This window comes from bacterium (genome assembly GCA_041649255.1).
Classification (GTDB): Bacteria; Hydrothermota; UBA3073; order JACQXS01; family JAQTXJ01; genus JAQTXJ01.
Window position 1 is genome coordinate 115,344 of record JBAZNK010000001.1, and the last position, 230,686, is coordinate 346,029.

General features: G+C 36.9%; 187 protein-coding genes, 1 tRNA gene and 1 pseudogene (2 of these 189 only partly in view). 91 read left to right on the forward strand and 98 right to left on the reverse strand.

Translation table 11 applies throughout. The features are described from left to right. The 32 genes from WC614_00510 to mraZ all read right to left on the reverse strand — a co-directional run. Positions 1-716: the 5' portion of an MATE family efflux transporter gene (locus WC614_00510; protein ID MFA5031475.1), read on the reverse strand. It extends 676 nt beyond the left edge of the window; 716 of the gene's 1,392 nt are visible here — the first part of the coding sequence; it begins with the start codon at positions 714-716; its stop codon lies off the left edge, out of view. Positions 717-748: 32 nt separating this feature from the next. Beyond that, the gene (locus tag WC614_00515) at positions 749-1,444 is read right to left on the reverse strand and encodes a type III pantothenate kinase (GenBank protein ID MFA5031476.1); all 696 of its coding nucleotides are present in this window, start codon (positions 1,442-1,444) and stop codon (positions 749-751) included. Positions 1,445-1,446: 2 nt separating this feature from the next. Continuing rightward, entirely contained in the window at positions 1,447-2,235 is a 789-nt protein-coding gene (locus tag WC614_00520; protein ID MFA5031477.1) for a permease-like cell division protein FtsX, read from the reverse strand. Next, on the reverse strand, positions 2,232-3,269 hold the full coding sequence (locus WC614_00525) for a DUF1464 family protein (GenBank protein ID MFA5031478.1): 1,038 nt from the start codon (positions 3,267-3,269) through the stop codon (positions 2,232-2,234). The genes WC614_00520 and WC614_00525 overlap by 4 nt, the downstream gene beginning before the upstream one ends. Positions 3,270-3,278: 9 nt before the next feature. Further along, on the reverse strand, positions 3,279-3,818 hold the full coding sequence (locus WC614_00530; GenBank protein ID MFA5031479.1) for a nucleotidyltransferase: 540 nt from the start codon (positions 3,816-3,818) through the stop codon (positions 3,279-3,281). Beyond that, positions 3,815-4,015: a hypothetical protein gene (locus tag WC614_00535; GenBank protein MFA5031480.1), complete on the reverse strand. Its 201-nt coding sequence runs from the start codon at positions 4,013-4,015 to the stop codon at positions 3,815-3,817. The genes WC614_00530 and WC614_00535 overlap by 4 nt, the downstream gene beginning before the upstream one ends. 17 nt (positions 4,016-4,032) lie before the next feature. Then, positions 4,033-5,040, reverse strand: coding sequence for a radical SAM protein (locus WC614_00540; GenBank protein MFA5031481.1), 1,008 nt, complete (start codon positions 5,038-5,040; stop codon positions 4,033-4,035). Continuing rightward, complete coding sequence (locus WC614_00545; GenBank protein ID MFA5031482.1) at positions 5,040-5,696, reverse strand: ATP-binding cassette domain-containing protein; 657 nt, start codon at positions 5,694-5,696, stop codon at positions 5,040-5,042. Before WC614_00545 ends, WC614_00540 begins: the two co-directional genes overlap by 1 nt. A 2-nt stretch (positions 5,697-5,698) precedes the next feature. Continuing rightward, the gene (locus tag WC614_00550) at positions 5,699-6,634 is read right to left on the reverse strand and encodes a transketolase family protein (protein ID MFA5031483.1); all 936 of its coding nucleotides are present in this window, start codon (positions 6,632-6,634) and stop codon (positions 5,699-5,701) included. Positions 6,635-6,644: 10 nt separating this feature from the next. Further along, complete coding sequence (locus WC614_00555; protein ID MFA5031484.1) at positions 6,645-7,388, reverse strand: ZIP family metal transporter; 744 nt, start codon at positions 7,386-7,388, stop codon at positions 6,645-6,647. A gap of 30 nt (positions 7,389-7,418) precedes the next feature. Then, the gene (locus WC614_00560) at positions 7,419-8,801 is read right to left on the reverse strand and encodes a phosphomannomutase/phosphoglucomutase (GenBank protein MFA5031485.1); all 1,383 of its coding nucleotides are present in this window, start codon (positions 8,799-8,801) and stop codon (positions 7,419-7,421) included. Between the two features lie 14 nt (positions 8,802-8,815). Continuing rightward, positions 8,816-9,895, reverse strand: a complete 1,080-nt coding sequence (gene ruvB / locus WC614_00565; GenBank protein MFA5031486.1) for a Holliday junction branch migration DNA helicase RuvB — start codon at positions 9,893-9,895, stop codon at positions 8,816-8,818. Beyond that, positions 9,896-11,533 (reverse strand): T9SS type A sorting domain-containing protein, encoded by a 1,638-nt coding sequence (locus WC614_00570; protein ID MFA5031487.1) that lies wholly within the window; start codon positions 11,531-11,533, stop codon positions 9,896-9,898. A 35-nt stretch (positions 11,534-11,568) separates the two neighbouring features. After that, entirely contained in the window at positions 11,569-12,126 is a 558-nt protein-coding gene (locus tag WC614_00575) for an Omp28-related outer membrane protein (GenBank protein MFA5031488.1), read from the reverse strand. A gap of 36 nt (positions 12,127-12,162) precedes the next feature. Beyond that, the gene (locus WC614_00580; GenBank protein ID MFA5031489.1) at positions 12,163-12,357 is read right to left on the reverse strand and encodes a hypothetical protein; all 195 of its coding nucleotides are present in this window, start codon (positions 12,355-12,357) and stop codon (positions 12,163-12,165) included. Further along, positions 12,350-12,859: a hypothetical protein gene (locus tag WC614_00585; GenBank protein MFA5031490.1), complete on the reverse strand. Its 510-nt coding sequence runs from the start codon at positions 12,857-12,859 to the stop codon at positions 12,350-12,352. Before WC614_00585 ends, WC614_00580 begins: the two co-directional genes overlap by 8 nt. A 145-nt stretch (positions 12,860-13,004) precedes the next feature. Continuing rightward, a complete protein-coding gene (locus tag WC614_00590; GenBank protein ID MFA5031491.1) occupies positions 13,005-14,246 on the reverse strand; it encodes a cell division protein FtsZ in 1,242 nt (413 codons plus the stop codon). Positions 14,247-14,267: 21 nt separating this feature from the next. Beyond that, entirely contained in the window at positions 14,268-15,611 is a 1,344-nt protein-coding gene (gene ftsA, locus WC614_00595) for a cell division protein FtsA (GenBank protein ID MFA5031492.1), read from the reverse strand. Between the two features lie 76 nt (positions 15,612-15,687). After that, positions 15,688-17,103, reverse strand: a complete 1,416-nt coding sequence (gene murC, locus WC614_00600; GenBank protein ID MFA5031493.1) for a UDP-N-acetylmuramate--L-alanine ligase — start codon at positions 17,101-17,103, stop codon at positions 15,688-15,690. Between the two features lie 35 nt (positions 17,104-17,138). Then, positions 17,139-18,269, reverse strand: coding sequence for an undecaprenyldiphospho-muramoylpentapeptide beta-N-acetylglucosaminyltransferase (gene murG, locus WC614_00605; protein MFA5031494.1), 1,131 nt, complete (start codon positions 18,267-18,269; stop codon positions 17,139-17,141). Positions 18,270-18,323: 54 nt separating this feature from the next. Then, on the reverse strand, positions 18,324-19,538 hold the full coding sequence (locus WC614_00610; protein ID MFA5031495.1) for a putative peptidoglycan glycosyltransferase FtsW: 1,215 nt from the start codon (positions 19,536-19,538) through the stop codon (positions 18,324-18,326). A 1-nt stretch (position 19,539) separates the two neighbouring features. Continuing rightward, positions 19,540-20,961 (reverse strand): UDP-N-acetylmuramoyl-L-alanine--D-glutamate ligase, encoded by a 1,422-nt coding sequence (gene murD / locus WC614_00615; GenBank protein MFA5031496.1) that lies wholly within the window; start codon positions 20,959-20,961, stop codon positions 19,540-19,542. A gap of 133 nt (positions 20,962-21,094) precedes the next feature. After that, the gene (mraY, locus tag WC614_00620; protein MFA5031497.1) at positions 21,095-22,177 is read right to left on the reverse strand and encodes a phospho-N-acetylmuramoyl-pentapeptide-transferase; all 1,083 of its coding nucleotides are present in this window, start codon (positions 22,175-22,177) and stop codon (positions 21,095-21,097) included. A 28-nt stretch (positions 22,178-22,205) separates the two neighbouring features. Further along, the gene (murF, locus tag WC614_00625) at positions 22,206-23,657 is read right to left on the reverse strand and encodes a UDP-N-acetylmuramoyl-tripeptide--D-alanyl-D-alanine ligase (GenBank protein MFA5031498.1); all 1,452 of its coding nucleotides are present in this window, start codon (positions 23,655-23,657) and stop codon (positions 22,206-22,208) included. A 104-nt stretch (positions 23,658-23,761) separates the two neighbouring features. Continuing rightward, entirely contained in the window at positions 23,762-25,270 is a 1,509-nt protein-coding gene (locus tag WC614_00630) for a UDP-N-acetylmuramoyl-L-alanyl-D-glutamate--2,6-diaminopimelate ligase (protein MFA5031499.1), read from the reverse strand. Positions 25,271-25,327: 57 nt separating this feature from the next. Continuing rightward, on the reverse strand, positions 25,328-25,546 hold the full coding sequence (locus tag WC614_00635) for a hypothetical protein (GenBank protein ID MFA5031500.1): 219 nt from the start codon (positions 25,544-25,546) through the stop codon (positions 25,328-25,330). A 35-nt stretch (positions 25,547-25,581) separates the two neighbouring features. Continuing rightward, on the reverse strand, positions 25,582-27,177 hold the full coding sequence (locus tag WC614_00640) for a penicillin-binding protein 2 (GenBank protein ID MFA5031501.1): 1,596 nt from the start codon (positions 27,175-27,177) through the stop codon (positions 25,582-25,584). A gap of 174 nt (positions 27,178-27,351) precedes the next feature. Then, positions 27,352-27,543, reverse strand: a complete 192-nt coding sequence (locus WC614_00645) for a hypothetical protein (GenBank protein ID MFA5031502.1) — start codon at positions 27,541-27,543, stop codon at positions 27,352-27,354. 18 nt (positions 27,544-27,561) lie between these two features. Continuing rightward, positions 27,562-27,792, reverse strand: coding sequence for a hypothetical protein (locus tag WC614_00650; GenBank protein ID MFA5031503.1), 231 nt, complete (start codon positions 27,790-27,792; stop codon positions 27,562-27,564). Positions 27,793-27,884: 92 nt separating this feature from the next. Further along, complete coding sequence (locus tag WC614_00655) at positions 27,885-28,301, reverse strand: hypothetical protein (protein MFA5031504.1); 417 nt, start codon at positions 28,299-28,301, stop codon at positions 27,885-27,887. 274 nt (positions 28,302-28,575) lie between these two features. Continuing rightward, the gene (gene rsmH, locus WC614_00660; GenBank protein ID MFA5031505.1) at positions 28,576-29,598 is read right to left on the reverse strand and encodes a 16S rRNA (cytosine(1402)-N(4))-methyltransferase RsmH; all 1,023 of its coding nucleotides are present in this window, start codon (positions 29,596-29,598) and stop codon (positions 28,576-28,578) included. Between the two features lie 255 nt (positions 29,599-29,853). Then, a complete protein-coding gene (gene mraZ, locus WC614_00665) occupies positions 29,854-30,285 on the reverse strand; it encodes a division/cell wall cluster transcriptional repressor MraZ (GenBank protein ID MFA5031506.1) in 432 nt (143 codons plus the stop codon). A gap of 940 nt (positions 30,286-31,225) precedes the next feature. Between mraZ and WC614_00670 the strand changes: the two genes are divergently transcribed. The 4 genes from WC614_00670 (at position 31,226) to WC614_00685 (ending at position 34,222) form a co-directional block, all read left to right on the forward strand. After that, positions 31,226-32,464 carry a CAP domain-containing protein gene (locus WC614_00670; GenBank protein ID MFA5031507.1) on the forward strand — a complete coding sequence of 413 codons (1,239 nt, stop codon included), beginning with the start codon at positions 31,226-31,228 and terminating at the stop codon, positions 32,462-32,464. Between the two features lie 167 nt (positions 32,465-32,631). Continuing rightward, positions 32,632-33,243 (forward strand): serine protease, encoded by a 612-nt coding sequence (locus tag WC614_00675; protein MFA5031508.1) that lies wholly within the window; start codon positions 32,632-32,634, stop codon positions 33,241-33,243. Positions 33,244-33,545: 302 nt separating this feature from the next. Beyond that, complete coding sequence (locus tag WC614_00680; protein ID MFA5031509.1) at positions 33,546-33,938, forward strand: HEPN domain-containing protein; 393 nt, start codon at positions 33,546-33,548, stop codon at positions 33,936-33,938. Then, entirely contained in the window at positions 33,911-34,222 is a 312-nt protein-coding gene (locus WC614_00685) for a nucleotidyltransferase domain-containing protein (protein MFA5031510.1), read from the forward strand. Before WC614_00680 ends, WC614_00685 begins: the two co-directional genes overlap by 28 nt. 263 nt (positions 34,223-34,485) lie before the next feature. On the opposite strand, the gene WC614_00690 is transcribed toward WC614_00685, so the two are convergent. The 3 genes from WC614_00690 to WC614_00700 all read right to left on the reverse strand — a co-directional run bounded on the left by WC614_00690 (position 34,486) and on the right by WC614_00700 (position 41,855). After that, positions 34,486-36,453, reverse strand: a complete 1,968-nt coding sequence (locus WC614_00690) for a helicase C-terminal domain-containing protein (protein ID MFA5031511.1) — start codon at positions 36,451-36,453, stop codon at positions 34,486-34,488. 371 nt (positions 36,454-36,824) lie between these two features. Continuing rightward, positions 36,825-38,819, reverse strand: a complete 1,995-nt coding sequence (gene ligA / locus WC614_00695) for an NAD-dependent DNA ligase LigA (GenBank protein MFA5031512.1) — start codon at positions 38,817-38,819, stop codon at positions 36,825-36,827. A 102-nt stretch (positions 38,820-38,921) separates the two neighbouring features. After that, positions 38,922-41,855, reverse strand: a complete 2,934-nt coding sequence (locus tag WC614_00700) for a C25 family cysteine peptidase (protein MFA5031513.1) — start codon at positions 41,853-41,855, stop codon at positions 38,922-38,924. Between the two features lie 177 nt (positions 41,856-42,032). Between WC614_00700 and WC614_00705 the strand changes: the two genes are divergently transcribed. Together WC614_00705 and WC614_00710 are read left to right on the forward strand one after the other, a co-directional pair. After that, positions 42,033-43,742 carry a CTP synthase gene (locus WC614_00705; GenBank protein ID MFA5031514.1) on the forward strand — a complete coding sequence of 570 codons (1,710 nt, stop codon included), beginning with the start codon at positions 42,033-42,035 and terminating at the stop codon, positions 43,740-43,742. A 205-nt stretch (positions 43,743-43,947) separates the two neighbouring features. Beyond that, entirely contained in the window at positions 43,948-45,009 is a 1,062-nt protein-coding gene (locus tag WC614_00710; GenBank protein ID MFA5031515.1) for a PorV/PorQ family protein, read from the forward strand. Positions 45,010-45,629: 620 nt separating this feature from the next. Here WC614_00710 and rplO read toward each other — a convergent pair. Further along, positions 45,630-46,061 (reverse strand): annotated as a pseudogene (gene rplO / locus WC614_00715) (50S ribosomal protein L15). A gap of 216 nt (positions 46,062-46,277) precedes the next feature. Between rplO and WC614_00720 the strand changes: the two are divergent. The 8 genes from WC614_00720 to WC614_00755 all read left to right on the forward strand — a co-directional run bounded on the left by WC614_00720 (position 46,278) and on the right by WC614_00755 (position 52,902). Beyond that, on the forward strand, positions 46,278-47,264 hold the full coding sequence (locus WC614_00720) for a GIDE domain-containing protein (protein ID MFA5031516.1): 987 nt from the start codon (positions 46,278-46,280) through the stop codon (positions 47,262-47,264). A gap of 168 nt (positions 47,265-47,432) precedes the next feature. Continuing rightward, the gene (locus tag WC614_00725; GenBank protein MFA5031517.1) at positions 47,433-48,008 is read left to right on the forward strand and encodes a LemA family protein; all 576 of its coding nucleotides are present in this window, start codon (positions 47,433-47,435) and stop codon (positions 48,006-48,008) included. Positions 48,009-48,083: 75 nt separating this feature from the next. Then, positions 48,084-48,839 (forward strand): nickel pincer cofactor biosynthesis protein LarB, encoded by a 756-nt coding sequence (gene larB / locus WC614_00730; protein ID MFA5031518.1) that lies wholly within the window; start codon positions 48,084-48,086, stop codon positions 48,837-48,839. Then, on the forward strand, positions 48,836-50,005 hold the full coding sequence (larC, locus tag WC614_00735; protein ID MFA5031519.1) for a nickel pincer cofactor biosynthesis protein LarC: 1,170 nt from the start codon (positions 48,836-48,838) through the stop codon (positions 50,003-50,005). Before larB ends, larC begins: the two co-directional genes overlap by 4 nt. 226 nt (positions 50,006-50,231) lie before the next feature. Then, positions 50,232-50,657 carry an NADH-quinone oxidoreductase subunit C gene (locus WC614_00740; GenBank protein MFA5031520.1) on the forward strand — a complete coding sequence of 142 codons (426 nt, stop codon included), beginning with the start codon at positions 50,232-50,234 and terminating at the stop codon, positions 50,655-50,657. Beyond that, the gene (locus WC614_00745) at positions 50,654-51,829 is read left to right on the forward strand and encodes a nickel-dependent hydrogenase large subunit (protein MFA5031521.1); all 1,176 of its coding nucleotides are present in this window, start codon (positions 50,654-50,656) and stop codon (positions 51,827-51,829) included. Before WC614_00740 ends, WC614_00745 begins: the two co-directional genes overlap by 4 nt. A 2-nt stretch (positions 51,830-51,831) precedes the next feature. Next, on the forward strand, positions 51,832-52,431 hold the full coding sequence (locus tag WC614_00750; GenBank protein MFA5031522.1) for a 4Fe-4S dicluster domain-containing protein: 600 nt from the start codon (positions 51,832-51,834) through the stop codon (positions 52,429-52,431). 141 nt (positions 52,432-52,572) lie between these two features. Next, positions 52,573-52,902, forward strand: coding sequence for an Asp-tRNA(Asn)/Glu-tRNA(Gln) amidotransferase subunit GatC (locus WC614_00755; GenBank protein ID MFA5031523.1), 330 nt, complete (start codon positions 52,573-52,575; stop codon positions 52,900-52,902). 86 nt (positions 52,903-52,988) lie between these two features. On the opposite strand, the gene WC614_00760 is transcribed toward WC614_00755, so the two are convergent. Then, complete coding sequence (locus tag WC614_00760) at positions 52,989-53,477, reverse strand: LEA type 2 family protein (protein MFA5031524.1); 489 nt, start codon at positions 53,475-53,477, stop codon at positions 52,989-52,991. 241 nt (positions 53,478-53,718) lie between these two features. Then, on the reverse strand, positions 53,719-55,146 hold the full coding sequence (gene purF / locus WC614_00765; protein ID MFA5031525.1) for an amidophosphoribosyltransferase: 1,428 nt from the start codon (positions 55,144-55,146) through the stop codon (positions 53,719-53,721). 142 nt (positions 55,147-55,288) lie between these two features. On the opposite strand from purF, the gene WC614_00770 reads away from it, so the two are divergent. Further along, positions 55,289-56,737, forward strand: coding sequence for an FtsQ-type POTRA domain-containing protein (locus tag WC614_00770; GenBank protein MFA5031526.1), 1,449 nt, complete (start codon positions 55,289-55,291; stop codon positions 56,735-56,737). 265 nt (positions 56,738-57,002) lie between these two features. On the opposite strand, the gene WC614_00775 is transcribed toward WC614_00770, so the two are convergent. After that, positions 57,003-57,809 (reverse strand): class I SAM-dependent methyltransferase, encoded by an 807-nt coding sequence (locus tag WC614_00775; protein MFA5031527.1) that lies wholly within the window; start codon positions 57,807-57,809, stop codon positions 57,003-57,005. Positions 57,810-58,304: 495 nt separating this feature from the next. Here WC614_00775 and pruA point away from each other — a divergent pair, with 495 nt between their 5' ends. Both pruA and WC614_00785 read left to right on the forward strand, forming a co-directional pair. Further along, the gene (gene pruA, locus WC614_00780) at positions 58,305-59,852 is read left to right on the forward strand and encodes an L-glutamate gamma-semialdehyde dehydrogenase (protein MFA5031528.1); all 1,548 of its coding nucleotides are present in this window, start codon (positions 58,305-58,307) and stop codon (positions 59,850-59,852) included. 232 nt (positions 59,853-60,084) lie between these two features. Further along, positions 60,085-61,698 (forward strand): FAD-dependent thymidylate synthase, encoded by a 1,614-nt coding sequence (locus WC614_00785; GenBank protein MFA5031529.1) that lies wholly within the window; start codon positions 60,085-60,087, stop codon positions 61,696-61,698. 310 nt (positions 61,699-62,008) lie between these two features. Here WC614_00785 and rsmD read toward each other — a convergent pair whose 3' ends face one another. The 3 genes from rsmD to WC614_00800 all read right to left on the reverse strand — a co-directional run bounded on the left by rsmD (position 62,009) and on the right by WC614_00800 (position 65,054). Beyond that, positions 62,009-62,533 (reverse strand): 16S rRNA (guanine(966)-N(2))-methyltransferase RsmD, encoded by a 525-nt coding sequence (gene rsmD, locus WC614_00790; GenBank protein ID MFA5031530.1) that lies wholly within the window; start codon positions 62,531-62,533, stop codon positions 62,009-62,011. Between the two features lie 44 nt (positions 62,534-62,577). Further along, the gene (locus WC614_00795; GenBank protein ID MFA5031531.1) at positions 62,578-63,546 is read right to left on the reverse strand and encodes a cysteine synthase family protein; all 969 of its coding nucleotides are present in this window, start codon (positions 63,544-63,546) and stop codon (positions 62,578-62,580) included. Between the two features lie 320 nt (positions 63,547-63,866). Next, positions 63,867-65,054 carry a cystathionine gamma-synthase gene (locus tag WC614_00800; protein ID MFA5031532.1) on the reverse strand — a complete coding sequence of 396 codons (1,188 nt, stop codon included), beginning with the start codon at positions 65,052-65,054 and terminating at the stop codon, positions 63,867-63,869. Between the two features lie 423 nt (positions 65,055-65,477). On the opposite strand from WC614_00800, the gene WC614_00805 reads away from it, so the two are divergent. The 6 genes from WC614_00805 (at position 65,478) to WC614_00830 (ending at position 78,553) form a co-directional block, all read left to right on the forward strand. Then, positions 65,478-69,425 carry a C25 family cysteine peptidase gene (locus tag WC614_00805; protein MFA5031533.1) on the forward strand — a complete coding sequence of 1,316 codons (3,948 nt, stop codon included), beginning with the start codon at positions 65,478-65,480 and terminating at the stop codon, positions 69,423-69,425. A 158-nt stretch (positions 69,426-69,583) separates the two neighbouring features. Continuing rightward, on the forward strand, positions 69,584-73,306 hold the full coding sequence (locus WC614_00810) for a T9SS type A sorting domain-containing protein (GenBank protein ID MFA5031534.1): 3,723 nt from the start codon (positions 69,584-69,586) through the stop codon (positions 73,304-73,306). A gap of 443 nt (positions 73,307-73,749) precedes the next feature. Beyond that, positions 73,750-74,022, forward strand: a complete 273-nt coding sequence (locus WC614_00815) for an HU family DNA-binding protein (GenBank protein MFA5031535.1) — start codon at positions 73,750-73,752, stop codon at positions 74,020-74,022. Positions 74,023-74,264: 242 nt separating this feature from the next. Then, complete coding sequence (locus WC614_00820) at positions 74,265-75,506, forward strand: TolC family protein (GenBank protein MFA5031536.1); 1,242 nt, start codon at positions 74,265-74,267, stop codon at positions 75,504-75,506. Beyond that, positions 75,503-76,588, forward strand: coding sequence for an efflux RND transporter periplasmic adaptor subunit (locus tag WC614_00825; protein MFA5031537.1), 1,086 nt, complete (start codon positions 75,503-75,505; stop codon positions 76,586-76,588). The genes WC614_00820 and WC614_00825 overlap by 4 nt, the downstream gene beginning before the upstream one ends. A gap of 6 nt (positions 76,589-76,594) precedes the next feature. Continuing rightward, complete coding sequence (locus tag WC614_00830) at positions 76,595-78,553, forward strand: ABC transporter permease (GenBank protein ID MFA5031538.1); 1,959 nt, start codon at positions 76,595-76,597, stop codon at positions 78,551-78,553. Between the two features lie 51 nt (positions 78,554-78,604). On the opposite strand, the gene WC614_00835 is transcribed toward WC614_00830, so the two are convergent. The 3 genes from WC614_00835 to WC614_00845 all read right to left on the reverse strand — a co-directional run bounded on the left by WC614_00835 (position 78,605) and on the right by WC614_00845 (position 83,845). After that, positions 78,605-80,173: an FG-GAP-like repeat-containing protein gene (locus tag WC614_00835; GenBank protein ID MFA5031539.1), complete on the reverse strand. Its 1,569-nt coding sequence runs from the start codon at positions 80,171-80,173 to the stop codon at positions 78,605-78,607. 452 nt (positions 80,174-80,625) lie between these two features. Continuing rightward, positions 80,626-83,382 carry a cation-translocating P-type ATPase gene (locus tag WC614_00840; GenBank protein ID MFA5031540.1) on the reverse strand — a complete coding sequence of 919 codons (2,757 nt, stop codon included), beginning with the start codon at positions 83,380-83,382 and terminating at the stop codon, positions 80,626-80,628. A gap of 88 nt (positions 83,383-83,470) precedes the next feature. After that, positions 83,471-83,845 carry an NINE protein gene (locus WC614_00845; GenBank protein ID MFA5031541.1) on the reverse strand — a complete coding sequence of 125 codons (375 nt, stop codon included), beginning with the start codon at positions 83,843-83,845 and terminating at the stop codon, positions 83,471-83,473. Between the two features lie 269 nt (positions 83,846-84,114). Between WC614_00845 and WC614_00850 the strand changes: the two genes are divergently transcribed. Both WC614_00850 and WC614_00855 read left to right on the forward strand, forming a co-directional pair. Then, on the forward strand, positions 84,115-85,032 hold the full coding sequence (locus tag WC614_00850; GenBank protein MFA5031542.1) for a magnesium transporter CorA family protein: 918 nt from the start codon (positions 84,115-84,117) through the stop codon (positions 85,030-85,032). Between the two features lie 59 nt (positions 85,033-85,091). Further along, positions 85,092-88,010 carry a hypothetical protein gene (locus WC614_00855; protein MFA5031543.1) on the forward strand — a complete coding sequence of 973 codons (2,919 nt, stop codon included), beginning with the start codon at positions 85,092-85,094 and terminating at the stop codon, positions 88,008-88,010. Between the two features lie 2 nt (positions 88,011-88,012). On the opposite strand, the gene WC614_00860 is transcribed toward WC614_00855, so the two are convergent. From WC614_00860 to WC614_00925, 14 genes are all read right to left on the reverse strand, one after another. Then, positions 88,013-89,869 (reverse strand): hypothetical protein, encoded by a 1,857-nt coding sequence (locus WC614_00860; protein ID MFA5031544.1) that lies wholly within the window; start codon positions 89,867-89,869, stop codon positions 88,013-88,015. 31 nt (positions 89,870-89,900) lie between these two features. Further along, entirely contained in the window at positions 89,901-93,191 is a 3,291-nt protein-coding gene (locus WC614_00865) for a translocation/assembly module TamB domain-containing protein (protein MFA5031545.1), read from the reverse strand. A 106-nt stretch (positions 93,192-93,297) separates the two neighbouring features. Beyond that, a complete protein-coding gene (locus WC614_00870) occupies positions 93,298-93,915 on the reverse strand; it encodes a lysophospholipid acyltransferase family protein (protein ID MFA5031546.1) in 618 nt (205 codons plus the stop codon). Positions 93,916-93,957: 42 nt separating this feature from the next. Next, positions 93,958-95,142 carry a bifunctional phosphopantothenoylcysteine decarboxylase/phosphopantothenate--cysteine ligase CoaBC gene (gene coaBC / locus WC614_00875; protein ID MFA5031547.1) on the reverse strand — a complete coding sequence of 395 codons (1,185 nt, stop codon included), beginning with the start codon at positions 95,140-95,142 and terminating at the stop codon, positions 93,958-93,960. Positions 95,143-95,172: 30 nt separating this feature from the next. Next, entirely contained in the window at positions 95,173-95,388 is a 216-nt protein-coding gene (locus tag WC614_00880; protein ID MFA5031548.1) for a hypothetical protein, read from the reverse strand. A 25-nt stretch (positions 95,389-95,413) separates the two neighbouring features. Next, positions 95,414-96,001, reverse strand: coding sequence for a guanylate kinase (gene gmk / locus WC614_00885; protein ID MFA5031549.1), 588 nt, complete (start codon positions 95,999-96,001; stop codon positions 95,414-95,416). After that, on the reverse strand, positions 95,991-96,755 hold the full coding sequence (locus WC614_00890; protein MFA5031550.1) for a DUF1732 domain-containing protein: 765 nt from the start codon (positions 96,753-96,755) through the stop codon (positions 95,991-95,993). Before WC614_00890 ends, gmk begins: the two co-directional genes overlap by 11 nt. Before the next feature lie 7 nt (positions 96,756-96,762). Continuing rightward, positions 96,763-97,200 carry a D-aminoacyl-tRNA deacylase gene (dtd, locus tag WC614_00895; protein MFA5031551.1) on the reverse strand — a complete coding sequence of 146 codons (438 nt, stop codon included), beginning with the start codon at positions 97,198-97,200 and terminating at the stop codon, positions 96,763-96,765. Then, entirely contained in the window at positions 97,160-97,825 is a 666-nt protein-coding gene (locus WC614_00900; protein MFA5031552.1) for a DJ-1/PfpI family protein, read from the reverse strand. Before WC614_00900 ends, dtd begins: the two co-directional genes overlap by 41 nt. A 202-nt stretch (positions 97,826-98,027) precedes the next feature. Beyond that, entirely contained in the window at positions 98,028-98,309 is a 282-nt protein-coding gene (locus WC614_00905; GenBank protein MFA5031553.1) for an HU family DNA-binding protein, read from the reverse strand. A gap of 87 nt (positions 98,310-98,396) precedes the next feature. Next, the gene (locus WC614_00910) at positions 98,397-99,353 is read right to left on the reverse strand and encodes an acetyl-CoA carboxylase carboxyltransferase subunit alpha (GenBank protein ID MFA5031554.1); all 957 of its coding nucleotides are present in this window, start codon (positions 99,351-99,353) and stop codon (positions 98,397-98,399) included. Continuing rightward, a complete protein-coding gene (locus WC614_00915) occupies positions 99,350-100,237 on the reverse strand; it encodes a PorV/PorQ family protein (GenBank protein ID MFA5031555.1) in 888 nt (295 codons plus the stop codon). Before WC614_00915 ends, WC614_00910 begins: the two co-directional genes overlap by 4 nt. A gap of 199 nt (positions 100,238-100,436) precedes the next feature. After that, positions 100,437-101,504, reverse strand: coding sequence for an ABC transporter substrate-binding protein (locus WC614_00920; GenBank protein ID MFA5031556.1), 1,068 nt, complete (start codon positions 101,502-101,504; stop codon positions 100,437-100,439). A gap of 4 nt (positions 101,505-101,508) precedes the next feature. Continuing rightward, positions 101,509-103,986, reverse strand: a complete 2,478-nt coding sequence (locus WC614_00925; protein MFA5031557.1) for a TonB-dependent receptor — start codon at positions 103,984-103,986, stop codon at positions 101,509-101,511. Between the two features lie 145 nt (positions 103,987-104,131). Here WC614_00925 and WC614_00930 point away from each other — a divergent pair, with 145 nt between their 5' ends. Then, positions 104,132-104,935, forward strand: coding sequence for a DNA/RNA non-specific endonuclease (locus tag WC614_00930; protein ID MFA5031558.1), 804 nt, complete (start codon positions 104,132-104,134; stop codon positions 104,933-104,935). A 76-nt stretch (positions 104,936-105,011) separates the two neighbouring features. Further along, positions 105,012-105,728, forward strand: coding sequence for a hypothetical protein (locus WC614_00935; protein MFA5031559.1), 717 nt, complete (start codon positions 105,012-105,014; stop codon positions 105,726-105,728). A gap of 67 nt (positions 105,729-105,795) precedes the next feature. Here WC614_00935 and tgt read toward each other — a convergent pair whose 3' ends face one another. From tgt to WC614_00980, 9 genes are all read right to left on the reverse strand, one after another. Further along, entirely contained in the window at positions 105,796-106,866 is a 1,071-nt protein-coding gene (tgt, locus tag WC614_00940; GenBank protein MFA5031560.1) for a tRNA guanosine(34) transglycosylase Tgt, read from the reverse strand. A gap of 14 nt (positions 106,867-106,880) precedes the next feature. Beyond that, complete coding sequence (locus tag WC614_00945) at positions 106,881-107,756, reverse strand: cation diffusion facilitator family transporter (protein ID MFA5031561.1); 876 nt, start codon at positions 107,754-107,756, stop codon at positions 106,881-106,883. Between the two features lie 10 nt (positions 107,757-107,766). After that, the gene (gene tolB, locus WC614_00950) at positions 107,767-109,065 is read right to left on the reverse strand and encodes a Tol-Pal system beta propeller repeat protein TolB (GenBank protein MFA5031562.1); all 1,299 of its coding nucleotides are present in this window, start codon (positions 109,063-109,065) and stop codon (positions 107,767-107,769) included. A 3-nt stretch (positions 109,066-109,068) separates the two neighbouring features. Further along, the gene (locus WC614_00955) at positions 109,069-109,650 is read right to left on the reverse strand and encodes an energy transducer TonB (GenBank protein ID MFA5031563.1); all 582 of its coding nucleotides are present in this window, start codon (positions 109,648-109,650) and stop codon (positions 109,069-109,071) included. After that, positions 109,647-110,054, reverse strand: a complete 408-nt coding sequence (locus WC614_00960) for a biopolymer transporter ExbD (protein MFA5031564.1) — start codon at positions 110,052-110,054, stop codon at positions 109,647-109,649. Before WC614_00960 ends, WC614_00955 begins: the two co-directional genes overlap by 4 nt. Then, complete coding sequence (locus WC614_00965) at positions 110,051-110,713, reverse strand: MotA/TolQ/ExbB proton channel family protein (protein ID MFA5031565.1); 663 nt, start codon at positions 110,711-110,713, stop codon at positions 110,051-110,053. Before WC614_00965 ends, WC614_00960 begins: the two co-directional genes overlap by 4 nt. A gap of 7 nt (positions 110,714-110,720) precedes the next feature. Beyond that, complete coding sequence (locus WC614_00970; GenBank protein ID MFA5031566.1) at positions 110,721-111,401, reverse strand: tetratricopeptide repeat protein; 681 nt, start codon at positions 111,399-111,401, stop codon at positions 110,721-110,723. Between the two features lie 142 nt (positions 111,402-111,543). After that, positions 111,544-112,023, reverse strand: a complete 480-nt coding sequence (locus tag WC614_00975) for an OmpA family protein (protein ID MFA5031567.1) — start codon at positions 112,021-112,023, stop codon at positions 111,544-111,546. Between the two features lie 129 nt (positions 112,024-112,152). Beyond that, positions 112,153-113,205, reverse strand: coding sequence for an MFS transporter (locus WC614_00980; protein MFA5031568.1), 1,053 nt, complete (start codon positions 113,203-113,205; stop codon positions 112,153-112,155). A gap of 242 nt (positions 113,206-113,447) precedes the next feature. On the opposite strand from WC614_00980, the gene motA reads away from it, so the two are divergent. Then, positions 113,448-114,341: a flagellar motor stator protein MotA gene (gene motA / locus WC614_00985; GenBank protein MFA5031569.1), complete on the forward strand. Its 894-nt coding sequence runs from the start codon at positions 113,448-113,450 to the stop codon at positions 114,339-114,341. Continuing rightward, a complete protein-coding gene (locus WC614_00990) occupies positions 114,338-115,213 on the forward strand; it encodes a flagellar motor protein MotB (protein ID MFA5031570.1) in 876 nt (291 codons plus the stop codon). Before motA ends, WC614_00990 begins: the two co-directional genes overlap by 4 nt. An 89-nt stretch (positions 115,214-115,302) precedes the next feature. Here the strand turns inward: WC614_00990 and sppA are convergent, their stop codons facing one another. The 7 genes from sppA to WC614_01025 all read right to left on the reverse strand — a co-directional run bounded on the left by sppA (position 115,303) and on the right by WC614_01025 (position 124,948). Then, a complete protein-coding gene (gene sppA / locus WC614_00995; protein MFA5031571.1) occupies positions 115,303-117,465 on the reverse strand; it encodes a signal peptide peptidase SppA in 2,163 nt (720 codons plus the stop codon). A 36-nt stretch (positions 117,466-117,501) separates the two neighbouring features. Continuing rightward, positions 117,502-121,320 (reverse strand): C25 family cysteine peptidase, encoded by a 3,819-nt coding sequence (locus tag WC614_01000; GenBank protein MFA5031572.1) that lies wholly within the window; start codon positions 121,318-121,320, stop codon positions 117,502-117,504. 72 nt (positions 121,321-121,392) lie between these two features. Then, positions 121,393-121,665 (reverse strand): 50S ribosomal protein L31, encoded by a 273-nt coding sequence (rpmE, locus tag WC614_01005; GenBank protein ID MFA5031573.1) that lies wholly within the window; start codon positions 121,663-121,665, stop codon positions 121,393-121,395. Beyond that, complete coding sequence (gene def / locus WC614_01010) at positions 121,634-122,143, reverse strand: peptide deformylase (GenBank protein MFA5031574.1); 510 nt, start codon at positions 122,141-122,143, stop codon at positions 121,634-121,636. The genes rpmE and def overlap by 32 nt, the downstream gene beginning before the upstream one ends. After that, the gene (gene aspS, locus WC614_01015) at positions 122,118-123,863 is read right to left on the reverse strand and encodes an aspartate--tRNA ligase (GenBank protein ID MFA5031575.1); all 1,746 of its coding nucleotides are present in this window, start codon (positions 123,861-123,863) and stop codon (positions 122,118-122,120) included. Before aspS ends, def begins: the two co-directional genes overlap by 26 nt. Then, positions 123,863-124,492 (reverse strand): NYN domain-containing protein, encoded by a 630-nt coding sequence (locus tag WC614_01020; GenBank protein ID MFA5031576.1) that lies wholly within the window; start codon positions 124,490-124,492, stop codon positions 123,863-123,865. The genes aspS and WC614_01020 overlap by 1 nt, the downstream gene beginning before the upstream one ends. A 69-nt stretch (positions 124,493-124,561) precedes the next feature. Continuing rightward, positions 124,562-124,948: a VanZ family protein gene (locus tag WC614_01025; GenBank protein ID MFA5031577.1), complete on the reverse strand. Its 387-nt coding sequence runs from the start codon at positions 124,946-124,948 to the stop codon at positions 124,562-124,564. A gap of 553 nt (positions 124,949-125,501) precedes the next feature. Here WC614_01025 and WC614_01030 point away from each other — a divergent pair. The 7 genes from WC614_01030 to WC614_01060 all read left to right on the forward strand — a co-directional run bounded on the left by WC614_01030 (position 125,502) and on the right by WC614_01060 (position 136,212). Next, on the forward strand, positions 125,502-126,248 hold the full coding sequence (locus WC614_01030) for a hypothetical protein (GenBank protein ID MFA5031578.1): 747 nt from the start codon (positions 125,502-125,504) through the stop codon (positions 126,246-126,248). A gap of 3 nt (positions 126,249-126,251) precedes the next feature. Further along, positions 126,252-127,103, forward strand: coding sequence for a site-specific tyrosine recombinase/integron integrase (gene xerA / locus WC614_01035; GenBank protein MFA5031579.1), 852 nt, complete (start codon positions 126,252-126,254; stop codon positions 127,101-127,103). Beyond that, the gene (locus WC614_01040; GenBank protein ID MFA5031580.1) at positions 127,096-128,352 is read left to right on the forward strand and encodes a dihydroorotase; all 1,257 of its coding nucleotides are present in this window, start codon (positions 127,096-127,098) and stop codon (positions 128,350-128,352) included. The genes xerA and WC614_01040 overlap by 8 nt, the downstream gene beginning before the upstream one ends. 195 nt (positions 128,353-128,547) lie before the next feature. Beyond that, positions 128,548-130,071 (forward strand): DUF2779 domain-containing protein, encoded by a 1,524-nt coding sequence (locus tag WC614_01045; GenBank protein MFA5031581.1) that lies wholly within the window; start codon positions 128,548-128,550, stop codon positions 130,069-130,071. 235 nt (positions 130,072-130,306) lie between these two features. Further along, the gene (locus WC614_01050; protein MFA5031582.1) at positions 130,307-131,794 is read left to right on the forward strand and encodes an FG-GAP-like repeat-containing protein; all 1,488 of its coding nucleotides are present in this window, start codon (positions 130,307-130,309) and stop codon (positions 131,792-131,794) included. Positions 131,795-131,867: 73 nt separating this feature from the next. Continuing rightward, the gene (locus tag WC614_01055) at positions 131,868-133,355 is read left to right on the forward strand and encodes an FG-GAP-like repeat-containing protein (protein MFA5031583.1); all 1,488 of its coding nucleotides are present in this window, start codon (positions 131,868-131,870) and stop codon (positions 133,353-133,355) included. Positions 133,356-133,485: 130 nt separating this feature from the next. Then, positions 133,486-136,212: a kelch repeat-containing protein gene (locus WC614_01060; protein ID MFA5031584.1), complete on the forward strand. Its 2,727-nt coding sequence runs from the start codon at positions 133,486-133,488 to the stop codon at positions 136,210-136,212. A gap of 90 nt (positions 136,213-136,302) precedes the next feature. On the opposite strand, the gene WC614_01065 is transcribed toward WC614_01060, so the two are convergent. The 4 genes from WC614_01065 to WC614_01080 form a co-directional block, all read right to left on the reverse strand. Beyond that, a complete protein-coding gene (locus WC614_01065) occupies positions 136,303-137,436 on the reverse strand; it encodes a M23 family metallopeptidase (GenBank protein ID MFA5031585.1) in 1,134 nt (377 codons plus the stop codon). 54 nt (positions 137,437-137,490) lie between these two features. Then, complete coding sequence (locus WC614_01070; protein MFA5031586.1) at positions 137,491-139,554, reverse strand: ribonucleoside triphosphate reductase; 2,064 nt, start codon at positions 139,552-139,554, stop codon at positions 137,491-137,493. A gap of 192 nt (positions 139,555-139,746) precedes the next feature. Then, positions 139,747-141,513, reverse strand: a complete 1,767-nt coding sequence (locus tag WC614_01075; GenBank protein MFA5031587.1) for an SBBP repeat-containing protein — start codon at positions 141,511-141,513, stop codon at positions 139,747-139,749. A gap of 487 nt (positions 141,514-142,000) precedes the next feature. Further along, on the reverse strand, positions 142,001-143,653 hold the full coding sequence (locus WC614_01080) for an SBBP repeat-containing protein (protein ID MFA5031588.1): 1,653 nt from the start codon (positions 143,651-143,653) through the stop codon (positions 142,001-142,003). A gap of 621 nt (positions 143,654-144,274) precedes the next feature. On the opposite strand from WC614_01080, the gene WC614_01085 reads away from it, so the two are divergent. The 3 genes from WC614_01085 to WC614_01095 all read left to right on the forward strand — a co-directional run bounded on the left by WC614_01085 (position 144,275) and on the right by WC614_01095 (position 148,749). After that, positions 144,275-145,645, forward strand: a complete 1,371-nt coding sequence (locus WC614_01085; protein ID MFA5031589.1) for a sigma-54 dependent transcriptional regulator — start codon at positions 144,275-144,277, stop codon at positions 145,643-145,645. Positions 145,646-145,654: 9 nt separating this feature from the next. After that, the gene (locus WC614_01090; protein ID MFA5031590.1) at positions 145,655-146,719 is read left to right on the forward strand and encodes an ATP-binding protein; all 1,065 of its coding nucleotides are present in this window, start codon (positions 145,655-145,657) and stop codon (positions 146,717-146,719) included. 218 nt (positions 146,720-146,937) lie between these two features. After that, on the forward strand, positions 146,938-148,749 hold the full coding sequence (locus tag WC614_01095) for a T9SS type A sorting domain-containing protein (GenBank protein MFA5031591.1): 1,812 nt from the start codon (positions 146,938-146,940) through the stop codon (positions 148,747-148,749). Positions 148,750-148,823: 74 nt separating this feature from the next. On the opposite strand, the gene WC614_01100 is transcribed toward WC614_01095, so the two are convergent. The 3 genes from WC614_01100 to WC614_01110 all read right to left on the reverse strand — a co-directional run bounded on the left by WC614_01100 (position 148,824) and on the right by WC614_01110 (position 152,986). Beyond that, positions 148,824-150,569: a metallopeptidase TldD-related protein gene (locus tag WC614_01100; GenBank protein MFA5031592.1), complete on the reverse strand. Its 1,746-nt coding sequence runs from the start codon at positions 150,567-150,569 to the stop codon at positions 148,824-148,826. A gap of 65 nt (positions 150,570-150,634) precedes the next feature. Beyond that, positions 150,635-152,356, reverse strand: coding sequence for a metallopeptidase TldD-related protein (locus WC614_01105; protein MFA5031593.1), 1,722 nt, complete (start codon positions 152,354-152,356; stop codon positions 150,635-150,637). A 207-nt stretch (positions 152,357-152,563) separates the two neighbouring features. Then, entirely contained in the window at positions 152,564-152,986 is a 423-nt protein-coding gene (locus WC614_01110; GenBank protein MFA5031594.1) for a hypothetical protein, read from the reverse strand. Positions 152,987-153,522: 536 nt separating this feature from the next. On the opposite strand from WC614_01110, the gene WC614_01115 reads away from it, so the two are divergent. The 5 genes from WC614_01115 (at position 153,523) to WC614_01135 (ending at position 159,385) form a co-directional block, all read left to right on the forward strand. Further along, the gene (locus WC614_01115; GenBank protein MFA5031595.1) at positions 153,523-156,261 is read left to right on the forward strand and encodes a kelch repeat-containing protein; all 2,739 of its coding nucleotides are present in this window, start codon (positions 153,523-153,525) and stop codon (positions 156,259-156,261) included. Between the two features lie 124 nt (positions 156,262-156,385). Next, the gene (locus WC614_01120) at positions 156,386-157,207 is read left to right on the forward strand and encodes an energy transducer TonB (GenBank protein ID MFA5031596.1); all 822 of its coding nucleotides are present in this window, start codon (positions 156,386-156,388) and stop codon (positions 157,205-157,207) included. Positions 157,208-157,348: 141 nt separating this feature from the next. Beyond that, positions 157,349-157,990 (forward strand): biotin transporter BioY, encoded by a 642-nt coding sequence (locus WC614_01125; GenBank protein MFA5031597.1) that lies wholly within the window; start codon positions 157,349-157,351, stop codon positions 157,988-157,990. Positions 157,991-158,003: 13 nt separating this feature from the next. Beyond that, a complete protein-coding gene (locus tag WC614_01130) occupies positions 158,004-158,390 on the forward strand; it encodes a DUF1284 domain-containing protein (protein ID MFA5031598.1) in 387 nt (128 codons plus the stop codon). Further along, positions 158,387-159,385, forward strand: coding sequence for a tetratricopeptide repeat protein (locus WC614_01135; GenBank protein MFA5031599.1), 999 nt, complete (start codon positions 158,387-158,389; stop codon positions 159,383-159,385). Before WC614_01130 ends, WC614_01135 begins: the two co-directional genes overlap by 4 nt. Positions 159,386-159,445: 60 nt before the next feature. On the opposite strand, the gene pheT is transcribed toward WC614_01135, so the two are convergent. From pheT to WC614_01150, 3 genes are all read right to left on the reverse strand, one after another. Then, positions 159,446-161,155: a phenylalanine--tRNA ligase subunit beta gene (pheT, locus tag WC614_01140; protein MFA5031600.1), complete on the reverse strand. Its 1,710-nt coding sequence runs from the start codon at positions 161,153-161,155 to the stop codon at positions 159,446-159,448. Further along, positions 161,156-162,661 (reverse strand): phenylalanine--tRNA ligase subunit alpha, encoded by a 1,506-nt coding sequence (locus WC614_01145; protein MFA5031601.1) that lies wholly within the window; start codon positions 162,659-162,661, stop codon positions 161,156-161,158. 63 nt (positions 162,662-162,724) lie between these two features. Continuing rightward, a complete protein-coding gene (locus tag WC614_01150) occupies positions 162,725-163,204 on the reverse strand; it encodes a hypothetical protein (GenBank protein MFA5031602.1) in 480 nt (159 codons plus the stop codon). A 193-nt stretch (positions 163,205-163,397) separates the two neighbouring features. On the opposite strand from WC614_01150, the gene metK reads away from it, so the two are divergent. The 3 genes from metK to WC614_01165 all read left to right on the forward strand — a co-directional run bounded on the left by metK (position 163,398) and on the right by WC614_01165 (position 166,048). Further along, complete coding sequence (gene metK / locus WC614_01155; GenBank protein MFA5031603.1) at positions 163,398-164,552, forward strand: methionine adenosyltransferase; 1,155 nt, start codon at positions 163,398-163,400, stop codon at positions 164,550-164,552. A 145-nt stretch (positions 164,553-164,697) separates the two neighbouring features. Then, positions 164,698-165,144: an NfeD family protein gene (locus WC614_01160; protein MFA5031604.1), complete on the forward strand. Its 447-nt coding sequence runs from the start codon at positions 164,698-164,700 to the stop codon at positions 165,142-165,144. A gap of 1 nt (position 165,145) precedes the next feature. Then, the gene (locus WC614_01165; GenBank protein MFA5031605.1) at positions 165,146-166,048 is read left to right on the forward strand and encodes an SPFH domain-containing protein; all 903 of its coding nucleotides are present in this window, start codon (positions 165,146-165,148) and stop codon (positions 166,046-166,048) included. Between the two features lie 636 nt (positions 166,049-166,684). On the opposite strand, the gene pyrH is transcribed toward WC614_01165, so the two are convergent. Continuing rightward, complete coding sequence (gene pyrH, locus WC614_01170; protein ID MFA5031606.1) at positions 166,685-167,389, reverse strand: UMP kinase; 705 nt, start codon at positions 167,387-167,389, stop codon at positions 166,685-166,687. 185 nt (positions 167,390-167,574) lie between these two features. Between pyrH and WC614_01175 the strand changes: the two genes are divergently transcribed. The 6 genes from WC614_01175 (at position 167,575) to WC614_01200 (ending at position 173,884) form a co-directional block, all read left to right on the forward strand. Further along, a complete protein-coding gene (locus WC614_01175) occupies positions 167,575-169,437 on the forward strand; it encodes a carbamoyltransferase (GenBank protein MFA5031607.1) in 1,863 nt (620 codons plus the stop codon). A 2-nt stretch (positions 169,438-169,439) separates the two neighbouring features. Beyond that, complete coding sequence (locus tag WC614_01180) at positions 169,440-170,732, forward strand: hypothetical protein (protein ID MFA5031608.1); 1,293 nt, start codon at positions 169,440-169,442, stop codon at positions 170,730-170,732. Positions 170,733-171,033: 301 nt separating this feature from the next. Next, the gene (locus tag WC614_01185; GenBank protein MFA5031609.1) at positions 171,034-172,068 is read left to right on the forward strand and encodes a hypothetical protein; all 1,035 of its coding nucleotides are present in this window, start codon (positions 171,034-171,036) and stop codon (positions 172,066-172,068) included. Positions 172,069-172,070: 2 nt separating this feature from the next. After that, positions 172,071-172,220: a DUF5989 family protein gene (locus tag WC614_01190; GenBank protein MFA5031610.1), complete on the forward strand. Its 150-nt coding sequence runs from the start codon at positions 172,071-172,073 to the stop codon at positions 172,218-172,220. Between the two features lie 26 nt (positions 172,221-172,246). Continuing rightward, on the forward strand, positions 172,247-172,609 hold the full coding sequence (locus WC614_01195; protein ID MFA5031611.1) for a hypothetical protein: 363 nt from the start codon (positions 172,247-172,249) through the stop codon (positions 172,607-172,609). Between the two features lie 39 nt (positions 172,610-172,648). Continuing rightward, positions 172,649-173,884: an anion transporter gene (locus WC614_01200; protein ID MFA5031612.1), complete on the forward strand. Its 1,236-nt coding sequence runs from the start codon at positions 172,649-172,651 to the stop codon at positions 173,882-173,884. A 153-nt stretch (positions 173,885-174,037) separates the two neighbouring features. Here the strand turns inward: WC614_01200 and WC614_01205 are convergent, their stop codons facing one another. Next, positions 174,038-174,727: a SprT family zinc-dependent metalloprotease gene (locus tag WC614_01205; GenBank protein ID MFA5031613.1), complete on the reverse strand. Its 690-nt coding sequence runs from the start codon at positions 174,725-174,727 to the stop codon at positions 174,038-174,040. 42 nt (positions 174,728-174,769) lie between these two features. Then, on the reverse strand, positions 174,770-175,687 hold the full coding sequence (locus WC614_01210) for a patatin-like phospholipase family protein (GenBank protein ID MFA5031614.1): 918 nt from the start codon (positions 175,685-175,687) through the stop codon (positions 174,770-174,772). A 634-nt stretch (positions 175,688-176,321) separates the two neighbouring features. Here WC614_01210 and WC614_01215 point away from each other — a divergent pair. Both WC614_01215 and WC614_01220 read left to right on the forward strand, forming a co-directional pair. Further along, on the forward strand, positions 176,322-178,232 hold the full coding sequence (locus WC614_01215) for a phosphoenolpyruvate carboxykinase (GTP) (protein MFA5031615.1): 1,911 nt from the start codon (positions 176,322-176,324) through the stop codon (positions 178,230-178,232). A 305-nt stretch (positions 178,233-178,537) separates the two neighbouring features. Next, a complete protein-coding gene (locus WC614_01220) occupies positions 178,538-179,434 on the forward strand; it encodes a tyrosine recombinase (protein MFA5031616.1) in 897 nt (298 codons plus the stop codon). Between the two features lie 166 nt (positions 179,435-179,600). On the opposite strand, the gene WC614_01225 is transcribed toward WC614_01220, so the two are convergent. From WC614_01225 to WC614_01245, 5 genes are all read right to left on the reverse strand, one after another. After that, positions 179,601-180,710 carry an SIS domain-containing protein gene (locus WC614_01225; GenBank protein ID MFA5031617.1) on the reverse strand — a complete coding sequence of 370 codons (1,110 nt, stop codon included), beginning with the start codon at positions 180,708-180,710 and terminating at the stop codon, positions 179,601-179,603. 193 nt (positions 180,711-180,903) lie between these two features. Further along, the gene (gene rpsJ / locus WC614_01230; GenBank protein ID MFA5031618.1) at positions 180,904-181,206 is read right to left on the reverse strand and encodes a 30S ribosomal protein S10; all 303 of its coding nucleotides are present in this window, start codon (positions 181,204-181,206) and stop codon (positions 180,904-180,906) included. Positions 181,207-181,308: 102 nt separating this feature from the next. After that, entirely contained in the window at positions 181,309-182,148 is an 840-nt protein-coding gene (locus tag WC614_01235) for an NAD(+)/NADH kinase (protein MFA5031619.1), read from the reverse strand. A gap of 30 nt (positions 182,149-182,178) precedes the next feature. Beyond that, the gene (locus WC614_01240) at positions 182,179-182,583 is read right to left on the reverse strand and encodes a tetratricopeptide repeat protein (protein ID MFA5031620.1); all 405 of its coding nucleotides are present in this window, start codon (positions 182,581-182,583) and stop codon (positions 182,179-182,181) included. A gap of 107 nt (positions 182,584-182,690) precedes the next feature. Further along, positions 182,691-183,767 (reverse strand): NAD(P)/FAD-dependent oxidoreductase, encoded by a 1,077-nt coding sequence (locus WC614_01245; GenBank protein MFA5031621.1) that lies wholly within the window; start codon positions 183,765-183,767, stop codon positions 182,691-182,693. Between the two features lie 612 nt (positions 183,768-184,379). On the opposite strand from WC614_01245, the gene WC614_01250 reads away from it, so the two are divergent. The 16 genes from WC614_01250 to WC614_01325 all read left to right on the forward strand — a co-directional run bounded on the left by WC614_01250 (position 184,380) and on the right by WC614_01325 (position 203,113). Further along, positions 184,380-185,714, forward strand: coding sequence for a right-handed parallel beta-helix repeat-containing protein (locus WC614_01250; GenBank protein MFA5031622.1), 1,335 nt, complete (start codon positions 184,380-184,382; stop codon positions 185,712-185,714). 113 nt (positions 185,715-185,827) lie between these two features. Continuing rightward, positions 185,828-187,162, forward strand: coding sequence for a T9SS type A sorting domain-containing protein (locus WC614_01255; GenBank protein MFA5031623.1), 1,335 nt, complete (start codon positions 185,828-185,830; stop codon positions 187,160-187,162). Between the two features lie 56 nt (positions 187,163-187,218). Continuing rightward, positions 187,219-188,577 (forward strand): T9SS type A sorting domain-containing protein, encoded by a 1,359-nt coding sequence (locus WC614_01260; GenBank protein ID MFA5031624.1) that lies wholly within the window; start codon positions 187,219-187,221, stop codon positions 188,575-188,577. Between the two features lie 233 nt (positions 188,578-188,810). After that, the gene (locus WC614_01265) at positions 188,811-188,942 is read left to right on the forward strand and encodes a hypothetical protein (GenBank protein ID MFA5031625.1); all 132 of its coding nucleotides are present in this window, start codon (positions 188,811-188,813) and stop codon (positions 188,940-188,942) included. 270 nt (positions 188,943-189,212) lie between these two features. Then, positions 189,213-189,653, forward strand: a complete 441-nt coding sequence (locus WC614_01270) for a T9SS type A sorting domain-containing protein (protein MFA5031626.1) — start codon at positions 189,213-189,215, stop codon at positions 189,651-189,653. A 79-nt stretch (positions 189,654-189,732) separates the two neighbouring features. Continuing rightward, positions 189,733-189,864 carry a hypothetical protein gene (locus WC614_01275; protein ID MFA5031627.1) on the forward strand — a complete coding sequence of 44 codons (132 nt, stop codon included), beginning with the start codon at positions 189,733-189,735 and terminating at the stop codon, positions 189,862-189,864. 75 nt (positions 189,865-189,939) lie between these two features. Then, positions 189,940-190,593 carry a T9SS type A sorting domain-containing protein gene (locus tag WC614_01280; protein ID MFA5031628.1) on the forward strand — a complete coding sequence of 218 codons (654 nt, stop codon included), beginning with the start codon at positions 189,940-189,942 and terminating at the stop codon, positions 190,591-190,593. A gap of 104 nt (positions 190,594-190,697) precedes the next feature. Continuing rightward, a complete protein-coding gene (locus WC614_01285) occupies positions 190,698-192,749 on the forward strand; it encodes a C25 family cysteine peptidase (GenBank protein MFA5031629.1) in 2,052 nt (683 codons plus the stop codon). Between the two features lie 49 nt (positions 192,750-192,798). Continuing rightward, on the forward strand, positions 192,799-193,239 hold the full coding sequence (locus WC614_01290; GenBank protein ID MFA5031630.1) for a hypothetical protein: 441 nt from the start codon (positions 192,799-192,801) through the stop codon (positions 193,237-193,239). Between the two features lie 27 nt (positions 193,240-193,266). Beyond that, complete coding sequence (locus WC614_01295; GenBank protein ID MFA5031631.1) at positions 193,267-195,402, forward strand: M14 family zinc carboxypeptidase; 2,136 nt, start codon at positions 193,267-193,269, stop codon at positions 195,400-195,402. A gap of 152 nt (positions 195,403-195,554) precedes the next feature. Continuing rightward, the gene (locus tag WC614_01300) at positions 195,555-196,739 is read left to right on the forward strand and encodes a hypothetical protein (protein MFA5031632.1); all 1,185 of its coding nucleotides are present in this window, start codon (positions 195,555-195,557) and stop codon (positions 196,737-196,739) included. Between the two features lie 89 nt (positions 196,740-196,828). After that, positions 196,829-198,574, forward strand: a complete 1,746-nt coding sequence (locus WC614_01305; GenBank protein MFA5031633.1) for a proline--tRNA ligase — start codon at positions 196,829-196,831, stop codon at positions 198,572-198,574. A 13-nt stretch (positions 198,575-198,587) separates the two neighbouring features. After that, positions 198,588-199,823 carry a transcription termination factor NusA gene (gene nusA / locus WC614_01310; GenBank protein MFA5031634.1) on the forward strand — a complete coding sequence of 412 codons (1,236 nt, stop codon included), beginning with the start codon at positions 198,588-198,590 and terminating at the stop codon, positions 199,821-199,823. Between the two features lie 3 nt (positions 199,824-199,826). After that, a complete protein-coding gene (gene infB / locus WC614_01315; protein ID MFA5031635.1) occupies positions 199,827-201,908 on the forward strand; it encodes a translation initiation factor IF-2 in 2,082 nt (693 codons plus the stop codon). A 43-nt stretch (positions 201,909-201,951) separates the two neighbouring features. Beyond that, positions 201,952-202,383, forward strand: a complete 432-nt coding sequence (locus tag WC614_01320; protein MFA5031636.1) for a hypothetical protein — start codon at positions 201,952-201,954, stop codon at positions 202,381-202,383. Between the two features lie 70 nt (positions 202,384-202,453). Then, positions 202,454-203,113 carry a hypothetical protein gene (locus WC614_01325; protein ID MFA5031637.1) on the forward strand — a complete coding sequence of 220 codons (660 nt, stop codon included), beginning with the start codon at positions 202,454-202,456 and terminating at the stop codon, positions 203,111-203,113. A gap of 89 nt (positions 203,114-203,202) precedes the next feature. Here WC614_01325 and WC614_01330 read toward each other — a convergent pair whose 3' ends face one another. The 4 genes from WC614_01330 to WC614_01345 all read right to left on the reverse strand — a co-directional run bounded on the left by WC614_01330 (position 203,203) and on the right by WC614_01345 (position 208,138). Then, complete coding sequence (locus WC614_01330) at positions 203,203-203,730, reverse strand: FlgD immunoglobulin-like domain containing protein (GenBank protein ID MFA5031638.1); 528 nt, start codon at positions 203,728-203,730, stop codon at positions 203,203-203,205. A gap of 21 nt (positions 203,731-203,751) precedes the next feature. Next, positions 203,752-204,648 (reverse strand): FlgD immunoglobulin-like domain containing protein, encoded by an 897-nt coding sequence (locus WC614_01335; protein ID MFA5031639.1) that lies wholly within the window; start codon positions 204,646-204,648, stop codon positions 203,752-203,754. A 57-nt stretch (positions 204,649-204,705) separates the two neighbouring features. Next, entirely contained in the window at positions 204,706-205,593 is an 888-nt protein-coding gene (locus WC614_01340) for a FlgD immunoglobulin-like domain containing protein (GenBank protein ID MFA5031640.1), read from the reverse strand. 259 nt (positions 205,594-205,852) lie between these two features. Then, positions 205,853-208,138, reverse strand: a complete 2,286-nt coding sequence (locus tag WC614_01345) for a C1 family peptidase (GenBank protein ID MFA5031641.1) — start codon at positions 208,136-208,138, stop codon at positions 205,853-205,855. A 300-nt stretch (positions 208,139-208,438) separates the two neighbouring features. Here WC614_01345 and WC614_01350 point away from each other — a divergent pair, with 300 nt between their 5' ends. From WC614_01350 to WC614_01395, 10 genes are all read left to right on the forward strand, one after another. Continuing rightward, positions 208,439-209,317 (forward strand): T9SS type A sorting domain-containing protein, encoded by an 879-nt coding sequence (locus WC614_01350; protein ID MFA5031642.1) that lies wholly within the window; start codon positions 208,439-208,441, stop codon positions 209,315-209,317. Positions 209,318-209,522: 205 nt separating this feature from the next. After that, positions 209,523-211,775 (forward strand): glycine--tRNA ligase subunit beta, encoded by a 2,253-nt coding sequence (gene glyS / locus WC614_01355; protein MFA5031643.1) that lies wholly within the window; start codon positions 209,523-209,525, stop codon positions 211,773-211,775. Continuing rightward, complete coding sequence (locus WC614_01360) at positions 211,772-212,869, forward strand: glycosyltransferase family 9 protein (GenBank protein ID MFA5031644.1); 1,098 nt, start codon at positions 211,772-211,774, stop codon at positions 212,867-212,869. The genes glyS and WC614_01360 overlap by 4 nt, the downstream gene beginning before the upstream one ends. Before the next feature lie 188 nt (positions 212,870-213,057). After that, a complete protein-coding gene (locus WC614_01365; GenBank protein MFA5031645.1) occupies positions 213,058-213,882 on the forward strand; it encodes a uracil-DNA glycosylase in 825 nt (274 codons plus the stop codon). After that, positions 213,869-215,230 carry a replicative DNA helicase gene (dnaB, locus tag WC614_01370; GenBank protein MFA5031646.1) on the forward strand — a complete coding sequence of 454 codons (1,362 nt, stop codon included), beginning with the start codon at positions 213,869-213,871 and terminating at the stop codon, positions 215,228-215,230. The genes WC614_01365 and dnaB overlap by 14 nt, the downstream gene beginning before the upstream one ends. A 66-nt stretch (positions 215,231-215,296) precedes the next feature. Beyond that, a complete protein-coding gene (locus WC614_01375; protein MFA5031647.1) occupies positions 215,297-216,034 on the forward strand; it encodes an ABC transporter permease in 738 nt (245 codons plus the stop codon). Next, positions 216,034-216,765 (forward strand): ATP-binding cassette domain-containing protein, encoded by a 732-nt coding sequence (locus WC614_01380; protein MFA5031648.1) that lies wholly within the window; start codon positions 216,034-216,036, stop codon positions 216,763-216,765. The genes WC614_01375 and WC614_01380 overlap by 1 nt, the downstream gene beginning before the upstream one ends. After that, the gene (locus tag WC614_01385) at positions 216,758-217,549 is read left to right on the forward strand and encodes an MlaD family protein (GenBank protein ID MFA5031649.1); all 792 of its coding nucleotides are present in this window, start codon (positions 216,758-216,760) and stop codon (positions 217,547-217,549) included. Before WC614_01380 ends, WC614_01385 begins: the two co-directional genes overlap by 8 nt. A gap of 17 nt (positions 217,550-217,566) precedes the next feature. Next, positions 217,567-218,925 (forward strand): DNA repair protein RadA, encoded by a 1,359-nt coding sequence (gene radA, locus WC614_01390; GenBank protein ID MFA5031650.1) that lies wholly within the window; start codon positions 217,567-217,569, stop codon positions 218,923-218,925. Continuing rightward, on the forward strand, positions 218,894-219,811 hold the full coding sequence (locus tag WC614_01395; GenBank protein ID MFA5031651.1) for a glycosyltransferase family 2 protein: 918 nt from the start codon (positions 218,894-218,896) through the stop codon (positions 219,809-219,811). The genes radA and WC614_01395 overlap by 32 nt, the downstream gene beginning before the upstream one ends. Here WC614_01395 and WC614_01400 read toward each other — a convergent pair. After that, positions 219,774-219,857, reverse strand: a tRNA-Leu gene (locus WC614_01400). The genes WC614_01395 and WC614_01400 overlap by 38 nt on opposite strands. Before the next feature lie 123 nt (positions 219,858-219,980). On the opposite strand from WC614_01400, the gene WC614_01405 reads away from it, so the two are divergent. The 10 genes from WC614_01405 to WC614_01450 form a co-directional block, all read left to right on the forward strand. Beyond that, positions 219,981-220,760, forward strand: a complete 780-nt coding sequence (locus WC614_01405; GenBank protein ID MFA5031652.1) for an enoyl-CoA hydratase-related protein — start codon at positions 219,981-219,983, stop codon at positions 220,758-220,760. A 93-nt stretch (positions 220,761-220,853) separates the two neighbouring features. After that, positions 220,854-222,185: a 3-hydroxyacyl-CoA dehydrogenase family protein gene (locus tag WC614_01410; GenBank protein MFA5031653.1), complete on the forward strand. Its 1,332-nt coding sequence runs from the start codon at positions 220,854-220,856 to the stop codon at positions 222,183-222,185. A gap of 85 nt (positions 222,186-222,270) precedes the next feature. Next, positions 222,271-224,643, forward strand: coding sequence for an SLBB domain-containing protein (locus tag WC614_01415; protein ID MFA5031654.1), 2,373 nt, complete (start codon positions 222,271-222,273; stop codon positions 224,641-224,643). Between the two features lie 4 nt (positions 224,644-224,647). Beyond that, positions 224,648-225,319, forward strand: a complete 672-nt coding sequence (locus tag WC614_01420; protein MFA5031655.1) for a Wzz/FepE/Etk N-terminal domain-containing protein — start codon at positions 224,648-224,650, stop codon at positions 225,317-225,319. A gap of 59 nt (positions 225,320-225,378) precedes the next feature. Beyond that, positions 225,379-226,269 (forward strand): UDP-N-acetylmuramate dehydrogenase, encoded by an 891-nt coding sequence (gene murB, locus WC614_01425; GenBank protein MFA5031656.1) that lies wholly within the window; start codon positions 225,379-225,381, stop codon positions 226,267-226,269. Between the two features lie 46 nt (positions 226,270-226,315). Next, entirely contained in the window at positions 226,316-227,077 is a 762-nt protein-coding gene (gene tpiA / locus WC614_01430) for a triose-phosphate isomerase (protein MFA5031657.1), read from the forward strand. Between the two features lie 243 nt (positions 227,078-227,320). Beyond that, positions 227,321-229,159, forward strand: coding sequence for an asparagine synthase (glutamine-hydrolyzing) (asnB, locus tag WC614_01435; GenBank protein MFA5031658.1), 1,839 nt, complete (start codon positions 227,321-227,323; stop codon positions 229,157-229,159). Positions 229,160-229,496: 337 nt separating this feature from the next. Continuing rightward, complete coding sequence (locus WC614_01440; protein MFA5031659.1) at positions 229,497-230,348, forward strand: MraY family glycosyltransferase; 852 nt, start codon at positions 229,497-229,499, stop codon at positions 230,346-230,348. After that, positions 230,342-230,551, forward strand: a complete 210-nt coding sequence (locus WC614_01445; protein ID MFA5031660.1) for a hypothetical protein — start codon at positions 230,342-230,344, stop codon at positions 230,549-230,551. The genes WC614_01440 and WC614_01445 overlap by 7 nt, the downstream gene beginning before the upstream one ends. A 10-nt stretch (positions 230,552-230,561) precedes the next feature. After that, positions 230,562-230,686, forward strand: partial view of an SLBB domain-containing protein gene (locus tag WC614_01450; GenBank protein MFA5031661.1) — the 5' portion only. 286 nt of this gene lie beyond the right edge of the window; 125 of the gene's 411 nt are visible here — the first part of the coding sequence; its start codon is at positions 230,562-230,564; the stop codon falls past the right edge of the window.

Here is a 230,686-nt window from a genome sequence, read left to right on the forward strand (position 1 = left end):
ATTTTACGCCATATTTCTTTATCCAGAGCGAAATCCCATTTTCTTATATTCAATAAAGGATGTTTTCTCAGGACAAAAAAGTATGCCACAAAAAGCATTATTATACTGGAAATTATAGTACCTAACGCCGCACCTGTTATACCTAAAGCAGGAAAAGGACCAACACCTTTTATTAAAACAGGAACAAGAGTTATGTTTATCACGCTTGAAACTATCAAAAGATACAACGGAGTTTTTGCATCGCCAAGCCCGCGTAAAACTCCGGAAAACCAATTATACCCAAACATAGGAACAATCCCTGCAACCATTATAACAAAAAACGTATGCGCATCTTTTCTTATTTCCGGAGGAGTATTAACAAGTGTTAGTAAGTTTTCACTAAAAATGATTCCAATTGCCGATATAACAACACAAATCAATCCGGTCCCAAGAAAAGAATTCGTCAATACTTTAGAAAGCAGTTTCATATTTTTTGAACCGAAAGCCTGTCCTGCAAGTATAGTTGTGGCTATAGTAAGTCCTATCATAGCCGATAATAGCAAAAAAAATATCGGCATAGTTACCGATACTGCAGCAAAGGCTTTGTGTCCTATTAATTTTCCAACCCACATAGCATCAACTATCTCATACATTGCCTGTAGTAAATTCGTAAGCAGCATAGGAACAGAGAAATGAACAAGTTGTTTTATAACGCTTCCCTCTGTAAAGTCTCTCATTTTAATTAAAATATTAGGGATTAACTTCTTGTTTATATGGAGCAATTAAGCCCATACAGTGTAAGATATGGATTATACTGAAAATTCAATAATTTCGCGAGCTTCTCCCCCATACCACCTGTAACCACAAAATGCGGATTAAACTGCTTCTTTATGTCATTTGTTAAGCCTTTTATTCTGTTATATTCTCCCCAATAGACTCCCGATTCTATGCATTCTTTTGTAGTCCGCTGAAGTATTGTTTTTAAATTGGTTTTATTTATATCCTCTATTAACGGGAGAAGTGATGTGGAGTTGTGTAATGCCCTAATTCCTGTTTGTATTCCCGGCAGGATAATTCCTCCAACATATTTATTATTTTTATCTAAAACATCTATCGTAGTTGCCGTTCCAAAATCAATAACGCATACAGGCGTTCCAAGTAATTTTTTACCTCCGAGCAAATTTGCTATCCTATCCGCTCCCATGGAAGGATAACTTCCATTTAATAATTTTGGAGTTATAAATTTGGGTATTATCCCGTAAACAGCTTCTAGTATACCTATAAACAATTCGTTTTTATCCGGTACAACGGAAGAAATAATTATATTTTCAGGTTTTTTTACAGGAAATATAGCTTTAAAGTCTACAAGTGTTTTATGGGATATTCTTAACGGATTTGATAGTTTTTCTTTAACAAACGTTCCGAGCAATATATTGTTGTTGCCAATATTTATGCATAAATTCATTCTTATATTTTATTTATTAAAAGCACAATTAAAGTCAATACTCCAATTGCTCCGACAAAGCTAATCATAAAAAATAATGGCAAAAATACGGTTATGAATTCATTACCTACAAAATATTGCATTACTATAAATTTATACCCGCAATAAAGAAGTCCGATAGAAATCACAGCGAATATAACATTCCACAACAAAGTTTTCCAGCCGAACCTAAATTTTAATTTCCAGTTTGAAATCCCGAAATCTTTCAACACTTTTATTTCTTCCCTATAAAATATTATATTATTATTTATTCCTATTATCACTATAAACAATAAAAAGCAAAACAACAGCAAACCAAATCCCAGAGAAAGCCAGTCGAAATAAACATTTATTGTATTTAAAGTACTTAGCCATTTTTTTGAATAAGTTACATTAGTAACTCCAGAATAATTCAACATTGCAGAAGATAAATTGGCGATAAAGTTGCTATTTTTATAGTGACTTGGAAGAAACACAATTTTGAACGATGCAGGGAACGGATTTCCCATAATATCATTAAGCAGGGACTTTGCGTTATTAAAGCTCTTATTAAATTCAATCATTGCCTCATCTTTGGAAATATACACAATTTCATCAATCCCTGGATAACTCTCTATTATGCTTCTTAATGAGTCAACATTTGCTTCTTCCGATAAGAACACGCGGAATTCCGCACCTTTATACAAGTTATTTATTTTGTTGAAAATATTAACTCCAAGCATAATAAAGACTGCGCTTACAAATATTATCAAGAAACTCAAAAACCTGTTCATCTTTTTACCTCAACTTTCATAGTAACATAATCATACATAGTTCCTTTTGCTTTTTTTAGTTCAAGGCTTTTTATCAAATCCGCATATTTATCACCAATCAAACCTCTTCCTAATAGTACTGCTCCTTCTGCACCTTCCGAAGCATTTTTTGCTTTTCTCGTCAATATAAATACTTTTCCATATTCAGATAATCTCTTTTTTAATTCTTTCTGGATTACCTGGATTCGCGCAAGCCTTCCGGAAATAATTATCTCTTCGGGGTTGGTGGTAACGGTAAGAGCAGCAACATCTTTAACCGCGGATTCAATTACGGTTTCCCAAACTCCTTTACTTTCAACAATTTTCTCAAGTTCAATTTGTTTCCCTGTTAGTTGACTTATTGCTCCTCCCGTAAAAACGACTTCCTGGTGTTGTTCTTTTATGCGTATTGCAAGTTCGGCATCTACTGCGCCAGGAGATAAAAATCCAGAAAACCCTGAAGTTCCGCCAAGCCCGTCCACAACTTTACCGTTATTTATTCCTATAGCCGCAGTAAACCCGTATCCTACTTCCAAAAATATAAAAGAGCATTTAGAGTAGGGCTTTTTATTTCTCAAAGCACACTGTTCCAAAGCTAATGCAGTGCAGCAAAGTTTATCCGCAGTTCCCATATCAAGTTTATTTGCTTTTCTGTAAGCGGGGACTGTCTGCAGATGAATAACACCGGGAGTAAAATAAAGAGGTAATTTATTTTTCTTTGCAGAATAAAAAAAGCTTTTAATGGCGTCATTTACAGGCACTTTCCCACTTTTTCTTGGTAGCATAACGTCGAAATCTTCTTCGGAAGCATTACTAATAGAAGTAACGGGCAATCCATAGCCCGACGGGCCAACTAAAGCGTCAAAAGGCATATAGTCGGTTACTATTTTGACTAATTTATTCATATCTGAAACTATTTCCTGTGTAGGGAACATTTCATCCAAAAATATTTTATCCCCGTCCATTCCCAATACGCTGAACCCTTTTGTTCCGGGGTCTATACCAACTACTTTCATTGTTCCCTCCTATTTAATAATAACCAGTTTATCAAAAGAAGCTGGGAAATTTTTTCCAAATTTTTTCAACCAATATTTTATATATTTTTTATCAATTTTTGGATTTTTTAAGATTATTGTTTTTACATCTTCTATATCTCTTTTCCTACCGGCAAAAATTTTATGTATTATTAAATCCTCTATTGAAGCAAAATTTACAAAACCTGTATTAATTTTTATCTTATTTACTCTCTTTATAGCTTGTCTTTCATACACAGTATATGAAAAAATAAAATCAACTCTTATACTATTTTTTACATTTTGAGTTGGTAAAACATAAGTTTCTTTAACAAAAGATTTAACATTTTCACACAGAGCTTTAAGCCCTATTTTCTTCATTATATCTATAATTTTATCTAATTCATCTATCCCTATTCCAAGTGTTATATCAATATCTTTGGTCAATCGTGGTTCTCCGTATAAAAGAACTGCTTGTCCACCAATTATCATATACGGGATACGTGTTTTTTTTAATATATCAGCAATTTTTACTATAAATTTGTCCATCATTTACGAGAATTAAGGATTTTGGCAATTTTTATGTCTACTTCAATGCCATCCAATGGATTCTTTAATGGTAATATCCCCAATGCTATTGCCTCTTTTAACAACGAATCAAAAATTTTCAAATTTTCAACATAAGAAAGCTTTTCTTTTTTCAGTAGCTCGCGTTCAAATTTTTCCAACAATTTTGGATTTTTAACCATATTATTTTATGATAATTTTACAAATCTTTAATCGGGCAGACGATATCCGATTCCAACCAATCATTCGTCAATGCGTATGCGCGGGACCTGCATCCACCGCATATATCCAAATGTTTACATTCAACGCAAATGCCTTTTCTGTTAGTTTTTTTATTTATGTTTAATATAAATTCCGAGTTTAACAATTTTTCCCATACGTTAATAATACCTTCTTTTGCATTTCCGACGACATAATTTGCAAAAGTGCAGGGTTTTAAATCACCGTTTGGTTCCATAAACAAATATTCCCCGAATACACAACCATTTTTTTCCGAAACTACGATTCTGCTTTTTTTACCCGTATCTTTTTGCCCTACTCCCCACTCTTTGCAAGCCGCCTTAAAAAAGGGTTCATCAAAAAAGAAATCCACTCCATATTTACCGGAGGATTCTGTTGTCATTAAAATAGCTTCTTTATATTCCTCAGAGGAAAGCAACTTAGTTTTATAGCTTTTTGTCGGTTTTAATCCGATTATGTTTATAAGACCGGCATTTATGTCTTTTGCCAACTTAAACATATCCGGGATACTTTTATAATTATCTTTTGATAGAACAAAATTTATCGCGTGCAATTTTCCGGTTTTAGCAAGTTGTTTTGCAGTTTCGGTTACCTGTTGGAATTTAGCACCCCTTCGTAATTTTTCATAAATTTCGGGATAAGGCGAATCAATGGAAATCTGGATTCCAACACCTAATTTCAGAAGTTTAACCATATTTTCTTCCGTTAATAATGTCCCGTTCGTAATCATACTCACATCAAGTCCGCCCGTTGTCAGTATGCTAAAAACTTCCCATATTCCTTTTCTTGTAAGAGGTTCTCCGCCTTCAATAATAACCCATTCGGGTTTAAGTTCTACCAATTCGTGTGCTACTTTGAGGATAAGAGATTTCGGCAACTCTGCTCTTGTCATACCCCTGCAATGCAGACAATTGAGGTTACATTCTTTTGTTATAGCCCAATCAAAAAGCAAAGGTCGTTTTTTCATCAGTCTTCCACCTTCCAGTCTTCTATTTCGGAAACTTCTTTTTTATTTATTAATTCTTCTATAATTTCGCCGTTTTTCAAACTTATTCCTTTTGTAAAATACTCCGGCACGGATTTGGAAGTAGTAAAAACAATAGTCGTCCCAATCAAATGCAACTCATTAAATAAAGAGAGAACGAGCTCGGATTTTTCATTATCCAGATGTTCCATAGGTTCATCCGCTAATAATACCAACGGCTCTTTAGAAACAGCAATCCCGATTTTAAGCAACTGGCGTCTCGAAGCAGGCAGTTCACAAGCTTTTAATTTGGAAAACTCGCCGAGTCCTAATTTATCAATAAGTGTAGAGACTTTATTTTTACTGTATTTACGGTTTAATTTCAGTGGTATGGATAAATTAGAAATAACGTCTTTATTGTCAAACACCCCGCCATCCTGCGCAATAAAACCTATTTTTTTCTTTATTGAAGCTTGTTTTATTTTGTTCTCGAATAAACTTATATTTCCTTTATCAGGCTTTACAACACCATAAATCAATTTCAAAATAGTAGTTTTCCCTGCACCATTGTGTCCCAGAATAGCAAACCAGTCATTCTTTTCTATTTTGAAATTTATGTTTTTAAGATTAAATTTACAAACGTCTTTAAGTTCTATCATTTTTATTTTTCTAAAAAGTCTTTTATCTTTTGTGTAATGTGTTTCGCAGTCAACCCGTACTTTTCGTACAAATCCGATGCTGAGCCTGATTCGCTAAATCTATCCTGCATACCGATTCTTAAATGTGGTATAGGTTTATACGATAAAATTATTTCTGCGACCGCATCACCAAGTCCGCCTATTACTGTATGGTCTTCACATGTAACGAAAGCACCGGTTTCGTCACAGGCTTTCATAATGGCAGATTTATCTACAGGTTTAATGGATGCAAAATCAATCACTCTTGCAGATATATTCATAGCTTCCAATGATTTCTGTACTTGGAGAGCTTCAGCGACCATCATTCCATAAGTACCGATAGTAACATCTTTACCGTCCGTCAATAAATTTGAGGAACCCAATTTAAATTCATAACCTTCTTTATAAATTGGCGGCAACAGTTGTTTCAAAACTCTTACATAAAAAGGTCCTGGTTCCTTAGCAACAGCGTGAATAACTGCTTTTGTCTGTACAGCATCGCAAGGGGCAACTACTTTCATCCCGGGTAGAAGTCTCATTAATCCGATATCTTCAATTGCCTGATGAGAGTACCCGTCAGGACCTACACCAAGACCTCCGTGTGTTGCAACTATTTTAACCGGTAATTTTTGATATGATATAGATAATCTTATCTGGTCCCATGCTCTTCCCGTAGCAAAAACTGCAAACGTTGAAGCAAAGACCGTTTTCCCGCAGCTCGCCAATCCTGCCGCAGTGCAAATCATATCTGCTTCTGCTATTCCCATATTGAAAAACCTTTCCGGGAATTTCTCCCGAAACATATACGTATGGGTAGAAGCAGACAAATCCGCATCAAGAACTACGATATTCGGGTCTTTTTCTCCAAGTTCAACTAAAGCTTGACCATAAGCCAATCTTAACGAACCAAGTTCACTCATTTTTCTCCTTTTAATGATGATGAGGAAACAATAAAATAGTCATAATTCCTGCTATTATAAGTAAAACCTGTATAACGGTATCCCCCATGCCAACTCTATCTTGCAATCCCGGTATCAGATCTCCTATTGCTATATATAGAAAACTTGCCGCACCTATTGCCATAATGTAAGGGATAAGAGTTTTCATAGTCCCGAGCATAAAATATCCTCCGATAGCCGCAGGAATACTTACAAGAGAAGAAATTAAGTTATACAATACAGCTTTTTTTCGTGAATAACCGCTATGAAGAAGAATAGCAAAATCGCCAACTTCCTGGGGGATTTCATGCCCGATTATAGCTATACCCGTTGTTATTCCAAGCGGGACAGAAACTAAAAACGCGGAAGCCAATACAACACCGTCAACAAAATTATGAAAACTATCTCCTATCAAAATAAGCGGCCCGGTTTGAGAATGGATATGGCATTCTTTGTTATGGCAATGACGCCAAATTACAAGTTTTTCAAGAATAAAGAACAAAATAATCCCGACAAGTATTGTCATAAAAAAAGAAATACTATCAATACTTTCCAGAGCTTCCGGTATTAAATTTAAAAACGCTGCTCCTAATAAAGCGCCTATGGCATAGCTTACCAAACTCGGCACTATTGATTCCCTTATAGTTTTCGGGAAAAGCAAGAACAAACTTGCGGCAAGAACCGAACCGACGCTTCCAATAATAACAAATAAAACAAGAAAAAACAATTTTTCCATTATTTTTAAGAAATCTTTTGCATAAACATACTATGTTTTTTTCAGTAGTTCGTTCAGTTTTCCCATTATCTCGGTTTGCATTTCATTCAATCTTTTTTCTGTCTGGGCTTCAAACCTCAGCACTAACACGGGTTGAGTATTTGAAGCACGTACAAGTCCAAACCCGTCATCAAACTGTATTCTCACGCCATCTATATCTATTATGGGATATCGCCCTTTGAAATAATTTTTCAGTTTTTCTACTATTTCAAATTTTGTTTTATCATCCGAATCTACTCTTATTTCAGGAGTTGAGAAGTAGGATGGGATTTCATTAACTATTTCCGATATAGGTCTTTTGTCTTTGGACAATATTTCCAGCACTTTAATGCTTGCAAATATGGCATCATCATAACCATAGTAGTTATGCGCAAAAAACATATGTCCCGACATTTCACCTGCAAGCGGGGCATTTAACTCTTTCATTTTTGCTTTTATCAAAGAATGCCCTGCTTTCCACATAACGGGATTTCCGCCCAATGATTTTATATATTCCACTAATCCCTGCGAACATTTAACTTCAAATATTATGGATGAACCGGGTTTATCTTTGAGGACATATTTTGCAAAAACACCCAGCAATTTATCTCCCCATATTACGTTTCCCAATTCATCAACTACACCGATTCTATCGCCGTCTCCATCATATCCAATTCCAAGGTCTGCTTTTGTTTCACGCACACGATTTACTAACTGGGTCATATATTTTGGAACTGTCGGATCGGGCAAATGCGCAGGAAAATTCCCATCCGGGACACAATTTATGCATTCCACATCGCATTTCAATTCTTTGAAAATCTGCATAGTAATTGGGCCACAAGTACCATTTCCAGGGTCTATAATAAATTTACTTTTTGGGTTAATGTCTATTTTTGTTTTAATTAAATCTATATAATCTTTTACCGGACTGAAATTAGTTAACGTTCCTTTCAATGTTGTTTCCTGTTTTTCGTGTTCCAGCTTTTCCATACATTTCCTGAGATTTTGTATTTCGTCTCCATAAATAGTTTCTTTCCCGATTAAAACTTTAAAACCATTATATTCTTTTGGATTATGACTGCCCGTAATCATAATTCCGCCATCGTAATTATACTTAAAGACAGAAAAATACAGCACAGGTGTCGGCACAACTCCTACGTCGGTAACATCCAGATTTGAATCAATAAGACCTTTAATAAGAGATTTTGATATTCTATCCGAAGATAAACGAACATCACGCCCCACACCAATTTTTAATTTTGATTTTTGATTTTTGATTTTTGATTTTACATACACTCCATAAGCTAATCCAAGTTCATATACAATGTCATCCATGAGTTCCGTATCCGCAAGTCCTCTTATATCATACGTTCTAAATATATCCGGGTTAAACATTTTACTCCTTTCTTTTATTTTTCAAATAATCCACCTGATGCGGGTTTCATTTTTTTACCAAGATGTTCGTAAGCAATCGGGGTAGCTACTCTTCCTTTGGGCGTTCTTTTTATGAACCCCTGTTGTAAAAGATACGGTTCAAACATTTCTTCTATAGTTTGGGGATCTTCGCCTATTGAGGCACCGATTGTTCCCAATCCTACAGGTCCACCCTGGTATTTATCTATTATTGTGTTAAGTATTTTTTCGTCCATTTCATCAAGTCCTCTTTCATCAACGTTAAGTTGTGTAAGAGCATATCTTGTAAGTTCAAGATTTATTGTGCCGTCGCCTTTTACCTGAGCATAATCTCTTATTCTTTTTAACAATCTGTTTGCGATTCTTGGTGTTCCTCTTGCCCTGCGCGCAATTTCATAAGCGCTTGCCTTATCTATTGACGTTTCCAAAAGTTTTGCGGTTCTCGTTACGATAAGTTCCAAATCTTCCGGCGAATAGAAATCCAACCTGAATGTAAGTTCAAACCTTGACCTCATTGGCGCGGATAGAAGTCCTGAGCGGGTTGTTGCACCGATTAAAGTAAACGGTGAAAGATTTAGTGTTACAGAACGTGCGTTTGCGCCCTGGTCAATCATAATTTCTATTCTATAATCTTCCATTGCGGGATAAAGGTATTCTTCCGCCTGTTTATCGAGTCTATGTATCTCATCAATAAAAAAAGTATCCTTAGATTTCAGACGTGTTAATATACCGGCAAGGTCTCCGATTCGTTCAATCACAGGTCCCGAAGTAGGTATAATATCGACGCCCAATTCATTTGCTATTATATAGGCAAGAGTAGTTTTTCCGAGTCCCGGCGGGCCAAAAAATAAAACATGGGTAAGGGGTTCGTCGCGGGATTTGGCGGCCTGGATAAATATTGATAAGTTTTCTTTTAATCTTTCCTGCCCGACAAAATCTTCAAGTTTTTTAGGTCTTAAGGAGAATTCGACTTCCTCTTCACCTGCTATTCTTACGGGAGTCGTCAATCTTGCATCAAGTGTTTCTCCACCCAAGTCAGCCGGGATTGAATTAGTATTTTCTATTTTTTCGTCCATTTATTTAATTTTCACCAATTTTTTTATTAGTTTATAATCCGCCGATTTGACTTCTACAAAATAAATACCTGCAGGACAGGTTTTAGGCGACCATACTAAACTTTTAGACGATTTATTTAATTTGTCAACTTTATATACAGTTCTTCCACTTATATCATAAATCCGTATTTCCGTTTCTCTATCTTTTAGTGCTACATGGTAACTGACCACTGTTGAGTGTATAAAAGGATTTGGATACACTTCTAATTTTGGATTTTGAAGTAAGGATTTAGGATTTTCTTGCGTTCCTATTTTAGGAGTAAATTCTATTCCGATTGAGTTTAGTATTGGCGTTAAATCAGAGGTTGGGGTAGCGAATTTAATCTGATACTGGATATATCCTTTATTGTTAAAACTATCAGGTATTGTATCTCCGGAATTCGTTATGCGACAAGAATCTACACCATACATATCTTCCGTAGAATTTGTTCTTATCCAGACTTGCATAGTTCCGGTATTGAAAGATGCATCCCATGTAACGTGTCCGTAATCAACGTTATTTGAGGAGTCTGCTCTAAGCACCGATGATTTAAACGAGCCTGAAGTAAAATAACCTGCATTTGAAACCCTGCCGCTACCAACTATTCCCGAATTAGAGCCAAGATACAAAAAACCATTCGAAGTTTGCATTATGGAATATATGGCGCTTATCTGGACATCTATTTGTTCTGAAGTCCAACTTGTGCCATTAGCGGATTTATATAAATAACCGCTTAATGTGCCGGTTCCCGCATATATTATATTATTATCTCCCTTGAATAAAGAATAAATGGAATTTGCATAAGTCAATTTTTGTGTTGTATCCCAGCTAACACCTTTGTTACTGCTTTTGAAAACTTTCCCCGAATCAGGGCCTGTCCCTGCATAAACAACGGAATCGCTTATAGCAAGAGAATAAACCACTCTATCTATATGTGGAAACATTGTCGTATCAAAAACAAGGCCGTCCGTGGATTTAAATACTCCTGAAATCGTATCTTTTGTAACGACTCTACTGCCGCCAGCATATAGATTATTCTCGGAATCTTCTACAATTTCCCATATTCGTATTCCATTGTTAACGGTTACGGCTGCCCACACGTCACCATCCGATGATTTATAAATTTCCCCGTCTCCCGTTCCCGCATAGAACGTACCGTTTTTTGCAATAAGCAAAGTATTCACGGGTTTAGTTAAATTCGTAGAATTCCAACTTGTAGTATATTTGAAAACACCGGCATCAGTTCCTGCGTACAAAATAGTATCCTGAATTATCAGGCTATGAACCCAATTACAGGAAGGCATGTCCATACTCGTCCAGTTGTTTCCGTAATCCGTAGTTTTAAAAACAAATCCTTTAAGCGCAGCGCTATCGCCACCGGCATAAAGCACGCTATCGCAAGCATTAGTAAGAGCCCATATATTTGTGACGCCTTGAAGTTGTCCCGTATTTTGCCATCCAGCGGGAGCGTCAAGTAAAATACTTCCCGAGAGTCTTGAACAATTTACATTTTTTTTGTTAAAGAATTTTGTAGTATCCGACCATAAAAGCTGTCCACTTCCGCCGTACCAATTAGTTTGAGACCACAAATTCAACGCAAGAAAATAAAAAACAATCATAATAAGGATCCCTCTATAAATTTAACTAAACAGCTTTACCACTTATATCTTGCTACCTGGTATACTTCTTTAGAGCTTCCCTGGATAAATACGACAATACTGCAGTTACTAGTATTGCAACTTGGGCCAATAAAAAAAGCTTCCATTTCGTCAAGCGAACCATTAGCCGGTATGGATACCGATTTTCCGCTTGTATAGGGAAACATATCTCGCACAACATTATAGAAAGTACTTCCCGAATAAGCAATATTAGTTTCAACAAGCACAATATACATAGTTCCGGTTATCGCATTACCTGTCGTATTCGTAATATGAACTTTAACTGTCCCACTTTTAGAAGAAGCAGCGTAAGAAGACCCTCCGAGTCCAATTTTAAGCGGGATTGCAACAACTTTCCGAGTATTAAAATCCGCTCTGTATGTAGCGTATGGATAAGCGCCCGCTCTTGGCAAAATTCCATCACACTCAGTAGTAGGCATTCCCATCGATCCTGAATAAAATCCACTTCTTATATAAACCGAGCCACAAAAAGGATCTCCCTGTCCAATATGAAAGGCAAGAACAATCAATGAATCTTTTGCTTCATTTTCCAAGGTTTGCAGCGCACTCGCTGTAGGAGGACATGATGGTCAGCCTGTTCCGGTAAATTCTTCTATTAATACGGTTCTATAAGAAGCGCCTGTGGTCGTCCCGTTTCCGTTACCGTCTCCACCATTATTAGTGCTATTCAACGGGTCATACGGATTATTTCTCGTTCTTTTACAACCAACAACACCAAAAAGAATAAATGGGACAAGAATCAAACAAAAGACTTTATTATTCATAAGTCCTCCTCGCGCATAAAACTATACCATTCCCCTGAGGTTCCAAATATAATCCATATTTTTTTACTTTTTTATAATGTTTTTTTATAGCTTTGGACGATGGTTTGGACAGAAACATTGCATCCGCAACCGAGTATGCATATATACCTGCCATAAGCACAAAACTTGCTATACTCATTGTTCCGTAAGAATTTGATTTATTGTAATGACTGTCAAATTCCGCGGGTGTAGCGGTAGAATCCAGCCCCTTATACTTGCTGTACTCACTATTACTGCTTACCATAAATATTAATCCCGAAAGTAAAGTAACGGCTTCCCCACCCATTATTCCATAAGCCTTCATTGTTTCGCCTTTTTCCAATTGAGGTAATCCCGGGATAAACATTTTACTATCCATTGCCGGTACGGTAGAATTACTTTTCGCGAAACAGGAATTTGTAAAAACTCCTGATTGTGCGATAAGAATAGATAGACAAAAAACATAAAATATTTTTTTGTTCATATTTTCCGTTCTAACACTTTCATAATATAGTATTTTTCTTTTAACGGTCTGTCAATATTTTTTGCATAAAAGAATTTCGCACTTCTATATTCAAAATTTTCTGATATATTCAGAGAAGCGAAGCAAAAGCGGGTGTTTTTTAACGTTATCCGTTTATCGATATGTTTCTTCTTTTAAACGCCGGTATTTTCAAGTTTTCTTTTTCGTTCAATCTCTTTTCTTCCTTTATTCCGCCTGCAATCAAAGTCACTTTTATTTCATCTGATAATTTATCATCTACTCTTATTCCAAAAATTATGTTAGTATCTACTTTTGTAGAATCTTTTATTAACGACAATATTTGTTGAAATTCCTGAGGTGTTATGTTGTTCCCGCTTGTTATATTGAAAAGCACTCCCGTTGCTTTTTTTATTTGTTTTTCACTCAGACTGGAAAAACTCAAGGCTTGTTTTACCGCTTTAAATGCCCTATCTTCGCCTTTTGCTTTGCCTATACCTATATTTGTTTCTCCACGTTCGCCTATTATAGAACATACATCTGCAAAATCTATATTTACCTGTCCCGGGTATAAAATAATTTCGACAAGTTCCTGGATTAGTTGAGCTAAAACTTTATTAGCTTTTGTAAACAAGTTTTCCTTATATGAGTCTGCAAAAGGGAGTTTTATATCAGGCACATTTTCTTTTTTAATCGGTTTTTCCATAGAAAAATCAGAAGTATTCATTGAAGAAAAAAGTTTATCATTTGGTATGGTAATTAGAGCATCTGTATATCTTTTTAATTTACAAATACCTTCGTTTGCCTGTTGTTGTCTTACGTCACCTTCAAGATAAAAGGGTGTCGTTACTATACCCACGACAAAAGCCCCTTCTTCTTTAGCTATCTGGGCAATTAAAGGGGATGCTCCCGTTCCGGTTCCTCCACCCATACCACATATTATGAAGACTACATTTCTTTCATTATAAGGGCTATTCTGTATAACTTGTTTGGCAGCGGACACATTTATTCCTGGGTATCCACTCACAAGGGAAGGGAACTTTATAATTTCCTTTACGTCTTCATAATTTTCTTCCATAGCTTTTTTCCCGACATCGGGTTTACCGCCTGAGCCCAATCCGCTTGTAAGTTTTATTCCTATTTGAACTTTATACATCGTCTTTGCGGTATTAAGGTCTTGTTTATCAGTATTTATAGTAACAAAATTGACTTCGGGCATACTATGAAAAGCATTTCCTTTCATCATAAAGTTAACAGTTTTACAGCCTGTACCGCCGATCCCAACAATCTTAATTCTACAATTATTATTAATTTCCGGGCGCACGGAAGGTTTTTCTATAAACAATTCTTCCTGATTTTTAGGCGGCAAATCCGCTAATTTAAATCTCATTTTATTAGTCTACGTCTTTTATTATTCTACGAGCCATTTCCTCATTTTTGAGCCTGTTTTTTGGAACCAATTGGCTCCTTCAATTTTTCCCATTTTCTTTTCTTTAGACCTGCTCGTTTTATCCCGGAAATCTTCTCCGTTTTGCAATCCATAAAGTATGAGTCCAACTGCCGACGTATAAGCAGGATCTTTCAAGGCATCGCTTAACCCTTTTATATTACAGGGGAATCCAACTCTTGCCGACATTTCAAAAATTCGTTGTGCTAAACCGTCTATTCCCGACATTTTTGCGGTACCACCCGTAATTATGACCCCGGCAGGCGTAAAATCCGCATAATCATTATAATTGTTTTCCGTTATTTCTTTTATTTTTCTGTTAATTGAACCAAATATTTCTTCTACTCTCGGAGCTATAACTCTTACAAGTTCTTTTCTCTCTATATTTTTAACCTGCCCATTTGCTAAGTTCCGTCCACCCGGTACGCCTACAACGACTGTTTTTAAAAGGTTTGCCAGGTTTATGGTTTCATCCGGTGTCATTTCCGAACGAGCCATTCCGTATTTTATTTTTAATTCTTCTGCTTCTCTTTTGGATATTCCAAAAGCAATTGCTATATCATTAGTTATATAATTTCCTCCAACATCAATACTAAAGACTTCTTTTATTTTACCATTCGAAAATATTCCTACTTCGGTTGTTTCCTCTCCAATGTCTACCAATATATAACCGAGCCCCCGGTCTTCTGCTTCCAGTACTCCATAAAAATTAGCGATTGTCTGCAAAACCAAACCTCTAATACCAATTTTTGCCCGTTCTGCGGATTTATAAATATTTTGCACACCCATACTTGACCCGCTTACTATATATATTTCCGCTTCCAATCTATTCCCGGTCATTCCTATCGGATTTTTTATACCACTTTGTTCGTCTATAATAAATTTCTGAGGGATTGTATATACTATTTCTCTCCCGGGTGAGCTTTTTATTGCTTTTGCCTGTTCTTTCACTTCAATTACGGCTTTTCCGGTTATTTCTTTCCCCGGGGTTGAAATCGGTATTACACCTCTTACGGTTTCTCCTTTTATATGAGATCCTCCAATACCAATAAACAATTCATTTAATTTAACTCCTGCTTTTTTTTCTGCTTCCGCGACTACCGTTCTCATTCCCAACGCCATGCCTTCAAGGTCAATTATCAACCCGTTATTTAGGGAGGAAGTTTCTATGCTTGCATCTCCTATAATTTCCAATGCTTCTATCCCGGTCAATGCATTTTCTTTATCCGTATTAATCGGTATCTTCGCAACTAAACAGGTAATTTTAGAATTCCCAAAATCAATTCCTGCAATTAATTCTTCCTTCATTTTACCTCTCTACCATTATTTTAGTTCTCATATATCAGAGGTAGGAGTCCGCCTGAGGCGGATTTCTACCTGCCACTTATTTAATTAACTCAGGATTCTTAATAATCTCTTCCCCGAATTTGTAAATATCGCCTGCACCAACGGTAAACAGCGTATCTCCTTTTTTCAGATTTTTCTTGCACCATTTTAACAAATCGTCTTTGCTTCTCATATAATACATATTTGAAAATCCGTATTGTTTTCCTGCATTTATAATGAGTTCGCTTGTTATACCTTCAACGGGTTTTTCTCTTGCGGGATATATGGGCATTATTGCGACCAAATCCGCATCTTTAAAACTCTGCCCGAATCTATCCGCCAACTTTTGTGTTCTGGAAAACAGGTGTGGTTGGAATATCACAATAACGCGTGAATCGAAAGTTTTTCGTGCGGCCTCTAACGTTGTTTGTATTTCCGCAGGATGATGGGCATAATCATCCATTATGGTAATTCCGTTTGCATTCCCCTTGAATTCAAATCTTCTCATAGGACATGAGAATTCCGCCACAGCCTCTTTAATTTTTGCCATTGGAATTTCCAATTCCATTCCGACCGCGATTGCTCCGCAAGCATTGAGTATATTGTGAATTCCCGGCATAAAAAGAGTAAACTCTTCAGGAGCGTTACCATTATACTGAATCGCAAATTTTGAAGGAAACATCTTAAATTCTTTTACCATATCGGGGCCAACTGCATTTCCAAGTTGATACTGTTTTATTTTTATATTCGCTTCCTGGTTAAACCCATAACTTACATATCTTTTCTTTATTTTTGAAAGTATCAGATTCACGTTTATATCGTCTTTACATATAATATTGCACCCATAAAAAGGCACTAAATTGGCAAATTTTATAAATATTTTCCTTATTTCGTCCATATCTTTATAATTATCAAGGTGATCTGCATCAATGTTTGTTATAACGTTAATAACGGGCGTAAGTTTAAGAAACAGTTTATCGCTTTCGTCTGCTTCGCACACAAGGAATTTGCTATGTTTACTGAGTCTGACATTTGCGCCTATAGCTTTCAGTTTTCCGCCGACAACTATAGTCGGGTCAAATCCTGCGACTTCAAGTATTTTTCCCACCATTGAAGTCGTGGTTGTTTTTCCGTGTGTTCCGGCGATGGCAATACCCTCCTTCATTCTCATAAGTTCCGCAAGAATTTCTATTCTCGGTATACATGGGATTCTTTTTCTTCGAGCTGCACGGACTTCCGGGTTATTATATTTTATTGCCGAGGAATAAACTACTACGTCTGCCCCTTTTACATTTTCTTTATTATGACCTTCAAAAATTTTAATTCCTATGCTTGATAAACGCTCAGTTACGGCTGAACTTGCATTATCGGAGCCGGTTATTTCATAACCTTCATAATTTAATAATTCAGAAATGCCGCTCATTCCAGCTCCGCCGATCCCTACAAAATGTATACGTTTTATGTGTCTAAACATAGGGTACCTCCTTTCTTTGTGCAATTTCAATTATTCTATTTGCTATTAATGTTGTTAGAAGTTCTTATTTGTTCTTTAGAACTTCTTATAAAATTATTTTTTCTACTTCTCTGTGCAATCTCAATTATTCTATCCGCTATTAATTTTGCCGCATTACTTATTTTTTCTATTTTTTGTTCACAATTTATTTTATTATGTTTTTCGGCAATATATTTTTTTATTTCCTGCGCAAGTTTTTCGGGTGTAAGTTTTGGCTCCGGGATTATTCGCGCCAGACCGCGTTTTTCAAGTAGTTTTGCATTTTTCATCTGGTGTTGTTGAGTTGCATACGGGTAGGGGATAAGTATTGCCGGGATATTAGTTGCCATTATTTCACCAATAGTTAATGCGCCCGACCGTGAAACTAGAATGTCCGAATTGCCATAAACACTTCCCATATCATTAATAAAGTTTGATATATAAACATTATCCGATTTCCCCTCATTGTTAGTGTTTCCCGTTTGCCATATAAATTGGAAGTCTTTTCCTAAGAGTTCGATAGTTTTGGGCATAACTTTATTTATAGCCTGAGCTCCTCTCGAACCTCCGAAAACAAAAACCGTAAATTTATTTTCTTTCAGACCGAAATCTTTTATATTTTTCGTACACATAGTAATTTCTTTCCTGACCGGGAATCCACCGATATGGACTTTTTTTGAAGGCAGGTTTTCTTTTGCGCAAGGGAAAGCCGCCCATATTTCGTATACAAAAATTGATAATATTTTTGTCGTAAGTCCCGGGATGGAGTCTATTTCACTAATTATAGTTGGAATCCCCAATAAGGAAGCGATAAAAACGCAATTAAACGAGCCAAAACCTCCCGTTCCTATTACCCCGTCGGGTTTTTCTTTAAGCAATATTTTTACTGCCTGAACCAAGGCTATTATCAAGAAAATCGGAAACATTAATTTAGCTTTCATTTTTTTTCCAAGCAGTGGTCTTTGTGATGTACTTTTAAAACGGTATTTGCCCGATATTATTTTCTTTTCCAATCCGATTTGCGAACCAACCAATAAAACGTCTACATTTTTTTCTATTAATTCATCCGCTATTGCAAGTGCCGTGCATATATGCCCACCGGTTCCACCCGTTGCGACTATTATTTTTATTTTATTCTTTTCTTTCATTTTTTTTATTAGTTAGACTTTGCCACGCAGGGGCATTAGTCTAACTTATCCCGCTCAGCTGGACTTTTCGCTCTCTGTTTCCGTGATTTCATGACTATCTTCTCTATGAAGGCTTACATTTAAAAGTATTCCGACGCTTATCAAGCTAGCCAATAAGTTTGAACCTCCGAACGATATAAACGGGAGCGGAACTCCGGTTGTCGGCAAAATTCCGCAAGCCACGCATATATGAACCATTGCCGATATGAACAACAAAAAACTTATTCCTATCGCCAGGAGGTGTCCCATTCCATCCGGTGCGCCCCATGCAATTCTTATCCCTTTCAGGAATAACAATAAAAACATTAAGCATACAAAAGAGCCTCCTATAAGGCCAGCTTCTTCAGATATTATCGAAAATATGAAATCAGTATGCGGATAAGGCAGGAACAAAAGCTTTGCTTTTCCTTCTCCAAGACCTTTTCCAAGAAATCCTCCCGCACCTATCCCGTATAATGACTGCTGCAGCTGGTAATTAATAGGTTGTTTTATTTCTCCTGGTGCTTTGGGGCCGTCTTTCGTTTTGTTGGACCCATTTCTATTTTCATCTTGTATCGCCACATATTTCGTTACTCTTGCCCTTGCGTATGCAAACTTCGGGGAATTCATAAACCCTATAACTCCAATGCTTCCGAGTAAAACCACCGGAGCCATTAAATAAATAAGTTTCACGCCACCCATAAACAGCATAACAAAACACGTCATACATATTACGGACAATATTCCAAAAGATGGTTCCAATGCTATCAAAACACCTACAACCGCAATCACACCGAGCAAAGGCAGAAGCGTTTTTTTTACATCATTTTTATCTCTTTTTGACAAAAAATCTGCAATAAATATTATAAGGGCTATCTTGACAAATTCCGATGGCTGGATTGATATACCCGCTATCTTTATCCATCTGTGCACACCGTTTATTTTTGGTCCAAATATAAGAACCGCAACAAGGAAACACACCGTTAGCCCAAGGAACCCCCAGGATATTTTTCCCAATAAATGATAATCCGTTTTTAACAAAATAATACACAATATAATTCCAACCAGTAAAGGTATAAGCTGTTTTCTCAAAAACACCAGGCTGGTTATCTGATTATTTTTCCCTCCGTTTTTAACCTGTTCGCTTATAAAAACAAATACCGAACTCGAATATACCATTACTATCCCGACAGCGAGAAGTATTCCCACCATAATGATTATATCGCTATTTGCTCTTTTTATATGTAGCATTTTAATTCTTTATATATGCCCTTACTTTTTGCCTAAAATCTTCTCCTCTTGCGCTGTAATCTCTATACCAGTCAAACGAAGCAAACCCGGGCGACAATATTATTACATCTTCTTTTTGTGCTTTGGAAAAAGCGATTTCTACTGCAGATTCCATACTTTTCGCTTCTTTATGTTTTACGGTTAACCCTTTTGACAGTCTCTTTGCTGCCTCTCCAATCAAGACACAAAATTTTGCATTTTTGTTCATCGCTTCTACCATTTTTACCGTAGAAAAATTTTTCTCTTTCCCGCCGGCTATCAGAATTGTCCCTGTTTTCCCTAAACTATTTAACACCTCTATAAACGCCGCAGGATTGGTACACATCGAATTATTTATTATTTTTATTCCTTTATAAGTATCTACTTCTTCCATCCTGTTTGAAACTCCCTTAAATGCTTTCAGTCCCTTTATGATATGTTCTCTGCTTATTCCAAGCACTTTTGCCGCAAGAATAGCAGCAAGGTAATCTTCCATCAAACAACCCCATCTTATATTTAAGGCTTTTGTATTAAATTTTTCCACCGTCCTACTGCTCTTGCCCGTGTTGCATATTATGTCGTTTCCTTCCACCCATATATCGGGTGACAAAATTGATGAAGAGGTTCTTTTATACATGGTAGAAAAATATAATTTCCGTGATTTCAAGTTTAATTCCCGCATATTCTTAGCATCAAAATTCAATATCGCAAAATCATCTTTTGTTTGGTTCATAAACAATCTTAGTTTCGCTTTTCTGTATTCGCCAATATTCTTATACCGGTTCAGATGGTCAGCAGTAACATTAAGCAGCACGCCTACTTTGGGGCGAAACGTTTTTATGCTTTCAAGTTGAAAACTACTTATCTCTATCACCGGGATAAAATTTTGAATCCCATATAAATTGACGACCTCAGTAAAAGCCGTTCCCGTATTTCCGCAAACAACGCTATTTTTCTTTGCCTCTTTTAAAATATTATTTACCAGGTGCACTGTTGTTGTTTTCCCGTTCGTCCCCGTTACGCCTATTATTTCCTTTTCTTTACCGTCCCGGCAAAAAGACTCATACGCGAATTCCAGTTCTCCTATTACGGGAATTCTTTTCTTTTGCGCTTTCCGGAAAATAGCAAGATTTAAAGGAACTCCGGGCGAAACAATAATCATATCCTGCTTTAATAATTTCTCGCTATTAACGCCAAACTTTCCGTCAATATTTATTGTTTTTCCTCTAAATTCCGGTATCATCGACAATTCGGATAAAAATGTTTCGAACTTCCCCCTTACTTCGGCAGAAGAATCATTAACAAAAACTTTTACATTTTCTTTTAACAAAGCTTTTGCACAAGCCATACCGCTTCTTTGAAAACCTACAATCCCGACCTTTTTTACTTGTTTTTCTTTTTTCATTTTCCTTCCTTTCATATTCTTCTTCGCTGCTTACCAAGTAGAAACAGAGTCTCCCGCCTACCCGCGTCTTTTAATCTTTTCATTCCAAAATCCGCTCCGCCTGAGGCGGACTAAAATCCAAAATCTTCCTTCCTCATCTTATTTTCAGTGTAGACAAACAAACGACAAGAAACAAAATTCCGATAATCCAGAACCTGACTACTATTTTATTTTCGGGCAAACCTTTTTTCTCGTAATGATGGTGAATTGGTGCCATACGGAACAATCGTTTCCCGTGTGTTCGTTTGAAATAAGCAACCTGTAAAATAACGGACATTGTCTCGATGGCATATGGTCCGCAAGCCAATAAAAGCAAAACTTCCTGTTTTATAAGCACTGCCGCCACCCCGATAATTCCGCCCAACATAAGCGCTCCGGTATCTCCCATAATAATTTGCGCCGGCGACGTATTATACCACAAAAATCCGAGCGCTGCACCGGCAGCCCCGGCAAGGAAAACGGTTATTTCACCCGCACCCGGTATATGGATGATTCCAAGGTATTGAGAAAAATTTAAATTTCCTACTGCATATGCAAGAACAAGAAACGCAAATATGGCTTCCGCGCCTAAACCGATTGCAAGCCCGTCAAGACCGTCCGTGAGATTCGTTGCGTTTGTGACGGCAATTAATACAATCACTACAAAAGGAATATAAAACCAATCAAGATATACAAACCAATTCTTCAAAAACAGTACCGTCGTATACGATCTAAAACTAAGATCCTTGGGGAAAAAGTAAACATATGCTCCCACCAGTAACCCGATAATTATTTGAGGTAAAAACTTTTGTAACTTAGAAATACCTTTATGTAACTTTATTTTTCTCATATCATCAACTACGCCTATAGCGCCAAAGGCAAGAGAAGAAAGCAAAATGACCCAAACAAAAGGTTCTTTCAAATCGCACCACAACAAGGCAGATACGGAAACCGCAAACATCAGAAGCAATCCACCCATAGTAGGAATATGCGTTTTTGTTTCCTGGCTTTTTATTCCTTTTTCTCTCACCTGGGCAAGGATTTTCCGTTTGGTAAGCCACCTGATTATGTATTTCCCGCAAATCAAAGATAGCAACAACCCGGTTGCACCTGCATAAGCAGCACGGAAAGTTATGTACTTAAACAAATGAAAGAAAAAATATTTTGTATGTAACGGATACAACAAATCGTATAACATTTTTACTCCTTATTTTAATTCATTACATTTATAAACTCGACACAATTTTAGACATTCTCATCGCGTTGGAGCCTTTAATAAGAACTATATCACCTTTTTCCAGGAACTTTTTTATGAACGGAATTACTTCTTCCGAAGACCTGAAAGAAAACTTTTTTCTCGCATAAATATCTTCAATATAGTGTTTCGCCAGTTTTCCCACGCTAATGATTATATCTATATGTTTCTCTTTAAGAAAAGCCCCCACATCCATATGAAACTGCTCGCTCTTTTTGCCGAGTTCCAGCATATCTCCAAGAATAGCTATGGTTCTATTTTTTCCTGCTTTCTTTGTTTTCAGATCGGCTTGTGCTTTCAAAACACACAACTCTTCTATCGCAGCACGCATTGAAAACGGGTTTGCATTGTAAGTGCTGTCTATAATACGAATTCCTTTTATATCAATTAATTCGTCCCTGTGTTCCATTGCCTCGACATTTTTTAGGGCTTCCGACATATCCTTAAGGGGAACGTCAAAATAAATTCCTGCGCTGATTGCCGCAAGCGCGTTATAAACGTTATGAATGCCTATAAGAGGCATTTTAAATTTAATTCCGTCTACCTTAAAACTTATCCCGTCTTTAAGGTCAACTTCTTGCGCCGTCAAATCCAAACCCACACCTGTTATTCCAAACTTAAATTTTTTCTGTATAAGAGGATACGGAAGTTTTATCGTCCTGAGTAACACATCATCTCCGTTTATTATGGCTACACGTGTTCCGCGCAGAAGCTCGGATTTTTCTTTTAATACGCCTTCAAGGGTTTTAAAAGCTTCAAGGTGACAGGCACCGATATTCGTAATTATCCCCGCAGCCGGGTTTGCAATTTCCGATAATCTTTTTATTTCACCTTTACGATTTGCTCCAATTTCAAGCACGCACATATTATTCTCTTCTGCAAGGTTAAACAAAGTTAACGGCACCCCGGTAAGACTATTGTAACTACTTTTATTTTTTAATACGTTATATTTCGCCGAGAGACAGCTCGCGGTCAACTCTTTTGTAGTTGTTTTCCCGGTTGAACCTGTTATGCCGATTACGGGTATCTTAAATTTTTTTCTGTAATATGCGCCAAGATCTCCCAAAGCTTTTAAGGTGTCTTGCACAACTATTATTTTGAGATTTATTTGTTGAAACTCACTTTTTATTTCCCTGATATCGGATAAAGTTTTTTTTACTTTTCCTCTTTCTATAAACAACGCGGATACTTTTTTCCTGACCACATCTTTCACGAAACAATTCCCGTCAACTTTTTTCCCTTTTATCGCTACAAACAACTCTCCTTCTTTCACCGTTCTTGAATCTATCGAAACTCCCTCGATAAATTTATTTTCTTCTAATATCAACAATCTCTTGTTTTTGGAGTGACAAATATATTCGGATATATTCAACAAATTTCCTTTAACGCCTGCTTCAATTTCTTTAACGTTTAGTTTTTCCATCTCTTTTTTATTTTCCCCCTTACAAGTCCCTTAGGCTTTAGCCTTTAGAGCTTGTTATCCAGCTCAGCTGGATATCCCGTCTTTAATTATCAAACTGTTCACTTTCATTTTTTTCTTCCCAGTGCTTCCTTAATTACGGCTTTTTCATCCCACGGCATTTTGAGTTCTCCCAGAAGCTGGTAATTTTCGTGGCCTTTCCCGACTACCATTATTACATCTTCCGGGGATGAGCGTTCTACTGCATGTTTTATTGCAGTTTCTCTATCAAGTATGACTTCGTAATTACATTTATTTATTCCCGAAATTATATCCTCAATTATTTTTTTAGGGTCTTCGCTTCTCGGGTTATCTGTGGTCAATATTACGTAATCGGCATTTTCCGACGCTACGTTTCCCATCAACGGTCTTTTCCCGTGGTCCCTGTCGCCTCCACATCCGAAAATGCATATAAGACGCCCCACCGTTATCGCTCTTGCCGAGCGTAAAGCCGCTTCCAGAGCCCCGGGAGTATGTGCGTAATCCACTATCACACGGTTGATTATGTCAAACCTTCCCGGCACTACTTTTAAGTTTTTTATTCCTTCGCTTATTACGTCAAACTCTATTCCGTCGGCAAATGCGCATCCCGTCACAAGTAATATGTTCATAAGGTTGTGCGGTCCCACGAGCGGAGAATATATCGTTCCTTCGCCTTTTCCACTCAAAGGAAACCCCTTCGGAATATCCCACACGACTTTTATTTCAAGTCCGTTCAAATCGGCTTTTAGTATTTCCCCGCGCACATTGTAATCTTTGGTTTCGCTACCATAACTCAGCACTTTTGCTTCCGTTTGCGAACTATACTGTTTAAAAACAGAACTATCTTTATTCAATACTGCTATTTTATCCTTTTTTAATCCCTTGAATAATTTTAACTTCGCTTCGGCGTATTTCTCCACCGTTTCATGAAAATCCAGGTGATCTCTTTCAAGAGTCGTAAACCCGGCAACGTCAAAATCCATCCCGTATACCCTGTTCAATTCGAGCGAATGCGAAGAAACTTCCATCACGCAAACTTTTGTTTCTTCTTCCACAAAATCAGCCAGTACGCTTTGCAATTCCGGAGCTTCAGGTGTAGTGTTGTACGCTTCCATTTCTTCTTTCCCGCCGGTATACTTTATCGTTCCTATTAATCCCGTTTTCAAACCCGCCGCTTCATATATGGATTTCAGAAGAAACGTAGACGTAGTTTTTCCGTAAGTTCCGGTTATTCCCACCATTTTTAATTTTTTTGCAGGATTGTCATAAAAATCTCTCGACAATATCGCCATCGCCTTACGGCCGTCTTTCACGAGTATCGTTTCCACGCCTTCAGCCAGGTTAAAGGTTTTCGGAAGAGGTTCTTCCACGACCAAAACTTTGGCGCCTTTTTCCATCGCAGGTTCAATATACTTCAATGCGCTGTTACTTATGGAGTCTCCTAATTTAAATCCTTTGTATGCCACAAAAATATAATCTTTCTTTACCTTGCGGGAATCATAAGCTATTCCTTTTATATCAAGTTTTAACAATCTTTCCATAAGTTCAAGAGGTATGAGTTCTGCAAGTCCTTCGGAAATTAAACTTTTTATCAATATATCTCCTCTCATCTTCTTTTCTCTTTTTGTTTATATCCTAAATCATATACCTCTTCATTTCTCTGTGCTCTCAATTTTCTTATCTGTTTTTGTTCCTGATTTTCTGATATTCTGATTTCCTACCCTCTGATATTCGGATACTCTGATATGCTCTTTATTTTTCCATCCTCTTGACTCCGTGTTCTCTGTGGTTAGACTTATCTGTTCTATGTTCATCTTTTTATAGTTCATTTTCAACTCCACTTCATTCTGTTTTTCTTTTAATCTCTTCATTCCAAAATCCCCAATTCAAAATCTGATATTTCTTCTCATTTTACCGCTTCCGTCAATTTCAACGTATTTTTCTTTTTAGAAAACATCGTGTTCTGGTTATTCACCGGCATTTCTTTTTTCATTACCATGTTTTGATTTCCAGAAACCAGGCTTGAATCGCAGAAACACTGGTATTGTTTTAGTTTTACGATATTGCTTACTATTTCTTTAATAACCGGTCCACACACCTGGCTGCTCAAGCACATTCCTTTGGGTTCATTAATTACACACGCCACAACAATTTCCGGATTATCCGCAGGAAAAAAAGTTATAAAACTTGCGATATATGCATCTTTATATCTTCCGTTAACGGCTTTTTGGGCTGTTCCTGTTTTACCTGCCATTTTCAAGCCCGGAACTCTTGCGCTCATCCCGGAACCATATTCAATTACACCGCACAAAAGAGAATTTACTATTTGCGCATCCGCGACGCTTAAAACTCTTCTCACCACTATAGGACTGGATTCGTATATTGTTTCCCCTTCGGAAGAAATTATTTTTTTCACTATAATCGGCCTTAAAAGTTCTCCTTTATTTGCAACTGCCTGGTAAGCAAGCGCAAGCTGGAGCAAATTGCAACTCATCCCCTGCCCGAACGATATATTCGCAAAACTAAGCGTTGACCATCTGTCCGGTGTAGTTAACCTTCCGGGAGCTTCACCGGGCAATGGAATACCCGTCGGCGTTCCAAATCCGAAAAGTCGTGAGCCAACATAAAAGTTCCCTTTTCCTATACGGGGTGTAAGTCTTACAAATGCTACGTTACTTGACTGCCATACGGCTTGCGAGAACGTAAACTCGTCGTGTTTATGAACATCGTTAATAGTATGATTTCCTATGGTTATTTGGGCGCTTCCGTCTTCCACGATATCCTGCAATCCCACAAGTTTGTCTTTCATTAGTAACGCAATCGGGACAACTTTAAAACTGCTTCCCGGTTCAAACTGGTCTTGTATGACCGAATTATTCCATTCTTTAAACCTACGCCATTCCGTGGGATTACAAGACGGGACAGTTGCCATAGCGAGGATTTCTCCTGTTTTACATTCAATTACCACACCGCTTCCTTCTTTTGCGTTTAACTCTCTCAGCCTTTTCATTAAAGCAGTTTCCACTATGGATTCTATGTCCGTATCTATGGTCAGGACTATATCGTTTGCGAATTTCATAGGTTTCATAGGGAGCCCGGGATAAGGATAAAGTTTCCCGTAGGGAGTTTTAGCCAATGTCAACCACCCAGGAGTTCCGCTCAGTACGTGTTCAAATTCGTATTCCACGCCTTCAAGTCCCATACCGTCTTTTCCTATGAAGCCGATTGTATTCCCGCAAAGTTCATGCAGCGGGTATATGCGTTTTTTACCTATGGTAAGAGCAAACACTTTGTATTCGCGGTCATATATTTTCCCCCTCGTGGGAATTGTTTTTATTCTTTTTTCGGATTGCTCTTTCACGCGGGTTTCGATACCCGTATACCGGACAATTTGCAAGTCTATAAGTTTGGCAATAATAAATATCTGCAGAGCCACACATAACACTATCAACGTAGCAATTCTGCCGATAGGGAAATCTTTATCCGAAAATTTTTTACCCATTATTTATATTTTTTTCTCTGCGTCAATCTATATAAAAATCCTTTTTTATTTGTACTGTTTTAATCTGTTTTTCTTTTATCCTGCCGTTATCTGCGTTCATCTGCGTCCCTACTTAGACTTTGTTCCGTATGGACATTATAGTCAAGCTCTTTCCAGCTCAGCTGGATTAAATCCCTAACATCCCCAATGTCTAAAATAGTCCAGCTCATTTATAAACTCTTGTGTATAATGTTCACTTTTCAGCCGGGCCGGATTAATCTCTATGTTTTTTTCTCTATTATAATCTATAGAAAAATCTTTTTTTATATGTAATGTTTTAATTTGTTTTTCCGATGTTTTTTTATTTTCTACGTTTTCTTTTTTCATATATTTTCCTCCAACGGTTTAAACCATATTATCAAGGTTTGCCGATTTTTTTTCTTCACTATGTGCTATGTAGGAACGTTCTGCCTCAGGTGAATTACCCACCCACTGCAATATTTTCATCTGTTTTTCCGATGCTTTTTTGTTGCCTGAGTTTACGCGGGGTTTATCCTGCGCAGGGATATCACGCCAGCTTACCCAGCTCAATTGGGTCGCCTGCACCCAAAAATTTTCTTCTGTTTGTTTTTTCATTTTTCGCCCCCTATTCTCTCTCTTACTCTCTCTATCAATAATGTAGAGTTAGGAGCAGAGGCTCCTACCTACCCACGTTTATTCTGTTCATTTTACTTTTTCTGTGTTTTCTTTGGTAAGACTTTTTCTGTTTTCTTTTTTTCCGTTTTTTGTAGTTTATTTTTCGTTTCTTTTACTGCGGACGAATCCGGTTTTGAAGTCACGGAGGAATCCGGTTCGGCAAGGTTTGTTCCGACTATCCTGTCATATCTTGCAAGGTTAACTTCTTTTGCGCGAAGGTTATCCAATTCTTCTCCTATATTTTTAAGCGCTTTGTTGTCCCTATCCAGTTGAAAAGTCAATCCCACCGTAGAAAAGTATTCTATCAGATAAAGTATTCCCACGACAAAAATGCCTATTGCAATCAAACTTATATTTTTTACGCCGATTCTTTTTACGCTTAGTATGTTCCCTATATCTTCAACTTTGACGTTTCTCGCATCAAACTTTAATCTCTTTTTCCTTCCCATTTTTATTAGTTAGACTTTGCCACGCAGGGGCATTAGTCTAATTTATCCAGCTCAGCTGGATAAATGCCTAAAATCCTAAATAACATTCAAACCTATTTCGTATGCGTCCAAAAACTATCTTTTCTATGTTTTCTCCGTGTTCTGCGAAAATCATATTCTGTTTATCTTATTTATATCTTTTTCTATTTTTAACTCTTTCATTTATGTTTTTTTTCAAATCTGCAAATCCTTTTTTATTTGTACCATTTTTATCTGTTTTTCTGTTATCCTGACGTTATCTGCGTTTATCTGCATCCAAAATTTCTCTGTTTTCTGTATTTCCTCTTCCTCTTTCTGGACCCCAGTCTCCACGTCTTTCTCTTCCCCAGCCTCCGTCTCTATCCTTTCTTCGTTCTCGCATTCCTTTTTCTCTGAGTCTTTCTTTTTCGCCTTCTTCGATTCGTTCCGCGCATCTCATTTTTGCGCTTCTTGCGCGGTGATTATTTTCGATTTCAAAATCCGTAGGCACGACGGCCCTATGCGTAACTTCTCTCAGTTCCTGTGAAGTCCTGAAGTATCTTTTTATGATGCGGTCTTCGAGTGAATGATACGCAATGGTACAGATTCTGCCTCTTGGTTTCAGCAATTTTGTTGCATCTTCAATCCCCTTGGAAAGGGAATTAAGTTCGTCATTCATAAATATTCTCAAAGCCTGGAAAACTCTTCCGAGTGTTTTACTTCTGCCTTTCCACGGGGTAATGTTTGCAATAATATCCCTGAGTTCCATCGTAGTTTTGGGTTTACTTTCTATGACAAGTCTTGCGATACGGCGCGCGAGGTATTCTTCGCCGTATTCTTTGAGAATAAATTCGAGGTCATCGACTTTGAGTTTTTCCAGCATTTTATAGCAGGGGAGTCCGCTTTCACGGTTAAAACGCATATCTATGGGAGAGTCGAACCTGTGGCTGAAACCGCGGTCCGGAGTATCTATATGAAAACTGGAAAGTCCAAGGTCAAAAAGGATACCGTCTACTTTTTCAGGAATAATACTGCCTATTTCCTTGAAGTTCGACCATAAGAAATTTATATTGGAGTTAAATGATGTTAGATTTTTTTTTGCCAGTTCCATTGACTCGCAATCGGCGTCAATGGCATATATTTTTATATCCTTGCAAGCATTAAACAATGCAAGAGTATGTCCGCCCAACCCGAGAGTGCAATCAACATAAACTCCCCCGGTTTTGGGTCTTAAAAACGCAACTACTTCCTTTTCAAGAACAGGTATATGCGTTCCTGGTTTTAATGTTTTTTCATCCATATTTATCAAACTAAAAACTTTTTGCCTTATCTTTCCCTCTGTGTCCTCTATCTGTTAGTTTTCAACTCTAAATCCTTTTCTGTTCTCAGTATCCGTGTAAATCCAGGTCTGTTATCCGTGGCTATAAACCTTCCCGTTTCTTTTTCTCAGTGTCCTCTGTGGTTAGACTTATCCGTTTCCAGTTTCATGCTTTTTCGTGTTTTTATGGCAGATTTCTCTGCTTTTTTTGTTCCTTATTCGGATAAAAAGAGCAAACTACAAATTCAAATCCGGCAGTCCCTTTATGTATGTTGGTTCCGCCTCACCTTCCGATTCATAAACTTTAGTGTCCCAAATTTCTATCCTGTTAATTACTCCGATAATAGTCACTTCTTTATTGATTCCGGCGAATTCCAACAGATATTTCGGAACCATAATTCTGCCCTGGGAATCGAGTTTTACCTCGCGGGCATTTGCGGTAAACCATCTCACGCCACGTCGGGTCATTGCATCACTCGTAGGATACTGACGAAGTTTTGACTCGACTTTAAGCCATTCATCAAGGGGATAGAGGACAAGACACTTATCAAACCACTTGGTCACCACAAAGCTCCCTTTGGCTTTTGATGATAAACCTCTCCTAAAGTCAGCAGGGATAAACAATCTCCCCTTATCGCCCAGGTTATATTCGTACTTGCCTCTATACACTCTTCCTCCACTTTAAACCACTTTTCACCACTTATACACTATAAGTGCTATAATAAATACTGTTTGTCAAGTGGAAAAATGATGTTTATGAAAAAAATATTTTGAGGATAAAAAAACAGGCAACAGAATAGAAAAAAATTAGCCACGGATTTTCACGGATGAACACGGATAACAGAAAGTCTTTGAGTTGAAAACGAACTACAAAAAAGAACAGAATTTTATCCACGAATGGACGCGAATGAACAAAAACAGAAAGATCAACCACAGAGATCACAGAGAACAAAAAACTAAAAATAAACAATAGAGTTGAAAAATAATAGATAATAGACATAGAGGACACAGAGTGAAAAGAGCAGAGTACACAGAGAACAGAACAAAAGCCGGGTTGAGCCCATAGAACTGAATATCCAAGGGGGGAATAAGACTCTCTAATGGCTATAGCAAAGAGCTTCTACTAATCCCCTAAAAACTAAAATTTCACTGGATAAGTTTAGAGCTAAAAACATCGAATACTTAGACATTTCTAGGTTTATTTGGTTTTTAATCTGTTCCCTCTTTTTTTTCCTCTGTGCTCTCGCTTCTGTCGTCTGTTTGTCTTTATTCTTTAATTTTAATAGTTGACTGTGGTTTGATTTTCTTTTCTTTTTCTTATTTTCTCTGCGTGCTCTGCGATTACTTAGAGTTTTCGCCTTAGTTGCATTATAGCAGACTCTTGTCCCGATTTATCGGGACTTAGAGGTCGCTATCCCTCTAGCGGGGCTCTAAATTATCCTGCTCCGCTGGACTTTTTGTTTTGTAAAAATTATCCGCCAACTTTTCTTTAATTTCCCGCCATTTTTAAGTATCTTCCGCCCGGACCGAAGATTTTCTTAAAAGCACTTGACAATTAATCCAAAAAGACTCACATAATATTATTATTAAATTTGAAAAAGGAGACAAAATGAAAAAATATTTTTTGAGTGTATGTTTGGTTTTGGGCGCATCTCTTTTATTCGCTACGGGTTCCAACATCGGAAAAGCATTTTCCACTGGACCTATGGCAACGAATAACTCTTCTACTTGCGCATTAGACGACAAAGCATCTGTCATTCCGACTGCTGACGAGATAAAGTTGGACAGTCTTGTAAACGCCGCAAGGCAAAACCCATCAAGTGTCGGATGGGGGTCTTACCCGGTGGTCGCGCCGTTAAAGGCAAATATAAAATTATGGGAAGCGAGTATTTTTCATTCCCAGGAAATGATAGACAGCGGATACTTCAAACATGATTCTTATCGCGCAGGCGGGACGGTTATGTATGAATCCTGTCGCGTTCGTATTATGAATAGATTTGCATACACTCCGGACGCCGGCGGCGGAATCGGAGAAAACATTGCCGGAAATTCGACGGTTGAAGGAGCGTTCCAGGCGTGGTTAACTTCCACCGGTCACAGAAACAACATTTTCAGCGCAAACTACACTGAACACGGAATCGGGATTGTTGACGGGGGACCTTACGGAAAGATGTTCACGCACGATTTCGGAAAAAGAAGCATCGTTTATGACCTTACTGCGGCGGTTTCGGATATTTCTTTTACTCCCGGAAACCCCGACGTTGGCAACATAGTACAGATTACTGCAGTAATTCACGAACTGCAAAAGACTCATGCGTTCCCGGTAATCGTTGAGTTCTGGGACGGGAATCCTTCTTCGGGAGGGACTTTAATCGGCACGGATAAGGTTGACGCAATAATCAACTACAACGGCACCGAGAACGCCGTATTTTCGTGGAACACGACGGGAAAAGAACCTGGCAGTCATGATATATGGGTAAAAATTGACCCGGGAAGCAAGTTTACGGAAACCAATGAAGGTAACAACAGCGCATATAAAAGTATATCACTCGGGCAGGGAGCGGAAGAATCAAAATCAAATTCCGGGTTTAGTCTTTCGGTAGTTTCGGATAACGATATAAACATTTCTTATTCGTTGGACTGTACGGGCAGGTGTTTATTGAAGATTTATGACTGTTGCGGGAATTTGGTGACAACGTTAGTAAACGGAAAACAGGAAGCAGGTATTTATAAGGTAGCCTGGAACAAGAAAGATTTACGGGGAAAGAAAGTTCCCGCGGGGATATATTTCTGTAATCTTGTGGCCGGGACACGTGAGTTGACAAAGAAAGTAATAGTGGTGAAGTAGACAAGTAATTAGTTAAGTAAGGGAAGTAAGTAGAGTGAGGTAAGTGGGTAAAATATTTTTTCCCTAACTTAACTAACTCACCTCACTCAACTAACTCAACTCTTATTTCTTCTGTTTGATTTTTTAATTGACTATCCGTTTACGCCCTATACACTCCATTACAACAAATGAAGAAACTTTTCCCCTTTCTATTAGCGTTCGTATGTATGATAAGTTTTTCGTGTGCGTGGTATGGGAGCAAGGTACTCGTGCATCAAACAAAATCATGCGTAGTAACGGTAGTTATATGTGATTCCGAAGGGAAGAAAATCAAACAGGGGAGCGGTTTTTTCATAGACGATATTGGAGGGCTTGCGACTTCTGCCTACCTTATACGTGGCGCTTCAAAGATTAGGGTTTACGAGGGTGATACAAAAGGAAAGTTTTTAACTGCGCGGGTAATTAATCCCTATTTACGCAACGGCATATCGGTTTTGCAGTTACCCGGGAAATGGGGCACTTCTGTGAGGTTTGATTTTACTTATATTCCGACTATCGGGGACAAAGTCGTGGCGATTGGGATGCGTGGGAATGGGCAAACCGCATCTGAAGGGGTGATAGTAGGTTTCAAGGATTTTCAAGGAAAGAAATACATTGAGTTCAGCGGGGTAGTTTCCGAAGAAAGCACCGGCGCTCCGTTATTAAATATGGAAGGAAAAGTAATCGGGGTAGTGGATTGTGAAATGAATTCTATTTCAAAATCAGAAAAATCCTCCTTCGCGCTGAAGTTCCATAAGTAAGTACGGAACAGAAAAAGAACAGAATTAAACCCATCTATACTGGATAACTTGGAGTAATCCTACTAACGTAGAAAACTCCAAGTAACCAAGAGATTTCACACGATTTACACACGATTAAAAAATAACAACCAACAAGATAACAGAATAAAAACAGTAACCACGCGATTTTGACATGATTAACACAAGATTGAAACAGAGGGCAGAAATTCTATTTTCTTTTTGCTTAACAAAATATTTGACAAATAAGCTTTTAAAAGCATTATTACAGAATAAGTTTTTAATTGGATTGGAAAAGGTTATCTATGACACGGAAAGGATTGATAGAATATTGGATTAAAACTTCGGACAAAGATTTTTCAACAATGGAAAACCTTTTTAAGACTAAGGATTATCACTGGGCATTGTTTGTAGGACATTTAGTTGTTGAAAAATTATTGAAAGCTTATTATGTAAAAATGATATCAGCAGAGTCTCCGTTCACTCACGATTTATTACAAATTGCGGATAAAGCTCATTTAACTTTGTCAGAAAAACAAAAGGATTTATTAGACTTAGTAACCACATTTAATATCCGGACAAGGTATACGGATTATAAATTGGAGTTCTATAAAAAATGCACTAAAGAATATACAGAAACTAATATTAAAAAAATAAGGGAGTTTAGAGTATGGGTAAAAAAGAAATTAGCAGAATAATTCAGAGCTACTTAAAAGTGTTGGAAGAGAATAAAATAAAAGTTATAGCGGCGTATTTGTTTGGTTCTTATATTAAGGGAAATTTTAATAAAAACAGTGATATAGATTTGGCAATAGTTTCGGATGATTTCAAAAAAGATTCTATGGAAGCACAGTTATTATTAATGAAATTAAGAAGAAAAATTAATATTTCTATTGAGCCACATCCTTTTCTTAGCAAAGATTTCGTGATTGGGAATCCTTTCGCTTCAAGAATTATAAAAACAGGCAAAAGAGTTAAGTAATACGGAACTCTTTCGCGCTGAAGTTCCATAAGTAAGCGCGGAAAGATAGTGGACAGTGGTCAGTGGTCGGTAGACAGTCTAGAGAAAGGAAAAATTTCACAGAACAAAAACCTGCCACAAAAACACGAAAGCACAAAATCACACTAAAAAGAGAACTGAAAAATTAGCCCAGCTGAGCTGGATAAGTTAGACTAATGCCCCTGCGTGGCAAAGTCTAACTTAACAAACAATTACCCAATTACTATCTATTACAGTTTTTACAGTTATTGCTGCTTAATTACCTGAATTAACGCTTTTTTATCTTTGAAGAATTTCTCTACGGGTTTGATGTCGCGGACCCTTTTGTGCATCGGGAGCGAGGCGATAAACGTCCTGCCGTATTCCTTGTTCACTATCCTCATATCAAGTATGGCGACGATTCCAAAATCCTCTTTTCTCCTGATGAGCCTTCCAAACCCTTGCTTCAACTGCATCACGGCTTGAGGTAGCTGGTACTCGATAAACGGGATACCGCCGTCCTCGGTTATCTTCTCTGCCCTTGATTCGGTTATCGGAGAATCCGGAACTTCAAACGGCAACTTCGTGATAATCACCGTGCTTAAAGCTTTTCCCGGGATGTCTATTCCCTGCCAGAAACTCGAAACTCCAAACAAAACCGAAGGTTTTTCCTTGAACCTCCGCAACAACTCGTTCTTTCCGAACTCGTCCTGCTTGAAACAGGGAACACTTAGTTTGCCGTTTAACATACTATACACACCGTTCATCAGTTTGAAACTCGTAAATAAAACAAGCGTTCCGCCGGTCTGCGAAGTCGTTTTTACCAGCGCCTCCACCTGTTTGGCAATAAACTCCGTGTATTTAAGGTCTTTCGGCAAGACTCCTTTCGCAGGGATATACAGGATTACATTGTCCTTATAGTCAAACGACGACGCCAATAACAACTCTTTCCGGGGTGTCATCCCGATTCTGTCTGCGACGAAGTCGAATTTTTTGTCCACGGTTAAAGTCGCCGAAGTGAGCACTATCGGAATATCGTGACTAAAAACGTTTTTCTGCATCCACAAAGCAACGCTTATCGGGGCGCTTCTGATAGCAATGCGGGGTTTTCGCGCGTCACGGTATTGCGAAGATTCTATCCAGTGAACGGTATCGGGTTCTTTTTGCTCGAGAAAAGAATTGAGCGTCGCCCTGATGTTGCTGCATTTGGTGATATATTTTTCAAGTTGGACCATTCTTTCGGGGTCATCGGTTCTTTTTCTTATTTCTTTTAAGGCTTTTCTGATGGTATCGAACTCGGTCGGGAACTCGCTCCCGATTTTGTCAATCACGCGGAAGGTTTTGTTTTTGCCTGCGACGTTCTTTATCATATTAAAGAAATCCGTTGACGCTCCCGAAACGCTTCTCACGATTTCTGTAAACTCGGGGACTTTTCCGATTTCCCTTTTTATGACTCTTAAAAAATAATCTATGCTGTAGTTTGATATGTCAATCCCCGCAAAGGAAGTCGCCACGTCTTCAAGTTCGTGAGCTTCATCGAAAACGAGAACGTCATACTCGGGAAGGATTTTTCGTCCGCTTGCGACGTCCGCAAAAAACAACCAATGATTGACAAGGATGACGTCCGCTTTTTTAAGGTTTTCGCGGGCTTTCTTGTAGAAACAGCGATTGAAGTAACTGCATTTCTGTCCGATACATAAATCCGGGTCTCTTGAGAATTCATTAAATATATCGCTGACGCCTTCTTTTTCGAATTCGCTTCTCAGACCGGTTTCGGTTTTGGCAGACCATTGGATAAGACGGTCGGTTTCGTTTTTCTCGCGGGGAAACAAGAGCTGCATTTTTTCGATTACAAGTTTATCTTTTCTGCGAAGGCAGAGATAATTTGCCGAGCCCAGTGCTAAAGTCGCGTTGAACTCGAGTCCTGCAGAGCGGAGAAGAGGAATGTCTTTTTCCATTAACTGCTGCTGTAAAGTTTTTGTGTAAGTGGAAACGACGAGTCTGCTGTGTTGTTCGCCGGTTTTGTTTTGGGAGGGATTTGAGTTTTTGATGAAGTTAATAATGGGTAGAAGGTAGGCGAAGGACTTTCCGATACCCGTTCCGGCTTCGCAGATGAGGTGTTCTTTCGTGAGTAAAATCTCGCCGATAGCGTTGGACATAGTCATCTGGTCTGAGCGCTGCTCGAAGTCAGGAAGAGACTTCGCAAGATTCGACCAAATATTAAGAATATCCATAACACCTACTAACTTGCCACAAAAGCACTAAAACACAAAAATTCAACCACAGAGAACACAGAGAGAAAAAAGACAACAAGAGACAAAGATAGATTCTTCGTCTTCGACTCAGAATGACAACATGGGATAGCACAGAAAAAGAACAGAGGACACAGAGAACAGAAAACGGAGAAAGTTTTATCCACGAATGGACGCGAATTAACACGAAAAAAGAAAATAGAAAAATAGTAACTAATTTCCATTTTTCTTAACATATCCTATCCTTTTTTTAATCCGTGAAAATCCGTGTCTGTTATCCGTGGCTAAATTCTCTTTATTCTGTTATTTGTTGTTCTTTTTACGTTCAACCCTCAAACACTCAAACATTCAAACTATCTGTTTAATATTTCCCTGAATTGATCTTCTGTTATGATTTTTACGCCTAATTTTTTTGCTTTGTCGTACTTGCTTCCCGTTGCTTCTCCCGCCAGCACAAAATCCGTTTTTGCCGACACGGATGAACTTACCCTGCCGCCTTCCTTTTCTATGATTTCCGTGACTTCATCCCTCGTAAACCCCGCCAGCGTCCCCGTTAAAACAAAAGTTTTTCCTGTAAACTTCTCTCCGATGGAAATTTTTCCTTCGCGGGAAAGCTTTACGCCTGCTTTACGAAGAGCTTCTATCATTGTACAATGCTCTTCGGACTTAAAAAAATCAATTATTGCTTTCGCGACTATCTCCCCTATTTCCCTGATTGCGGTCAATTCTTCCGACGTGGCAGACTTTAATTCGTCTATACCTGTGAAACTTTTTGCCAGAAGTTTTGCCGTATGCACGCCGATATGTCTTATACCGAGAGCAAAAATCAGGTGCTCGAGTTCTATGTTTTTGGATTTTTCTATTTCAGCGAGCATGTTATCCACGGACTTTTCGCCCATACGGTCAAGTTCTATGAGTTCTGCGCGCCTGTCTTTTAGTTTGTAAATATCAACTGCAGTTTTAATAAAGCCTGCATCCATAAGTCTGGAAACGACTTTCTCGCCGAGGTCTTCAATGTTCATTGCATTTTTGGAAACGAAATATTCTATTCTTCGCTGGGTCTGCGCGGGACACTGGAGGTTTTCGCATCTCCACGCGACTTCGTTTTCGTATTTTACGAGTTTTTCTTTGCAAACGGGACAATTATCCGGCATTTTGAATATCTTTTCTTTGCCCGTTCTGGTTTCGGTTACGGGTTTTACGACTTCGGGAATTACTTCACCGCCTTTTTTTATGAAAACGGTATCTCCTATTCTTATGTCTTTTCTGGAAATCTCATCCGCATTATGAAGGGTAGCTCTTGCAATCGTTGAGCCTGCAAGGAGAATCGGCTTTAACTTCGCGACGGGAGTAATGATGCCCGTCCTGCCGACCTGCAAAAGTATATCTTCGAGAATTGTCGTGATTTCGGTTGCAGGAAACTTGTAGGCGATTGCCCATTTCGGGTTTTTGCCGGTTGCGCCGAGTTTCTGTTGCATATCAAAACTATTTACTTTTATGACCATACCGTCTACTTCGTAAGGCAAATCTTTGCGGCGGTCTTCCCAGGAGTTACAGAAATCTATTACTTCTTCGATGTTTTTGCATACTTTAGTTTCGGGATTAATTTTGAAACCGAGTTTTTCGAGTGTTTTTAGGGCTTCGTAGTGGGTTTCTTTTATGGGATATGGGGACGTATGGATAAAAATATCCAGTCCTCTTTTTGAAGTTATTTCGGGATTAAGGTTTTTTAGACTACCCGCGGCGGCGTTGCGCGGGTTCGCGAAAAGCGGTTCGCCGGCTTTTTCCCGCTCGACGTTGCATTGGGCAAAACTTTTTTTCGGAAGGAAGACTTCTCCCCTTGCTTCAATGTTTAGAAGGGATTCATCATTTGTTTTTTGTAAAGCGAGGGGAACGGATTTTATCGTGCGCACGTTATGGGTTATGTCGTCGCCCGTTGTTCCGTTGCCTCTTGTCGAGCCCCGGAAAAGCTTGCCGTTACGGTAAATTAAAGCAACTGCCGTGCCGTCGATTTTTAATTCCACGACGTATTCGGGGGAGTCTTCCACTTCTTTTTTTACGCGTTTATCAAATTCGTAAATTTCTTCGTTTGAGTAAGTATTTTCGAGACTGAGCATAGGAAAGGAATGCGCGACTTCGCGAAATCCGCCCGTGAGTTCGTTGCCGACTCTTTGAGTGGGAGAATCGGGAGTTATCAATTCGGGGTATTGCGTTTCGAGAGATTTTAATTCATCGAATAGCCGGTCATATTCGTAATCGGAAATGATGGGGGCGTTCAGGACGTAGTATCTGTAGCTGTGAGAATTTATTTTTTCTCTTAGTTGTTCCGCCTTATTTTTGATGTCCATATTATCGGCACTTTACCGTTTAAATATTTCCCGTATCCGCTTGGGGCTTCCCAAAGGAGATTTGGTTTCTATATTTATATATTCTACTTTTATTTAATATCCTTATTTTATAATAATTAATTTGGCGGTCTTGTCGTATTTTCCTGTAGACAGTTTTACGAAATAGACGCCTGTTTTCAAACCTGTAATTTCTTTTTTATATTGTCCCGGGGCTTGAGTTTCGTTTATGAGTGTTTTTATCTCGCGTCCGGATACATCAAAGAGTTTCAACGAGACTTTGCTCTTTGCGAACAATTGGTAAGATACGAGTGTTGACTTGATAAACGGGTTCGGGTAAGCGTTTAAGTTGAGGGACACGTTAGACACGGGAGAATTTATTTCTGCGACACCTTCGGTAGAAACGGTCAGTATCACGGGTTCTTTGTATATACTTTCGTCGGGGTCATTGGAGGATATACGCAAAGTATCTTTATATACGCCCACTGGGAGTCCTGCAGGCTGAACGGTTATTGAAATGGATGCGGATTCACCCGGCGCAAGTGACATAGTTTTTGTGGAAAGGCCGGCAATCCAGGATGCGGTATAAGTAATGTCGCTTACCTCAAGGTCATCGGGTTTTCCGCCTTTATTGCATATCCATATAGTTCCGTCTTTGCAGGGAGTAGTTTTGTATCCAAAATGGTACAAGGAAGGGTCGCCGTATAGGTTAATAGTCAGCAAATTAATCCATGGATATCTTGACAATCCCAATGCCGCATAACTTACTTTTGCAATGGCAAAAGCAGCGCCTACTTTACATTTGGAAACGCTTGTATCGGAAAGCAATTTCTTAAAAAAGTAATACATCATATTCTCGCTTCCGGTCCATGCAGAGCGACTTGCCACGCAAACACTAACACATCCTTTATTTAACAATCCTGCGCCCAGATTCCATTCTATTTCCGGGAATCCGCATAAACAGGAATTAATGAAAGCCACAGACGGTCTATTATCATCAAGTTCTTCGACATCGGAAACTTCTAACAATGATGGCCATGTCATTTCGGCATCTTCGGGAACACCATCGCCGTCGTCGGTAGCCCAGACTTTACGCGCAAATCCCTGAAAAGACCCGTGACTAAATTCGGCAAAAATACCTGTGCCGTTCAAATTACTTACCATATTGGTGTGCGAAAGCGGGGCATCGCAGGCATAAGGGCTTTGTATGCGTCCCTCTTTCTCATATAAAGTAACAGCCATTGAAGAGTTTACTATAGAGTTATCGAGGAGCAATTCCATTATATCCGCTCCATCTATAGTGATCCTGCCCGAGTTGTTTTCGTTCTGGAAATACAACATTGCCGCGGCAAGAACCGATTTCTTTTTATACGACAGCGTAGTATCCCTTTCAAAATTAATTATTTTTTGAGTTATATGTTGAATTACGGCCGCATCACTCCAGGGGATTCTACCAACATACACATCGGATACGTAATCAATGACGTCATTTCCACCCGGATTTCCTGTGGAAGTTAACATTTCTCCGAAATAAGCATCCCCGTCTTTGTTCCATGAAGTATTGTCAGGGTTCGTAAGTTCGGCATAATATAAGTCTGTCGGTATCGGATGTTGAAGCGAGTCCATCCCTGAAGGATACGGATTATTGCTGAATAGACAGGCAGTCCGCATAGGGATATCCATATTAGTGCCTACTATCAAAACGTATTTTATTCCCCACTGGGCTACAGGATACTTATCTCTTAAAAAGTTTCTTATCTTTTGCTGGATATCAACCCCGGAATAAGCGCCGTTTATGGAATCCGTCGTTACTATGGCTACTTTATACCCCAAACCTGTTTTCCAACCCGCAAGCGTTGCACACGCCGATTTTAATGCATTTGTAGTTATAATAACGTAATCGTAAGTCGGAGCTTTGCTTTCGCCTTTATAAGTGTACCATTGTCTTGCTTCATTCCAGTTGTAAATCATAGCGGAAGCTTCATCTTCCGCCATATTATCCGACGCCAGTCTTTTGTATTCGGCTTCTTTATCCGCATCCGCCCTGTATTTTACTTTAACCTGCAAGTGAGACGCGTAACTTAATTTCCCTGTTACAGCATTATACTGAAACGGATAAACGGCTACCGTTGCAAGGTTATATTTTCTTAACCCGCCGGATGACAGGAGTTCGCCCTTTGCTGCAGGGTATTGCGCATTTAGTGAATAAGTTGTTTGTTTATTTTTATTATACTCTTCAAAACAAAAATTGATTAATTTTTTATTATCCATTAAAGGGAAAACGACCGGCGCAGGAGCAACATTATAGTTTCCCGGAAGAATTACGCTATTCCCGAGCACTTCAACGCCTTCAACTACGGCATTCGGCGGGACAGCAAGAGTTACGGTTTGGAATGGCAATGCCGGTTTACCGGGCTCGTTCGTTTGTTCAAAACCGTTTATGCTTACCTGAACGCCATTGCTAACTTCTTTTACGTCAAAAGCAGGGACATCTATGTCTACGATTACTTCGTTTGATGTCCACGAACAGTTTGAGTATTTATAATCGGGGATATGGTAATAATAAGTCAATGCGTCCGGTGTTACAGCTATATCCGGCAGAGCGCCTGTTACCCAATAATAATTATGAGAATATTCGTTATCCGTTTCCGAAGACTCCGTGATTTCATTATTTGCGTCGACTACAAGTTTCATAGTATACGTACCGGGGACAGAAATCGTGCTCTGCAAGCATTTAACATTGATAGAATCGCCCGCTGCAAGGGTCGTAAGACGATAGGATTTAATAATGGAATCGTCTTTCATTATCCTGACATAAAAACCGGACGTAACGTTCTGGTCTCCGTTATTAATAATTGCCCAGCTGTAATAATATGGGCTGCTGGTATATAATGTATCCTCGGAAATCACATCCTGATCAATAGAACAGACCAGCGGAGCACTCCAACCCACAATAGTTTTCGTAGCAAGATTAGGCAAAGCAAAAACTTGCGTCGAAAATAAAATCATACCACATATTATAAATGTCATTTTTTTCATAGAACCTCCTGACTACTTTAATTAATAATATACCAATTATATATATGATACTTTATACATTATCTTGTCAACTAACTTTTACATTAATTTGCCCTTATTAATAAAAAATTAAAAATAAAAAAAATTGTAGGTTGACAATTTCATTCTCTCAACATATCTTAAACATTAATTTCAAAAATGGCAAAATACATAATCGTAAGCGGAGGAGTTTTATCGGGCGTTGGCAAGGGCATTGCAACGGCAAGTATCGGCAAAATTCTTTCCGAATACGGTTATAAAGTTACCGCGATAAAAATAGACCCTTACATAAACTTCGACGCGGGAACGCTCAGACCAACGGAACACGGGGAAGTCTGGGTTACAAACGACGGCGGCGAAATAGACCAGGACCTCGGAAGTTATGAAAGATTTCTCGGTATCGACATCCCGAAATCCAACAACATCACAACGGGACAGGTGTATAAAGCAATCATAGACCGTGAACGAAACGGGGAATATCTTGGCGAAACAGTCCAGTTCATACCTCACGTTCCAGAAGAAATAAAAAACAGAATAAAAAAAGCATCACAAGATTACGACATTACACTCATAGAAATCGGCGGTACCATCGGCGACTACGAGAATGTGCCATTCCTTTTTACGGCTAAAAGTATGGAAAGGGAATTAGGCAAAGAAAACGTAGTTTACGTTCTTATTACTTATTTGCCCATTCCGACACACATCGGAGAAATGAAAACAAAGCCGACCCAGCAGGCGATTAAGTTACTCCAGGAACAGGGAATAATGCCGGATATAATTTTATGCCGTGGCAAAGAACCTCTTGATGATGTGAGGAAGAAAAAAATAGAAACTTATGCTAATATACAACGGGAATTAGTTATTTCAGCTCCTGACATAAAAATCCTTTACGAAGTGCCTATAAATTTTGAACGCGAACAACTTGGCCTAAAAATACTTTCAAAACTTAATTTGCAACCCAAGAAGAAACCCGATTGGAAAGAATGGGAAATTGCCCTTAATAGACTAAAAGCTTCCGAAATTGTAAGAATTGCAATGGTCGGGAAATATGTAGACATAGGAGCTTTCACTTTTAAAGACGCGTACGTATCAATAAACGAAGCGCTCGAGCACAGCGGCGCAAGGGTTGGGCTTAAGGCGAAAATAGACTGGGTTGATTCCAAGACTCTTGAAGATAAAGACCCTGCAGAAGTTCTTAAAAATTATGACGGGTTAATAATACCGGGCGGTTTCGGGGCAACGGGGATTGAAGGTAAAATTTCCGCAATAAAATATGCAAGGGAAACGGGGACTCCGTTTCTTGGATTATGTCTCGGAGCACAACTTGCCGTCGTAGAATATGCAAGAAACGTTGCCGGGCTGAAAGATGCGCACAGCATTGAAATAAATCCGAAAACTCCTTATCCCGTAGTAGATTTGTTACCCACACAAAAAGAATTACTCGCTAAATCTTCTTACGGCGGGACAATGAGACTCGGCGCTTATGCCGCAGTTATCAAGCCCGACACTTTTGTTTATAAACTTTACCGGAAAGAAAATCGTATAGTTGAAGATATGAAACAAAAACTTTCCGAAGAATCACTCGGGGAAGTTAAAAACTTTGAATACGTAATAGAAAGACACCGCCACAGGTATGAAATATCTCCCAAGTTCCACGAAATACTTGAAAAAGCAGGTCTCGTATTCTCGGGATATCACCAGAGACAGGACGGGACAAAACTCGTAGAATTCATCGAATTACCGAAACATCCGTTTTTTGTAGGGACTCAAGCGCATCCGGAGTTCCGCTCAAGATTCCTCAACCCGGCTCCTTTGTTCATCGGCTTCATGGAAGCAGTGAAAAAATACATCGAAAAAAGAGTAGAATAATAATTGGATTGAAGTTGAAGAGATTAACTGCAAACAGAAAAGATTTTAGCCCAGCAGAGCTGGATAGGAATCTCTAAGGACATCGCCCAAGAGCTTCTTACCACGGATAACGGACCCCAGCTAAGCTGGATAACAAGCCCTAAATGGCTTAAGGGCTTGTAAACGGATTTACACGGATTAAAACAAGAAACTTGGGGGAGAAAAAATGAAAAGAAACGGAATAATTTTTGCGGGGATAGTCCTTTTTTACCAACTTTGTTCCACGACTGTTATGGCTTCTTCCGAATCTGGAGCTCCTTTTCTTCTTATATACCCCGGCGGGACAAGGCAAAGCGCAATGGGAGAAACTTTTGCCGCCATTGCAAACAATGCGATGGCTACCTACTATAACGATGCAGGTATGGCTTTCCAAAAATATTCCGATGTTCAGTTTGCGCATTTTAATTTACTTCCCGGACTTTATCCCGGTATACATTATTTTTTCTTAGGTTATGTCCATCCAACTAAAATAGGCGCTTTTGGGGGACAAATTATATATTTGACTACTGCAAATACTGAAGGCACTGATGACTATGGCAATAAAATAGGGATATGGACAACATGGAATACTTCCTTTAAAATAAGTTATGCTAAAAAGTTACATAAAAAAATTGGCGTTGGCTTAGGCATTAAGCATATATATAGCTTCCTTGCTCCTGTAGATGTTATAAACACTCTTCAGTCCGGTAGTATACGATACGGTGGCTCAGGCAACACAATAGGGTTTGATTTTTCAAGTTTGTATACTCCAAGCAAACAGGTGTCCATAGGAGTATCCGTACAAAATATTGGTCCCGCCATAAAATATATAGAAGCCGGGGTAGGCGACCCGCTTCCCTACACTACGAGATTAGGAATATCTTACGAACCCGTGCAAGCAAAAAACAACAGTCTTATTTTTGCAGGCGAGTTAACTAAGGTTTTAATCGGATTTAAGTCGGAAATGGACAGTATAAATCGAGACTCGAAGGGTGGATTTACCTATTTTTATCGTAATACATGGAAAGGCATCGGTAGTGAATACACATGGCACAGCGCCAACAAAAAACATGCGTTTTCAATCCGGGGTGGATATTTTTCCGATATTTCCGGCAAAAGAGAAGACTGGACGTTCGGTGCCGGAATAAGAATTTATGGTGTTAATCTGGATATTTCGAAAGGCCCAAATCAGGGCTATCCATGCGATACATGGGGAATTTCTCTCGGGTATACTACGGGAGGGAAGTAATTTCTTGCAGAAATACATGGCACTAAACCCAGCAGAGCTGGATAAGTTAGAGTAACGTTTCCGCCTCAGGCGGATCACGAACTCTAACTAAACACAAAAAAAACGGACCACAAAGTTGGAACCACGAGATTTCACACGATTTTCACGAGATTAGAAAAGTATTTTCCATGTCTCCAATTCAGACTCTGCGTGCTCTGCGTCTCTGCGGTGAAATTATTTTTTTGAGTTATTGAGTTTTGAAGTTTACTTCGGCACAACCAAAATTACTTATCTGAGGATTTTGCTTTTTTACCGGCGGGTTTTTCTTTCTTTTCTTTAGGAGCAGCTTTTTCTTTTGCCGGTTCTTTGTGGCTTGCTTTTTCTATTTTTTCCGTTTTCTCTGCTTTTTCCTTCACAACTTCTTTCGCCGGCTTATCGGAAACAGCAGGTTTCTCTTTTACAGATTTTGCTTCGACAGGATGTTCCGCTTTTTCTTTTACTTCAGGTCTTTTATCCGTGACGGGAGCTTCCTGTTTCTTTTCTTTGGCAACTTCGGGTTTCTTTTCTGCGGGTTTTTCTTTTACTACCTTAACGGGTATTTCTTTTTTAGGTTTCTCTTTTTTAGGTTCAGGAATTCCGTCGATATATTCAATTTTCCCCTGTAATGATTCTATCTTCAATTTTGCGGATGCGCTAAACCTGTGAGCATGAACGGTTAACGTTTTTGTAAGCGCTCCTTCTCCAAGAATCTTAATGGGTAATCTGGTCTTTAAGATGCCTTCTTTTTTCAATAATTCCGGAGTGATTACTGTATTAGCTGCAAATTTTTCCAATAAACCAATATTTACAATTTCATAATTGGTTCCCCATCTATTGAAAAAACCTCTTTTTGGGGTTCTTCTTATTAATGTAGTCTGTCCGCCTTCAAATCCCGGCCTTACTCCGCTACCGGAACGAGAACTCTGTCCTTTAGTTCCACGACAAGCCGTTTTACCGTGCCCGGACGCTAAACCTCTGCCGACACGTTTGCTCTTCTTGACAAGAGGGACTAAGTTACTTAAAATATCTTTCATTTAATTTATATAGTTTGTAGGTTTACACGAAATTAATGATATTGTCAAGAATAAAAAACATAACGTTAAAAAATAAGTTGCAAAAACGTTATTTAATACGTATTTAATGAAAGATGAATTTTGCCCATTGATAACAATTTCTACAAAAGAGATAAAGAGGTTGTAAATCAATGGATAACAATCTCTAAAAAAAAGATGAAGAGTTTGTAATAAAAGATGAATTTCACAAAAAATGGGTTAATTATAATTCCCGCGATAATTACAATAATTATATTCACGGGTTGGGTTAATATGTTTACCGGCGGAAACAAGCAACCCATAAATTCCATAATAATCTTTGGTTTAGGGATATGGCTTTTTTGCTATGGATTTTCTTTGCTAAAACGTAAAAGACTTATCCAGAACATTCCGACTTCTAAAATCAAATCCCTTGCTATTGGATTGGTAGAAATTCAGGGAAGATGTTTCCCTATAACCGATAGACCTTTACTCGCGCCTTACTCCCAAAATGAATGTGTCTTTTACTCTTTTATAGTTCAGGAATACAAAAGGGGGTCTAATAACGACTGCAGTTGGCAGATTATAAGCCAGGGGTCCTCGGGAATGCCTTTTTATGTTGATGATGACACCGGCAGAGTTATGGTTGACCCAACAAAAGCAGATATCAGATTAGACCCAAGATATATTTCTTACAGTCCGAGTGAGAAAAAAATTATGCCTGTTATTTTAACCTCGGGAACGATGAAATATACAGAGTCATTTATTATTCCGGGAGAGTCCGCTTTTGTCTTGGGAACGGCAAAAGAAATAAAAAACTGTTCCGAAAATTATACGCAAAAAGTGGCGAAACAACTTACCGACTGGTATTACAATCCGGAAAAACAAAAAGAATTTGACATTAACCGGGATGGAGATATTGATAAACAGGAATATATATTAATGAAAGAAAAAGCGGAACAATCTGTCATCCGCAAAGAATTCAAATATATGCCCAATAAAAAAGACCTGAACGGGCTGTCCGATATAATTATTACAAAAGGAGAAATAGAAAAAACTTTTATTCTTTCCAATGAAAGTGAAAAAACTATCGTCTCACAAATAGGGAAAAAAGCAACTTTTTATATCGTTAGCGGGATAATTATAACTTTAATAACATTAGTTAATATATTTTCATCCCTAATGAAAGCAAGGGGAAAACCATAAGAGTGCCCTATTAAAACATAATAAGTTTTGGATGGGACACTAATATAAAAGGATTGTGGGAAAGAAATTTTCCCACGCTTTTGGGGTAACCAGTTCCGCCTTTGGCGGAACACCATAGGGGCAAAGCCCTTATGGAATTGTCGTATACGACAATAAAAGGAGGGAAAAATGTGCAGTTCTATCATTTGGGGATTTGTTATACTTTTTCTGGTTTTGGTAGTAGCAATTTATTTCGCCGTTATATATAACGGTCTTGTTGCAATGAAAAACAACATTAAAAAAAGCTGGAGCAATATAGACGTTCTCCTGAAACAACGGCACGATGAAATTCCAAAACTTGTCAGCGTTTGCGAAGGATATATGAAATACGAAAAAGAAACATTAGCGAAAATTACTTCTCTCCGCACTTCTTTTTTAGAAGCAAAAACCGTCGGGGAAAAATCCAATATCGAAGGACAACTTTCGGCTGCGTTGAAAACCATATTTGCAGTTTCCGAAAATTACCCCGATCTTAAAGCCAATAAAACTTTTAACGATTTGCGCGAAAGGATAAGTACTCTGGAAAACCAGATTGCCGACAGAAGGGAATTCTATAACGAAAACGTAAACCTTTATAATACAAGGATTAACCAGATCCCGGATATGCTTGTTGCCAAATTCTGTACCTTTACTCCTGAAGAATTATTCAAAGTTTCGGAAGAAGATAAAAAAGACGTTACGGTTAAATTCTCTGATCCCTGGTAAAATTATTACGTCAAAACAACAGCTGTTTTTTGTATTGACAGGAATATATTAGCAGATTAAACTCTTTACATTGAAATGCAGGATATACTAAAGAAATTACTTCAAGAAGTAAAGTCAGGCAAATTGTCCATAGATAAAGCAATGGACAAATTAAAATCACTCCCTTACGAGGATATTGATATAGCCAAAATCGACACCCACCGCGAACTTCGAACATCATTGCCCGAAGTAATTTTCTGCCAGGGAAAAACAATAGAACAAATAATCCTTATTGTAAAAAAAATAAAAGCAAATAAAACAGGGATTAATAGAATTATAGCCAGCAGAGCAAATAAAGAAATCTACGCCGCAATTAAAAAAATCGCCCCTGAAGTAGTCTGGTATGAACAAGCACGAATAATCGCTTCCCCGTCCAGGAATAAAAACAAAACAGGCAACATTCTTGTAATAACTGCAGGCACATCCGATATTCCCGTGGCAGAAGAAGCAGTAGTCATTGCCGAATTGATGGGCAATAAAGTTAATAAAGCTTATGACGTTGGAGTAGCAGGTATTCACAGATTATTCAGTATAAAAGATAAATTGTTCAATGCAAACGTTATCGTCGCCATAGCCGGTATGGAAGGCGCACTGGCAAGCATAGTCGGGGGACTCGTTGATGTCCCGGTTATAGCAGTCCCTACAAGTATAGGTTACGGAGCGAGTTTTGGCGGCCTGGCCCCATTACTAACTATGCTTAATTGCTGCGCGCCGGGAGTTTCCGTCGTAAACATTGATAACGGTTTTGGCGCAGGGTATCTCGCCGGACTAATGAATAAAAAGAACAAATGAAAATAGCTTATTTTGACTGTTTTTCGGGAATAAGCGGGGATATGATTCTTGGCTCGCTTTTAGACGCAGGATTGGATTTCAAGAAACTAAAACACGAACTTACTAAATTAAATATCAAACACTCCGTTACTCACTCCAAAACTACCCGTAACGGAATAAGTGGAACAAGCATAAACATAACATCGCCTGAAAAAGACAAATCATACACCCCCGAAGAAATACTTAAAATAATCGGCACCAGTAAACTCTCCCCCGATATTAAATCCGTTTCCCAAAAAATATTTTCCAGACTAACTGAAGCAGAGCAAACTATTCATAACGGGGCATTCCACAAATCTTCAAAAAAAGTTCATTTGCACGAACTCGGTAGTATTGATACCATTATTGATATTACGGGCGCTGTAATCGGATTAAACTTGCTAAAAATAGATGCGGTTTACTCTTCTCCCCTACCAATAACAAGAGGGTATATAAAATGCGCGCACGGGATATTACCGGTCCCTGCACCTGCAACAATAGAACTCTTAAAAAATACCCCTCTTTACGGGAACAACATTTCTGCGGAATTAATCACGCCAACAGGCGCTGCTATTATTACAACAATAGTCAAAACTTTTGGCAACCTTCCAGAAATGCACATAAATAGTATAGGATACGGTGCAGGCAAACAAGAACTTGAAATACCCAACTTGTTAAGAGTTTATATCGGGACTAAAAAGGAAAAATACACGAAAGATACCGTTATTGTCACGGAAACAAACGTTGATAATATGAATCCTGAACTATATGAGTATGTTGTTACAAAATTGTTTAAAGCTGAAGCTCTGGATGTTTATCTTACTCCCATACAGATGAAAAAAAACAGACCGGGAACTATGATAAGCGTTATCACGGAAGAAAAAAATTTACATAACGTATTAGAAATACTCTTTGCGGAAACAACTACCCTTGGCGTAAGAACTTATACAACTTCAAGATTTAAACTACAAAGAGAAGAACAAACCATAAATACGAAATACGGAAAAATTAAATTCAAGATTGGCAAACTCGGGAATATCATTAAAAATATCTCCCCGGAATACGAATCCTGTAAAATAATTGCAGAGAAACTTAATGTCCCCTTGAAAACCATCTACGCAGAAGCGAATAAAGTTAAAAAAAAATAACAGAAAAGTTTTGCAATAACCCTTTATAATTCATTAAAATTCCAAGAAGTATATTTATACCAAATCGCTATCAAAATGGTAAAAATAAATACATAAATTATAGGCTTATTGGTATAACACCAACTAAGCTAATCCACCTAAGGCGGATTAGCAAGTTGGTATAATATTGAATATTGTCTTAAAAAATTTATTGACAGAATGGATTTTTAGTGGATTATCTGCCATAATGGATGAAATAATAGGAAAGGTTAAAAGTAGGTTTGACGGCGTAAAAATAAAAGAAAATTCCCCCAAGCGGATTTATATTGAAATCAATAGAGAACGGGCAAAAGAACTTGCCGAATATTTCTTCAAAGATGAAGGCATGAGATTCTCCATTGCTACGGGAATAGATACGAGAAAAGGATTTGAAATTCTTTATCATTTTTCTTTAGATAGCACAGGAGTTGTATATTCAATAAGAGTTCATATACCAAAGGATGACCCAAAAATTGACTCGTTTGCAAACTTCTTACCCGCTACCGAATGGATAGAAAGGGAAATGCATGAATTGCTTGGCATACAATTCGAAGGACATCCAAACTTAAAACCGTTGCTTACGGATGCAGATTTCCAGTGGGATAATAAACATCCGCTTAAAAAATATAAATGAAAACAATCATACCGATAGGACCGTACCATCCTTTACAGGAAGAGCCTGAGTTATTCAAGCTCGAGGTTGAAGGCGAAAAAGTCGTAGGTCTTGAAATAAATCTCGGCTACAATCATCGCGGGCACGAATGGCTTGCAGAACAAAAAACTTACGACCAGGTTCCGTTTCTTGTCGAAAGGATATGCGGGATATGTTCAAACTCGCATCCACTCGCAGGAGTTCAGGCAATAGAAGACATCAATAACGTTGATATTCCTATTCGCGCTAAATATATACGAACTGTAATCGCAGAATTAGAAAGACTTCATTCACACTTTTTATGGTGCGGACTTGCAGGTCATTTTCTCGGATACAATACCGTATGGATGTGGTTCTGGAAATATCGTGAACCTATTCTTGATTTGTTTGAGAAAATTACGGGCAACAGAAATCATTACGGGATGATGAAAGTCGGTGGAGTTAGAAAAGACATACGAGAAGAAGATATTCCTGAAATTGAAAAAGTATTAAAATTGGTAGAACAAAAAGCAATGTTGTTTACAAAAGCTATTCTTGATGACCCGGTTCTCGCGGCAAGACTTGTAAATGTTGGGATATTAACGAAACAACAGGGTATGGATTATGGCGTTATCGGACCGACTGCCCGCGCATCAGGTTTAGCTATTGACGTTCGCAGGGACGATCCTTATGCTGCTTATGACCTTGTAAAATGGGATGTTATAAAATTTGATGAGGGCGACGTTATGGCAAAAGCAAAAGTTCGTCTTCTTGAATGTTTTGAATCTTTGAAAATTATACGACAATGCCTTAAAGAAATGCCAAAAGGACCATTTGATCTGAAGGTTGACGATGTCCCGGCAGGAGAAGGAATCGGACGAGCAGAAGCTCCAAGAGGCGAAGTAATCCATTATGTCCGTTCGGACGGCACAAATATGCCAATCAGGTATAAAGTCAGAGCTCCAAGTTATATGAATATTGCATCCAATGCAGTAGCGGTTAAGGGTTGCGAAATCGCAGACGCAGTATTGGTTCTGGCTGCCGTTGACCCCTGCTATTGCTGCACGGAAAGATTAGTCATTGCAAATAATAACGGACAAAAATTATCTACGAAAGACTTATTGAAACTTTCATGGCAGAAAACGGAAAAATTTAGAAGTAAATATAAAAAATAATTATGAAAACTCCTAAAATAAGAGAACTCGGCGAAGCAATAAGAGCGCTTGTCGGTGGACCTTACACTACTAAATATCCTTATGAACAGACCCCGATGGCAAAAGAATTCAGGGGTATTCTTAAATGCGATTCCGAAAAATGTATGGGCTGCGGAGCTTGTATAGAAGTATGCCCTGCCGATTCAAGAAAATTAGAAGACGATGCTAATAAAAAAATTCGTAAAATTATTTACTATTCGGATAAATGTATTTTCTGCGGACAATGCGAAGCAGCCTGTCCAACCGAAGCGCTAAAACATATAAATGAATTTGACCTCGCAAACGTTACGAGAGACGAATATACGGAAGTGCTTGAAAAAGAACTCGTACTTTGTGAAAAATGTGGGAAAATTATCTCTACGAAACAACATCTTTTATGGATAGCCGATAAAGTAGGCGAGTTAGCTTACAGCAATCCTACTTTATGGATACCTCTTGCACGGGAATTAAATATCGTTGAACACGATAAATCTAATGCTTATCCTTACCGCTCAGGACATATTGTAATGCTTTGCCCTGACTGCAGACGTGAAACCTGGTTGCACGAAACATGGGGATATTAAAAAATGTAACTCAAGCCTCTAGCTTGAGAATGTGACTCGTAGACATTTCTAAAAATTTTATTAACATTTAGACTTAATATTAAATATTAAAAATCAAATATCAAAAAGACAAACCAAGAATTAAAAAATAAAGTTTAAAATATGGAAATTACATCTTCTGTTGTTACGCATATTGCGGAACTCTGTAAATTAAAACTAACTCTGGAAGAAATAGAAAAATTCACTACTGAACTTAGCAGTATTGTAAAGTACGTGAATACAATTCAAAAACTTAGTATATCTTCGGACAACACCCTATTATTAAATACGAATGGAACATCTGGAACATCCCGCTTGGGCGGTGACTGTGTTTTTAAAACGGAAACACCTATGAGAGAAGATATTATAAAAGAAAGTCTCTCTATTTCAGAAGTGCTTTCAAACGCCCCTGCAGTATATAATAACTACTTCGTAGTGCCAAAATTAATTTAACACCATATATACTTTTCATATTGAAGTGTAATAAATAAGCGAGGCTAAAGCCTCGCGCTACTTTGTTCCAAAACTAATTTAAAAACTTATTCCGCTGACCAGTTACCTTTAGTTATTGTTACCGGGAAAGAAGTCTCTCCTATAATCGGAGTGTTAAAAAATGCCGTTCCTTTCAGTTCATAGACAGCCTTGTTTGACTGTATGGCTTCAAGAGCAGTTTTCCCTATTTTAGATAAAGATAATCCTATATTCACAGGAAAACTAACGGTTTTTTGAGGCCCCACTTTTAGCTGGTCTGTTATTTTGCCATCAGCTACATTTTTTCCATTCAAAAGAAGGTTAAAAACAAGTTTGTCTAGAACTGCTTCTATGGCGTTATTTGGATTCATACAGTCAATGTTTAATTTTACGTTGACCTTATCTAAATCCTGTAACGGATTATACTCCACAGCCTCTATACCGGCAATCTTGAATTTACAATTCCTCATAGCTAACCTGCTTTGAATCAGCGCACAACCTGAAAAAGTTAAAAATACAACACTGCCCAATAAAAGTAATCTTTTAAAGTTTGTCATTTTTCTCTCCTTTTTTCCAACAAAGCCAGATAGAATTCTCTAAGAACTAAAGTTCTAAGAGCCTTCTATCATTTTCTCTCTCCTTAGTTAGAATTTCCGCTTCAGGCGGATTACTCTAACTTATCCAGCTCAGTTACAAACTCTTGGATGTAATCCTTAGAGTTTGTTATCCAGCCCCGCTGGGCTGGTTTTTTTTATTTTTGTTTGTAAAATTAAAATTCGTGGTTTTGTAAAGTACAACTTACTCCCACAACGAAACCTGTTTCGCTCTGTCTTTTTCTATTCTCAACATATCGTCAGATTCGATTTCTGTAGGATAATCTCCCGTAAAACAGGCTGTACAACAGAGTTTACCATTACCTACACTTTTTAACATTCCATCCAGTGATTGATATATTAGTTTATCCGATTCTATTTCTCTCTGAATCTGGCTTAAACTCCTGCCGTTAGCAATAAATTCTTTCCTTGTCTGCATGTCAATGCCGTAGAAACATGGGTATCTTAATGGCGGACAGGTACTCGCAAGATAAATTTCTTTTGGCCCGGCTTCTCTTATAAGCGATATTATGGATTTTGAAGTCGAACCGCGTACAATGGAATCGTCTATTAATAATATCTTTTTCCCCTGAATCTCGCATTTTAATGGGTTAAGCTTGTATCTTACCTTTTCCGCCCTATTGACTTCCCTTGGCATTATGAATGTTCTTCCTATATATCTGTTTTTTATAAGCCCTTCTCTGCAGGGAATTTTCAATGCTTCTGCCGCTCCTTGCGCCGCAGTTCTTGCCGTGTCGGGAACCGGTATTACTACATCCGGTTTTAATTTCATCTTTTTCACGAGTCTTGCAATTTCCTCTCCCAACTTCAATCTTGCTTTGTATATTTCTACATTATCCATTATAGAGTCAGGTCTTGCAAAATATATATATTCAAATATACAATGACGCGCAGGTTTTGCTTTAATTATTTTGGATTTCATTTCCCGCTGCATATTTATGAATATGGCTTCTCCCGGCAATACGTCCCGCATCTCTTTGTATCCAAGCGTATCAAGCACTACAGATTCCGAAGCTATGCAGAAATTCTTACCTTTTTTCCCTATCTTAAGAGGCCTTATTCCTTGGGGGTCTCTGAATGCCAACATCCCGTGTCCTGCAATAAAAGTTATGCAGGAATAACTCCCGTTTACTTTTGACATAACTGCTTTCAGGGCATTAAATATTTCGTTTGGTGAATTAGTACTCGAGTCTTTTAAGTTAGCTGCAAGAACATTCAGTATAACTTCCACATCGTTTGTCGTATTTATGTGCCTGTGATAGTTGTTCGTAATCCATGTTCTTAAACTCCCGTAATTCGCAACGTTGCCATTGTGAACCATTGCTATTCCAAAAGGAGAATTCGTTAAAAGTGGCTGGGCATCTTCTTCGCTGCCGGAACCAATTGTCGGATACCTTACCTGCCCTATTCCGGCATTCCCGGTTAAAGCAAGTAAATGTTTTTGTTCGAAAACTTCCTGAACCGTTCCGTTGCCTCTTTTTGAATGGAATCTGTCGTTGTCATAAGTCACAATGCCTGCGGTATCCTGTCCCCTATGCTGAATCGCAAGCAACCCGAGCCATAATTCTTCGGCTACAGACACATTCCCTATTATTCCCACAACTCCGCACATGATTATATATAAGTTACTTTATTTATGCATTATGTCAATTAAAATGTTATTTCTATTTGTATGCGTGCTTGCCCTATAACAACTTTAACAATTTGTTGACAATTTTTTGTTTCTCTGACTATGCTTTACTTTATAACTTGAAATGAATATAATCTTCTTTTTAATAAGCACGGTAATACTTGGCAATAAGTTTTTTCCCTCCAAACAACTTCTAACCAAAACGGATACGTTAACCATTGAAACAATTACAAATCTTTATAAACAACAGGGATTTTTACAAATAGAAGTCAAATCTTCCGGAGATACTTTATTCATAAACGAAGGTTCTCAATACAAAATCGGTAAAATAAAATTTACGGGAAATCAAATATTCAAATCCCGTGAGCTAAGAAAACTTCTCGCTATGAAAAAAGGAATTCTCTTTAATGAAAAAGCCTTTTTAAATGATATTGAATCCATTATAACTAAATACGAGAATTCTGGATATCCCTTCTGTAAAATACTCCCTGCTAACTTTAACTTCGTTGAAAATAAAGTAAATTTCGAATTCCAGATTGTTGAAGGTTCCCTTATAAAACTTAAAACCATAACAGTTAAAGGCAATAACTCTACTAAGGATTTTGTAATATTACGAAAATCCGGTCTTAAAAAAGGTGAAATATTTAAACAGTCTAACGTTAATACTGCAAAACAAAGACTCGAAAACCTCGAATTTATTGACTCGGTAAAAATAGACTTATTAACCGAAGACACTCTTGTTGTTGAAGTAAAAGAGAAAAGGGCAAACACGGCGGAAGGAATCGTCGGCTATCAACAAAATGAACTTGCTGGATTGTTTGAACTCAGAAGTCCTAACCTTTTCGGAACGGGCAAAGTTGTTCATATAAGATGGAATCAGCTCGGCAAACTCTCAAATTACTCGGAACTTGAATACAAAGAACCATGGTTATTCTCTTCTAAAATCGGATTTACGGGAAATTTTTTATACAGAAAAGAAGATACTACTTATACAAAAAAACAAGCCGAATTTTTACTTAACATCCCCATAAGTTATGAATTCGTAGCGGATGTCGGAGTCTGTGGAGCATTCCTGAACAAAGAGTCTATCTATACGGGAATACTTGGAATAGGATTCAACACTCAAACAATACCCGGTGTAAATTACCATATCAAAACTGCTTTTACCACACAATACATAGAAAGAATAATGACAAACTTTGATTCATATATCCCAATAAAACGCAAAGATATTTTATTTAATTCAATAAATTTTTATAAACTTATGAAAGAAGTTTCAATTTACGACAAGTTTAAATTAGGTGGCGCAAAAACGTTAAGAGGTTATTGGGAAGACGAATTCAACGGAACCACAATAGGATGGTCAAACATTGAATATCGTAAATACTCGGGCAATTCTTTCGTATTCCCATTCTATGACATAGGCTATATTGATGGGATTTGGCGACAAGGATTTGGCATAGGAGGCGCAGTAGAATCGCCAATCGGGATGATAAAAATTATGTATGCAATAACCAAACCAAACGAATTTATGGACGGAAAGTTACACCTGTCTCTCCAAGCAGTATTCTAATCCCCTTTTATCTGCCCTCTGTTTTCTCTTATTTCTAAACTCTAAATCTTTTTTTATTCTCTTTATCCGTGTTAATCCGTGGCAAATTTCTCTGTTTTTCTGTTTAGTGTACTTTTGTGCTTAGTTGGAGTTTGTTTCGTCAGAAACATTATAGCAAGCCCTTTCCGCCTTTGGCGGATTAGGGATTTCTATCCCGCTAGCGGGACTCCAACTTATCCAGCTCCGCTGGGCTTCGTGTTTTTGTGGCAAATATTTTCGTTTGAAACTACACGACTTTCGCCGCAACCGTAATACTATCAAACCTGAATAAATTTATACGTGAGAGAGGATTTCTTATAACCTTTACGAGTTTCATTCCCTGTTCTCCAAATAATTTCCCCAGAGTATCAGGAGTAAATTGCCAGATATGTTGTTCCGGGCGTAGTGTCCACCAGTTAGACTTAAAAACCGTCGCGGGAACGGAATTAAAATATGGGCAAGAAAAAACAACAACGCCATCTTTCTTTAATACCCGCTTTACGGATTTTAAAAACAATTCGGGGTTTTTAACGTGCTCTATAACATCCCAAAAACATACTACGTCATAAGTATTTTCAGGCAACTTAACAGTCTCTATTTCACCATTGTATACGTTTAGTTGCAGATTTTCTTTAGACCATTTTACGGCCGTAGAGGAGTATTCTATTCCTGTCACTTCGAGACCTTTTTGTTTTGCAAAATTGAGAAATAGTCCATAAGCGCAGCCTATTTCCAGAAGTTTTTTATTTTCCAATTTATTGTTTAATAACTCGCTTATAAGTTTAAGTCTATCGTTTGACCATGTTCTTTGCAAACTCATAGCCAGATTAAACTTATTTGAAAATCCATAAACTCCCGTATCAAAGTAACTATGGTCTTCATATATTTTCTTTCTTCCTTCTTCTGTAAGTCTAGGGCTTATAAACACCTGCCCGCATTTCTCGCATTTTACGACTCCCAATAGTTCCTTTTTGTATAATAATTTCCCCTTTGTTCCGCACCTAAAACAATCAACTTCTTCAAAATCTTTTTCCACCCATTTTTCTTGTTTCATAGTCACCTCTAATATGAAGCCCTTAAAGTTGGGTAGGTTGAAGCCCTCGCTTCAACCACTCCAATTCATTAGCCACTTCTCCTCTTAATTTTTTTAACATACTATTATTAAATCCTCTTGTCAAACTTTTTAGTCTTCTATTTCTTTTCCCTGTTTTAATCTGTGTAAATCGTGTGGTTAGTTGGACTTTGTTCCGCAAGGAACAGTAGACCAACTTATCCTGCTATGCTGGGAATCTTGTGGTTTATTTCCTTCCCTTTTTGCAGTTCATTTTTTTCTCTGTATCCGTGTTTACTTAGAGTTTGTTCCGTCTAGGAATATTACTCTAAGTTATCCAGCTCCGCAGGACTGTCATCCGTGGCTATAATTTTTTTTTGTTATCCCCCCTTAGTACATTAACTTAAAATACTTGACATTATCCCTTTTTATTGTTAGTGATAATTCTATTATTTTTAATTTAACTACCTAATAAATACAACAAATTTAGGAGGAATGATGTTACCAGAATTTAAAAACGAAACTTTCGTAGATTTTTCTATTCCCGCTAATCACGAAAAAATGGGAACAGCTCTCAGTAACGTAAAAAAAGAATTTGGAAAAGAATATCCCCTTATAATCGGAGGGAAAAAAGAACTCTGTAAAGATAAATTTAATTCTTATAATCCCTCAAATAAAAAAGAAGTTATAGGCATAATACAACAGCCCACAGTTGAAAAAGCAATTGAAGCAATAGAAATAGCACATAAAACTTTTAATGAATGGAAAGAAAAAACTGCCGAAGAACGCGCAGGATACTTATTTAAAGCTGCCGCTATTATGCGACGCCGCAGGTTTGAACTAAGCGCAGTTCTTGTATATGAAACAGGAAAAAGTTGGCCGGAAGCAGACGGCGATCTCGCTGAAGCTATTGATTTTCTGGAATTCTACGGCAGAGAAGCTTTAAGATACGGAGCTCCTCAAGAAATAACTCCTTACCCCGGCGAATTAAACGAATCAAAATATATTCCCCTGGGCGTAGGCGTCGTAATCCCACCCTGGAATTTCCCTATGGCAATATTGACAGGTATGACTTCAGCCGCTTTTGTCGCGGGAAACACGGTCGTATTAAAACCTTCCAGCGATTCTCCCGTAACAGCTTATAAATTTATGGAAGTAATAGAAGAAGCCGGAGTTCCCGCAGGAGTCGTTAATCTTGTAACCGGTAGGGGGGGCATAATAGGTGACACTCTTGTCGGGCATCCGCTCACAAGATTTATTGCATTTACTGGCTCTAAAGAAGTAGGATTACACGTTAATGAACTCGCATCAAAAACTGCAGAAGGACAAATCTGGATAAAAAGAGTCGTTGCAGAAATGGGCGGGAAAGACGCCATTGTCGTTGATAAAGATACCGATTTACAGGAAGCCGCAACCGGAACGCTTGCTTCGGCCTTTGGTTTTCAGGGACAAAAATGTTCTGCCTGTTCCCGCGTAATAGTAGATAAATCGGTATACAATGAGTTCGTTGATATTCTTGCGGAAAAAGTCAAAAAATTCAATGTAGGCAACCCGACGGATTCAAATAATTATATGGGTCCTGTCATTAATGAAAAAGCATATAAATCAATTCTTGAGTACATAGAAATCGGTAAAAAAGAAGGGAAATTAATTTTTGGCGGCAAAAACGAAAACGATAACGGATACTTTATTAACCCTACTATAATAGCAGATATTAAACCGAATGACCGTCTCGCACAGGAAGAAATATTTGGTCCCGTACTTGCCGTAATCAAATCTAATGATTTTGATGATGGGCTGAAAATTGCCAACTCTACGATATATGGCTTAACAGGCGCAGTTTATACACGCGACAGAACCAAAATAGAACTTGCAAAACGGGTATTCCATTGCGGAAATTTATACATAAATCGTAAATGCACGGGCGCTCTCGTCGGCGTTCATCCTTTCGGCGGATTCAATATGTCAGGCACAGACTCAAAAGCCGGCGGCAGAGATTACCTTTTACTCTTCTCTCAGGCGAAAGCAATAAGCGAAAAAATGTAACTCGGGAAAGAATTAGGACGCAGATGAACGCAGATAATCAGGATTTGAAGATTAGAAGAAGAACAGAAATGGAAACCACAGAGAACACAGAGGGAAAATTAGTTCTCTGTGCCCTCTCTGTTTTCTATCTCTATTCTGTTGTATGTTATTTTTTCAAATCTAATCTTTCCGTTTTCTGTGATCTCTGTGGTTAGGTTTTTTGTAAAGTGGAATATTATAACTAATTATAAAAATGGAAATACGACTAGCAGGCACAAACGTTCCTCTGGAGATTCTTAAAACCCTCCCCGAAGAAGAAAAACTCAAAGCAACTCCGGAAGTAATCTCCGCGGCTTACGCCAGAATAAGCAGAAGCGAAAAAAACGTTGACGAACTGGTATCCGAATCTCTGGAAAATATCCAGAAATCCAGAAAGTCAAACGAAGCCATTCTCTACGGTATGGGACATCATTCCGTAGCCGACCATGCAATTTTCAACTTAAACATAAAAGGCGTTTCAAGGCTTCTCGCAGAATCCATAGAAAAAAGAAGACTCGCAGGATATACGGAAAAATCCCAGAGATATGTTACGCTGGAAGGCGACTACATAAAACCTAAAGAATTCAACAAACAGGACCTGGAAAAATTCGATGAACTTGTTAAACTCCAAAACGACTTCTATTTCAAGGCTGTCCCCTTATTAACAAAACTCCTGGAAACTAAAAACTCAAAAAAGTTAATCACCTTAACGGATAAAAGCAGACAATCTTTATTAACGGAATTACAAACCCTCTCAAAAGAAGATGCAAGGTATAGTCTCTGTTTAGCAACTGAAACCCAGCTTGGATGCTCTTATACCGGACAAACTGCCGAACTTGCAATCAGGGAATTAAAATACGGCAGACTAAAAGAAGAAATGGAATTCGCCCAATTATTATATTCCGCAATAATAGAAAAAGCTCCTTCTCTAATCCAATTAGCCGCACCTGACCTATTTAAACAACAAAATGTTACAGGTAACTCTTCATTACCAAAAACTTTATCGTTAAGCGAGCAAATGTCTTTGTTTTCCAAAAGAAGCTCTTCGTCTAGAGCTGCTCCAAAAGAAGAATTACAGGAAGACAACTTTAAATATACTGAACAAAAATTAAGAGAATTCATTGAGAAAAATTTTAAATCTATTCCATCTCTTTTTTATATTGATGAATCTATGCAAACAAAAGAAGAAGTAACTCTCGTAAATCATAATACCCCGGACAGGGAGATTTTAACTGCCCTCTTACACTTATATTCAAATAAACCAATTAACGAATGTTATACTTTTTCAGAACAGTTAATTACTACCGGTAAAGCCATAAACTTCATTAAAGAAGCCTTAAAATATATCAGTGAATTTGATAAAGTCCCAAGAGCTTTTGAGGCAGGATTTTTAATATATGAAATTGTTTTAAGTGCCACAAGTTTCGCGCAACTAAAAAGACACAGAATGAATACGTTATTAACTCAGGACTATGACCCCGTTCTCGGATACACGATTCCACCGAATATTCAGGAAGTCGGGTTATCACGGGAATTAAAAGAAGTATGTGATAAAAGCACGGATTTGTATAACGAATTCAAGCCTTCCTATGGGAAAGCAGCAGAATATTGTCTGACAAACGCTCACAAAAGGAGAGTACTCCTCGGGATAAATGTACGGCAGTTATACCATATTTCAAGAATACGGGAAGATAAAAGCGCTCAATGGGATATCCGGGACAAAGTAACACAGATGAGTAATCTCGCAAAAAAAGTCGCCCCCATCACAACCATACTCCTCGCCGGCAAACACGATTTTAAGAAAATTTATAATAAGGTAATGAAGTAATTTCCCCTTTGTAGGGACTTGATTTATCAAGTCCACTTTTTTTATTCGTGTATATTCGTGCTCATTCGTGGTAGAAAGCCCTTTGAGTTTAAGCCATTAGGCCAGCTCTGCTGGGATAAATTTTTCTGTTCTTTTCCTCTGTGCTCTCTCTGTTTTCTCTTCCTATTCTATTATCTGTTATTTTTTTCTCTGCGAACTTTGCGTCCCTGCCTGCCGGCAGGCAGGTCTGCGGTGAAAGTTTCTTTTCTCTGTTTTTTTAACTCTAAATCTTATTTGTTTTTGTTCTCTGTGCCCTCTGTGGTTGATTTCTCTACAAAAAAGTCAACAACGTATCCCCGAATTTATAATGTTTTCCTTCGACAATGTCTTCGTGTTTTGAATGCTCGATTATAAAAATATCGCTCTCGCTCCTGTTAACGCCTGCAAATTTTTCAAACAATAACTTTACATATCCTTTATTATACGGCGGGTCTGCGAATAAAATATTTTGCCGCCCCGGAATAAGTAAATCCTGTAATTCTACCTGGGAAAACTTTTTATTTATTATTGTTATTTTATCTTTATACGAATCATCGCTATCTATAATTCCAATATTGGATTTTATTTCTTTTATAACTTTTACGGAACTGTCAACGAATACTATTCTCTCTGCGCCTCTTGACAATGCTTCTATTCCAACCGCTCCACTGCCCGCAAACAAATCAATAAAATTTGCATTTTCTATCCTCTCCCCTATGACATTGAATATTGCAAGTCTAACCGAATCTTGCGTTGGACGTATATCTTCAGGAGCGTTTATTCTTAAGTTTTTAAACTCTCCACCTGTTATTCTCATCTTTTATTTGGAATATCTTTTTGTCGCAAACAACTTGAGATGTCTTAAATAAAACCTTTTTCTTTCATCCACTCGTCATTGAATATTTTTTCAATATAGCTGTATCCGCCGTCCGGCAAAACAGTCACGACAATCTTATTTTCAGGTAATTTTTTTGCCACTTCCAATCCCGCCCAAACCGTTGCTCCGGAAGAACCTCCCACAAAAATTCCCTCTTCCTTCAATAACTGTCTGCTCATTAAAAGGGAGTCTTTATCCGTAACCTGGATAATATCGTCAATGACGCTAAAATCCATATTCTCACACATCATATCTTCGCCTATGCCTTCTACGAAATATACTTTAGGCTCGATGAATTTCTTGCTCTTGAAATAATCATAATATATTGAACCTATCGGGTCAACTGCAATAACTTTAATATCGGGATTCTTTTCTTTTAAGAATTTACCTATCCCGGAAACCGTTCCACCCGTTCCTGCCCCAATAATTACATAATCTATTTTATGTTCCGCCTGTTCCCAGATTTCCGGTCCTGTTATTTTATAATGTGTTTCCAGGTTATCCGTATTGTGATACTGGTTAAGCGCAAATGAATTCGGAGTTTCTTTGGCAATTCTTTTTGCCACTTCATAATAAGATTCGGGAGAATCGTAAGGCACCGCCGTTGGACAAACAAAAACTTCCGCCCCGAAAGCTTTGAGAAAATTAATCTTCCCCATACTCATCTTATCCGGTATCGTAAAAATTGTTTTTTGTCCGTTAACTCCGGCGTATAAAGCAATCCCGACACCCGTATTCCCGGAAGTGTTTTCTACAATCGTGCTGTCGGAGTTTAACTTCCCTTCTGCTTTCGCTTTGTCCAGTATATACAATGCCATCCTGTCTTTAATGGACCCGCCGGGATTAAAGCACTCTAACTTAGCCAAAACAGTAGCTTTTATATCTTTGGTAACTTTATTTAATTTTATAAGCGGAGTATTGCCGATTATTTCAAGAACATTATTATTCCACATATTTTTTAGTTGGAGTTTTCACCGCAGACCTGCCTGCCGGCAGGCAGGGATGCAGAGTACGGAGAGATAAAAACCGAGAACTAATTTTTCCTCTGTGCCCTCTACAGTAAAAATCTTTTATCATCTGTTTGTCTTTTTCTCTTTATTTTAACTCTAAACTTTCTTTTTTTATTTCTGTTTATCTGCGGTTATCGTTTCCGTTTTATCCTTTTTGAATCTTTCTGTATTCTGTTATCTATTTTTTAAACTCTGAACTCTTTACTCTTAACTTTTCTTTTTTCATCCTGTTCATCTGCGTTAATCTGCGTCCAAAAATAGAATTATTTTCCCAACGCCTGTTCAATATCTTTTAACAGGTCGTCTACGTTTTCAATTCCAACGGACAACCTGATTAAGTTATCTTTTATCCCCATTTTTGCTTTATCTTCAGGTGTAAGTGAACTGTGACTCATCGTTGCGGGATGGCTGATTAAAGATTCAACCCCGCCAAGACTTTCTGCAAGAGTAAAAAGTTTCACGCTTTCAAGAAATTTTTTGGTTTCCTTATATCCGCCTTTAATGTCAAAAGCAATCATCCCGCTCATCCCACTCATTTGTTTTTTTGCAAGTTTATATTGTGGATTGGAAGGCAAATACGGAAAATATGTTTTTTCTACCTTAGGATGAGAATCAAGAAATTCTGCTATCTTTAACGCATTTGAAAAATGTTCTTTCATTCTTACGACGAGAGTCTTTATCCCTCTCAAAACAAGCCACGAGTCAAAAGGCCCGGGAACTCCACCGATTGCATTCTGGCAGAATTTCAATCTTTTGTAATAGGTTTCGTCATTTGTAGTTACCGCGCCTGCTATAACGTCACTGTGTCCGCCAAGATATTTTGTAGCACTGTGCAGAACAATGTCTATGCCGAAATCTACAGGTCGCTGGAAATACGGTGTAGCAAAAGTATTATCAACTACGGTAATTAATTTATGTTTCTTGCCTATATCCGCGAATGATTTTAAGTCTACGATTTTCAATAATGGGTTAGTCGGCGTTTCCACCCATAGCATTTTAGTAGCAGGAGTTATCGCTTTAATGACATTCTCCATTTTTGTAGTATCAACAAAAGTAAAAATCAGTCCATAATTATTAAACACGTTCTTAAAAAGTCTATACGTCCCACCGTAAACGTCTAATGTCGAAATTATATTATCCCCGGATTTAAGCAATCCCATAACGGTATTTATTGCAGCCATACCCGATGAAAAAGCAAGACCGTATTTACAATTCTCAAGGCTTGCGAGACACTCTTCAAGCGCAGTTCTTGTAGGGTTTCCTGTCCTGCTGTATTCGTAGCCTTTATGTTTGCCGGGACTTTCCTGAAAATATGTAGATGTCTGGTAAATCGGCGTCGTAACGGCACCGGTGGCAGAATCAGGAGATTGACCAACGTGTATAGCTTTAGTTTCAAATTTCATATTATCTTTCATACTGTCTTTCATACTGTCTTTCATACTGTCTTTCATATTGTTTTATTTATATTGTTCTAATATTCAATTTTTATCGTATTTGTCAATTCTTTTTTTAGTTGGACTTTGTTCCGTCAGGAACTTAGTCCAACTTATCCAGTTTTGTCCGATTTTGGAGGACAAAACTTAAGGAATAGGTTAAGGATACGAAAAGGATTAGTTAGAGTTTGTGCTTTCAATCCGCATTTGTTTTATTCGTGTATATTCGCGTTTATTCGTAGTAAGAAACTCTTATCCACCTCAGGCGGACTATAATTTTCTGTTATTTATTTTACCCGCAACTACTTTTTCTGTGCCTTTTGATTTTAATCTCTTAAATATCCCTGTCCAAAAATTTTCTCTCCTTCGCTTTTCCTTTTAAATAACTTTACAAACCTTTTCTGCCATCTTAGAATTCATAATAAAATCAAAGGAGGTATTATGAAATTAATAATCTGTTCCCTGCTCCTCGCGCAAACCCTTACCGCAGAAACTATAAAAATTAATTACGAATTTCAAAAACCCTCGGTAAAACATGGACAATACGACCTTATTACCATCGCAGGACTTAAATCCTTTATACAACCCGGCAAACCGGTTCTTCCTTCAAAAGATATAAAAATACTCCTCCCTGCAGGAGAAAAAGTTCTATCTCTTAAATTAATCCCCTGTGAAACTGAAACTCTGAAGGGTTACTACGATATCCAGCCCGGGCCTCCTATAATACCTACCTCAGTAAAAGACAATAAAATTAAAACTGTTAAAGACAGTAAAATATATAAACAATCCTCTCCCTACCCCGGAGAACCAATCTCCAATTATTTAACACATAGACTTAACGGATTTGACATACTGACAGGTCAGATTTTTCCTGTCTGCTACATCCCTAAAACAGGAAAAATATTCTATTATAAAAAAGTAATTCTGGAAATCACTACAATTCCAGACACAAAAACAAAAATAGAACAATCGGCAATGAGAATTGCGGATAAAAAAAACTCTGACAGGATACCAAGAAATATAGAAAACAGCGAAGCATTGTTTTCCTATAATAGTCTTACTAAACCACTGCCCACTCCCGTTCCTCTTGCATCTAAATCCGGTCCGTTTGATTATATCCTTATAACCGACGCAACCCTGAAAGACTCGTTTCAGGTGCTCGTAAACTGGAAAAACTCTCGCGGGATACAAACAGGGATGTTTACTACGGATTCAATATATGCTAATTATACGGGTGTTGACAATCAGGAAAAAATCAGAAATTTCATAAAAGCTTGCTACACAGCTTGGGGCGCAACTGCGCACCCCCTTAAATGGGTTGCTCTCGGCGGGGACGACGAAATTATCCCGGTAAGAGGATTGTTGGCATGGGGAACTGACGGCGTAGGAAGCCCGATTGATTCTACTATGGCAAGCGACATATACTATGCCGGACTTGACGGCAACTGGGATGCCGACGGTGATGGCGTTTACGGAGAAGGCGATACGGCAGGCGGCGGAACCGGAACTTCCGGAGAAGAAGCCGATTTTCTTCTTGAAGTAGCGGTCGGAAGGATAACCGTAGAAACTCCTGAAGAAGCAAGCAATTATATAAAGAAACTAATTTATTATGAAAACAAAACAAACCCGGATTACTTGAACAGAGCCTTGTTTGTCGGTGAGTACCTTGATCCTTATACTCAAGGCGGAGATAAAAAAGATAGCGTTGCTTATTTACTTCTTCCAAAATTCAGCATAACAAGGTTGTATGACAGGGATGGAACGTTTAATTCTGACGCCGTTGAGGATGAACTTCTGAAAGGAACACACATCCTGAATCATATTGGACACGCAAATAGTCTGGCAGTAATGGATTTATTCGGCGGAAATATAGGAAACACCGATTACCCGCTAATATATTCCCAGGGGTGTTATACCGCAGGTTTTGATGAAGCGACGAGCGGTTCCTCTGAAGCAATTTCCGAATCATTTATATTTTCGCAGACAGGAGCATTTGCGTACATCGGCAATACCCGCTTTGGATGGTATTCTCAGGGAGTCTGGAAAGGTCCCGGTGAACACTTTGACCACCAGTTCCTCGATGCGATATTTACGGAAAATATAAAAAATTTAGGTGATGCGCTGAATGACGCAAAAGAAGACCTCGTAACCGCTATGGGAGCCACCGGAACAATGAGATGGAGTTATTTCACGATTAATCTCCTTGGTGACCCTGAAACACCTATTATTACCGAATATCTGCCGCCGACTGCAAACATTTCTTCTCCTAATAACTATGCTACAATATTTGGAGACGCACTGATGAAGGGAACGGCTAAAAAGGGAGATGCCGCCGGAGCTACATTCTTGAATTATAAATTTGAATACGGAATAGGAAAAACTCCTTCGTTGTGGGTTCCTGTTTCCGATTCTTTTTATCAAGCCGTAACAAACGATACGTTGTGTCTGTTAAACACGCGGTTAATCCCTGAAGACAGTTTAGTTACTATCAAACTTATTGTAAAAGATTCCGGCGGAAAAACAGGAGAGGATAAAAGGTATTATCGCATAAATAACTGCGCATTGGACATAGCCAATAAATCGCCGGCATACAGCAATGCCGATACGGTATATTTTAAGGGAAATGCTTTTGTTTCTAATTTTACTAATTACACGATAAAATTTAAGAAAAAGAGCGGGCCTGACGTATGGGACACAACAGGGATTACACTGAGAAACAACGGAATGAGCGAAAAAGGCAACGATACGCTGGGAATATGGGTGCTTGGACAGATTCCTCTTGAAGTTTATGTCATTAAATTAAACGTTTACGGAAGCGATACTTTTGAATCTATAATAGAAATAAACATTGATGAATCCGGACTGCCGGGATTTCCGGTGTACGGAGGCTGGTTTGGGTCGCCTACCGTCTGCGACGTAAATCTTGACGGCAAAAATGAATTACTAATCAGCAAAGCCGAGGGTTTATTTGTTTATGATAACCAGGGGAACAAACTATTCAATACTTCATCCAGCGATTGGCTTTATGGCGCGCCGTCAGTTGGCGATATTGACGGTGACGGCGACCTTGAAATGGTAGTAGCCGAAAAAAATAGACTCTACGCATGGCATCATAACGGAACAACGGTAACTTCATTTCCTAAGTCTCTTCCCGGAGTCGCTTACACTTCACCGACATTATGTGATTTCAACAACGATTCTATTCCTGAAATCCTGTATTGTTCGGGCGACAGCTTATACCGGATTAAAGGAGATGGAAGTAATACATCGGGTTGGCCGATTTATGCGCCCGGCATTTATAAATCCGCAGTAGCCGATATAAATGGAGATAACGAAAAAGAAATAATATTTGGTAATAGTCTTGGAGAAGTATATGTTATTAAAAAAGATAAAACACCGGTAGCAGGTTGGCCTGTCCAGCTAAGCAGAGGCATAGGAATTCCCGTAATCGGGGATATAGATAATAACGACTCGCTTGAAATAGTCGTTCCGACCTGTGGCAGAAGCTTCGATAGCATTTATGTTTTTAAATCCGATGGGAGCAGGATGCCCGGCTGGCCTAAACCTATTATTGTTCCTTTTATGGAACCGTTTTTTCAACCTGCGCTGGGAGACCTGAACGGTGATTCATTGCTTGAAATAGTAATGCCTTCAACGGATTCTTTATACAGCTACAACCCTGTCCTGTTTGTGTTTGACTATATGGGTAACTTCTTTCCGGGTTGGCCTGAAACCCTTTCAGCAAAGAGTGAAATCTTTACTTCGGCGGTTATAGGAGACATTTATACGAATCCCGGTATGGAAATTGTAGTTGGCACAAGGAATAAAGGCAAGTTCTATGCTTTCACTGACAGCGGGGTTTTGATTCCAAGTTTTCCAAAGTTTACGGCAGATTCTAATCTGGCGTGCCCATCCCCTACTCTTGCGGATTTGGATAATGACGGGTTTATTGAGATTATCGGTTCAAGTTTAAATAACACTTACGTATGGAATACTCAGGGAAATTCAAAAGACATAGAATGGTCGACATCTCAAAATGACGTGTGGCATACAGGGTTGTATAAATTTACTCCTTCAAATCCAGGGGTAGAAGAAAACGCAGATAATAAGCTTACATTATCAATATCAAAAATAATGCCCAATCCTTTTAAGAATAAAACATTGTTATCTTTTTCAGTTCCTGAGAATGCAAACGTTAAAATTAATGTTTTCAATCTTGCGGGACAGCATATAAAAACACTTTTTAATAATACCGTAAAACCCGGAACTTATAACGTTTACTGGTACGGCAAAGATAAAAATGAACATCCGTCGCCAACAGGAATATATTTTATAAAAATTGAAGGCATCGGAGATACAAAAGTTAGAAAATTAATATTGCTGAAGTAAATTACCCTGAAAGAAATAGGGGTATAATGTGCAATTGAATGTATGTAGGGGCAAACCTATGCGTTTGCCCATCTGTAAAGTAGTTAATTTTTTGTAGGGACATAGCGTGCTATGTCCTCTGGTTGAAAGTTAAAGTAGTTTTTTAAAAAGGAGGAAAGATGAACAAATATGTTTTGTTTGCATTGTTTTTTGTAGCGAATTTATGCTACGGCGATTTTATAAAAGTAAAGAACGCCGGCGAAAAAATCGTAAAAGAAAAAATAACTGCGCACAGCATTTCACGTTCGGAATTCAAGAAAAGCGGAGCTCCGAAATCTCATACGATTTACGTCCTGTATCAGGGAAACAGTGAAGTAGATATCGCGGAATTAATCTACGGGGGCGGTGGTTGGGGATATAAACTATACCGTAACGGGGCTTTGCTCGATTCTACGGACGACGGACCTACGGTGTACAGAGACACAGGCGTAGTAAAAGGGTCGTCCTATACCTACCAGACACAGATTTATTATGACGATTCATTAATATCCGAAAGCAACATAGTTACTGCAAATCCGGGCAGCATTTGCGGACAGATTGCAAGAAATACGGTATGGAGAAAAAAAGACAACCCGTTCGTTATACAAGGAACTCTTTATTTGGCACAAAATTGCGTCGTTCTGACGGGAGGATGGGGCGATACTTCGTCTCCAACGCTTACAATTGAACCCGGCGTAGAAATAAAAATAGACCCCGCCCATGCTCTTGGAACTTCGACCGGAAATCTCGTGATGATAGGACAACAAGATACTATGATAAAAATTTCTTCCAATACCGGCTCGCGCTCGGATTATTCTTTTACAATTCAGGATTCTTCTACGGGAACATTAGAATGGGTCGAAATTACGGGAGCAGGATACGGAGTAACAAGTTACGTAAACGCAAGTGGTAGCGTAAATATAGCAAGATGCAGATTTACGGATGATTCTATAGGCATAAGAGCTAAGAGTCCCTGCAAGGTATGCAGCGTCTTTATAGCCGACTGTAATTACGGAATTTATTCCACGGGTAGCGGTATGGCACAGGTGTCTTATAGCGAAATAACATCGAATAAATACGGAATTGTAGGAACTTCAGGAGGATGGTTTAATGTCCAGCACTCTAATATTTGCGGGAACGACAGCGTGGGGGTCAGGAATGATGATGGAGCGGCACTTCTTTCCGTTAAGAACTGTTTCTGGGGCACCGGAGGTCCAAAAGATATTACGGGACGCTTTGCCCTCGGAGATACAATCATCGGGAACTTGAATTATAAACCCTACGTAAATAATTATTATGATGTAGAACTGGCAAATATTGATTTAAAAATAAAAGACGTAAAAACAATCCAGACTGTTCAGGATGTTGATTTACTAACACTAAGGCCAACTATGGTAAGGGTTTTTGTGGATGTAGGAAGATGCAAGCCTGTGGATGGAGTAAACGTTAAATTAACTTACAATGGGACAGATTATTATTCGGGGAACTCTATTAAAGGCGCAAAAGTCTGGTCTAATGCTGAATTAAATAGCGGAGTCAACAGTTTCAATTTCTTTATACCTATTGGAGATTTATTCGGTGCTGCGGGAAACGCGGTAGTCAGAGCGGAAGTAGACTACGCACCCGGAGCAGTTGAGGAAAGAAACGAAACAAATAATACCGGGGCAGATTCGGTAAAAATAGTCTCTTCGCCCCACGCACGGATAACATATAGGCCTATTTCTGCAGAAAGATGGCACGGGCTCTCAAGCGTAAACATTACTGATTTTGCCAAACAATGCCAGTCATTTGTAGAAGCAATTTTACCAATGTACTGGGGTATGATAGAGTATGATTGTTCTATTATAAATGTAGATTCTACTGTTACAGGCGGGTGGTTTGGTTGGAATACCCGAACAGTTATGAGTATAATTACAAGACTCTATGCTTCTGAGGATGTAGACCACAGGGTAGTGGGTATTGCGCCGAAAGGAACATTCAGCCATGGATTATCTCATTCGGGATACGCAAGAGTCGTTCTTATTGATAGCACAACATTCCCCGGTGACCAGTGGGTAGCAACTCACGAGATGGGACATGTTTTTAACGGGATGGGTTATGTGTTGGATGACGAATATTATGAACCGGTAGATAAGTCCGGAAACAGTAGCTGGCCTTATCAAACCCAGCCTGACGGTTCTGTTTCAAGCGAAGGTTGGTGGGTAGACAAGGGAACAAAAGGATGTATCCACAATCCTCACCCTAAAGAATATGCCGGCAATAATTATTACAGTTTGATGGGTAACTCAGGCACTATGTCTCACTGGATATCTGATTCCGTTTATAAAATTTTGTTGAATAATTTCCCTGCTAAAAAGAAGGCATCCGTTCCGAGAATTGCATTCAGTTTTAATATTTATGATAATGATTCCGTATTGATTGAACCCTCTTACAAAATTCCAAATGGAGAAGCAGATACAGGACAACCCGGAAACTACAGGATAGAATGTCAGAACGGCTCAGGAAGTGTATTGTCAGGTATAAATTTTGAGCCCGATTTTATAGATGTCCCCTCTTCAACGCTTAAGGGGTCCCCGTATTACTTTAATCTTGAGTTCCCTGTAAATACGCAGAAAATAGTTATAAAACATAACTCCAATATAATTAAGCAAGTTATAAAATCTGCCAATGCGCCAGCCGTAACGCTTCTCTACCCGAACGGCGGAGAAAACTTCTCGGATACGGTAAGAGTGAAATGGAGCGGAAATGATATAGACGGCGGGCAACTTTATTACTGGCTGTTATATACTAAGGATTCCGTGTGGACGCCCATTGCAATAGATTTAATTGATACAACTTACTTAGTAAATATGCAGTCCTTCCCGGGCGGAACAACCTGTAAATTCAAAGTTGTCGCCACTGACGGCATAAATACTTCAAGCGACGAATCAAATGGAGATTTTGAAACAGACAATAAGACGCCGAGCGTATTTATATCGACACCCGAAGATAGCGCGATATATTCGATAAATCAGGAAGTCGCATTTAGCGCTAACGCTTATGATGCGGAAGACCGGATTGTAGAAGACACTACTTTAAAATGGACATCAAATGTTAGCGGCCCACTCGGAACGGGGAAAAATATTTCGGCAGCGCTTCCTCTCGGGAATCATACCATATACCTGACAGGCCACGACAGCAAAGGATTAATCAGCGGTGATACGATACATTTGAGCGTAGTATCGGATACTTCATCGGATGTATATGTAACTGCAAACGACATATCTACCAATAAACCTCCGGTTATTAACGATACGTGCTGGATTAGAGCGGATATAAAAAATATACGAAAAGATGCGGAATGTTTGGTATCCATATACCTGCATCATATTGATTCGGCGAATCTTATTACGAGCGCTCTTGTTTCGGTTGAAGCAAACAAAACTATGCCGTTGAACGTAATGTGGGTACCCCAAGCAGTAGGACTGGATACGGTATGGGTAAAAATCTCGGAAGCTAATCCCGTAGAAAACGATACTACTAATAATATAGCTTCAAAAGTATTTAATGTAGCTCTAACCGGAACAGAAGAGACGACTCCTCCGAAAGTTATGTTCCTGAGCCAGAATTATCCGAATCCGGCGTTGAATTCAACGTTTATAAAATTTGGCATTCCGGAAGCCGGAAATGTGAATTTGAAAATCTACAATGTAAGCGGAAGACTGGTAAAGACATTACTTGAGGGCGAATGCACTGCAGGGTATCATACAGTAAGATGGAACGGAACCGACACTTACAATAACAAGATTGCAGCCGGAATATATTTCGTAAGGTTACAAAACAACAAACGCACACTCACGCGCAAAACAGTAATCTTGCAATAATTTGTTTCGACGAAGTTGGTAGCCGCAACCTTCAGGTTGCGCAACTCTGTTCGTACGAAGCCCTTGCCTGTTTACCTGCCGATAGGCATGGCCCGCCCGTATTCTTTTTGGAGGGTGGTCCAAAATTCTTTTTTGTAATCTGTTTTTCTTTTTAGTGTAATTTCGTGCTTTAGTGATTTTGTGGCAGGTATTTGGTTCCTCTGAGGTGAGATTTTTTATTGTCTTTCTTTATATTTCAGAATTATTTTCCACAAAATCCTTTATTTATTTGTCTTTTAAGGTTCCGAACTTATCCCCTTATATTTCAACACTTTACAGATATCACTTCCTATAAATTCCGATTCCATCGGGAAAATAAAAGCGAGTAGAATTAAAAATAAAGCTTGACAAAGGTTTCAGACGCATCTAAGCTCAAGACAATTGATTAAGGAGGTGATTTACAAATGAATAAATCAGACCTTGTTGCCAGAATGGCAAAAAAGTCCGAAATTTCCCAGAGTTCAGCAGAAGTAGCGCTTAATGAGTTTATGGCAGGCGTATCAGATGCATTGAAAAAGGGAGAAAGAGTTACGCTCGTCGGATTTGGTAGCTGGGATGTAAGAAAGAGAGCAGCCAGAAAGGGGAGAAATCCACAGAATGGCAAAGCCCTTAACATTCCTGCAAGAAGAGTAGTCAGATTCAGAACTGGCTCAGAATTGAAAAGCAGAGTCAAATAACACAACAACCCAGAGTGATATAATTTTTATTTCTTATTCCTCTGGGTTTGTCTATTTTAAATCTAACAAGATATTATATCCAATATTTATATTTAATCTAAATCTCTTTTATTTATTATACTAATAACAAAGTAAACTTTCCCCGCAAGTTTTTGCCTATTTTATTGTCTAATTATTAAAAGTAAAAAACAATAAATTAAAGATTTGACTAATCTTTTATTTCGTATATTCTTTACCATATTATGATATATTTATTTACCTTATTAATCCTTGCTTCTAATCCATTAACCCTTGACGACTGTATCTCAATTGCAAAAAAGAACAATATCAAAATAATCCAGGCAAAGAAATCCGTAGAAATAGCAAAAAATGACGTCACTTCTTCTTATTCTGCGCGATACCCGGATATAAACTTCTCTTCGGGTTATAGTAGAGATTATAAAACTAACACCTCCACCACGGATAATCATTCGGCAAGTATAGGTTTAAGCTATCAATTATATAAAGGCGGATACATCTCCGCAAACATTGAAATTGCAAAAATAAGAGCAGAAATAGCAAAAGATAACTATCTTATGACGGAACAGGAAGTTATCCTCTCCGTAAAACAAACCTTTTTTAATGTCTTACAATGTGAAGAAAAAGTTAAATTATGTAATAGTATCCTTTCAAGACGAAAAGAAGATTACCTGCTAATAAAACTAAAATATAATACAGGCAGGGAAAGTTTTCCCGCAGTTGAAGAATCAGAAGTAAACGTCGCCAATGCAGAATACGACAAGCTATCAACAGAAGAAAACTTAAAACTATTCAGGGTTACGCTTAATATACTTATAGGACGAAGCTCACAGGAAGAATTAGTTTTGAAACAAGACACCTTAAATCCGGAAAATGTAAAAATCCCTTCTTTGGAAGAATTCTTATCTACGGCAAAAGAACACCGTCCGGATATGCAAATAGAAAACCTTAACCATAAAATACTCTACTTACAATTAAAAGAATCAAAAAGTAACTACTTTCCAAAACTTAATTTGACTTCAAGTTACGGTTTGAGTGGCTCCGGATTCTTTTCCGGGGATGATATCTCCGGCTTAAAAGACAATCCTTTAGGTATTGGAGTTAATCTTTCTTTCCCGATTTTTGATGGGTTCTCTACTAAATCACAAGTAAAAGGCGGAAGTTTAGAAATAGCGCAACACATAATAAAACTGACCGAAACGGAACAAACTATTGAAAAAGAAGTTCTTCAGGCATATTCACAATGGATCCTGGCAAAAAAGAAAGTTGAAATAAGCCGGAAGTCCCTGAAAGCTTCGCAGGATATGTACACGCTGACAAGATTTGAATATGAACAGGGACTTACTACTTATTTCTTTTATCAACAAAAAGAATCTGATTTAACCGGCGCACAGTATGATTACATATCTTCATTAAATAATTTACAAATAACTATTGCTAATTTATATAAGGCAGGTGGATTATGAAAAAAGTCATTATCTTAATAGTTTCGGCTTTAATAATATTAGGCGCAGTATTATTATTCTTCCGGATAAAACATAACTTGAACGCGAAACAAAAGGATAAATATCCTACGGTTCAAGTGAGCTACGGCAATATAGAAATCAAGATTCTTGCAACAGGCACAATTAAGCCATATACAAGAGTGGAAATTAAATCCCCGGTCGGAGGACGAATCGATGAAATAAGAGTAAAAGAAGGAGATAAAGTCAGAAAAGATGCAGTATTAGCTTTAGTTTCAAGCGACGAACGAATATCTCTTATAACATCCGCAGAATCCGATTTGGCAGAAGCAAAAAAATCAGGAGACGCTAAAGCAATAGAAGATGCGCAAAAATCTTACGGAATGGTTAAGGAGTTTTATAGACCCGTTCCAATAAATGCTTCTATACCCGGAGAAATAATAAAACGGGATTACGAACCCGGGCAAATTATTTCTGCCGGAACGGTTGTTCTTGTTATGTCGGATAAATTAGTGGCTTCCGTAGAAGTAGATGAAGCAGACATAGGAAAAATAAATGTAGGTTCTCCCGCTAAAATTACTCTCGACGCATTCTCTGAACAAGAACTTGCAGGCACAATAGTTGAAATTTCTCATGAAAGCAGGACAGTCTCGAATGTAACTATTTATGATGTAATGGTAGTCCCCGACAGTATTCCTACCTCCTGGAGGTCCGGAATGACCGCAAACGTTGAATTTATAATCCAATCAAGACAAAATGTTCTTACCGTCCCGGTTAGTATGATTGAAAAGAAAAAAGACATTCCATTCGGAGACGCTAAACAGGGAACCGAAAAGAAAAGATTTTCTCATAACAAAAACAACTTTGGAACTCGCGAAAAAAATAATAAATTCGTCCTTGTATTGGAAAATGGCAAACCCGTGACTCGTGATGTAAAAACCGGAATCTCTGATGGCAGCAATATTGAAATAATAGACGGATTAAAAGAAGGAGAAGAAGTTATCTTTAACACCGAAAGCTCTTCCTCGTCCTCCAACAACAAATCTTCAAGGTCCCGTCAAATGATGAGAATGATGCCGCATTAATAAAAAATGATAGATTTACGCAATATTACCAAAACGTACAGCACCGGCGAACTTCCCTTTAATGCCCTTGATAACGTATCATTAAAAATTTCCGACGGCGATTTCGTCGCTATTATGGGACCTTCAGGCTCGGGAAAATCAACACTACTGAATATGCTTGGCTGTCTGGATATTCCGACTACGGGCAATTATTCTTTAGCCGGGCAGGATGTAAGTAAGTTATCCGATGATGAGCTTGCCGAAGTTAGAAATAAAAGAATAGGGTTTATCTTTCAACATTTTAATCTGCTCCCACGCCTTAATGCGCTTGAAAATATTAAACTTCCCCTAATCTATGCCTCTTCATCCTCTTCAGGGAGAGAAGAAAGAGCAATCGAATGCCTAAAGTCAGTTAGTCTGGATAAAAAAGCTTCCCGCAGACCAAACGAATTATCCGGAGGAGAACAACAGAGAGTGGCAATTGCCCGCGCATTAGTAAATAATCCTTCTATACTTCTCGCGGATGAACCAACCGGAAACCTTGATTCCAAAACAGGCAAAGAAATAATGGATATAATTTCCGAACTTAATAAAAAAGGAATTACTATAATATTGGTAACTCATGACGAAACGGTAGCCTCTTATGCAAAAAGAATAGTAAGACTGCAGGATGGAAAAATATTGGAAGACAAAGAAATTCGTAAAGAAAAAAATTTTCAAATTCCTGCCGAACCTAAAAATTATAAAAAAAGGGCATTCCTGCCCTTAGCCAGCGTAAAGGAAAGCTTATCTATGTCGGTTTCTTCCCTGTTTTCAACCAAACTCCGCTCATTCCTTACAATGTTGGGAATAATTATCGGCGTAGCATCCGTAATAATGATGGTAGCTCTGGGACAGGGCGCAAGCTCTCAGATAACCGACAGAATAAAATCTATGGGCGCGAATTTATTAATTGTATACCCGGGCGGAGCTCGTCGTGGAGCCGTAAGAATGGAAAGAGGAAGCGTTACTTCACTAAAAATGGAAGATGCGGAAGCGATATTACATAATTGTTATGCAGTTGCTAAGTTAAGTCCATCTTTCAGTATCAGAGGAGCACAGGTTGTTTACCAGGGGAAAAATACGAACACTTCCGTAGAAGGAACTACTTATGAATACCCTGAAATTAATAATTTTCCGGTAGAAAAAGGAGACTTTTTTACGGATAAAGAAGACAAACAAATGCGAAAAGTAGCGGTAATCGGACAAACCGTAGCTACAACTTTATTTGAAAACGAAAATCCTATAGGACAATATATAAAAATTAATAGAATTGCTTTTCAGGTTATTGGTGTAATGAAATCAAAAGGTTCGGGCGGGTGGCGTGATGAAAACGATATAATCTTTATACCAATTACCACGGCTATGAAAAGAGTTCGCAGCTCAACGTCCATATCGCAGATTTATATTCAGGCAAAGTCTCAAGCAATGATACAAGCTGCAATATCCGGTATTACGGAATTACTGCGCACAAGACACAGAATTAAAGCAAATGACGATGACGATTTTTCTATATTTTCACAGGAAGAGATACTTTCTACGGTGAAAGAAACTTCCAAAACATTTACTATGTTATTAGCAGGAATAGCAATTGTCAGTTTGCTCGTAGGCGGTATCGGAATTATGAATATTATGCTTGTCTCGGTTGCCGAAAGAACAAGAGAAATTGGCATCCGTAAAGCAATCGGGGGAAAAAGAAAAGATATATTATCTCAATTCCTTATAGAAGCTTTAATTTTAAGTTTAATGGGAGGTATAATCGGAATTTTATTTGGCAGTATCGTATCAAAAATTGCAAGTAAATTAGCCACCTGGCCTACCGTAATTTCGGCTGATTCCGTGATACTAGCGTTTTCTTTCTCTATCTTTGTCGGTATCTTTTTTGGTATTTACCCCGCGAATAAAGCATCCAGACTAAGACCTATAGAAGCACTCCGATACGAATAAAAGCCCTTCCCATTTCTTAGAAGAAGTTTCCCTTTTTACTCTTAACTATTTTTACTTCATCAAGATTAGTTTCTTTGTTTCTTTGAATGTACCTGTGGTTAGTTTCACAAAGTAAATCCCGTTAACTTTTATATCCGGTGTAAATGTATAATTCCCTTTAGTTAAAGAGCCCGAATAAAGGACTTGTTTGAGCCTGCCGCATAGGTCGTAAATCGTTAATGATACTTTACTTTCTACATTGTTGAGCGAAGCGAAATCCGCCTGAGGCGGATTATTTGGGACAGACAGATAAATCTTATTCCTTAAAACTTCCAATTTTGCATTTACTGATAACTGTCCACTGTTCACTGATGATTCTTCTACCCCCATACAACCGCAATTAGTTGCACCTGTCATATCATCAAGCGCCCAGATTGTGCTATCTCCTGCAGTTCCAACTACCAGTTCTACACATCCATCATTATCTATATCTGCAATTGTTATATCGTGAATATCAAAAGCTAATTGTCTCTCCCACAAAAGCGAGCCATCTTCACCGTTAAGAGAAAATAAAGTATCACTATGATTAGAAGCTAAAATTTCAATTTTATTATCACCGTCAATATCTGCAACTGATACGCCGCGATGAATGTAACTGGGAGCAGAGTAACTCCATTTAGGGATACCGGTTGAACCATTAAGACAATACAGTACGCTGTCAATACCCCCAACAATTACTTCTATACTTCCATCTCTATCTACGTCTGCTATGGCTGGCGAGGAATATATATCATTCCCTGTTACATAATTCCATTTTTGAGTACCGGTTGAGCCATTAAGACAATGAACCTTATTGTCCTCACTGCCGACAACTACTTCTAAGTTTCCATCCCCATCTACGTCTGCTATGGCTGGCGAAGACTCCACATAATATCCTGCCATATAATTCCATTTAGTGGTACCAGTTGAACCATTAAGACAATAAACTCTATAGTCATTACTTCCGATAACTACTTCTAGGGTTCCATCCCCATCTACGTCTGCTATGGCTGGCGCAACCCACAGCATTTGCCCCCCCGTTGTGTGACTCCATTTCAATGTGCCGGTTAAACCATTAATACAATACACTTTATTATCGTAACTTCCAATAACTACTTCTATGTTTCCATCTCCATCCAAGTCTGCTATGGCCGGAGAAGATTCTACGGTACTTCCTGTTACATAACTCCATTTCGGGATACCTGTTGAGCCATTAAAACAATAAACTTTCTCACTACCGACAACTACTTCTAAATTCCCGTCACCATCTACATCTGCTATGGCTGGGGAAGAATCTACATTGCCTGCTGTTGTATAACTCCATTTCAATATACCCGTTGAGCCATTAAGACAAAACAGTTTCTTGTATACATTTCCCACAACCACTTCTACATTTCCATCTCCATCTACATCTGCAACTGTGGAACCAAAACTTTCAACATGGTGTTCTGTCACATACGACCATTTCACATACGGCGTGCTGAACATAGCGCCTCTCATCAACTGCAGATGCGTATTCTCAAGAGTTGCACCATACTTTGGCCATGTGCCTACTGCGTAGGTAGGATTTTGCTGGAGAAAAAAGAATATTAATGCAATCATTGTTTCCCCCCTACTTTATTTTACCAACAGATATCTTTATACCCAATATTCTCAAAACCTATCTTTGTCAATCTAAAAAAACAACTTTCTCATTTTCTCTGTAAATCAAAAAATAGGAATAAAATTTCGTTTCTTTTTCTGCGGGCTATTTTGCAAAACTCTCTTCTATTTGTTGGTTTTTTACCCCTCAAACTTCCTGTTCTAATCCTGCCTGCCAGCTTGCCTACCGATCTGTTTGGTAGGTCTTTTGGGCATGGTCCATTTGTGATATAATTCTCCGTGCCCTCTTTGTTTTTCCTCTGTGTCCTCCATTTTCTGTTTGTTTTTTATCCGTTGCAATCAATTACTATTCGTTACTCCTTAGTTACAATGAATTAGTATTTATCTTTTCGCTTTCTGTTTCCTCTGTGGTTGAGTTCTCTGTTCTCTGTACTCGTTCAGCCTGAAGCAGATTAATGACTATTGCCAAAGGACTTCCTATTTAGTCCTCTTACAAGTTTTCCGATTTCCACTATAACAAATACCGTCGAGGAAACGGATACGGCAAATATCCAGTCTTTTAATCCTAGATAATATGTATTAAATATTGTATGCAGCGCCGGAATGTATACTACTGCCAATATCATACTTGTGGAAAATCCTATTGCCAATAAAAGCCATTTGTTACCCCAAAAACCTATCTTGAAAACCGAACTGTCTAACGACCTGCAATTTATTGCATTGAAAAACTGCACTAACATCAACGAAACAAAACATAACCCCTGCGCATCGTTTACCGAATATCCTTTGCTTAAAGCCCACTTAAAAGTAAATAAACTCACACCTGCCGTCCAGATACCTACAACTATAATATAAAATAATACTCCTCTATTAAATATACTTTCGTTCTTCCCTCTTGGTTTTTTATGCATCGTACCTTTTTCTATTGGTTCCAGAGCCAGCGCTATAGCAGGCAATCCATCCGTAACAAGGTTTACGAATAATATTTGAATTGCAATAAGCGGTATAATCCCCGCAGGTAAACCTAAAAACGTTCCAAACAATATAACAACTGCCATTAACAATACTTCCCCAATATTACAGGAAAGCATATACGCAAGAAACTTTTTTATGTTGCTGAAAATCCCTCTTCCTTCTTCCACCGCGGCAACAATAGAAGCAAAATTGTCGTCCAGCAATATAATATCCGCAACTTCCCTCGTTACATCTGTTCCGGTTTTTCCCATCGCTATTCCTATATCCGCTTTCTTTAACGCCGGAGCATCGTTTACCCCGTCACCGGTCATCGCCACAACGTTCCCCCTGTTTTCTAACGCCGTTACCACTCTTAACTTGTGAGCAGGAGAAACCCTCGCATAAACTTCTATCTTCTCTACAAGATTATTAAACTCTTCGTCACTTATTTTATCCAATTCTTCTCCACTTAAAGCCATACCGTGTTTCAGTAATCCCAGTTCTTTAGCAATCGCCATTGCGGTCAATTTATGGTCTCCGGTTATCATTACGGATTTTATATGCGCCTTGTTGCATAGCGCAATTGCAGCTTTAACTTCTTCACGTGGAGGGTCAATCATTCCCGTAATCCCTATGAATACCATATCCTGTTCTATTTCGGAATCTTTTTCAATATTATCTGATGATAATTTCTTATAAGATATTCCCAGAACTCTTAATGCGTCGTTTGCCATTTGATGGGCAACTGCACGTATTCTTTCCCTGTGTTCGGAAGTTAATATTTCCTCTTTCCCGTTAATAAAAATATATTTGCAGGAGTTTAATATTATCTCGGAAGCCCCTTTTGCATAAGCAATATTCCCTTCCGGTGATTTATGAACGGTCGTCATTCTTTTTGTTTCGGAGGAAAAAGGAATTTCCCTGATTCTTGGAAATTGTGCCGACAACTCTTTCTTTGACAATCCTGCCTTTTCGGCAATTACCACAAGAGCCGCTTCCGTCGGGTCTCCTTTAATCGTATAATTTCCATCCGCCAGTTCTAAAGACGCATCATTACATAAACTTCCCGCCCGAAGTAACAAACTTAGTTCTTTGTTTTTATCAGGGGGTACAATTGTTTTCGTGCTGTGAAAATGAAAACTGCCTTTTGGTTCGTATCCTGTTCCGGAGACATCAATTAATCCGGAATCCTTCGAATCAGCCATTTCTTTACCGGGAATATAAATCTGCCGCACTGTCATCTGGTCTTGTGTAAGCGTCCCGGTTTTGTCCGAGCAAATAAAAGTCGTGCACCCGAGAGTTTCAACTGCAGTCAATTTCTTTATAAGAGAATTCCGTTTTAACATCCTTTGCATACCGATTGCAAGACAAATGGTAACCACTGCAGGTAGCGATTCAGGAACCGCAGCTACTGCTAAACTCACTCCCCATATAAGCATTTCGAGTATCGTATGCCCGCGGGTAACGCCTATAGCCGCAAGGACAAAACATAATGCCAATGCTCCTATTGCAATCCATTTTCCTACACTATCAAGATTCTTCTGTAAAGGAGTAATCTCCCGTTCTACTTTTTGCAATGCATCCGCAATTTGACCAAATTCGGTTTCCATGCCGGTACCCGTCACGATAGCCATTCCTCTTCCATACACGGCAGCCGTTCCCATAAACACCATATTTTTTCTGTCCCCGATGGCAGCTTCTCCCGCTAATGGTTCGCTTATTTTATTCGTGGAAACGGACTCTCCGGTTAGGGCAGCCTCATCTACTTTTAAGTTTACGGCTGAAATTATCCGCGCATCCGCAGGAATCTTGTCTCCCGTTCTTATAATAAATACGTCTCCCGGCACTAATTCTTTCGCATCTAGTGATATTTCTTTATTTCCTCTTAATACGGATACCATCGCCGCCGCCATCTTCTTTAAAGCTTCCAGTGATTTTTCTGCCTTGTATTCTTGTATAAAACCTAAAGTTACGGCAAAGACTACTATGATAAGTATAACGACGGCATCTATCGTTTCGCCTAAAACTGCAGACAAAACAACCGCAAAGAGAAGTATTATGATTAAGAAATTCGCAAATTGCTTTAACAGCAGGACAATACCAGGGGTTTGTTTCTTTTTTACCAGTTCGTTGTATCCGTATTCCTGCAAACGTTTTTGGGCTTCTTCAACGGTTAATCCCGCATTAGAAGAATTAAGCGTTTTTACGGTTTCTTCCGAACTTAATTTATACCACTGGTAATTGTTCTTTATCATATTATGAGATGATTACATTTTTTTTAAATACTGTCAAGAAAATACGGAATTAGAACCATCGCTCCCTTCTTACCTTATACTACAACTCTCAACAATTCTTTTCTAATTCATTACCGTTTGAATCTTTAATCTCATTGCAAGCTATTAAAATCATATCAATGAGCCACCATACTCCAAGTCCTCCTAAAGTAAGTATTTTCAAAACGCCTAATCCCGTATAACCAAGATAAAAACGGTCTATGCCTAACCCGCCAAGAAAAATAGAAAAAAGCAACGCGATTAACCACTGTTTTTCTCCTCTTTTCGAAAGTTTTACACCACATTTAGTACAAATCATAGCTACAGGAGTTGTTTCTGTGCCGCAATTCTGACAAAACTTATCTCCGTCCAGAGGTTTAACCCCGCAACCAATACATACTACCGCTTTATCTGAAAGTTCTTTTTTACAGTTTCTGCAATACATTTTGCCCTCTTAGTTGGACTTTTTTCCGTCAGGAAGATTATAGTCAAGCTCTTAGGAGTTTTACTCCTTAGAGATTGCTATCCCGCTTTGCGGGAATCCAACTTATCAGTGTCCCTGACTTAGTACCAACTTTTTACAATTTACATATACTTTTATCATTGTAAAGTTATTTTCTTTGTAAAACACTTCTATCAAACAATGGAATTACAATATATTTCTTGACAATAAGTTGATAAATTATAACTTAACACTAAGTTAATTGTAAAAATATGCTAAAAAAATACAGATTAGTTGAAAACAAAATTACGGAAGCTACGGATGAAAATAGCACTATCCTCTTATTTACGGACCCGGATGAAAATGATAGAAAACACCTTGTAGAAAACTATGGATTAGATGAACACACATTAAATTCCGCTTTGGACCCTGATGAAATATCAAGATTGGAAATTGACCCGCAATACACAACTATCATTTTCAAAAGACCTAAAAACTTTTCAAAAAAGGAGACCCTGTTATTTGGAGTTACTACTACCGGAATCTTCCTTTTTAAAGAAAAATTAATAATCCTTAACTCCGAAGATGTTGAGCTTTTTGAGGGCAAACATTTTGCAAAAGTTTCTTCTTTGACCGAAGTTATAATTAAACTAATTTACGGTTCCGTTTACCATTTCTTAGGACACTTGAAAGCTATTAATATGTTCTCCGATGAGCTTCAGGAAAAAATTAACCTTTCTATGGAAAATAAATACCTTATAAACCTGTTTGCGCTTGAAAAAAGTTTGGTTTATTACCTTAATGCCATAAACTCAAACAGTGTCCTCATTGAAAAGCTTAAAAATAGTTATACCAAAATAGACCTTTCTAAAGAACAATTAGAATATCTGGACGACATTTATGTTGAAAACAGCCAATGTTATAAACAGGCAGAAATTTATTCGAACATTCTTGCCAGTCTTATGGATGCACGTGCCAGCGTTATAAGCAATAATCTTAACGTCCTTATGAAAACCCTTACCATAATTACTATAAGTATTATGGTCCCCACTTTAGTCGTTTCGGTTTTTTCTATGAATGTAAAAATCCCGTTTCAGCAACATCCCTTTGCCTTCTGGATTATATTGGGCATAGCAATGAGTGCATTGTTTGGGTTTCTTTTTCTGTGGTATCGCCGCAAGTTGAAATAAATAACCTCTTAGTATTTAATTAAGTTGACAATTCTTAGGAGTCTTTTTATTTTCAATGTATGGTTGGAATTTTCTGTTTATTAATCATAAACTCTACAATTCGTTCTGACACTCTCCTCCCCCTTACTAAAGATTCGGCACTACTTAATCCCTTTTCCGGTTTAGAAAAAGAATATTATCATAGAAATTTTAAAAAGACCGATTCATTAACTGTAAATACCATATTATTAAAAGATTCCACCATAAATAAAACCACCGGTCTCTCCGACAGTGGGTTTATCAATCAAAATCTATCCGAAACTAATCAGACCTTTGCTTCAGAAATACCGTCAAATAAAAAACCAGGCAGTAAATTTTTCTTAAATGGCTCAAAAACGCTTGGAGTATCAATAGACTCAAGAAAAAATGTAGAATTCGACCAATCTACACAACTCAGCTTAAACGGTAATATGGGAAGTGAAATAAATGTTGAAGGCGTTTTGAGCGACGACAACCTCCCAATCCAACCCGAAGGAAGCACTCAAGAACTAAAACAGTTAGATGAGATGTATATAAAAATAAACAAAGGCAACTCCAAATTGAAATTCGGAGATATTAATTTTAATAACCAAACGCATTTTGGAACTCTGGACAGAGAGCTTGAAGGAATAACCGGCGAATTAGCGACTGACACAAAAAATCAAAACAAATCCAATATACTTTTGGGAGGCGCAATTTCAAAAGGCAAGTGGATTAAAAAAGAATTCCAGGGAAAATTTGGGAAACAGGGACCTTATGAACTCTCTTCTCAATATACGGTTATTGCAGGTTCTGAAAAAGTAGCACTAAACGGAAACTACCTCAAAAGAGGTAACGAATATACTATTGATTACTCCGATGGTTCTCTTACGTTTACAAACATTGTCCCGATAAAAGATGAAGACAAAATAATAATCTCTTTTCAAGAGAAAGAAGATGAATATAAAAATAGCGTGTATATGGCAAACGGGAAATTAAATAAATCAGGCACTCTAAAGGCAATGTTGTTTAAAGAAAAAGATATTATAGATGCTCGTCAACCTGTTAACTTTCAAGATATTTCTTACGATTCTCTCTACGGGTGGGTTTCAGGAGCCACATTTAAAGGAACAAATAAAGGTAGTTATACCAAAAAAGATAGTATTTATGAATATGCAGGCTACAATAAAGGTGATTATGAAATCGGATTTACTATGGTTAATAAAGGAGATTACAAATTTGACCCTTTCACTGGAGGATACAAATATGTAGGTAACGATAGCGGGGACTATATCCCAATGATTAAAACATCTTTGCCTCAAGATAAATTAGTTATGGATATTGACTACTCCTGTCAGGCAAAAGGCATCGATTTTACTCTTGCCGGCGGGGCAACACAATTTTCACCTAATACCTTAGGTCAATCTAATACAAATCAAAAAACAGGCAAAGCATTCCTTGCTAAAATTGAAACTAAGAAATCATTATGGGGCGCCGGCGTTAGCGCAAGAACTATTGACTCAACCTTCTACTTCCCGGGTACAACAGACACTCTTGACCGCGTATATGGTGAAGTTTTTGGGTCCGTAGCATCAATTACACCCCTCAGGTGCGGAATAGACGGAAAAATAACCAAAACGACTACGGATATTAAACCCCAATTAGGGATAACTCTCTCCCCGCATAAACTTCCTTCTCTATGCTATAAATATAATGGTGGAAAAACAAACAATACAAATGAATTTTTACTGTCTTATAAAATAAAAAGCGTTGAACCGTTTTGTAAATATAAGATAATAAAGTCTCAAACAGATACGTCTGGTTACAAAACAAGTAATGAATTGAAAGGGATAGGAATTCAAAACTCCATATTTAACATCGGAACAGAGGAGAATAAAAGTTTCAACACAAAAACTATTTCAAATAATATACGTATTACCAAAAACCCTATAGATTTGGCTTACATCTATACACAAAAATTTTATTCAGGAAATAAATATGTAGTCGACCTTGGGAATTTAAGAGTTAATACTAAAAATATAAACGTCGGGTATAATCTTTCCTCCTCGGAAGAACAACTTTTTCAGGAAGAATATTATGAAGTAGCCCCCGGGAAAGGCAGTTTCAGTAGAGACTCTCTCACAGGCACATATTACCAGAATTATCATGGCAATTACGAGAAAAAATTAGTCCCCTCCGGGAATTCTTCAATTCATAAAAATTTTCAATTTGCTAATTCATTCGCTTTTTCTCCAAGCACTAATATCATAATGAGAATTGGAAACATTAAGCGAGGGGAAGGAAGTAAAGTATTATTCTGGGAAAGAACAAATGATGCCTTTGACGATAGAAATCAAACTAATTATGGAATACAAGCAGGAATTGTTAGTTTAACATATACGGAAGAAGATTACAGGGAGAATAAACTATATAACACCCCAACTTGTGGCAAACAGGGAATATGGCTAACAGAAGCAAAATATAAAAAAATAACATTTAATTATACCAACAAAACCGTACAGAATTACAGAAATAACATTCGTATATGGAAAGAAGAGGCAAATACGGCAGGAATCGGAAGAAACATACTTAATAAACCTATATTATACTTATCCATTCAGTCTGAAACTAGAAATGTTAGTTTAAGCGAAGAATCTCCTCAATACAACTTTTACGGTTACAATGTAGAACCTTCTTTTACTTATGAAATAATAAGAAATTCATTGGCAGGAAATAATAATAACTTTGAAGTCCCTGCTACGCTGGGATGTAGATTTAAAGTAACACACTGGTTGGGAAATAACCAGATACCTTTGACTATCAACGCCATTTATCCATCCGGAATAACTCTTGATTGGGACGCGAATATAACGATCATCGGAAAAATGAACACTAATTATATTATTAGCTACCAGGGAAATAAAACGCCCACCTACCCGACAGACCATAAACTAAATGCTCAAGTACAATTGAATTTTTAATCCTATCTTTTCCTGCGAATAAACCACTCTATAGATAACAATGAAACTATAAACAATAACGTTATCCACCGGTATGCCGGATAGAAAAGTATTTTATTATTTATCGCGCTTAATTTTATATTCTCAAGTTCTTTTATATCTTCTATATACCTTCCCCCCGAAACATCTGCCAATGCACGCAAAAGTGTTTCATCGGAAGCAAGAGTCTGTAATTCGCCGTTACTTATCACACTAAAATTCCCTACAATAGAATCTTTTACAGTTTCAAAAGTATCTTTCTGAATTGCTTTATATTTATACTCCCCGGGGGATAAAAAATCTAAGAACCCTTCATATTTGCCATTCCCTATGGAATAAAGTGGAACATTGAGCCCGGGACCCGTTTCTAAGGATTGTATTTTAATTATAATTTTACTGTTTTCGCACGGGAAACCTTTTTCATCATAAGGATACGCATTAAAAATTATTCTCTTGCCTGCTTCATAAGTCGGTTGTAAATTCATATATAATTTCGACTCGCGTCCCAATGCAAATCTAACTAATTTATCCCAGAATTTTACTTCAGAGCGCGGAATACCCCCAAATTGCGTTGATAGATTCCATCTCCATATATCTTTTGCCGCAATATGTATCACCTTCCTGTGTTGATATGTCCACTCTGCAATCACAGGATCGCCTTGTTTATCATCGGACAAGCCGGAAATATTACACAAAACTCTTGCCCCGCTTTTTATTCCTTTCACTGCATAAATCTCTTTTAAGGGCGGGAGTATTTTTTCACCGAATATTGATATTTCATTAACCTGAATGAGAGATTGCGCTTCAATAATTTTTTTATTCTCTATAAACATTGGAGATATATTTTGTTCCCCTTCCCCAATAATAATTACTCCTGTTTTTGCGTTTATAAATGGCTCTATGTCAGGATAATTAAAATTTTCTATTATAACTACATCATAATCAGGGTTAATATAGGGTTTGCTAATAATTCCATTTTTAGAAATATATTTATTCTCTTCTATTTTTATGTTCCAATCAAACTCAATAGAAGTATCCGCAATAAGCTCTTGTTTTACAAACTTAAAATTCCATGTAGGCAAACTACTGAACCAACCGACTTTTATTTCCGGTTTAATAAGTTTTATTTTAATTTCCCTTCTATTATTCTCGTAATTTGCCTCATCTTTTAACTCGGGAACAGTAACCTCGTAAGAATACTCCCCTGCTTCTTTTTCATTAACATAAAATTCTAATTCTGTTTTTTTGTTGTCCGGCGAAAATAATACTTTTTTCTGTTGCACTAAATACCCGTTTTGTTTCAGTAAAACCTGAATTTCATGGTTGATAAAACCTGTATTATCAATAATAGGTTTTATATAAATGCCATTACCCACATAGGCTATCTTGTTGTAATTAATCTCTGATATAGCAATATCTTTCCGGTTTGAATCATCGTTTTTAACAGAATATATAGGTATTCTTTTATCCCTTGCTATATCAATAGGATCAATACCACTATTGTTCCCCCCATCCGAAAATAAAATATATGCATATGGAGTCTGGCTTAAATTAAGCGCATTGGCAATATTGGTTTCATTTCCCTCCGCAATTATGGAATATCCTGTCCCGGCATTCTTTATAGGGTATGCTCTACTATCAAATCCATATATTTTTTTCTTTACTTTAATATACGGCAATGCTTTTTTTATTTTGTCAATTCTGTTACTTATGCTCATTGATTTTGAAGTATCAATCAAAACCAATACCCATGGCTTTCTAAAAGAAAATACTCTAAAGGGTTGATTAAAAATGCAAGCCAGCAGTAATAAAATAGAAAAAATTCTTAGAAATCTTGTCATTTGGTTTGAAGTAAACTTTTAGAGTAAAGAATTAATATCTCAATATTAATTTCATACCTACCCTATTCACATCTTCTTTTCTTTCAGCGACAATCGCGCCATATTTCCATGGAGTATATTCTACTTTAAATTCTTGTTTTGAAATCGCAAAAAGGTCATTTGTATAATTTATATATAAATCTTTTAAAACATACTTCCCTACATTAAATCTCGCCCTTTTTTCTCCAAATAATTCCGGTTCCAAATTCAACACATCTACCCCCACCTGTTGCCTTAATTCGTTCAGAATGCCGGTTTTTCTGAAAAGATAATAAGATGTAACCTTGTTTCCTACAACTTGTTGATAACGAGCAGATTCAAACTTAAAAAGATCGCTTGCCTTCATATTCAAAGAAAGCAAACTATATATATCCTCATTTGACATTGGAGGATTAGACGAAGGTATCATTTTAGGCTCTCTCAAAGTCCCACTTACATTTACAATTATAGTTATAGTATCCTGCACAATATTTTTGGTAGTATCTGCCCCAATATTGTTATTTTTCTCCGAAGTATAATTAACTGTGGTCGAAGCAGAAATATTGATTATCGGATTAAGTTCCGAATTTGTAAACCTAATCTCTCCCGTATCAATCTTAAATGGTCTATCAATGTAATAAAAAGATCCGTTTTTTACCGACGCATTCCCGGCGATAAAAAACTCATTTCCTATTTTACGAGGTCTAACATTGCCTGATAATTCGGCATCTAACATTGTATTTTTTATCCATACTTTATCCGGAAAATCTATTTCCAGGTCATAATCCATAGGACTTTGAAGGTTAACTGACTTCGTCGTTCCAAATTCTGTGCCAATTTCAGCTTCTTTTATTTTTATAATTCCGGATACCTTTGGTTTTTTCAAAGAACCCGTTAGGGCAAGAGAAGCTGAAATCTTCGCGCTTATGTCTTCTATATTTTTTAATTCTAAATTATTCATACGAATAGCCATATTGACTTCTTCCGACATTTTTACATTTCCGGTTAGACTGACATCCCCATCTTTAGTCTTTGCCGTAAAAGAATTTATAACTATTTTATCTCCATCAAATTTTAATTTTATATCAGGATGCGTTAGTTTTGTATCAGTAGTCCTTATCTTAAAAGCTTCCCCATTTATTCCAATATTTCCATATATTGTAGGCGTTTTATAAGATCCGGAAATTACCAATTTGCCATTTATCTTACAATTTTCTAACTCGCAAAAATCTCTATACATATAAGAAAACTCATTTTCAATATTTACAACGTTTAGATTCAGTTTTATTTGTTTATCGCTCGTTTTAAAAGACTTCGCCATAGGCAACTCCCCATCTAATGAAATAGAACGAGACCCTCTTGTTAAGTTGCCTGTCTCTATATAAAATATTTCATCTTTATACATACCTTTAAAAACTATCTCATTCGCTATCATGGTTTTATATGAAAAATTACTTACATAAATATTTAAATCTATTTGCGGATTAGTAGGCGTACCTTTTATATTGCTTTTTAACTCACATATTCCGGATAGCGAATCTGCCAGATTATGCAAATCTATTTTACTGCTCTGTAATGCAATATTTAATAAAGTCTTTGAAACCATACCATTTAGATAAAATAAAGATTTATTTACCAAAATATTCCAATCTTCTATTTCTATTTTATTAAGTGCTAATTTAAAAGTCATATTCCCTTCATTTGTAACCTTCACTTTTGGAGAATAAAAAAGAAACTCCGTTCCGGTAAAAGACAGCCCATCCCCATTGCCATTAAATTTCAAACCTGCTTCTTTCCCCTCGGCTAAAACCTTAAATTGTGTCTTTCCCCCCTCGGCTTTTACTATCGCTTTACAATTATTAAGTTCGTTATTATATAGATCCATATTTACAATATCAATTTCTGCTTCGCCTTCCGGTTTAAATAAACTATTGAATCTTATATTTCCTGAAATATATTCACTTTCAATTTTATCAAATTTAAATCCCTTCACATAGAAACTTCCCAATAATACAGGGTCTCTGGGGTTGCCGTTTATGATAAAGTCGAAATTTGTTACCCCACTAATACTGGAGTTAAAATTAGGCAACCCTACTTTTCTACCTGAGATTAAAAGATTGCATTTTTCCTGATTAATATTTCCCGTTATTTTGACTTCGGTTTCCTTTTGCTTCGCTTCAAAATTTTTAATTTCAACGTCAGGCATATCAGTGTGTTTTCCGGATTGTTTGATTCCCATAAGACAAACTAAAGATTCCAATGGAAATCCCATTATTGAACCTGATGAATTAAGAACTATTTGAGCTTCTTTGCCTTCTCCGATAACTTCTACTTTCCCGACTAAGTCGGAACGTATGTTTTTATTAAAAACGGACAAATCTATGTTTTGCCCGATTAAATTTGCATTATAAGAAGAAAGATTTCCATTAAGATTTACAACGGCCATCCCACTGCAAAACATTTTTCCAAGGCTCCATTTGTTTATCTTTAATTGTAATTCGGAATTGTAATAAGCTATGTCTGATACAATGTCTCCAATATAGTTCTTTTTATAATTCAAATCTTTTATTTTTGCTTCTGCCGTTAATATGGTATCTATGCCTTTCATCTTTAAAAAAGCCGTTAAAGTTACTTTTCCGGATACATCTTTTATAATATCTTTTAAAGATAAATCTTTTGTGCTCAAGTTAAATTCCTTAATATTAGACGAGACCTTACCTCTCACTTCTATCGATGTGTTTCCAGAATTTACGGATAACTTGTTTATTGTAACTACTGTATCAACTAAATTTATGTCCCCTTTTGCATTTTTTAGATTAATAGGCATTCCTTTTGAATTAAAAAATAAGTCTCCGGACGAAATTTTAACATTTAATCCCGATTCAATTTTTGCCAGCTTGCCTGTAATGTTGATAAACTTGATTGTATCGCTCGAAGGTACAATTATGGTCATGCCGTTGAATATTCTTATTTTATCGACTTCGAAAGGAAATGTTATTTTACTAATTTCTTTGCCGGGGGTTGTTATTAAATCATTGATTTCTATTAAACTTATATTTTTTCTAATTATATAAATCGGTGTATAATAAACGGATACTTTTTTTGCATTTGCAATTTCACCGTAACTTACATCTTTTAATACAACTTTATTAAAGATATCGCTTTCTATTTGTGCATAAGTTATTTTATATTTTCTTAAAACTCTTGTTAATGTCCGCTCAAAAATCAATCTCCCGTTGATAACTATTGCAATTAAAACAATTAACAATACTCCACAAATAACTAACGTTATTATTTTTTTCATATTTTACAAGCAACGAAGATTATATTAATCAGGTTTTGAATTTTTTCAAGTAAAAACTATGTTTTGAACAAAATCTTTTTAGATAGAGGATTAATTACTATATTTATTACGCATTTAAAGTAATAAATTTTTGTTTTATTGCTTGCTCCGCATCCTTATTTACCTTAATTAACTCATCTTCAAATTGTTTCCTGGTTTCTTCATCACATTTTTTTACAAAAAATGGTTTGCCTATATTAATAACACATCTTGCAAAAGGAAGTGGTAATTGAAACTTGTCCCAGCTGTTAAATTCTATATATTTTGATAGTCTTACTCCAACAGGCACAATTGCTAATCCTGACAATTCGGAGATCTTTATTATACCTATCTTTACGATATTCCTCGGTCCCCTTGGCCCATCCGTTGCAAATGCAATCGAACTCGTCGATAATTTCAAAAGTTCAAGTGTTCCGCTTATGGCATGAGCCCCTCTGCTTGAACCTCTTATTACTTTGTAACCAAGCGAAACAGCTGTCCTTGATAAATATTCACCATCTTTATGTGCTGAAACCAGCAATGCAACATTTTCTTTCCTGAACGGATAGATTAAAGAGAAAAAACTGTTGTGCCAGAAAGTATATATCGCTCTGCTTTTAGACACTTCTCCGATTATCTTAAAACGAAGTGTTTTTGTTATAACAATAACCAGTGCAAATATTAATTTACTCAAAAAATTAATCATTGTTAATTAAACATTGAATTCACAAAAGGATATTTAATGGCTTTAAACGGTTTTGGAAGATGATATATATTCCTCGATTATCCAATTCAATACTTTACTTGCAGCTTCTTTTTTAGAAAGCAAAGGAAGTTTTTTTACTCTCATATTCTTATTTATCAAAGTAAGCTGTGTATCCGATGCGGAAATAGTACTCACATCATTCAAAATTATAAGATCTAGTAACTTAGATTTTAATTTAGATTTAGCATTTTCAATGTGATTATTACTTTCCAACGCAAAACCAACGGTAAATAATTTTTTATTTTTAGCTTTCGTAAGCTTTAATATATCAGGAGTAGCTTGAAATTTTATAGATAGTGAATTATGAGAACTTTTTATTTTCTTTGCAGAATACGATGCGGGAGCATAATCTACTACGGCAGCTGCCATTATCAATATATCCGCACGAGAAGCACATTTTAATGTTTCATTTTTTAATTCTTCTGTAGTTTTTATCTTTATCACTTCTACGTTTGGCGAAGTAATTGCAGTTGGCCCGGAAATAAGAGTTACATTAGCCCCTTGAAACTTTGCAGCACGGGCTAATTCATATCCCATTGTTCCGGAAGAATTATTTGTTATGCATCTTACCGGATCCAAGTAAGATTCAGTCTTGCCGGCAGTAATAACAACTTTTTTACCCGAAAACTTTTTTGAAGTATTTAAAAGACAAAGAGCTTCTTCTACAATAAACTCAGTACAGGGAAATCTTCCTTTCCCAATATCCAGAGTAGCAAGCGCTCCTGTATCCGGTTCTAAAAAGTAGTATCCATATTTTTTTAATTTCTTGATATTATCAACAAGTATCAGATTTTCCCACATTGCCGAGTTCATAGAAGGAACAAAAAGCACAGGGCACTTTGAAGCTGCAATTACACAACTTAATAAGTCGTCTGCTATACCATTTGCTATTTTTCCTATAAAATTATAAGTGGCAGGTGCTACAATTATAAGATCTGCCTTAGCCAATTCAATATGTACGGGAGTTTTACGAGGCGCAAAAAGGTCTGTTAAGACATCATTCCCGGAAAGAGTAGAAAAAGATAACGGCTGAATAAATTTTGTAGCATCTTCGGTAAGAATACAAATAACGTCTATATCCTGATGTTGTTTTTTAAAACACCTAACCACATCAAGAGACTTATAGGCAGCAATACCCCCTGTTACACCAAATACAATTCTAGACATAAATAAGTTTAACCGGCTTCTTAACTACCCTCAGGGAAGTTTTATATCCTTTTCAGGAACTGCTTCCGGCAAGACTACAGTCTTTCCTAAAAGCATTTTATCAACAGCTTTAAAAATTGCTTTATTAGGAGTATCCCCGGTAAGTTCTACGCCGTGTTTTGCTTCTACTATTAATTTGTTAAGACCTTCGTATTTATTTTTAAACTCTCCCCATACCAGGTCTATAGAAACGAATTTTTCTTCCATAAATTAATCCTCTCTTTTTCTTTAATTAAACAACTAATCTTGTTATTTTACATTCTTCTGCTCTAATTATACTGACAATTTTAGCTATTGCTTCGTGAATATTATTATTAACAACAGCGTAATCAAATTCTCCAATATGAGAAATTTCCACCTCTGCCAATTCCAACCTTTTATCTATATCTTTTTCACCTCCTCCCCTATTAAATAATCTTATCTTAAGTTCTTCTAGGGATGGAGGCAAAATAAATATATTAACACTATTGGAGTAAATAGATTTTATAGACTTTGCCCCCTGAATATCCAAATCCATTAAAACTTTATATCCATCCGATAAACTGTTATTCAAGGTTTCTTTTAGTGTTCCATAATAATTGTCATAAACTTTTGCATACTCACAAAACTTATCATCCTTTATCCAATCTTTAAAAACTGTTTCCGGGACAAAATAATAATCTTTATCCGGAACTTCTTTATTTCTTGGTTTTCGCGTAGTAACTGAAATAGAGTATTTCATATCGGAAAAACTATCAAGTAGATATTTAGCCAATGTTGTTTTTCCGCATCCGGATGGAGCGGTAAGAACCACAGGGAAAACCACTTTTTTATCTAACATTTTCCATTTGCTCCCTTATTTTTTCAATTTCGTCTTTCAATTTCACTATAAGCGTAGCAACAGACGAATCTTTTGTTTTAGATGCTATGGTATTACACTCTCTTTGCATTTCCTGAAGTAAAAATACACAATACTTACCGGATACGCCGGCACTTGATATATTTCGCTTCAATGCCTTAAAATGAGTCTCAAATCTCATTTGTTCCTCGCTAAAATCTTCTTTATTTAGTTCCGAGCTAGTCTGAATCTTTTTCATCCTTTTCGCTTCTAAAACGGGAGCTTTTCGTTTTATGGAATCAAAAAACTTATCAATTTGTTTTAAATGACTATTTATATCTTTAAGTGTCTTTGCGCCTTCTTCTATTCTGGCTTTAATAAGAGCATTTATTGCTCCAGTTACAACTTTTTGTATTATACTCCATTGTGGAGCTATTTCTTTTTTAAATGGTAAAAACAATTCTATCGGGATATCAGAGTTAAGTTTAAGATTTTTTTGCAAGTCAATAAGAAAATTATAATGAGCTTTTGCTTGTTTTAGATCAGTTTTAATATCGGGCGCTTCTATAAAAATCCTTAAATATACCATACCCCTGACAATACGTTCTCTAAGAAGTTGTCTTAGCTTTATTTCATAAGGAGACAAACAAGAAGGTATAAAAATATTCGCATCAAAAAATCTATGATTTAAGCTTTTTAATTCGCAACGAATATTGCGAAAACAATACTCCCCATACCCGGTCATTGATTGTATCATATATCTTTTAATCTGAAAGCATAAAAGTTACAGGGCCATCGTTCAAAAGCGAAATCGCCATACTTGCGCCAAATACTCCTTCTTTTACGTTTATACCCATTTCTTTTATATTTTTTATAAATGCTTTATAAAGCTCCAGAGCATTTTCCCCTTTTTCGGCATTATCAAAAGCAGGTCTTAATCCTTTTTTGCAATCGGCACATAATGTAAACTGTGAGATCACAAGAACTTCGCCTTTTATATCAATTACTGAAAGATTTAACTTCCCTTGATGATCATCAAATATTCTTAGATTTAAACACTTATTCCCAAGTTTTTTACAAATGTCTACATCATCATCTTTTTCTATTCCCAGAAATACCAAGATTCCTTTTCCTATGTGAGAAATGATTTTTCCATTTACTTCACAACTTGCCTTCGTTACTCTCTGTATCAATAATTTCATGTTCTTGAGATAAGTTCCTTTTTAACAGCAGCCGAACTATTGCTTCTGCGAAAGGTTTTGAAACTTCCGGACTGTTTGCCGTTACAATGTTTCCGCTTGTTTCGACATCTTTACTCGTAAGTATGACTCGTTCTTCTTTGAAAATGTTTTTGGTTTCCTTGTCTTCCCAAACTGTAGCTCTAGTGTTTGCCAACGTTCCGGCACGGGCAAGGATTATGGGAGCAAAACAAATGGCACCTATTACCTTTTTCTTATTAAATGCAAGGTTTATTATGCTATGCAGATATTTATTATCCCAGTAGTCTCTTGCGCCTCCACCTCCAATAAATACAAGAGCATCAAAATTAAGAGGGTTTATAGAATCCAGAAGAATGTCCGGTTTAATTTTCATCTCCAGCATGCCTTTCGCTATAGTCGTGTCTGAAGAAGCAATTGTGGACGTAGCGCCTAATTTTTCAAACATATTTTTAGAGATTTTAAGTTCTTCGTCTCTAAAATTTCTATGAGAAATCACAAAAAGTACCTTCTTACCACTTAATGGCTTAAGCGTAGAATCTATATCAGATAAGGGGTCAATTATTGGGTTAGACAGAGCCAAGAAAAAGCTCAATACAATTATAACCATATTAACACCTCCCCTAATTCTTAATGCATCCTGCTGTTAAAGCACTTTATATAAATAAAACCACTTTATACAACAAATCAGTTCGTAAAAAGATTAATGGCCGGTCTTGAGTTTCTTTACATGTCGACCTAACTTCCTTCTCTTTTTACGCTTATGGGTCGCAATTTTACGATGTTTACGCTTTCTTCCACAAGGCATAATATTATTTACTCCTTTTTTTAAATAAAAACTTGCTCGCTTTAAATACAGGCACGGTCCTTTCCGGTACTTTCACTGCCACACCTGTCTTTGGATTTCTTGCTTGCTTCGGGCCTCTATGTTTAGCATAGAATATCCCAAATTTTCTTAACTCTACCTTATTCCCAGACATAATACATTCCGATATTTCACACAAAAAAGAATTTACAACAACCCCAACCTCATTTCTATTAATTCCTGTAACTTTAGAGATTCGAGAAATTAAATCTTTTTTAGTTTTAGTCATATAAACTTATCTTCTTCAATACCCTACTTTTAGTGTTTTGTCAAAAGTTTTTTTTACCAATTAATTTAGGAACAAAGAATCTTTAATTCAGGCTTTATTATGATCATAGATTCCCATAGCCTTGAATTTCTTAACTCTATTTTTAACTAATATTTCCGGTGGGGTAGAAAGCAAAGGTTCCAATTTTCCTAAAATAGTTTGTTTTAATGTTTTTGCCGTTTCTTCGGGATTGCAATGAGCTCCTCCTGTTGGTTCAGGAACAATTTCATCTATTACGCCAAGCTCTAACAAATCTTTTGCCGTAATACGAAGAGCTTTTGCCGCTTCGGCCGATTTATTTGCATCACGCCATAAAATAGATGCACAACCTTCAGGCGAAATTACAGAATAAAAAGCGTATTCCTGCATCAAAACAACGTCTGCTACCGCAATTCCCAATGCACCACCTGACCCGCCTTCTCCAGTTACTATTGCTATTATTGGAACTTTCAATGCACTCATTTCTCTCAGATTATACGCAATAGCTTGAGCTTGTCCACGCTCTTCTGCTCCAATACCGGGATAAGCACCTGCTGTATCTATTAAACTAATAATCGGTCTTTTAAACTTTTCTCCCAATTTCATAATCCGCATTGCTTTTCTATAACCTTCGGGGTTAGCCATTCCAAAATTACGATACATGCGCTCTTTAGTACTTCTGCCCTTTTCATGCCCTACAAGAACAACCGGCTTATTATCTATTTTACCCATACCGGCAATAATAGCAGGGTCGTCACGGAAACATCCATCACCATGTAATTCAAAGAATTCGCTGAACATTAACTTAATATAATCCGAAGTGTACGGTCTATTGGGATGTCGTGCAAGTTGAACCCTTTGCCAGGAAGTTAAATTTGAATAAATCTTTTGACTCAACGTATTAATTTCATCTTCCAGCTTTTTTATGTCTTCCTTGACATTTCCACCTTCGGAAGCAGTAAGTCGTAAGCTTTCAAGCTTCTCGCGAAGTTCAACTATTGGACGTTCAAAATCAAGCCAAATCATTTTGTAATTGTAAAAATATGAGTTGGTCCCAAACCAATCCCATAAGGTTTAAATGCATAATCAATATGCAAGTTTTTCAAATTTATTCCAAGACCTGTAGTAAAATTTTCCGTTCTATTGTCAAGTATATAACCTATTCTTAAGTCAAGAAAATCATTAAGTTTGTATTCGGCACCTATGTTGTTTAGTAATTTAGTATACACATACTTACTCGTCTCAATAGATAATAACAGTCTATTCTTTTCATAACCTGCTCCAATTCTCCATACAAAAGGTATTCTTATAGAATCAATAGAAGGCCCTATATTATTAAAAACCATAGCAACTTTTAATTGAGGGAGTAATGAATAACTACATCCGAAATCTGCTGCCCATCCTTTAAAGTCATAAATATATATTTTTTCATAAAGAGTTTTAAGCGTTACTCCCACATTTAATTGTGCATTTATATTCCTTGCATAAGTAATACCTGCTAAATAATTAAATGCTCCAAATTCTCCTACAGTAGCTTGTTGTTCATTACGTAGTTCCATACCATCTATAAACATACCATTGAATGTAATCCCGTAAGCATTTGAATTATGTTTCATGGTAGCCCCTACAAATTCTTGTCTGATTCCCATAAAATGTTGAGTGTGCGAAAAACTTGCGTGCCAGTTATCGTTTTCTATAATTCCAGCAGGATTTAATAAATTTGCTGTTGGATCCTGAACTACGGCAATACAAGCATTTCCCATTGCGATATCTCTTGCCCCTACAGGTAATTCAAGCCAGGATAAACCGGAAACTTCTTCTTTAGCCCAGAATTCATGCCACCATAAATCTGCATAAACTCTCACATTAAATAAAGAAACAAATAAGAAGATAAATATTTTAATCAACATATTTAGTTTGATGATAAGGTATACATTAAATATTGTCAATAGAATTTGTTATGTCTATTAATTAACTGAAAGATAAAATATAGTACTCTGGTTTAGTCTTAATGTCAACAAAGCCAAAAGCTATGAAAACCCTATCTTATATTAAAAAGTAGAAGAAAAATGGAAAAGGATATTGACAGAAATTTTTTAATATATCCTATTATTTATTTACTTTGTTTTCTGATGCAGGGATTTTTGTAAATAAAGAAGTGGTCCCTGATTGAAGCTTAACAATAAAAACATCTTTTTGGGGATCCGACTTTCCGTTATATCTAAAGGTTCCAGTTACTCCCTGAAATTCCTTTATAGACAATAATGCTCTATGTATATCAGCCGAACTTAAACTTTTTGTATTTTTCAATGCATCTAATATTATATTCATCGCATCAAACCCAAGAGCTACAAAAGTATTTGGATATTTATTATATTCTTCCATATAAAGAGAATCAAATTCATGAGCTACATTATTATTATTCATAAAGTAATGAGTTGAAAAATAAGCAGGCGTAGAATCATTTTTAAGAGCATCAAATAATTCAGGAGCATCCCAACCATCAGCACCTACAAATGTAATATTAAGCCCTTTTTCACGAGATTTTACTATAATGGGTTTTACACTTTCATAATATAGTGGTAAAAAAACCGTATTAAAAGTAAATTTTTCTATCAGACTATCTGCTTCTGTTTTATTGCCAATTGGTATAAGTTCTGTTTTTCCTCCAAGTTTTGCAAATTTATGCCTTACATACAGAGCAAGACTGCTTGAATATATATTTCCCGTATCAGCTACAATTTGAAGTTCTTTTTTATCCAATGTAGAATATAAAAATTCTGCAATTGCTTCGCCCTGTTGTTTATCTGTAAAACAAGTTCTAAAAAGCAATGGAGAGACTTTCGTAAGCGCACTATTTGTAGCTGCCGGTAAAATAATAGTGATTCCTAATTTTTTACCCTCTATGCCAGCAACTACCGCATTAGGAGAAATAAGAGGGCCAATTACAACTTTAACGCTTTCGGCTGCAAACTTTTTTAAGATTAGAGTTACATTGTTGGGGTCAGCTTCATTATCATCTACAACAAGCTCTATTCCCGGAGATATATCAGCTTTTAACTTGATACCTTCAAGGCAGTATTTCCCATAACTTGCTACAGGACCAGTTAAAGGAATATTTACACCAACCTTAACTTTACAGGAGTTAAAAAAAAGAAGGCTTAGAATGGTTAACACTTCATTAAAAATCTATTCCTCCCTCCACTCTGAAACCTCTTGGAGGAATAGGATAATATCTTGCTTCATTATTTAATTTATACCCAAAGTTCTTTCCTTTTTCATCCAATAGGTTATTGAGTCCAAGGGTCAATGAAACATTCGAGCGAATTATAAATTTTGATGTTACATCAACTGTCCCATAAGGAGGAATTGTTCCAAATTCATTTTTATAATCTATATAAGATTTTCCTTTCCATCTGTAACTACCCGTTAAGGAAAATACCGGAATTTTACTAATTCTTAATCCTATTTCTGCTTCCTGAAATGGATTCCCGGGGACAAAATAAGTACTGTCATCCTCTGCAAGGGATTTTGCTTCAAGTGTAGTATATGTTGAGAATAGCGAAATTGCATCTGTCACTCTTAAATCCATCGCACTTTCTATCCCCCGATGGAAAGCATTTCCATAATTTGTAAAGGTATTTGCATCAGCAAGAATCTGGTCTGCAATCTTTATATAAAAGACAGAAATACTTGCATTCATATTAGATTTTTTAATCCTAATTCCTGCTTCTGAAGTAGATAAAAATTCAGGTTTAAGCTCAATGTTTTTAACTTTTTCATAAGGCTTTGGTAAGCGTAATGCTCTATCAAAAGAGGCAAAAATATCAAACCCCTTTGCATCTATCAGAAAGCCCAAATTAGGCGAGAAAGCAGATGTATAACTTGGCGATGGGGCACCTATTGCGCCATTTTGGAACCAATATCCTACCCACTCTGCGTTAATTCCCGGTGTTATGGATACGCCATAAAATTTTTCCTTCCATTCCATTGAGATTCTGGGATTTATAAGTTGAGCATTATCATCCGCACTTGTATCCTTTTCGGGAATTATATAATTTTTAGTCGTTCGTCTACGATCAAACTCCCAATCAACATTAGACGTTAGCGTAAAATTATCCTTTTTATAACTACTATTCCCGGAAAGATTTATTCCATTCATCCTTTGTTTTAACAACGGGAGTTCTATATCATAAGTTTGAGGCATTGCATTGAAATTCAGTAAAAAATTATAATCCTTACCTTCGGACATATACTGAGAGGATAATCTTATAGTTTGCTGATACTTTTTTTCCTTATCATCTCCTGCTGCTTCAGGATTTGTAGCTATTTCTGATGCGGTAAGTCCACCGGGGAGTGTAATATTGTTATTTTGCAGGTCAAAAGATAGAGCAATATTACTACTTCTATCCATTGGAAAACTAGATTTAGCATAGAAACTCCTTATATCGTAAGTCTCTTCGTCTCGCCATCCTCTTCCCTTCCTTCCGTTTGTATTTGCCCATACTGACCATACATCTGAAGCAGAAAAAGTAATTCCCAACCCAATATCTTTTCCATCCGTTGTAGATATTGAAAATTTATTTTTCTCTTTCTCTTTTGTCATAATATTTACTATACCGCCGGCAGCTTTCCCGCCATAGGTAGAAAGTGAACTTTTAATTATTTCTACCCTTTTCACTAATTCAATAGGAACGTTACTCCAATTAACTTTTCCATCAAGGTCGTTTATAACTACCCCATCTATAGCAACTGCCGTATATTTAGAAGGATCCATTCCTCTTATTTTAATAGAACTAAAGATTCCGCTTCCGGTAGGGTCAACGACTGATACTCCTGATACCTGAGATAATAAGGAAGGGACATCTCTTGCCCCTGAATACTCTATTTCTCTACGAGATATTATGTCTACTCCTTTTGGAGTTTCGAATAATTTCTCTTTTATCCTCTCTCCCCTGACGACTACTTCATCCAGTAAATAAACAGGCATTTTATCATTTGGAATCAAAAGAGTTCCGGTTATTGGGATAAGGGTTTCTGTCAAGGTAGATATTTTCCCGGGATAAAGAACTATAAGTTTTATTGCTGTATTATATCCTTTTTTTGACAATAAAATAGAATGTTCCCCGAATGGAATAAGGTCAAGTCTTGTAGGTGTATTACCAACATATTCACCATCAAGTAAAATTTCAGCCCCGGATGGATTAGTTCCGATTTGAATACTACCAAACTCTAATTCTTCCTCACCTTTTTTTATGTGAAAAATAGATTTTGCAAGCAATTGGGCAGATTGAGAAAGATCACCGTTAACTGTAACAATAGTATCCGTTCTATTATTAGAAAAATTGTGAAATATAACTTGAACGCGATATTTATTAGAAATCTTTTTAACTTTTCCACCTACAACACCAGAAATGTTTGCTTCTCTACATAATTTTGTAACATCCACAAGTGTCATAGCGCTGGAGATTCCTATGCTTTCCTCTCTTTCTTTAGTTAATACGGGGATAAGTTTCCCTAATTCTGCTCTAAACATATTTGTCATCTTGACAGCCTGAATCCCTGTTGCTTTAGTGGATGCAAAGTCAAATATTGCAACTGAATCTATTAACTGTGACTGATTAAATAAAATTAAAGTTAAAATTATAGTATTTATCATAGTTTCTTAATTTATAATGCTAAAAAATTTTGTCAATCTTTTTTCAATATAAAGTTTCTTCATAACATAATATAGTTTTGTATTGACTTTTAAATCATTTTAGAAATTATATACACTTTAGCGATATAACGACATTATACTAAAAATGAGAAAAAAAGGCAAACATGAAAACACATCTATATTATTTTTTATATCCGCCATTCTCTTGTTTAGTTTGTTTGTCCTGTTTAAGCAAAACATACTCTCCCCCGGCAAGACAAAATTTGATGCTATGTGCATCCTCCCTTCATATATCCCGGGGAACAATGATATAATAAAACATACGGGATATACTCTGAAATATGATGAATCATATGAACAACCCGAATGGGTGGCATATAAATTGACATACGAAATGACAAAAGGAACTTGCAAAAGAACTGATAATTTTCGTCCTGACCCAATAGTAAAAACAGGTTCTGCGGAGCCGTCCGATTATAAAAGTTCAGGTTATGATAGAGGACATCTGGCACCTGCGGGAGATATGAAATGGTCTGATAAAGCAATGTCCGAATCATTCTATATGAGCAATATGAGTCCACAGAAACCGGGGTTTAATAGAGGCATATGGAAAAAACTAGAAGAACAGGTAAGACAATGGGCAAAAGATAACCGAGAAATATATATCATTACGGGACCAATATTATCAAAAAATCTGCCAACTATAGGAAAAAATAAAGTTGCCGTACCGTCTTATTTTTACAAGGTAATTCTTGACTTAAAAAAACCCGAAATCAAAGGGATTGGATTCGTTTTACCCAACCAATCATCAACAAATCCTCTTACAACTTATGCAGTAACTATAGATTCCGTAGAAATCTTAACGGGAATAGACTTCTTCCCCAGCATCCAGGACACTCTGGAAAACAGAATAGAATCTTCCCTACAGAAAAATAAGTGGGGTTTTTAATCCAATTATTTCTTGACTTTTTAACGAAATATATTAGTTATCTAGAATTGTTAATTTATTAGATTAAGGGGGTGATGTGGACTGTAAAAGAAGTAATGCTTCGACTAACGGAGCAAACTTTCCTGTCGTAAGGCAGGGAAGAAAAGTACAGACAGGAGGAGAAATGCGTAAATTTGCAACAATCTTAGCATTGAGCGCAGTTATAGCAGGAACAGCTTCCGCAGTAGATATGGGTGGAAAAATTGGTTTTGGAGTAGGCCCCGCACCAATAACAGTAGACTTTAAACCCGGTTCTATACTAGAACCTGCCCTTTTTGGAATGAGAGTAGGAATTTCAAATTTCATTATAGTCGAACCAAAGATATTATTTACACAAATTGGTCTGGAAGATAAAACTGACACCACAAATACCATGAAGTATTCCGCTTCCATAATGGGAATTTGCGAAAGAACACTTTTTACCCTTAAAAGCAAAGAAAAATCCAATCTTTATGGAACAGTTGGACTTGGATTTGGAAATGTAACTGGCAATATAGAACCGGAAGACACTTTAGTGACAAAACAAAAACTTTCAGGAATGCTTTACGGCGTATCTTTAGGACTGGCATTAGAACATTTTATAACACCTAATTTTTCAGTATTTATTTCGTCAGAAGGTGGATATGCTGGTGGTTCAGTAAAAGGCGAAAACCAGGACGGAAGTAGTCCCGCAGATAAAATATTAGAAGTAAATGGTCATGGATTATTAATCGGAAACACACAATTCAGTCTTATGTTCTTCTGGTATCTTTAATTTGAAAATATAATAGAAAAGCCTGATAACTTTCAATAGTTTTCAGGCTTTTTTTATTAAGTAATTTTTATAACTTATCTTCTAAAATCAAATTTTTGATTCTTTGCATTAATTTTATGTAGTAATTAATATTATGCAACGTCAAAAGCACAGGGCCTAATATTTCATTTGTATTGAATAAATGCCTTATGTATGCGCGGGTATAATTTGCACAGGTATAACAATCACAGGTATCTGAAATAGGAGCAAAATCTTCTTTGTAAATTGCGTTTTTTATTACTAATTTTCCTTCATTCGTAAATGCGGTTCCGGTTCTTCCTTCCCTTGTCGGCAATACACAATCAAACATATCAATCCCATATTTTACGCATTCCATAATGTCTTCCGGTTCTCCTGCTCCCATAACATAATGTGGTTTATCGTCCGGCAATTCCTCTGACAAACCGGATACTATTTCATACGATACATTTTTAGGTTCCCCGCAAAATACCCCGCCGATAGCTATTCCATCAAGTCCGATTTTTAACATCTCCCTGCAGGCATATTTTCGCAAGTCTAAATAACTGCCTCCTTGAACTATACCAAATATCAAATTGCCTTCGTTTGCTTCCTTACATCTCCCTGCCCAATTAGTCGTGCGTTTTACGGACTGTTCACACGTTTCTATCGTTGCAGGCCAACGAACACATTCGTCCAGTATCATTTTAATATCCGACCCTATATCATTTTGAATTTTAGCTACAATTTCGGGCGTGAATCTATGGCTTGAACCGTCAAGATGGGACTTAAAAGTTACTCCGTCATCATCTATTTTTCGTAAATCCGAGAGAGAGAAGACTTGAAACCCACCGGAATCAGTTAACACAGGTATGTTTTTTAATCCGGTAAAATTATGAATCCCGCCTGCCTTTTTAATAATTTCCGTTCCGGGTCTAAGATAAAGATGATAGGCATTCATACACACAAGCTGAGCGCCTATATCTTTTAAGTTTTTCCACACTTGTGTTTTAACCGTTCCTTGAGTGCCAACCGGCATAAAAACGGGGGTTTCTACTATCCCGTGTGCAGTATGGAGTTTGCAGACTCTTGCCCGGGATATTTTAGATTGATGAACGACTTCCCAGTATTTTTCAGGCATTAGAAATGTAACTTTTATTCCGTATCTTCTTGTTTAGGTTCTAGGTGGATCATAATTTGTGTGCCCGGGAATTCTTTTTTTATATCTTCTTCTAAGTGGTCACAAAAACTATGAGCCTTTTCAAGGTTGGTATCTTTTTTTATAGTCAAATGAAAGTCGAGATGTCTTTCTGAACCTGCTTTTCTGCCACGCAATTCATGGAAATCAACGAACTCTGAATTATGTTCATTAATTATTTTATGGATTCTACTTAAATCATCCTCCGATAATCTAAAATCAGTAAGGTTTCTGAAAGAACGGGTTACGAGTTCCATAGATGTCCTTATAATAAATAATGCAACAATAATTGCAATTATTGGGTCTAATATTTCCAGCTTAAATATTTTAATTAAAAACAATCCGACAAATATTCCAACAGAAGTATAAACATCCGTTCTTAAGTGTAAGGCATCTGCCTCAAGCGCAATGGAATCGTATTTTTTACTTATTTTGTATAAATAATTAGAAACAAAAAAATTTATTATTGACGAACCAGCCATTACGATAATTCCTAATTCTAAAAATTCTATCTGTGTTTTGTGGTATAACATTTTATGAATTGCCTGATAAATAATCCAACCTGCAGCAACAAAAATCAACTGCCCTTCTAAAAGTCCTGATATGTCTTCGAATTTCCCATAGCCATAGCGGTGTTTTTCATCTGCCGGATTACTTGCTTTTTTTATTGACAAAAAAGCAATTAGCGAGGCTATTAAATCCATCCCGGAGTGTATTGCTTCGGAGATAATGCTAACAGACCCACTAACAACGCCTATAATAAACTTACTGATAACTAAAAAAGTATTGGATATGTTTGATACAAGCGCAGCTCTTAGTTTTACATTCTTCATGGTGTTGATTTTACTTTGTAGTCTTGAAATAGGGCGACCAGCGAGAGGAGTAACATCCATCAGCTAAACCGGCTATCCTTTTTTGACAGGAACCATCCCAGTGCATAGTATAAACTTCATATCTACCGCCACGATCGGAAACAAAACATAAATGCAATCCGTCCGGAGACCAGCTTGGTTCCTCGTTGTTTCCTTCATACGTAAGACACATTTCATTCTCTCCATTTACAGAAATCGTATAAATTTGGAAACGGTTTCCTTCCTGGGATACATAAGCAATTCTATCTCCTTTTGGTGACCATACCGGCGATGTATTATAATTGCCCGAAAATGTAAGTCTTCTGGTATCCGAACCATCGCTTCCCATAATGTATATTTGTGGGCTACCACTTCTATCCGAAACAAATACAATTTCGTTTCCGTTGGGTGACCAATTGGGCGATGTGTTTATGCATCCACTTACCGTAAGTCTTGTAAGATTTTTTCTTTCTCTTGACATCGTATAGATTTCTGAGTTTCCACTTTTCGTCAATACAAGTGCCAATTTGTTTCCATTTGGCGACCATGCAGGAGCCGTATTCATTCCGAGAGCAGTCGAAAAAACATTTAAGTCCCTGTTCATAAGATTCATACCGTATAAATATATGTTTGAACCTTTATATAAGGTGAACATTATGTATTCGCCCCGCGTATCCCAGGCAGGGGAAAGATGTAACTCCCCGGTTTTTGTAAGTTGGGCAAGTGTTTCTCCATCGTAATCCATAGTCAAGATTTCTTTGCTTGCTCCCTTTTTCATAGCACACAAAATTTTTGTTTGATTTATACCCTTTTCTCCGGTTAAACTTTCAATGATATCATCCGATATTTCGTGTGCTGTAGTCCTTTTATTATATTTTAGGGTATACTCTTTTTTACTAATTTTTCGGCTTAAGAACACATCATAAACTGTGACTTCTAAATCTTTTGTCTGTTTTTTAGTTTTCAGGTCCATTCCTTTTGAGATGGATACAAGAGTTGTTACACCCTGCGAAAACCATTGTGGGAAATCTATCTTCCCTAATTTTGTAACAAAAGTAGTTTCAGGTTTTATTAAGTTGAAATATAAAGAAAATTCCAAATCTGCTTCTATGATTTGTTTTAATTCTTTTGCTGTTTGTTTCTGCGAATCAGATGGAGCAACAAGTTCAATTACCGCAACCCCCATCTTTTTCCTTTCTCCTCTAGTAATCCTCAAGTATACATCTTGGGCAAAAATTGTATTCAAAGGAATTAATACCAATATTATTCCGGAAAATAATTTTAAGTTCATTTTTTATTGTACATATCCAAATTCAAGATTCACGCCGAGTTCCGCTTTTTTAAATTCTTCGGGCAGGGGAGGCAATTTTCTTGTAGCATAAAGCGCACCAAGCGCCGCCTGGTCATAATAATAATTACCCGAGGACGTTGCCAGTTTTATCCTGTCAATTTCTCCATTCCGTTTAATTACAAAATAGACTACCGCAGAAATTTTACCGCTTTCTCCCTCATATGGATTCCGCCAATTTTCATCTATTTTTGCCATAATTATGTCAAAATAATAAGAATATTGAAAATCCCCCGTAGGATAAATATTACCAAGTTTTCCCTTGTATCCGGATTTCGAACCTTTTGATTTTTCGGACTTTTCAGATTTTTTAGATTCTTTTTTCCCTGTTTTTATGGCATCTTCTGCCGGCTTTTCTGTCTTTTCCGTGAATGCCGTAGATACCGGTTGTTCCGGCATAGACATTATGCTAACCTGATACGCGCTCACAGGATAATCAGGTTTTTCTTTTTGGAACAATGCAAACAAAGGGACTACGCCAAGCACAACAATGTGTAAGCTAAAAGATAATAACAATGCATTTCTCATTTTGCGCTTCTGGTGCGCTCTAATTCCGCAGCAAGCCCAAGATTTTCTACACCTGCCAATTTTATTTTCCCAACAATATCAATAACCGTACCGTACGGCACCTCTTTATCAGACTTGAGATAAACTGCTTTCCCGGGTTGTGAGGACATAAAAGCTTTAAATTTATCCCCGAAATCTACTAAAGACACTTTTTTATCGTCAATAAATATTTCTTTGTTTTTATTAATCGTAACCATTATGCTTTCTTTTTCCGTAATTTTAGCCGCTGATGTTTTGGGCAATGAAACATCCATACCTGCTTTCAATAAAGGAGCTGATACGATAAATATAATGAGTAATGTCAAACTTACGTCAGTAAGCGAGGTGATATTTATTTCCGCCATCATTGTTTTTGCTCTTCTCATAATGATAGCCGTATTTCGTTGATTAACTCTTTTTCAAACACTTCCAACTCATCAATAAACTTATTCGCCCTATTCAGAAGATAGTTATAAAATGCCACCGCCGGAATAGCTACACATAATCCTGCCACAGTTGTAACAAGCGCTTCTGCCATTCCCGGAGCCACAACATTTATATGAGCAGACCCAAACGTTTTTATATCCATAAATGCATCCAGTATTCCCCAAACTGTTCCGAGCAACCCAAGGAAAGGACTTATAACTACCGTAGTAGCAAGAAAAATTAATTGGCTCTCGATTTTATGTTTCTCTTTTACCAGGCTATGTTCCATAGAGGAAAAGCTCATTGTTTCTTTTATATTTTTATTTACTTCCTGGTTCATCCCGCTAATCGGTCTGTATGCAGAATCAAAAATTCTGGACAATGGACAATCAAATTCGGTATTTAATTTATAAAATTCGCTTAATGAGGTCTTTTTATGAAAAGCCGATAAAAACTTATCATTACGAATAGATATTTTTCTAAATTCTTTAATCTTATATATAAAGATAGCTATCGCTATAACTGAGATGACAAATAGTATGATGATTATTGATTTGCCGGCCCATCCTGAAGCAAGAGTTGCGCCACCTATATTCCATTTTGATAAAGCGTTTAGCATGTTTGGGTTATTTCTTTTTGGTTGTATCTATAAGCATTTCTTTTGCAAGTTTTGCTTCAGCAGAATTAGGATATATCTCCGTTAATTTTTTTAAATATTCTTTTGTCGCCAGAGTATCATTTGTCATTTTCGAAATACTGATAATTTTGTATAACGCAACGGGAACTTTTTTACTAAATGGATAATTTAAGGTAGTATTTTTGAAAGCCTGCAAAGCAGAAGGATAATCTTCCAGCGAATAATAACACTCCCCAAGCCAATATTGAGCATTATCTGCATCGGAAAAATCGGATAAAAACCTTCTGAATCCATTAATTGCAAGTTCATAATTTCCTTTGGTAAAATCTGTATACGCTATGTTGTAAATTTCCGAACTACTTTTTTTAGTCGTATCGCTTACGCTACTGGGCGTTCTTTTTCTATAAAGTTCCTGTAACTCATTGATTCTATTTTCTATTTTTTCTGTTCTGTCTCCTAATTCCGATAATTTAGTCCCTATTTCAGCCCTTGTATAGGAAATAGCATTTATCTCTTCTTTTGATAAACTATCCACTTGCACCTCTATTTTCTTGGTGTTAGTGTCAATATCGTTTATCTGCTTTTTAGTGTTTTGTATGGAATTGTGGACAGCACAACCACTAAACAAAAAAACAACTAAAACCAATAACGCACTACTTTTTTTTCTCATACTCTAAAAAAGAGTGCGGCTGAAACTATAAGAAACTCTTCAGTCTGTTGTAGAGCTCCTTATCCTTTAGGATAAAATTTCCTACTACTTACATTAAATAGTAAAAACTTTTTTATCGACAGCCGCACTATAATTTCAATAACTATTTTACCTTGAAATCTGCTCTTCTGTTCTGAACTCTTGCCGTTTCCGTATGTGCCGGATCAACAGGTTTTTCTTCACCGTAACTAATTGTTGAGAGTCTTTCTGCATTAACTCCAAGCTTCACGAGATAATCTTTTGCCGCATTAGCTCTCTTTTCTCCAAGTGCCATATTATATTCGTTAGTTCCTATATCACAGGTATTCCCTTCTATAAGAACGCTAACATTTGGGTACACAGCAAAAACTTTTGCATTTGCTTCAAGAATCTTACCATCATCTGTTCTTACGACATATTTATTGAAGTCAAAATGTACAGTTTGCAGTTTTCCCTGTATGGCTTCAGAACTTGGCATAGTATCTACCGGAGCCGCTTCTTCAACTACTGGTTCTGGCAATTTTTCCTCTACTTTTGCCACCTTCTTCTGACAACCCATTACTACAAAGAAAGCAACCAAAACAAGCAATAATTTTTTACTCATATTTCACCTCCTGTTATACGCACTTTAATGAGTAACTCTTTTTTGTCAATAAATTTTTGAGTCATTACATTTTATTGTGTGTAAAAGTTCACGTTTTTGAACAATTATATATAAATTTACTATTGACGATTACGGATTTATTTTTATAAAAGCTCCTGCTATCGACATTAGCGCCGCCACAAACATTACCATAGGATACCCAAATATTCCGGCCATTCCACCAATCAAAGGGCCTACGATACCGGCCAAACCGGTAAGCGAATTAAATATTCCTGCTACACTCGAATGTTCTTCATTACGTTCCATCAAATATTTTAAACAACCAAGATAAAGACATGACCAGGAAAATGCCAAAAGCAGTTGAAAAGGTAAAATCTGTTTATATGTATGACATAAGCCAAAAGCAATAAAAGTAGCAATAGAAAAATACAATCCCATTTGAATCAATTTGGTACTTTTGACTTTTCCTAAGTATAACATAAAGAAAAATTGTCCCAAAGAGTTAAGACCATAAATTATCCCTATCCATAATTTATTGGCTCCAAGTTCTGCCAAAAACAATGGGAATATTGTCCAAATTCCAAAAGCTCCGGAATGTCTTAAAAAGAAAGACAAGTAGATTCGCCAATTTTTTTTAAAAAGCGCTGCATCAAAAAATGGTTGTTTAATCCGAACATTTTCCTGTTTTAAGAAAAGCAATGCAACAAAAAAGGACACAAAAAAACATATAGCCGAGAATAAAAAAAGATTTTTATATACTGCGATAACGCCTGCCACAATAGAACCTACAGTCCACCCTAACGAACCGGATGCAGTAAAAGCTCCAATGTTAGTATTCCTTCTGTAAACAGCTGCTAATATGGCAGCAGGAAACATACCAATAGCAAAACCTGCTAAACATCTAATGAAAAAAAGTGAAGTAATATTAAAAATAAATCTATGAGAGAAAAACACAACGGCAGAAAAGAAAAGTCCGATTAAAATAAATACTTTGCCTCCTTTTAAATCTGCAAGGCGACCAAACAAAGCAGAAGATAAAAAAAGCATACCGTTATAAGCCGCAACTAATGCTCCAATCGTCGCAGAATTTGCGCCACAATCTTTCGCAATTAACGGAATAAAAATAAGAACACTCACAAATGCTACATTTGTCGCAAATTGTATAAAATAAAAAGTTGTCAAATCATTCCCCCTAAAATTAAAATAACAAATATTACAAAAAAGAGTATAGTCAAGCTTTGCTTGAAAAATACTTGAAGCTTTTTAATTACTATTATTTGACAATTTTAGGAACAGATTAAAAAAATGAGCAAACCTCTTGACTTTTAATTTTAAAGTATTATATAGTAAGATAATAGGATAATAGGCAATAAAGTCGTGACAATAAAAATTTTTTAATATAGATTTTTTTAATTAAATAAAAAATGTTTTTTATTATTGGGATCGTTCTAATTTTGGGAGTAGTTATGGGCGGATTTGCCCTTTCGGGTGGAAATATTAGTATTTTGATTCAACCCATAGAAGTAGGTATGGTATTTGGTATTGCCCTGGGGGCTTCTTTGATTGCTAACCCTCCCAAAGTAGTATTTGGTTCTTTTAAGGCTCTAATTGCTGCCGTTAAATCAAAAGGTTATACAAAGAAAGATTATGCGGAAGTATTAATATTGTTATATCAATTAGTTTCAAAAATAAAAAGAAACGGGCCTTTATCTGTTGAAGCTGATGTTAACTCTCCAACTAATAGCGAAATATTCAAAAAATACGGCAGTAATTTTCTCAAAAATCATCATTTTGTTACTTTTCTTTGTGATAATCTTAAAGTTATTGTAAGCGGCAGCATAACGGCAAATGATTTAGAAACTTTGATGGACAACGAAATAGAAGCTTTCCATGAGGAATCTATGCTTATATCGCACAGCGTAGCCAGAACATCGGACGCTATGCCCGGATTAGGATTGGTAGCAGCAGTATTAGGAGTAGTTCTAACTATGGGAAAAATAGACCAACCGGCTGAAGTCATCGGCGAAAGCATTGCCGCAGCACTATTAGGGACTTTTGTAGGTATATTAATGTGTTATGGTTTTATCGGCCCATTTGCTACAAATCTTGAGTATAAAGCCAATGATGACATTGTCTATCTTAAAATCATAAAAACTGCATTATTAGCATTGATAAATGGCGCTTCTTCTATGATGGTAATGGAACACGCCAGGAGAGTTATTCCCAGCGACAATAAGCCCACTTTTGAGGAGCTGGACCGTATGCGAAACCCGATAGACAAGGGAAGTTCCACATCTGCCCCACCACCTAAGAAATGAGTCAACAACTACCTCCCATTATAATAAAAAAAGTAAAAAAAGTTGTTAGTGGGTCTGCGCACGGAGGGTCATGGAAAATCGCTTATGCCGATTTTATGACTACTTTGATGACTTTTTTTTTAGTTATGTGGCTTATAACTATGGCTCTATCCCAGGGCAAAAGACAAGACCTTGTTGAATACTTTAAAACCTATAATATTTTTCTTACAACTAATGCTTATAAAGAAAGCACATGGATTCAAAAAGATTCAGTCGCGGAAACTCCCCAAAAAACTGTTGATTTTGAAGGGCTGAAAAAAGAATTGAATGCTACTATAGAAGCAAGATTATCAGATTTTAAAAAAAATATAAGCATCAACGAAGAAAAAACTACCGGGTTAAGAATAGATATCAGTGACCCTGAAGGAAACTATATATTTTTGTTAGGACGCCCTGAGTTATTGCCCAGCGGTAAAAAAATATTAAAAGAGATGTGTAATGTCCTGAAAGAAATTGATAGTAAAATTGCAGTAGAAGGACATACAGATGCAAACCAGTACCCCACAAGCCAATATACCAACTGGGAACTTTCTACAGAAAGAGCTTCTTCGGCAAGAAAAGAACTTGAACTTGATGACATAGGACCGGAGCGTATCGCTATGGTAACGGGATATGCAGATACTAAACCTATTATAATAGATGACCCTTATGATGGAAGAAATAGAAGAATAAGTCTCCTGATTTTGAGTCCTCCTGTTTTTGGAGGAGATACCACTAAAACAAACACACCGGAAGAAACATCTAAGGAATCTACAAAAGAACAGCCCAAAGAGCAGTCCAAAGAATCACCTAAAAAATCCACTAAAGAACCTCACAAGAAATCCCACAAATAAAGCTTCTTTGTCTTCTCTTTAGTTAATCTTCCTGTATTCTGTTCTCTGTGGTTGATATTTCTTCTGTTATATTACACTAATACCTCTTATTAAAAGATCCCTTTCTTAACCGGGAATATTACAATTTCAGGCTCTTTTGTCAATCCTGCTTCTTTTTTTGCAATTTCAATCGCCTTTAATAAACCACAATTCTCATCTACCAACTTAATTCCCTTTGCGCTTGTACCACTCCATATTCTTCCCTGTCCTATTGAGTCTACGGCAGATTTTGACATTTTTCTGCCTTCCGCAACTCTTGAAATAAACTTATCATAAAACCATTCTATTTCGCGTTGAAACTTATTTTGTTCATCATTTGTAAAATGCCGCAATCCTGCATAAGCATCCGAATGTTCGCCTCTCTTAACTACATCGTGTGTAATGCCTAATTTCTCATAAAGCCCATTCCATATAATATTCGCTCCGAAAACGCCTATTGAACCTGTAAGCGTATAATTATCCGCAACTATTTTATTTGCCTGACATCCAATATAATAACCTCCCGAACCTGCAACATCTCCCATAGAAACGATTACAGGTTTTTTAGCCATCGTCTTTTTCATTGCTCTTAAGATTACTTCCGACGCAAACCCATCACCGCCACCGGAATTTATACGAAACACAACGGATTTTATGGATTTGTCCTTTTCTATATCTTTGAATGCTTTAACCAATGACTTTGAACCGATAGTTTTTGTCCCAAAAAGCCAATCCTTCGAGCTCTCTCCCGTTATTATGTCTCCTTCGGCTATAAGGACGGCTATTTTAGGAGAAGATTTGTCCGGCTGCCATTCGGTCGGAACTTTCCGTTCCTTGAGCATCTTGTCTAATTTTTCTACTTTTGTCTTTTTGTTAATAAGCGTTTTTACGAAATCATCCAGCTCATCCTCATAAATAACGGTATCTACTAATCCATTCTTTAAGGCATCATCCGAGTTAAAAAACGCTTCCGTATTTACAAGTTTTTGCAAACTATCTAATGGCAAGCTTCTGTTCACGGCAATCTCCGCAACCATAGGATTCCAAATGTCGTCGAGAAGAGCGCCTATTTGTTCTTTGCTTTCATCGGACATATCTTTACGTTCTAATGCTTCTGTAGCGGATTTGTATTTCCCGACACGGGCTATATCCGCCTCAACTCCAAGTTTTTCCATAGTTCCTTTTAAATAAACCGATTTTACGGATAATCCCGGAATTTCAACATAACCAAGAGGTTGCAAGACAATATAATCCGACAGGGAAGCAAGATAATAACTTCCAAGTCCATATTCATTTGCAAATGTAATTATTTTTTTACCTTTTGCTTTGAGTTCTTTGAGTTCATTGTAAAGTTCTTCAAGTTGCGCCATCCCTAACGAATAATTTTCAAACCTGATAACTATGGTAGTTATGTTTTTATTGTTTTTAACCTTTTCAAGCTTTCGTAATAAATTATAAAATACGGGTTCTTGTTTTCCAAGAGTAATCCCAAAAAAGTTTGTCTCCATTTTCAACTCAGGATAAGCGCCTTTAATATCCAATCCAACCGCTCTTTTTTTATTTGATTTTATGGGGACGGAGCGATATGTCTCATTAGAGGCAATCAATGATACTTCCTGAGGATTGGTTTCTTTATTCTTAAATCCGCCGATTTTAAAATTGCCAAACGAAATTTCTGCTCCGACATTTATCACCTTATCTTTTCCACTTTTTACGGCAATGCTTATTCCATTTATTAATTCTACTCCTACTCCGTAAAAGTAATCTTTTATACTATCCTGTTCATAACTGTAAGTTGCGTCATAAAACAATGTAACTCTGTCCGTTAGAGGTCTAACGGCTATACCAATTTTAACGTCAGGATTACTTTTTACGGGCATAAATGCTCCGGTTGAAATAAATCTGCTGGGTCTGAATATGCCGCCTACTGTATAAATAGAGCTTTTTCCATATTGATATTCGCTTCCGTAACCAAGATATAATATGTTTACTAAATTGATTCCGGTCCCGGTCATAAGGACGGGATAATCATTCCCTTTGAATTTAACTCCAAACCCGCTGTTTCCGATTAAAGTAGAAAAAATATGTTCATCGTTTTTAAACATATACATAGCTTCCACTCCCATATTCATCCCAAGCCCGGCGGGATTCATAAGCAAAGCTTCGCTCCTGCGGGAAGTGCTGACTGAACTTCCATCAAAAGTTAAAAATAACACCATTATTAAGTTGAACATCTATTCCTCCTTAAAATTTTTGTTATATTATAAATTTCATTGTATCAAAATAACTTTCCTTATCATTTTATATTCCCCTGCACTAAGCTTTATAAAATAGACTCCCGACGAATAAGCCGTAGCATCCCATTTTACAGTATTGGTCAATAATTTAGGAGGGAGCGTTATGTTTTTTACCATTCTTCCTGTAATATCATAAATCGTTATTTCTGCCTTAGTATCTCTCGCTAACAGCTTATAACTAATAACGGTACTTCCAACAAATGGATTAGGGTCTATCTTCAATTCCGCATTCCGCAATCCCAAATCCGAAATCGATGAATCTTCTACTCCAAGTTTATCTCCAATTTTAATAACAAATTCATTTCTATTTTCATATCCGGTTCCCTTAATATTTAAAGAAAATCTCATTTTATGCCCTATGCTTAAACCGGTTTGGGGAACAAACGAAAAAGTTCCGTTTACAAATTCATTCATTGATATATCTCCAAAATACACACTATCATCAATAATGTTTACCAATGAATCAGTAGTTCTTAAAATAACATATACCGAAGAAAAATCTTTATTCTCTGCCGCAAGAGAAGCAGTAATATTTATCTTCTCCCCGGCTTCGACAATATTATTGTTGCTGTCTTTTACTGAAATATTAGTTCTATTTATTAAGGGGAATTCTTGTAATGGACCTACATTTATATCATCCACATAAAAACCTTCCGCAACGTTTTTGTTGTCCGAAACAAAACTAAATCTTACCTGTAAAGTGCAGCCAACAGGGTACGACAACAAACTATAAAAACGTGGCAACCAGTCATTTGAAAAATATTTGTCCGCTGTATCTTTATTAGCTAATGCGCCACCGGAACCAATAAGGTCAAGAGTATCCCATATTGTATTTCTGCCGATTTCCACATAAATTCCATCCGCTCCATAAGTAGTAACATTAAACCATGACCAGAAAGATAAATACGAATCCGGTCCCAAAATAAATTCAGAACTTTTTAACCAGCAATTCGTACTGTTGTTATATTCCCATTGTCCTGCATTCCCACAATAATATGAATATACGCCGGAATGCGCTCCGTGCGCCGTCAATAACCAATTGTTATTTGTGCCCCCGGTAGTCCAAATCGTATCGCTTTCAAAATTATCAGAGAAACAATTTATTCCCTGCCCTATATTTAACCAGAAACTATCCTTAAATGAATAAGTTCCCGTTGTAGAAATAATTGTAAATTTTTGATATGATGGAACAGGGCATATAGAGTTTATTACAATCTTATACGGTATAGTTGCCGAAGAATCCCGGGCAATAGTCCCGAAACTTTTTATACTATCAATCATCGTTATGTATTGGGGACTTTCTGTTTGTAATTCGCTGATAACATTATTGGCTATACCACCTGAATCTTTTATAGTTATGTATAAATCAAGAGTGTCTCCCGTATATGGCATGACTGCCGTAGAACAGGATTTATAAACAATTTCAGGTGTTTGCGCCGTAAAGTTTAACGGCACGGAATTAAATCCCGGAATATTCAATAAACTTTGTAATATATGATTATTCGGACAATCATTTCTAACACAAAAACTAAAAGCGCCCGATTTAATACTATCGGATAATATATTACCAAAATTGTTTGCGCTATCTATCAAAATCATAAAGGAGTCTTGTGTCCTTAAAACTGTATTCACATTGTTTGCGGTTTGGGAACCAAAGTTTTTTAGTTCCACCGTAATGTCAATTTTTTCTCCCGGGTTTATCTCTCCATTGCCACCTGAATCTATTATGGAATGGCTGTAATATCCCGGATTGGCGCCGGCACCAAAGATTTTTATAACGCTCCGGTGTTGATAAAAATTATGTCCTGTAACCGTAAGCAATAAATTTCCGGTAGAAGACGGAGATACTGCAAAATTAACTTCCCCCGATTCATCCGTAAAATCACGTTCATATACTTCATTCCCTTTATAACAACAAACAAGAGCATTTACAACCGGAGTATTATCGTTTCTTACATTAATTTTTAAATTACTTGTCCCAACAGGGATACTATCAGGAGATTCTACATTCAACATAGATAATGTGTCCGTGTATATATCCAGTTGCGGGTCTCCGAGCAAATTAAGTTCGTATTGGTGCCATCTGTAAACGTTTTTATCTCTGGAAAATGGGACATAATCAAGTTTAGTTTGAGCAAGAGTCTGCCCGATTTTTGTTATATTTGATTTAAATAAATTAAAATAAAAATCTTCGTCTATTTTATCCGAATATCCATATCCCGGATTTCCCTGCGCCCCCCAGCCATATCTGGAATTTGCAATTACTGCAACTCCCCCGCCATTAGGGTTTAGAATCCAATGTTCTGCAACACAATTATAATCGAAAGCTCCTACCCAACAACCAATTGAATATAAAATCCCCTGGGTATTATTATTTTTTAGAGTATCCACATCCGTAATGCCTAAATTATCCGGACCTGTCCCCATAAGATTAATCCATCCGTGTCCGTCGTGGTTCAATAATGCTTTACCGGAATTTATTGCATTAATGACACTTGTCCGATTTTCATTTGCTTTTGATTCATATAGTTTTTCTATACTGAAATTCTGGGGAAATAAATTACCAATTATATCTTTAGAGATACCTGCGTCCGTATACGGAGAAGACCATAAAATTTCAGCAAAAAACAATGCCTTATTCAAATAACTATTAGAAGGATTTTCTTCATATTTTATAGTTTTATTAACAAAATTTATCACATCATTGCCGCTTTTAACGGGAGCTCTCCCGACAAAAACATCCGGATAAAGGTCAACGTTGTCTGCCAACTCGCCAAAAGTTCCGTTTCCGTTTGTGTCCCAAGTTCCGTCCAAATCCGAATAATACAAATCCGAAGGGATACTATCTTCGTTTTGCATTGCGCCCCCATTTGAAGTCATTGCATAAGCCGTTCTCGAAGGAACTATATCTACATCTCCGCCTAATAATACCCATACTACACCCGAATCAGCGGCAAACTTAATAAAATTCCGTATTTTTTCCGCTAGGTCTCTGCCTGCATAATTTGTATTTATCCATTCTGTGGTTCTTATAACCGTCTTTACTCCACGAGCAGTTTTCCAGTTGGCAAAAGACTCAAAAACAGAAACAAGTGAATCCGCAGTTATAATTAAATATTCATACCCATTATTATTGAACTTGCATTTTGTAGAAACAAAATCTTCAGGGTTTATAATTATTGATTTAACCAAATCACCAAATACCGGCTCAAATGTATATTTTTGAACATTCTGCTGTAATTTTGACGGTTCAAGTTCTAAGCTTATTTTTAGCTCTGTATAGAGTTTAAGTTTTTTACTCGCCGGAATATATTGCAACGGACATACAAGAACTTCAGCAACTTTATAATTTCGAATATTGCCTTCCCCAATAAATTCAACGATTTTACCGGGATACTCAGAATTGGAATTATATACAATCGGATTCGGAGGAACAACAGATTTTTTTACAGGCATAGAAATTATCTGAGGTGGCTGGGCAGGAAAAATATTATATTCCCCGGGTAAGTATGTAAAATTACTTGCCTCTACTTTTACGCTTTTTACGCTTTTGTCTTCAGGAATTAAAAAACGTATACACTTTACCGGAAGTTGTGGATTCCCCTGTATATCTAAATAAGCCTCTGTTTTAGTAGAAGTTATAAATGAATTTTTAGCATTATTCGAAAATCCGGGAATAGTATAGTTATTGTAGGTCTTAAGAGAAACGTCCGCTTCATTAAAATATACTGATTTTGAAAGTTGAGTTAAAGCGGAAGTAATACTTGCCAAAACCAATATGCATATATGCATTGACCTCTTCTATCTGAAAAACCTTAATAAAGGGTAGGTGAAATGATTTTATTCCACCTACCCAATCACAAATTATTTTTTGCTTGTTTTCTTCGCTGATTTTACGGCTTTTTCCGGCTTTTCTACCTTTGCTGCTACCTCTGGCTTCTTTTCATATTTCTTTCTGAATTTTTCTACTCTACCGGCAGTATCAACAAGTTTTTCTTTCCCGGTGAAGAACGGATGGCATTTAGCACAAATTTCTACATGTATTTCTTTTTTTGTAGAACCCGTTGTTACAACATTTCCACAGGCACAGATAATCTTTGCATCCCTATAATACTGAGGATGGATTTTTTCTTTCATAGTCACCCCTTTTCCACAAACGCTCAAAATTGAGCCGTTCCGTTGGACTTAATTTATCTACAATAAGTATCCCATTTAAATGGTCTATTTCGTGTTGAAGAACCCTTGCCAGCAAATCACCTACCTCTATAATTTTTGATTCTCCGTTTTCATCTAATCCTCGTACTACTACATAATTCGGTCTTGTAATAGTAATTTCCACACCGGGAAAAGATATACAGCCCTCATCTTCCGTAAATTCTCCTCTGGATTCAATAATCTCAGGATTAATGACTACAATATTCTCTTTTCCCACATTTGCAAGAACTATTTTTTCAAGTATTCCAAACTGATTTGCCGCAAACCCAACTGCCTTATATTTTTTCATAGAATCTGCCATAATCTTAATAACATAATTAATATGTGCAGGGTCAAAATTAGTAACTTCACAAGTCTTGCTTCTCAAAGCAGGATTAGGATATATTCTTGGTCTGTTCATCTTTCTTTATTTTTATGCTTAGTTCTTCTAATTGTGCTTCCGTAGCCTCCGAAGGAATGTCTTCCAACAAACCCACTCCGCTTAAAGTTTTAGGGAAAGCAATTACATCCTGTATGCTGTTCATTCCCAGTAATATCGCAGTAAATCTATCCACGCCAAGCGCAATTCCTCCGTGCGGCGGTGCGCCATATTCTAAGGCTTTCAGCAGGCAACCAAAATTCGCTTCCCGCGACTCTGCGTCCATTCCTACGACACCCAGGATTTTTTCCTGTAGTTCTCTTGTATGCGGCCTTATACTGCCTGAACCAAGCTCCACACCATTAAGAACAAGGTCATACAGTCTCCCGATTGTAGCATCAGGATTAGATTCCATATTTGTCTCATCTTTTGGAGTTACAAAAGCATGATGTGCAGTAACCAATTTTTTTGTAACCGCATCCCTGTCAAACATAGGGAAATCCGTTATCCAGGTAAACTCATACTGCCCCGGTCTTTGCAGTAAATAATTATTTATAATGTAATTACGAATTCCGCCTAATGCTTCGTTCGCCCGCTTACGCTCACCGGCAACAAACAATAAGCTGCCCGGTTTACTCCCGGTAAGATTCTCCAGTTCTTTTAATGCTTCGGGATTAAAAAACTTGGCAACGCTACCGGAGAAAGTATTGTCTGCATATTTAAGCCAACCCAATCCCATACCATAACCTTTTGCCACGTTTTCAAATTCTGCTATCATTTTCCGTGATACATCCGTCTCAAAGAACAAACATTTTACGGCCTGCGCCGACTTGAATATGTTAAAATCCGTTTTATGACACAATTCCGTTACATCTTTTAAATATAATTCATATCTTAAATCCGGTTTATCGCTTCCATAAGTCTCCAGCGCTTCGTTGTAAGTCATTCTTCTGAGTGGTATATTCAATTGTATATTACACAATTTAGAAAATACATATTGCATAAGTTTCTCAATAAGAACAAATATTTCTTCTTCATCAATAAACGATAATTCTATGTCAAGTTGAGTAAATTCCGGCTGCCTGTCTTTTCGCTGGTCTTCATCTCTCATACATCTTGCAAACTGGTAATATTTTTCAAATCCTGCTATCATAAGCAACTGTTTATAAATCTGTGGAGATTGAACTAACGAATAAAACTTTCCTTTATGTATTCTTGAGGGCACAAGGAAGTCTCTCGCACCTTCCGGTGTGCTTCGCCCCAATAAGGGAGTTTCTACATTAATAAAATCTTGAGATTGAAGATGTTCGCTTATTAAATACATAAGTTTGCTTTTAAAAATTATTGCTTTTTGCATAGATATGCGTCTTAAATCAAGATACCTGTATTTTAATCGCAATTCGTCTTTTGCAGTTATCTCATCCGTTATAACAAATGGTGGGACAGCAGAATTAGAAAGGATTTCAATTTTCTCTGCCTCTACATCTATTTGCCCGGTGTCCATCTTAAGGTTCTCCATTCCTGTCGGTCTTGACACCACTTTCCCGGTAACGGCAATAACCCATTCATTACCGATAGCTTTTATTTCTTCAAGTAAACTATCTTCTTTTACTACAACCTGTGTAATACCGTATCTATCCCTTAAATTTATAAAAGCTACTTTGCCGTGCAATCGCAATCCTTCAACCCACCCGGCAAGTTTAACGGTGTTGTTTTCGTTTTCTTTTCTTAATTCTCCGCAATTATGCGTCCTCAATTTCATTATTTTCCACCTTTCCCGTTGTTTCTGCCATATAAAAGGTCATCGCCTATAGGGAAAAAATCATCCGCAACTTCTTTTAATTCCATTGCGGTATTATGAGGGAAACTATAGACTTCAACTCTAGGCCCTCTTGCTTTGACTGTTTCTACAAGGCTTACAAAATCCCCATCCCCGGAAACAAGCGCAACCACATCAAGATTATCAACCATACTCAATATCTCAAGAGCAATTTCCATATCATAATCTCCTTTTTGAGAACCGTCTGCTCTTTGGATTAATGATTTACGCCTTACGTCAAAAGAGTGGTGTTCCAGAAGTGATACAAATCCCGATTGGTCAATTTCAGGGTTTTCAATCATATAAGCAGTTGCTTTTATCAGCCTTCTCCTTTTAACTGCATGATGTAAAAGTTTCATATAATCAAGTCTTGATTCGTAATTCTTTTTTGCGGCATAAAACATATTTTGGACATCCACAAATACGCCTACTTTTAAGTTTTCCCATTTTTTATTATGGTTTTTTAATGCTTTGTATTCATATTCAAGTTTTTGAATCCTGATATTTAAGTCATTTACACGATTAGAAACATCACTCAAACTCAATACTTGTGGTTTTTTAAACAATCTCATCCTTTCCTCCTGATAACAAGCCCATATAATCACTGCCTACCGCAGACAGGCATCTATTATTTATCATTTTTATAATGTTTTTGGTAGGATAACAAGTCCACATATACAACCTATAGAATTAGCAGCGAAATCCGCCCATTCCACTGTTCTTCCCGGAATGAAATGCTGATGTAATTCATCTATTGCTGCAAAACATAAGATAATACATAATTTTATTGGCACACTATATTTATTAGAGCTCCGAATTTTACCAAGCTCTTTCCACCTCCGGTGGATTAGAGATTGGTATCCGGTTTCACCGGAAAAAACCAAAAATGCAAGTATAAAATATTCACTAAGGTGTGCTAATTTGTCTATACCAAATATCTTATCTACCCCGGGTACTTCAAAATTAGGGATACTTGATACTATAAGCATCAACGCTGTCCATATAAACGCCAGCCTATATTGCTTCATTCTCACCTCCTGCCCATCGTTTTTTCATCACTAACAGGCAAATAAAAAGACTTCTATTTGTTGCTCTCCATTTATTTATATTTACAGATACTTTGCTATTATGTATCTATTTTTTTATTTTGCAAGTATTTTTTATTTTTTAACCCCAAACTGTATTCTGTCCTCTTCATCCTATCTGTTCTCTATTTTCTTTCGTGTTTTTCGTCTTTTCGTGATTTCATGGACAGTTGTTTCCCGTTATTTTTTAACTCTCTAAATTTCCGTTTTCTGTATTTCTTATCCGCGTGTATTTGCGTTCATCTGCGGTTACTCTTTCCTTTTTCTGTCCTTGTTTTCGTGCTAATTAGCGTTCACTATAGTCCGGAATCTTTTGCCGGATTCGTGGATAAAATTCTTTATATTCTCTATTTGTAGTTTATTCTTTAACTCTATGATTTTACTTTTTCTATTATCCTGTCAATCCTGTCCTATTTCTCTGTGTTCTGTTGTTACTATTTCCTCTTTACAAAAAAAACATTGACGGAAAGCTACTCCTACATATATATTAAAATATATGCAACATCCTGATCCGGATTCTGTTTCTTTTTTCTTGGAAATATCAAAAAACCCCGTAATTAATGGTATCAGCTTCTTAATTGGATTTGTAGGATTTGTTCTTGCAATTATATTTTACATCAAGAGCAAAAAACTCAAAAAACCAATCTATTGGATGAAAACTTTTGAATTGTTAAAAGGGGAAGAAAAGTTCTCCAAAATGTCCATTTTATATGAAGGCGCTAAAGTAAATACGGTTTCTTTGACTAAAGTTGTTTTTTTTAATGCCGGCAACGAAACTATCGATTCCGGAGATATTGCTCAAAATGACCCCTTAAGGATAGAAATAGGTGGCGGAACTAAAATACTGGATAAAGACATAATTTATGTTAAAAATAAAGCAAATAATTTCAGGCTTGAAGAAACCGGGCAAAATAACATTTTGAATATCCAATTTGATTATCTTGATAAAGAAGAAGGGGGAGTATTCCAGATTACTCATACCGGAGCTTCCCCGGATGCTATTAATCTTAAAGGCTCTATTAAAGGGGTCTCCCACATATTAAAACGGAAAAATAATGGAAAACTATTTTATGATATTTGTTTCTCTGCAATAATTATGATGCTTGCCTTTTTTGTAACTAATACTCGCTTTCACTGGCCGCTTAAGTTTTCTATTTATGCAATTATTGTAAGCATTTTATGGATAATGTTTTCTAAATTTCCATCCGGAAGTGTAACTCGTAAATACGATAATAAAATATAAAAAATGGAACATGAAATTGCAGAATTTATTGAGTCTTTGAGGTTAAAAAATGCGTCTGAGCATACGGTAAAAGGTTATGCTACAGACTTAAAAGAATTTAAAGATGGCTTTCCCGATAAACCCGTTACTGCAATAGGCAAAAAAGAGTTAACAAATTTCCTGGCAGGGCTAAGACGATATGGCTTTGATAACAGTACAGCTAACAGAAAACTTTCCGCTTTACGCTCTTTCTTCAAATTTCTAGTTGAAAAAGGAACCATATCAAAAAATCCTGCCGTTAACGTCAAGGCGCCTAAAATAGAATCGAAATTACCTTCTTTCCTTACGGAAGAATCCGCAGAAAAACTTATGGACACTGAAAACCTTTCTCCAAGAGACAGGGCTATTCTCGAAACTCTATACGGAACAGGAGTCAGGGCATCCGAATTAATCGGAATGAATATAGGAAGTCTGGATTTTGTTAATGAAACCGTAACGGTTCTGGGAAAAGGTTCCAAAGAACGTAAAATTCCTCTAACTCGCACCGCTATATATGTTTTAAAAAATTATATTGCAAATAGAAATATGATGGAGAGGGATGCGCCCTTATTCTTAAACAAATACAATCAAAGACTTTCACAAAGAGGTTTACAAAATATAGTAAATAAACATATACGAATGATTGCAGAGTTACGAAGAATGAGTCCACATACTTTACGCCATACCTACGCAAGCGTAATGCTCAACAAAGGTTGTGATTTACGCACAATACAGGAATTGTTAGGACATGCTTCAATCGCTTCGACTCAAATTTATACCCATTTAACTGTCGAAAAATTAAAAGACGCTTATAAAACCGGACACCCTCGTGCATAATTACTTATTAATTAAAAACGGCAGAGTAATTGACCTCACCAATAATATAGACGCTAAGTTGGATATTCTCATTAAAGACGGCATCATTGATTCAGTCGCTCCCAACATATTCCAAAAAGATGCAACTATAATCGATGCTTCTAATCTTATAATCACGCCTGGTCTTATTGATGTTCATACACATTTTCGCGAGCCGGGAGAAGAACAAAAAGAAGATATTCGTACAGGCTCAAGAGCTGCGCTTGCCGGTGGATTTACTTCTGTCATCTGCGAACCCAATACCCAACCCAGAATAGATAATTCGGATATTTTAAAAAAAGTTATAACCAGAGGTAAAGAAGTAGGATTGATAAACTTATACTCGTCCGCCTGTATTACAACCGGCGATAAACATAACAAATTAACGGATATTAAGGATTTGAAAGACAGCGGCGCGACTATGTTTACGGATGACGGCGACCCCGTAATATATCCCGAGCTTATGCAAAAAGCTCTGGTTGAAGCTCAAAAAAACAAAACAATGCTCTCGCCTCACTGCGAATCTTCTGGTTGGGCAGAATCTATTACCGGAAAATTAAACGAAGAACCGGAAATATTTTACGTAAAAAGAGATATTGAATTAGTAAAAAAAACCAACGCTTCTTTGCATTTTGCTCATATAAGTCTTGAAGAAAGTTTGAATGCAATAAGAATCGCCAAATCAAAAGGTTTGAATATAACCTGCGAAGTTACACCGCATCATCTTGTTCTGGATAAATCATTCGAAAAAAAATACGGAACGCTTACAAAAGTAAATCCCGCCTTGAGAAAAATTTCAGATGTAAAAGCAATGCAAGAAGGGCTACTTGATGGAACAATTGATGTAATCGCGTCCGACCATGCACCTCATACCAAAGCAGATAAAGATTCGGTTTGGGAAAAAGCCGCCTGTGGAATGATAGGTATAGAAACTTCTTTAGGAGTATTACTGTCGGAATTAGTGCATAAAAATATTATACCGCTCAATACTTTGATTGCGAAACTAACCTGTAATCCCGCAAATATATTTAACCTGCCCGCAGGAAAATTGACTCCGGGTATGCCTGCAGACATAACCATAATTGATTTAAACAAAGAATGGACAGTAGATGCAAATAAGTTTGAATCCAAATCAAGAAATTGCCCGTTTGACAAATGGGAACTAAAAGGTAAACCCGTAATGACAATCGTTAAAGGGAAAGTCAAGATGAAAGACGGAGTTGTGATATAGTACTCGCTTCTTCTCCATAAGCGGGAATCAATACTTTAACTTATATAATTTTTAATTGCCCCATCCCATACGGTCCTACATTTGTTACGAGACAGCCCAGAATTTGTCGCGGGAAGGGTTGCATATAAGTTTACAAAATAAAACTAATTGACTTTATAGAAAACCCTTATACATTAAAAAAACAATAACTAAATAATGCAATATGCGCCGCTTCTGACAAAATCAAAATACCTTAACGGATTACAGTGTCATAAATACTTATGGATGCTCCTGAATGAAGCGGATAAAATCCCCGAAACCGACGAAGGGACTCAATTTGTATTTGAACAGGGAAATTTAGTCGGAGAACTTGCCAAAAAATTCTTTCCGAACGGAAAAGGTTTCGAGGCAATGGGGTTCAAGGAAAATATTGAAGAATCCCAAAAAGCTTTATCCTTGAGAGTCCCCTTATTTGAAGCCGGATTCCTTGCAGGCAGAGTATACGCAAAAGTAGACATCTTAGAACCAACTGAAGACAATCAATGGAATATAGTAGAAGTTAAAAGTTCCACAAGCGTAAAAGATGTTCATATTCAGGATGTTGCATTCCAGAAATATTGTTATGAAAGGGCCGGGCTCAAAATAAAAAATTGCTTTGTAATGTATATAAATAATGAATACATAAAAAATGGAGAAATCGACCCGACACAATTTTTTATCAGAAAAGATGTAAGCGCCGAAATAGAAAAAGAAACTATCGGGATGGAAGAAAGAATTAACTTAATGCTTAAAAATATGTCAAAAAGAGAAGTGCCGGATATTAAAATCGGCAAGCATTGCAATACTCCTTATGAGTGTCCTTTGAAAGAATATTGCTGGGATTTCCTTCCTGAAAATAATGTATTCCAATTATACCGCGGTAGGGAGAAAGCTTTTGAATTATTTGAATCCGGAATACTTTCAATGAAAGACATTCCCGAAGATTGTGAATTAGACGAAAAACAAAAAAAACAAATTTATTGTGAGAAAAGCGGAAACCCTTTTTTAGATAAAAGAGGAATTAAAGAATTTTTGAATACATTACACTATCCTTTATACTTTTTGGATTTTGAAACTTACACCACTGCCATTCCATTATATGATGGGACAAGACCACATCAACATATTCCTTTTCAATTTTCCCTCCACATAATTGAAAAAAAATCAAAAGTCCCCAATCATTTTTCTTATTTAACAGACGGTGCAATAGATACAAGAGCAGTTATTATTCAAAAACTAAAAGAACTATTAAAAGATTCCGGTAGTATTTTAGTCTATAATCAGAGTTTTGAGCAAAAAATATTTACCGACCTTGGAGAATATTTCCCGGAATACAAACAATGGGTTAACGAAACAATTAAAAGAATGGTAGATTTAATTAATCCTTTTAGAAATTTTTATTATTACAACTCCAAACAAAAAGGCAGCGCTTCAATTAAATCCGTGCTTCCCGCGCTGACAAATAAAAGTTACAGCGAGATGGAAATATCCAATGGTGGGACTGCGTTTTTGAAATATTTTTATATTACTTACGGTTCCCTTGTAGGGAGGAAAACAACACCTGAAGAAATACAACAAGTCAGAAATGCTCTTGAGAAATATTGCGCTCTAGATACCGAAGCAATGATTTTGATAGTACAAAAATTAGAAACATTAGTTGAGGACAACAATAATTTTTCTACTCTAAAAATTCCATTTTAGGTTATAATTCTACGCTTATGATTTGTTTTATTTAACACCCCTCTGTTTTAAATTTGTAATAACCCTTTATGTTTGTTCAAAGAAACATACTATTTCAGGTCTAAAAAAGGCTAAATCGATAAATTATAGAAAAATTAGCTCATTGGCAATTTTACCCCTTGACAAACGTTAAAAATATATACATATTAGTATTAGATAAAGTCAGAGAACAATTTCTTTATCGGGGAGATGTGCTATGAAAAAAACAATATTGCTAATAATTGCTACGTTTATGTGTTTGGCGATTTGGAAAGACAGTGCTTTTTCAACAGTAACTTTTTCAAGGTTCACGATATCCGATAATGTAAAAAAACCACATGGAGACTGGGCAGGTGATGTAGAAAACAATAATCCCAAATGGGAATACGATGCTTTTGCTACTATTGTTGACGATTATCAGGCGGTCTGGTATTCAAATCTCGGCAAAGGAATGACATGGGGGGCTAAAAATGTTATTTATACAGGCGATAGATGGTGTCTGGAAATAGTAGCTGGAGACCTCGATAAGGATGGGTGGATAGATGCAGTGTCTTCATTCGTTCAGTCTGCTGCAACTGCGATTAGTTTTCTTGCCGTACATAAAAACAACGGGAACGGAACTTTTACTACAACCGTTTTACCTACTCACACAACAAGATTCAGGCAAATAAAATTAGAAGACATAAATAATGACACATGGCTGGATATTGTTGTATCCGGTAGTGCGCCCAGCGCTTCATTGATACTGGAATCAGGCCTCTATTGGTATAAAAATAACGGCAGTATGAGTTTCACGGAAAATTTCATAGGAACTTGTAATGGATGGAAGGTAGATTGTTTTGACGATGAAGGGGATAAACATTTAGAAATAGCCGTAACCGAAGAATTTTTTGGAGCTAACGGAACTTCACCGGCAAGATTGCTTGTTTATAAAAACAACGGCGCAGAAGGATTCGCTCAAATTGTAGTGGATAATCTTGGCTTGCATATGGGAGACCCTCCGGGGGGTGGAGGCGTAAGATGCGCGGATTTTGATGGAGATAGTAGAAAAGATTTACTTGCAGGCGCATCTAATGATGGAAAACTTTATTGGTATAAGAATAATGGTGGGGCTTCTTTTACAAAATATACCGTAGATGCTTCGGCAAGCAAAGTGGATGGCATTGATGTCGGAGACTTTGAACCGGATGGAGATATGGATATAGTCGCCTGCGGAAGAGATTACTGGATTAGATGGTATGAGAATGATGGATTTGGTAATTTTACATCTCATAGTATAGATGTGCAGTATATTTTATTTGATTTGCCTTATGTAACTTATCTTGACGGAGATAGCTGCCCGGACATAATAGTAACTGAAGCAACTGCAACTACAGGGCACGTATTTGCATATCTTAATCCCTGTTCCGGCGTAGGGACAGAAGAAAACAAAATTAAAACAACCGGAAATTGGTTGAAAATGCCTTCCATTGTTACGAAAAACTCCATCAATATAACTTTTGGGATAGAAAATAAGAGCAGAGTAAAATTGGAAGTGTTAGATATAACAGGAAGAGTAATTGATGTTATTAATGATGCTAATTACGATAAGGGAAGTTATAAAACATTATGGAATACTAATGAAAAACCAAATGGGACTTATTTTTTATCGTTAAAAGCTGAAAATTGTCCCATTGTCACAAAAAGAATAACGTTAATTAGATAAAAATTATTGACAAAATAATAGCTAATTATAAGCTTCAGTGGAATAAGGGAATTTAATTAAGGTAGGAGGAATTATGAAAAAATGTTTTGTATTGTTATTTTTGTCTTTATTTTTATGCAATTTAACATACGGGCAGAGAGTCGTAACTTTTTATAGATATACCATAGATAGCGTATTGTTAACGCCACATGGAGACTGGGCTGGTGACGTTCGAAACGATAATCCTCCATGGGCTTACGATGCGTTTGCCACAACCGCAGGGAATAAAGACGTGGTTTGGTACTCAAATAATAGCTTAGGAACAACATGGGGTCCCAAAAATACTATATACAGCTCTGATAGGACTTGCACCGAAGTATCTGCCGGGCAACTTGATGCGGATAACTGGATAGATGCGGTATCTTCATTTGTAAAGTCTGATTCCATCGCTTGGAGTTTTCTTGCTATTCATAAAAATAATGGTAATGGAACTTTTACAACGACTAAGTTGGACAGTGTTAAAGCAAGGTTAAGACAAACAAGGCTAGTAGATGTAAATAATGATGGATTGCTTGATATTATTGTAGCTGCAAGCGCTCCACGAACATCCGCCATATTTGAATCGGGCGTTTACTGGTATAGAAATAACGGTGGGATGAGTTTCACAAAAAACTTTATAGCTACCGCTGACGCATGGAAAGTAGATGCTTTTGATAATGTTGATAATGATAATCATTTAGATATTGTAGCATCCGAAGAATTCTTTTCCGGGCAAGATGTATCGGCTTCAGCAAGAATTATTCTATACAAAAATAATGGAGCGGAAGGATTTTCTCAAGTGGTAATCGAAGCTAATTTGGGACGCAATTTAGGTGACCCCCCGGGAGGCGGAGGCGTAAGATGTGCGGATTTCGACAACGATAATAAAATAGATATTGTCGGCAGTAGTAGTTACAATGGGGTTCTTTACTGGTATAAAAATAATGACGGCACTTCTTTTACAAGAAACGCTATAGACAATATGGCAAGTAATATCGATGGAATTGATATCGGCGATTTTGAACCTGATGGTAATATGGATATAGTAGCTTGCGGACGGAATTATTGGATTAGATGGTACCACAATAATGGAAATGGAACTTTTACTATGAATTCTATTGACACTCAATATAGATTGTTTGATTTACCTTTTGTAACATACCTTGATGGCGATACCTGCCCGGATATAGTAGTTACTGAAGCAACCAATACTAGCGGCTGGGTATTTGCATATCTAAACCATTGCATAGCCAGTGTAGAAGAAAAAACTTCTATAACACAAAACAATTGGTTAAAAACACCTTCTGTTGTTAATAAAAACTCGGTTGATATAACTTTTGGGATAGTCAACAAGGGTAAAATAAAATTGGAGATTCTGGATATAACGGGAAGAGTAATTAATATCATTGGGAATGATTATTATGAAACGGGTGTCTATAAAGCACTATGGAATACCAACGGAAAACCAAACGGAACTTATTTCTTATCGCTTAAATCTGAAAATACTCCTGTCATAACTAAAAGAATAACTATTGTGAGATAGATAATAGCCGGTAGTTACTAGGATTAATAAAATATATAGTGAGTTGAGAGTTCCCCATGTAGTATATGCTAGTTTTATTCTCAAATTTTATCATTAAGTCTGAAACCTTTATATGACAGGAGGGAGAGCAATGAAAACATTAAAAATATTCATATTATTAAGTATCTTTATTTTCAGTAATTTATTTGCAGGCAAATGGACAAGAACAAATGATTTAAATAGTGTGCGGGCAGGTTTTGGGTGTGTTATTCTTACGGATGGAAAAATCCTGGTATTCGGATCCGAGAGCGGTTCAACATTTGAAACTTTTGACCCTGCTACCGGAAAATGGACACAAGGCAATATAACAGGTGCCAATGGCGGACATCCTGCAACTATCTTATTGCCAAATGGAAAAGTATGGTTCGTACCACCTGATAGTGTGGCAGCAATAGCAAGCCAGGTTTATGACCCGACAACAAATACATGGGCTGCCGGTCCAAGTATCTCTTACTATGAGAAATCCGCTTCCACTTTACTAAATAACGGAAAAGTTCTCATCACAGGATATGATTGCGCTACTCCATATACAAGAACTTCATTATATGATTACCAGAGTAATAGCTTATCTCTTACCGGTTCTACCAGTGTTCTTCAGGGAGATAGAACTATAGAAGTGCTACTTCATACGGGAGAAGCTCTTGTTATCGGGGGAGGAGCTTATCCTCAAAATACTGAACTCTATAATCCATCATCAGGAGTATGGTCAAATATGCCTAATGCAACCTATGGCAGTTATGGAGGTTGTGGAATAAGACTTCCTACCCCTTGGAACTATGTTCTTGTTGCCGGACCGGGCGCACAATCTCAATTATTTGATCCCGGGACTCACACATGGGCTGCTACAGGAAATCTAAGTAGTGCCTCCAGAGGCGTTCCTGCTATGACAATGTTACCTATGGGAAAACCAATGATGATAGGTGGACAGGTTAATGAAACTTGCGAATTGTATGACCCTGCTTCAGGAGTATGGACATCTGTCGAGAATATGAATTATAAACGCTCCCATTTCAGCGCGCCTTTATTATACACAGGCAAAGTTCTCGCAATAGCAGGTAAAGTAACAAGTTCCATAGATATTACAAATACGGCTGAAGTTTACGACACTATGATGTCCGTATGGGGAAATAAACCTTCCCTGTCCTATGCGCGAGCCGGACATACAATCACCCCATTACCCATAACTCATACAACTAATTGTTCAACAAATGTCCTGATAGTAGGCGGGGAGAACAGTCTTAGTTTTATTAATTCCTGTGAATTATACAATTATGCAGAAGAAAGAGTAGCTTCTACAGTCCCGCTTAATACAGAAAGAGCATATCATACGGCTAACTTGTTAGCCAATGGAACTGTTTTGATTGGTGGTGGGAAAAATACAGGCGGAGCGTTAAAGTCCTGCGAATTATATGTTGTAAATGCAGGCGTTTGCAGTTGGACATCTACAGGAGATATGATTACATCAAGATTTAATCATACCGCTACTTTATTAAAGAACGGCAAAGTTTTCATTACCGGGGGAGAAAACACATCAGGCGTTTTGTCTTCCTGTGAAACATATAACAACAACACCGGGATATGGTCAGCCGCCAACTCTATGACAAATCCAAGAACGGAACATACCTGCGCATTACTGCTTGATGGAAGGGTTCTTGTAACAGGAGGACGCATTTCGGCAGGAGTTACCACGGGAACTTGTGAAATATATAACCCGACATCCGGCAACTGGACAAGTACCGGAAGTCTTACGACGCCAAGGTCTCTACACAATACTATACTTTTACAATCCGGAAAAGTTCTTGCTATAGGCGGGAAAAATAATTCGGGAACGGCTTTATCTTCCTGTGAAATATACGACCCGGCAACCGGAATATGGAGCGCTACACAAACATTAAATACCGCAAGATATATGCATAACTCTATACTTATATATTCAGGACTTGTTTTAACTATGGGAGGTTACGACGGAACAAATTATTTATCTTCGTGTGAATTATACGACCCGCTTCTGTCTTTAACTTTCTCCCCCACCTGGCAACAGACCAAACCTTTGAATACGGCAAGGGCAATGCAAGGATGTTGCAATATACCCGAATTAAAGCCCTATGTTATTTCGATAGGAGGAAAAAGTTCAGGCAGTAATTTCCTAAACTCTATAGAGGAGTATGACATTGGACTCGGATATGTCCCCGAATGGCAATCAACTATTACCAATTATAAATCAGTAACTCATATCTCTAACCCTATGAATATACAGGGAACATTATTCAGGGGAGTAACTGAAGCAGATGGCGGGAACCATTGTCATATAGTATCAAGCGATCATCCTATAATTTCCTTATTGAGAATACCGGGAGGAAACTGGCAATCTAACGGAGGAGGCGAAGCCTTGTATATGCCTTATAGTGACTCCTGGAGCGAAACCAATACCAATGTTCATCCTCTAATTGCTGATTCAGGACACTGTATGTTATGGGCAATTGTAAATGCCATACCAACTAAATGGTATGAAGGATGCATAGCAGGAAAAGAAGAATCAAATGCAGAACGTAAAACAAAAAATTCCGGGCTGGAACTTCGAAGCAACCCGATTTCTCAAATAACGACTATCTGGTATGAAACCCCAAATAAAAGCAACGTAACTATTAAACTTTATGACGCAACAGGCAGATTAACAACTTCCATTATTGATGAGATAAAAGATTCCGGCATCTATAATATAAACGTTGATACAAAAAAGTTTACTTCCGGTATTTACTTCGTAACCCTTTCTACGGAAAATTTCAGAGCAACTAAAAAACTAATTCTGATAAAATAGAATTTATATTCTTTAAAGAATCGGGTAGATGAGAGCACGTGCTCCCACCTACCCTTATTTATTAGTTACTAAGCAGGATTTTATATTATATTACTTCCCTGAATGTTCTACTAGGTCTACTACAGGAATCTTATTAATATTTTTTACTACATCAGAAAGAATCGTTAATTTATTTGTATAATTTTTATATTCCTCCAAGTTTTTCCCGTACAACGGCATAACCGGAGGTGGAATTATTTTTATAGGGTTCACAAACTGTCCGTATTTTTGTAACCTGAAATCAAGATGCGCCCCCGTTGACATACCCGTGGAGCCAAGTTTTCCTATCAAATCTCCTTGTTGGACGAACTTTCCTTTTTTCGTTATTATGCTTGAAAGATGTCCGTAGTAAGATTTAAATCCCTGGCTGTGTTGGATTATTATATGTTTTCCAAAACCTCCCTTCCAGCCTGCAAAAACAACAACACCGTCTCCTATTGTCCTGATAGGCGTTCCCATAGGCGCTACATAATCTATGCCTAAATGGGGCATCCATTTTCTTAAGACCGGGTGAAAACGCGCTTTGGTAAATCCCGAAGAAATTCGCTGGTAACTAACCGGCGAACGTAAAAATAGTTTTCTAAGAGATTTCCCATCAAGACTATAATAACCCGAATTCGACGCTTTATCATAATATATTCCGGTATATTCATCTTTACCTGATGTATAAGTAGCGGATAATACCCTGTTATAACCTATAAATCTGCTTCCCGAATACTCGGCGATTGCAATTAATTTGAATTTGTCTCCGTTTCGGGTTTCAACGTTAAAGTCAATATCCGAAGAGAATATTTCATCCGCCATTATATATATTAAATTCGGAGTCCCCCCTGCTTTTATCACGGCATCCCACAACGAGCCGTTATCTATCGCCCCTTCAAGACATACAAATTCTTTTCTTATCTCTAACTCACTGACCTGAAATAAACTATCTACGATAATTGTCTTTTTATTGGCTTCGTATCTAAGTTCAATGAAATTGTTTTCTCTTTTGGTAACCAATAATTTGTCTCCTGCGCGGCATCTTCTTAAGTCTAATTTGCTCCTGATAACGGAAGTTATTTTATTTGCAGTACTGTCGGAAATGCTTATGGATTTTAGAACGGTTGGGAAGGTGTCGCCCTGCTTTAATGTATAAGACAAGCTTGAGTTACTTAAAAATATAAATAAAGCTATGCCCCACATTTTTTAAAACTATTTCTCTATTATTGAAATACCGGATAACAAAAGGTTTTTTAACTATACTTTGTATTCCAGTCTTTCCGAAAATTCGTGTCTTTTCCCTTCGTTCCAGTTTGCTACAGGTCTGTAATACCCGACGACTCTCGAATAAACTTCCGTAACGGCATTACATTGAGGACAATTAAAATGTTCCCCTGATATATAACCGTGTTCCGGGCATATACTAAAAGTAGGAGTAATCGTAAAGTAAGGAATACGGAATCTTTCTGCCAATTTACGAACAAGCAATGCGCATAGTTCCGGGGAATTTATTTCCTCGCCGATAAAGCCGTGTAACACGGTTCCGCCGGTATATTTCGTTTGCAAACCTTCCTGTAATTCAAAAGCTTTAAAAATATCATCCGTGTAACCGACAGGCAAAAGAGTTGAATTCGTATAGAATGGAACTCCGTTACCTCCCGTTATAATATCCGGGAATCTTTTTTTGTCTATTTTCGCCACTCTATAAGATACTCCTTCTGCAGGAGTCGCTTCCAAATTATAGATATTCTGGGTTTCCTGCTGGAATTCCCTTATCTTTCCCAACATAAAGTCCAATACTCTCTTGGAAAATTCCATTCCCTCGGGAGTAGCAATATTTTTCCCAAAAAGGTTAAGACAAGCCTCGTTCATTCCTACAAGTCCTATCGTTGAAAAATGATTTTTGAGTGTCCCGAGATACCTTTTAGTATAAGGGAAAAGCCCTGCATCAATATTACGGGTTACGATTTTACGTTTCGTTTCAAGCGAGATTTTTGCAAGTTCCATAAGCCTTTCAAGGTGTTCAAAAAATTCCACGTCACTCTTTGAAATATAACCTATACGCGGCAAGTTTATTGTAACTACACCGACCGAGCCTGTAGATTCGGATGAACCGAATAATCCACCCGTTATATTTTGTCTGAGTTCCGCCAAATCCAATCTTAGATGGCAACACATAGAACGAACGTCCGACGGTTCAAGGTCTGAATTTATAAAGTTTGCAAAATAAGGCAAACCATATTTACCGGTCATTTTAAATAAAAGCTGGGCATTCGGAGCATCCCAATTAAAATTTTTAGTTAGATTATATGTAGGAATAGGGAAAGTAAATATCCTTCCTTTGTCATCCCCTTCCATCATTACTTCAATAAACGCTCTGTTAATTAAATCCAATTCCGGCTGAAAATCCGCATATACACCATAGTTCGATTGGTATTCCCCGTTTACCGTTACTTTTTCCGCTTTCAGGTCTTCCGGAACAGTCCAGTCAAATGTAAGATTTGTAAAAGGAGTCTGTCCGCCCCATCTTGAAGCCACGTTTAACGAGAATATGAATCTCTGAATGCCTTGTTTTACCTGTGCATAATCAAGGTTATCTTTTCTTACGAAAGGCGCAAGATACGTATCAAACGAGTTAAACGCCATAGCGCCTGCCCATTCGTTTTGTAACGTGCCCAGGAAATTAACTATCTGCCCGAGCGCAGTTTCAAAATGCCGTGGCGCGCAAGCTTCTACTTTCCGGGGGACGCCGTTAAAGCCTTCTGCGAGAAGAGTTCGTAAATTCCACCCCGCGCAATATCCCGCAATTCCCATAGAAAGGTCGTGTATGTGCAATTCGCCGTCACGGTGGGCATTGGAGACTTCTTTAGAATATAACGAATCCAGCACATAATTTGCAATTACCGAACCCGCGGCGTGCATCATAAGCCCGGAGAAAGAGAAATCGGCATTTGCATTTTCTTTGGTACGCCAGTCAGATGCGTCAAGATAGTCATTTATGGTTTTGCTTACGTCTACAAATACTTCTCTTGCTCTTCTGATTCTCGCATGTTCTTCCCTGTAGAGAATGTAAGCTTTTGCTATTTCCGTTGCTCCTTCGCTCATCAGGACTTTTTCAACGACATCCTGCACTTCTTCTACGCTTGGCGTACGTCTATGAATTATGGATTCCAACAATTCAACGATTTTTGTTGAGAAACTTTCCGCAAGCTCACGATCCGGCTTACCAACGGCTTGTGTGGCTTTGAATATTGCTTCTATTATAAGGGTTTTATCGAAGGAAACGACTTTCCCGTCCCGTTTTTTTACTTTAGTCAACATATTGCCCCCTACCAAACATAGGATACTAAATCTTGTATTATTATATAAGGATGTCACAACATATTGTGTAATATTCATTCGTCAAGGGAAAAATTTTTTTATTTTTTTGTGGGGTGGAATAGCAAGTAAATATAAGCCTTTTCCCTAACATAAGCTGTTAGCAGTCAGGGACAACTACTTTATTACTTCTCTTTACTTTATTAGTAATAATTTTTTTGTTTCTCTATAATTATCAGTTACAAGTTTTACAAAATAAATCCCACTCTTCGTTATTCTGCCATTATTATCTTTCCCATCCCATGTGATACTGGTCATTTGGTCATTAGGTAATTGAGTCATTGGTAAAGACTTAACCAATTTCCCCGCAATATCATAAATCTGTATTTTCGCCTGTTTGTCCGCCGTTCCCTTGGCGGAAGACGAATTATTAGTAGATTTGTTCCCCAAATAACTAATACCCGAATAACTAATAACGGTGTTCCCAATAAATGGATTAGGAAATGCTTTTAATTCCCAAATCCCCAATCCAAAATCCAAAGTTAATGGTTCCTCTATTCCTACTGTTGAATATTTTATCGTTGTATAATCATAATTATAATCCTCACTGCCTCCCGTTACATACACATACCCTTTGTTATCCACTGCTATTGAATATGCATTATCCACCATATTTGCAGGTCCATTATATCTCTGTACCCACTCTTCACTTCCTGAACTGTTATATTTTATCGTCGCATAATCTTCTCCGTACGCACTCCCTACTCCCCAACTATTCCCAGTTACATAAACATTTCCATCGTTATCCAATACAATTCCTCTCGCTACATCAATACTATCACCTGTCCCATTATATCTTCTAACCCACATTGTATCTCCTGAACTGTTATATTTTATCGTTGCATAGTCATAATTAGTCGCCGAAGCATAACTTCTTCCCGTTACATAAACATTTCCATCACTATCTATTGCAAGTGCTGTTGCACCCCTCTGTCCAAAAAGATTTTTATTTGTCTTTACCCTGTTCGGGGCAATCGCGATTATTTCCTTATATGTAGAAGATACTTTTACATCATCATAATTCTTCTTTGATGTTCCACTATATGTCCTAACCCATACCGTATCTCCCGAACTATTGTATTTTATCGTCGCATACTCTGAAATAGTATCCGAAGAAAAAGATTTTGAACTTACTCCCGTTACATAAACATTTCCACTATTATCAACTACAATTGCATTTGCCTCATTATCTATATATCCAGATTTGCGATATCTTCTGACCCATAGTGTATCCCCTGTGCTGTTGTATTTTATGATTGCATAGTCATTAATATTTCCCGAACCAACACTCGTTCCTGTTACATAAGCATTCCCCCCTTTATCAACTGCAATCGCATTTACCTCATTACTCCCACTATATTTCCTATTCCACATTGTATTTCCTGAACTGTCATATTTTATTGTTGTATACCCACCATTCCCATTACTGGTTCCTGTTACATATACATTTCCGATACTGTCTAATGCAAGTGCTCGTCCTACATCATATATACCTCCTGCCCCCCCCCCTGAATCATATCTTCTAACCCACACTTCATCACCTGTACTATTATATTTTACCGTCGCATAGTCATAATAAGTCCCATTTCCATAACTCATTCCCGTTATATATACGTTTCTGCTTTTATCCACTGCAATTGCAAGAGCTTGGTCATCACTATTATCCTGTCCATTATATTTCCTGACCCATACAGTATCCCCTGAACTGTTATATTTTATTGTCATATAGTCATCACAACTCTCTCCCGTTACATATATATACCCACTGTCATCTACTGCCATTGCATACGCAACGTCATAAGCTCCCGGACTACTAACTGACCCGTTATACCTCGCCACCCATACCTGTCCAAAAATCTGTATTGGTAATATAAATCCTATTAAAATTAGTATTTTCTTCATCTCTCTCCTTTTGTAAAACTATAAGTTCATTATATAAACAAGCTATAACAGGGATTTAAAGAGAATTTACCCATAAACAAGGGCAACAAGAGAGAAAAAAGTCTCTTTAAATCTCTTCCCTGCCTACCGCAGGCAGGCAATCACTGTTGCATTATTATTTTTATTCTTATTACTAACTCTATTAATGCTTTCACATTTATTCTTTGTCAATAAGTCTTTAGTCATAATTATCTTAGTAAATTATAATATTATTATACCACTCCCCACGGTGAGTTTTTATCTATTACCGCTGCCTGTAAAACCGTTTGTCTCCCAATCGGTAAGATAGAAACAAACAGAATCAAACCTGCTAAAAGTTTCCTCATCTCATACCTCCATTTTCTCTTTACTTTATTAGTAATAACTTTTTTGTTATATAGACTTTGTCCCGTAGAAACATTAGTCTATATTATCCAGCTCAGCTGGGTTTCTTTCTCTTTCTACTGTATTATTTTATCATTATCATCTTCTTCGTTTCTGTTACTATACTAGATTCTTCGCTACGCTCAGAATGACAAACTGCCGTCAATTTTACAAAATAAATACCGCTCTTATGGATGTTAGGAGTGAATGTATAATTGCCTTTACTTAATGTGCCAGTATAAATAACTTCTTTCAATCTGCCGCACAAATCATAAAGTTTTATATTTGCTTCCATTGTGTTCGGGACAAACAAATAAATCTTATTTTTTATGATTTCCATTTTTGATATTTGATTTTTCATATTTGATTCCTCTACTCCTACACACGAATATTTTATCGTCGTACAGTCATCTCCGGAAGAAGAACCATAACTACTTCCTGTTACATATACATATCCCTTATTATCAAGTGCGATTGAGTATGCGTTATCGTCACCACTCCCGGGTCCATTATATCTTTGTGCCCACTCTTCGCCTCCTGAACTGTTATATTTTATCGTTGCATAGTCAGTGTCTGTAACTGTATCAAAGCTGGCGCCGGTTACATACACATTCCCAATATTGTCCAATGCAATTGCATATGCAGCATCTCCCCTACGAGATGGACCATCATATTTTCTAACCCACATTGTATCCCCTGCACTATTATATTTTATTGTCGCATAATCATAATAAGTCCCTGAATTATAGCTTTTTCCTGTTACGTACACATTCCCGTTATCGTCTATAGCAAGCGCCGTTGCTTCGTCTTTACTGGTACTGTCCGGGCCATGATATTTTCGGGTCCACATCGTATCTCCCACACTGTTATATTTTATTGTTGCATAATCAGTATAGGGGTACACTCCTGTCGTAATACATCCTGTTACATACACATTTCCGTTAATGTCCACCGCTATTCCTATCCCACCTCCTCCCCATGGAAGTCCTTTTGTCTTAGTATGCCCATATTCTTTTGAGTTTTTATAACCTTTTCCTGTTCCATTATAAGTTCTAACCCATACTGTATCTCCCAAACTATTATATTTTATTGTTGCATAGTCAGTATAGCCACTTTCTCCCGTTACATATACATTCCCATTGTTATCTACTGTTATAGCGTATCCCCATTGTTCTCCACTAGTTCCAATGTATTTACCAACCCATTTCTCTACTCCTAAACTGTCATATTTTATCGTTTGATATCCAAAAGAACCACGTCCTGTTACGTAAACATTTCCGCTATCATCTACATCTATCGCGCTTGCTTCATCAGTTTTATATCCTGTACCTCCCCCTGAATCATACCTTCTAAGCCATACTGTGTCTCCTGCACTATTATATTTTATAGTCGCATAATCATAATCAGTCCCGATTCCACAACTTCTTCCTGTCACATAAACGTTCCCAATTTTATCAACAGTAATTGCATAAACACAATCGCCAGTATTGTTTGGTCCATCATATTTTCTAACCCATACAGTATCTCCCACACTGTTATATTTTATTGTCAAGTAATCCGGGTAAGCAAAAGTATCCCCGCTCGCTCCGGCTACATACACATTTCCACTATCATCCACTGCAATTGCAAATGCACCATCTCCTTTATGTGCTGAACCATCATACCTCGCTACCCATACCTGTCCGAAAATCTGTAAAGGTAAAATAAATCCTATTAATAAAAATAATATCTTTCCCATAATTCCCCCTATTCTTAAGTAATTAGGTAATTGGGTCATTGAGTCATTAAGTAATTAGGTTATTAAGTTATTGGTCATTAACAACATATTATTATTAACTCTATTAATGTTTTCATTTTCAGTGTTTGTCAATAAGTCTTTAGTCATACTTATTTTAGTAAATTATAACACTATATTGCATTCCCTATTCTTACTCTTATCAAGAAAAAAGCCTTTGTTAGTTGGACTTTCCCGCACTGGCGGGATTATAAGAAGTCCTTTCCCGCCACAGCGGGATTAGGAATTCCTATCCCGCTTTGCGGGAGTCCAACTTATCCAACCTTGTTGGGCAAATATCTATATTTCTTCCCATTTTTGGACACTTCTTCCAAAATTAGTTATTTTTACAGTGTCTCTTCAAACTCAGTCAAAAAATCCTGTGACATATTTGTGCTGACTTGAAACTAAAATCAGGAAAAATAAACAAAACGGATTAGTAAAAAGGCTCTTAATTACAATTATTTTTTAAGAAATATTTGCTTGTTTCACAAACTAAAAATCAAGAAGAAAGAAAAACAACTTGCAAAAATACATAATATACACTATATATAATAAAAAGAAAGATTTAAGTTAAAAAAGCCTATGATAACAAAAGCAAGGATTCTGGTCGTTGACGACGATAAATACTGGTGCCAGTGTTTAAGCGACCTCCTGTTGGACGAGGGATACGACGTTAACATTGCCGATGACGGAATAAAAGCAATGGAGTTAATAGACAGGGGTAACTTCCACCTGATAATCGTTGACCTGAAAATGCCCAAAATGGATGGATTGGAAGTCTTGAAGAACATTAAAAAACACAATCCCGACATAGAAGTAATAATCCTCACCGGGTTTGGCACGGTTGAATCAGCCGTAGAAGCAATGAAAGTAGGCGCTTTTGATTATCTTACAAAACCCTGCAATATAGAGGAAACAAAGCTAACCGTCCGGAATGCTCTCCATCACAGAGCTATTATAGAAGAGAACAGGGAACTTCATAAAAGATTGGAAATCGTAGAAGGGATAGAATCTTTAATCGGGAAAAGCCCAAAAATGCAAAAAGTGTACGAGCTTATCCGCAATACCGCCAATACGGACTTGACCGTTTTGATTGAAGGAGAAAGCGGAGTCGGCAAAGAACTCGTCGCATCTGCCATTCATTACAAAAGCATTCGCGCAAAGGGACCGTTTATCCGCACGAATTGCGCCACTTTTACGGATACACTGCTTGAGACGGAACTATTTGGGCATACCAAAGGCTCATTTACCGGAGCAATCAGAGACAAAAAAGGACTTTTTGAAGCCGCCGACGGCGGAACTTTATTGCTTGATGAAATTTCCGAACTCAATAAAAACGTGCAGGCACAACTTCTCCGCGTAATAGAAAAAAAAGAATTTATAAAAGTAGGAGATTCTAATACTACAAAAGTAGACACACGAATAATAGTATCCACAAACAAAAGTCTTGAAGAATGCGTAAAAAAAGGAACTTTCAGGGAAGATTTGTTTTACAGATTAAACGTTTATAAAATATTCCTGCCGCCATTACGGGAAAGAAAAGAAGATATCCCTTTGTTCATCAGTCACTTTTTAAATAAGTATAATAAAGTTCTTGGTAAAGCTTTTAAGGAAGTATCCAGAGATACGCTTAATCTTTTGCTTTCTTATAACTGGCCCGGTAATGTTCGGGAAATGGAAAATGTAATCGCAAGAGTAGTTGCAAGCAGGGACGGAATTGTGCTTACTCCTGAGGATTTTTCAAGCTGCATACCAATGCTCTTAAACAAAAGCTCAAGTTTTAAAGACGCAAAAAGAGAAGTAGTTGAAACTTTTGAAAAAAAATACTTTATAGAAATTCTAAGAAATAATAAAGGGAACGTAAGTCACTCCGCGGAACAATCCGGGATGGACCGTAAAAATTTTAGCCAAAAATTAAAAGAATATAATATTAATCATAAAGATTTTATGTAAATAATAAAGATGAGCGAAATTAAAAGTTATTTTAATGATGTTATCAGAAACGCCGTAGAAACTATCATTATGGTAGACATTAACAGAAAAATCAAAATGATAGACGGAAACTTATTTGGTTATAAAGAAGAAGATATCGTTGGAAAGCCTGTAGATATTTTATTTGAGAGCAGGGAATTTTACGAGCCGCTTTTTATAAAAGACATAATCAAAGATTCAAATACAATATGTATTGCAAAAGACGGGGAAAAAATCCCGGTAAGTTTCAGCAGTGTTTCAATGAGAGACGAAAAAAGAAAAGTCATAGGGGTAATAAGCATTGTGCGAAACATAAAAGAGATGGAAATACTGGAAAAAAGGTTGGTTCAGTCCGAGAAAATGGTAACCATAGGACAATTCTCCTCCGGCATTGCCCACCAACTCAATACACCCCTATCAACTATTCTAACTTATTCGCAAATGATACTGGACGATATTAACAAAAAAGCAGAGATGCGCAAACAAACCCTCTTAAAAAGAATCACGGCCATAGAAGAACAGTGCCAGCGTTCGAAAGAAATCGTTCAACACCTTCTTGCCTTTTCAAGACCTCACAAAACTCAATTCGTTTCCGCAGACATTAACCAGATAATAAAAGATGCGCTTTTTATCGTAGAAGGGGAACTAACAAAACACAAGGTACGCATTATAAAAGAATTGAACCCCTGCCCTAAAATAATGGGAGACGTACAGCAATTAAAAGAACTAATTATAAATATGGTCATAAACGCCCAGCAAGCAATGCCAAAAGGCGGAACATTAACAATCATAACAATATTTATGCCAAAACTTATCAAAATAAGATTCCAGGATAGCGGGGAAGGGATACCGGAAAAAGATATCGTTAATATATTTGAGCCGTTCTTCACAAACAAACCTTCGGGCACGGGATTAGGCTTATTTATGTGCAGGAACACCGTTTACAATCATAATGGTTTTATTGACGTTCAAAGTAAACTCAAAGAAGGAACTACATTTACAATTTCATTGCCAATATCAAAACCTATATTGCCCGAAACGGAACACCCCTCATAAAGATAGGGCAAAAACACCCCAATTCACTTACGCCCCTTTATTTATAACAATTTTACGTATCAATACCTCCACAGTGTGGTAAATACGCCTCATTTAAGGACATACCGAACAATTTTCCAAAACAACGTAACTTCATAAAAAACAATTGGTTAGCCGTTATTTCGAACTAATGACACGGATATTGCTATATAACTAAAGTGAAAAAGGGGGTGGTCAACATGACAAACGCAATAATTCTTCTCCTTCTCTGGTATCTTGGAGCTACTATAGAAACTCAGACAAACTGGTATAGTGGCCCCGGAGAGAATGTTTCCCTTGTTACCTGGGATAACGATTTTGACACTTGTTCCAACATTGTTTACAGTCTTCCTAACCAAATTTCTCTTAAACCCTATGGAATTGATACGTCTAATTGGAAGTTATATACCATAGATACAAACGCCCTGATTGGCGGACATAACGTAATTATGCCGGGAGATATGGATTTAGACGGGGATTACGATTTGGTTGCAGTATTCTCGGATTTTGTTGTATGGTATGAACAACAGGATTCGTTTGCGTTTGCTAAACATATAATAGATACCACTCTTACCATTGGAAGTCATGGGACCATCTGGCCTTATGATCTGGATATTGACGGGGACAGCGACATTGTGGTGTCCGGAGACGAAGGTTTATTCTGGTTTGACAACAACAATATGGTGTTTACCCAGCATAAACTAACATCCGGGGGATGGTATTTTGCAAGAGCCGCCGATATTGACAACGATGGAGACATTGATATCGTGGCGCAAAAAGGCAGTAACATCTCCACCAACAAATGGGAAGGGACGGTTTACATCTTCAAAAACAACAGCAGTATGAACTTTACAAGTTCAAAACTTGCCAACGCCGATACTACGTGGAGAACGAATCTTGCGGATTTCGATAACGACGGGTTTCTTGATATCCAGACATCTGCGTTTAACGCCAAGAACATAAGAGTATACTTGAATGACGGGGCGGGAAATTTCAACCTTGTTTACAGGTATAACAGCGTTAAACTTGATGGCAGCTGGCCAAGTGATATAAATGCAGACGGTTTTATGGATATCGGAGTCAGCGCCCAGAGTGGTGATTTTTTCTGGTTGGAGAATAACGGGACAGGAAGCAATTTTACATATCATCCCGTTACCAGCGGCATAAGTAAATATGGTGATGGTGGAATGGCAGTAGATATAGATATGAGTGACAGGGTAGATATAATTGGAGGGTATCAAGCGATTGGCTGGTTTGAACAGGTTAGCGACGGAAGTTTCAAGGAACATTTTTTAGGAAATGCTTCGGATTGTCATTGGGTATACGGGTGCAATATGGGAAATGGCCCTTGTGGTGAAGTATCTGACAAAGCAATGGACATTCTTTATACGGACAAGGGCAAATTTGCGTTCTGGAAAAATCTGATGGCAAAGGGATATGAAGACCATGCCTGGCTTGAATCGTCAATACTTGATGTTTCCAAAAATGTCCTCTGGCTTAGATTCGGGTGGCATGATTGCGTACCTGACGGTTATACTATGACATACAGGGTTAGATGCGGATTATCAATACCGGATGTCGAGGCATCTCCTTGGAGTTCGCCAATGAGATATTCGGGAGACAGTCTTATAAGTTTCCCCCATACACAATACTTTCAATATCGTATAGAAGTTGATGATTCGCTTTGCAATGCCGGAGGGGTAGCAATTGTAGATACAATATGGGTTGAATACGAAGAACACCCTGCCGGAATAAAGGAAGCCGAACAGAAAAAAGCGCTATCCTGTTCTTATAATATAGCCAAAAAAGAGATAGCCTATACACTTGCAAAAGAAAGTAATGTTTCCTTTAGAATATACGATATAACCGGGAGAGTTGTAAGTGTAGTAGATTCGGAAAACAAAAAGGCAGGTAATCATACGCTTGAATTTAATTTCCCAACGGGAATTTACCTTGTGAAACTTATATGCAATACGGGAACTGCCACCACCAAATGTATTGTTATGAAGTAAAAGTTATTTGTTAAATCAAAAGCCCTTCGAAAAATCTCCGAAGGGCTTTTTCTGTTATTAGGTTCAAAAGTTGTTCACTTCCACACAGGCTGTGAAACTACCGGAAACTTTACCGATTTCCCTTCCGACGGGTTAAGTTCCAAATCATCAACCACTATCGAGGGCGATATCACAGACATACAGACACTTTGCCCGGATTGATTTCTGATAATAAAATTATGAGCAGTATTCTCTTCTCCAACAATTATAATATCTTTCAACAACTTATAAGTCAGGTTTTCAAACTCCATCCCTTTGACAATTTCGCTATGCCCGTCTGCGTATAATCTATAAGCTGATACTGGATTGGGAAGCAAACTCTCCTGTTTTTTCTCTCCACCGAAGTAAAATGTTGACCCGTCACTATCCTCCTTGCCATATCCTTTCAGTCTCGTAATCACTATTCCATATTTAAGATTCCGGTCTTTCAGTAATTGGATATATTTTTCCTTTATATTACCTTGCCCATCTTTACTTTCTACTATCATATTACTGACTCTCCCAACCGGCGCTTCCCACCCCTGTGATCTTCCATGCCCATTGGAAACTTTCAAATCTTTTGTGGGAGCTCTGCCTATCGGCAAAGTTAGAAGTTTCCCATTCTCTACAAGTGTTATTTTCTCTCCGGGAACCCCCTCATCATCCACTACATACCCCCCGATAAGCGTTTTCCCTTTATATTCCTTCATCGCAGGGTCATCATATATATTAAAAGATACAGGCAGTATTATCTGGTTCAGCTTGCCGCTTAAAAACCCGCCTTCGCGCGGAAACGATTTGCCTAACCTATCGTTTTCAAAAAGCAGAGTCCGGGAATTGGATACTCCCTTGCCGACTATTTGATAAAACAATAATGCAGATGCTTCTCCCTCAAACAACACAGGTCCAGAATATTCCTCATCTTTTTTTAATCCCACTTTTTGCGACAATTCGGCGGCAAAATTTTTCACCTTCGCTTTAATCGTATTCTCATCGGGCAAATCACTAACCTTCTCTCCGTAAAAACCTATTTTATCATTTATCGGCACCCCTTCCGTGGTTTGAGTATTCGCAGACACCTCAACATACGTTGTAGGTTTATTATCCCTGTGTTTACTGCCTTCGCTATCAACAAAGTATTTTGTGGTAACCCCGGATGATATTACAACTCTAGCAGACTGAATTTTTGGAAACTCGTGAAATATAGCGGATAAATTTTTTGCACAAGACTCCAACTGTTTTTTATCTACGTTTAGTTTTACTTCTTCGCTTATACAACTTGTAGCTTTACATTTTGTAAAATCAGCTAATTTTTCCGTTATTTGCCGATTTTCAAGGGTTGCTTTTTTCTTTGCCATTTTCTCAAGTGCTGTTTTATAGGCATTATCCGTAAGCAACCATATCTCGTATCTGATGGCATCATAGTCGTCTTCTATTGGAACACTTCCCCTTTCGCCCATTTTCATAAATCCGAAATCTCTATCACTCACAAAATTACTGTTGTCGAGATCATAGCTGCCAACCCTTAAGTTTATAAATAAATTTTTATATCCGTATTCATCGCTTGAAATAATTGCTCCTGAATTTGCCTCAATAATAACCGTTCGCGTATCCCCTATTATATGACTAATATAATAAGGAGCAGCCCTGTTTTGCATCTTCAGTTGTGTCATAGAACGATTAAGTTCGTCACTCATAGCTCTGAAAATTACTGATTCTCCGGCTTTGACTGTTGTTTCTTCCGCAAAAGCCGTCACAACCGAAAACAAAAAAACCATTACAACAAAAGTAAGTTTCTTCATTTTCCCCTCCACTTTTTATTAATTTTATTAACTCAAAAATTAAAATAAGTTTCTTGTTTCCTTGCCTACTTTCTACTACCTACTTCTTTGCTGCTATCCAACGGTGCTTTTAACAGCGGTGGTTTATCCTGAGATTTTTCTTTTTTCTCCACCTCTATTTCCGATACCAGTATAGAAGGAGAAATCAATGCAACCGGAACCCAACCCGACTCCGCTCCACACCCCCCGTTAAATATTTCAGGGTCATTCCCCGCAGCAATTATCTTATTAAACGATGTTAACGGAGTTCCCACGATATCCACGCCTCTCACTAATTCATCCGCCCTCCCGTCCGTATACACTCTCTTTACCAGAAGCGGAATAACCTTAAACGCTTGAGGAGAATATCTTTGTGTCATCGTAAAACCACCTGAAATATCATAAAATATAAGTCCATAAGGCTTTCCCTGTTTCTTGCACTCTTCTATTAAAGTATTGCGAAGCTCATTAAACGGCATTTGTTTCCCAGATTCCACAAATAAATTTCCCTGTCTTGCAACAATCCTATATCCCGCTTCCCTTCGTCCATGCCCGTTCGAATGCTTAAACCCCTTGACGGGCGACCGTGACATTAAAAAATTCTTCAACACTCCATTCTCTACTATATTTACTCTTTCTGATTTCACGCCTTCATCATCATATAAGTAATACCCGTTTAATTTTGTTCCTTTGAATTCCTCCTGCGTAGGGTCATCATAGACGGACAAAAACTCCGGCAACACGACTTGTCCAACTTTACCGGTATATGTCTGCCCTTCATCTTCACTTTTCTGACGATGCCCTTCAATTCTATGACCAAAAATTTCATGAAAGAAAACTCCGCTCGCCTTGTTTACAAAAATCGCCGGGCCGGTATACGGATCAACTAAAGGAGCATTTTTAAGAATCAGGAGTTCCTTTATCAAAGAATCTATGGATCCCGCAATCACGTCTTCTGCCGGAAGCCCCTCCGCAGTAGATGCATAAAAAGACTGGTACAGGTAAATATCCATCCCGTCCTCTGCAGTCGTTCCTACCGTCACAAAAATAGAGTAGCTGCCAAACCCTTCACGTATTATGGTTCCCTCGTTGTTTACAATGTATTTATTTGATGCCTTACCACCCAAATTTATATTACAACTATATACCCACGGGTATTGTTTAAACTTTGTGGAAAGCTTCTTCAATATCGGTTTCCAACTCGTTGTATCAAGTTGTAATTCCTTCTTTTCACCAATATATTTACAGGAAGTCCCGATAGAAAAATCATCCGAAGTGTCTTTTTTAGCAACTTTTACGTCCTGGTTTGTCTGCACTTTTATCAGCTTTTCCTGTGCTTTTTTATATATACGGTCTGTCTCTTTCCATATTACTGCTTTTATCGCATTCAAATTGTCCTCTATAGGGACTTCAGTTACATTAGGTATATAATCCGAATAATCAAAATCAAACTGGTTACCACGAAGTTCATGCGTATTATCAAGTTTATTACTTCCAACTCTTACGTCTGTGGTTAAAGACCTGTTATGACTTGTTTTATTATATTTAAGTGCGCCATACGAACTGCTCATTGATACGTTTTTCTCGTCTATTATTGTATATTGTAAGAAATAAATCGGAGCATCTTTTGCACCTTTAAGTTCTTTCAAAGAGCGGGTTAACTCTTCCCCCATTGCGCGAAACACCACATCATTCTCCCCGGAACGAGGCTGTGCATTAGCACTAAATGCAATAATAAAAGCCCATACAAAATATTTCATCTTTGACATATATCCTCCTTAGTTAGAGTTTGCAACGTAGAAGCATTATAGCAGACTCTTGTCAGCTTGTCTGACTTAGAGGTCGCTATCCCACTATCGGGACTCTAACTTATCCAGCTCTGCTGGGTTGCTTTTTTATTATACTAAACTGCTTGTGTTTTCTTGTCTATTATTTTTATAATTTTGAAAGAGCGTAAGAAATGATTGTGAAATTAGTTATTCAGTTTTCAGAGATTTGGAATAAGAAGAAAGGATGAGCTTGCTTTCCTTTTTACTTAATTTTTGGTTCTTTATTTTTTCTTTTATTTCCGTTATTGTGTGTGTCGGCATAACTATCTGTCCCTTTCCACCTTTTTGTTTATATTCTATAACTTTAGTTAAATTGTTCCTAAATTGTTCTGCTTCTTTCAAAGTCATCTTGCTTATAAAATGACAATAAAAATTATCCTCTAATACTATTGTAAGTCTATCATCCTCAAAAAATTTACTACCGTCCATTCCCTTTTCCCCAGTATACCTCATTGATTTTGTTTTATCCTTACTAAGGAATTTGCTTAATACTTTCAGTTTTGAATTTGGTAATTTTATTATACCGTTTTGAGGAATCTTATATTTACCAACATCAATTGTATTTTCCATTTTTCCTCCCCTTATTAAAATATTATTTCAATAAAATTAATTTTTGAGTAATTCAAAGTAACCGCCTGCAGAGAATTTATCCGTATCCCATACTAGTTTTTTGTCCTGATAGATATCTTGTCGGGAACATACTTTAATGGTTATACTGCATTGCTTGTTTGTCAATAATTTATTTATAAGATAACCCTGGGAATCCTTATAAATAAGGGGGGATGCCCCTTAGTGCGAAGGGCGTGGATTTAATACCCCGCCAGAGCAGGGGAGCAGGTTATCCATCTTTTACTGGATAACCGTTGAGGGGTAAAGCATAGCGAAACCCCTTATTACAAAACCTTGAGCGATAGCGATTAGGGATTGTTATCCTTTATGGGAAAAATGAGCGAACTAAAATGAGCGAATTTATTGGGGTAGATGGGTATTTTCAAAAGAAATAGATTCCAAAAGTTTTTGGGCTTGACTTTTTATAAATAAGAATACATATATGTATAATTAACGTGCGCAATAAATAAAAGAATAATATCGTAGCAGGGGGGGAAATGAGAAAATTTATTAATTTGTTATTAATTTCTTCTTTAATGTTTTTATTTAGTTTTGCGATAGAAGGCGGGAGATGGAGTATAACCGGGAGAAGAGCTACGTGGTCTATGGGGTACAGTGGAGCCCTTCTTACAAACGGTAAGGTAGTAATAGAGGGAGTAAAATGGACTGCAGAATACGAAGTCTTTGACCCTTCAACAGGGTCATGGACGGCAAAAACTCTTTCGGGTTTAACCGACCATTATGCCGGGATATTGCTCCCTAACGGCAAAATACTACAAACCGCACCCGCAAACGCCCTCCATCTTTATGACCCGACAAATGATAGCTGGGGGTCATCCGGGACTTCTTTTACGGCAGCGACAAAGAACAATGTCACTTTACTTAAAAACAACAAAGTCCTTCTAATTGGGACTTCGGTTTGTTATCTCTACGATTATTCTACCGACGCTGTAGCCTCAACAGGAAACGTTAGCGATATTAATAATGGGACGGAAACATTACTTCCCACAGGCGAAGTTCTTGTAATTAAAAACACGTTTGCCAGCACTTATAATCCAACGACAGGCGTATGGACTACAGCTCCAATACCCGCAAAAAGCAGATTTTGCCATACGGCTATTTTATTACCGCCGCCATTAAGCAAAGTATTGGTTGCGGGAGGAACTAGCGCCGGAGTTACTTGTGAGCTTTTCGACCCGGTAGCAAAAACATGGGCAAATACCGGAAACTTGCTTTACGGACCAAGAGTTATATCGGAATCCGTTCTATTACCTTCAGGAAAAGTTCTAATGATAAGTTCGGACCCGGATAATGGAGGAGCAGCTTCTGCTTCACTTACCTGTGAACTTTATAACCCGGATTCATCGGGAACATGGGCATTAACCGATAATCTTATTCCACCGATATCTACATTTGGTGCGGCAAGTCATAATTCCGCATTTATTTTACAGACGGGTAAGGTATTATTGGCGGGATGCGGAAAAGGATCCGCATCGAATCCATCTGCGTTTTCTTTAATATACGACCCGTCTGATGGAGTATTTACGGCAAGACCATCCTTAACTTATGCAAGAGCCGCTCACACAACAACGCCTTTGCCTATCGTTCACACGAGTAACTGCAGCACAAACGTTCTTATAGTCGGCGGAGAAAACTCAAGCGGAGCGATGAAAAAATGCGAACTATACAATTACAGAAGAAAAACAATTCAAGTTACCGGGGATTTGAACACGGAAAGAAGTAACCACACCGCAGTTCTAATGTCGTCCGGATTAGTCCTTGTTACGGGTGGGAAAAATACTTCAGGGACTCTAAAATCCTGCGAAACTTATGATGTAAACACGGAATTGTGGACAAACACGACTGATATGACTGATTCGAGATTCGACCATAGCGCTACTTTATTAACCAACGGCACCAATGTGTTTGTAACCGGTGGAGAAAATGCAGGAAGTTATGTCTCGAGTTGTGAAATATACAACGGAACAAGCTGGTCAAGCGCTACAGGTATGAGCACACCGAGGGCAAGACATTCGGCAGTATTGCTTTTTAATGGGAACATACTTGTAATTGGGGGACAAACTACGGGAGGAACGGCAACTAATAGCTGTGAAATATGGAACGGAACGAATTGGTCAGCCGCCGCAAACTTAAACACTGCAAGATACTGGCATAGTTCAATACTTTTACAATCCGGGAAAGTTCTTATAATCGGAGGAACAAACAATGGGTCAACTGCACTTGCAAGTTGTGAAATTTATGACCCGGTTGCAAATACGTGGACACAGGAAGCAAGTTTAAACCAGGCTCGTTACCAGCATAATTCCACGCTTCTTTATTCCGGACTTGTTCTTACTACCGGTGGTTTTGATGGGACAAGTTATACTTCCAGCGCAGAAATTTGGGACCCGGCAGCAGAATTCGATTCCACTTTAAATATACATAATTGGAAAATTACTGCTCAACTTCCTACCGCAAGGGCTTATCAATCATCCGTTCTTGTTACCGATTTACAACCTTATATTCTTGTAATCGGTGGGAAAAATACAAGTTATGTCGGCGCGGTAGAAGAATATGACGTTGGACTTGGGTACCAGAGAGACTGGCAGCCAACGATAACAAGCTCTCCTTCAGTAACCCACATAACTTCTCCTATGACTATAAACGGAACATTATTCCGAGGGGTTTCGGAAGCAGACGGCGGAAACTATTGTCATATTACTTCAAACGACCATCCGATAGTATCCGTTGTAAGGATAGGGGGAGGGAACTGGCAATCCAACGGAGGCGGAGATATGCTTTATACGCCGAACAGCAGTTTGTGGAGCGAAACAAGCACGACAATCAATCCACCTGTCGGTTTTGCAGACGGGTATTATAGATTATGGGTGATAGCAAACGGCATTCCATCGAAATGGTATGAAGGATGCGCAACAGGAACCGAGGAAAAATCCAACCCAAAATCCGAAATTCGCAATCCGCAATTAGAAATATCTCCCAACCCGTTTACTTCGACTAGCGTTATTAGTTATTCAATCGTGAATGGAAACAGCAGGACGAATATAAAAATTTATGATATAAGCGGAAAATTAGTGGAGACTCATTCAATGACTCAATTGCCTAATGACAAAATGACTAAAGCAGCAATAGGGGAAAACCTGAAAGCAGGTATTTACTTTGTGAAAACAGATGGGTATAAACCTATAAAAGTGGTTAAGTTGCATACGATAATATAGTTTGAGGTGGGTAGGTTGGGGTAAGCAAGCTCTTGGGCGGAACGCCCTTAGAGATCCCTATCCAGCTCTGCTGGACAACTGCCCCCAAAAGTCTTTAACGATAGCCCTTATAAAAAGGCAAAAGGTGATTAAATCCAATATAAAATGGCCGCTGCTAATAATTTTGATAAGCTTAAATATTACCAACAGCGTTAAAGCCGAAAACGAAGACAGTACAGCACCTATAAAATATAAAAAGGACATTTTAGTACACTACTTAGTAACCGGAGGTAAATATAATAACATAATTACATTAACTATTTTAAAAAATGGAGAAATATACTATAGCATACGATCTAAAAACGTTGGTAAAAGTCTTGTTGCTGTAAAGGTAAAGCGAGAACTAACGGATACGCTTGATAAAGATGCCATACAAAAAATAATTAATGTGTTCGATGAAAACAAATTTTTTTCATTAAAAAATAAATATGCAACAAATCCGGTAACGGATAACATTGTGCATACAATAACGTATAACAACAACTCTATTACAAAGACGGTTACTATTACGGATACTTCCAGACAATTTTTTAATATCGTTTATATGTTAGATACAATTATAAAAGAACTTAAAAAAAGAAAGAATCCGACGGGAGAAATAGAACCAAAACCAGAAATGGAAGTAGAAGTCTTCGTCATGCTTCCCAGAAAAAGAATTGAAGGTTCTCTGCCGCCTTACCCTGATTGGGCAAAACAACAGGGATTAGAAGCAACACTCTCGTTTCAATTAGAGGTAGATTCCGAAGGTAAAATAATAACAGGTTCTCAAAATATAATATCCTCAACAGGATTCCCTGATTGGGATAATGGAGCAATAAATTGGATTAAGGATAATTGGAAATGGGAGAAAATATCTTCTGGCAAAACTTCAGGCGTAATGACAATCAAGTTTAGAATTATCCAGTAACAGAAATTCTTTAGGCCGATAGGTTTGTATATTCTATATATTCAAGGATAAATAAAAAAAGTTTATCAAAAATTTAGTTGACACTATATTATAAGTAAAGTAAATAAGTAGATAATAAAATAACAATTTTCGGGAGGATAAATGGAAAACGTATTATTGGGTAAATGGTTGCAAGTAAGATATGCATTTTTTCACTGGAGACAGGAATTAAGCTCGACAAAAAAACTTTTTTTAGCGCTTAGTATGGCAGGAGTTACGGGACTAATGGCTCAAATATATATCCCGCTCCCCTTTACACCTGTTCCAATTACAGGACAGGTTTTTGGCGCACTTTTGAGCGGTGTAATATGTGGAGGGTTGTTCGGCGCCATAAGCCAGGGAATTTATGTATGCCTTGGGATTCTTGGTCTGCCGTGGTTTGCAGGCGCAAAAGGCGGGTTAAATATCATAGGCGACCCAACGATAGGGTATCTTATAGGGTTTATTTTCTCTGCTTTTATCATTGGCAAACTTACGGACAGAAAAATCGGGAACAGAAAATTCTTATCCCAGTTTGGTTTAATGATAATAGGTGTAATCATAATCTACGGTTTCGGAGCAATGGGGCTTGCAGTTGTTATTCATTCGGGATTGAAAGAAACACTGATAAAAGGAGTACTTCCTTTTATCGGAGTAGATTTAATTAAATCCTGTTTTGCGGCAGGAATTAGTTCAAGCATATTGCCTAAAGCTTCCTATAATGAAGAAGTAGACAAGGACCTATATTCTTCTAATAAATATTAACGACCTTGATACTATCAAATTAAGAGGACACCATCTCCTTTGTACTCAGGGGTTCCAAGGGTATGGTTACGACAAAAATTTTACGGATAATATGAAGCAGGTAGTAGATAGGTTAAACGCATCCGACAATTTGTGGATAAAGATAACGGATACCTGCGATGAAATTTGCGTTAAATGCCCCCACAGCAACGGAGAAGAATGCTCAAAAGACCACATAAAAACTATGGATTCAATCATTCTGAAAGAGCTAAATCTTACCCCGGGAGGTAGAGTAACGAAGGAAGAAGTTTTTACAACAATAAAACAACATTCACAAAAACTGAAAAAAGTTTGTAAGAATTGTGAATGGCAACAAGTGTGTTTGTTTTTCACCAACAAAAAGGAGGAAGGGGAAAAATGAAAAGATGTTTTTGTGCCGCTATATTGGCGGTATTAGTTTGTGGCTGCGCAAGTACTTATATGACTGCCGGCAAAGTATATGTCCAGAAAGAAGAGTACGAGAAAGCCATAGAACAGTTCAATATTCAGCTGGAGCAAAACCCTAATGATGGAGATGCATTATGGTGGATTGGCTCTGTTTATTCATATAAAAAAGATTTTGAAAAAGCTTGTGGGTATTTTGACAAGCTAAGAGAAACTTCTCCTGAAAAGGCAGAGTTAACAAAAGAGAAATATTTTTTATGGACTGTTTATTATAATGCAGGACTTGATGCATTAAAAAAAGAAGATTTTGAAATCGCCAAAAAAAGATTTGGGACGGCAACATTAGTTGAACCGGATTCTATCCTTGCATATGTAAATTTAGCACAAACATACTTAAAAACAGGGAAAGAGGATTCTATGGTCCTTTGTTATGAAAAAGCAAGTAAGGTCGCACCTAAGAACCCCGATATATGTATGGACCTCGCCGCATACTATTCTAAAGAAAAAAAATATGATCAAGCTATGGAACAACTCAAAAAAGCATTAGAACTAAGTCCTAAAAATGCGGAACTGCTATATCGTTTAGGCGTCATCTATTACTTAAAAGAAGACTATTCAAATTCAGAAAGTTTATTCAATGAAACAATTAAACAGGATTCTACTTACTCGGATGCATACTTTAATCTTAGCGCTTCTTTAGTTAAAGAGAAAAAATTCAAACCGGCAACAGATGTGCTGCAAAAATACTTAGTCTCTAAACCCAAAGATACCGAAGCTTTATCCAATTTAGGAGATTTATATCTTTTAAACCAGGAATATAAACTTGCAGTTGATACATATACAAAACTTATTGAAATAGACTCTTCCAACCCGCAGTATTATGAAAACAGAGCAAACGCTTATTGGAAAATGGGCGACAAAGAAAAGAATAGCGCTGATATGAAAAAAGCTCAGGAATTACAGAAGAAATAAATCTTGCGGAAAAGCAAAAGAGCTAAATAAAACTTATATTGTTTTATTTAGCTCTTTTTTTTATTTCACAAATATTTTTTCGATATCTTTCAATTCAAACATTACAACAGGATTCCTTATCTTCCAGTCTTCCAGCACTTGAGGATGAATTTCACCAACAATACCAATGATTTTATTATTTACTAATATATTTGCTGCCCTGCCTTTAATAAATGAAGGATGTTCAATTTTTTGTAGATTGCTAACATATGCCCCGTTCTCACTTTGTTTTGAGTCAGGAATAGAATAATATAGTAATATATCCAGAACACTATGTAAGTCGGAGAAACTTGCCTCCGGGTACGATATCAAAGCAGTAAGGTTAACGATAGTTCTGGTTCCATAATCCACGGTTGAATCCGAAACTACTACTTCCCCTATTTCAAATATTTTATGCGGATAAACAGATTTAGAGGATATGGACTCGACGGACAAAAGGGAAGGGATAATAGAATTTCGCAAGACAGAATAAGTATCGGAAACCGGGTTTTCTATTTCAATTATGGATTCTAAAGGTTCCACGTTTCCCAACATTTGATTTTTTGAAGTAAGTATATTTGAGACTATTTCTTCAAACCCGGCACCAATCATAAGTTTTCTTAATTTCTGTATAACCGGGTCTATAAGGGTAGTTTTTCCCACAGTAAATTCATTTAACTCTTCCGGTTCAAAATTGTTGTATCCATATCTGATTGCAAAATCTTCTATTACATCAACGGAATGCATTATGTCACGACGATATGACGGAGGCTTTATTCTAAATTGCTCGCCGGATATTTCTACCTCATATCCACTTTTGCTTAATTCTTCCGTAATTTTTATTGCGTCTAACTGCAGTCCTAATAACTTTTCAAAATCGGTTTTATTAATTTTTATTTCTTCTTTAAATTCACACGGGGAAACAACATTTTTGCCGAATATTGTATCATATGGGTATTTCACTTCTACCGGGATAATTTCCGCACCCCTGTCTTTTAAGTTTTGGGCAATAATATTTACGATAAGTAATACCTGCTCAATATTGTTACCCGTAACGTCACAAAACAAATTTACATTTCCTGCCTGAACCTTGCCAACAGAGTTAGAATTTATAATTGGCGGGAAAGATAAAACATTCCCCTTGCTATCTTCCAATAATGGATATTTAGAAAAGTCTTTTAAAATATACGCATACTCTTTACCTTTCGGGTGAAGCTCCAATATCTCTTTTAAAGTAAGTTCGCTGTCAAATTCAAGAGGAACAAACTTTCTTTCTTCAGGAGCAACCGCTTTATAAGAAACAGGGAATATTATTTCTTCGGCATTATAAATACCTATGGAAATATTTTTTCTGTTCCGTCCATAATTATCTGCAAGTTTTTCCTGCGTCTGTATAAGTTGAGCCAATCCACCTTCCGTAAGAGATAATCCTTTTACTAAAAACCCCCCGATATATGGTCTTACATTCTGAATCTGCTCATCTACTACTATCTGATATTTAGTCTTTCCGTGTTCTTCCGTGTCAACATCCGCGTTCTTCCGTATTTTTTCGTTCTTAATCTCCCTTGCGATTCCTTCAACGCACAGCAAATCCGGTCTATTGGTATCATCCAGATCTATTTTTAATTCGTCACCGTTGGTCTCTTTTAATTCTCCTTTAACCGAATGTAATAACATTCCTAATTCGTCAACGGATAAAGTCTTTTTCAGTAACGACTCTAAATCTTTTTTTGAAATAGTAATGCCTGCCATTTATGTATTTACATACCTCATTGTCTCTAAATCTCTTGAAAAGAAATCCCTGATATCATTAATTTTTAAAGCCATCATTGCCATTCTATCAAGCCCTAATCCCCAAGCAATTACCGGAACTTTAACACCAAGAGGTCCGGTAACTTCGGGTCTAAATATTCCTGCGCCTCCAAGTTCCACCCATCCAAGTGTAGGATGTTTTGCATATAAAGAAGCCGACGGTTCCGTGAACGGAAAATAGCTTGGAGTAAATTTGACTTCTTTTGCGCAGGCAAGTTCGCTTGCAAATAATTTTAATAATCCAAGTAATCCCCTGAAATTAATTGATTCGCTCACTACGATGCCATCCAGTTGTAAAAAATCGGGTGCGTGTGTAGAATCTACGGCATCAGGCCTAAAACACCTTGCAATCGTAAAATATTTCCCCGACGGTTCGGGATGTTCTGCAAGAGCGCGGGCAGACATTACAGTCCCCTGACTCCGTAAAATCAGCCGTTTGGTTTGTTGATTGTCAAATTCATAACCCCATCCTTTTGAACCTGTTCCACCGCCATTTTTATGAACTTTTGATACGTTATTTATAAACTTTTCTTCTTCTTTTATCGTTTTTGCATAAGCAGGAGATTTCAAAAAATATACTCCATGAACATCACGGGCAGGATGAGATTGCGGCATATAAAGAGCATCCAGATTCCAGAATTCCGTTTCCACAATTCCTCCTCTGGTTTCACAAAACCCCATAGATACAAGTTTTGCCCTTACTTCGTTAATAAACTCCGCATACGGATGAGGTCTGCCGATTAATATTCGTCTTGGCTTAATATCGAAACTAAATTCCCTGAAATGTTTTGTCCGCCAAGAACCATCTTTAAGCATTTCAGGCGTAAGCTGGGTAATTTCATCCGTAGAAAAATCTTTTTTCTGCACGGCTTCCCAGACTTTTTTACCTTGTTCGGTCAATTTTATAAGATATGTAGTTTCTTTCGTGAGGTCAAAAACATTTCTTGTTTTGCCGCGTTCTTTATAGCGTTCATTTACAAGGGATTTTTTTAACTCATCCAACTCATCAAATAAAATACTACTGTCGGCATCTTTTATCAATTTTTGTAAGACTTCTATTTTTTCAAGGTTGAGAGATTCTTTAAGAACAAGGATCCCGCCTGCTTGTATCTCAATAATATCATAAGATTTCAAAAACTTTATGGCATCTTTTTTTTCTTCTACATCTAAGAAATCAATGTCGGTTATTTTTATCGACTGTCTTTCTTTTATGCAATCTATTACTTTTTTCTCGGGAGTTCCTTCCAAATATTTTTTGCCTAATTCGGTTAAATGTACGGTAGTTTTAACCTGAGGAGTGACTTCTATTATCTGTTTAAGTTGCAGCCAATTTGCCGGCCCCTGGTTTTCCGATGTAATGCACGTTTCTTCGTCAACGCTTTTTATATTCTCCTTCAAAAGTTTGATTTCCAGAGGATGCAATTCGTTTGATATATCTTCTATCATAAAAGTCACAAACACAAATCTTCCACCAAAAAGATTGAAGGACAAGAAAGATTTGCGCTACATTTATAATTCAACTAAATATTTTTCAAAATCAGCCACTATATAATTTTTGCCTTTTTTAACAACTTTATGACCTTCTTTTTCTAAGAGTTTTTTCTGTCCTTCAACTCCACCGGGATATTTCTCGTTTATAACTCCACCTGATTTTAGCGTTCTCCAGTAAGGAGTTATATTTTTCTTTCCTTCAATCATTTCTTCTTCTGCCGCTCCGGCGGATATCCGCGCAAAAATTCCGGTGCATATCGGACAACCGATGGAAGAATTGTGTTTTCTGGCAAGCGCGTCACGAATGTCATTTATAGTAATAAGTTTACCCAAGGGGACTTTTTTCATAATTTCATCTACTTCTTTAGGGGCAGGGATAACAACTGTGCCCGTCCCCCACTTTTTGCTCATACTTTCATTGATTTCTACTACTTTGGGAAGGTCTTTGTTATCCTGTAATTTTTCCTTGAAAGATTCTTTCATTTTTGCCACCATCATTTTTATGTTAGAGGATAATAAATAAAAGTCAATTTTTTTATATTACATCATTATTATAAAGTTATCTAGGAATTTTTCTACGTTAATTATCAAAAACCTATTTTACTATTAAAAAATTATTTTTAATTTTTTCTTGACCTATTTATTTATATACTCTAATTTATACCGTCAAATTAAAAATGGAGGTAGAGAAATGAAAAGATTAGTAACTTCCGAATCCGTTACCGAAGGGCATCCCGATAAAATCTGCGACCAGATTTCGGATGCCGTGTTAGATGAAGTAATTCGCCAGGACAAATACGGCAGGGTAGCGTGCGAAACGTTTATATCCGTGGGATTCGCAATAGTTGGCGGAGAAATTACAACAACCGGATACGTAGATTTGCCGGTATTGGTAAGAAAAGTACTTAAAAATATTGGATATACCGAAAAATGGGGATTTGATTACGAAACCTGCGCAGTTCTTAATGCAATCGGGAGACAATCTCCGGATATAGCCCAGGGCGTAAACACAGGTGGCGCTGGCGACCAGGGCTTAATGATAGGTTACGCTTGCGATGACACGAAAGAACTTATGCCTTTGCCCATTATGCTTGCGCATAAAATAACCAAAGAATTGGCAAATGCAAGAAAGTCGGGGAAACTTGATTATCTCGGGCCTGACGGCAAATCACAGGTTACGGTTGAATACGATAACGATAAACCCGTAAGAGTTGATACTATCATACTTGCATCCCAACACAGTGAAGACGTTCTTGATAAAACAGGAAAAAGAATGTCAAAAAAAGCCGTAGACGAATTAATTGAGAAAGTAATCAAAAAAGCAATAGACAAAAAATGGCTGGATAACAAAACGAAATATTTTGTCAATGCAACCGGCAAATTCGTAATCGGAGGACCCCAATCAGACACAGGAGTAACCGGCAGAAAAATTATCGTTGACACTTACGGCGGAGTTGCTCCTCACGGCGGTGGCGCTTTTTCAGGAAAAGACCCAACGAAAGTTGACCGTTCGGCAACTTATATGGCAAGATATATTGCAAAAAACATTGTAAAAGCAGGATTAGCAAAAAGATGCCAGGTCAATTTCGCTTACGTAATCGGAGAATCCCAGCCGGTATCATTTGAAATAGATACTTTCGGAACGGGAAAAGTTAAAGACAGTATTCTTTCCGAAACAATGAGAAAGGTCTTTGACCTCAGCCCAAAAGGCATCATCACAAAGCTAAATCTTCTGAGACCAATATATCAAAAAACAGCTTCCTACGGACATTTCGGACGAGAAGAGCCTGAATTCACATGGGAAAAAACCGACTCCGTGGATAAAATAAAATCTGCGATTCGTTAAGGATAGTTGGGCTTTAAGAACATTGTTTTTATAAAGTAACATCTAAGTGTTTCTATTTACCTAATTTGCAAACACCCGACCGTTTTTTATTGACAGTTGCTCAATTACACAATATCATACTTTAATAACTTTAAGGAGGGAAAAAATGGGAGATAAAATATGGTTACTCTGGTTTATTTTTGCCGTAATCTTTTCTATTTCTGAAATATTTACTGCAGGATTTTTTCTTATATGTTTCGGAATAGGAGCTGCGGTAGCAGGAATTCTTGCGCTTTTCAAAGTCGGGACGCTCTGGCAATGGGGAAGTTTTATACTTGTTTCTTTGGTTCTTTTCGCCCTTTCGCGAAAATTTGCGGAAAGATGGACTAAGAAACAACCACCCGGCATTGGAGCCGACAGGCTTGTCGGAAAGAACGGGATAGTCCTCGAAACAATAGATAATATGAAAAATACGGGCAGAGTTCGACTTGACAAAGAAGAATGGAGAGCAGACAGCGAAACGGGAGAAATCATCTCCGTAAATAAAAAAGTTAAGGTTATAAAAATAGAAGGGACTCACTTAATAGTAACTCTTCAAAAGGAGGGAGAATAAAATGATAATTCTATATATCATACTGGCGCTTGTAGTTTTTATAGTTGCCGCTACAGGTATAAAAACGGTAAGACCATGGGAAAAGGCTTTAATAGAACGGCTCGGGAAATACCAGCGCACCGTAGGCAGTGGATTAACAATTATAATGCCTTTTCTGGAACAAATGATTAAAGTAGATATGCGGGAACAGGTAGTTGAAGTTCCACCGCAGGGCGTAATCACAAAGGATAACGTCGTTGTAGAAGTTGATGCCGTAGTTTATTATGAAGTTACAGACCCGGTAAAAGTTTCTTATAACGTTGCCGATTTTTATACTGCCGCTACAAAACTTGCTCAAACGAACTTAAGGAATCTTGTTGGCGATTTAGCGCTTGACGAATCGTTGACTTCACGAGAAGTAATAAATACCAAATTGCGTCAGATTCTTGACGATGCAACGGACAAATGGGGAACAAGAGTTACAAGAGTTGAACTTCAGAGAATAGACCCGCCAGCCGATGTTACCGAGGCAATGCACAGACAGATGAAAGCCGAGCGAGAAAAAAGAGCGATGATTCTGGAAGCCGAGGGACATAAACAATCCGCAATCCTTAAAGCAGAAGGGGATGCAATGGCAACAAGAACCGTTGCCGATGCTGAAAGATACAAGAAATTAACCGTAGCAAAGGGAGAAGGCGAAGCTATTCAAACTGTTTTCGGAGCTATTCATGAAGGAAAACCGACAAACGACCTTATTGCGATTAAGTATCTTGAAGCTTTACAGAAAATTTCCGACGGAAAGGCAAATAAAATATTCCTGCCTTACGAAGCTTCCGGAATTCTATCAAGCATAGCAGGTATCGGGGAACTTTTCAAAGAAAAACTTGCTTCGGAAAATAAATTAGAAAACAAAAAAGAAGTGTAATTTTGTTTAAGTATTGAAAACATCTAAAAAAGGGCGAGCCAGCGACTCGCCCTTTTTTTCTTGATTATTATATCCTCTTGTAGAGAACAGGCATGCCTGTTCCATTTTTTGCAGAAACACTTGTCCGCATTGGAGTACGAGCTAAGTGCAGGAGAAACGCTGCTTTTGCTTGGGTAGCTTGGGCTTTTATGCCCAAGTTTGTATTGTAATGACTCGCACCCTTTTTCTTGGTTACTATATCCTTTTGTAGAGACAGATTATAATCTGTCTCTACAACCCAACCAGATCCCGCAAGCATCTTTAGCATTTAACATAAAATAGGATAGGGCATTAAAGCCCTACCTACCCAACTTTTTTTGTATCTTAAAATTGTTAGGAGCATGTATACCGCCCACTTGTTTTTTTATGGAGTGCAAACCTGTCCGCCAATCTTCTTGGTGGAAACGGCGTTTTTGCAATAGATGTTCCAATCTTTGTAGGGGATTTTAATTGTGAAAAATTATACCTTGAAGTAGTAGGTCAGACATTCCTGTCTGACAAAAAATGAATCTCTCACGCCGCAAGCGGCAGGGAATTCCAAGTTAAGCATTCGGGTTAGCGGGTTTGTTCTAAAATCCGGGAACTGAATAAAATCTATTAATTAACTACGGTGCCGATATTTTTACCTTCTACGACTTTTTTCAAATTACCGTGTTCGCTTATATTAAAAACTATAATCGGCAATTTATTTTCCGAGCAAAGAGTAATGGCGGTAAGGTCCATCACTCCGAGTTTTCTTGAGAGGACATCATCATAACTTAATTTCTTATACAGTTTTGCATTTTTATCTTTCTTTGGGTCTGCGGAATACACCCCGTCCACTTTTGTTCCTTTCAGAATTACGTCTGCGCCAATTTCAATGCCTCTCAGCACAGCTCCGGTATCCGTGGTAAAATAAGGATTCCCGGTTCCGCAGGCAAACAAAACGACTCTGCCTTTTTCAAGGTGTCTTATGGCGCGTCTTCTTATATAAGGTTCTGCAACTTTTGACACTTCTATTGCGCTCATAACTCTTGTCGGGATTCCGAGAGATTCAAGTCTGTTCTGGAGAATCAGGCTGTTTGTAACCGTTGAAAGCATCCCGACATAATCCCCAACTACACGGTCAATCTGTAATTTTTTTGCATCTGCAACTCCGCGGAATATGTTTCCGCCGCCGATAACGATAGCAATTTGTTTGGATTGTTTATGAACTTCCGCGATTTCTTTTGTAATTCGCGAAAGCATATCAGGTTCAACGCCGAATCCCTGTTTGCCTGAAAGAATTTCCCCGCTGAGCTTTAATAAAATTCTATGATACATTAATGAAAGTTATATATTATAATCCAATTCTGTCAATAAGTTTTTATTTCATAAAATAGATGTTTCGTTGGTTTATTGTTTGTATAAATTAAAAACCACAGCAAGTAAGTTAAGAATCTTTTTACATCTTTCCAAAAATACATTGACATAATCCTTCTAAATAATTAAATTTCAGATTGCTATAAATGAATATACTTGGAATTTCTGCTTTTTACCACGACTCCGCTGCGGTAATAATCCATAATGGGCAAATTCTTGCAGCCGCTCAGGAAGAAAGGTTCACAAGAAAAAAACACGATTCCTCTTTTCCTGCTAACGCAGTAAAATTCTGTCTGCACTACTCAGGACTTTCTCTTGACGAATTAGACGCAATTGTCTTTTACGACAAACCGTTATTAAAATTTGAACGACTGTTGGAGACTTATTATAACTTCGCCCCTAAAGGAATTGGTTCTTTTTTGCAATCAATCCCGGTATGGACAAAAGAAAAAATGTTTCTTAAGAGAATCATCTTTGAAGAACTTTTGAAAATAGAAAAATACAACAAGAAAAAAGTAAAACTGCTTTTTCCGGAACACCACCTTTCACATTCGGCAAGCGCTTTTTACCCGTCTCCATACAAAGAAGCTGCCATCCTGACGATTGACGGAGTCGGCGAATGGGCAACGGCATCCATCGGAATCGGCAAAGATAATAAAATAGAAATCTTAAAAGAATTAAGATTCCCCCACTCCCTCGGGTTATTGTATTCCGCTTTTACTTATTATTTAGGTTTTGTAGTAAATTCAGGCGAATATAAATTAATGGGACTTGCGCCTTACGGGAACCCTGATTCCAAAGACGTAGAGAAATACATAAAAATAATAAAAGAGAAATTAATTGATATAAAAGAAGACGGTTCAATTCGATTAGACCAAAAATATTTTAGTTATGCGACCGGGCTGAGAATGGTAAACGACAAAGTATGGAAACGATTATTTGGATTTGGAAGACGCCTCCCTGAAGCACAAATAGAACAGCCTCACTGCGACCTTGCTCTTGCCATACAAAAAGTTACGGACGAGATTGTCATACAAATGGCAAAAGAAGCAAAAAAATTAACAGGCGCAAAACATCTCTGCATGGCAGGCGGAGTTGCGTTAAATTGCGTGGCAAACGGAAACCTGTTACGAACAAAAATCTTTAACGACATATTTATACAGCCTGCGGCAGGCGATGCAGGCGGGGCGTTAGGAGCAGCTTTATCCGCGTATTATATTTATTTCGATAAAAAACGAGAACTTACAAGTAAGTTAGATGAAATGCAGGGATCTTACCTTGGACCTGAATTCTCTCAACTTGACATTGAATTAGTCTCCAAAAGATACAAAGCAGTATACCGGAAATTTGAGAATTTCGACAAGTTAGCGAAAGAAGTTGCGGACTTGATTGACAAGGGCAATGCGATTGGATGGTTCCAGGGGAGAATGGAATTCGGTCCGCGCGCGCTTGGGAACCGCAGTATTTTAGGAGATGCCCGTAATTCCCAGATGCAAAAAAAGTTAAACTTGAAAATCAAATACCGCGAAGGGTTCAGACCTTTTGCGCCTTCAGTTCTCGCGGAGGAATGTAAAAAGTTTTTCGAATTGAACATTCATTCACCGTATATGCTTTTAGTGGCGAACGTAAAAAAAGAACACAGAAAAAAGCTGCCCCAAAACTATAATGCCCTGCCTTTAATGAAAAGGTTATACGCTTTGCGTTCGGATGTTCCGGCAATCACACATATTGATTTTTCGGCACGAATCCAGACCGTGCATAAAGAGACGAATGAAAGATACTGGAAGCTTATACAGAAATTCAAAGAAAAAACAGGCTACGGTGTTATAGTTAACACGAGTTTTAACGTAAGGGGAGAGCCCATTGTATGTTCTCCGGAAGATGCTTACAAGTGTTTTATGCGGACCGAAATGGATTACCTGGTGATGGGAGATTATTTATACAAAAAGACCGAACAACCACATTGGCAAGAAAGAAAAGTTTGGGAAAGAACATTTAAATTAGACTAATAATGAAAAAAATATTCAAAATTTTATTATTCACAATTATTATAGTTATCCTATATTCTTTAACAAATTTGATTGAAATAATACTAACAAAAATAAATATAGACATCAAGCTGCTTAGAGGACCACTTACAGCTATAATAATTCTTTTTAGAACGATTTTTATAACCTTCTGGGTATTGGGAGTTAGTTATAATACATTCTGGAATAAAAAGACTTTAAAAAGAAAAAAATCTCTGATACTATGGATTTTAACATTAACTACTTTTTTTATATTCATTAACATTTTTTTACTAGTAATAGATAGAACAAATAAGTTGTACGATTACGCAAAAAAAACATCTTTCAGGTTTGACAAAGATGGATTTAGAATTCCTTTTTCTAATAATGATACAACAATAAAGAGACCTTTATTTTTATTCTTAGGATGCTCTTTTACTTTTGGGGCAGCATGTTTAGCAGAAGAAAGTTTTCCATACCTAGTTTCAGAAGCTACAAAAGGTTATTCAATGAATGCAGGGGTATGTGCGGGTGGACTTGCCCAAATGTTTTTATTATCTGAAGAGTTTATTCCTCGTTATAAGCCTGACTTTGTAGTAGTCCAGTATTCGCCGTGGTTAGCTCAAAGAGCAATAAACATGGAAGCTCCAACTTACCTTACAAAAATACCAGTACCTTATATTTCCAAAACAAAAGATGGTAAAAATGTAATAAGCCGAAAGGTTTTTGATTTCAGGGATTTTGACGTAAAGGTAGAATGCAAGGTAGACAAATTTAAAAGAACAAAAAGAAGCATAACTGATTATACCCATTTTTTGTTTGAAATAGGAATACCCTTATACCTACATAATAGCTACTACATAGTCATGGCAACTACAAAAAAAATATTAGGGGAAATTCCAATGCCCAATAAGGATATCAAAGAGGTAGAGCAATTCGTATATAACGGTATTCATGAGGTATGCAGACAAAATAACAGCAAAATGATTATTCTTAACTTGGGCGACATTCAATATACTGAAAATTCGCATAAGTTAATATTTCCTGATAGTAATATTGTTTTTGCAGAAGCAGATTCTCTTTTACTTTATAGATTAAAATCACCAAATGATTATGATAAGGAATACAAACATTGGTGTTTTAATGGTCATGATTCGGTTATGACAGATGAGCATCCTAACCAGAAGGCACATAAAATAATAACAGAAGCTATACTTAACTCAATTCCCACTCCTTCTACTGCGGAGATATCCAAACAAAAGTCAGACAGGTATGGGGTGGAAGAGAGTAAAGATTAGAATCTCCTTAAAAATGAAGAATTTGTTTAACTTCCTCCTGTTTACAACCATTGTAGTTATCCTATATTTTCTGACTATTTTTATTGAAACCCGATTAGTAAAATTGGGATTGGAAAGAACTTTATTTAGCATACTAATAATCTTCTTTAGAGCGATTATTGTAACGTTCTGGGGTTTAGGAATTACTTATAAAAGGCTCTGGAATAAAAATATTTTAACGAGAAAAAAATCTCTGGCTGTTTGGATTTTAATAGTAATCATTTTTTTTATATTTATCAATGCCTCTTTATTAGTATTCGCAATGACAAATAAATTATATCATTACGTAAAGAAACCATCTTCCGGATGGGAAGGAAAATTATGGCAATCGGATGAAAAACTGGGATTCAGGTCAGTGCCGAATGCAACAGGATTTGAGACTTTTCCGATAGGGGAAAATGTATCAATACGATTTGATAAAAATGGATTTAGAGTCCCGGTTTCTTACGATGATACTACGGAGATGAAAAGACCATTGTTTTTATTTTTGGGATGTTCGTTTACTTTTGGGGCAGCATGTTTAGCAGAAGAAAGTTTTCCGTATCTGGTTTCAGAGGAGACAAAAGGATATTCGATAAATGCGGGTTTGTGCGGAGGCGGACTTGCCCAGATGTTATTGTTATCGAAAGATTTAATACCTCTTTATAAACCTGATTTTGTAGTAGTTCAATATTCGCCGTGGTTAGTTCAAAGGGCAACAAGTATGAGAGTCCCGTCTTTTTGGATTGCAAACATACCTGTGCCTTATGTTTCTCGAACAAAGGGCGGGAAAGATATAATAAGCCCACGGGCTTTTAATTCGAAGACTTTTGACGTAAATATAGATAAATTCAAGAAAACAAAAAAGGGTATAAAAGATTATACTTGCTTTTTATTTGAAATAGGAATACCCTTATACTTGTATAATGGGTACTATACAGTTATAACAATACTAAAAAAAACGTTCGGAATAATCCCAAAGCCGAACAAAGGATTGAAAGACGTTGAGCAATTTGTATATGAAAACATTTATGAAGTTTGCAAACAAAATAACAGTAAAATGATTATTCTTAATTTGGGAGACATTCAATATACTCAAAATTCGCATAAGTTAATATTTCCTGATAGTAATGTTATTTTCGCGGAAGCCGATTCTCTTTTACTTCGAGGGCTAAACTCTCCTGACGATTACAACAAAGAATATAAACACTGGTATTTAAATGGTAAGGGTTCGGTTTTGAAAGACCCGCATCCCAACCAAAAGGCTCATAAAATAATAACAGAAGCTATAGCGAGATGTTCAATGAAAGGAAGGTAACTATGGATTTCTTAAAAGATTTGTGGAATTTCTTAAAGGAAAGAAAAAAATGGTGGCTTTTACCGATTATTATCATATTATTACTTATTGGCATTTTAATTGTAATAGGTGGGAGCAGCGCGGTAGCGCCATTTATTTATACTTTATTTTAATCCAATCATAGCGGGATTTGTTACTTATGAAAAGAGAAAAAAATTTAGAAACAATACTTGTAATATCAACGGGGTTAATAGTAATTTATTCGTTTACCCACGTAAAAACACTTCTCGTAACAGCATTACTATTGAACATAATCGGGCTGTGTTCAAATTTCCTTGCCGGCAAAATAAACTGGTTATGGTTTAAAATAGCGGAATTGTTAGGATTTGTCACCTCAAAAATCTTGTTATCTATCGTATTTTTTGTTCTTCTTTTCCCGATTTCGTTATTATACAGGTTATTCAATAGAAATAATAATATACAATTAAAGAAAACTCGCAAAACTTACTATTTTACGAGAAACCATAAATACACCCCGAAAGATTTGGAAAATGTCTGGTAAAAGACACGCTATCTTCCACTGTTATATAATTTTATCTTTATGATAATTCCAATAATAGTTTTGGTTGTTGTTTTTCTGTCAATTGCAATAAGGCAGGTTGGAAACATCCGGCTTCCTATATGGCTGATAATGTTATCCGGAGCGATTATAGTATTGTTAACGGGACAGATTTCCCCGGCAAATGCGTTAAAATCAATAAACATAGATGTTATACTTTTTCTATTCGGTATGTTTGTCGTAGGACAGGCATTGGAAGAAAGCGGATATTTAGCTCATCTTTCTTATAAATTATTCAGCAAAACAAAATCCGTAGATACGTTGATTTTATCTATTTTATTTGGTATGGGAATAATTTCGGCATTTCTAATGAATGACACTTTAGCCATTATCGGAACACCGGTTGTCCTATTGCTTGCGAAAAAACATAAAATTAACCCAAAATTGTTATTATTGACTCTTGCTTTTGCCGTTACAATCGGAAGCGTTATGAGTCCCATTGGAAACCCGCAAAATCTTTTGATTGCTATTAATGGGAAAATAACAAATTCTTTTGTTGTCTTTTTGAAATACTTATTCTTGCCCACGATTATAAATCTTTTTTTAGCATTTATTCTGTTGAAAGTATTTTATAAAACCTACTTAAACAAAACTCCATTAACTCATATCCGGGAGCCGATAACAGATTTGAAATTATCAAACCTATGTAAGATTTCTTTGTCCATAATTATACTTTTAGTTATTCTTAAGATTCTAACCATTATTCTGAATTTTAGTTTTGATTTCAAACTAACTTATATTGCTTTGATTTCTATGCTTCCTATATTGATATTTAGTGAAAAAAGGATTAAAGTGCTAAAACAAATTGACTGGCATACTCTTGTTTTTTTTGCATCTATGTTTGTTTTAATGCAAAGTGTATGGGACAGCGGATTTTTTCAGAGTATTATAACCAAATCACATATTAACATTTTATCAACGGATATGATTCTAACGATAAGCGTATTATTGAGTCAGTTGATTTCCAACGTTCCACTTGTTGCACTTTACCTGCCTATGCTTGCAGATACGGGAGCCACGACAAAAGCAATGATGGCATTGACTGCAGGGAGCACAATTGCAGGTAATTTATTCATACTCGGAGCCGCAAGCAATGTGATAATAATCCAGAACGCAGAAAAAAAGTATAACGAGACGTTGACTTTTTGGGAATTTGCAAAAATCGGCATTCCATTAACAGGGATTAATATTCTTGTTTACTGGCTGTTTTTAAGGTAGTACCCACGGCTAAAACTCAACTGCTAACAAAATACGTAAAATATATTTTTCCTGACAGACAAGAATGTCTGTCCTACCACAAATAACAAAATGATACAACAATAACTACTACTATGAAAAAAAACATTTTGATTATTCTAAAAACGGTTTTGTCTAAAACAGGAGTTGGTATTTATTTTCTTTCAGCCATTTTCTATGGATTTTATAATCGGGGAATATTGTCTCCACTTTCATCCAGAAACGTTTTGAATGATTTTTCTCCATTATATGAGCAATTTCGTGGGCGACCACATAATCAAGCACTCCCGGTGGAGCCATAATTAATCGCCAATTAAAATTCAGACCGTTTTTACTTCCGCAGGAGCCCCACCTGCTTCCGGCATCCGTTATCCTGATTTTATTGTATTTTAATCCTGTTTGGGAACAATAAAAATCAACACGCCCTGTTATTTTTTGTTTCGCTTGTTCTTTATACCAGAGGATAAAAAGCTCCTTTGCCTTATCAAGTTTATCTCGTGAAAGCAAAAACACGCCTGCAGAGTTTTCAAAAGACAACGGCAGCAAGGGCAATTTTGAATTATCTACAATCTGCAGTTTATAGGTATTGCCTAAATATAAAAAACTTTCGCCGGATATAAATTCTTTTTGTTTTATTAAATGTTTTTGTCGAAGCATAAACTCTTGTTTTTTGGAAATCCACAATCTTTTTTTATATACTAGTTTGTTAATATACTTTTCGCTAACTCTGAGTGGAGCACGAACAATTAAAGTTGAATCGCTGTTTATTTGTAGTTCGATTGTTCTTCTTCTTGAGCGGATGATTTTTGATATTTGAATTTCCATAGGTTTTTTATATAAAACCATTACTTATTATCAATAATAATCTTATAAAGTAAGTTGAGAAGGGATAACAGCGGAAAATGCTTTTTCTCCCTCTAAAATTGCTTCTTTTGCACGAAAAAACTCAAGAGGGGCAACAAACTCAACGGCCGGAGTGATTAAAAAATCCGGCTTGTGTTTTGCCAGCTGAAAATTGGCAATCTCATACTCGGTAACGGATATTGTTTGAAGTAATACGTGAAATATGCTTGGTGTAGAAGTTTTCTTTTTCACAAAATTACTGAACTGAGCAACCGGTTTTAAAGATGCGGCAAAATTGCCTAAACGGGTATTTATTATTTGAGAGTTGCTTTTTTTTGCCGGAGTTTTTTTTGTTTTATCATCCATTCTAATGTAACTCCGCATATTCTTTTGTGGAGCCGACAGAACGTTTACTGCAATTACAATATCTGCGCCCATCTTAAGAACGGCGCTCACAGGAACAGGGTTTACAAGTCCCCCATCTACCAGAAGTTTTTGATTGTATTCGACAGGGGTAAATATGCCGGGGATAGAGATACTTGCCCTGAGCGCATTAAGCAAAGAGCCTTTTGTGATTACAATCTCTTCTCCCGTCACAATATTAGAAGATATTGCAGCAAATGGGATACGAAGGTCTTCAATGTTTTGCCTGCCGATTATAGATTCAATAAAATTAATTACTCTTTGCCCATCAATTAATCCGGAATATGACATTGTCGGGGTAAAAAGAGCAAGCGTTTTTTTTATATCTATATTCAGGGCTATTTCTTCTATTTCTTCCCCACTGATTCCCGAAGCATACATTGCGCCTATAAGCGCCCCGATACTTGTTCCTGCAATAAAATCTATGGGGATTTTTTGTTTATCAATCGCCTTAAGAACCCCAATATGGGCAAGTCCTTTCGCCACCCCGGAACCCAAAACGAGACCTACTTTTTTCATAGTATAGGAATGTAAGGCGGAGACAGGGGAAAGTCAAGGGGAAAAAGTAGGCAGCAGGAAGTAGGTAGTAGATAGGGGAAAACCGAGTAGAAAGAATGAAAAAAGTGAAGAGAGTTTAGAGTAAAGAGTTAAAAGTAGAGAGCACCAAAAAATAACATAAAGATAAAAAAACAGATTGAAACCACGAGATTACACAAGATTTTCACAGATTACAAAAAATAGAATACAGATATTAGCCACGGATTTACACGGATACAAAAAAATTGAGAGAGTTTACCTACCTTCAGCAGCAAGTGCTTACCACAAAAAAAGAAAGAGGGCTAGTCAACGGCTCGCCCCTTCCTGTGTATCTAAAGAAAAATGATATCTATCGACAGACAAGAATCCTCCAAGCAGACCGACAGACAAGAATGTCTGTCCTACCACTAATACATACACCCTGCGGCAAGCCGCAAGGAATTATCAAATTAAATATGAGGAGAGATAGCATGAACTTGATTCCGCCAGAGGCGGATAAAAAATCAAGTCCCTACATAGATGTTTTCAAGGGTTTTAACAGCAAGTTGTTATTATATTGTTTTATCCTTGACATAAGAGTTTTTATGTATTAGTCTCCTTGACCATAGGGGGGATAATGGAAGAAATATTAAAAAAGAAGTTGAGTGAAAAGGATTACGCTAAAATTGAAAAGATAGGTAATCCGGAAGTTGATAAATTTATCACAAAATACATAGAGCTTTGCAATCCTGATTCGGTTTTTGTGTGTACAGATTCGAAAGAAGATATAAAATATATCAGGGATGCTGCCGTAAAAAACGGTGAAGAACACAAAATGGCAATAGAAGGACATACTTACCATTTTGACAATTACCTCGACCAGGCAAGAGATAAAGCACATACTGCTATTCTTGTCCCAAAAGGCGTCGTTCTTGGAGAAGCCATAGACACAAAAGACAGGGATGAAGGATTGAAAGACGTATTGGAAGTTCTTAAAGACAGCATGAAAGGTCACGAAATGTATGTAAGGTTCTTCTGCTTAGGGCCAACGAACTCCAAATTCTCAATACCTGCACTCCAGCTTACGGACTCGGCTTTTGTAGCGCATAACGAAGACCTTTTATACAGACAGGGTTATGAGGAATTTGTAAGACAGGGCAAGAATGCAAAAATCTTCAAATTCATACATTCACAGGGCGAATTAGACGAAAGGAAGACCTGTAAAAACCTTGACAAACGAAGAATATACATTGATACGGAAGAAAATACGGTTTACAGCGCCAATACACAATACGGCGGGAACTCAATCGGTTTGAAGAAACTTGCAATGAGACTTGCAATTAAACAGGGTTCCAAAGAAGGCTGGCTTACGGAACATATGCTTCTTATGGGAGTTCACGGACCAAAGGGCAGAGTTACTTATTTCACGGGAGCATTTCCGTCGTTATGCGGGAAGACTTCTACTGCAATGCTTGACGGAGAAACTATCGTTGGCGATGACATCTCATATCTCAAGAAAATCAACGGTGAAATCGTAGGCGTAAACGTAGAAAGAGGTATGTTTGGTATAATACAGGGAATAAATTCAAAAGACGACCCGATACAGTGGAAAGCTTTGAATAACCCGCGTGAAGTAATATTATCAAACGTATTGGTTACGGAAGATAAACGCGCTCACTGGATAGGCAAAAATGGTGACGTTCCTGCAAAGGGAATAAACCATTCAGGAGAATGGTTTGTCGGCAAAAAAGATGCGAAAGACAAAGAAATCAAATGTTCACATCCGAATGCAAGATTTACAATGAGTCTTGACACTTTAGAAAACTGTGACAAAAACATACACAGTCCGGAAGGATTGGTTGTTGGCGGTATAGTCTATGGTGGCAGAGATTCTGATACTTGTGTGCCGGTAGAAGAATCATTGGATTGGGCTCACGGAATAGTAATGAAAGGCGCTGCACTTGAGTCGGAAACGACTGCAGCTACGCTCGGTCAGGAAGGCGTCAGGGAATTTAACCCGATGTCCAATCTTGACTTTTTACCCATTCCCATAGGACAATACATACAGAACAACATAAACTTTGCAAAAGATTTGAAAAAAGTTCCGCCCATTTTCGGAGTAAATTATTTCCTCGTGGACAAAGAAACGGGAAAATTCCTGAACGAAAAGACGGACAAAAAAGTATGGTATAAATGGATGGAATTACGCGCGAACAAAGACGTTGAAGTCATAGAAACTCCAACAGGGAAAATACCGAAATACGAAGACCTGAAACCATTATTCAAAAGCGTATTAGGAAAAGATTACTCTCAGGAAGCTTATAACAAACAATTTATGACAAGAGTAAAAGAGAGTTTATCCAAGATTGACAGGATTAAGAAGATTTACGAAACAAAGGTAACGGATACGCCGAAAGTATTATTGGAAGTATTGGAAACACAGAGAAAGAGATTGCTTGAAGCACAGGCGAAACATGGCGACTACATACTGCCGGAAAAATTTGTGTCCGGTGGAAGTTGCGGTTGTTCTTGTTGCGGCGGGAAATAAGAGATAAGTAGATTTGAATTTTAGAGAGGCAGGTAGAATTTTATTCTATCTGCCTCTTGTTATTTTTAAATATAAAAACAGATAAGAACTAACAACTTTTCGCAAACAAAGCTAAAGCTTTGCCCTACAAAGAACAGGACAGACAATCCCATCTCCAAAAAAGGCAAGTCAACGACTCGCCACTACAAAATATACAGAAGATATCAAGGTCAGGAGTCCGTCTCAGACGGATTTCCCACAAGATGGGCGAACAGTTCTCCAAAAAATATATAGACAAACAGGTGTTTTTAATTACATTTTATAAAATGGCTGACGATATTATTGAAGGTTTCAAGAACCATTTACTTATGGAAAAAGGAAGCAGTCACAATACGGAAGAGGCTTATGAGAGTGATATACGAAAGATGTTTGCATTTTTTAAGTCAATAAAAGTCAATCCCGTAAAAGCTAAAATAGAAAACGTAAATGCGTTTATTATTTATTTAGAAGATACGGAAAAGATGAAAATGAGTTCTATTGCCCGTATAGTAGCTGCAATGAGAGAGTTTTACAGGTTTCTCGTAGATTCGGAAATGATAACGGATTCACCGATTAATTCTTTACATGCGCCTAAATTGATAAAATATTTACCTGAAGTTTTAGCGCCGAGAGAGGTTGATTTGATATTGGAGCAAGCAAATAAAATTGACCCGACAAGTTTAAGGGACAGAGCAATGCTTGAAGTGCTTTATGGGGCAGGTTTGAGAATTTCCGAGATGTTAAATTTACGGATGTCCGAAATTATTCCGGAAAAGGATATATGGTTATTGCGGTTTTTCGGTAAGGGCAACAAAGAACGGATAGTTCCGCTTGGTTCGTATGCGCAAAAAGCCATAGAAATGTATCTAACAAACGGTCGTCCCGTATTAAAAAAGGGGAAAGATACGGAATTTTTATTTCTCAACCAGAATGGCAAAAAACTATCCAGAATGGGTGGATGGAAAATCATAACAAAATACATTAAATTATCCGGAATTAATAAAGAAGTTACTCCTCATACTTTCAGGCATTCGTTTGCAACGGCTTTATTAGAAGCGGGTACGGATTTAAGAGTAGTTCAGCAATTATTAGGACACTCCTCGATTACGACTACGGAAATTTATACGCATATAGACCGAGAAAAGCTTAAAGAAGCGGTACGAACTTGCCATCCGCGAGGGTAGTTAATAGTAGAGAGCAGACCAGTAGGTAGTAGGTAGGGAACGGAAATATAATACGACAGGATTAACAGGATAAAAGAGAACGGAAATTCTCAGGTCAAGTCCCCAAAAAACTAAATAACTTAGAGTAAAAATATAGAAGATGAATAAGAGTTTTTTTGTAGGGGAATTACGCTACGGTTACCGTTTTAGAAATATTTCTTGGTTGGTCAGGGTTATATCCTTTTTGCAGGCAAAGGTAATATGCAATTAACTGGAAAGGAATTACGGCAAGTATGGGTGTAAGAAATTGGTTTGCATCAGGTAAAGGGATATAGAAATTACTTTGTTTTTTCAATTCTTTATCTTCGGGGCCGACAGCCAAGACTTTTCCGCCCCTGCATAAAACTTCATTTATATGACCAAGCATTATACTTTTATTGGATTTTGCAACGGTAAACATAACGGGATAATTTTTTGTTACAATAGATATAGGACCGTGTTTAAACTCGGAAGAATACATTCCTTCACAATGAGCATAGGTAATTTCCTTTATTTTTAAAGCGCTTTCGAGCGCAATTGGATATGTAAGCCCGTATCCTACACTGTAAAAATCATTGGTTTTACTTAAAAATTTTGCTGCATCTTTTGCCTTTGATTCTGTTGTTTCTATCGTTTCTGCAAGCAAGTCAGGAAGTTTTTCCATATCTTTGTAGGTTACCTGGGACGTGATTCCTTTTTTCTTTGCAAGAGTCATTGCCAGGTAAAGAAAAGTTATTGTTTCGTTTACAAAAGTTTTCGTTGCCGGCACGGCTATTTCCTTATCGCAAGCAAGTGGGATAACTAACCTACTGCGTAGGGCAATAGATGACCCGATAACATTGACGATGGATAAGATTTTTTTATATTTTTTATGTTCAAGAAAATCCATTACATTTTTAACATCTTTAGTTTCGCCACTTTGCGATATGCCTATTAATGAATCTTTGCCGGCAAAGCTATTCCCGAATCTTTCTACGAATTCAGCTGCGAACGATATAATTGTTTTGGTGTGAGCAAGTTTATTAAAATAGTACGTTCCTAATAAGCCCGCGTGAAAAGAAGTTCCTGCACCTGTAATGTATACATTTTCTGCGTTATATATTTCATCTATAATTTTGGGAACAGAAGGATATTTTTTGAGAAGGCGCAATAATTCTTTTGCTTTTTGCGGGGATTCTTTTATTTCTTTAATCATAAAGTGATTGTGATTCACTTTTTTAGCATCATTTATGACAACTGGTTTACGATTTGTTTTCATATCTTTGTTTAGTTTTGCATTATATTATTATGGGCTAAAGCCCGTTGTTTTCTTTATTTCGTCACCCCCGTGCTAAAGCACAGGGTAATTTAAACTAAAAAATGACCAGCTATTTATAGCATTCTAAACCAAATAGGTTATTATTTAGGGGATTTATTTTTTTACTTATAAGTTCCGGGTTTTTGATGGTAGATTATATTTTTATTTCTACATCTACGCCTGCAGGAAGATTAAGTTTTGTTAATGCGTCTACTGTTTGTTTCGTGGGATTGTCCACTGCTATAAGTCTTTTATGGACAGTAAGCTCAAATTGTTCTCGTGATTTCTTATCAATATTAGAGGCGCGTAATACTGTATATAAGCTTCGTTTCGTAGGCAAAGGGACGGGGCCTGAAATTTCTCCACCGGTTTCACTTAGTGTAGATATGATCTCTTTTACGGTATTATCGAGAATGTTATGGTCATACGCTTTCAGTTTAATTCTGATTCTATCCATAATAGTTTCAATTTCTACCTAATAGTTTAGTTTTGTCAATAAGAATTTTTTTAATCGCTTGATTATTTTTATTTTTACCTGACAGCAGGGCAGGGGAAAAGACTATCTTTCTTTACCTCCCCCCCATTTCAATTTAGTTCTTAAAACTTCATAAAAATCACGGAATCCGGATTGGACAAGTTTGATTTTATAATCTGCTTTTTTAAATTTAATTGCCTCATTGTTGGATAATAAAATCTTTTCCTGTCCATCTGCGACAACTACAAAAGATGGGGCGGTACATTTAACTTCTATTGTGGAAGCTGCTGAAATTACTATAGGTCTAGCGCCAAATGTGTGCGGGCATATTAAGTTTACAACCACGCATTCCATTGCCGGTTCAACAACGGGACCGAGAGCAGCAAGTGAATAAGCAGTAGAGCCTGTTGGCGTGGAAACTATAAGACCGTCTGCAAGGAAATTAGAAGTATAACTACCGTTTATCCATAATTCGAATTGAAGCATTCGTCCTGAACCCGAACCCACGATAACTATGTCATTCAATCCATACAATTTTTCGCCTTTGACTACAGCTTCGAGAACCATTCTTTCTTCTATTTGGTATTCGGAAGCCAGAACTTTCGTAAGAGCCGGATATAATTCATCCTTGCGGACTTCCGTCAAAAAACCTAAACCACCGAGATTAATGCCAAGTATTGGAATCCCTTTTGAACCTATAATGTGAGAAGCTTTTAATAACGTTCCATCTCCGCCAATTGCAAGAACCATTTCAACTGCAGAAAGGAATTCGTCTGAATCTTTACAGGAAGTAATTCCGGAATGATTAAACCCATTATCAAAAAAATATACTTCTTGTTTATGGGTATTAAGCCATCCTACAAGTTCAGGAAGAAGACTATTAACATGAGGTTTAGAAAGGTTCGCAACTATTCCTATCCTCATATTTTCCTACATTAAACTATAAGAACTTTTTTAATTCAGCGACTTATCAAGATCTTCATTGTCGCACAATTCAGGTTTAAGCGCCATTGCTTTTTCGAAAGCTTTTACAGCTTCATTGGGACGTTCAAGTATTCCAAGAACGAGGCTTTTATTGTACCACGCTTCAGCAAAATTGGATTTCAGCTTTATCGCTTTTTCAAATGAATCCAGAGCTTCTTCATATCGCCCAAAGCTTACGAGTTCAAGTCCCTGATTATATAAAATATCAGCTTCCTCAACTTTTCTTGCTTTCCCTGTTTTTTCTTTTACTTTTGTTTGGTTCTTTTTCCCCAAATCTTTTGAAACAGTTTGTTTAAGCATTTTACTACCCTTTCGCCCTTTTTCTTTTTTTAAGGGCACTCCTTTTTTTTCTTTCTTTTTGTTTTTAGTTATCATTTTAATTTCCCAAACTGATTTTCATTTTTTATATCTTATTTTTGGTTTGTCAATATTGATTTTATTTTTTTTAATTTTCAGACAAAAAAACATTTTTTTATAAACCATTATAATTGTTTTTGAAGTTTATTTTTACCTGTTCTTGCTTTTTCTCCAAAAGGACCTGCTCTAAATTCAGCAAGTTCGTGGGAAGCTTGAGATAAAATTGTGTCTGCTTTTTTATTTTCGAGTGTTTCCCGGACGCAAGCCGCACCGGCAATTTTTCCTTCAAGCATAGCGGTTACGGCTTCTTCTATGCCTGAAATATCGCCTGCAATGTAAATTCCGGGGATACTGGTACGTAACAAATCGTTATGGTATGCCGTATACCCGCCAAGTTCCGGAATATATTTCATTTCGCAACCTGCCTGGTTTAGTAATTCCGTTGACGGAGTAAGACCTACGGCAAGACAAATCACATCACAATCTATTTGTTTTTCGCTATCCGGAATGGTTTGCCAATTTTTATCTATTTTTGTAATTATTGCTCTTTCTACGGATTCTTTTCCGATTGCGGATTTTATTGTATGAGAAACGTGTATCGGTATTCCGAGACGTCTGATTTTAGAAGCATGGACAAGATAACCTCCTATTTCAGACATACCCTCTATTATGCCGACAACGTCAATTCCGGCTTGCATAAGTTGATAACTTACAATGAGTCCAATGTTGCCGGAACCCACCATTAGAACTTTTTTACCGGGCATAATACCATAAACATTTACAAGTGTTTGAACTGCGCCTGCGCCATAAATACCGGGGAGGTCATTGTTTTCAAAATTTAACATATTTTCTTCCGCCCCGGCAGCTATAATAATGCCTTTCGTTTCTACCAACATATATTTTTCAGAAGTTATAATTCCGACTTTTTTAATATTCTTTTCATTATATATCCCTACTGCGGAGGATTCTAACAAAACATTTACGCCTTTTTGTTGAGCCTGTTCAAATAAAAGATTTGCAATATTAATACCTCTTACGCCACACCAATGTTGTTTTGCGCCAAAGAATTTATGGGTTTGTTTGACAAGTTGTCCGCCTATTTTATGATTTTCATCAACAAGAAGGACATCCGCACCAAGGTCTTTAGCGGTAATAGCTGCGGATAAACCAGCGGGTCCGCCTCCGATTACAATAATGTCCATAATTTTGTAGTACCATAAATTAGAGATTATACTCGTCAAGATATTTTTAATTTTAAAAAACAGAAAAACAGAAAAAATTCTCACCGCAGAGCCCAGAAAAACTGGACAACTTAGAGTAGTATTCCTACGTCACAAACTCTAAGTAACCGCAAAGAACGCAAAGAAAAGAATGAAAAGAAGAGAGAACTAATTAAAGTTTAGAGTTAAAACAAAGAACAAAATAGAGATGAAAACAGAGAGGATACAGAGAAGAAGAAAAGAAAAGGTTATTAACCGCAGATGAACACAGATTAAAAAAGAGCAGAAAGTTTAAGGCTAAAAGAATCGAGACTATAGCAAGCAAAAATACAAAAAAACAAGATTTTTAGTCACAGCTAAAAGACCACAGCGGAGCTGGATAGAACTCCCTCCCAAAAGGACTTTACACAAGAATTTTTACAAAACATACAAAGGGCAATCAGTCCTAAGCAATTTAAGAGATAACAAACAAGTTCGCTATCACTAAAGTGGAAAAATAAAAAACATCTTGACTAATAGGTGAAAATAGAACATATATTGTATATAATTTTTTTATTGCATATTATTGTATATTTACGGGGGAAGGGGGACAAAATGAAAAAAGCAATGTTAATTTCATTAGTTTTAACAATGGCTTCCTTGTGTTTCGGAACAGTTCGGCGTGTGCCATCCCAATATTCTACAATTCAGGCGGCATTAGATGCTGCAAATGGAGGGGACAGCGTTGTCGTTTCAAAAGGGACTTACAATGAGAACGTTAATATTGAAGATAATGGTGTGAAGTTAGTCAGTGAATCCGGTCCCGACTCTACGGAAATACATGGGAACGGTGGCGTAACAATAAGTTCTTCGGCTTCCGGCTCGGATACAACTACGTTGCTATATGGATTTAAGGTTACAGGTGGAACCGGCGGTTATGGTGGAGAAGGCGGGGGGTTACGTTTGTGGCAACAGGCCATGAAAATCAAAAATTGTATATTTACGGACAACGAGGCAAATGAAGGGGGAGGGCTTTATTTAGAAAGGTCAAGGTCGGTCGTAGAAAGTTGTTTAATATACGGTAATGCTGCGCCTCCAAAAACTAGTCCGGGTGGAGCCGGCGGTGGGATATATTCTTTTTCGGATGCAGGAGATTTTCCCCCGATTATCAGGAATAATACAATAATCAACAATAGCGCCGATGGTTTTACTGATTTGATTTTTGGCGGCGCGGCTATTGCGCTCCATAAGACAGGGGGGACAATAATAAACAACCTCATAGAAGACAATACTGCGGCTTATGGCAACGGAGGAATTGGAGTTATGTTGATGAGCGGCACTTATAACGTTACAATACAAAATAATATAATTAGGAACAATGACAGCGTGGCAATAGATTTGAGATACCTTCATGCAAATAATGTTCACATTAACAACAACCAGATTACCGGACATCAGTATGGAGTGAGATTTACTTACTGGACGTACGGGACAGTGGCAGATGCAACAAACAACTGGTGGGGCGCAGAAAGCGGGCCTTATCACGCAACACTTAACCCAAGCGGGATGGGAGATGGGGTAAAAGATACAGTAGTAAGCAGTACTCACACAATAGATTTCGACCCGTGGACACATTCCATAGCCGTAGAAGAAGTAAAACCACGCGAGCCGCCTTATACATTATCAACCTGCTGGCCGAATCCTTTTGTTCATCAAACAAGTGTAAAATTAGAAAGTAAGTTTTGGACGGTAGTATCGGCAATAGTTTTTGACATAACGGGCAGGGAAGTTCGCTGTATTATGAATGGTTGTCCTAAATCGGCAGGTTCTTATAATATAAGCTGGGATGGTAAAGACAGGTATGGGAAACAAGTTCCGCCGGGAATGTATTTCTACAGGGTAAAGGTAAATAATACGTGTAAGACGATGAAAGTTATAATGATACGATAAACAGAAATATCAAAAATCAAAATGCAAAAATCAAAATTAACAGATAAAAAAAAGATTTATTACTAAAGAGGGCACAGAGAAGACAGATAAAGAAATAGAAAAAAGGGGGATGGATGAAGAAAACAATGTTAGTTTCGTTAGTTTTAGCACTGGCTTCTTTATGTTTTGGGACAGTTAGGCGTGTGCCATCTCAATACTCTACAATTATGGCAGCTATGAATGCTTGCGCGGAATGGGACACCATCCTCGTAGCAAAAGGAACTTACAACGAAAATGTTACTTTCAAGACTAACCGTGTCCAACTAATTAGTGAATCCGGGGCCGATTCTACGGAAATACATGGAAGCGGAAGCGTAACCATAAGCTCTTCTGTATCGGGGATGGATGTTTCTACTTTGCTTTATGGATTTAAAGTTACGGGGGGAACCGGTGGTTACGGTGGAGAAGGTGGCGGGCTCCGTATGTGGAAACAAGCAATAACAGTCAGGAAATGTATATTTACAGAGAATCATGCAAATGAAGGCGGCGGGTTTTATTTAGAGAGGTCGGATGCAGTCATAGAGAGTTGTTTAATATATGGCAATAATGCTATAGTTAGTTCGCCCCCCGGAGGCACCGGCGGTGGTATTTATACTTTTTCAGATTTTGGAGATGGAGAACCTATTGTCAGATATAACACTATAATAAATAATGATGCGAATGGAAATGGGAATTTCATCAACGGTGGAGGAGCTATTGCATTTCAGAAAACAGCCGGAACAGCAATAGGCAACTACATAGCTAATAACACGGCAAAGTATGGAAATGGCGGGATTGCCTTTATGTCAATGGGCGGGGTATACGAGATTATAGTAACAAATAATATTCTACAAGATAATGACAGTGTAGCAATAGATATGAGATACCTCAGCGCAGCAAATGCCCATATTAATAATAACAAGATTTCCGGACATCAATACGGGTTAAAATTCGAGTATCGCGCAGTTGGAGTTCTGGATGCAACAAATAACTGGTGGGGCGATTCGACTGGACCTTATCACAAAACTCTTAATACGAGCGGATTGGGTGACGCAGTAGGGGATACGGTAATAAGTAGTGTTCACAGTGTAAACTTTAATCCCTGGTTAACAGACACTCTTCAAGCTGTAGAAACAGTAAAACCGACTGAGCCTTATACATTATCCACTTGCTGGCCGAATCCTTTTGTTCATCAAACAAGTGTAAAACTTGATACCCGTTACTGGGTATTGGTTTCGGCAATCGTTTTTGACATAACGGGCAGGGAAGTTCGCTGTATTATGAATAATTCTGCTAAATCGGCAGGGACTTATAATATCGGCTGGGATGGGAAAGATAGATACGGGAAACAGGTTCCGCCGGGAATGTATTTTTACAGGGTAAAAGTAAATAATACCTGTAAGACAATGAAAGTTATAATGATACGATAAGCTAAAGTAGGAAGTAGAAAGGGAACGGAAGAGAAACAATAAAAAAAGGGGGACGGATGAAGAAAATAATGTTGATTTCGGTAGTTTTAGTAATGGCTTCTTTATGTTTTGGAACAACTCGTAGGGTGCCATCCCAGTATGCTACAATTGGAGCGGCTATGACTGCCGCCGCAAACGGAGACAGCATTCTTGTAGCTCCCGGGACTTATAATGAAAACGTAGCATTCAGCAAAGACGGTATTAAATTGGTAAGCGAGGGAGGGGCGACAGTTACCGAAATACACGGCACCGGCTATGTAACAATAAATGCTGCGACAGGTTGCGGAACAGACTCTAATTCTTTAATACAAGGTTTTAAAATGACAGGCGGAACCGGAGGAATGGACGGGGAGGGTGGCGGGTTACGTTTCTGGAACAGCCATATGAAAGTAAAAAACAATATATTTACCGATAATGAAGCGAATGAAGGCGCAGGTGTTTATTTAGAGAGGTCAAATGCAATAATAGAAAGTTGTTTAATATATAATAATGATGCCCTTGCAAAAAAAGGCAAAGACGGAGAAAAATGGAGTGACGGTAATGGCGCAGGAATATATAGTTTTGCCTCTGACAAAGATTATACTCCGATATTCAGAGGAAATACCATAATAAATAATTTTGCAGGCGGGAAAGGCAATATGTCCAATGGTGGCGGAGGGATTGCAGTTATCAGAACGGGAGCGATTATTGAAAATAATTACATTGTAGGCAATACCGCTACTTATGGGACAGGAGGAATAGCCATTTTTGAACAGGGTGAGACACACACTCTCACAATAAGAAACAATACCATAAAAAACAATGACAAAATAGGGATAGAAGTAAGGATGGCAAACGTTGCATTGACAACCTTAAAAAATAACCAGATAGCAGGTCACACACAATATGGGCTAAAATATACTTACTTCCCGACCGGAGTTTTAGATGCAACAAACAACTGGTGGGGGTCTGCAAGCGGGCCTTATCACGCGACGCTTAATCCGAGCGGTACGGGAAATGCAGTATGCGATACGGTAAAAAGTAGTGTTCGCAGCATAGTTTTTAGTCCCTGGTTAACAGACACAATCATAGCCATAGAAACGGTAAAACCGACTGAGCCGTACACCTTATCAACTTGCTGGCCAAATCCTTTCGTTCATCAAACAAGCGTGAAATTAGAAAGCAAGTTTTGGACAGTCGTGTCGGCAGTAGTTTTTGACATAACGGGCAAGGAAGTTCGTAGCATTATGAACAATTCTCCTAAATCAGCTGGTTCATATAATATCGGTTGGGATGGGAAAGACAGGTATGGGAAACAGGTTCCGCCCGGGATGTATTTCTATAAAGTAAAAGTAAATAATACCAGTAAAACAATGAAAGTTATAATGATAAGATAAAAAAATGGAGATTTCACCGCAGAGACGCAGAGGTCGCAAAGAACAGATAACAGAAAAAGGGAAGTGGATATTCGATCAAAGAGTTTAAAAAAAGAGAGAACGCAGAGAACAGAAAACGATGAAAGTTATAATGATACGATAAATTACAAGTAGGTAGCAAAGAGTAGTAAGTAGAAAGGGAAAATAAAAGAGGAAACAGAAATAGGAGAGGAATAATAGCACGGGAGGTGCAGATGTTAAAACGTTTAAGTTTTGCAGGAGTTGTTTTGGGAGTTCTGTTCGTTAGTGGACAGATTTGTAACGGGGCGCAAATCAAGTATGATAATGGGACGCCTTCTTACGTTAAGGGTTATGACCCGATGTGACCAAGCTGCGGCGCTTATTATGGAGTAAGGTTTACTCCAACAGGAAAATCGAATTCAAAAGTTACCGGAGCACAAGTTTATATAGCAAATCAGTCGGGTTCTTCCGCAACATTTGAGATATATGTCTATGATGATGATGATGGCGAACCGGGAACTCTTAAGAGTCAGGGGACATTTAGTGTTGGTTCAAGCGGTGGATATTCTTCACCAACTTTATCTACACAGCCTGTTATAGCGGGAGATTTTTATATATTTATAGGTCCACAGGAAATGGATGCTTATTTAGGAATAGGGATAGACAATGGTCTCAACTATGATGATAGAATGGGTGTTGCGGACAACCTGCCAAGTTGGTATTGTCCGGACTACCCCGGTGATTTTGTATTAAGAGCAAATGTAACTTATGTAGGAGTAGAAGAGAGTGCAGACATCAAAACCCTTTCGACTACGCTCAGGGCAAGTCCAAACCCAATAGTTAATAACGGAACTATTTCTTACTCCTTGAAGCAAGGCAGTAAAGTAGAACTTTCTATTTATGATTTGTCCGGGAAATTAGTAAAAACTCTTGATAATAGTATTCAAACAACCGGAACAAAAACGATAAACTGGGATGCAAAAGATAATTTTGGAAACAAAGTAAGTTCAGGAATGTATTTCTGTAAGTTAAGGACAGGGAAAGATACTCTAACAAAGACATTAGTGGTGTTATAAAAGTTATTTTGCAGGGGCGTATTGCTCCGCCACAGCGGATAAAAATACGCCCCTGCAAACAAGTAAAAAAGGAGGGAGTATGTGGAAAACTTTTAGGTTTTTAGGGATTCTCGCAGGAGTATTTTGTTTAAGCAATACGATTTTTTGCGATACCGAAATTAAATATGATAACGGGAGTATGAGCACATTTCATTATTGGAGCGCAAGCTGACCGGAGTGTTATGAAAGATATGGAGTAAGGTTTACTCCGACCGGAAATTGCAGAGTTACAAGCGCAAAATTTTATATGTATAAATATGAAGGTTCATGGAAGCAATCCACTGCTTATGTATATGGTAATAATGCAGGCAAGCCCGGAACGCTTGGCACATCAGCTACTTTCACGCCCTCGTCAAATGGATGGTACACGGTAAATTTTTCCACACAGCCGTCTTATAGCGGAGATTTCTTTATAGCTGTAGGGTTGGGCTCAAGTGGCGCAGGGTATATGGAAACGTCTTTAGGGTTGGATGGAGGGCTTAATGCCGGAGCCAGAATGGTAGCGTATGATTATGGAATGTGGAAAAATCCTACAGAGACTATGCCGGAGTATTATGCCAGTGATTTTATGATAAGAGCAATGGTTTCTTATGTTGGAGCAGAAGAATCCGAACTGTTGCCAGTAACAACACAGTTAAATTCCATTATGCCTAACCCGATTACTACTCAAACTACTATTTCCTATATGTTGGCAGAAAATTCAAAAGTAAACGTAAGTATATATGATATATCTGGAAAACTTGTAAAAACTTTATCGAATGAGACACAGTCAGCCGGAACAAAGGCTTTAAACTGGAATGCAAAAGATAATAACAGTCATAAAGTAAGTTCAGGAATGTACTTTTGTAAATTAAATGTAAACGGAAAAGCCATTTCAACAAAGAGTTTAATAGTATTATAAAAATTGGTATTGACGAAAAGATATTTAGGATACATATTTAAGAATTAACAATAGCCAATAAGGGAACTCTAGGGCTATCGCCAAAGAGTTTCTAAGGAGGGGAAATGAATAAGTATAAGGTAGGCATTCTTCTTTGCCTGTTAAGCATAGGAATGGTTTCTTATGCAGGGACATTGAAAAAGACATTCGTTTTCGATACGGGGAATCTTTCTTTTTCTCAAAGTGATGGGTTTGATGTTGTTAAGATTAAAGGTGGGCAATTAACAGATAAAGCGGGGAAACCACAGCTTCCATCTAAAATGGTACAATTATCCATACCCTCTAACGCCAAGTTAGAAAATGTAATTATAAATTCTACGGAATGTGAAGATATTTCAGGAGCATATAACATTTATCCTGCTCAATTACCTTCCGTTGTATCAGAAGAAACCAAAGCTCCATTTATGGCACCGGATGTAAAGACATATAGTTCATCTGCAGAATATCCTGAAAAATTAGTTGAGTATGGGGAACAAAATATGGGAGGATACAAAATTGTATATCTTAACATCCATCCTGTTAAATATATTCCTTCAGAGAAAAAGTTAAAAGTTTATTCTAAAGTTGAACTAACTATTAATTACAAAGAAGACCTTTCCGTTAATTTAAGAAAGACAGAACTCGGGAAAGAAGTATTTCGTAAAATGGTAAAAGAAATAGTTGCGAATCCTGAAGATGTCGTAAGTAATGAAGTTAGTTTTTTACCCGTTCTTGCAGATACAGCAGAGTATTTAATTGTCACAAGCGATGCACTTGTTTCTGAATTCCAGAGATTAGCTAATTGGAAAATAGCAAAAGGAATGACCGCTCAAGTAAAAACTGTAAGCTGGATACTTAGTAATTATACGGGCAGGGACGATGCGGAAAAAGTCTGGTATTTTTTAAAGGATTATTTTGCGAATCATGGGACAGTATATGTTGCACTTTGCGGGGACACAAATATAGTTCCAACAAGAAAGTGCTGGTGGAGAATTGCTATGGTAACGGATGACAAAAGAATTACATGTGACCTGTATTTTTCAGACCTTAATGGGCCATGGAACAGCAACAGTGATGCAAACTGGGGTGACCCGTGGTATGACAGTATCCCGGATATGGCTCCTGATGTAATTGTAGGGAGACTACCTGCAGGAAGCGTAGGTGAAGCAAAAATACTTGTGGATAAAATAGAAAGTTATACAACAAATACAGCTCTTGGTTACGTATTAAATATGACAGGAGGAGTATTTATAGCACCAACTTCGACTTTTGATGCTCGTATGGATGAAATTGCAGGGCAGATGCCGGCAAAATATGATTTTACTAAATTTTACGAGAGTGATGGTTTTAGCGGAAAAACACAAGCCATAGCCCAACTAAATACAGGACCTCATTTTGTATGCTGGTCATCTCATGGGGATTCGGTAAGTCTCTATGCGAATTCTGCTAAAACCCAGTCAATTAAGCTGGCCGATGCCTTAGCATTAACGAATGGATATAATAAATTATTCGTATTCAATACAATTGCCTGTAAAGTCGTCAGATTCCATCAAGAAGACTGTCCATCAGAAGGTTTTATGCTTGCTCCTAGTGGAGGCGCAATTGCCTTTACAGGAAATGCTTGTGTTGGACTTAATCCTAACTCTGATAATTTGATGAAGGAAATGGCCGTTTCATTATTCAAGGACAACGACAATCCAATAGGATATGCTTTTTCTACAACTAAGGGAGCCCACGCAGCAGGCGCTCATTCAAGTGACCAGGAACGACTTTTGCAATATGGTTTTACTTTACTTGGTGACCCTGATTTGCTCGTTCATAAAGACACGGTAGCTATAGGAATTTCCGAAAAAACGGATTTTACATGTCCCTTAACGAAAATATATCCTAATCCGGCAAGCGGAAATGCTAATTTCAGATTATCAGGAGTAGCCCAAGGAACAAAAATTAGCTTGCAAATCTACGATTTGAGCGGATCAGCAGTTAAATCTTTCTCTACTGTTACCGATAATTCACCTGTAACTACTTTAATCTGGGACGGACACGATAACACAGGTAAAAAACTGAAATCAGGAATTTATTTCTATAAAGTTAAAAACAATTCTTACGAAGAAAAAGGTAAATTCATTTTCTTATAAAGGAATTCGATTGGTGCCGTAGAAGTAAAATAGTCGTTAGAATTATAAAGTGTTTAAGTTTAAGTGGTTATGTATATTACAGGTTTTATTATTTGTAGGATGCTATGCCAATAAAAAAGTTCCTGAATGGGTAAACGCCCTGAATGGAAATAATTATAAAATGGTGATTGCGGAGAAATATCCATACACTAATTGCCAGATGGATAGTGTTCCGAATGAAATTATGAACATTAAAACAGAAATAGAAAAATCTCTAATATCTACCGACAATCCGGCATTGGCAAATAAACTTATTCGGCATTTTTTTCCTGACGAAACTGAAAAATGTAATTTCAAATATACGAATGTAGCTACAGCTAAAGACCACATCTTAATCCGATTTTTGTCTGCCTTTAAAACACCCGGAACTTATGTCGGATATTCATTGGAATTCGCATTAAAAAATAACAAAATAGAAAATATATATTTGTTTAAAGTGCCTAATTATTAAAACAAAAAACTAAAACAAGGAGGTTTTATGTTTATTTATTTTTTATCTCTGGTCTTAGGGATAAATATTCCGAATACTTATCAACCTAAAACGGAAAGTCCTAAAATGCTGGTAAGGGTTTACAATACAACTATTTCGGAACTTCAGCAATATGATGTTGCGGGATGTGAATTCGGGAAATGGGTAGATATCATAGTATCTCAGGAAGAGCTTAACACATTAGGGAAGGGCTCTTCCATAATACTTCCGGATTATGGAAAATACTTAGAATCCGTTAAAGCAGATTACCCTTCTTATAGTGAATTTACTACAAAAATGAATACGATAGCTTCAACTTATCCTTCTATTGCAAAATTGTACGTTATTGGCAAAACGGTTGAAGGAAAGGATGTTCTTGCATTAAAAATTTCGGATAATGTAAATACTGATGAAGATGAGCCGACATTCCTTGTTATGGGAAACCAGCATGCTGATGAGTGGCCCGGACTTTTAATACCCTTGACTTTTGCCGACACGCTTACAAAAAAATATGGTTCGGATACACATATTGCAAATTTGATTAATTCAAGAGAATTTTGGATAATACCTTGTTCAAACCCCGATGGCTATGCATACTCTCACGATGGAGGAAACTCGACTTGGCGAAAAGACCGTCAGACCCCGGCAATGGACCCAAACCGTAATTGGAATGGCGCTTGTAATGGGGAGATAGCAGGTGAATGGGGAGGTCGTGCAGTTTTTGGCACCACACAGATAACATTTTGTGGATATGCACCATTTCAGGATTCGGGAGTTAAACATATAAGTAATTTACTTAAGACTATTGATGTAAATATTCTTGTATCCTATCATACTTATTCGAGAACGGTCTTGTGGCCATGGGGATACAAATCGGATGCGACACCGGATGGTGCTTTAATGAGCACTGTCGGAGGACAATTAGCAAGCACTATTGGAAGTTATAGCGGACAGCAGATTTATACTTATGTTGGAGCCGGAGTTACCGGTGGAAGCGACGACTGGCAGTACGGACATGCGCTTGAAGTTGAAGGTGAAAATATGCTTGTTTATAGCGTAGAAGCGTGTAATACTGCTAATCCAACAGGTTCTATTTTGTTGAACGAAGTAAGTAATAATTTAAAAGGGTTGTTTTTTCTTGCAGATACGGCAAATTATGTAAAGAATACGTTAACTACAAAGATTAAAGCTCCTGAAATTCAGGCGATAGATTCTGTCCCGACTAATTTCACGATAAAATGGGAAAAACGACTTGCAGATAAATATGAATTGCAGGAATACAAAACCTTGACATTAAACACGGATGACGCCGAATCGGATAGAGGTTGGTGGACATTGGAGGGATTTGCATTAGCAACAACCCAAAAACATAGCGGAAGTAAAAGTTATTTCTCGGGGAGGTCAAACGGTGCGATTACGGCTATGACATCTAATTATCCCCTTCCTAAAGCAGATTCCATTACTTTCTGGATATGGGTTTATCATGAGAACAATGTGGATTGGTGTTGGTTTGAAGTGTCAAAAGACGGAAAAGAATGGGCAATGAGAGATTCTTTTACGGGCACACATAATACGTGGAATAGAAAGTCATATCCTTTCCCGTCAGGTTACAAGTCTCTATATATAAGATTTAGAAATGCATATGATGCAGGAACAGCACAACTTGGAGTATACATTGACGACATTTACCCTGTACCTACTTTTGGCACTATCTCTAGTATCTCTAGCACTATAACAGACACATCTTATTATATAACAAGCAAACCTTATGGTAAATACTGGTATAACGTTAGAGGAAATAATTCTCGCGGATGGGGAAATTGGGGACAACTGGAAGAAGTAGATGTGGGCAATGTCGGAATAGCACATTCTCAAGCTCCTGAACAGGAATTTGTTCTAAAATGCAATTCTATTACTTCCACAAGCTCGGTTAACATTGAATACGCTTTACCCTCTAACTGTAAAACAAAATTAAATATCTATGACATTACAGGAAAAGTTGTAAAAACTATTCTTGATAAAGAACAGAATAAGGGACTTAATAAAGTAACATTGGACACGAAATCTTTTGTATCGGGAGTTTATTTTATTAGTTTAGAAACACCTATTTTTAGTAAGAAGACCAAACTCATATTGATTAAATAAATTGATTTTGGATCGTTATTTATTAAGAAAGATAAATCGTTTTTTAATAAACAGAGTTAAAAAGTTTTTTGTTGACAAAAGCGTGCTTTTAAATATTGTAGCTTATCTAACTTAGTAAAGGATAAATACTAGAGAAGAAAAAAGGAGGAAAGATGAAGTTTAATTTTACAGATATCCTGAGAGCGCCACGAATAGGCTTTTCTGCTAAAAAAATATGGGTCGCTACTCTTGGGTTGCTTATAGGGACTGTTTTGTACTCTATACTAACTTACTGTGCTTACCTCACATGTTTTGATTGGAATTGGATAAGTATCTGGCAAACATATAAACTTATACCCCTCCCGATAATAGGAGAAACTTCTTTTGCATGGTATAATTGGGCATTATGGATTTTAGGGTTGGCGTTATTTGTTGGGGTTAATTTTATTTCCATAGGTGCAATCTCTAAACTTACTATTGAACAATTACGAGGAGATGAATTTTATGAGATTACTGATGCTGTAAAATATTCAATGAAACAGTGGAAAGCAGTTATGCTTTCTCCTTTGGTTCTTATGATATTTATCGCCTCTTTATTAGTTGTTGGATTTGTATGTGGACTAATTGGAAGAATACCTTATGCAGGACAATTGTTCGCTGGAATGTTCTTTATTCCTGTAGCCTTTGGTTCCATATTTATAGTATATCTCGGGATTGTCCTATTAGTAAGTTTGATAATAGGGCCTTCTATAGCAGGTTCCAGTGAATCTGATGTTTTTGATACCCTGTTTGAAGTATTCAGTTGCTTAAATGATCAGACATGGAGATTAATATTGTGGGAAATACTTGTTGGCTTATTCGCGATAATAGGAACCCTTGTTCTTGGATGGATTGTTAAACAAGGGCTGGTCTTGATGGAATGGGGTTGTGGCTTGTGGGCAGGACCAAGAGGATGGTGGGATATAATTTGGACTCGTGGAATTTGTTATTTGCCCGCAATTCCAACTATTGATTGGATTGAAAAGGTAGTATCTCGAGTCGCACCGGTATTAATAATTGCACCTCCTACATGGTCAGTTGGAAATTGGGCAGAAATTGTTGGCGGATTCCTAGTCGGTATAAGTTTCTATTTCATACTATTCTTTGTTATGGCTTATGGAGTCAGCATATGGAGCGCAGGACAAACCCTTATATATACCGTATTAGTAAAAATGAAAGACGAAAAGAACTTACTCGAAAAAATTGAAGAAGAATTTGAAGAAGAAAAGATTGAAGAAGAAACAACGGAAAAGAAAATAGAAGAACACAAAGAAGAAGAAAAACACGATAAAGATAAAGAAAAGGAAAAGAAACACTAAAGCATAAAAACCTGAGATTTTATATAAAAGTGAAATCTCAGGTTTTTTTATTATACAAAAAATTATCACCGCTGAGGCGGATGTTTTATATGAAATGGACAGAAAATTTTTTACCAACTCTTAAAGAGCAACCGAAAAATGTAGAGATCCCATCTCATTCTCTATCTATAAGAGTCGGGCTTATAAGACAAAGCATTAGTGGTGTCCATACTTATCTACCACTTGGCTGGAAAATATGTTTAAATATCATTAACATTATAAGAGAAGAAATGAATAGCATAGGAGCTCAAGAAATACTATTGCCGGCATTGTCTACTGCAGAATTATGGGCAAAAACAGGGAGACTTGCAGGTTGGGGTGCAGAAATCTTTAGACTCAAAGATAGAGGGAATAGAGAATTATGCCTCTCCCCTACTCACGAAGAACCTATAACGGAATTTGTAAGCAAAGAGATTCATTCTTATAAAGAATTACCATGTATTTTCTACCAAATTCAGACTAAATTTAGAGATGAACCAAGACCTCGTGGAGGAGTTTTAAGAGCCAGAGAATTCATTATGAAAGACTCTTATTCTTTTGATATAGATGAAACTTCTTTTATGGAAAGTTATGCGAAACATAGAACTGCTTATGAAAAAATCCTTAATCGCTGTGGATTAAGTTATAAAATTGTTGATGCTTCTTCCGGACTAATGGGCAGTGGAAAATCAGAAGAGTTTATGGTATCTTCTCCATATGGTGAAGACTCTATTGTAATTTGTAAGAATTGTGGATATTCCGCTAATAAAGAAACAGGAAAAATTGGAGAAATTAGAAACGACACAAAAGAACAAAGTTCCGAATTAAAAAAAGTGCATACACCCGTAAAAGGCACCGTTGATGAAATATCTAAATTTTTAAACGTGCCTGCAGATAAATTGATGAAAAGCATATTATATTTTTATGACGCCGAACCCGTATTTGTATTATTAAGAGGAAATCACGAAATCAGTATGGACAAATTAAATAAAATAAAGATAGCTAATACAGAGACAAAGGGAACTTTTAGAATCGCGACTCCCAATGAAGTTAAGACTCTTATTAACGCCGATGTAGGATATATATCACCAGTCAATCTCTCAAAACAAATAAAAGTGCTTGCCGCAAATTCACTTAAAAATAGCAACAATTTAGTTACAGGAGCAAATGAGAATTTATACCATTTTACAGGAGTAGATATAGAAAGAGATATTCAAGTAACTCAATGGGCAGACATCGAAATTCCGAATAATGGAGACCCCTGCCCGAAATGTAACAAAGAACTTACTCTCGAACCTGTTATTGAATTGGGACATATTTTCGACCTCGGGGAAAAATACTCAACTCCCTTAGGAGCAACTGTCCTCGACAAAAATGGACAGAAAAAATCCATATATATGGGAAGCTATGGAATAGGAGTAGAACGAATAATGGCAGCAGCAATTGAAACACATAATGATTCTGAGGGCATAATATGGCCAATGGAAATTGCTCCATTTAAAGTAATTATTATTCCCTTGAATATAAGCATTCCCGATATAAAAGCTACTGCTGAAAAAATATACTCTGAACTTAGTAATTTCGACCCTCTGTTTGACAACAGGGATGTAAGCGCAGGAGTTAAATTTAAGGATGCCAATCTTATAGGAATACCAATCCAGATAATAATAGGGGAAAACTCCCTTAAAACAAATGAAGTCGAAATAAAAACTAGAGACAAAAAAATAAATACAAAAATAAATAAAGAACTTGTTTTAGAAACTATTCAAAACATTTATAAAGAGGATAAGACAAAATTTAAGGCTATTACCCCTTAACAAAAGAGATATTATGGGAACCGTATTAAGCGCAATAAATCAAATGTCGCAATCCTTACGCCTATCAAAGGAACACGCGATAGAATTATTTAAAGACACCATTAAAAGTGTTGTAAAAACTAAATTAGGCGAAAATGTAAAATCAGAAGTAAATATCTCTGAAAAAGATGGAAGCATAGAGTTGTTTCTTATAAAAAAAGTGGTAACCGAGCCAATTAATTTAACAATGGAGATATCTCTTAAAGAAGCTAAAGAGATAATAAAAACAGCAGCTCTTGACAAAGAAATTAAGGTTAAAATTCCTTTTGAAAGTCTTGGAAGAGGTGCGGTTATTTTAACGAGACAATTACTAGAACAAAAAATAAAAGAAAAAGAAAAAGAGAAAGTAAAAGAAGTGTACACTAAAAAAACAGACGAAATAATAGTAGGAACAGTACAAAAAGTAGATAAAAATGAAATTATTGCCAAATTAAAAGACGCGGAAGGCATCCTTCCTGCGCGGGAACAAATACCAGGCGAGAGATATAATCAGGGAGATCCAATAAAAGGTTATATATTAGATGTAACATCCAATGGCGAAGTTCTAATGTCAAGAAGTCATCCAAATTTATTAAAAAAGTTATTAGAAAAAGAAATCCCCGAAATACAAGAAAATGTTATTCAAATTAAAGCTGTTGCAAGAATACCGGGAATTAGAGCAAAAGTAGCAGTTATATCAAACGATGTAAAGATAGAGCCTGTAGGCGCATGTGTTGGAGTAAGAGGATCAAGAATAGAAGCTATTATGAAAGAACTTAATAACGAAAGAATTGATGTTATACAATATTCCACAGACCTAAAAACATTAGTAAGTAGAGTTCTATCCAATGTTACAATATTGAAATCTGATGTTGACAAAGACAATAAAAAAATGAGTGTTATAGTAAAAGATGAGGATTTGCCTAAAGCCATTGGAAAAGGTGGGCAAAATGCATTATTGGCATCAAAATTAACAGGCTACAAAATAGATATAATATCCGAAAGTAAATTTAAAAATAAAGGTATTACCTTTATTAAAGAATTAGACAGCAATACTAAAAACCTTTTGGTAAATAATGGATTTATGACAACAGCCGATATCCTAGAGAAGGGAATAGAACAACTTGCAAAAGTACCAGAAATAGGAGAAGAAAGAGCTAGTGAAATATATCATATAGTATCTAACCAAATGCAGAATACGAATGAAAAAGTAGAAATAGACAATCCATAAAAAATGAAAAGACTTTACGAAGTAGCAAAAGAATTAAATATATCAAGTAAAGCCCTTATGAAATTACTCAATAAGTTAGGACATAAAGTAGTTAGCTCGACTGCTTTTTTGACCGATGGGATAATAGAAGAATGCAAAAAAGGAATGCAAACACAAAAAGATGCAGTTAAATCGGAAGAAAAAGCAAAACAGACAATAAGAGCACACGCATATAGACCACAACCTGTAATAACCGCTGCAAAAAAACAAAAAGACAAGATAATAACCGAAAGAAGAGTCAGAGAAACTATAACAAAAATTGAAATGGGGGAAAGACCCAAAAAATATAAAGCGAAAGAAGACATTTCACAAGAAAATACTATAGTCAATAAAATACAAATTAGTTCCAATACGCCGGTAAAGGACCTTGCTCAACTTTTAGGAGAAAATCCAATTAGTCTTATTACAAAGTGTATTGCAATGGGGCTTTTAGTAACTATCAATCAAAGAATAGATTTTGATACGGCTGCTACAATAGCGGCAGAATATGGTTATGAGGCCGAACTTATCCCTACTTACGTAGAGGAAGAGAAAAAAATAGAAGAAAATATCCCTCGGGATCCGATAGTTACTATTATGGGACATGTTGACCACGGGAAAACTACATTACTTGACTACATAAGCCATAATAATGTAGCGGAAACAGAAGCAGGAAAAATCACCCAACATATAGGGGCATATAGAGTTAAAATAGGAGAAAAACATATTACTTTTATTGATACTCCCGGGCATAAAGCATTCACAGCTATGAGAGTCCGAGGAGCAAAAATAACTGACATCGTAATATTAATTGTTGCTGCGGATGACGGTGTAATGCCGCAAACGGTTGAAGCAATCAACCACGCAAGGGATGCAAATGTTCCTATAATAGTAGCGGTAAATAAAATAGATTTGCCCAGCGTTATACCCGGGAAAGTAGAACTTCAATTATTGGAACATAAAATAGTTACAGAAAAATATGGTGGAGAAAACCTTTGTTGTTACATATCTGCCGGGACAGGAGAAGGAGTACAAGAATTGCTAGAGGCAATTATTGTTCAGGCAGAATTGCTAGAATTAAAAACTACTATAGACATACCTGCAAGAGGGACTATTATTGAGACAAAATTAGATAAAGGAAAAGGTCCGGTAGCAACTGCTATTGTAACACATGGGATACTAAAAGTAGGGCAACCTTTAATTGCCGGAAACGCTAGTGGAAAAGTTAGGGCATTGTATGATGAATGGGGAAAACATAAGTCAAAAGCTCATCCTTCTGAGCCGGTTCAGATAGGTGGATTTGATGAGTTGCCGGAAACTGGAGATACTTTCACTGTTGTGAAAGATGAAAAATTGGCCCGTGAAATATCAAAAGAACGAAAAACAGCACAAAAAGATATTTCAGACAAAAGCACAAAACCGGTAACTCTTGAACAACTACAAAAAGATCTAAAAGCAGGAGAAATAAACGAACTTAAACTTATCATAAAAGCAGATGTAGCCGGCTCAGCAGAAGCAATCGCAGACGCACTCGAACACCTAAAGGAAGAAGAAGCAAAAATTCGTATTCTGCATAAAGGAGTAGGTGAAATTAATGAATCTGACATTCTTCTTGCTGCAACAAGTAAAGGAATAGTAGTAGGATTTAACGTAAAAGAAAACAACAATGCCACACAACTAAGCAAAGAAAAAGGTATTGAAATCAGAACCTATAACATTATTTATGAAGTAATCGAAGATATACAATTAGCACTTAAAGGCTTATTGCCTGCAAAATTTGAAGAAGTTCAATTGGGTAGAGCCGAAGTTAAACAAGTGTTTAAAATAACAGACGTAGGCTTTATAGCAGGATGCTACGTTCTTCAAGGGAAAATCGTCAGAGGAGCAAAAGTAAGAGTACTAAGGGAAAAGAATATAGTTTATGAAGGTAGAATAGAAAGTCTAAAACGAATAAAAGATTCCGTTAAAGAAGTAGAAACTGGTATGGAATGTGGGATTGGCGTCAATTTCAAATGTGCAGCAAATGATATTATAGAGGCTTTTGAAATAAAAGAAATTCCAAGATGAAGTTATTAGAAAGCTTTTTATTAAAAACTTCCGCAAATTAGAAATGAATATTTTAATGTTAGGGCTTGGACTAATTGCTCCAATGGGGGAACTTGCAAACACAGCTACATCAGGGAAAGAAGTCAGTTTAAGATGGGAAATAGCAAAAGTTAATAAAATAGCAGGCACATCCGAATTGAGGGCAACTTCTTTTAACCAAACCAATATAAATATAGATGTATTTAAAATTACAGAAGGCGTAAAATTAAAATTCATTAAAAAAACACGAATAACTGGAGGCATCGGAGCATACTATATAACACGAAAAATAAATCAGTCCATAGAAAACGAGAAAGGTATTTGTTCAACTATAGGCATTCTAATTCCTTTAATAAGCACAAAAGATATTATCGTAAGACAGGAAATTTCCTGGCATACAGTTCCTAAGGGATTATCTCTTACCTTCTATGTAGGAACAAAACTAAAAACTCCTTAATTTCTTATTCTCTCCTTATAAAAATTTTTATAATTGACTTTTTAGGAAACTTAAATATCATTTTATTTCAATGAAATATTGTTCCTTATCCGGAGTTATTATCTTTTTAATCGTAATTTTATTCACTTCCTGCAAACAAAGCCCTCTGTGTTTTAGAACAGGTGCAGATTATTTTCCATTACAAATAAACAATTCTGCAACTTATTCAACACTGCCCTCTAACAACACAATAAAAGTTGCCGTTACAGACACAAATACCATCTATGGCAAACAAAGCTTTATAGTGGAACGAAATGGAAAAAAGGAATATTGGTGCAAAGGGAAAGAAAAAATAGAAAAATTATATTTTTATACTATGAACATTTTAGGACGGGAAGATACCATTGCTATATGTTGGCTACCATGGTTAGAGCTACCTCTAAGTTTACATAATTCATGGACGTACTCTTTTAATACAAGTAAAGTAGTCCTTGGAGATACAATAAAAATAACTTTGCATACAACCGCAAACATAACAGGAATAAATGGAAATGAATATCAAATTGAGATTAATTTTTTGGAAGAAAAAATTTCAACAATGTTTGGATCAGGTACTACTAATACAACTTACTACGAATGGTATAGACCAAATCTGGGACTATTTAAAAAAAGATACGACGATACAACAACAGAAACTCTAATAGAATTCGTAACAGAAAATGATACTTTGTTATCCACCACAAACAAATAAATACTCCTGCAGGAAGTAAACGGGAACTATAAATTTAAAGCAAAAGAAAAGGGCAGGCGCAACCGCCTGCCCTTTTCTTTTAAACACCTTTATTTCACGAGTATAAGCTTTTTGGTTGATTTGAATTCCGATGATACCATACGGATAAAATAAATCCCGTTTGATACTCTTGCGCCACGATCTGAAACACCACCCCATTTTAGACTATAATACCCGGGTAACTGTTCCCCGGCTACCAGTGTCTTAACTACTCCACCGGCTATATTATAGACTTTTATGTTTACCTGGCTTGTTTTCGGAACACTATAGCTTATATTAACATATCCTTTTGTAGTAGGATTTGGAAATGGTCTTGAAAGGCTAAAAACCTTTGGTTTAGATGAATCGCTTTGAACGCCAATCATATGTTCGCCAATATAGTTATAAAACCCGGCCTGTTCAATACGATTTAAAGAACCGGACTGCCCGATTACAGGCTGCCCGATTGCATCCTTAAGGACATAACTGGTAGAAGACGAACTATTCCCACCGCCGCACAATACGGACTTCGTCATCACGTATTGAGGAGCGCCAAATACCAAACTCGCAAAAAGGAGTGATACTAAAATCTTTGCCATCTTATTGTTACCTTTTCCCTATTATTTTATTAATATCATCTTATTAATAATTTTCTGATTGCCTGAAGTTAGGCTGCAGAAATAAATACCGGAACTAAGAGACTTATTCGTTTTGTCGCATCCATTCCAACAAGTAGTATAAGTTCCTGTATTGTACTTTCCGTTTACGAGTTCTTTAACCAAATTTCCGGTTATATCATAAATACCGATTTGAACGTTTTTATCATTCCCTTTGACTGAATAAGAAATAGAAGTGTTATTCGAAAAAAGACTTGGTGATGCTTTCAAAGTAACAACCGATGGGGAGGTAACTTTTTCTTCTACTCCGGCATCATAATTTACAACAGCAATATGTAGATAATCGGCAGCATCTACTTCCCATGGATCGCCAAGAGTTTTACGGCCCTTGCTGCTTTGACAACTACTATCAACAACGGATGTGGGATAACCGGAAGTCATCTCATAATTACCTACCCAAAATGGGCCTGAGACAAAAATAGGCGGGTTTATAGGACACTGGTTATACTCAAGATAGCCCGCATTTTGTACAAAAGCAGTATATTCTGTTTTAAAAAGAACATTTCCCGGAGAACCTGCATTATCCGACCATACAAATAAACTGCATTGTTTTGAAGCGTTTCCTGTTTCGGAAAAAACACCATGAACTATCATCGTTACAGAACACTGAGAAGCAGGTGTAAGTTGAGTTGCTTCATATTCAATACAAAAGTCGCCTGTCCACCATGCCAAAGAACCATCTAATTGTGGCCATAAAGTGTCGAGATTTAATGTTTTATTTGCCAACACCTGTTCCCAATTACTGGTTTTATAACCCTCCGGCAAAAGAACGGATTCTTTAGCTTCTAATGCCAAAATACTTAACACCATCAAAACTGCCACAAACATAATCTTCTTCATTTTTCTCCTTATAAAAAAAGGGGATAAAAAAATCATCCCCTTTTTTTCTATTATTTTTTACTTCATCAATATAACTTTGTTGGTAATTTTCTGATTGCCTGAAACAAGGTTACAAAAATAAACACCGGAGTTAAGCGGTTTATTCGTTTTGTCGCATCCATTCCAACAAGTAGTATAAGTTCCTGTATTGTACTTTCCGTTTACGAGTTCTTTAACCAAATTTCCGGTTATATCATAAATACCGATTTGAACGTTTTTATCATTCCCTTTGACTGAATAAGAAATAGAAGTGTTATTCGAAAAAAGACTTGGTGATGCTTTCAAAGTAACAACCGATGGGGAGGTAACTTTTTCTTCTACGCTAATAGCATAATCTACAACAGCAAAATGCATATAATCCGAATAGTCGTTTACCCATACCCCGGCACTATCATATTTACTGTTTTGACAGCTACTATCAACAATAGATGTTGGGAAAAGAGTATCCCACTCGCAATTACCAACCCAGAAGGGACCTGTAACATAGACAGGGGGAGTTATATTACAGGGGAAAATAGCAACCTTAGTAGTATCTGTTGTAACCGTAACTTCCGATCGGAAAAGAACGTTTCCCGGCGAACCTGCATTATCTTCCCACACAAATAAACTGCATTGTTTTGAAGCACTTGGTGTTAGAGACATAACACCATACAATATCGCAATTACAGAACATGGAGAAGCTGGAGTAAGTTGAGTTGCTTCAAGTGCAATACGATAAGGAGCTTGCCAACACGCAAGGTACCCGTCTAATATAGGAATTAAAGTGTCAAACGGCAATGTTTTAGCCCCTGTCCCTTTTTCAAAATCAGTCATATTATACCCATCCGGCAAAAGAACGGTTTTTTTTGCCTCTACTGCCGAAATACTTATTGCCACCAAAAACGCTAAAAATATAGCTTTTCTCATTTCATCTCCTTTTCTAAAATACTCATTGCTTACTTAATGCAAGCAAATATAAAAATTATTACCACTTTTATATGCTTTATAATATCACCTCCCGTTATACCTCCTGCACACTAATACACAAACCTGCCTTTGTCAATAATTAAACTTTTATCAAGGGGTGTACTTACCTCGGAGGAGAAAATAAAGTCTCTCTATAATACTAAAATAAAGACAATTTTAAAAGTCCCATTTATAATAAAGGAAACAGGCATTTAAATTGCTACTCTATTATAACGCTTTTTCTCGTACACGAACAGCCATCCCAGTTTATCTTATAAAAATAAATTCCGGCAGAAACCATTTTACCATCAATACCTTTCCCGTCCCATTTAATAGTATGACTTCCTGCATTAAGTTCTTTATTTACAAGAGCGTAAATAAATTTCCCGGATTTATCATATATGTTTATCGTTACTTTCGTGGTTTTAGGCAAATTAAAACTAATAGAGGTCTTAGACTGACTCGGATTAGGTGAAATAACAAGGGACTTTGAATTGTCAGACATAAACTTATTACTCTCTTCTACCGGCGTACCATAAAAACATCCATTTACTTTATAAATTTTGGCAGGGGTTTCACTGTTTACCCAATACTCATCCGTAGAAGGATTCACATCTATCGCCCTTCCATATTGAGGTAAAACGGCAATTCGATGATTCCCAACTATTCCACCTGTTTTTGTTAATTCCCATACTACAACCGAATCACATACTGTCGCTGAAGACAAATATGTCATCGCTAATAACAAACTACCTCCATTAGCTCCGCGGGAGTCAAATGCAAGACAACGAGCCGCATATTGTTTCATTGTAGGAGGAGTTAAAGGAATGTCAAAACTGGATACTATAGTCCCAGTTTGACTAACTTCGTATATTTTATATCCTGTCATATCAACTGCCCATAGGTTAGTCCCATCAAAGGCTAATCCGGTTGGATATGTGGCAGGAGAGGCAAAAGAAGTAATAACAGCACCGGTTGAAGAATTCACTTTATAAATCTTCTTTCCGCTCCTACTGTGAACCCACAAGTTACCATCCGTCTTGTCCCAACTTATATCGGTACAAGTTTCACTATTTGGTGTGCCTATAAAACTAATTTGCTGACCGGTTATGGGATCAAGCTTATATATCTTATAGTCCGAACTAATGGATGCCCATAAATTAGTGCCATCAAATGCAAGCCCGTAAACAGTCCCGGCAGGTGAAGCAAATGATTTAAGCGTGTCTCCGGATACACAACCTAAGCGCACCGTAAAAGAAGTATCTTTTAAGTATCCACCATCAGCAGTAATATGTAAACTAAACGATACGTCCTGCGGGATTGAAGCCCCGAGACTTGCCGTTGCTTTGTACGGTGTTGATGAATTACCTACAAGCCCATTTGTAGCAATAGAACCGAAATTTGCAGAGTTTGTATTCACAGTAATACTGCCATTAGTTGTAGATACAACTCCGACAACATTTGAAGCAGTAAGACCTAAGTTTCTAAGATTTACAATTATACTGATTTGCTCACCGGGATCCCATATGTTATTATCAGGCTCAAGAACTGTCTTGTTATTTAAAGATATACGTGGATTAGTATTGTCCAATATAATAAAATAGACAGGAAGTCCGGGGCCTTCGCTTGATTCCGAACCATATGCAATCCAGCCATATCCAGCCTCTCCCCAACCTGTTGAGTATGAATTTTTAATAAGCCATGCGCCTGTTCCCCCCCTTGAATCATCATACCCGCATAATGTTACCCCATGATTATAGAGAGTTTTGTCTCCGCTATCCGACAAAACAGGACTGTAAACGCCGCCTGTGTAGTAGAAAAAATCTTTCTTTGCAGTTATCTGGCAACCCATTGGTCCATCTTGAAGAGCCTGTTTGTATTGAGCAATATTCCCCGTAGACATATAGTTCCAACTAAAGGGTTTAACTACTTGTGATTGCCAGTTTGAACACCGCTGAGTACAGGCAAGGTCAGATTCTTGATACGGGAAACAAAGCTCGGGAGGAACCCCGGTCGCCTGTACAAATGTTGCCGCCGTACCAAGTGAACCACCCATACACCCGCCGTTTCCGTCATCACAAGAAACTAAAAACTGTTCGGATAAATCTATATTCGTATCCGGTTTCTCATAAGCTATCTTCAGACGTGCTTCAAATCCCCCAATAGTCCCAAAAGCCCAACAAGAACCACAATTCCCCTGGTTTTTTACCGGAGTCATCCAATTCTTGCCATTATAATTACGCCAATCTATGGCAGCTTTAAGTTTCCCTTTTACTTCTCTCTTATCTTCGTGCCCGGAAAGAATTTCCGGAGGAGTCGGCATCGTACTGCATAATTTTGCTTTTTCTTCGTCCGATAAATCCGATACTGAAGTATGTCCGGCAGTCCATTTTGCGCCTTTATCTTTTATTGCCTGCTGTAATTCCGGCAAAGTAAAACTTTTGGCATTAGAAACACAAAATAATGACATTAAACATATCATCATACCATAAAAACTTTTTTTCATTTTTCCCCTCCTGCTTAGTAACAATTAAATTCTTTAAACCAATATACTATATATATTTTTGATATCATATTGTATTTTTGTCAATAGAAATTTCATAAATATTGGGAATAAAATACAGTGCCGAATTTACTTGCATAAGCAAAAAATGTTTTCAAAACAAAAAATGTTGACAAACATACGTTAAGTCTATAATTATTTATAATATTATAGACTTTTAAGGAGGAATGCCTATGATAAAAAAAAGAAAAAGCGAAGTTTATAAATTTTTATTTGATACTACTTTAAAATAAAGGAGGAAAAATGAATGTTTTTATTTTTATTTTTATCGGAAATTTTTTAATGCCCGTTGGATATAATGCTACTGTTCGCAATTCAACAAGAGAAAATGTTGTACAAACAATAACAGCAAAATCAGGCGAAGATACTTTATACTACGATGGCGTAAATGTTTCAGGAGCTGGATTATATGATTCAGACGAGGACACATTTGGAATTATCTGTGCGGGAGTAAGATTTACTCCTATGGTTGGAGAAACTTTAATCGCAGTTATTTTTTGCCATAGGAATCCTCCTTCTTCTTATACTGGGACTTTTTACTTATACGGAAATGGAACTACATCGTCTCCAGGCACACAAATAACGACCCAGTCTTATAATGCAACTGGCGACAGCACATGGAATAGAATAGACCTCCCATCACCGATATTCTGTGATGCGGATGTAGATTTTTGGGCAGTATTATCTGCCAGAGGCCGCATTGGAGATGATGCGGGACCTATGGTTGCAACTAGAGAATATGTTTCCATTGATCAACAAGCTTCATGGATGACGATTGCAGCTGCAGGTCTTAATAAAAATTGGAACATACGAGCAATAATGAGAAATTATACGGCAATAGAAGAAAATAAACCCATTAAAAACGATTTTGCAATTTCCTATTCCAATAATCCGGTAAATAAAAACTTCTCCGTTTCATATTCCGTTCCTAATACAATGAATGTTAATATTAGTCTTTTTGACTTAACCGGAAGATTAGTTCAAACACTTGAAGACAGAACGCTCGGCAACGGCACATACACTAAAACAATCAGCACGGAATCTCTCGGGACAGGTATTTATTTCTGTAACGTAGAAGCAGGAAATTTTAGGGGAACAAAAAAGGTTGTGGTTGTTAAATAAGAATATAACTTATTAAGAACAGGGGCGATTTTCTGCCCCTGTTCTTATTTTACTCTGAACTTTATTTGTTTCCTTTTCTCGTGAAATCTCTTAAAGTCCCTGTTAAAAAACTTTTCTCTTCTTTGTGTCCTCTGCGGTGAAAACTTTTACTTACGTTCATTTGTATCTACTTGACAAAAACTTTAATTAAGTTAATTTTGTAAAAATGAATAAGATGAAAGATTTTCTTATCGAAATAGGCGTTGAAGAATTGCCCGCCGGTTGCTTAGAAAACGCAACTTCTCAACTAAAAACAGGCATACTTGAACTGTTTAAATCCAATAGTCTATCTTACAAAGAAGAACCTAAAGTATATTATACACCCCGCAGATTAGCAGTATTAATATTGAATATTCCCGACACACAGGAAGATAAGAAAATTGAAGTATTTGGCCCACCAAAAGAACTTTCGTTCAATCCGGATGGAACTATGACTCAGGCAACTATTGGGTTTGCAAATTCTCAGGGAGTTCCGGTCGAATCCATAAAAACAAAAGCTAAAGGCAAAAAAGAAGTAATCTGTTGTGAAAAAACAGTAACGGGAAAACCCACAATAGAGATTCTAAAATCCTCTCTGCCTGACATTATAAAGAATATCAAATTCAAAAAATCTATGAAATGGGAACCGACAGGCATTAAGTTTGCCCGTCCAATACGTTGGTTTGTAGCATTGTTCGGAGAAGACATAATTGAGTTTGAACTTGCAGGAGTAAAATCAGGCAGAATAAGTCAGGGGTTAAGAGGAGATATTCCTATTACTATTGATATGCCGGATAAATATGAACAACTACTTGAAGAAAAAGGAATAATTGCTGACTCGGAAAAAAGGAAAGAACGAATTATTGATTCTTCTATTATGCTTGCTCAAAAAAACAATTTAGATTTTAAACCTTCTTATACACTAATAGAAGAAGTTACAAATCTTGTTGAATCTCCAAAAGTTATTTTGTGCGAATTTAATAAACGATATCTTAATTTATTACCTCCTGAAGTAATTACAACGGCAATGCGAGTTCATCAACGTTATTTTCATTTAGAAAAGAATAAGAATGAGGAGAATGTTTCTATTTCTTGGAGAAACAGGATACCAAAAAGCTGGAGAACAGATACTATGTCCGATTTAGAATATACAATAACAAATATTGAAAATTTATCTAATTATTTCATAGTAGTCGCAAATACTATAGACGAAGATATGGCTAAAATTAGGGAGGGAAACGTAAATATCCTTAAAGGAAGGCTTGAAGATGCAGAGTTCTTTTATAATGAAGACTTAAAAATTCCATTAGAAGACAGGGTTGAAAAGTTAAAACACATAGTATGGCAAGCCGGACTTGAAACACTTTATGATAAAACACAAAGATTAGTAGACCTTTCCGAATATATAACAGCAAAATATAATTTTAATTTGGATTTGAATATATTAAAGGAATCAGCAACCCTTTGTCTTGCTGACTTAGCAACCAATATGATAAAAGATGGTAAAGAATTTACGAGTCTGGAAGGTTTATATGGAGCTATATTAGCAGAAAAACAGAATAAAAATGTTAAAATAGTAGATACGTTAATTTGCAGAGTCTCCCCTGCCAGATATAATATTCAAGAATTTCCTGAAGGTGTGGTATTAGCAATAGCAAACAGGATTGACACTATCGTAGCTCCATTCATAATTAATAAGATTCCAACGGGCTCTTCTGACCCTTTCGGCATACGACAGGCAACAAATGAACTTATAACTATTATTTTAAAAAATGAATTACATATTCAATTAAAGGAAATTATAAGATTTGCAATCCAAAGGTACCATTTTCAATTTGTAGAAGCTCAAAAATTACAAAAAACTAGAGATGTCAAAACTCCTTTGATTTTTAATTCCGATACAAAAACCGAAGATATAGTCAATTCCATTCATGACTTTATTATACAGCGAGTAAAAACACAATTTGAAAACATGACCATCAGATATGATATAGTTAATGCTGTTCTCTCTATTGAAAATAATGATATTTTTGATGCCAAAGAAAGAGGAAAAGAATTTTTTTCCTTATTACATATAAAGAACCAAGATTTTATGGATCTTGTTATGGCCACGAAAAGAATAAGAAACATATTGAAAAATCCAGAGTTTAAAGTTCAGAGTTTAGAGTTTGAGGAAAATTTATTAAAAGAACCGAAAGAAAAGGAATTGTGGGATAAATTTTCTTCTACTAAACAAAATTTTGATGAATATGTTGAGAAAAAAGATTATCAAAATGCCTTGAATTGGCTGCTTGGTTTGGCTCCTCTGATAAATAACTTCTTTGACAAAATCCTCATTATGGCAGAAGATATTAACTTACGCAATAACAGGCTTGCACTCATTAACTTAGTAAATTCATCTTTTGAAAAAATAGCCGATTTTTCCCAAATTGCAGAATGAAAATATTGGTAATTAGTCTGGCAGGCATAGGCAATACGCTTATGGCTGCGCCAATGATAAAGCTCCTTAGAAAAAAATATCTCAATTCGCATATAACCGTTCTCGTTATGTTCAAGGGTTCCCGGGAAATACTCGAAGAGAATCCTTATCTGAACGAAGTAATATTATGGGACTTCATCAATAAACCCATTTTCCAATCCCTTGCTTTTTTATTGAATTTAAGAAAGCAAAAAATAGACATAAGCATCCTTTCTTACCCTGCCAATCGTATAGAGTATAACTTAATAAACTTTATCATCGGCGCAAAAATACGTATAGCACATAAATACAATAAATTCACGACAAAAAATTTAGGATTCCTGAATAATAAAACAATACCGGAAGACGATGAAAAACACGATATTGAAGAAAACATACGGCTTGTTTCTCTTGCCAATTTATCAACAGAAATAAAAGAAGACGAATCCATACTGACAGAAGATGGACAACCTTTATGGGGAAAACCTAAAATATATCTCACAGATAAAGATAAACGATTCGCCGACAACTGGCTCAGGGAAAGAAACCTTAAATACAAAACACTGATAGGCATACACGCAGGCACAGCCCCTTTCAAAAATCAAATTCAGCGGCGTTGGGATAAAGAAAAATTCGGAGAACTTGGCAAAGAACTGGCAGAAAAATACAACGCTACGATCCTTTTATTCGGTAGCAACGCTGAGAAAGACCTGAAAGAAGACATTCAAAAAATGATAGGAGAAAATGCTTTTCTTGTAAATGATACTACTATGCGGGAAACTTCTGCTCTTATTGAAAAATGTTCTCTTTTTATAAGTTCTGATTCTGCATTAATGCACATCGCCGCAAGCTTAAATGTTCAATGTGTTTCTATATTCGGTCCTACCAACCCTAAATGGGTATATCCTTATAAAACTAAATACATAATTGTCAGGAAAGAACTTCCCTGCAGCCCTTGTTTTTATTACTCCCAAAAACCATTAAGTTGTAAGTTCAAAGACTTCAGGTGCATTAAATCCATAACCGTAGATGAAGTTTTATCCGCTTCAGATAAAATGCTGTCCATTCGTAATTAAAATCTTTATCTTCTCTGTATTCTCTCCGGCAAATATTTTATAGGTTCTCTTCAAATCCCTGTTAAAATAAATCTGCTGTTTTTGTGCCCTTATCCGTGCAAATCTGTGGCTAAAAATTCTCTTTGTTGTCTGTCTTTTTTTTGTCTTGACACAAGCAATCTATTAACGTAATATTTGCACTATTCAAGATGAGCTCGGATTTTAAAAACGTTATTTATGAGTGGCTTATGAATGAAAGACTGCTTGGCAAAACTAAAATTAAACTCGATTCGAAAATTGCAGCAAACTTAATTAAAATTATGAAAAATGAATCACTATCTCTAACAGACACAAATCCTGTTCCTGTCTCTTCACCTACTCCTTTAGCAGACAAAAAACCAAAACCACATATTCCTTCTCCCACTCAACCTGAAAAGAAGTATGTTCCTGTTCCTAAAATTAATCCTCCCTTGCCAAACGACAATCCGGAACTTGCAGAGTGTTCAAAATCAGTAATGCAATGTACGGATTGCGAGCTCCACAAAGGAAGAAAAAATATCGTATTCGGTGAAGGCGATTCCAAATCCAAACTTATGTTTGTCGGCGAAGCTCCCGGCGCAGAAGAAGATTCTACCGGACGACCATTCGTGGGAAGCGCCGGCAAAGTTCTTACAGGCTTGTTAGCAGCTATCGGATTAAAAAGAGAAAATGTATACATTGCAAACATTCTAAAATGTCGCCCGCCCGCTAATAGAGACCCTTTGCCAAACGAAATCGAAGCTTGCCATCACTGGCTTGATAAACAAATTGAAATCATAAAACCTAAAATAATATGTTCTCTCGGGAGACACTCTACTCATTTTTTACTTGGACTGGAATTTCCATTCAATAAAATTAGGGGAAACATATACGATTATAAAGGCGTAAAAGTCGTTCCTATTTTCCATCCTGCGGCTTTACTTTATCACCCGGCATGGAGAGTAGACACGGAAAAAGATTTTCAAACACTAAAAAAATTATATGGCGAACAATAAATCCTTTCAGGAGCCCCAATCAATAGAAGCTGAAAGAGCCGTATTGGGCGCGATGATGTTGGAAAGAGATGCAATATCCAGAATAGTAGAATCCATAAACGAAAATTCCTTTTATCTTGATGCTCACCGACAAGTTTTTTCGGCTATCATAAAGCTTTATGACAATAATATTCCCGTTGACCTTGTAACTTTATCAAACGAATTAAAAATTCGTAATTTGCTCGAAATTATTGGAGGAGAAGTTTTTCTTGCCGACCTTCTGGATAGCATCGTAACCACAAGTAACGTATCTCATTATGCTAAAATAGTCAAAGATATGGCAACCCTTAGAGATATGATAAGGGTTTGCAATACCGTTATTCAATCCGGCTATCAGCAATCTGCCGAAGTAGATGAACTATTAGACCTCGCGGAACAAAGTATGTTTGCGTTACGAGAAAAACGAATAGAAAAAGGCGTTACCCACATAAAACCTATTCTGACAAGGACTTTTGAATTAATAGAAGCCCTGGCAGAAAAACAACAATATATAACGGGAATTCCTGCCGGATTTGTAGAATTGGATAAATTAACCGCAGGTTTTCAGGTGGCGGACCTTATAATTATGGCAGGAAGACCTTCTATGGGGAAAACTTCTTTCTGTTTGAATGTAGCAGAACATTTGGGCATAAACGAAAATATTCCCGTAGGAATATTCAGCCTGGAAATGACAAAAGAACAGTTAGTTATGAGAATGTTGTGCTCTCAGGCAAGAGTAAGCGCTCAAAAAATGAGAGGTGGCTTTCTTAAAAAAAGTGATTGGCCTAAATTAACCCGCGCCGCAGGAGCATTGTCCGAAGCTCCCATTTTTATTGATGATACCCCCGGCATACCAATTCTTGAAATTCGCGCCAAAGCCCGTAGATTAAAAAGCAAACAAGATATAAAATTAATAATCATAGATTATTTGCAACTCGTAACGGGCCCCTACTCTGAAAACAGACAACAGGAAATTTCTTCTATTTCTCGTTCTCTCAAGGGACTGGCAAAAGAATTAAGCATACCCATAATAGCAATATCCCAGCTTTCAAGAGAAGTAGAAAAAAGGCCCGGACATCGTCCTGTGTTAGCCGATTTAAGAGAATCAGGAGCAATCGAACAGGATGCAGACGTTGTCGCATTTGTTTACAGGGAAGAGCATTACCACAGAACGGATGAAAACGAAGGCAAGGCGGAAATTATCGTAGCAAAACAAAGAAATGGACCTATCGGAAAATTTGAATTAGCATTCATTAAAGATTATACTCGCTTCGAAAACCTTGCAAAAGCCACAATGATGCCAATAGAAGAGGCATCTTTAGAAGAATAAAATTGACAATCGTATTGTTTGGTATAAAGTGACCGTATAGTCAAAAATATACTGACCAGTCAGTGAATGAAAAACATATTAGAATACATTGGCAATGTAACGTTATTTATTAAAGATGTTGTATTTACTCTCCCAAAAATCCATAAAAGCATTCATCTAATAATAGAACAGGTTTATTTTGTAGGTATAGGTTCTCTTTTAATTGTCATAGTAACGACTTTTTTCTGTGGTGCAGTTACTGCCTATCAGGCAGCATTTCAAGGGAAAGATTATCTGCCGGATGTATATATTGGGATGGCGGTAATAAAAGGGTTTATGATAGAACTCGGTCCCCTGCTTACTGCAATTATAGTCAGCGGAAGATGCGGGTCTGCAATTGCCGCTGAAATAGGCGCTATGAGAATAACGGAACAAATAGATGCTCTTGAAACTTTAGGAATAGAACCCGTAAGGTATCTTGTTTTACCAAGAATTGTCGGTTCTGCTATAGCATTGCCCTTACTTACAATAGTCGCCGAACTAAGTGCCTGTATTGGAGGTGGATTTTGTGCGGTACTATTAATGAATATAAAACTAACTACTTATATAGAAGGATTGCAATTTCACTTTATGCAACATGAGTTGTTTGGCGGTTTAGTAAAAGCATTCGTTTTTGGGATACTAATGGGTTTAATGAGCACATATTATGGTTTCAAAACTACCGGCGGGTCAGAAGGAGTCAGTAAATCTACTACGCAATCCGTAGTATCTATACTTATTTTAATAATAATCTTTGATTTCATACTTGCCAGAATTTTATTTTAATGATAAAAATTATAAACCTTACGAAGTCTTTTAATAAAACACCCATACTATCGGGAATTAATCTTGAAGTCGCAAATGGTATCACGACAGTAATTATCGGTCCGTCCGGATGCGGCAAAACAGTTCTGCTTAAACATATTGTAGGATTATTAAGACCGGATTCAGGAAAAGTATTTGTAGACGATTTTGAAGTGTCTTCTCTTTATGGAGTTCAGCTTTTCAAGCTTAGAAGACATATAGGGGTGGTATTTCAGGGAGCGGCATTATTGGACTCGTTAACTGTTGCGGAAAACATTACTCTCGGGTTAAGAGAACAACGAAAAACACCTGTGGCGGAATTAAATAGAATCGTAAAAGAAAAGCTTTCTCTTGTTCGTCTTGAAGGAGTGGAAAATAAATTACCTTCGGAACTTTCCGGAGGAATGAAAAAAAGAGTGGCAATCGCAAGAGCATTGGCAATGGAACCTGAATATATTTTATACGATGAACCTACAACCGGGCTTGACCCGATTACGGCAAGGAAAATAGATGAATTGATTTGTGAACTTCAAAATAAACTTAAAATTACCACCGTAGCCGTAACTCACGACCTTGCTTCCACTTATAAAATAGCAAATAAAATTGCTATGTTAAATAAGGGCAAAATAGTATTTGAAGGAACTGCCGAAGAATTGAAAAAAAATAAAGATATTGAAATATATAAATTTATCAGAGGGAGGGAATATGAGTAAACCAATGAAAACGGGAATATTTGCCTTGATTACTATTATAATACTATTTGTAGGATGGGTATGGTTAGGCAAAATTGAGTTCAAAAACAGAGGATACGAAGTTACTATCCGTTTCCCGGACGTTACGGGACTTAAAGTTAATGACCCGGTAAGAATAGGTGGCGTGGAAAAAGGCGAAATAAGAGCTATTAAATATACCGCACAATATATTGAAGTAAAAGCGGAAGTAGAATATGATGTCGTTTTATATGGTGATGCCACAGCCGCCATACTTGACGTAGCAATGATTTCGGGTACAAAATACGTAGACGTTAACCCGGGAATTTCCGGTATAGTTTTAGCTAAAAATGCCCCTATAAAAGGAGATGCAAGCTATGGAATTCCTATAGCTAAACTGGGAGAAATAGGCTCTAAAATAGACGGACTACTATATTCATTACAGTCGCAGGACTTAATAAAATCGGCAGCGGCAACCCTGCAAAACTTAAGCGCAGCAACACAACAGTTAACTCAATTGATAAACGAAAATGGAGAAAACTTAAAGATAACTACGGAAAATGCCAAGATAACATCGGAAAATACTAAAAAATTGACTGAAAAAATGGATAAAATCGTCAACGATGCCGATTATGTAATGAGCAATTTAAAAGCAGGGAAAGGCACACTTGGAAAATTAACAAAAGAAGATAGCCTATACTACGAACTCAATTCCACACTTATTTCTATAAAAGAGCTTGCCAATGATATAAAAGCTAATCCTAAAAGATATCTCAAGCTATTTTAGTTTCCCAATAACTCATTATGGCTCAAAAGTCTCAAAAACGCTATATATGTCAGCAATGCGGGCATTCTACATTGCAGTGGCTTGGCAAATGTCCAAGCTGCAATGCGTGGAATACCTTTGCAGAAGAAGTAACCTTTACAAGCAAGTCAACGGTTTCCGTTAGAACCCCCTCTATCCCGATTACGAATATTTCTTCTTCCGAATCTATAAGAATTCTTACCGGAATCGGGGAGTTTGACCGTGTGCTTGGCGGGGGAGTGGTAAAAGGAGCAGTAGTTCTTGTAGGCGGAGAACCGGGCATAGGCAAATCTACTTTGTTATTGCAAGCGGTAAATAAATTTGCGCAATCCGGATTAAAAGTGCTTTATGTATCCGGAGAAGAATCGCTTTCCCAGATTAAATTAAGAGCAAACAGATTATCCGTTGACGATAAAAAAATATATATACTATCTCAAACGGATGTTTCTTCGGTTATAAACGAAATAGATGAACTTGTACCAAATATCGTAGTTATTGATTCAATACAGACCCTTTATGATTCCGAAGTCAGCGCTATCCCCGGAAGCCTGTCACAGGTAAGAGAATGCGCGCTCAAACTTATGAGTGTAGCCAAATCTCGAGATATTTCCATATTTTTAATAGGCCACGTAACAAAAGAAGGAGTAATTGCAGGACCAAGAACTTTGGAACATATGGTCGATACGGTATTATACCTTGAAGGAGATAAAAACAATTTTTATAGAATTTTAAGAGCTGCAAAAAACAGGTTTGGCTCCACTTTTGAAATCGGTATATTTGAAATGAAACAAAACGCATTGTCGGAAGTTAAAGACCCTTCGCAAATGTTCTTAACCGACAACTCGGAAAATCCTCCCGGCAATGTAACGACCTGTATAATGGAAGGCTCTCGTCCTTTTTTAGTTGAAGTGCAGGCATTGGTCGTTCCCGTAAATTTTAGAATGCCGCAGCGAGTAAGCGCAGGAATAGAATATAAAAGATTGGCAATGTTGTTGGCTATTATAGAACGAAGGCTTGGAGTAAGAGTAAGTATGCAGGACGTCTTTATAAACGTAATCGGGGGGTTACAAATAGAGGAAACTGCCAGCGACTTAGCCGTTATAATGGCTGTAGTGTCGGGAGTAAAAAACATATCCATCCCAAAACAACTTGTTGTAATGGGAGAAGTAGGTTTAGGCGGGGAAGTAAGGCATATTCCTGCCATAGAAAATAGAGTAAGAGAAATAGAAAGATTAGGTTTTAAGGATTGTATAATTCCTGCAAAACATGAAAAAATAACATCTAAAATTAATCTAGTTAACGTAAAAAATATAAAGGACGCAATAGATGAAACTTTCCATAATAATAGTAAATTATAATACAAAAGATTTTTTACTACCTACCCTTTCTGCCATTTATTTAAATCCTCCAAGACTTGATTTTGAAATTATAGTAGTAGACAATGCGTCTACCGACGGCAGCATAGAACTAATACGGAAAAAATTTCCTTTCGTCAGGTTAATTAAAAATTCAGGGAATGTAGGTTTTGCAAGAGCAACAAATCAAGCTATCCCTCGCACTAAAGGAGAATACATCCTTTTTTTGAATCCTGATGTTATCCCGCAATGGAATGCAATACAAAGTTTGGTTGATTTCTTAGAACATACCCAAAATGTGGGGTGTGTAGGCGGGAAACTGCTTAATACTAATGGGTCCATCCAATTTTCGTGCAGAAGTTTCCCAAATTATATAAATGTATTCTTTGGCCGCCAATCATTATTATCAAAACTATTTCCCAAAAGTCCTTTTCACAAATCCTTCCTGCTAACCGAAATTGACCATAATAAAACTCAAAAGGTTGATTGGATAATTGGGGCATGTATATTAACCAAAAGAGAAATATTGGAACAAATAGGTTATTTAGATGAAACTTTTTTTCTCTTTCTCGAAGACACGGATTTTTGTTATCGGATAAAAAAAGCAGGATTTGATACTATCTATTTCCCGGATGCGTTATTTTATCATTCTTATGGAGCAAGCATAAACAGATTTTGGGTAAAATCAAATATCGCTCACAACATAAGTATGTATAGGTTTTTTAAAAAACATTATAACCCCAATGTAATCACCCGCTTAATAGCAATGATGTTCCTAACCATCAGGGTTTTAGTTATGACTTGTATTTACTATATTCACGAAAAATTATTGGATATAAGATTAGAAAAAGTGCCGAAGGTGGGACTTGAACCCACACCCCATTTCTGAGATAGCGCCCTGAACGCTACGCGTCTGCCAATTCCACCACTTCGGCGTAATAAAATGAATATACTTGAAATAACTGCCCGATAGTCGGCAGGTTGTCAATTAAAATTTTAAGAACCAGCATAAACATTCCTTTCCCGCCATGGCGGGAAAGGACTTTTAAGGAGGAAAAATGAACTTAGAAAAATTGGTCTTGCAAATAGATGGCAGTATTGCAACTATAAAAATAAATAGGCCGGAAGTCCTTAATGCAGTTGATGTTGAAACTATTCTTGAACTCGAAACAATAATGCACTCCCTTAACGATGATAAAAAAGTAAAAGTTATCGTAATTACAGGGGAAGGAAAGAGTTTTGTAGCAGGGTCGGATATTTCCAAGCTCGCTAAAATGGACTCTATTCAAGCGAGAGAATATAGCCAGATCGGGCAACGAGTATTAAATTACATCGAAAACGTAGAAAAACCCGTAATCGCCGCCATAAACGGATACGCTCTCGGCTCCGGATGCGAAATTGCTATGGCTTGCGACATAAGAATTGCTTCGGAAAAGGCAAAACTTGGGCAACCGGAATCTAAACTTGGTCTGATACCGGGACATGGCGGCACACAAAGACTTGCAAGGCTTGTAGGTATCGCTAAGGCGAAAGAACTTATATTCACAAGCGAAATAATTGATGCGCAGGAAGCATTAAAAATTGGATTGGTAAATAAAGTAGTGCCGGCGGAAGAACTGATAACAGAAGTTCAAAAAATTGCGCAAATAATTTCTCAAATGGGACCCACGGCAATAAAACTTGCCAAAACAGTTATCAATAGAGGATTGGATTCTAATTTTACTACGGGAACAGCTTATGAGTCTGAAGCCTTTTCCGTATGTTTTTCTACTCCGGAATCAAAAGAGGGTATAAATGCTTTTTTAGAAAAACGTAAACCTGATTGGGAAGCAAAGTAAAAAGACTTGACATTAACTAAAAAACAGAGTAATCTCTCAACATTGTTAGTGTACAAAATGATTCATTTGTTTTGGTATTTTTGAGGAGGTAAAATGAATTTAGACAATAAACTTGAGAATGTCACAATAGTCGGCGCCGCTGGAAAAATGGGAAGCGGAATTGCTGTTTTAATAGGACAAGAAATTGCCAAATTAAAAATTAAAAATCCTGACAAAACATATAAGTTGAATCTTATTGATACCAACGAAAAAGCATTAAATGGGTTATATTCATATATAAAGTCTCAATTTGTAAAAGTAGCAGAAAAATCAATAGTTGGGTTACGTTTTATGTACAAAGAAAGAGAAGATTTGATTGAAAACAAAGACATTATTGATGCCTTCGTTGAAGATGCCTTAGGAGGCATAAGATTTGGCAGTAATCTTGAAATGGCTAATAATTCAAAACTCGTATTTGAAGCAATTTTAGAAAACGAGGATATTAAAATTTCTTTATTAAAACAACTTAACCAAAATTGTAGCAAAGATGCTTTTTTCTTTACGAATACTTCAAGTATTCCTATTAGTTTTCTTGACGAGAAAGTTGGTCTTAACGGTAGAATAATAGGGTATCACTTCTACAATCCTCCCGTAGTTCAAAAACTTTTAGAGGTAATCTCCGGCAACACAACTCTTCCTGAAGTTAAAGACATTGCTAAAGAATTGGGGGAGAGACTTCGTAAAAAACTCTTGCCTGCCAATGATATCGCAGGATTTATTGGAAATGGTTATTTTATGCGAGATGGATTATATGGAATAGAAGAAGTAGATAAACTAAAATCTTCTTACTCAACCCCTGAAGCTATTTATATGATAAACCGTATAACACAAGATTTCCTCATAAGACCTATGGGAATATTCCAACTTATAGATTATGTAGGTGTTGAGGTTTTTCAATGGATTTTACTGGTTATGAATAAACATTTAAAAGATACCACCCTGCATAATAAACTCATTGATTTAATGGTCGCTAAAAAAATATTGGGCGGGCAAAATTCCGATGGTTCCCAAAAAGATGGATTTTTCTCTTACAAAAAGAATAAAATGATAGGAGTATATGACATAGAAAAAGGTGAATATCTGCCAATAGAAGAAAAATGGAAAGCAAATATGGACAGTAAGCTGGGTTCTCTCCCTGCAGGATTTGCTACATGGAAAAATCTTCTTTCTGCAGAAGATAAAGCTAACTTATTAAAAACTTATTTCAATAACCTTAACTCTGATACTACACTTGGAGCAAAAATAGCAAAAAGATATCTCGAACGTTCTAAAGAAATAGGAAAAGAACTGGTAAAATCAAAAGTAGCATTCTCGGAAGAAGACGTAAATACTGTGCTGACTAATGGTTTTTTCTGGCTTTACGGACCTATAAATAATTATATTTAATTATGCGAAGCCCTTTTAGGGATTCGTATCCAGCTCTGCTGGATATTTAATTTATACGAAATATGAACAACGGGAGGCTCTTATAATGTGTAAATATAATAAGTTTTTGTTGAAATTATTTGCTTGTTTGTTCGTGTTAACATTACCCTCAATTGGCCTAAAAGGAGAAGTATCCACAGGAATGCAAGATGTTATTGAAAAAGTCAAATCTGACCCTGAACTTACGCAACAAGCTCAAAAAATATTAAAAGAACAAGATATAACAAAAACACCCGAAGAGAAAGATACTATTCTTAATAAAAAACCTCTTCTTTTAAAGGACACTTCTAATAATTTACCCTCAATTATAGAACAAATGTTTTCTGAAAATACCCCTATCGAAGTTAAAAGAAATATTTCTCAATTTGGATATAATATTTTTGAGACATCCAATAAGTTTTCTCCCGCGGAGTTAACTCCTGTTCCACCGGAATATGTTATTGGGCCTAATGATGAAATTATAATTAGTATTTGGGGGAAATTACAAGAAACATTTAAGGTTGAAGTTGACCGTGATGGAAAAATTATTTTACCAAAAGTTGGCGCAGTCTATGTGTGGGGATTAAAATTTAGCGAGTTGGAACCGCTTATATATAAACAATTGGAACAACATTATACTAACTTACAGCTTTCAGTTACTATGGGAAGCTTGAGAAGCATAAAAGTATTTGTTCTCGGAGAAGTAAAATATCCCGGAAGCTACACTATATCAGCATTGGCGACTTCTTTTTATGCTCTTTTTGCTGCAGGTGGACCTACAAAACTCGGCAGTATGAGAAACATTAAAGTAATAAGTGGGAGCAGTGAAAAGCCAATAGACCTTTATGATATATTGCTTTATGGTAGCAAAAAAAGCGATTATTTTCTAAATTCCGGGGATATAATTTATGTGCCTTCAATTGGTAGAATAGCCGGCATTGCAGGAAGCGTTAGACGTCCTGCTATCTATGAATTATCCGGGAAAGAAACATTAAATGATCTTATCAAAATGGCAGGAGATGTAACACCTGTTGGATATTTGAAAAGAATACAGATTGAGAGAATTGAAGCGCATAAACAAAAAATTGTTACCGAATTAAATTTTGATAAATCTTCCGAAAACTTTGAAATAGGAGATGGGGATTTTGTCCTCATATCTCCCATATTACCTAAAAGACATAATTATGTTACTCTTTCCGGTAATATCTATAGACCCGGTGAATATACTATCCAACCAAATTTTAGGATAAAAGATTTGATAGAAAAAGCCGAAGGAATTAGACCTGGAACTTATATGAAGCGTGCAGAAATTTCGCGTTTCAAGGCAGATAAAACACAGGAAATTATCCCCATCAATTTAGATGCCGCCCTTCAAGGAGATTCAAGCAATAACATACTGCTATCCGAATGGGATACAATAAAAGTATATGCCGAAACAGAAGTTTTCCCAACCAAATACGTAGTCGTAAGTGGTGCAGTAAAAAGACCGGATAAATATACATTAACTCCCAATATGACAATTGGAGACCTTATATTTAAGGCAGGTGGATATATTTTTAATGCGGACCCCAAAGCATCGGAATTTTGTAGAATCTTATCCGGGAAAATACCCAAAACTGCAAGTATAGACTTGAATGATTCTTCTTCTCTGAATATAAAACTTCAACCTTCCGACTGGGTATTTGTTCGTGCAAATACAAAATGGTCTGAATTGCCCTACGTAATGCTTACGGGAGAAGTTCTTCATCCCGGCACATATATGATAAGTCCAAACGAAAAACTTTCTTCTATAATCAAAAGAGCCGGTGGATTTACGGATAAAGCCTTCTTAGGCGGAGCGGTATTAACTCGTAAGGATGTAAAAGAACAAGAAATTAAAGCTACTCAGGATTTCTTAACCAGTACACGTAAAAACTTATTACAACAATCAACTATGATTCAAAATGCAAGCCTTACCGATACAGAAAACAAACAAGGACAAGAACTTATAAAACGATATGAATCTTCCATAGATTTAATTTCGCAAATAGGAATTCCAGGGAGAATACAAATTGATTTAACTTCTTCTAAATCCCAAAGTTTTAGTATTTCATTGAAAGGTGGAGACAGTTTGAATATTCCGGAAATTCCAAGTGCAGTCCAAATTATAGGTTGTGTTTATAACCCATCTGCAATTATTTATAACGAAGGGAAATCTCTTGGCTGGTATGTTAAAGAGGTAGGAGGTTTGACGCCCGAAGGAGATAAAGCTCGTATGTACGTTCTGCAAGCATCCGGCAGAATAAATAAAGGAAGTAAAATAGGGAAAGGCGATATTATAGTAGTCCCCGCAAAATTATCGATTCACAGACCAAAGGGTGAAATAATTAAAGATGCTGCGCAAGTACTTTATCAATTAGGATTTGCTGCAATAGCAATATATGGCATTATGAACAAATAAAACAATGAGCGAAGAAATAAATATTCTTGACTATTTTAAAGTAGTAAAAAAACACTGGCGATTATTGGTTGTCCTTTTCATTGTAATAGAAATTATTACTTTCGTTTTTAGCATCACTCGAACTAAACTTTATGATGCCACTGCTACTATTCTTCAACCTGAAATGATTTCCGATGTTAAAAGTGGTTCGGGACTTTCATCTCTACTGGCACAACAATTACCGGGAGGGTTATATGGGGGAGGCGCTGCATCTCAAGCTATTCTAGTAATGCTAAAATCGAGGCGTATGGCAGAATTTGTAGAACAAAATTTTAATATACTGGCTCTTTATAAAATAAAAAACCATGCGGATGCAGTAACACAAATAAGAGGAATGACCAGTATTTCCTTATCAAAAGATAATACAATAACAATTAACGTAACCGCCGTAGACCCGAAACTTGCCGCGAATATAGCTAACTTTTATGCGGCAAATCTTGATAGTATAAATGAAAAGCTAAAAATTTCTTCTATAAAACCTATTGCTACTTTACTTGATTCAGCAGTCACGCCACAATTTCCATCTTACCCAAAAATAAAATTCAATTTACTAATTGCAGGAATTCTTGCTCTTTTTATAGGGATATTATTGTCCTTTTTCTTAGAATATTTTTCAGCATTTATAAAAAAACCATAGTACCACAAGCATCTTGCTTACCTGCCAAACAGACAATCTTGTAGATAAATTGATAAACTATGGATTTGAATAATATTAAATTTTGTGACTTCAAAACCGATACCCCCCTTAGTTCTTATACAAGTTTTAAAATTGGAGGAATTTGTCCTGCCATCATATTTCCCAAAAGTGTAGAAGGGGTACAGTCTGCACTACAATTTGCCATTGAAAACAACTTAAATTGTTTCATAATCGGCAATGGAACAAATATTTTATTTCCCGATAAATCTCCCTATAGTCTTATTATAAGAATATGCAGCCCTTTTCTTGATGAGATAAAAGAAACAACCAACCCTTATATATTTCAAATACAAGCAGGTACTTTAATTTCTACTTTTTTAAAATTTGTTACAGAAAATAGTTTAACCGGAGCAGAATTTCTTAGTGGAATCCCGGGCACTATTGGAGGTGCCACTTTTATGAATGCCGGTGCTCAGGGTAAATATATTAGCGAGATTATACGAAAAGTTGAAGTTATGGATAAAAATTATAAAACCTATTGGTTAGACAAATCGGAAAGCGGTTTTGAGTATCGGAATTCAAGATTCAAAACAAGCGGAGAGATAATATTGGGCGCTGAAATTGAATTAACCCACGGTAACAAAGAAAAAATCAACACCGAAATTAGCGAACTTTTAAATTATCGAAACAATAAACTCCCTCTGGATTTACCAAGCGCCGGCTGTGTATTTAAAAATCCTAAAAATGGTCCGGCCGCATATTTTATAGAATTAGCCGGATGCAAAGGATTAAAAATCGGAGGAGCTCTGGTGTCGCCCAAACATGCAAACTTTATACTAAATGCCGGAGATGCCACTTATAAAGACGTTAAATCACTCATCGTAGAAGTTAAAAAAAGAGTATATGACAAACTCAGTATCTCGTTAGAAACAGAAGTTATAATACTTTAATAAAAATATTTGACAATGAATGTATAGAATATATACTACACAACTTATGAGAAAATCTTTCATTGCAGGAAATTGGAAATTAAACAAATTAGTATCTGAAGCAGTAGAGACAAGCAAAACAATTAAAGAAGGAACAAAAAATTTGTCGGGAGTAGATATATGTGTTTGCCCGACTTTTACCGCTCTAAAATCCGTATATGAAATAATAAAAGATTCAAATATCTCATTAGGAGCACAGAATTTATGGTACGAAAACCAGGGCGCATATACAGGAGAAATCGGAGCATCTTCCCTATTAGATGTTGGCTGTAAATATGTAATTATTGGACATTCCGAAAGGCGTAAATACTTAAATGAGTCTGATGAAACTATTGCGCATAAAACTTTGTCTGCTTTAGAAGCAGAACTGATTCCTATTGTATGCATAGGAGAAACTTTAAAGGAGAGAGAATCCGACAAAGCTCAAAAAGTAATCGAAACACAATTTAGCGGGGCTTGCAAGAATCTGCCTGCAGACAAATTCTCCAAAATTATTATTGCCTACGAGCCCGTATGGGCAATAGGAACAGGAAAAACAGCAACCCCGGAAATTGCAGAAGAAATGCATAAATTCATACGACAACTAATAGAAAATAAATATACTAAAGAACTTGCAGAAAATTCCAGAATACTTTATGGTGGAAGTGTAACCCCTGCTAATATAGAAAGCTTGATGAAAGAAACAGACATAGATGGAGCATTAGTGGGTGGCGCAAGCCTTGCACCCGAATCCTTCATAGAAATCGTAAAAAAATCTCAAAACAAATAATCCACATATCTGTACGTTTCTAATCTTCTAACTCGGTATCTCTTGTTATCTACCTTTTTTCGACAATATAAAAGACTTGACAGTTTAAAAGTTCCCCCCCAAAATACCTCTTTGTATTACTTTGCCGGAGATATATTAATTATTGGGCAGTTTTAAACCTGCTCCTACAATGAAAAGAATGAATTTGTTTTTGCCCGTCAAAAGCGGCTCAAACATCCAAACTAAATAGGAGATTATAATAAAATGTGTGGAATAGCCGGCATCTGGGATTTTAAAGAAAAGTTAGGGATTGATGTCCTAAACAGGATGAAAGAGAGTTTACACCATCGTGGGCCTGATGATAGTGGAATATATTTAGACAAACAAAATAACTTAGGGTTAGCCCATACAAGACTTTCTATAATAGAACTATCTGAAAAGGGACACCAGCCTATGATTGATAAGGAATTGAATTTAGTTATTGTTTTTAATGGCGAAATCTACAATTACCTGGAAATAAAAAAAGAATTAAAATGCCTTGGGTATAAATTTTTTAGTAATTCAGACACAGAAGTAATATTAAAAAGTTATAAAGAATGGGGAACACATTGTCTTGAAAAATTTAGAGGAATGTTTAGTTTTTGCATTTTTGACATTGAAAAACAAGAATTATTTTTAGCCAGAGATAGACTTGGAATAAAGCCACTCTATTATTTTAACGATGGGAACAAATTCATTTTTGGTTCAGAGATAAATACTATAAAGGCATCCGGTTTAGCTAAAGAAATCAATTCGGACTCTATCGGACTTTTTTTATTCTTGGGGTATATCCCATCGCCTTCAACATTCTACAAAAATATAGTTTCCCTTGAACCGGGATTTTTCCTAAAAATCTCCAAAAATAATAAGCTTGAAAAAATTCAATATTACAATTTAAAAAAGATTTTCCTTAATGGAGAAAACTCTGAGAGTTCTTTCACTGAGGCAATAAAAAAAACAAAGGACACTTTACTGGAAAGCCTAAAATATCACCTTGTTAGTGATGTCGAAGTAGGCGTATTCCTGTCAGGAGGAATAGATTCTTCTGCCCTTGTTTCCTTGATGAGACAAGCAGGGTTTCAGAAAATAAAGACTGTTTCTATAATCTTTCCCGATAATGTATTATATGATGAAAGTAAATATGCAAAAGTCGTGGCAAAAAAGTTCAATACTGAACATATTGAAGTAGAAGTGACAAGTAAAGATATAACAAACCACCTGAATGATATTTTTTCGTGTATGGGGCAGCCGACGACAGATGGAATAAATACTTATTTTGTTTCGGCAGCTGCAAAAAAAGCTGGACTAAAAACGGTATTATCCGGATTAGGAGGGGATGAAATCTTTGGGGGGTATCCTTCCTTTAAAAATATTCCCATAATCTGTAAATATCTAAAACTACTTAACATAGTGCCTCCTAATTTATGGACAAATTTTTTACCTGCAAAACAAAAGGGGAAAATTAATTTCATTGCGACAAATAATAATATGCGATTTTCCGATATTTATTCCGTATATCGTGGGATTTTTACTCCAAAAGAAATACAACAAATTCTTAATCCGGATTTGAATACTAATGTTTTAGAACACTCTCACTTTGATGACATTTCGTTCTATACAAAAGATGATTATTTTAAAAATATTTCGTTCTTAGAAACTAACTGCTATATGGCAGGGCAATTATTGAGAGACGCTGATGTCTTTTCAATGGCACATCCTTTGGAAATAAGAGTACCGTTTGTTGACCACATAGTTATTGAAAATATCGCTAAAATTCCTTCCATTTATAAAACTTGTAAAAAAAGAGAGTCTCCCAAGGATTTGTTAATAAAGTCTATTGGTGACTTGCCGAAAGAGATAACTTCCCGACATAAAATGGGATTTATATTTCCGTTTGAATATTGGTTACATACTGAATTAAAACAATTAGTATATGATTCATTGTTGGAAACCACTATTTTCAAAAGGGAAGCTATTGAAAATGCCTTATATTTGTTCTCCAGAAAAGAGATTCAATGGTCAAAAATATGGGCATTATTTGTTCTTAATAAGTTTTTAAGCTAAAACATAATGAGATACTGAATTCAATAAGCCTGTCTCAGAAACACTCCTTCCTTTCTCAAAGGCTTCTAATAGTGTTCTGCGTTTCGGGCATTCCCTTGCCCTGTTATTACCCCATAAACCGCCTCGAGCAAAAATATCCCTTACCTCCCTGGTGTTTAAGGCGAATACACCCCCTTGCCCTTAACAACCCTACTATAGACAGATGATACCAATCTTCCAATATCAGTATTTCTTACTGTTTACTATTCTCTCAAAGATAAAAAAGACTTGACAGTTTTTAAGTTTAACCCTAAAATACCCTACTTGTGTTGTGGAAATATGTGAGTATCTGTGTGGTATGATGTGGTATAAAATATTATTTACTTTTCTAATAAGTTTTGTTGTCCAATATTTGATGATATGGGCATGCCATAGATATGGTGTTTTTATTGACAAGGTAAAGAAATTGCCACAAAAGTTTCACAAAATTTCTACTCCCCGGTGTGGAGGAATTGGAATACTCATAGGAAGTTGTACTTTTCTGTTATTTGACAAGATTGGATTGTTTTTGATACTTGCAAGCATACCGGTTTTGATTGTTGGGATACTGGAAGATTTCACAAGAAAAATACTTCATTATAACTTAAGACTTCTATTGATAAGCACATCCTCGGTTTTATTCATATTATTATTTCCGGAAGTCCTATCAAGAATACATACTCCAATAACAAATATACCAATAATTGACTCGTTGCCAGTAGGCGTTATTTCCGCAATAGCTATACTGTTTATGATAATAGCAATTACCGGGGTGACGAACGCGATAAATATTATTGATGGGTTTAACGGATTAGCTTCCGGCACATCTTTAATTGCTTTTATGTTTCTGGGATTTATGGCTTATATAGTAGGAGATATAGAACTTTTAAAAATAATTGTGTTTCTTTTTACCGCAACTTTAGGTTTCTTTTTATGGAATTTTCCAAGAGCAAAGATATTTCTTGGAGATGGCGGAGCTTACTTATTAGGATTTACTCTTGCGACTATTTCTCTTTTACTTGTGTGCAGAAATACGGCTGTTTCAATATGGTATCCTTTGATAATATTAGGTTATCCCGTATGGGAAGTATTATTTTCAATATATAGAAAAGCACTGGTTCGTAAAAAAAGCCCTATGCAACCGGACAGAGAGTTCACTTACATATGTTGATTTATAGCCGTATAACAAACAAAAGTCACACAAGAACTTCTTTATATTTATGGTTGCCTTCAATATTAATGGGCAGTCTGGCATTGAAATGGTACGATCTGGCATTAGTATTGGTTGGAATATTTGCTTTATATATAATTTCTTATGCTTCTTTTTATAACAATATCGTAAAATTTAAGTTTAAGAAACAAAAAAACAGATAGAGAGGAAATTATGAAAAAGATTTTCTTTATACTTATTACACTTTTTTTAAGCGGACAGATTTTGTATGGGCAACTTAACAACAGGGTGCATATATGGGGAGAAGTAAAGAATCCGGGAGTGTACGAATTACCTGC

Bases quoted from the DNA above. Each gene is read 5' to 3' on its own strand.
- WC614_01225 (MFA5031617.1), bottom strand. From the start codon at position 180,710: ATGAAAACAAATCGTAAACCAGTTGTCATAAATGATGCTAAAAAAGTG.
- WC614_00635 (MFA5031500.1), bottom strand. From the start codon at position 25,546: ATGAAGAGATTAAAAGAAAAACAGAATGAAGTGGAGTTGAAAATGAAC.
- WC614_01070 (MFA5031586.1), bottom strand. From the start codon at position 139,554: ATGTTGACTAAAGTAAAAAAACGGGACGGGAAAGTCGTTTCCTTCGAT.
- WC614_00850 (MFA5031542.1), top strand. From the start codon at position 84,115: ATGCTAAAAAAATACAGATTAGTTGAAAACAAAATTACGGAAGCTACG.
- WC614_01440 (MFA5031659.1), top strand. From the start codon at position 229,497: ATGATGTGGTATAAAATATTATTTACTTTTCTAATAAGTTTTGTTGTC.
- WC614_01405 (MFA5031652.1), top strand. From the start codon at position 219,981: ATGAACTTAGAAAAATTGGTCTTGCAAATAGATGGCAGTATTGCAACT.
- WC614_00645 (MFA5031502.1), bottom strand. From the start codon at position 27,543: ATGAAAAAAGAAAACGTAGAAAATAAAAAAACATCGGAAAAACAAATT.
- WC614_01345 (MFA5031641.1), bottom strand. From the start codon at position 208,138: ATGAAAAAAAGTTTTTATGGTATGATGATATGTTTAATGTCATTATTT.
- WC614_01220 (MFA5031616.1), top strand. From the start codon at position 178,538: ATGGCTGACGATATTATTGAAGGTTTCAAGAACCATTTACTTATGGAA.
- WC614_01270 (MFA5031626.1), top strand. From the start codon at position 189,213: ATGGATGCTTATTTAGGAATAGGGATAGACAATGGTCTCAACTATGAT.
- WC614_01360 (MFA5031644.1), top strand. From the start codon at position 211,772: ATGAAAATATTGGTAATTAGTCTGGCAGGCATAGGCAATACGCTTATG.
- WC614_00855 (MFA5031543.1), top strand. From the start codon at position 85,092: ATGGTTGGAATTTTCTGTTTATTAATCATAAACTCTACAATTCGTTCT.
- def (MFA5031574.1), bottom strand. From the start codon at position 122,143: ATGAACAGACCAAGAATATATCCTAATCCTGCTTTGAGAAGCAAGACT.
- WC614_01030 (MFA5031578.1), top strand. From the start codon at position 125,502: ATGCAACATCCTGATCCGGATTCTGTTTCTTTTTTCTTGGAAATATCA.
- pruA (MFA5031528.1), top strand. From the start codon at position 58,305: ATGTTACCAGAATTTAAAAACGAAACTTTCGTAGATTTTTCTATTCCC.
- WC614_00945 (MFA5031561.1), bottom strand. From the start codon at position 107,756: ATGAAGAATGTAAAACTAAGAGCTGCGCTTGTATCAAACATATCCAAT.
- WC614_00650 (MFA5031503.1), bottom strand. From the start codon at position 27,792: ATGAAAAAACAAACAGAAGAAAATTTTTGGGTGCAGGCGACCCAATTG.
- WC614_01380 (MFA5031648.1), top strand. From the start codon at position 216,034: ATGATAAAAATTATAAACCTTACGAAGTCTTTTAATAAAACACCCATA.
- WC614_01415 (MFA5031654.1), top strand. From the start codon at position 222,271: ATGTGTAAATATAATAAGTTTTTGTTGAAATTATTTGCTTGTTTGTTC.
- rpsJ (MFA5031618.1), bottom strand. From the start codon at position 181,206: ATGGATAGAATCAGAATTAAACTGAAAGCGTATGACCATAACATTCTC.
- WC614_01125 (MFA5031597.1), top strand. From the start codon at position 157,349: ATGGAAAACGTATTATTGGGTAAATGGTTGCAAGTAAGATATGCATTT.
- WC614_00560 (MFA5031485.1), bottom strand. From the start codon at position 8,801: ATGTTTAACCCGGATATATTTAGAACGTATGATATAAGAGGACTTGCG.
- WC614_01265 (MFA5031625.1), top strand. From the start codon at position 188,811: ATGTTAAAACGTTTAAGTTTTGCAGGAGTTGTTTTGGGAGTTCTGTTC.
- ftsA (MFA5031492.1), bottom strand. From the start codon at position 15,611: ATGAAGGAAGAATTAATTGCAGGAATTGATTTTGGGAATTCTAAAATT.
- WC614_00955 (MFA5031563.1), bottom strand. From the start codon at position 109,650: ATGAGAAATGCATTGTTATTATCTTTTAGCTTACACATTGTTGTGCTT.
- WC614_01175 (MFA5031607.1), top strand. From the start codon at position 167,575: ATGAATATACTTGGAATTTCTGCTTTTTACCACGACTCCGCTGCGGTA.
- WC614_00755 (MFA5031523.1), top strand. From the start codon at position 52,573: ATGGAAATTACATCTTCTGTTGTTACGCATATTGCGGAACTCTGTAAA.
- aspS (MFA5031575.1), bottom strand. From the start codon at position 123,863: ATGAAATTGAGGACGCATAATTGCGGAGAATTAAGAAAAGAAAACGAA.
- WC614_00815 (MFA5031535.1), top strand. From the start codon at position 73,750: ATGAATAAATCAGACCTTGTTGCCAGAATGGCAAAAAAGTCCGAAATT.
- xerA (MFA5031579.1), top strand. From the start codon at position 126,252: ATGGAACATGAAATTGCAGAATTTATTGAGTCTTTGAGGTTAAAAAAT.
- rsmD (MFA5031530.1), bottom strand. From the start codon at position 62,533: ATGAGAATAACAGGTGGAGAGTTTAAAAACTTAAGAATAAACGCTCCT.
- asnB (MFA5031658.1), top strand. From the start codon at position 227,321: ATGTGTGGAATAGCCGGCATCTGGGATTTTAAAGAAAAGTTAGGGATT.
- coaBC (MFA5031547.1), bottom strand. From the start codon at position 95,142: ATGTCTAGAATTGTATTTGGTGTAACAGGGGGTATTGCTGCCTATAAG.
- gmk (MFA5031549.1), bottom strand. From the start codon at position 96,001: ATGTTAGATAAAAAAGTGGTTTTCCCTGTGGTTCTTACCGCTCCATCC.
- WC614_01110 (MFA5031594.1), bottom strand. From the start codon at position 152,986: ATGGAAAATACAATTGATGTTGGTAAATATAAGATTCCTCAAAACGGT.
- WC614_00930 (MFA5031558.1), top strand. From the start codon at position 104,132: ATGAGAAAAAAAGGCAAACATGAAAACACATCTATATTATTTTTTATA.
- WC614_00880 (MFA5031548.1), bottom strand. From the start codon at position 95,388: ATGGAAGAAAAATTCGTTTCTATAGACCTGGTATGGGGAGAGTTTAAA.
- WC614_00590 (MFA5031491.1), bottom strand. From the start codon at position 14,246: ATGAGATTTAAATTAGCGGATTTGCCGCCTAAAAATCAGGAAGAATTG.
- tgt (MFA5031560.1), bottom strand. From the start codon at position 106,866: ATGCCTGAAAAATACTGGGAAGTCGTTCATCAATCTAAAATATCCCGG.
- WC614_00570 (MFA5031487.1), bottom strand. From the start codon at position 11,533: ATGATTGTTTTTTATTTTCTTGCGTTGAATTTGTGGTCTCAAACTAAT.
- WC614_01200 (MFA5031612.1), top strand. From the start codon at position 172,649: ATGATAATTCCAATAATAGTTTTGGTTGTTGTTTTTCTGTCAATTGCA.
- WC614_00515 (MFA5031476.1), bottom strand. From the start codon at position 1,444: ATGAATTTATGCATAAATATTGGCAACAACAATATATTGCTCGGAACG.
- WC614_00690 (MFA5031511.1), bottom strand. From the start codon at position 36,453: ATGGATATTCTTAATATTTGGTCGAATCTTGCGAAGTCTCTTCCTGAC.
- WC614_00680 (MFA5031509.1), top strand. From the start codon at position 33,546: ATGACACGGAAAGGATTGATAGAATATTGGATTAAAACTTCGGACAAA.
- WC614_00890 (MFA5031550.1), bottom strand. From the start codon at position 96,755: ATGATACAATCAATGACCGGGTATGGGGAGTATTGTTTTCGCAATATT.
- WC614_01055 (MFA5031583.1), top strand. From the start codon at position 131,868: ATGAAAAAATGTTTTGTATTGTTATTTTTGTCTTTATTTTTATGCAAT.
- WC614_01300 (MFA5031632.1), top strand. From the start codon at position 195,555: ATGAAGTTTAATTTTACAGATATCCTGAGAGCGCCACGAATAGGCTTT.
- WC614_00860 (MFA5031544.1), bottom strand. From the start codon at position 89,869: ATGACAAGATTTCTAAGAATTTTTTCTATTTTATTACTGCTGGCTTGC.
- WC614_00810 (MFA5031534.1), top strand. From the start codon at position 69,584: ATGAACAAATATGTTTTGTTTGCATTGTTTTTTGTAGCGAATTTATGC.
- WC614_01100 (MFA5031592.1), bottom strand. From the start codon at position 150,569: ATGAAGAAACTTACTTTTGTTGTAATGGTTTTTTTGTTTTCGGTTGTG.
- WC614_01305 (MFA5031633.1), top strand. From the start codon at position 196,829: ATGAAATGGACAGAAAATTTTTTACCAACTCTTAAAGAGCAACCGAAA.
- WC614_01275 (MFA5031627.1), top strand. From the start codon at position 189,733: ATGTGGAAAACTTTTAGGTTTTTAGGGATTCTCGCAGGAGTATTTTGT.
- WC614_01350 (MFA5031642.1), top strand. From the start codon at position 208,439: ATGAATGTTTTTATTTTTATTTTTATCGGAAATTTTTTAATGCCCGTT.
- WC614_00870 (MFA5031546.1), bottom strand. From the start codon at position 93,915: ATGATTAATTTTTTGAGTAAATTAATATTTGCACTGGTTATTGTTATA.
- WC614_01135 (MFA5031599.1), top strand. From the start codon at position 158,387: ATGAAAAGATGTTTTTGTGCCGCTATATTGGCGGTATTAGTTTGTGGC.
- WC614_00725 (MFA5031517.1), top strand. From the start codon at position 47,433: ATGTGCAGTTCTATCATTTGGGGATTTGTTATACTTTTTCTGGTTTTG.
- WC614_00525 (MFA5031478.1), bottom strand. From the start codon at position 3,269: ATGAAAGTAGTTGGTATAGACCCCGGAACAAAAGGGTTCAGCGTATTG.
- WC614_00835 (MFA5031539.1), bottom strand. From the start codon at position 80,173: ATGATTGCATTAATATTCTTTTTTCTCCAGCAAAATCCTACCTACGCA.
- WC614_01080 (MFA5031588.1), bottom strand. From the start codon at position 143,653: ATGGGAAAGATATTATTTTTATTAATAGGATTTATTTTACCTTTACAG.
- WC614_01115 (MFA5031595.1), top strand. From the start codon at position 153,523: ATGAGAAAATTTATTAATTTGTTATTAATTTCTTCTTTAATGTTTTTA.
- WC614_01060 (MFA5031584.1), top strand. From the start codon at position 133,486: ATGAAAACATTAAAAATATTCATATTATTAAGTATCTTTATTTTCAGT.
- dnaB (MFA5031646.1), top strand. From the start codon at position 213,869: ATGGCGAACAATAAATCCTTTCAGGAGCCCCAATCAATAGAAGCTGAA.
- WC614_01320 (MFA5031636.1), top strand. From the start codon at position 201,952: ATGAATATTTTAATGTTAGGGCTTGGACTAATTGCTCCAATGGGGGAA.
- murB (MFA5031656.1), top strand. From the start codon at position 225,379: ATGGATTTGAATAATATTAAATTTTGTGACTTCAAAACCGATACCCCC.
- WC614_00740 (MFA5031520.1), top strand. From the start codon at position 50,232: ATGGATGAAATAATAGGAAAGGTTAAAAGTAGGTTTGACGGCGTAAAA.
- WC614_00550 (MFA5031483.1), bottom strand. From the start codon at position 6,634: ATGAGTGAACTTGGTTCGTTAAGATTGGCTTATGGTCAAGCTTTAGTT.
- WC614_01420 (MFA5031655.1), top strand. From the start codon at position 224,648: ATGAGCGAAGAAATAAATATTCTTGACTATTTTAAAGTAGTAAAAAAA.
- WC614_00825 (MFA5031537.1), top strand. From the start codon at position 75,503: ATGAAAAAAGTCATTATCTTAATAGTTTCGGCTTTAATAATATTAGGC.
- WC614_00905 (MFA5031553.1), bottom strand. From the start codon at position 98,309: ATGACTAAAACTAAAAAAGATTTAATTTCTCGAATCTCTAAAGTTACA.
- WC614_01190 (MFA5031610.1), top strand. From the start codon at position 172,071: ATGGATTTCTTAAAAGATTTGTGGAATTTCTTAAAGGAAAGAAAAAAA.
- WC614_00580 (MFA5031489.1), bottom strand. From the start codon at position 12,357: ATGAATAATAAAGTCTTTTGTTTGATTCTTGTCCCATTTATTCTTTTT.
- WC614_01215 (MFA5031615.1), top strand. From the start codon at position 176,322: ATGGAAGAAATATTAAAAAAGAAGTTGAGTGAAAAGGATTACGCTAAA.
- WC614_01065 (MFA5031585.1), bottom strand. From the start codon at position 137,436: ATGTGGGGCATAGCTTTATTTATATTTTTAAGTAACTCAAGCTTGTCT.
- murC (MFA5031493.1), bottom strand. From the start codon at position 17,103: ATGTTTAGACACATAAAACGTATACATTTTGTAGGGATCGGCGGAGCT.
- rsmH (MFA5031505.1), bottom strand. From the start codon at position 29,598: ATGGATGAAAAAACATTAAAACCAGGAACGCATATACCTGTTCTTGAA.
- glyS (MFA5031643.1), top strand. From the start codon at position 209,523: ATGAATAAGATGAAAGATTTTCTTATCGAAATAGGCGTTGAAGAATTG.
- WC614_01385 (MFA5031649.1), top strand. From the start codon at position 216,758: ATGAGTAAACCAATGAAAACGGGAATATTTGCCTTGATTACTATTATA.
- WC614_01025 (MFA5031577.1), bottom strand. From the start codon at position 124,948: ATGAAGCAATATAGGCTGGCGTTTATATGGACAGCGTTGATGCTTATA.
- WC614_00770 (MFA5031526.1), top strand. From the start codon at position 55,289: ATGAATATAATCTTCTTTTTAATAAGCACGGTAATACTTGGCAATAAG.
- WC614_01180 (MFA5031608.1), top strand. From the start codon at position 169,440: ATGAAAAAAATATTCAAAATTTTATTATTCACAATTATTATAGTTATC.
- WC614_01285 (MFA5031629.1), top strand. From the start codon at position 190,698: ATGAATAAGTATAAGGTAGGCATTCTTCTTTGCCTGTTAAGCATAGGA.
- WC614_01375 (MFA5031647.1), top strand. From the start codon at position 215,297: ATGAAAAACATATTAGAATACATTGGCAATGTAACGTTATTTATTAAA.
- WC614_01395 (MFA5031651.1), top strand. From the start codon at position 218,894: ATGAAACTTTCCATAATAATAGTAAATTATAATACAAAAGATTTTTTA.
- WC614_01160 (MFA5031604.1), top strand. From the start codon at position 164,698: ATGGGAGATAAAATATGGTTACTCTGGTTTATTTTTGCCGTAATCTTT.
- WC614_00865 (MFA5031545.1), bottom strand. From the start codon at position 93,191: ATGAAAAAAATAATAACGTTAGTTATTTGTGGAGTATTGTTAATTGTT.
- infB (MFA5031635.1), top strand. From the start codon at position 199,827: ATGAAAAGACTTTACGAAGTAGCAAAAGAATTAAATATATCAAGTAAA.
- WC614_01195 (MFA5031611.1), top strand. From the start codon at position 172,247: ATGAAAAGAGAAAAAAATTTAGAAACAATACTTGTAATATCAACGGGG.
- ligA (MFA5031512.1), bottom strand. From the start codon at position 38,819: ATGGACATCAAAAATAAGGCGGAACAACTAAGAGAAAAAATAAATTCT.
- WC614_01255 (MFA5031623.1), top strand. From the start codon at position 185,828: ATGAAGAAAACAATGTTAGTTTCGTTAGTTTTAGCACTGGCTTCTTTA.
- WC614_01020 (MFA5031576.1), bottom strand. From the start codon at position 124,492: ATGAGATTGTTTAAAAAACCACAAGTATTGAGTTTGAGTGATGTTTCT.
- WC614_00975 (MFA5031567.1), bottom strand. From the start codon at position 112,023: ATGAGTAAAAAATTATTGCTTGTTTTGGTTGCTTTCTTTGTAGTAATG.
- dtd (MFA5031551.1), bottom strand. From the start codon at position 97,200: ATGAAATTATTGATACAGAGAGTAACGAAGGCAAGTTGTGAAGTAAAT.
- WC614_00520 (MFA5031477.1), bottom strand. From the start codon at position 2,235: ATGAACAGGTTTTTGAGTTTCTTGATAATATTTGTAAGCGCAGTCTTT.
- WC614_01105 (MFA5031593.1), bottom strand. From the start codon at position 152,356: ATGTCAAAGATGAAATATTTTGTATGGGCTTTTATTATTGCATTTAGT.
- WC614_00545 (MFA5031482.1), bottom strand. From the start codon at position 5,696: ATGATAGAACTTAAAGACGTTTGTAAATTTAATCTTAAAAACATAAAT.
- metK (MFA5031603.1), top strand. From the start codon at position 163,398: ATGAAAAGATTAGTAACTTCCGAATCCGTTACCGAAGGGCATCCCGAT.
- WC614_01090 (MFA5031590.1), top strand. From the start codon at position 145,655: ATGAGCGAAATTAAAAGTTATTTTAATGATGTTATCAGAAACGCCGTA.
- WC614_01235 (MFA5031619.1), bottom strand. From the start codon at position 182,148: ATGAGGATAGGAATAGTTGCGAACCTTTCTAAACCTCATGTTAATAGT.
- WC614_01335 (MFA5031639.1), bottom strand. From the start codon at position 204,648: ATGAAGAAGATTATGTTTGTGGCAGTTTTGATGGTGTTAAGTATTTTG.
- WC614_01445 (MFA5031660.1), top strand. From the start codon at position 230,342: ATGTTGATTTATAGCCGTATAACAAACAAAAGTCACACAAGAACTTCT.
- WC614_00965 (MFA5031565.1), bottom strand. From the start codon at position 110,713: ATGCTAAACGCTTTATCAAAATGGAATATAGGTGGCGCAACTCTTGCT.
- larB (MFA5031518.1), top strand. From the start codon at position 48,084: ATGCAGGATATACTAAAGAAATTACTTCAAGAAGTAAAGTCAGGCAAA.
- WC614_00540 (MFA5031481.1), bottom strand. From the start codon at position 5,040: ATGAAAAAACGACCTTTGCTTTTTGATTGGGCTATAACAAAAGAATGT.
- WC614_00910 (MFA5031554.1), bottom strand. From the start codon at position 99,353: ATGATTTGGCTTGATTTTGAACGTCCAATAGTTGAACTTCGCGAGAAG.
- WC614_00830 (MFA5031538.1), top strand. From the start codon at position 76,595: ATGATAGATTTACGCAATATTACCAAAACGTACAGCACCGGCGAACTT.
- radA (MFA5031650.1), top strand. From the start codon at position 217,567: ATGGCTCAAAAGTCTCAAAAACGCTATATATGTCAGCAATGCGGGCAT.
- tolB (MFA5031562.1), bottom strand. From the start codon at position 109,065: ATGAACTTAAAATTATTTTCCGGAATAATATTGGTATTAATTCCTTTG.
- WC614_01240 (MFA5031620.1), bottom strand. From the start codon at position 182,583: ATGATAACTAAAAACAAAAAGAAAGAAAAAAAAGGAGTGCCCTTAAAA.
- motA (MFA5031569.1), top strand. From the start codon at position 113,448: ATGTTTTTTATTATTGGGATCGTTCTAATTTTGGGAGTAGTTATGGGC.
- WC614_01250 (MFA5031622.1), top strand. From the start codon at position 184,380: ATGAAAAAAGCAATGTTAATTTCATTAGTTTTAACAATGGCTTCCTTG.
- WC614_00750 (MFA5031522.1), top strand. From the start codon at position 51,832: ATGAAAACTCCTAAAATAAGAGAACTCGGCGAAGCAATAAGAGCGCTT.
- WC614_00530 (MFA5031479.1), bottom strand. From the start codon at position 3,818: ATGATGGACAAATTTATAGTAAAAATTGCTGATATATTAAAAAAAACA.
- murG (MFA5031494.1), bottom strand. From the start codon at position 18,269: ATGAAAGAAAAGAATAAAATAAAAATAATAGTCGCAACGGGTGGAACC.
- WC614_01145 (MFA5031601.1), bottom strand. From the start codon at position 162,661: ATGATAGAAGATATATCAAACGAATTGCATCCTCTGGAAATCAAACTT.
- WC614_00745 (MFA5031521.1), top strand. From the start codon at position 50,654: ATGAAAACAATCATACCGATAGGACCGTACCATCCTTTACAGGAAGAG.
- pyrH (MFA5031606.1), bottom strand. From the start codon at position 167,389: ATGTATCATAGAATTTTATTAAAGCTCAGCGGGGAAATTCTTTCAGGC.
- WC614_01245 (MFA5031621.1), bottom strand. From the start codon at position 183,767: ATGGACATTATTGTAATCGGAGGCGGACCCGCTGGTTTATCCGCAGCT.
- WC614_00655 (MFA5031504.1), bottom strand. From the start codon at position 28,301: ATGGGAAGGAAAAAGAGATTAAAGTTTGATGCGAGAAACGTCAAAGTT.
- WC614_01150 (MFA5031602.1), bottom strand. From the start codon at position 163,204: ATGATGGTGGCAAAAATGAAAGAATCTTTCAAGGAAAAATTACAGGAT.
- WC614_00675 (MFA5031508.1), top strand. From the start codon at position 32,632: ATGAAGAAACTTTTCCCCTTTCTATTAGCGTTCGTATGTATGATAAGT.
- WC614_00925 (MFA5031557.1), bottom strand. From the start codon at position 103,986: ATGATAAATACTATAATTTTAACTTTAATTTTATTTAATCAGTCACAG.
- WC614_01280 (MFA5031628.1), top strand. From the start codon at position 189,940: ATGTATAAATATGAAGGTTCATGGAAGCAATCCACTGCTTATGTATAT.
- mraY (MFA5031497.1), bottom strand. From the start codon at position 22,177: ATGTTATACGATTTGTTGTATCCGTTACATACAAAATATTTTTTCTTT.
- WC614_00915 (MFA5031555.1), bottom strand. From the start codon at position 100,237: ATGTTGATTAAAATATTTATCTTCTTATTTGTTTCTTTATTTAATGTG.
- WC614_00685 (MFA5031510.1), top strand. From the start codon at position 33,911: ATGGGTAAAAAAGAAATTAGCAGAATAATTCAGAGCTACTTAAAAGTG.
- WC614_00820 (MFA5031536.1), top strand. From the start codon at position 74,265: ATGATATATTTATTTACCTTATTAATCCTTGCTTCTAATCCATTAACC.
- WC614_00795 (MFA5031531.1), bottom strand. From the start codon at position 63,546: ATGTGGAATAATAATGTTCTTGAAATAATCGGCAATACTCCGCTTATA.
- WC614_00670 (MFA5031507.1), top strand. From the start codon at position 31,226: ATGAAAAAATATTTTTTGAGTGTATGTTTGGTTTTGGGCGCATCTCTT.
- WC614_00960 (MFA5031564.1), bottom strand. From the start codon at position 110,054: ATGAGAAGAGCAAAAACAATGATGGCGGAAATAAATATCACCTCGCTT.
- murF (MFA5031498.1), bottom strand. From the start codon at position 23,657: ATGGAAAAACTAAACGTTAAAGAAATTGAAGCAGGCGTTAAAGGAAAT.
- WC614_01330 (MFA5031638.1), bottom strand. From the start codon at position 203,730: ATGGCAAAGATTTTAGTATCACTCCTTTTTGCGAGTTTGGTATTTGGC.
- WC614_00720 (MFA5031516.1), top strand. From the start codon at position 46,278: ATGAATTTCACAAAAAATGGGTTAATTATAATTCCCGCGATAATTACA.
- pheT (MFA5031600.1), bottom strand. From the start codon at position 161,155: ATGGCAGGCATTACTATTTCAAAAAAAGATTTAGAGTCGTTACTGAAA.
- WC614_00800 (MFA5031532.1), bottom strand. From the start codon at position 65,054: ATGAAAGACAGTATGAAAGACAGTATGAAAGACAGTATGAAAGATAAT.
- WC614_01325 (MFA5031637.1), top strand. From the start codon at position 202,454: ATGAAATATTGTTCCTTATCCGGAGTTATTATCTTTTTAATCGTAATT.
- WC614_01185 (MFA5031609.1), top strand. From the start codon at position 171,034: ATGACAAATAAATTATATCATTACGTAAAGAAACCATCTTCCGGATGG.
- WC614_00845 (MFA5031541.1), bottom strand. From the start codon at position 83,845: ATGTATTGCAGAAACTGTAAAAAAGAACTTTCAGATAAAGCGGTAGTA.
- WC614_01095 (MFA5031591.1), top strand. From the start codon at position 146,938: ATGACAAACGCAATAATTCTTCTCCTTCTCTGGTATCTTGGAGCTACT.
- WC614_00805 (MFA5031533.1), top strand. From the start codon at position 65,478: ATGAAATTAATAATCTGTTCCCTGCTCCTCGCGCAAACCCTTACCGCA.
- WC614_00840 (MFA5031540.1), bottom strand. From the start codon at position 83,382: ATGATAAAGAACAATTACCAGTGGTATAAATTAAGTTCGGAAGAAACC.
- WC614_01260 (MFA5031624.1), top strand. From the start codon at position 187,219: ATGAAGAAAATAATGTTGATTTCGGTAGTTTTAGTAATGGCTTCTTTA.
- WC614_01210 (MFA5031614.1), bottom strand. From the start codon at position 175,687: ATGAAAAAAGTAGGTCTCGTTTTGGGTTCCGGGGTGGCGAAAGGACTT.
- WC614_01410 (MFA5031653.1), top strand. From the start codon at position 220,854: ATGAATTTAGACAATAAACTTGAGAATGTCACAATAGTCGGCGCCGCT.
- larC (MFA5031519.1), top strand. From the start codon at position 48,836: ATGAAAATAGCTTATTTTGACTGTTTTTCGGGAATAAGCGGGGATATG.
- WC614_00785 (MFA5031529.1), top strand. From the start codon at position 60,085: ATGGAAATACGACTAGCAGGCACAAACGTTCCTCTGGAGATTCTTAAA.
- sppA (MFA5031571.1), bottom strand. From the start codon at position 117,465: ATGTTCAACTTAATAATGGTGTTATTTTTAACTTTTGATGGAAGTTCA.
- ruvB (MFA5031486.1), bottom strand. From the start codon at position 9,895: ATGGACGAAAAAATAGAAAATACTAATTCAATCCCGGCTGACTTGGGT.
- WC614_00610 (MFA5031495.1), bottom strand. From the start codon at position 19,538: ATGCTACATATAAAAAGAGCAAATAGCGATATAATCATTATGGTGGGA.
- WC614_01075 (MFA5031587.1), bottom strand. From the start codon at position 141,513: ATGAAGAAAATACTAATTTTAATAGGATTTATATTACCAATACAGATT.
- WC614_00700 (MFA5031513.1), bottom strand. From the start codon at position 41,855: ATGAAAAAAATGACATTTATAATATGTGGTATGATTTTATTTTCGACG.
- WC614_00775 (MFA5031527.1), bottom strand. From the start codon at position 57,809: ATGAAACAAGAAAAATGGGTGGAAAAAGATTTTGAAGAAGTTGATTGT.
- WC614_00970 (MFA5031566.1), bottom strand. From the start codon at position 111,401: ATGAGAAAAAAAAGTAGTGCGTTATTGGTTTTAGTTGTTTTTTTGTTT.
- tpiA (MFA5031657.1), top strand. From the start codon at position 226,316: ATGAGAAAATCTTTCATTGCAGGAAATTGGAAATTAAACAAATTAGTA.
- WC614_01340 (MFA5031640.1), bottom strand. From the start codon at position 205,593: ATGAGAAAAGCTATATTTTTAGCGTTTTTGGTGGCAATAAGTATTTCG.
- WC614_01165 (MFA5031605.1), top strand. From the start codon at position 165,146: ATGATAATTCTATATATCATACTGGCGCTTGTAGTTTTTATAGTTGCC.
- WC614_00710 (MFA5031515.1), top strand. From the start codon at position 43,948: ATGAAAAGAAACGGAATAATTTTTGCGGGGATAGTCCTTTTTTACCAA.
- WC614_00900 (MFA5031552.1), bottom strand. From the start codon at position 97,825: ATGGTTATAATTGTATTGAGCTTTTTCTTGGCTCTGTCTAACCCAATA.
- WC614_00585 (MFA5031490.1), bottom strand. From the start codon at position 12,859: ATGAACAAAAAAATATTTTATGTTTTTTGTCTATCTATTCTTATCGCA.
- WC614_00990 (MFA5031570.1), top strand. From the start codon at position 114,338: ATGAGTCAACAACTACCTCCCATTATAATAAAAAAAGTAAAAAAAGTT.
- WC614_00760 (MFA5031524.1), bottom strand. From the start codon at position 53,477: ATGACAAACTTTAAAAGATTACTTTTATTGGGCAGTGTTGTATTTTTA.
- WC614_01205 (MFA5031613.1), bottom strand. From the start codon at position 174,727: ATGGAAATTCAAATATCAAAAATCATCCGCTCAAGAAGAAGAACAATC.
- WC614_01365 (MFA5031645.1), top strand. From the start codon at position 213,058: ATGAGCTCGGATTTTAAAAACGTTATTTATGAGTGGCTTATGAATGAA.
- WC614_01295 (MFA5031631.1), top strand. From the start codon at position 193,267: ATGTTTATTTATTTTTTATCTCTGGTCTTAGGGATAAATATTCCGAAT.
- WC614_01050 (MFA5031582.1), top strand. From the start codon at position 130,307: ATGAAAAAAACAATATTGCTAATAATTGCTACGTTTATGTGTTTGGCG.
- WC614_00555 (MFA5031484.1), bottom strand. From the start codon at position 7,388: ATGGAAAAATTGTTTTTTCTTGTTTTATTTGTTATTATTGGAAGCGTC.
- murD (MFA5031496.1), bottom strand. From the start codon at position 20,961: ATGAAAAAAGAAAAACAAGTAAAAAAGGTCGGGATTGTAGGTTTTCAA.
- WC614_01045 (MFA5031581.1), top strand. From the start codon at position 128,548: ATGCAATATGCGCCGCTTCTGACAAAATCAAAATACCTTAACGGATTA.
- purF (MFA5031525.1), bottom strand. From the start codon at position 55,146: ATGTGCGGAGTTGTGGGAATAATAGGGAATGTGTCTGTAGCCGAAGAA.
- WC614_01085 (MFA5031589.1), top strand. From the start codon at position 144,275: ATGATAACAAAAGCAAGGATTCTGGTCGTTGACGACGATAAATACTGG.
- nusA (MFA5031634.1), top strand. From the start codon at position 198,588: ATGGGAACCGTATTAAGCGCAATAAATCAAATGTCGCAATCCTTACGC.
- rpmE (MFA5031573.1), bottom strand. From the start codon at position 121,665: ATGAAAGAAAAAATCCATCCTCAGTATTATAGGGATGCAAAGATTATC.
- WC614_00705 (MFA5031514.1), top strand. From the start codon at position 42,033: ATGGCAAAATACATAATCGTAAGCGGAGGAGTTTTATCGGGCGTTGGC.
- WC614_01000 (MFA5031572.1), bottom strand. From the start codon at position 121,320: ATGCATATATGCATATTGGTTTTGGCAAGTATTACTTCCGCTTTAACT.
- WC614_00640 (MFA5031501.1), bottom strand. From the start codon at position 27,177: ATGGGTAAAAAATTTTCGGATAAAGATTTCCCTATCGGCAGAATTGCT.
- WC614_00535 (MFA5031480.1), bottom strand. From the start codon at position 4,015: ATGGTTAAAAATCCAAAATTGTTGGAAAAATTTGAACGCGAGCTACTG.